The 228,091-nt window shown below is 51.1% G+C and carries 242 protein-coding genes and 9 tRNA genes (2 of these 251 running past the window's edge); 214 read left to right on the forward strand and 37 right to left on the reverse strand.

What is annotated here, in order from left to right:
* From WCV85_01455 to WCV85_01500, 10 genes are all read left to right on the forward strand, one after another.
* Positions 1-1,380 carry the 3' portion of an ATP-dependent Clp protease ATP-binding subunit gene (locus tag WCV85_01455; GenBank protein MFA6473518.1) on the forward strand. 1,353 nt of this gene lie to the left of the window's left edge, so only the last 1,380 of its 2,733 coding nucleotides appear in the window; its start codon lies off the left edge, out of view; the stop codon is at positions 1,378-1,380.
* Between the two features lie 166 nt (positions 1,381-1,546).
* Positions 1,547-1,942 (forward strand): hypothetical protein, encoded by a 396-nt coding sequence (locus WCV85_01460; GenBank protein MFA6473519.1) that lies wholly within the window; start codon positions 1,547-1,549, stop codon positions 1,940-1,942.
* 115 nt (positions 1,943-2,057) lie between these two features.
* A complete protein-coding gene (locus WCV85_01465) occupies positions 2,058-3,230 on the forward strand; it encodes a hypothetical protein (GenBank protein ID MFA6473520.1) in 1,173 nt (390 codons plus the stop codon).
* A 132-nt stretch (positions 3,231-3,362) separates the two neighbouring features.
* Positions 3,363-3,458 (forward strand) — tRNA-Val (locus WCV85_01470).
* A 275-nt stretch (positions 3,459-3,733) separates the two neighbouring features.
* Complete coding sequence (locus tag WCV85_01475) at positions 3,734-4,189, forward strand: hypothetical protein (GenBank protein MFA6473521.1); 456 nt, start codon at positions 3,734-3,736, stop codon at positions 4,187-4,189.
* 79 nt (positions 4,190-4,268) lie between these two features.
* On the forward strand, positions 4,269-5,588 hold the full coding sequence (locus WCV85_01480) for a glycine--tRNA ligase (GenBank protein MFA6473522.1): 1,320 nt from the start codon (positions 4,269-4,271) through the stop codon (positions 5,586-5,588).
* Positions 5,585-5,887 carry a transposase gene (locus WCV85_01485; protein MFA6473523.1) on the forward strand — a complete coding sequence of 101 codons (303 nt, stop codon included), beginning with the start codon at positions 5,585-5,587 and terminating at the stop codon, positions 5,885-5,887. Before WCV85_01480 ends, WCV85_01485 begins: the two co-directional genes overlap by 4 nt.
* 348 nt (positions 5,888-6,235) lie before the next feature.
* Positions 6,236-7,159 carry a DMT family transporter gene (locus tag WCV85_01490; protein ID MFA6473524.1) on the forward strand — a complete coding sequence of 308 codons (924 nt, stop codon included), beginning with the start codon at positions 6,236-6,238 and terminating at the stop codon, positions 7,157-7,159.
* Positions 7,125-7,886: a DUF6390 family protein gene (locus WCV85_01495; GenBank protein ID MFA6473525.1), complete on the forward strand. Its 762-nt coding sequence runs from the start codon at positions 7,125-7,127 to the stop codon at positions 7,884-7,886. Before WCV85_01490 ends, WCV85_01495 begins: the two co-directional genes overlap by 35 nt.
* 2 nt (positions 7,887-7,888) lie before the next feature.
* Positions 7,889-8,269 (forward strand): hypothetical protein, encoded by a 381-nt coding sequence (locus tag WCV85_01500; GenBank protein MFA6473526.1) that lies wholly within the window; start codon positions 7,889-7,891, stop codon positions 8,267-8,269.
* Here WCV85_01500 and WCV85_01505 read toward each other — a convergent pair.
* The 4 genes from WCV85_01505 to WCV85_01520 all read right to left on the reverse strand — a co-directional run bounded on the left by WCV85_01505 (position 8,229) and on the right by WCV85_01520 (position 11,047).
* A complete protein-coding gene (locus tag WCV85_01505) occupies positions 8,229-9,545 on the reverse strand; it encodes a nickel-dependent hydrogenase large subunit (protein MFA6473527.1) in 1,317 nt (438 codons plus the stop codon). The two genes, WCV85_01500 and WCV85_01505, sit on opposite strands and share 41 nt — an antisense overlap.
* Positions 9,546-9,548: 3 nt before the next feature.
* Positions 9,549-10,046: a hypothetical protein gene (locus WCV85_01510; protein ID MFA6473528.1), complete on the reverse strand. Its 498-nt coding sequence runs from the start codon at positions 10,044-10,046 to the stop codon at positions 9,549-9,551.
* A gap of 88 nt (positions 10,047-10,134) precedes the next feature.
* Entirely contained in the window at positions 10,135-10,494 is a 360-nt protein-coding gene (locus tag WCV85_01515) for a hypothetical protein (protein ID MFA6473529.1), read from the reverse strand.
* Positions 10,495-10,606: 112 nt separating this feature from the next.
* Positions 10,607-11,047 carry a hypothetical protein gene (locus tag WCV85_01520; GenBank protein MFA6473530.1) on the reverse strand — a complete coding sequence of 147 codons (441 nt, stop codon included), beginning with the start codon at positions 11,045-11,047 and terminating at the stop codon, positions 10,607-10,609.
* A gap of 52 nt (positions 11,048-11,099) precedes the next feature.
* On the opposite strand from WCV85_01520, the gene WCV85_01525 reads away from it, so the two are divergent.
* From WCV85_01525 to WCV85_01540, 4 genes are all read left to right on the forward strand, one after another.
* Positions 11,100-11,951, forward strand: coding sequence for a TatD family hydrolase (locus tag WCV85_01525; protein MFA6473531.1), 852 nt, complete (start codon positions 11,100-11,102; stop codon positions 11,949-11,951).
* 5 nt (positions 11,952-11,956) lie between these two features.
* Positions 11,957-12,724 carry a hypothetical protein gene (locus tag WCV85_01530; GenBank protein MFA6473532.1) on the forward strand — a complete coding sequence of 256 codons (768 nt, stop codon included), beginning with the start codon at positions 11,957-11,959 and terminating at the stop codon, positions 12,722-12,724.
* A 537-nt stretch (positions 12,725-13,261) separates the two neighbouring features.
* Positions 13,262-13,981: a hypothetical protein gene (locus tag WCV85_01535; GenBank protein MFA6473533.1), complete on the forward strand. Its 720-nt coding sequence runs from the start codon at positions 13,262-13,264 to the stop codon at positions 13,979-13,981.
* Positions 13,982-14,068: 87 nt separating this feature from the next.
* Entirely contained in the window at positions 14,069-15,133 is a 1,065-nt protein-coding gene (locus tag WCV85_01540) for a DNA recombination protein RmuC (protein MFA6473534.1), read from the forward strand.
* A 295-nt stretch (positions 15,134-15,428) separates the two neighbouring features.
* Here the strand turns inward: WCV85_01540 and WCV85_01545 are convergent, their stop codons facing one another.
* On the reverse strand, positions 15,429-15,725 hold the full coding sequence (locus WCV85_01545) for a hypothetical protein (GenBank protein ID MFA6473535.1): 297 nt from the start codon (positions 15,723-15,725) through the stop codon (positions 15,429-15,431).
* A gap of 96 nt (positions 15,726-15,821) precedes the next feature.
* Here WCV85_01545 and WCV85_01550 point away from each other — a divergent pair, with 96 nt between their 5' ends.
* Entirely contained in the window at positions 15,822-16,853 is a 1,032-nt protein-coding gene (locus WCV85_01550; protein MFA6473536.1) for a hypothetical protein, read from the forward strand.
* A gap of 42 nt (positions 16,854-16,895) precedes the next feature.
* Here WCV85_01550 and WCV85_01555 read toward each other — a convergent pair whose 3' ends face one another.
* Positions 16,896-17,201 (reverse strand): hypothetical protein, encoded by a 306-nt coding sequence (locus WCV85_01555; protein MFA6473537.1) that lies wholly within the window; start codon positions 17,199-17,201, stop codon positions 16,896-16,898.
* A 101-nt stretch (positions 17,202-17,302) separates the two neighbouring features.
* Here WCV85_01555 and WCV85_01560 point away from each other — a divergent pair, with 101 nt between their 5' ends.
* Positions 17,303-18,103: an ATP-binding cassette domain-containing protein gene (locus WCV85_01560; protein MFA6473538.1), complete on the forward strand. Its 801-nt coding sequence runs from the start codon at positions 17,303-17,305 to the stop codon at positions 18,101-18,103.
* Entirely contained in the window at positions 18,100-19,284 is a 1,185-nt protein-coding gene (locus WCV85_01565; protein ID MFA6473539.1) for an ABC transporter permease, read from the forward strand. The genes WCV85_01560 and WCV85_01565 overlap by 4 nt, the downstream gene beginning before the upstream one ends.
* A 79-nt stretch (positions 19,285-19,363) precedes the next feature.
* Here WCV85_01565 and WCV85_01570 read toward each other — a convergent pair whose 3' ends face one another.
* Entirely contained in the window at positions 19,364-19,861 is a 498-nt protein-coding gene (locus tag WCV85_01570) for a hypothetical protein (GenBank protein MFA6473540.1), read from the reverse strand.
* A gap of 146 nt (positions 19,862-20,007) precedes the next feature.
* Here WCV85_01570 and WCV85_01575 point away from each other — a divergent pair, with 146 nt between their 5' ends.
* Positions 20,008-20,667 carry a hypothetical protein gene (locus tag WCV85_01575; protein ID MFA6473541.1) on the forward strand — a complete coding sequence of 220 codons (660 nt, stop codon included), beginning with the start codon at positions 20,008-20,010 and terminating at the stop codon, positions 20,665-20,667.
* Positions 20,668-20,887: 220 nt separating this feature from the next.
* Here the strand turns inward: WCV85_01575 and WCV85_01580 are convergent, their stop codons facing one another.
* Entirely contained in the window at positions 20,888-21,442 is a 555-nt protein-coding gene (locus WCV85_01580; protein ID MFA6473542.1) for a hypothetical protein, read from the reverse strand.
* Between the two features lie 80 nt (positions 21,443-21,522).
* Here WCV85_01580 and WCV85_01585 point away from each other — a divergent pair, with 80 nt between their 5' ends.
* From WCV85_01585 to atpH, 11 genes are all read left to right on the forward strand, one after another.
* Positions 21,523-22,785 carry a pitrilysin family protein gene (locus WCV85_01585; protein MFA6473543.1) on the forward strand — a complete coding sequence of 421 codons (1,263 nt, stop codon included), beginning with the start codon at positions 21,523-21,525 and terminating at the stop codon, positions 22,783-22,785.
* Between the two features lie 51 nt (positions 22,786-22,836).
* The gene (locus tag WCV85_01590) at positions 22,837-23,898 is read left to right on the forward strand and encodes an AI-2E family transporter (protein ID MFA6473544.1); all 1,062 of its coding nucleotides are present in this window, start codon (positions 22,837-22,839) and stop codon (positions 23,896-23,898) included.
* 14 nt (positions 23,899-23,912) lie between these two features.
* Entirely contained in the window at positions 23,913-25,376 is a 1,464-nt protein-coding gene (locus WCV85_01595; protein MFA6473545.1) for a class I tRNA ligase family protein, read from the forward strand.
* Positions 25,373-25,885: a CvpA family protein gene (locus WCV85_01600; GenBank protein MFA6473546.1), complete on the forward strand. Its 513-nt coding sequence runs from the start codon at positions 25,373-25,375 to the stop codon at positions 25,883-25,885. The genes WCV85_01595 and WCV85_01600 overlap by 4 nt, the downstream gene beginning before the upstream one ends.
* A complete protein-coding gene (gene rsmI, locus WCV85_01605; protein ID MFA6473547.1) occupies positions 25,885-26,568 on the forward strand; it encodes a 16S rRNA (cytidine(1402)-2'-O)-methyltransferase in 684 nt (227 codons plus the stop codon). The genes WCV85_01600 and rsmI overlap by 1 nt, the downstream gene beginning before the upstream one ends.
* A 351-nt stretch (positions 26,569-26,919) precedes the next feature.
* Positions 26,920-27,576 (forward strand): hypothetical protein, encoded by a 657-nt coding sequence (locus WCV85_01610; GenBank protein ID MFA6473548.1) that lies wholly within the window; start codon positions 26,920-26,922, stop codon positions 27,574-27,576.
* A gap of 204 nt (positions 27,577-27,780) precedes the next feature.
* Complete coding sequence (locus tag WCV85_01615) at positions 27,781-28,038, forward strand: AtpZ/AtpI family protein (GenBank protein ID MFA6473549.1); 258 nt, start codon at positions 27,781-27,783, stop codon at positions 28,036-28,038.
* Positions 28,039-28,042: 4 nt separating this feature from the next.
* Positions 28,043-28,789, forward strand: coding sequence for a F0F1 ATP synthase subunit A (gene atpB / locus WCV85_01620; GenBank protein ID MFA6473550.1), 747 nt, complete (start codon positions 28,043-28,045; stop codon positions 28,787-28,789).
* A 126-nt stretch (positions 28,790-28,915) separates the two neighbouring features.
* Positions 28,916-29,143 carry an ATP synthase F0 subunit C gene (gene atpE, locus WCV85_01625; GenBank protein MFA6473551.1) on the forward strand — a complete coding sequence of 76 codons (228 nt, stop codon included), beginning with the start codon at positions 28,916-28,918 and terminating at the stop codon, positions 29,141-29,143.
* Between the two features lie 66 nt (positions 29,144-29,209).
* Positions 29,210-29,713 (forward strand): F0F1 ATP synthase subunit B, encoded by a 504-nt coding sequence (gene atpF / locus WCV85_01630; protein MFA6473552.1) that lies wholly within the window; start codon positions 29,210-29,212, stop codon positions 29,711-29,713.
* A 2-nt stretch (positions 29,714-29,715) separates the two neighbouring features.
* Positions 29,716-30,117: an ATP synthase F1 subunit delta gene (gene atpH / locus WCV85_01635; GenBank protein ID MFA6473553.1), complete on the forward strand. Its 402-nt coding sequence runs from the start codon at positions 29,716-29,718 to the stop codon at positions 30,115-30,117.
* Positions 30,118-30,365: 248 nt separating this feature from the next.
* Here the strand turns inward: atpH and WCV85_01640 are convergent, their stop codons facing one another.
* Complete coding sequence (locus WCV85_01640; protein ID MFA6473554.1) at positions 30,366-30,545, reverse strand: hypothetical protein; 180 nt, start codon at positions 30,543-30,545, stop codon at positions 30,366-30,368.
* 184 nt (positions 30,546-30,729) lie between these two features.
* On the opposite strand from WCV85_01640, the gene atpA reads away from it, so the two are divergent.
* The 11 genes from atpA to WCV85_01695 all read left to right on the forward strand — a co-directional run bounded on the left by atpA (position 30,730) and on the right by WCV85_01695 (position 39,471).
* Entirely contained in the window at positions 30,730-32,217 is a 1,488-nt protein-coding gene (atpA, locus tag WCV85_01645; protein MFA6473555.1) for a F0F1 ATP synthase subunit alpha, read from the forward strand.
* Positions 32,218-32,219: 2 nt separating this feature from the next.
* Positions 32,220-33,116 (forward strand): ATP synthase F1 subunit gamma, encoded by an 897-nt coding sequence (atpG, locus tag WCV85_01650; GenBank protein MFA6473556.1) that lies wholly within the window; start codon positions 32,220-32,222, stop codon positions 33,114-33,116.
* Between the two features lie 494 nt (positions 33,117-33,610).
* Positions 33,611-34,981 (forward strand): F0F1 ATP synthase subunit beta, encoded by a 1,371-nt coding sequence (gene atpD, locus WCV85_01655; protein ID MFA6473557.1) that lies wholly within the window; start codon positions 33,611-33,613, stop codon positions 34,979-34,981.
* Positions 34,981-35,400 carry a F0F1 ATP synthase subunit epsilon gene (locus tag WCV85_01660; protein MFA6473558.1) on the forward strand — a complete coding sequence of 140 codons (420 nt, stop codon included), beginning with the start codon at positions 34,981-34,983 and terminating at the stop codon, positions 35,398-35,400. Before atpD ends, WCV85_01660 begins: the two co-directional genes overlap by 1 nt.
* Before the next feature lie 171 nt (positions 35,401-35,571).
* Positions 35,572-36,042, forward strand: coding sequence for a hypothetical protein (locus WCV85_01665; protein ID MFA6473559.1), 471 nt, complete (start codon positions 35,572-35,574; stop codon positions 36,040-36,042).
* A 113-nt stretch (positions 36,043-36,155) separates the two neighbouring features.
* The gene (locus tag WCV85_01670; protein ID MFA6473560.1) at positions 36,156-36,701 is read left to right on the forward strand and encodes a hypothetical protein; all 546 of its coding nucleotides are present in this window, start codon (positions 36,156-36,158) and stop codon (positions 36,699-36,701) included.
* A gap of 43 nt (positions 36,702-36,744) precedes the next feature.
* Positions 36,745-36,963 carry a hypothetical protein gene (locus tag WCV85_01675; GenBank protein ID MFA6473561.1) on the forward strand — a complete coding sequence of 73 codons (219 nt, stop codon included), beginning with the start codon at positions 36,745-36,747 and terminating at the stop codon, positions 36,961-36,963.
* Positions 36,964-37,372: 409 nt separating this feature from the next.
* Positions 37,373-37,825, forward strand: coding sequence for a hypothetical protein (locus WCV85_01680; protein MFA6473562.1), 453 nt, complete (start codon positions 37,373-37,375; stop codon positions 37,823-37,825).
* Positions 37,826-37,953: 128 nt separating this feature from the next.
* A complete protein-coding gene (locus tag WCV85_01685; GenBank protein ID MFA6473563.1) occupies positions 37,954-38,808 on the forward strand; it encodes a methyltransferase domain-containing protein in 855 nt (284 codons plus the stop codon).
* Between the two features lie 63 nt (positions 38,809-38,871).
* Positions 38,872-39,048, forward strand: a complete 177-nt coding sequence (locus tag WCV85_01690) for a hypothetical protein (GenBank protein MFA6473564.1) — start codon at positions 38,872-38,874, stop codon at positions 39,046-39,048.
* Between the two features lie 24 nt (positions 39,049-39,072).
* The gene (locus WCV85_01695; GenBank protein ID MFA6473565.1) at positions 39,073-39,471 is read left to right on the forward strand and encodes a cupin domain-containing protein; all 399 of its coding nucleotides are present in this window, start codon (positions 39,073-39,075) and stop codon (positions 39,469-39,471) included.
* A gap of 54 nt (positions 39,472-39,525) precedes the next feature.
* Here the strand turns inward: WCV85_01695 and WCV85_01700 are convergent, their stop codons facing one another.
* On the reverse strand, positions 39,526-39,747 hold the full coding sequence (locus WCV85_01700; GenBank protein ID MFA6473566.1) for a hypothetical protein: 222 nt from the start codon (positions 39,745-39,747) through the stop codon (positions 39,526-39,528).
* 134 nt (positions 39,748-39,881) lie between these two features.
* Here WCV85_01700 and WCV85_01705 point away from each other — a divergent pair, with 134 nt between their 5' ends.
* The 17 genes from WCV85_01705 (at position 39,882) to WCV85_01785 (ending at position 53,265) form a co-directional block, all read left to right on the forward strand.
* A complete protein-coding gene (locus WCV85_01705; GenBank protein MFA6473567.1) occupies positions 39,882-40,724 on the forward strand; it encodes a hypothetical protein in 843 nt (280 codons plus the stop codon).
* A 78-nt stretch (positions 40,725-40,802) separates the two neighbouring features.
* The gene (locus WCV85_01710; protein ID MFA6473568.1) at positions 40,803-41,846 is read left to right on the forward strand and encodes an alpha/beta fold hydrolase; all 1,044 of its coding nucleotides are present in this window, start codon (positions 40,803-40,805) and stop codon (positions 41,844-41,846) included.
* A 27-nt stretch (positions 41,847-41,873) separates the two neighbouring features.
* Positions 41,874-42,173 carry a hypothetical protein gene (locus WCV85_01715; protein ID MFA6473569.1) on the forward strand — a complete coding sequence of 100 codons (300 nt, stop codon included), beginning with the start codon at positions 41,874-41,876 and terminating at the stop codon, positions 42,171-42,173.
* A gap of 5 nt (positions 42,174-42,178) precedes the next feature.
* On the forward strand, positions 42,179-42,988 hold the full coding sequence (locus WCV85_01720; protein MFA6473570.1) for a hypothetical protein: 810 nt from the start codon (positions 42,179-42,181) through the stop codon (positions 42,986-42,988).
* A gap of 102 nt (positions 42,989-43,090) precedes the next feature.
* Positions 43,091-43,621, forward strand: coding sequence for a hypothetical protein (locus WCV85_01725; GenBank protein ID MFA6473571.1), 531 nt, complete (start codon positions 43,091-43,093; stop codon positions 43,619-43,621).
* A 24-nt stretch (positions 43,622-43,645) separates the two neighbouring features.
* A complete protein-coding gene (locus WCV85_01730; protein MFA6473572.1) occupies positions 43,646-44,323 on the forward strand; it encodes a hypothetical protein in 678 nt (225 codons plus the stop codon).
* Between the two features lie 144 nt (positions 44,324-44,467).
* Positions 44,468-45,145 (forward strand): hypothetical protein, encoded by a 678-nt coding sequence (locus WCV85_01735; protein MFA6473573.1) that lies wholly within the window; start codon positions 44,468-44,470, stop codon positions 45,143-45,145.
* A 97-nt stretch (positions 45,146-45,242) separates the two neighbouring features.
* Positions 45,243-46,028, forward strand: a complete 786-nt coding sequence (gene heR / locus WCV85_01740) for a heliorhodopsin HeR (protein MFA6473574.1) — start codon at positions 45,243-45,245, stop codon at positions 46,026-46,028.
* Positions 46,029-46,040: 12 nt separating this feature from the next.
* Complete coding sequence (locus tag WCV85_01745; GenBank protein ID MFA6473575.1) at positions 46,041-46,409, forward strand: hypothetical protein; 369 nt, start codon at positions 46,041-46,043, stop codon at positions 46,407-46,409.
* A gap of 142 nt (positions 46,410-46,551) precedes the next feature.
* Positions 46,552-47,190: a hypothetical protein gene (locus tag WCV85_01750; protein ID MFA6473576.1), complete on the forward strand. Its 639-nt coding sequence runs from the start codon at positions 46,552-46,554 to the stop codon at positions 47,188-47,190.
* 67 nt (positions 47,191-47,257) lie between these two features.
* Positions 47,258-47,743, forward strand: coding sequence for a hypothetical protein (locus WCV85_01755; GenBank protein ID MFA6473577.1), 486 nt, complete (start codon positions 47,258-47,260; stop codon positions 47,741-47,743).
* A gap of 148 nt (positions 47,744-47,891) precedes the next feature.
* Positions 47,892-48,146: a hypothetical protein gene (locus WCV85_01760; protein MFA6473578.1), complete on the forward strand. Its 255-nt coding sequence runs from the start codon at positions 47,892-47,894 to the stop codon at positions 48,144-48,146.
* A 211-nt stretch (positions 48,147-48,357) separates the two neighbouring features.
* Positions 48,358-48,831, forward strand: a complete 474-nt coding sequence (locus WCV85_01765; GenBank protein ID MFA6473579.1) for a hypothetical protein — start codon at positions 48,358-48,360, stop codon at positions 48,829-48,831.
* 121 nt (positions 48,832-48,952) lie between these two features.
* Positions 48,953-49,627, forward strand: a complete 675-nt coding sequence (locus WCV85_01770) for an ABC transporter ATP-binding protein (protein ID MFA6473580.1) — start codon at positions 48,953-48,955, stop codon at positions 49,625-49,627.
* A gap of 4 nt (positions 49,628-49,631) precedes the next feature.
* Positions 49,632-51,470 carry an FtsX-like permease family protein gene (locus WCV85_01775; protein MFA6473581.1) on the forward strand — a complete coding sequence of 613 codons (1,839 nt, stop codon included), beginning with the start codon at positions 49,632-49,634 and terminating at the stop codon, positions 51,468-51,470.
* A gap of 5 nt (positions 51,471-51,475) precedes the next feature.
* Positions 51,476-52,147 (forward strand): response regulator transcription factor, encoded by a 672-nt coding sequence (locus WCV85_01780; GenBank protein ID MFA6473582.1) that lies wholly within the window; start codon positions 51,476-51,478, stop codon positions 52,145-52,147.
* The gene (locus WCV85_01785) at positions 52,144-53,265 is read left to right on the forward strand and encodes a HAMP domain-containing sensor histidine kinase (protein ID MFA6473583.1); all 1,122 of its coding nucleotides are present in this window, start codon (positions 52,144-52,146) and stop codon (positions 53,263-53,265) included. The genes WCV85_01780 and WCV85_01785 overlap by 4 nt, the downstream gene beginning before the upstream one ends.
* A 38-nt stretch (positions 53,266-53,303) precedes the next feature.
* Here the strand turns inward: WCV85_01785 and WCV85_01790 are convergent, their stop codons facing one another.
* Positions 53,304-53,954 (reverse strand): hypothetical protein, encoded by a 651-nt coding sequence (locus tag WCV85_01790; GenBank protein MFA6473584.1) that lies wholly within the window; start codon positions 53,952-53,954, stop codon positions 53,304-53,306.
* A 486-nt stretch (positions 53,955-54,440) separates the two neighbouring features.
* Between WCV85_01790 and WCV85_01795 the strand changes: the two genes are divergently transcribed.
* The 15 genes from WCV85_01795 to WCV85_01865 all read left to right on the forward strand — a co-directional run bounded on the left by WCV85_01795 (position 54,441) and on the right by WCV85_01865 (position 68,820).
* Positions 54,441-55,043: a hypothetical protein gene (locus WCV85_01795; GenBank protein MFA6473585.1), complete on the forward strand. Its 603-nt coding sequence runs from the start codon at positions 54,441-54,443 to the stop codon at positions 55,041-55,043.
* Positions 55,044-55,231: 188 nt separating this feature from the next.
* Positions 55,232-55,771, forward strand: a complete 540-nt coding sequence (locus tag WCV85_01800; protein MFA6473586.1) for an NADH-quinone oxidoreductase subunit B family protein — start codon at positions 55,232-55,234, stop codon at positions 55,769-55,771.
* A 5-nt stretch (positions 55,772-55,776) separates the two neighbouring features.
* Positions 55,777-57,825, forward strand: a complete 2,049-nt coding sequence (gene hyfB, locus WCV85_01805) for a hydrogenase 4 subunit B (protein ID MFA6473587.1) — start codon at positions 55,777-55,779, stop codon at positions 57,823-57,825.
* 2 nt (positions 57,826-57,827) lie between these two features.
* On the forward strand, positions 57,828-58,754 hold the full coding sequence (locus tag WCV85_01810; GenBank protein MFA6473588.1) for an NADH-quinone oxidoreductase subunit H: 927 nt from the start codon (positions 57,828-57,830) through the stop codon (positions 58,752-58,754).
* A 1-nt stretch (position 58,755) separates the two neighbouring features.
* Positions 58,756-59,403 carry a hypothetical protein gene (locus WCV85_01815; protein MFA6473589.1) on the forward strand — a complete coding sequence of 216 codons (648 nt, stop codon included), beginning with the start codon at positions 58,756-58,758 and terminating at the stop codon, positions 59,401-59,403.
* Between the two features lie 4 nt (positions 59,404-59,407).
* The gene (locus tag WCV85_01820) at positions 59,408-60,850 is read left to right on the forward strand and encodes a proton-conducting transporter membrane subunit (protein ID MFA6473590.1); all 1,443 of its coding nucleotides are present in this window, start codon (positions 59,408-59,410) and stop codon (positions 60,848-60,850) included.
* Position 60,851: 1 nt separating this feature from the next.
* A complete protein-coding gene (locus WCV85_01825) occupies positions 60,852-62,429 on the forward strand; it encodes an NADH-quinone oxidoreductase subunit C (GenBank protein ID MFA6473591.1) in 1,578 nt (525 codons plus the stop codon).
* 462 nt (positions 62,430-62,891) lie between these two features.
* Positions 62,892-63,209: a hypothetical protein gene (locus tag WCV85_01830; protein ID MFA6473592.1), complete on the forward strand. Its 318-nt coding sequence runs from the start codon at positions 62,892-62,894 to the stop codon at positions 63,207-63,209.
* 97 nt (positions 63,210-63,306) lie between these two features.
* Positions 63,307-63,765, forward strand: coding sequence for a hypothetical protein (locus WCV85_01835; GenBank protein ID MFA6473593.1), 459 nt, complete (start codon positions 63,307-63,309; stop codon positions 63,763-63,765).
* Positions 63,766-64,060: 295 nt separating this feature from the next.
* Positions 64,061-64,378 (forward strand): hypothetical protein, encoded by a 318-nt coding sequence (locus WCV85_01840; GenBank protein ID MFA6473594.1) that lies wholly within the window; start codon positions 64,061-64,063, stop codon positions 64,376-64,378.
* Between the two features lie 109 nt (positions 64,379-64,487).
* Positions 64,488-64,757 carry a hypothetical protein gene (locus WCV85_01845; GenBank protein ID MFA6473595.1) on the forward strand — a complete coding sequence of 90 codons (270 nt, stop codon included), beginning with the start codon at positions 64,488-64,490 and terminating at the stop codon, positions 64,755-64,757.
* A 105-nt stretch (positions 64,758-64,862) separates the two neighbouring features.
* Complete coding sequence (locus tag WCV85_01850; protein MFA6473596.1) at positions 64,863-65,189, forward strand: hypothetical protein; 327 nt, start codon at positions 64,863-64,865, stop codon at positions 65,187-65,189.
* A 119-nt stretch (positions 65,190-65,308) separates the two neighbouring features.
* Entirely contained in the window at positions 65,309-66,046 is a 738-nt protein-coding gene (locus WCV85_01855; protein MFA6473597.1) for a hypothetical protein, read from the forward strand.
* 122 nt (positions 66,047-66,168) lie between these two features.
* Complete coding sequence (locus tag WCV85_01860) at positions 66,169-66,903, forward strand: PIG-L family deacetylase (GenBank protein ID MFA6473598.1); 735 nt, start codon at positions 66,169-66,171, stop codon at positions 66,901-66,903.
* Positions 66,904-67,026: 123 nt separating this feature from the next.
* The gene (locus tag WCV85_01865; GenBank protein ID MFA6473599.1) at positions 67,027-68,820 is read left to right on the forward strand and encodes an ABC transporter ATP-binding protein; all 1,794 of its coding nucleotides are present in this window, start codon (positions 67,027-67,029) and stop codon (positions 68,818-68,820) included.
* Between the two features lie 138 nt (positions 68,821-68,958).
* On the opposite strand, the gene WCV85_01870 is transcribed toward WCV85_01865, so the two are convergent.
* Complete coding sequence (locus WCV85_01870) at positions 68,959-69,162, reverse strand: hypothetical protein (GenBank protein MFA6473600.1); 204 nt, start codon at positions 69,160-69,162, stop codon at positions 68,959-68,961.
* Positions 69,163-69,457: 295 nt separating this feature from the next.
* On the opposite strand from WCV85_01870, the gene WCV85_01875 reads away from it, so the two are divergent.
* The 6 genes from WCV85_01875 to WCV85_01900 all read left to right on the forward strand — a co-directional run bounded on the left by WCV85_01875 (position 69,458) and on the right by WCV85_01900 (position 72,335).
* Complete coding sequence (locus WCV85_01875) at positions 69,458-69,943, forward strand: hydrolase (protein ID MFA6473601.1); 486 nt, start codon at positions 69,458-69,460, stop codon at positions 69,941-69,943.
* A 6-nt stretch (positions 69,944-69,949) separates the two neighbouring features.
* On the forward strand, positions 69,950-70,135 hold the full coding sequence (locus WCV85_01880; protein ID MFA6473602.1) for a hypothetical protein: 186 nt from the start codon (positions 69,950-69,952) through the stop codon (positions 70,133-70,135).
* Positions 70,136-70,150: 15 nt separating this feature from the next.
* A complete protein-coding gene (locus WCV85_01885; protein MFA6473603.1) occupies positions 70,151-70,564 on the forward strand; it encodes a hypothetical protein in 414 nt (137 codons plus the stop codon).
* A gap of 63 nt (positions 70,565-70,627) precedes the next feature.
* Positions 70,628-71,248 (forward strand): hypothetical protein, encoded by a 621-nt coding sequence (locus tag WCV85_01890; GenBank protein MFA6473604.1) that lies wholly within the window; start codon positions 70,628-70,630, stop codon positions 71,246-71,248.
* 134 nt (positions 71,249-71,382) lie between these two features.
* On the forward strand, positions 71,383-71,595 hold the full coding sequence (locus tag WCV85_01895) for a hypothetical protein (protein ID MFA6473605.1): 213 nt from the start codon (positions 71,383-71,385) through the stop codon (positions 71,593-71,595).
* 74 nt (positions 71,596-71,669) lie between these two features.
* Complete coding sequence (locus WCV85_01900) at positions 71,670-72,335, forward strand: hypothetical protein (GenBank protein MFA6473606.1); 666 nt, start codon at positions 71,670-71,672, stop codon at positions 72,333-72,335.
* Between the two features lie 154 nt (positions 72,336-72,489).
* On the opposite strand, the gene WCV85_01905 is transcribed toward WCV85_01900, so the two are convergent.
* Positions 72,490-72,906 carry a hypothetical protein gene (locus tag WCV85_01905; protein ID MFA6473607.1) on the reverse strand — a complete coding sequence of 139 codons (417 nt, stop codon included), beginning with the start codon at positions 72,904-72,906 and terminating at the stop codon, positions 72,490-72,492.
* Between the two features lie 211 nt (positions 72,907-73,117).
* The gene (locus tag WCV85_01910; GenBank protein MFA6473608.1) at positions 73,118-73,450 is read right to left on the reverse strand and encodes a hypothetical protein; all 333 of its coding nucleotides are present in this window, start codon (positions 73,448-73,450) and stop codon (positions 73,118-73,120) included.
* Positions 73,451-73,609: 159 nt separating this feature from the next.
* Here WCV85_01910 and WCV85_01915 point away from each other — a divergent pair, with 159 nt between their 5' ends.
* Entirely contained in the window at positions 73,610-73,897 is a 288-nt protein-coding gene (locus WCV85_01915; GenBank protein ID MFA6473609.1) for a GYD domain-containing protein, read from the forward strand.
* 164 nt (positions 73,898-74,061) lie between these two features.
* Here WCV85_01915 and WCV85_01920 read toward each other — a convergent pair whose 3' ends face one another.
* Both WCV85_01920 and WCV85_01925 read right to left on the reverse strand, forming a co-directional pair.
* The gene (locus WCV85_01920) at positions 74,062-74,283 is read right to left on the reverse strand and encodes a hypothetical protein (GenBank protein MFA6473610.1); all 222 of its coding nucleotides are present in this window, start codon (positions 74,281-74,283) and stop codon (positions 74,062-74,064) included.
* A gap of 210 nt (positions 74,284-74,493) precedes the next feature.
* Entirely contained in the window at positions 74,494-74,784 is a 291-nt protein-coding gene (locus tag WCV85_01925) for a hypothetical protein (protein ID MFA6473611.1), read from the reverse strand.
* Between the two features lie 297 nt (positions 74,785-75,081).
* On the opposite strand from WCV85_01925, the gene WCV85_01930 reads away from it, so the two are divergent.
* The 26 genes from WCV85_01930 to WCV85_02055 all read left to right on the forward strand — a co-directional run bounded on the left by WCV85_01930 (position 75,082) and on the right by WCV85_02055 (position 97,062).
* Complete coding sequence (locus tag WCV85_01930; GenBank protein ID MFA6473612.1) at positions 75,082-75,288, forward strand: hypothetical protein; 207 nt, start codon at positions 75,082-75,084, stop codon at positions 75,286-75,288.
* A complete protein-coding gene (locus WCV85_01935) occupies positions 75,285-75,965 on the forward strand; it encodes a Fic family protein (GenBank protein MFA6473613.1) in 681 nt (226 codons plus the stop codon). The genes WCV85_01930 and WCV85_01935 overlap by 4 nt, the downstream gene beginning before the upstream one ends.
* Positions 75,966-76,027: 62 nt before the next feature.
* Entirely contained in the window at positions 76,028-79,045 is a 3,018-nt protein-coding gene (locus tag WCV85_01940; protein MFA6473614.1) for a UvrD-helicase domain-containing protein, read from the forward strand.
* 378 nt (positions 79,046-79,423) lie between these two features.
* Entirely contained in the window at positions 79,424-80,260 is an 837-nt protein-coding gene (locus WCV85_01945; GenBank protein ID MFA6473615.1) for a hypothetical protein, read from the forward strand.
* A 79-nt stretch (positions 80,261-80,339) separates the two neighbouring features.
* Complete coding sequence (locus tag WCV85_01950; GenBank protein MFA6473616.1) at positions 80,340-80,687, forward strand: hypothetical protein; 348 nt, start codon at positions 80,340-80,342, stop codon at positions 80,685-80,687.
* A gap of 102 nt (positions 80,688-80,789) precedes the next feature.
* Positions 80,790-81,089: a DciA family protein gene (locus tag WCV85_01955; protein ID MFA6473617.1), complete on the forward strand. Its 300-nt coding sequence runs from the start codon at positions 80,790-80,792 to the stop codon at positions 81,087-81,089.
* Between the two features lie 57 nt (positions 81,090-81,146).
* On the forward strand, positions 81,147-81,542 hold the full coding sequence (locus WCV85_01960; GenBank protein ID MFA6473618.1) for a hypothetical protein: 396 nt from the start codon (positions 81,147-81,149) through the stop codon (positions 81,540-81,542).
* Positions 81,539-82,561: a phenylalanine--tRNA ligase subunit alpha gene (pheS, locus tag WCV85_01965; protein ID MFA6473619.1), complete on the forward strand. Its 1,023-nt coding sequence runs from the start codon at positions 81,539-81,541 to the stop codon at positions 82,559-82,561. Before WCV85_01960 ends, pheS begins: the two co-directional genes overlap by 4 nt.
* A gap of 11 nt (positions 82,562-82,572) precedes the next feature.
* Positions 82,573-82,995, forward strand: a complete 423-nt coding sequence (locus WCV85_01970) for a hypothetical protein (GenBank protein MFA6473620.1) — start codon at positions 82,573-82,575, stop codon at positions 82,993-82,995.
* Positions 82,996-83,001: 6 nt separating this feature from the next.
* Positions 83,002-85,320, forward strand: coding sequence for a phenylalanine--tRNA ligase subunit beta (gene pheT / locus WCV85_01975; GenBank protein ID MFA6473621.1), 2,319 nt, complete (start codon positions 83,002-83,004; stop codon positions 85,318-85,320).
* Positions 85,321-85,416: 96 nt separating this feature from the next.
* Entirely contained in the window at positions 85,417-85,773 is a 357-nt protein-coding gene (locus tag WCV85_01980) for a DUF5362 family protein (GenBank protein ID MFA6473622.1), read from the forward strand.
* Positions 85,774-85,815: 42 nt separating this feature from the next.
* Complete coding sequence (gene gyrB / locus WCV85_01985) at positions 85,816-87,843, forward strand: DNA topoisomerase (ATP-hydrolyzing) subunit B (protein ID MFA6473623.1); 2,028 nt, start codon at positions 85,816-85,818, stop codon at positions 87,841-87,843.
* A 148-nt stretch (positions 87,844-87,991) separates the two neighbouring features.
* Positions 87,992-88,351: a hypothetical protein gene (locus tag WCV85_01990; protein ID MFA6473624.1), complete on the forward strand. Its 360-nt coding sequence runs from the start codon at positions 87,992-87,994 to the stop codon at positions 88,349-88,351.
* A 6-nt stretch (positions 88,352-88,357) separates the two neighbouring features.
* Entirely contained in the window at positions 88,358-88,609 is a 252-nt protein-coding gene (locus tag WCV85_01995; protein ID MFA6473625.1) for a hypothetical protein, read from the forward strand.
* A gap of 86 nt (positions 88,610-88,695) precedes the next feature.
* Complete coding sequence (locus WCV85_02000; GenBank protein ID MFA6473626.1) at positions 88,696-89,490, forward strand: NAD(P)H-hydrate dehydratase; 795 nt, start codon at positions 88,696-88,698, stop codon at positions 89,488-89,490.
* A gap of 124 nt (positions 89,491-89,614) precedes the next feature.
* On the forward strand, positions 89,615-89,800 hold the full coding sequence (gene secE, locus WCV85_02005) for a preprotein translocase subunit SecE (GenBank protein MFA6473627.1): 186 nt from the start codon (positions 89,615-89,617) through the stop codon (positions 89,798-89,800).
* A 4-nt stretch (positions 89,801-89,804) separates the two neighbouring features.
* Entirely contained in the window at positions 89,805-90,350 is a 546-nt protein-coding gene (nusG, locus tag WCV85_02010) for a transcription termination/antitermination protein NusG (GenBank protein ID MFA6473628.1), read from the forward strand.
* 6 nt (positions 90,351-90,356) lie between these two features.
* Positions 90,357-90,782 (forward strand): 50S ribosomal protein L11, encoded by a 426-nt coding sequence (gene rplK / locus WCV85_02015; GenBank protein MFA6473629.1) that lies wholly within the window; start codon positions 90,357-90,359, stop codon positions 90,780-90,782.
* A 4-nt stretch (positions 90,783-90,786) separates the two neighbouring features.
* Positions 90,787-91,644 (forward strand): DUF5671 domain-containing protein, encoded by an 858-nt coding sequence (locus WCV85_02020; GenBank protein ID MFA6473630.1) that lies wholly within the window; start codon positions 90,787-90,789, stop codon positions 91,642-91,644.
* A gap of 62 nt (positions 91,645-91,706) precedes the next feature.
* Positions 91,707-92,390, forward strand: a complete 684-nt coding sequence (rplA, locus tag WCV85_02025; protein ID MFA6473631.1) for a 50S ribosomal protein L1 — start codon at positions 91,707-91,709, stop codon at positions 92,388-92,390.
* 115 nt (positions 92,391-92,505) lie between these two features.
* On the forward strand, positions 92,506-92,979 hold the full coding sequence (locus WCV85_02030) for a dCMP deaminase family protein (protein ID MFA6473632.1): 474 nt from the start codon (positions 92,506-92,508) through the stop codon (positions 92,977-92,979).
* Position 92,980: 1 nt separating this feature from the next.
* On the forward strand, positions 92,981-93,538 hold the full coding sequence (locus WCV85_02035; protein MFA6473633.1) for an AAA family ATPase: 558 nt from the start codon (positions 92,981-92,983) through the stop codon (positions 93,536-93,538).
* Positions 93,522-93,944, forward strand: a complete 423-nt coding sequence (dut, locus tag WCV85_02040; protein ID MFA6473634.1) for a dUTP diphosphatase — start codon at positions 93,522-93,524, stop codon at positions 93,942-93,944. The genes WCV85_02035 and dut overlap by 17 nt, the downstream gene beginning before the upstream one ends.
* Positions 93,945-94,104: 160 nt before the next feature.
* Entirely contained in the window at positions 94,105-94,392 is a 288-nt protein-coding gene (locus tag WCV85_02045) for a hypothetical protein (GenBank protein ID MFA6473635.1), read from the forward strand.
* Positions 94,393-94,478: 86 nt separating this feature from the next.
* Positions 94,479-95,378, forward strand: coding sequence for a hypothetical protein (locus WCV85_02050; protein MFA6473636.1), 900 nt, complete (start codon positions 94,479-94,481; stop codon positions 95,376-95,378).
* 100 nt (positions 95,379-95,478) lie between these two features.
* Positions 95,479-97,062 (forward strand): FAD-dependent thymidylate synthase, encoded by a 1,584-nt coding sequence (locus WCV85_02055; GenBank protein ID MFA6473637.1) that lies wholly within the window; start codon positions 95,479-95,481, stop codon positions 97,060-97,062.
* A 35-nt stretch (positions 97,063-97,097) separates the two neighbouring features.
* Here the strand turns inward: WCV85_02055 and WCV85_02060 are convergent, their stop codons facing one another.
* The 3 genes from WCV85_02060 to WCV85_02070 form a co-directional block, all read right to left on the reverse strand.
* Complete coding sequence (locus WCV85_02060; protein MFA6473638.1) at positions 97,098-97,853, reverse strand: VTT domain-containing protein; 756 nt, start codon at positions 97,851-97,853, stop codon at positions 97,098-97,100.
* Positions 97,854-97,942: 89 nt separating this feature from the next.
* Entirely contained in the window at positions 97,943-98,497 is a 555-nt protein-coding gene (locus WCV85_02065) for a hypothetical protein (GenBank protein MFA6473639.1), read from the reverse strand.
* A gap of 15 nt (positions 98,498-98,512) precedes the next feature.
* Entirely contained in the window at positions 98,513-99,061 is a 549-nt protein-coding gene (locus tag WCV85_02070; GenBank protein MFA6473640.1) for an AAA family ATPase, read from the reverse strand.
* A 109-nt stretch (positions 99,062-99,170) separates the two neighbouring features.
* Between WCV85_02070 and WCV85_02075 the strand changes: the two genes are divergently transcribed.
* The 3 genes from WCV85_02075 to WCV85_02085 all read left to right on the forward strand — a co-directional run bounded on the left by WCV85_02075 (position 99,171) and on the right by WCV85_02085 (position 102,530).
* Positions 99,171-99,902, forward strand: a complete 732-nt coding sequence (locus tag WCV85_02075; protein MFA6473641.1) for a hypothetical protein — start codon at positions 99,171-99,173, stop codon at positions 99,900-99,902.
* Positions 99,899-101,440: an Asp-tRNA(Asn)/Glu-tRNA(Gln) amidotransferase subunit GatB gene (gatB, locus tag WCV85_02080; GenBank protein MFA6473642.1), complete on the forward strand. Its 1,542-nt coding sequence runs from the start codon at positions 99,899-99,901 to the stop codon at positions 101,438-101,440. The genes WCV85_02075 and gatB overlap by 4 nt, the downstream gene beginning before the upstream one ends.
* Before the next feature lie 214 nt (positions 101,441-101,654).
* The gene (locus WCV85_02085; GenBank protein MFA6473643.1) at positions 101,655-102,530 is read left to right on the forward strand and encodes a hypothetical protein; all 876 of its coding nucleotides are present in this window, start codon (positions 101,655-101,657) and stop codon (positions 102,528-102,530) included.
* 36 nt (positions 102,531-102,566) lie between these two features.
* Here WCV85_02085 and miaA read toward each other — a convergent pair whose 3' ends face one another.
* Positions 102,567-103,469 carry a tRNA (adenosine(37)-N6)-dimethylallyltransferase MiaA gene (gene miaA / locus WCV85_02090; GenBank protein ID MFA6473644.1) on the reverse strand — a complete coding sequence of 301 codons (903 nt, stop codon included), beginning with the start codon at positions 103,467-103,469 and terminating at the stop codon, positions 102,567-102,569.
* 203 nt (positions 103,470-103,672) lie between these two features.
* On the opposite strand from miaA, the gene WCV85_02095 reads away from it, so the two are divergent.
* On the forward strand, positions 103,673-106,939 hold the full coding sequence (locus tag WCV85_02095; GenBank protein MFA6473645.1) for a dockerin type I domain-containing protein: 3,267 nt from the start codon (positions 103,673-103,675) through the stop codon (positions 106,937-106,939).
* A 174-nt stretch (positions 106,940-107,113) separates the two neighbouring features.
* The gene (locus WCV85_02100) at positions 107,114-107,572 is read left to right on the forward strand and encodes a papain-like cysteine protease family protein (GenBank protein ID MFA6473646.1); all 459 of its coding nucleotides are present in this window, start codon (positions 107,114-107,116) and stop codon (positions 107,570-107,572) included.
* Here the strand turns inward: WCV85_02100 and thrS are convergent.
* Entirely contained in the window at positions 107,557-109,347 is a 1,791-nt protein-coding gene (gene thrS, locus WCV85_02105) for a threonine--tRNA ligase (GenBank protein ID MFA6473647.1), read from the reverse strand. The two genes, WCV85_02100 and thrS, sit on opposite strands and share 16 nt — an antisense overlap.
* A 352-nt stretch (positions 109,348-109,699) precedes the next feature.
* The gene (locus WCV85_02110) at positions 109,700-110,068 is read right to left on the reverse strand and encodes a hypothetical protein (GenBank protein MFA6473648.1); all 369 of its coding nucleotides are present in this window, start codon (positions 110,066-110,068) and stop codon (positions 109,700-109,702) included.
* A gap of 353 nt (positions 110,069-110,421) precedes the next feature.
* Here WCV85_02110 and WCV85_02115 point away from each other — a divergent pair, with 353 nt between their 5' ends.
* Complete coding sequence (locus WCV85_02115; protein ID MFA6473649.1) at positions 110,422-111,063, forward strand: hypothetical protein; 642 nt, start codon at positions 110,422-110,424, stop codon at positions 111,061-111,063.
* Positions 111,064-111,171: 108 nt separating this feature from the next.
* Here WCV85_02115 and WCV85_02120 read toward each other — a convergent pair whose 3' ends face one another.
* From WCV85_02120 to WCV85_02130, 3 genes are read right to left on the reverse strand one after another with little or no spacing between them, the layout of a single operon-like run.
* The gene (locus tag WCV85_02120) at positions 111,172-112,320 is read right to left on the reverse strand and encodes a baseplate J/gp47 family protein (GenBank protein ID MFA6473650.1); all 1,149 of its coding nucleotides are present in this window, start codon (positions 112,318-112,320) and stop codon (positions 111,172-111,174) included.
* Positions 112,317-115,760: a DNA polymerase III subunit alpha gene (locus WCV85_02125; GenBank protein MFA6473651.1), complete on the reverse strand. Its 3,444-nt coding sequence runs from the start codon at positions 115,758-115,760 to the stop codon at positions 112,317-112,319. The genes WCV85_02120 and WCV85_02125 overlap by 4 nt, the downstream gene beginning before the upstream one ends.
* A gap of 53 nt (positions 115,761-115,813) precedes the next feature.
* A complete protein-coding gene (locus tag WCV85_02130; GenBank protein MFA6473652.1) occupies positions 115,814-116,140 on the reverse strand; it encodes a hypothetical protein in 327 nt (108 codons plus the stop codon).
* Between the two features lie 91 nt (positions 116,141-116,231).
* Between WCV85_02130 and WCV85_02135 the strand changes: the two genes are divergently transcribed.
* From WCV85_02135 to WCV85_02165, 7 genes are all read left to right on the forward strand, one after another.
* Positions 116,232-117,065: a hypothetical protein gene (locus tag WCV85_02135; protein MFA6473653.1), complete on the forward strand. Its 834-nt coding sequence runs from the start codon at positions 116,232-116,234 to the stop codon at positions 117,063-117,065.
* A gap of 1 nt (position 117,066) precedes the next feature.
* Positions 117,067-118,182 carry an FtsW/RodA/SpoVE family cell cycle protein gene (locus WCV85_02140; GenBank protein MFA6473654.1) on the forward strand — a complete coding sequence of 372 codons (1,116 nt, stop codon included), beginning with the start codon at positions 117,067-117,069 and terminating at the stop codon, positions 118,180-118,182.
* A 48-nt stretch (positions 118,183-118,230) separates the two neighbouring features.
* Complete coding sequence (locus WCV85_02145) at positions 118,231-118,557, forward strand: hypothetical protein (protein ID MFA6473655.1); 327 nt, start codon at positions 118,231-118,233, stop codon at positions 118,555-118,557.
* A gap of 80 nt (positions 118,558-118,637) precedes the next feature.
* Positions 118,638-119,333, forward strand: a complete 696-nt coding sequence (locus tag WCV85_02150) for a 50S ribosomal protein L25 (GenBank protein MFA6473656.1) — start codon at positions 118,638-118,640, stop codon at positions 119,331-119,333.
* A 7-nt stretch (positions 119,334-119,340) separates the two neighbouring features.
* A complete protein-coding gene (locus tag WCV85_02155) occupies positions 119,341-120,414 on the forward strand; it encodes a DUF3048 domain-containing protein (protein ID MFA6473657.1) in 1,074 nt (357 codons plus the stop codon).
* A 25-nt stretch (positions 120,415-120,439) separates the two neighbouring features.
* Positions 120,440-121,696, forward strand: a complete 1,257-nt coding sequence (locus tag WCV85_02160) for a DUF3048 domain-containing protein (GenBank protein ID MFA6473658.1) — start codon at positions 120,440-120,442, stop codon at positions 121,694-121,696.
* Entirely contained in the window at positions 121,697-122,530 is an 834-nt protein-coding gene (locus tag WCV85_02165) for a Cof-type HAD-IIB family hydrolase (GenBank protein ID MFA6473659.1), read from the forward strand.
* 423 nt (positions 122,531-122,953) lie between these two features.
* Here WCV85_02165 and prmC read toward each other — a convergent pair whose 3' ends face one another.
* From prmC to WCV85_02185, 4 genes are all read right to left on the reverse strand, one after another.
* Entirely contained in the window at positions 122,954-123,763 is an 810-nt protein-coding gene (gene prmC / locus WCV85_02170; GenBank protein MFA6473660.1) for a peptide chain release factor N(5)-glutamine methyltransferase, read from the reverse strand.
* Positions 123,763-124,809, reverse strand: a complete 1,047-nt coding sequence (gene prfA, locus WCV85_02175; GenBank protein ID MFA6473661.1) for a peptide chain release factor 1 — start codon at positions 124,807-124,809, stop codon at positions 123,763-123,765. Before prfA ends, prmC begins: the two co-directional genes overlap by 1 nt.
* Positions 124,810-124,861: 52 nt before the next feature.
* A complete protein-coding gene (rpmE, locus tag WCV85_02180) occupies positions 124,862-125,125 on the reverse strand; it encodes a 50S ribosomal protein L31 (protein ID MFA6473662.1) in 264 nt (87 codons plus the stop codon).
* 111 nt (positions 125,126-125,236) lie between these two features.
* Positions 125,237-127,063, reverse strand: coding sequence for a hypothetical protein (locus tag WCV85_02185; GenBank protein ID MFA6473663.1), 1,827 nt, complete (start codon positions 127,061-127,063; stop codon positions 125,237-125,239).
* 271 nt (positions 127,064-127,334) lie between these two features.
* On the opposite strand from WCV85_02185, the gene rpsB reads away from it, so the two are divergent.
* From rpsB to WCV85_02320, 27 genes are all read left to right on the forward strand, one after another.
* Positions 127,335-128,072, forward strand: a complete 738-nt coding sequence (gene rpsB, locus WCV85_02190) for a 30S ribosomal protein S2 (protein MFA6473664.1) — start codon at positions 127,335-127,337, stop codon at positions 128,070-128,072.
* A gap of 22 nt (positions 128,073-128,094) precedes the next feature.
* The gene (tsf, locus tag WCV85_02195; GenBank protein ID MFA6473665.1) at positions 128,095-128,676 is read left to right on the forward strand and encodes an elongation factor Ts; all 582 of its coding nucleotides are present in this window, start codon (positions 128,095-128,097) and stop codon (positions 128,674-128,676) included.
* A 3-nt stretch (positions 128,677-128,679) separates the two neighbouring features.
* Complete coding sequence (locus tag WCV85_02200) at positions 128,680-129,603, forward strand: tetratricopeptide repeat protein (protein ID MFA6473666.1); 924 nt, start codon at positions 128,680-128,682, stop codon at positions 129,601-129,603.
* Between the two features lie 160 nt (positions 129,604-129,763).
* Positions 129,764-129,838: transfer RNA gene (locus WCV85_02205), tRNA-Thr, on the forward strand.
* A gap of 205 nt (positions 129,839-130,043) precedes the next feature.
* Positions 130,044-130,118 (forward strand) — tRNA-Thr (locus WCV85_02210).
* Between the two features lie 249 nt (positions 130,119-130,367).
* Complete coding sequence (rpmG, locus tag WCV85_02215) at positions 130,368-130,523, forward strand: 50S ribosomal protein L33 (GenBank protein ID MFA6473667.1); 156 nt, start codon at positions 130,368-130,370, stop codon at positions 130,521-130,523.
* Between the two features lie 5 nt (positions 130,524-130,528).
* Positions 130,529-131,080 carry an HDIG domain-containing metalloprotein gene (locus tag WCV85_02220; GenBank protein MFA6473668.1) on the forward strand — a complete coding sequence of 184 codons (552 nt, stop codon included), beginning with the start codon at positions 130,529-130,531 and terminating at the stop codon, positions 131,078-131,080.
* A gap of 17 nt (positions 131,081-131,097) precedes the next feature.
* Positions 131,098-131,172, forward strand: a tRNA-Trp gene (locus tag WCV85_02225).
* A 240-nt stretch (positions 131,173-131,412) separates the two neighbouring features.
* Complete coding sequence (locus WCV85_02230; protein MFA6473669.1) at positions 131,413-131,994, forward strand: hypothetical protein; 582 nt, start codon at positions 131,413-131,415, stop codon at positions 131,992-131,994.
* Between the two features lie 155 nt (positions 131,995-132,149).
* The gene (locus WCV85_02235) at positions 132,150-132,758 is read left to right on the forward strand and encodes an HAD family hydrolase (GenBank protein MFA6473670.1); all 609 of its coding nucleotides are present in this window, start codon (positions 132,150-132,152) and stop codon (positions 132,756-132,758) included.
* Between the two features lie 10 nt (positions 132,759-132,768).
* Positions 132,769-133,365 carry a hypothetical protein gene (locus WCV85_02240; GenBank protein MFA6473671.1) on the forward strand — a complete coding sequence of 199 codons (597 nt, stop codon included), beginning with the start codon at positions 132,769-132,771 and terminating at the stop codon, positions 133,363-133,365.
* Between the two features lie 61 nt (positions 133,366-133,426).
* On the forward strand, positions 133,427-134,221 hold the full coding sequence (locus WCV85_02245; GenBank protein ID MFA6473672.1) for a hypothetical protein: 795 nt from the start codon (positions 133,427-133,429) through the stop codon (positions 134,219-134,221).
* Positions 134,222-134,248: 27 nt separating this feature from the next.
* Positions 134,249-134,578, forward strand: coding sequence for a hypothetical protein (locus tag WCV85_02250; protein MFA6473673.1), 330 nt, complete (start codon positions 134,249-134,251; stop codon positions 134,576-134,578).
* Position 134,579: 1 nt separating this feature from the next.
* Positions 134,580-135,137, forward strand: coding sequence for a hypothetical protein (locus tag WCV85_02255; protein ID MFA6473674.1), 558 nt, complete (start codon positions 134,580-134,582; stop codon positions 135,135-135,137).
* A gap of 17 nt (positions 135,138-135,154) precedes the next feature.
* Entirely contained in the window at positions 135,155-135,784 is a 630-nt protein-coding gene (locus WCV85_02260) for an HAD family phosphatase (GenBank protein MFA6473675.1), read from the forward strand.
* A gap of 17 nt (positions 135,785-135,801) precedes the next feature.
* A complete protein-coding gene (locus tag WCV85_02265; GenBank protein ID MFA6473676.1) occupies positions 135,802-136,488 on the forward strand; it encodes a pseudouridine synthase in 687 nt (228 codons plus the stop codon).
* Positions 136,489-136,586: 98 nt separating this feature from the next.
* The gene (locus tag WCV85_02270) at positions 136,587-136,997 is read left to right on the forward strand and encodes a septum formation initiator family protein (protein MFA6473677.1); all 411 of its coding nucleotides are present in this window, start codon (positions 136,587-136,589) and stop codon (positions 136,995-136,997) included.
* A 10-nt stretch (positions 136,998-137,007) separates the two neighbouring features.
* Positions 137,008-138,147, forward strand: a complete 1,140-nt coding sequence (locus WCV85_02275; protein ID MFA6473678.1) for a peptidylprolyl isomerase — start codon at positions 137,008-137,010, stop codon at positions 138,145-138,147.
* A 9-nt stretch (positions 138,148-138,156) separates the two neighbouring features.
* Positions 138,157-138,230 (forward strand) — tRNA-Gly (locus WCV85_02280).
* A gap of 154 nt (positions 138,231-138,384) precedes the next feature.
* Positions 138,385-138,459 (forward strand) — tRNA-Thr (locus tag WCV85_02285).
* 167 nt (positions 138,460-138,626) lie between these two features.
* On the forward strand, positions 138,627-140,588 hold the full coding sequence (locus WCV85_02290) for an RlpA-like double-psi beta-barrel domain-containing protein (GenBank protein ID MFA6473679.1): 1,962 nt from the start codon (positions 138,627-138,629) through the stop codon (positions 140,586-140,588).
* Positions 140,585-141,265 carry a cell division ATP-binding protein FtsE gene (gene ftsE, locus WCV85_02295; GenBank protein MFA6473680.1) on the forward strand — a complete coding sequence of 227 codons (681 nt, stop codon included), beginning with the start codon at positions 140,585-140,587 and terminating at the stop codon, positions 141,263-141,265. The genes WCV85_02290 and ftsE overlap by 4 nt, the downstream gene beginning before the upstream one ends.
* Entirely contained in the window at positions 141,262-142,188 is a 927-nt protein-coding gene (locus WCV85_02300) for a permease-like cell division protein FtsX (protein ID MFA6473681.1), read from the forward strand. The genes ftsE and WCV85_02300 overlap by 4 nt, the downstream gene beginning before the upstream one ends.
* Before the next feature lie 28 nt (positions 142,189-142,216).
* Positions 142,217-142,290 (forward strand) — tRNA-Gln (locus tag WCV85_02305).
* Between the two features lie 117 nt (positions 142,291-142,407).
* Positions 142,408-144,408, forward strand: a complete 2,001-nt coding sequence (locus WCV85_02310; protein ID MFA6473682.1) for a UvrD-helicase domain-containing protein — start codon at positions 142,408-142,410, stop codon at positions 144,406-144,408.
* A gap of 422 nt (positions 144,409-144,830) precedes the next feature.
* Positions 144,831-145,568 carry a hypothetical protein gene (locus tag WCV85_02315; protein MFA6473683.1) on the forward strand — a complete coding sequence of 246 codons (738 nt, stop codon included), beginning with the start codon at positions 144,831-144,833 and terminating at the stop codon, positions 145,566-145,568.
* Between the two features lie 74 nt (positions 145,569-145,642).
* Entirely contained in the window at positions 145,643-148,339 is a 2,697-nt protein-coding gene (locus tag WCV85_02320; GenBank protein MFA6473684.1) for a peptidoglycan DD-metalloendopeptidase family protein, read from the forward strand.
* Between the two features lie 77 nt (positions 148,340-148,416).
* Here WCV85_02320 and WCV85_02325 read toward each other — a convergent pair whose 3' ends face one another.
* Positions 148,417-149,820 carry a hypothetical protein gene (locus WCV85_02325; protein MFA6473685.1) on the reverse strand — a complete coding sequence of 468 codons (1,404 nt, stop codon included), beginning with the start codon at positions 149,818-149,820 and terminating at the stop codon, positions 148,417-148,419.
* 628 nt (positions 149,821-150,448) lie between these two features.
* On the opposite strand from WCV85_02325, the gene WCV85_02330 reads away from it, so the two are divergent.
* From WCV85_02330 to WCV85_02395, 14 genes are all read left to right on the forward strand, one after another.
* A tRNA-Asn gene (locus WCV85_02330) sits at positions 150,449-150,524 on the forward strand.
* A gap of 498 nt (positions 150,525-151,022) precedes the next feature.
* Complete coding sequence (gene metK / locus WCV85_02335; protein MFA6473686.1) at positions 151,023-152,186, forward strand: methionine adenosyltransferase; 1,164 nt, start codon at positions 151,023-151,025, stop codon at positions 152,184-152,186.
* A 102-nt stretch (positions 152,187-152,288) separates the two neighbouring features.
* Entirely contained in the window at positions 152,289-152,564 is a 276-nt protein-coding gene (locus WCV85_02340; GenBank protein MFA6473687.1) for a hypothetical protein, read from the forward strand.
* An 81-nt stretch (positions 152,565-152,645) separates the two neighbouring features.
* The gene (locus tag WCV85_02345; protein ID MFA6473688.1) at positions 152,646-153,284 is read left to right on the forward strand and encodes a protein-L-isoaspartate(D-aspartate) O-methyltransferase; all 639 of its coding nucleotides are present in this window, start codon (positions 152,646-152,648) and stop codon (positions 153,282-153,284) included.
* 7 nt (positions 153,285-153,291) lie between these two features.
* Positions 153,292-154,365, forward strand: a complete 1,074-nt coding sequence (locus WCV85_02350; GenBank protein ID MFA6473689.1) for a sugar phosphate nucleotidyltransferase — start codon at positions 153,292-153,294, stop codon at positions 154,363-154,365.
* A complete protein-coding gene (mltG, locus tag WCV85_02355; GenBank protein ID MFA6473690.1) occupies positions 154,362-155,381 on the forward strand; it encodes an endolytic transglycosylase MltG in 1,020 nt (339 codons plus the stop codon). Before WCV85_02350 ends, mltG begins: the two co-directional genes overlap by 4 nt.
* A gap of 1 nt (position 155,382) precedes the next feature.
* Positions 155,383-156,078: a UMP kinase gene (pyrH, locus tag WCV85_02360; GenBank protein MFA6473691.1), complete on the forward strand. Its 696-nt coding sequence runs from the start codon at positions 155,383-155,385 to the stop codon at positions 156,076-156,078.
* A gap of 431 nt (positions 156,079-156,509) precedes the next feature.
* Positions 156,510-157,034 carry a 50S ribosomal protein L10 gene (gene rplJ / locus WCV85_02365; GenBank protein MFA6473692.1) on the forward strand — a complete coding sequence of 175 codons (525 nt, stop codon included), beginning with the start codon at positions 156,510-156,512 and terminating at the stop codon, positions 157,032-157,034.
* A gap of 37 nt (positions 157,035-157,071) precedes the next feature.
* On the forward strand, positions 157,072-157,482 hold the full coding sequence (gene rplL, locus WCV85_02370) for a 50S ribosomal protein L7/L12 (protein MFA6473693.1): 411 nt from the start codon (positions 157,072-157,074) through the stop codon (positions 157,480-157,482).
* Between the two features lie 149 nt (positions 157,483-157,631).
* The gene (locus WCV85_02375; GenBank protein MFA6473694.1) at positions 157,632-158,564 is read left to right on the forward strand and encodes a hypothetical protein; all 933 of its coding nucleotides are present in this window, start codon (positions 157,632-157,634) and stop codon (positions 158,562-158,564) included.
* Between the two features lie 114 nt (positions 158,565-158,678).
* Positions 158,679-158,867: a hypothetical protein gene (locus tag WCV85_02380; GenBank protein MFA6473695.1), complete on the forward strand. Its 189-nt coding sequence runs from the start codon at positions 158,679-158,681 to the stop codon at positions 158,865-158,867.
* A gap of 119 nt (positions 158,868-158,986) precedes the next feature.
* Positions 158,987-159,517: a hypothetical protein gene (locus tag WCV85_02385; protein MFA6473696.1), complete on the forward strand. Its 531-nt coding sequence runs from the start codon at positions 158,987-158,989 to the stop codon at positions 159,515-159,517.
* A 58-nt stretch (positions 159,518-159,575) separates the two neighbouring features.
* On the forward strand, positions 159,576-160,292 hold the full coding sequence (locus WCV85_02390; protein ID MFA6473697.1) for a VTT domain-containing protein: 717 nt from the start codon (positions 159,576-159,578) through the stop codon (positions 160,290-160,292).
* Between the two features lie 83 nt (positions 160,293-160,375).
* Positions 160,376-160,633 (forward strand): hypothetical protein, encoded by a 258-nt coding sequence (locus tag WCV85_02395; GenBank protein ID MFA6473698.1) that lies wholly within the window; start codon positions 160,376-160,378, stop codon positions 160,631-160,633.
* Between the two features lie 327 nt (positions 160,634-160,960).
* On the opposite strand, the gene WCV85_02400 is transcribed toward WCV85_02395, so the two are convergent.
* Positions 160,961-161,632 carry a GNAT family protein gene (locus tag WCV85_02400; GenBank protein MFA6473699.1) on the reverse strand — a complete coding sequence of 224 codons (672 nt, stop codon included), beginning with the start codon at positions 161,630-161,632 and terminating at the stop codon, positions 160,961-160,963.
* Positions 161,633-162,001: 369 nt separating this feature from the next.
* Between WCV85_02400 and WCV85_02405 the strand changes: the two genes are divergently transcribed.
* The gene (locus WCV85_02405; protein MFA6473700.1) at positions 162,002-163,183 is read left to right on the forward strand and encodes a hypothetical protein; all 1,182 of its coding nucleotides are present in this window, start codon (positions 162,002-162,004) and stop codon (positions 163,181-163,183) included.
* Between the two features lie 436 nt (positions 163,184-163,619).
* Here WCV85_02405 and WCV85_02410 read toward each other — a convergent pair whose 3' ends face one another.
* The gene (locus WCV85_02410) at positions 163,620-165,902 is read right to left on the reverse strand and encodes a hypothetical protein (GenBank protein ID MFA6473701.1); all 2,283 of its coding nucleotides are present in this window, start codon (positions 165,900-165,902) and stop codon (positions 163,620-163,622) included.
* 113 nt (positions 165,903-166,015) lie between these two features.
* On the opposite strand from WCV85_02410, the gene WCV85_02415 reads away from it, so the two are divergent.
* Positions 166,016-166,576, forward strand: coding sequence for a hypothetical protein (locus tag WCV85_02415; protein MFA6473702.1), 561 nt, complete (start codon positions 166,016-166,018; stop codon positions 166,574-166,576).
* On the forward strand, positions 166,573-167,436 hold the full coding sequence (locus WCV85_02420; GenBank protein ID MFA6473703.1) for an NUDIX domain-containing protein: 864 nt from the start codon (positions 166,573-166,575) through the stop codon (positions 167,434-167,436). Before WCV85_02415 ends, WCV85_02420 begins: the two co-directional genes overlap by 4 nt.
* 35 nt (positions 167,437-167,471) lie before the next feature.
* Here WCV85_02420 and WCV85_02425 read toward each other — a convergent pair whose 3' ends face one another.
* Together WCV85_02425 and lexA are read right to left on the reverse strand one after the other, a co-directional pair.
* On the reverse strand, positions 167,472-168,248 hold the full coding sequence (locus WCV85_02425; protein MFA6473704.1) for a hypothetical protein: 777 nt from the start codon (positions 168,246-168,248) through the stop codon (positions 167,472-167,474).
* A gap of 36 nt (positions 168,249-168,284) precedes the next feature.
* Entirely contained in the window at positions 168,285-168,902 is a 618-nt protein-coding gene (gene lexA / locus WCV85_02430; protein MFA6473705.1) for a transcriptional repressor LexA, read from the reverse strand.
* 456 nt (positions 168,903-169,358) lie between these two features.
* Here lexA and WCV85_02435 point away from each other — a divergent pair, with 456 nt between their 5' ends.
* The 10 genes from WCV85_02435 to WCV85_02480 all read left to right on the forward strand — a co-directional run bounded on the left by WCV85_02435 (position 169,359) and on the right by WCV85_02480 (position 178,634).
* The gene (locus WCV85_02435) at positions 169,359-169,583 is read left to right on the forward strand and encodes a hypothetical protein (protein MFA6473706.1); all 225 of its coding nucleotides are present in this window, start codon (positions 169,359-169,361) and stop codon (positions 169,581-169,583) included.
* 160 nt (positions 169,584-169,743) lie between these two features.
* Positions 169,744-171,351 carry a hypothetical protein gene (locus WCV85_02440; GenBank protein MFA6473707.1) on the forward strand — a complete coding sequence of 536 codons (1,608 nt, stop codon included), beginning with the start codon at positions 169,744-169,746 and terminating at the stop codon, positions 171,349-171,351.
* An 820-nt stretch (positions 171,352-172,171) separates the two neighbouring features.
* Entirely contained in the window at positions 172,172-173,107 is a 936-nt protein-coding gene (locus tag WCV85_02445; GenBank protein MFA6473708.1) for a BadF/BadG/BcrA/BcrD ATPase family protein, read from the forward strand.
* Between the two features lie 281 nt (positions 173,108-173,388).
* Positions 173,389-174,543, forward strand: coding sequence for an exodeoxyribonuclease VII large subunit (gene xseA / locus WCV85_02450; GenBank protein MFA6473709.1), 1,155 nt, complete (start codon positions 173,389-173,391; stop codon positions 174,541-174,543).
* Between the two features lie 4 nt (positions 174,544-174,547).
* The gene (locus tag WCV85_02455) at positions 174,548-175,177 is read left to right on the forward strand and encodes a hypothetical protein (GenBank protein MFA6473710.1); all 630 of its coding nucleotides are present in this window, start codon (positions 174,548-174,550) and stop codon (positions 175,175-175,177) included.
* Between the two features lie 69 nt (positions 175,178-175,246).
* Entirely contained in the window at positions 175,247-175,867 is a 621-nt protein-coding gene (locus tag WCV85_02460) for a hypothetical protein (protein ID MFA6473711.1), read from the forward strand.
* 98 nt (positions 175,868-175,965) lie between these two features.
* Positions 175,966-176,190: an exodeoxyribonuclease VII small subunit gene (xseB, locus tag WCV85_02465; GenBank protein ID MFA6473712.1), complete on the forward strand. Its 225-nt coding sequence runs from the start codon at positions 175,966-175,968 to the stop codon at positions 176,188-176,190.
* A gap of 8 nt (positions 176,191-176,198) precedes the next feature.
* The gene (locus WCV85_02470; protein ID MFA6473713.1) at positions 176,199-176,525 is read left to right on the forward strand and encodes a hypothetical protein; all 327 of its coding nucleotides are present in this window, start codon (positions 176,199-176,201) and stop codon (positions 176,523-176,525) included.
* A 7-nt stretch (positions 176,526-176,532) separates the two neighbouring features.
* Positions 176,533-178,032: a glycosyltransferase family 2 protein gene (locus WCV85_02475; protein MFA6473714.1), complete on the forward strand. Its 1,500-nt coding sequence runs from the start codon at positions 176,533-176,535 to the stop codon at positions 178,030-178,032.
* Positions 178,033-178,157: 125 nt separating this feature from the next.
* Complete coding sequence (locus WCV85_02480) at positions 178,158-178,634, forward strand: hypothetical protein (protein MFA6473715.1); 477 nt, start codon at positions 178,158-178,160, stop codon at positions 178,632-178,634.
* A 50-nt stretch (positions 178,635-178,684) separates the two neighbouring features.
* On the opposite strand, the gene WCV85_02485 is transcribed toward WCV85_02480, so the two are convergent.
* Positions 178,685-179,413, reverse strand: a complete 729-nt coding sequence (locus WCV85_02485) for a hypothetical protein (GenBank protein MFA6473716.1) — start codon at positions 179,411-179,413, stop codon at positions 178,685-178,687.
* A gap of 101 nt (positions 179,414-179,514) precedes the next feature.
* On the opposite strand from WCV85_02485, the gene WCV85_02490 reads away from it, so the two are divergent.
* The 18 genes from WCV85_02490 to amrB all read left to right on the forward strand — a co-directional run bounded on the left by WCV85_02490 (position 179,515) and on the right by amrB (position 200,695).
* The gene (locus tag WCV85_02490; GenBank protein ID MFA6473717.1) at positions 179,515-180,612 is read left to right on the forward strand and encodes a hypothetical protein; all 1,098 of its coding nucleotides are present in this window, start codon (positions 179,515-179,517) and stop codon (positions 180,610-180,612) included.
* Positions 180,613-180,642: 30 nt separating this feature from the next.
* Positions 180,643-181,074 (forward strand): hypothetical protein, encoded by a 432-nt coding sequence (locus WCV85_02495; GenBank protein ID MFA6473718.1) that lies wholly within the window; start codon positions 180,643-180,645, stop codon positions 181,072-181,074.
* Positions 181,075-181,303: 229 nt separating this feature from the next.
* Positions 181,304-181,747 (forward strand): division/cell wall cluster transcriptional repressor MraZ, encoded by a 444-nt coding sequence (mraZ, locus tag WCV85_02500; GenBank protein ID MFA6473719.1) that lies wholly within the window; start codon positions 181,304-181,306, stop codon positions 181,745-181,747.
* 15 nt (positions 181,748-181,762) lie between these two features.
* Entirely contained in the window at positions 181,763-182,740 is a 978-nt protein-coding gene (rsmH, locus tag WCV85_02505) for a 16S rRNA (cytosine(1402)-N(4))-methyltransferase RsmH (GenBank protein ID MFA6473720.1), read from the forward strand.
* A gap of 9 nt (positions 182,741-182,749) precedes the next feature.
* Complete coding sequence (locus WCV85_02510; GenBank protein ID MFA6473721.1) at positions 182,750-183,100, forward strand: hypothetical protein; 351 nt, start codon at positions 182,750-182,752, stop codon at positions 183,098-183,100.
* Between the two features lie 15 nt (positions 183,101-183,115).
* Positions 183,116-184,870, forward strand: coding sequence for a penicillin-binding protein 2 (locus tag WCV85_02515; protein ID MFA6473722.1), 1,755 nt, complete (start codon positions 183,116-183,118; stop codon positions 184,868-184,870).
* A 23-nt stretch (positions 184,871-184,893) separates the two neighbouring features.
* Entirely contained in the window at positions 184,894-186,183 is a 1,290-nt protein-coding gene (murF, locus tag WCV85_02520; GenBank protein ID MFA6473723.1) for a UDP-N-acetylmuramoyl-tripeptide--D-alanyl-D-alanine ligase, read from the forward strand.
* Positions 186,184-186,862: 679 nt separating this feature from the next.
* Positions 186,863-187,024 carry a hypothetical protein gene (locus tag WCV85_02525; protein MFA6473724.1) on the forward strand — a complete coding sequence of 54 codons (162 nt, stop codon included), beginning with the start codon at positions 186,863-186,865 and terminating at the stop codon, positions 187,022-187,024.
* 127 nt (positions 187,025-187,151) lie between these two features.
* Positions 187,152-188,309, forward strand: a complete 1,158-nt coding sequence (gene tyrS / locus WCV85_02530; GenBank protein MFA6473725.1) for a tyrosine--tRNA ligase — start codon at positions 187,152-187,154, stop codon at positions 188,307-188,309.
* A gap of 36 nt (positions 188,310-188,345) precedes the next feature.
* Positions 188,346-188,432, forward strand: a tRNA-Tyr gene (locus WCV85_02535).
* Positions 188,433-188,526: 94 nt separating this feature from the next.
* Positions 188,527-189,594 (forward strand): hypothetical protein, encoded by a 1,068-nt coding sequence (locus tag WCV85_02540; GenBank protein ID MFA6473726.1) that lies wholly within the window; start codon positions 188,527-188,529, stop codon positions 189,592-189,594.
* 308 nt (positions 189,595-189,902) lie between these two features.
* Positions 189,903-190,160 carry a hypothetical protein gene (locus tag WCV85_02545; protein ID MFA6473727.1) on the forward strand — a complete coding sequence of 86 codons (258 nt, stop codon included), beginning with the start codon at positions 189,903-189,905 and terminating at the stop codon, positions 190,158-190,160.
* A 122-nt stretch (positions 190,161-190,282) separates the two neighbouring features.
* On the forward strand, positions 190,283-190,525 hold the full coding sequence (locus WCV85_02550; GenBank protein MFA6473728.1) for a hypothetical protein: 243 nt from the start codon (positions 190,283-190,285) through the stop codon (positions 190,523-190,525).
* 79 nt (positions 190,526-190,604) lie between these two features.
* Complete coding sequence (locus WCV85_02555; protein MFA6473729.1) at positions 190,605-192,317, forward strand: DUF2207 domain-containing protein; 1,713 nt, start codon at positions 190,605-190,607, stop codon at positions 192,315-192,317.
* Between the two features lie 11 nt (positions 192,318-192,328).
* Entirely contained in the window at positions 192,329-193,144 is an 816-nt protein-coding gene (locus WCV85_02560; protein ID MFA6473730.1) for an inositol monophosphatase, read from the forward strand.
* Between the two features lie 116 nt (positions 193,145-193,260).
* A complete protein-coding gene (locus tag WCV85_02565; protein ID MFA6473731.1) occupies positions 193,261-194,757 on the forward strand; it encodes a lyase family protein in 1,497 nt (498 codons plus the stop codon).
* A 108-nt stretch (positions 194,758-194,865) separates the two neighbouring features.
* Positions 194,866-199,830, forward strand: a complete 4,965-nt coding sequence (locus WCV85_02570; protein MFA6473732.1) for an Ig-like domain-containing protein — start codon at positions 194,866-194,868, stop codon at positions 199,828-199,830.
* Positions 199,805-200,695, forward strand: coding sequence for an AmmeMemoRadiSam system protein B (gene amrB, locus WCV85_02575; GenBank protein ID MFA6473733.1), 891 nt, complete (start codon positions 199,805-199,807; stop codon positions 200,693-200,695). Before WCV85_02570 ends, amrB begins: the two co-directional genes overlap by 26 nt.
* Positions 200,696-201,507: 812 nt before the next feature.
* Here amrB and WCV85_02580 read toward each other — a convergent pair.
* On the reverse strand, positions 201,508-201,720 hold the full coding sequence (locus WCV85_02580) for a hypothetical protein (protein ID MFA6473734.1): 213 nt from the start codon (positions 201,718-201,720) through the stop codon (positions 201,508-201,510).
* A gap of 174 nt (positions 201,721-201,894) precedes the next feature.
* Here WCV85_02580 and WCV85_02585 point away from each other — a divergent pair, with 174 nt between their 5' ends.
* From WCV85_02585 to WCV85_02700, 24 genes are all read left to right on the forward strand, one after another.
* Complete coding sequence (locus tag WCV85_02585) at positions 201,895-202,251, forward strand: hypothetical protein (protein ID MFA6473735.1); 357 nt, start codon at positions 201,895-201,897, stop codon at positions 202,249-202,251.
* Between the two features lie 893 nt (positions 202,252-203,144).
* Positions 203,145-203,696: a hypothetical protein gene (locus tag WCV85_02590; GenBank protein MFA6473736.1), complete on the forward strand. Its 552-nt coding sequence runs from the start codon at positions 203,145-203,147 to the stop codon at positions 203,694-203,696.
* Positions 203,697-203,790: 94 nt separating this feature from the next.
* Positions 203,791-204,408 carry a hypothetical protein gene (locus WCV85_02595; GenBank protein ID MFA6473737.1) on the forward strand — a complete coding sequence of 206 codons (618 nt, stop codon included), beginning with the start codon at positions 203,791-203,793 and terminating at the stop codon, positions 204,406-204,408.
* A gap of 393 nt (positions 204,409-204,801) precedes the next feature.
* A complete protein-coding gene (locus WCV85_02600) occupies positions 204,802-205,374 on the forward strand; it encodes a hypothetical protein (GenBank protein MFA6473738.1) in 573 nt (190 codons plus the stop codon).
* Positions 205,375-205,499: 125 nt separating this feature from the next.
* The gene (locus WCV85_02605) at positions 205,500-205,958 is read left to right on the forward strand and encodes a hypothetical protein (GenBank protein MFA6473739.1); all 459 of its coding nucleotides are present in this window, start codon (positions 205,500-205,502) and stop codon (positions 205,956-205,958) included.
* 1,188 nt (positions 205,959-207,146) lie between these two features.
* Entirely contained in the window at positions 207,147-207,494 is a 348-nt protein-coding gene (locus WCV85_02610) for a hypothetical protein (protein ID MFA6473740.1), read from the forward strand.
* A gap of 95 nt (positions 207,495-207,589) precedes the next feature.
* The gene (locus tag WCV85_02615; GenBank protein MFA6473741.1) at positions 207,590-207,940 is read left to right on the forward strand and encodes a hypothetical protein; all 351 of its coding nucleotides are present in this window, start codon (positions 207,590-207,592) and stop codon (positions 207,938-207,940) included.
* Positions 207,941-208,056: 116 nt separating this feature from the next.
* Positions 208,057-208,233: a hypothetical protein gene (locus WCV85_02620; GenBank protein MFA6473742.1), complete on the forward strand. Its 177-nt coding sequence runs from the start codon at positions 208,057-208,059 to the stop codon at positions 208,231-208,233.
* A 113-nt stretch (positions 208,234-208,346) separates the two neighbouring features.
* The gene (locus WCV85_02625) at positions 208,347-208,715 is read left to right on the forward strand and encodes a hypothetical protein (GenBank protein MFA6473743.1); all 369 of its coding nucleotides are present in this window, start codon (positions 208,347-208,349) and stop codon (positions 208,713-208,715) included.
* Positions 208,716-209,096: 381 nt separating this feature from the next.
* Positions 209,097-209,480, forward strand: coding sequence for a hypothetical protein (locus WCV85_02630; protein MFA6473744.1), 384 nt, complete (start codon positions 209,097-209,099; stop codon positions 209,478-209,480).
* A 354-nt stretch (positions 209,481-209,834) separates the two neighbouring features.
* Complete coding sequence (locus tag WCV85_02635) at positions 209,835-210,215, forward strand: hypothetical protein (GenBank protein ID MFA6473745.1); 381 nt, start codon at positions 209,835-209,837, stop codon at positions 210,213-210,215.
* 472 nt (positions 210,216-210,687) lie between these two features.
* On the forward strand, positions 210,688-212,310 hold the full coding sequence (murJ, locus tag WCV85_02640; GenBank protein MFA6473746.1) for a murein biosynthesis integral membrane protein MurJ: 1,623 nt from the start codon (positions 210,688-210,690) through the stop codon (positions 212,308-212,310).
* A 133-nt stretch (positions 212,311-212,443) separates the two neighbouring features.
* Entirely contained in the window at positions 212,444-214,288 is a 1,845-nt protein-coding gene (lepA, locus tag WCV85_02645; GenBank protein ID MFA6473747.1) for a translation elongation factor 4, read from the forward strand.
* 124 nt (positions 214,289-214,412) lie between these two features.
* A complete protein-coding gene (locus tag WCV85_02650) occupies positions 214,413-215,033 on the forward strand; it encodes a PH domain-containing protein (protein ID MFA6473748.1) in 621 nt (206 codons plus the stop codon).
* A 5-nt stretch (positions 215,034-215,038) separates the two neighbouring features.
* Positions 215,039-215,692 carry a hypothetical protein gene (locus tag WCV85_02655; GenBank protein MFA6473749.1) on the forward strand — a complete coding sequence of 218 codons (654 nt, stop codon included), beginning with the start codon at positions 215,039-215,041 and terminating at the stop codon, positions 215,690-215,692.
* On the forward strand, positions 215,689-216,453 hold the full coding sequence (locus WCV85_02660) for a hypothetical protein (GenBank protein ID MFA6473750.1): 765 nt from the start codon (positions 215,689-215,691) through the stop codon (positions 216,451-216,453). The genes WCV85_02655 and WCV85_02660 overlap by 4 nt, the downstream gene beginning before the upstream one ends.
* Positions 216,454-216,473: 20 nt before the next feature.
* Positions 216,474-217,748, forward strand: a complete 1,275-nt coding sequence (locus tag WCV85_02665) for a S1C family serine protease (protein ID MFA6473751.1) — start codon at positions 216,474-216,476, stop codon at positions 217,746-217,748.
* Positions 217,748-219,883, forward strand: coding sequence for a S8 family serine peptidase (locus WCV85_02670; GenBank protein ID MFA6473752.1), 2,136 nt, complete (start codon positions 217,748-217,750; stop codon positions 219,881-219,883). The genes WCV85_02665 and WCV85_02670 overlap by 1 nt, the downstream gene beginning before the upstream one ends.
* Positions 219,880-220,314, forward strand: coding sequence for a GtrA family protein (locus WCV85_02675; protein MFA6473753.1), 435 nt, complete (start codon positions 219,880-219,882; stop codon positions 220,312-220,314). The genes WCV85_02670 and WCV85_02675 overlap by 4 nt, the downstream gene beginning before the upstream one ends.
* Before the next feature lie 342 nt (positions 220,315-220,656).
* On the forward strand, positions 220,657-221,418 hold the full coding sequence (locus WCV85_02680; protein ID MFA6473754.1) for a hypothetical protein: 762 nt from the start codon (positions 220,657-220,659) through the stop codon (positions 221,416-221,418).
* Between the two features lie 564 nt (positions 221,419-221,982).
* Positions 221,983-223,353: a hypothetical protein gene (locus WCV85_02685; protein MFA6473755.1), complete on the forward strand. Its 1,371-nt coding sequence runs from the start codon at positions 221,983-221,985 to the stop codon at positions 223,351-223,353.
* A 15-nt stretch (positions 223,354-223,368) separates the two neighbouring features.
* Positions 223,369-224,217 carry a hypothetical protein gene (locus WCV85_02690; protein ID MFA6473756.1) on the forward strand — a complete coding sequence of 283 codons (849 nt, stop codon included), beginning with the start codon at positions 223,369-223,371 and terminating at the stop codon, positions 224,215-224,217.
* Positions 224,214-224,879 (forward strand): phosphatidylserine decarboxylase, encoded by a 666-nt coding sequence (locus WCV85_02695; protein MFA6473757.1) that lies wholly within the window; start codon positions 224,214-224,216, stop codon positions 224,877-224,879. The genes WCV85_02690 and WCV85_02695 overlap by 4 nt, the downstream gene beginning before the upstream one ends.
* 457 nt (positions 224,880-225,336) lie before the next feature.
* On the forward strand, positions 225,337-227,706 hold the full coding sequence (locus tag WCV85_02700) for a GAF domain-containing sensor histidine kinase (protein ID MFA6473758.1): 2,370 nt from the start codon (positions 225,337-225,339) through the stop codon (positions 227,704-227,706).
* A gap of 54 nt (positions 227,707-227,760) precedes the next feature.
* On the opposite strand, the gene WCV85_02705 is transcribed toward WCV85_02700, so the two are convergent.
* Positions 227,761-228,091, reverse strand: partial view of a hypothetical protein gene (locus WCV85_02705; protein MFA6473759.1) — the final stretch only. 569 nt of this gene lie beyond the right edge of the window; 331 of the gene's 900 nt are visible here — the last part of the coding sequence; its start codon lies off the right edge, out of view — the gene reads right to left on this strand; the stop codon is at positions 227,761-227,763.

Genomic DNA, 228,091 nt, shown 5'->3' on the forward strand with positions numbered 1-228,091 from the left:
CTGCAGAATATGATGGGACTCACTACTGCCGGTGGTTCCAAAATGGATTTGGCAGAAATGCTGGCGCAGGCTTTGGGGCAGCGTGCGTTCCTTGCCATTGCCACCACGAATCCAGTGGATGAGCATCGGTACATTGAGAAGTCGGGGGTGACTTCAGTCTTCCAGCGTTTGCCCATCAACGAAGTGGATACGAATGGCGCCATCCAGATTCTAGAAGGCAAGGTTGGGCACATTGAAGCCAAGCACCAAGTAGTCTTCAGCTACGATGCCATTGAACGCGCAGTGGTGCTGTCCCAGCGCTACGTGCATGACCGGTACCTGCCAGAGAAAGCCGTGACCATTGCAGAGGAAGCGGCGGTCTTCGTCCATAAGACCCGCGGGAAGAACCAAACCGTAAGTGGGGAGGATGTAGCGGCCATTGTGTCCGAGCGGACAAATGTGCCAGTCACCCAGGTGACAGAAGCTGAAACGGAAAAGCTGCTGCACTTGGAAGAGAAAATTTATGAACGAGTCATTGGCCAGGAAGAAGCCGTGCATGCCGTGTCGGCCGCCCTCCGCCGTGCCCGGGCTGAGTTGCGCGACGCCAAGCGGCCCATTGCCACCTTCCTCTTTCTGGGACCAACCGGGGTTGGAAAAACTGAACTCTCCAAAGCCGTGGCTGAAGTGTACTTTGGGAATGAGCAGAGCATGATTCGTTTGGATATGTCGGAGTACCAAGTACAGTCCAGCCTCACCCGGCTCATTGGTAATCCAGACACAGGGGAGAGTGGTTTTCTCACTGAGGCGGTACGGAAGAATCCTTTCACTTTGCTCTTGCTGGACGAATTGGAAAAAGCCCACCCAGACATTCTCAACGTCTTCTTGCAGGTCATGGATGATGGTCGGCTCACGGACAGCGGTGGCCGCACCGTGGATTTCACCAATGTCATCCTCATTGCTACGTCGAACGCTGGTACTTCCACTATCCAAGCCGGGATTAAAGCCGGCGAATCCTTGGAGCACATCCGTCAACATTTGGTGGACGAAGAGCTTGCGCGGTACTACCGTCCAGAATTCCTCAACCGTTTTGACGGCATTATCGTCTTCAAGCCCTTGGACTTTGAGCAGGTCGTTGCCATTGCCCGCCTCATGCTGAAGCAAGTTCAGTCACAGCTGAAGGAGAAGGGGATTACCCTTCGCGTCACAGATCCAGCGTTGGTAGAACTGGCGGAAAAAGGCTTTGATCCACAGTTTGGCGCCCGGCCCCTGCGTCGTGCCATGCAAGAGCATTTGGACAACGTCCTGGCCAACGCCTTGCTGAAGGGAACGCTTGCCCGGCGTGATGTAGCTATTCTGGAACCCGGTGGCAATATTCGGGTGGAGAAGGCGAGGGAGCTGTAGGGGGAAGCTGTAGAGCCTTAGTGCTGTAAAGCTGTAGAGGCTTTTTTAACACAACCCAGAGCGGCTTTTCTAAGCCGCGTGGTCTGTATATTGATAAAAGGCAGAGATACATACCTTGACGTTGTCTCATGTCCAGCGTAAGGTATGAGCAAACCAAGGAGGAAACGTGCCCTTTATTATTACCGCATTAAAACAATGTAGCGCAGAAACGTGGAGAAAATTCCATCAGTTGTACCATGGCGATGCCAGCCTCATAGAGCTTCAAGAGAAGTACGGGTTGGTCGGGAAGGTTGACTGGCGTACAGATACCAATTGTAAAGCCGCCAAGCGTGGTGGAATAGCAATTACATTTGTACGGATCCTCAAACCGGATGAATCGCCTGAACCTTTACCGCCAGGTTTCCTTGAAGAAGCAACGCTCCGTCTGCGCGCTTTGTATCGAAAAACTCCTTTCCCAGTCTCCTTTCATGTTCATCCTACTGGTATGACCCTGGAAGAGATACAAGCAGAGCAGAAGAGCTGGAATGTGTACTGTGAAATGGCCTGGGCTGCGTCTGGGTAGAGTATGGGGCCGCTTGCTTTTGCAGGCGGCTTTTCCTCATTGACAAAGTTGGTCGTTCTCGTTAGGGTATTCGGAAACATACCCACGTTGAAAATTGAAAGAAAGTGAGGAATAGATGGAAAAGTTTGGTGGAAAGCAGGAGCGCCGTATTCCCGTCATTATTGAAGATGGGAAACGCGTGCCAATGCTGGCACGGCGACTGTTCGACAGCTCGCTGCATGTCATTACTGAGTCTGGAAAGTACCAGGGCTGGATGACGCACCCAAAGTGGGATGTGACTGCAGCGCAGAAGAGGAGCAAGAAGTTTATCCCAAGTAATGTAGCGCACATCCCTGTCCCAGACGTGTACTGGCAGTATCGGCTGTTCACGCATGGCACGGAAAGGTACCAGCAGGATAAGCATGGAGAAATTCCACGCTTAGTGCAATCGTTGCAGCACCTGCATGAGTTGCACGGTTTACTGTTGGGAAATCTGGATTCACGCCGTATTGATTTGCTACGCCAGGAAATCAAGCGTGAGGTGATTGCGGTTGTTGCGTTTTTGGGTCCCAATGCCAATGAAACCCAAAAGAAACGCGCAATTAAACAGGCGATTGCCGTGGCTATCGGTAAAGATAGTTTAGATCGGTTCAACCCGGGTGCTTTTGCCGCCAGAATCGTGACGGCCATCAATGCAGTACTCATTCGGGAAAGCGATGCAATTTCCATCAACGCAATTTTCGCACAGTGGCGACGGTTGGATCAATCCATGCTCTGTGTTATGGAATTTGAAGTTGACGCGCAGTACAGCTTTTTGCAGCGTGTCCTTTCCGAATGGGACAATCTTGTTCGGGATCGTCAGTCCGCTTTGCGCCGCAGACTTGTGAACAATGCAAGTTTGGTGCAAGCGTATGACTTGAATCCATTTCGTGAGACCTTCACGTACGTGGCACAGGAGTATGCGGAAGCGGAAAGCTTCTTGGCATCAAATCGGCCCTCGCTGGCCAAACCCTTGCTGGAAACAGCCTACGCAAGTTTGGGTCTGCGAAAAATTCGGGTGCAACTGGAAGCAGCAATGCTGATGGTGAGCCGGAAAGTGCGTTTTCCCATTGTGCCGTTTCCTTGGCCAAATGTTCGAAGTGGCATTAGCTCGAGCATCACCGAAATTGAACATCTGCAAACGAAGCACATGCGGGCATTTGATAAGCCCCTGGTTATTGCTGGGTTGCGAGATACAATTGGTCGCCTTGAGACATCAGCGTACGAGGATGCCCATGACCGTTTCCGGCAAACCATTCGCCTCATCTAGCCACGAGTTGACAGCTTTTCAGCTCGTCTGCTAAGGTGTGACTCACAGCACATTATGGTTAGTGGGGATGGCGGGCAGACTTTTTCTGTGAATGACATCAGTCCCGATCCCTGCTACCTATTGATAAAAAAACGGGAATTAGTTCAGTCGGTAGAACGCTCTTTGCTCGCATCGATTGAGAGCTTTACGAGCACGGAGAGGTCACAGGTTCAAGTCCTGTATTCCCGAAAAAAATTGGGACGAATGTAGCGGTAACGCCATGGAAGTATGGTGAGGTAGACGGGTAAGTGCAATCTGCCTTTCCAATCAACGATACGGCCTTGGTTCTGGTTCAAATCCAGGTCGTCCCAAAAATTGTTCATCAAAGCGCTTCATCACGAGGCGCTTTTTTCTTGTTTATCATTCTAGGAATGTAAGTCCGGTTGCCTGTTGACGCAAAACAGCAAGCATGGCATGGTAGGGGAGAGCAAAAAATACACCACAAACAGAGAGGAGTGTGTCCTTTGGCAAATTGGTCGTTTAGTGAGGTCGTTGAAGTGCCGGTAGATTATGGTGATACGCGGAATACGGATCTCAATGACTTTTTTAATGTGAACCCACGTTTGGATACCGTTCGGTTGTTTCCTGCGAAGACAGGTCTTGGCGTGGTCACCAAAAGATTCCGGTTTATGAGGTCTGATAGCGGCTTTACGACAGGTGAGGCCTTGCAAGCCATCACCGACAATGGTTACCGAAATCCAGATTTTGTGGAAACCCGAGCGTTTGACCGTGTGCAACCTGATTCCAAACAAGGTGCACCAATCGAGAGCTTCTGTGGTTTACTGCACGACCAAGACGGTTTTCAGTTCATTGCGTACATTCATATGGACGCTTCTGGATTGAGTGCCTTCTTCAACTGGCTTGGGTTCAAGCGGAAACCAACTGTGTTCATTCTCGTCGTTGACGAAACCTCGGACTAGTGCGCCATACGCCAGGAGACTGCATCTCCTGGCTTTTTATTTGCTCAACTGTGGACTTGTTAGTACACTGAGTATACCTATGTCCGAACCCACGAAAATGGAAGTGCTCATGTCCTTTGCCAAGCGGCGGGGTTTTGTGTTCCCCACGGCGGAAATCTACGGCGGCCTGCAGGGCTTCTGGGATTGGGGTCCGTTGGGTGTGGAATTTAAGAACAATATCAAGAAGGAGTGGTGGAAACACTTTGTTCAAGGCCGGGCAGATGTGGTGGGCCAGGATGCCGCCATCGTGACCAACCCCACGGTATGGCAGAAGAGCGGCCACGTGCAGGGATTTGCGGACAAGTTGGTGGAGTGCAAGGCGTGCCACCATCGCTTCAAAGGGGATGATCTGATGGATCATACCAAGTGCCCAGACTGCGGTGGGCAGCTTACCGGGGAGCGGGATTTTAACACCATGTTCACCACGCATGTGGGGCCGGTGGAAGATACTGCTGCCACGGTGTTCATGCGGCCAGAAACTGCCCAGAATATTTTTGTGAACTTTGATACCGTGCGGCAAACCATGCGCCTAAAGCTGCCGTTTGGCATTGGGCAAATTGGCAAAGCTTTTCGGAACGAAATTACGCCGGGGAATTTCATTTTTCGTTCCCGAGAGTTTGAGCAAATGGAATTGGAATTTTTCTGCCACCCAGGTGAGGATGACCGGTGGTTTAAATATTGGTGTGAGGAAAGTTTGCAGTGGTTCCTGGATTTGGGCATCAAAGCAGACCACCTGCGTTTCCATGAACAGTCAAAGGCCGAGTTGGCACACTACTCCAAGGCCACAACGGATATTGAGTACAATTTCCCTTTCGAAAAGGGTTGGTCAGAACTCATGGGTATTGCGAACCGCACGGACTTTGATTTGAAAGCACACGGCCAGTCCTACCGCGATGACAAAACCCCAGAGGCAATTGTGCCGTACTGCATTGAACCATCAGCGGGTGTAGACCGGGCAGCGCTCGCATTTTTGTTGGATGCGTACGAAGAGGTTGAAGGTGGCCGGTCAACCACAACTGAGGCAAACAAGGAAAAAGAAGTCGTCTTGCGTTTGCACAAAAATTTAGCACCCATCAAAGTCGCCATTTTGCCTTTGTCTAAGAAAGAGCCACTGGCTGGGAAGGCGCAGGAAATTGCCGCAGAACTCCGCAAGCACTGGACCGTGATGTACGACGACAGTCAGTCCATTGGCCGCCGCTACCGGCGACAGGATGAAATTGGCACGCCATACTGCGTGACCGTGGATTTTGACACGCTTGAGAAAGACCAGAAAGTCACCGTCCGCGACCGGGACACCATGGCGCAGGAGCGGGTGGGGATTGGGGAGCTAGAAGCAGACTTGAAAAAGCGATTTGCGTGAGTCGTCAGCAGCATATTCATCAGGAAGAGTTCCCATACCTACTAACTACTATTGTTCGAAACCGGGCAAAGTTTTTTCGGGAAGAAAAATGGGCTCGTGAACTCTCGGTTATTATTCGTCGAGCGTGCGTGCTACATAAATTTTCATTGCTGGCATATGCAATTATGCCTGATCATTTACATTTAATTGTTTACCCCAACCAAGCGCAGGCCTCTGTGCCTGCGTCTCTTGAAATTGAACGCGCGGGCAGAGACGCCCGCGCTGGTAGGGCGTATTTTGATAAACAAAAAGCCGAGTGAGTCTCGGCTGAGTTGCAATTTTATTATGACCTTTGGAGTATCGTTGGATCGGTGAAGATTATTCCACAGGTCAGACAAACATGCACAGCAATTTCGTATCTGGCCGCGGAAACTCCGGGTTGATGAGCGAATTTCCCCTCGCTATCTTGGCCTCGATCAGCAAGAACGAGAATTCTGTTCTCTGGTTGAACCTCATGTTGTAAAGGGCAGGTTAAATTTACTGACATTTTTGCCTCACATTCTTGAAAGGTTTGCTAAAACTCTTAGAGATCGACTATTTTTACTATTTCGATAAATCCTATACTATAAGTAAGTAGACGTCAATTATATCGTAATGAAGATAAAATCATGACCAAAATCCTCCGTACCGGTATTCTCCTCGCCCTGGGCACGGCACTCATTTCCGGGGTGTCCAACTTCGTGGCCAAGCTCAGCGTTACGGTCATCAAGGACGCCACGCTCTTCACTTTCCTGAAGAATGCCACGGTTGGCGTGTTGATCATTGGTCTCGTTGTGCTCTTTGTTCAGTGGAAAGAGCTACGAACGTTGCAGCGAAAGGACTGGGTTCGTTTGCTCACCATCGCCGTGGTTGGTGGCAGCGTGCCATTTCTCCTGTTTTTTAACGGCTTGCAGCAAACTTCAGCCGTAACTGGAAGTTTGATTCACAAGACGCTGTTCCTCTGGGTGGCAATCCTTGCTGTGTGGAAGCTGAAGGAGAAAGTTACCTGGCTGCAAGGCGTGGCCTTGGCCGCGCTGCTGGGCGGGACATTTGCCCTGGGTGGGTTTCAAAATTTTCACCTGGGGAAAAGTGAGCTCATGATTCTCGGCGCCACCCTGTTCTGGGCTGTGGAAAATGTGGTGGCAAAGCGAACACTTGCAAATCTGTCTACGCTTACGGTTGTCGCTAGCCGCATGGTCCTTGGCTCCGTCATTTTACTAGGAGTTGTGGCAGCGCAGGGGAAGCTTGGCGCAGTTGGCAATCTTTCGTTTAGCCAGTGGGGTTGGGTCGCGCTGCCAAGCCTTCTACTCTTCGGCTACGTCCTGACCTGGTACAGCGCCCTCAAGCGCGCGCCAGCCATTCTGGTCGCCAGCTTGCTCGTCCCAGCAACCTTCATCACCGCCCTGCTCAGCGGCACATTCCAGCACGCGCCCATTTCCTGGCAGAGCTGGGTGAATGGGGGTTTGGTCACGTTTGGCGCCGTGCTCCTGGTATGGTCAGCTCGCAAAACAGCACAGCATGATACTCACGAAGCCACAGACCGCCCTGCATGACGGGGTGGCGCGGTGCACGCGCTACGCCTTTGGTCCAAATAAGTTGCACCTCTGCGGGCCAGATGCCAATGCCGAGGTTTTGGCGTACATCCAAGCTGGGGCAACGGATCCAGGCTTGGCGCATATTCTCCAAGGCTTCGCTACCCTGTACCCGTACCTGAAAGAAATTGCGCACGCCAACCACATTGTGGATGTCTTTGATGACCGCGTAGTTCAAGCCTACTGGTTGGGTAACGAACTGCTGGAAGCCATTCCGGCGCAGCAGTTTTTCCGGCACCTGCGGGACAACCTGGACTTGAAGCGGAAGTACGGTGCCAAAGAGTTTGATGAACTGGTTGGCAAGTTGCCGAAAGGGGCGCGCATGCACCATTCCTTCCACGTGCTGAATGCGTACAAGCGTACCGGGCATGATGCGAAGTTGCACACCCTGGAGAGCATGGACTCGTGCCGGGTGAGCTGGGGGAGTGTGGTGGCCATGGAAGGCCCAAAGATTACGGTTCGGCGTAAACCCTTGTTGCAGCAAAACCGGAAGCTCGTTCTCGGCGCGGCAGAGGATACGACGATTATGCGCCGCTTGGAAGAAGATGCGACTTTGGATGACCTAGCCATCGGTGACCTGGTGAGCATGCACTGGGGGGTGATTTGTGAGATCATCAACCCCAAGCACGTGCAGTGGCTGGAGCACTACACAATGCAGTCAATCAACCTCTCCAACGAAACGCTCTGAGTATGGAGTTTTGGATATTTGGCAACCCAGATCTACCCCAGGACAGTACGCCCATTCACCTCATGCCCAGGCTGCGAGCAGCATTTCCGGAGCACACCTTTGTGCTCAAAGACCCGTTGGATGAGTGGGAACCCATGCCCGAGCATTTGCGCGTCATAGACACTATTGTAGGGCTGTACGACGTGAACGAGTACACGGACTTGGAAGGGTTTGCCCAGGCGCCATCCGTCACCATGCACGACTTTGATGCATTGTCCCAGCTCCGTTTTTTGCAGAAGCTTGGCAAGCTAAAAAAAATCACGCTCTACGGCGTGCCCGATACGTTGACCGAAGATCAAGCCTTTAGTCAGCTGGAAATGCGGCTCCGACAACTTTCAGTTTAAGGAAGTGCGAGGCGCAGCTCATGCACGGGTCATACGCCCGAATGATTTTTTCTAGTTCCAGCTGCACCTTTTCCGCATTAGGGTTTTCCGGCAGAAGCTCTTCCAAGCGGCGCGCCATGTCTTGCTCAATGTTGACTTGGTTTTGGCCCGTGGGCACCACAATTTCGCCGTCGGTCACCACATCTTTTTCATCAATGGTCACTTTGTGGTAAAGCGTGCCGCGCGGTGCTTCAATGACGCCCACGCCCGTCCCGCTCTTCTTGGTTGGTTGGACGAGTGGCTCTTTGGTGAATTTTGTGGTCTCCAGCATTTCAATGGACTGATCCACGCAGTGCAGCAGCTCAATGGCCTGCGCCAGGTTGTTGTGGAAAATGTTGGTGGAAGGAAATTTTGCCAAGGTGTGCGGTATGCTGTCCTTCACTTTCTGGTGCAGGTTGTCTTTGGCCAAGTTGATGCGCGCCAAGGCGCCCACCATGTACGCTTTGCCTTTGTACTCGTAGCCAGAGGCTTGGGAGTAGGGGATGACCACATGCTCCAGGTGCTCGCGGAACTGCGCTTCAGAAATGCGCTCCGGTGACTGATCGCTGACAATTTCTCCGTCCAGGAAACTGAAAGGATTTGCCACCAAAGCCATGAAATGGGTTTTGCGGTCAAAAGTGAAGTCGCACTTTTCAAACCGTTCAATAGTACGCAGCACGGCTGGGCGAATGCCTTTGAGTTTTTTTACCGCCTCAGCCACTTCTTCCGATGTGGGGACTTTCAGGAACCCGCCAATCATGGGGTTAATGGCGTGCACGCTTCGGCCGGCAATGATAATCGCCAGGTAATTCCCCGCGGCTTTGATATCAAACGCGTCGTGGAGAATTTGGTGCTGCTCCGGGTCATTCTCGTCAAAGGACAGGAAGGAATCTTTGCCAAACATGTCCGGCATGGCAAAGAGGTAGAGATGGAGCGCGTGGTCACGAATGTTCAGCCCATTCATGGTCAAATGCTTCATTGTTATGCTCTGCTTACTGGGGGTAATTCCCAAGGCATGTTCACAGGCCTCGATACTGCAGAGCAGGTGGGCGTTGGAGCAGGTGCCGCAAATGCGCGCCAGCAAGGCGGGTAGGCCGCGGTAGGGCTTGCCGCGCATGGCCTGGGTGTAGAAGCGTTTGTACTCGGTAATGCCAAAGCGACACTTCTCCACTTTGCCGTTCTTCACTTCCACGTCCAAAGTGGCAGCACCTTCCACCTTGGTGATCTCCTTCGTCATGGACAGGTCAACGGTGTGCATACCTTAGACGATCTTAAATTCTTTGAGCATGGCATCCAGGGCAGCTAAAAACTTCTTCTCATCCATGGGGCAGCCGCCAACTTCAGCATCCACCTTCACCACCTCGGTCAGCTTCTGGCCTTTGGGCAGGAAGGCAAACTTGTCGAGCAGGGGTTGAATGGCCTCCGTCTGCTCTTTGGTGAAGGTATTGCGCTGGGTCGAAGGAAGACCTGTGCAGGCACAAGCGCCAATGGCCACCAGCTTGGTTGCCTTGGATCGGATTTCCTTCACCATGTCCACGTGGCGTTGGCAATTCAGCGCGCCTTCCACAAAAGCCACGTCCAGTTGGTCTAGGACGTTGTTGGTCTGCAGCACCCGGGCGTGCCGCACATCCAGGAGTTTTTTCCACTCCTGCCAGTGATCATTGAGGAGTTCGGTAAAAACAATCGTGCTGTCCTCGCAGCAGGAGAAGGTAAACCAGCCAATGCGGAGTTTCTTTTGGGGTGTTTGTTTGGCTGGCATAGGTGCAACTAGTATAGCACCGTAAGAGTTTTCATAAAAAACCGAGCTCAGGAGAACTCGGTTATCTAACAAGTGCTGTTGCAACTCACTACCTACGAAATCCGACAGTATGTGCGCAAATGATGCACGTGAGGTTATCACCGGATGGGTCATCTTCCGGTACGCCTTTCACCCACCCGCAGCCATTGTCGCAGTAGTAGGCTGTTTCGCCGTTGGGAGCCTCCGCAATTTGCGGTTTCGGTGAGGTATGTGGCCGGGGAACAAATAAACCGCCATTACTTGCGCATAGTCTGCCCAGGTCGTCACTTCCAACCCGTAATCCTTGCTTCAAATAATGTTGGCGTAAAGTTTGTAGCCGTGATTCCTCGAGATCCCGCAAATATTTTTGCGCCAGTTCAATAGCCCTATCAAAGGCTCGTACTGCCTCCGGGGACTCAATTTGATTCATAAATAACTCCTATTTTTGGATTGTTGGTTTACCTGATGAAAGCCTTACGCTTTTCTTTAAAAAAGTCAATAGTGAAAAACCGAGCCCAGGATGAGCTCGGTCTAATTTTTCATTAGGAACGTACAAGCACGACTTTTTGAATGAGCGCGTCGCAAATGACACAGTACTTGTGTATACCCGACGTACCACGTCCCGGACTAAGATTGTCATACGGTTCTTCACGGGGCTTTCCTTTCACCCAACCACAGCCCTCATTTCCGCCCTGATTCTGACAGTAGTAAGCGATTTCGCCGTTTTCCGCTTTTGCGTACCTCGGTTCTTCGTTATTCCGCAGTATTCTCTTCGTGAAACTGTCGCCATCTGAGGCCTTTAATTGATCCACATCTGTGGCGATTACACCCTGCTGCATAAGCTGAAGTCTGACTTCCTTCATACGTTCCTGACGTAAGGCCTCTAGCTGAGCTTCAAGAAGTTCAATGTGCAGATCAAGCTCCAATATTTTTTGGCCTGTAAGTTTTTTAAGCGCAGAGATTGCGTCATGAAATAAGTACATTTTTCCTCCTGGTTTGTTTTCTTTGCCCCTATCTTGTACCGTGAAAGGAGATATGTCAAATCTCATCGACACCCACTGCCACCTGAATTTCAATGCGTACAAAGATGACCTAGATCAGGTCATTGAACGCACGTTGGCTGCAGGAATGCGAGTCATAAATATTGGCTCCCAAAGCACCACCAGCCAGCGAGCAGTGGAGTTGGCAAAACAACATCCTGGAAAGTTTTTTGCAGCTATTGGTCTGCACCCATTGCACCTGTTCGAGACGTTTGTGGATAAGGATGAAGTGGACATTCCCTTCAAAACCCGGCAGGAAGTTTTTGATGTGGCGTTCTACAGCAACCTTGCAAAAGAGAAGGGCGTGGTAGCAGTAGGCGAGTGTGGCGTGGACTACTACCGCGTGCCAGATGGAATCGATCCACAAGTTTTTGTTGCGCGGCAAAAAGAAGTGTTCCTTCAGCAAGCAGCTTTTGCACAAGGTCATGACCTTCCCTTAGTGCTCCATACCCGCGCGCATCCAAAAGAGCCAACCAAAGCGTATAATGATCTCCTGGAATTACTGCAGCACGCAGGATACAACCGCGGGGTCGTACATTGCTACACCGGAGATGTAGATACCGCTCGGAAGTTCGTTGATGCTGGCTGTCTCATTTCTTTCACCGGGATCATCACCTTCCCAAATGCAACCAAACTCCTGGATGTCGTTCGTTTTGTGCCGCTGGATCGGATGATGGTGGAAACCGATGCGCCGTACCTGGCGCCGCAGCAATTTCGCGGAAAGCGCAACGAGCCGCTATACGTGCAGCACGTGGCGGATAAAATTGCTGAGGTGAAGGGGATTGGGGTGGAGGAAGTCGTGCGCCAGACCACGAAGAACGCAGAGGTATTTTTTCATCTCCCGTAACACATATGATATTTCTCTTTGTACTCATGATGTTCGTCCTTCCTGTTCTTGTTATTGTCGTGATTGTGAAAGTCATCCTCCATGCGATTCAACACTATCAAGATTTGCACTTTGGGAAATTGTTGGAGACCGTGCAAAATTTTAGCACACACCAGAGTTATTCTTTTCAAAAATTACCCCTGTACACATCCGCAGGTTTGCGTGGGCTTCGCGCTGCACTTCCGCGAGGATTGCCCTATAGCTACGGCCAGCCCCGCATTCCCATGTATACACTCTCCCAAGAGCATAGGGCAATGTACCGTCCAGTTTTTATACTAGATGCATCGGCGGTCGGTAAATTTAGTAAGATGTTCATTCTACCGTTGTACGCTGACTACCAAAAAAATGTGAAAGGTGTTTGCTATGCAGTTGTGGAAATACCACAAACAAATCATTGGTTAAAAGTAGAAACGGACCCTGGATTGATGGGTATTGCAAAAGATCATGATCTAGAATCTCGGGTATTCAATAAGAAGTATCATCTCTCTGGAAGTGACCGAAAACTTCTAACCGAAGTATTTGATCCCCAGCTCATTGATCAATTTTCGAAATACAAAGGTGGCTCTCTCTACGTGCGTATACGGCCTGGTTTTTCAGAAGTTGCTATGCAAGGCATATTGAATCAGGAATTTTTTTCCGAAACGCAAAGCATTCTTGAGCTAGTAACGAAACGTTTTTCACGCGTTTACCCGTCACATCCCGAGCCAAAAGAAGCACCCACGCAAATTGCGTAGGTGCTGTGAATGATCTTTGATGATTTTACACTTGGTCTCGGCCCCGTTTACTGCCGAGTTTTCGGCCTCGCTCGGTCGATTCAGTGGGCGAACGACGCCGGCCGGCAATTTGCTCTGTATGACGCAGTATCGTGGCTTCGGCGAGTTCGCTCACCCCTGTGAGTCCTGTTGGACCACCGTTGGCCCTGTAGTGCACCGGGCCGGAAGGTTCGTTAGGTGTCTCCACTTTTTCTTTCTTTTTTCTCCCCATTGCTTCCTCCTTGGATGGTTTGGGGTAAAGGTTTTTGGTTTGTGTATCGAAGTAACGAAGGTAACATGGAACGTAGACAATTGCAAGCCTCTTGCGAATATGGGTGAGCTTCGGTATAGTCCAAGTGAAAGTATATACTCACGTTCATTGACAACCCGCGAAGTCAGGCGCGCGGCGCGTTATTTTTGACCAATTATAAAGAGAAAGGAGAAACAACACTCGCTCGGGCGGTGAGGAAGGTCAGTGTTTTCCGTGGGGATAACACACTCATTGCAAGGAGAGCGAAAATGAAATTTCTGTATGCTATTCTACTCATTGGGCTTGCATGCTTTGCGCAACTGCAGGCTGATTCTCGTATCCGTTTTACGGCACCCACCACAGGTTTTTTCTGTGAACAAGAGTACTTTTGCGTTGAGATTGACAGTCGAGCTACGCCAGCCCCACTCATAGTGACTTTAGAATGTCGCGATGCATTGGATGACACCGCACGTTGGGAGGTAGTGGGATCAGATCTTAATACACAAGGACCATGGTGCTTCAACCTTCCAACGAATGATTGTATGAATGTGAGGGAAGGATTCTACTACTTTCGTGCGTTTGTGATCGATGCTCATGCGAATATGACGTACTCTGATGCCATTGCCCTTTTCTACGACAACAGCTCACCTGCGACAAAACTGCTGAGTATATCTGATGGCATCACTGAGAAACCTTTTACATCTGGGGAAGAGATCGTCTTTCCAGTTGGAACTGAGGTTTTATCATTCACTTTTCAAGCGATTGATAACCTTTCCAGCTGGGGTCCATCTCCCGTGTACAACTCTGGTGTCAGTGCGATTGTCTGTGGTTTATATGCGGAAGATGCAATCCAGAACGGTGACGGGACATTCACGTATACGTATGATGTGCCCATCCAAGGGGCGCCAACTGAACCGTTGACTTTTACAGTCTATGATGCGGTTGGCTGTAACGAAACTATCATGCAGGCATGGGTGACGTTGCGTTAAGTCATCTTGGCACGTACTTTTTTACGGCCGGAAGCTCAACTTCCTGCCGTTTTTTATTACCCCAAAAGTGTAGTATGCTGCAGCCATATGGAAATCCCCCTCATTATCATCAGCGTGCTGGTTTTGGTTGGTATTTTGGTGCTCATTCTCCGCCAGGGGAAGGGGAGTACGCAAACGTCTGACCCGGCCATGCATGAGAAAATGGTGCGGCTGGAAGAGCGACTTTCGCAGCTCTCGGAGAAGAATGCAGATTTGAACCGGACCGTGGATTCCAAAATGACGGAGTCCACCCGCGCCATGCAGCAGCAATTTGGCCAGTCCGCCAAGATTATTCAAGACGTCACCGAGCGTTTGACGAAGTTGGATGAAACCAACCGGCAGGTCGTAGGTTTTGCTGACCAGCTCCGGAGTTTGCAAGACATTCTCAAAAACCCCAAGCAACGTGGGGTGCTGGGAGAGTACTACTTAGAAACGCTCCTCAAGAACGTGCTGCCCCCAAATGCGTATGAAATGCAGTACAAGTTTAAAGACGGCGAGATTGTAGACGCCGTGGTGTTCGTCAAGGACAAGATCGTGCCCATTGATTCCAAGTTTAGCCTGGAGAACTACAACCGCATGGCTGCTACCACGGACAAGTCTGAGCATGACCGCTTGGAAAAAGTCTTTGTGAACGATTTAAAAATGCGCATCCAGGAAACCGCCAAGTACGTCCGGCCCAATGAAGGCACCATGGACTTTGCCTTCATGTTCATTCCGCACGAAGCAATTTACTACGACCTACTGGTGAACAAGGTGGGCGCCATTACCGATGATACGGAAAATCTTATCCAACGTGCGGCTGGAAAGTACCACGTCATTATCGTCTCGCCCACGTCTTTCCTGGCGTACCTGCAAACCGTGCTCCAAGGTTTACGAGCCATGCAGATTGAAGAGTCGGCCAAGGAGATTAGGCAGAATGTGGAATTACTGGCCAAGCATTTGTCCAGCTACGATGTCTACATGCAAAAGCTGGGCGGCCACCTGGGCACCACGGTGAACACCTACAACACGGCGTACAAAGAATTTAAGAAGGTGGACAAAGATGTCCTGAAGATTGCTGATGTTGGTGGAACAATCGAACCATTGGAATTGGAAAAGCCGAAAGGGGAGTAGAGGGGGGGGGCTGCGCCGTAAAGCTATAAAGCCATAGGGCTGTAGAGGTCTTTTTCTTGTCATCCTGAGTCATACGAAGGATCTTGCTCTTTGCTTGGAACCACCACTAAGATCCTTCGTCGCAGAATTCTCAGAATGACAGAGGAGGGTTATTGCGGTGTCCGTTGTAATACGGGGCCAGGTTGCTTAATAATAATTTTTAAGCTTACTTAGATGCTCTTAGTAAACCAAGTAATTTAACAATCGTACTTTTTGAAAGAAAAGAAGACCCCCAGAGTGGAGGTCTTATTTTTTACTACCCGTTGATGCACAGGAGAAATCCGCTAGCCATACCCAGGAGCCCAAGGACGAAAGCAATGATTGCGTAGACACGACGTCGACGCGATTTCAGGTACTCCACCTCAGCGGCGGCTTCTTCGTATCGGTCAACATACTGGGGTCCGTACCGAATTTCTTCTGCATTTCTTGGAACTTGCTTGCGAATCCATTGGCTAATCATTCCTGATTTCATTGCAAGTAGCACTGCGAGTATGCCAGAAGCAAGTCCCAGGCAAAAGAGCACAACGCCGAGTGTATTTACTTGTACGTACATTTTTCCTCCTCTATTTTTTCATAACCACCTTACGACGAGTCTCCCGTAGTGTCAATGTTGCTCAAGCGGGTAACACCGCGTATCATAAGTTTAGCTATGTCCGAACAATTTGAATCACATTACCAGCAGTCAGAAGTCCAAACCTCCACGGACGCGGCATCGGCGCGTGTTGTTGAGCAAGTGGAGCAGGTCGCTGAGGAACACGTGGAGCAAACTCGCCAAGCGCTGTTTGAACGGCTACCGGAACTCGCGGCACAACTTAGTGAGCAGGAGGTACGAACCTTGGCTGCAGTAGGGGAAAAAGACGCGGGAACCTTCACCCACCTGATGGACGTGGCAGAAACCGTGCAGCAGCACATGCCCATGCTGCAGAAAATTTTGGCAACGGAAAAACTCCCATCCGAAGCGCTTGCCAAAGCAGCGCTGTTCCATGATGTGGGGAAGCTTGGTTTACCCACGCGCTTGGTGCAAGGCACAGTGGGGGAGCAAGCGCTGCAAACCCGGCTGGCCGTGCTGCTGGAAGATCCAGATGGAGATACTACATTCCTAGACGAACGCTTGCGTGCGCTGGGGCAGTTGCCCAGCTGGAAAAATGCAAATGCCTTAACCCCGGAGCAAAAGGGGAAATTAAGTTCTCGAGCGCGTGAACTGCTCACCTTGGCACAGTACTTTGGCGGCGACCCAGAGGCTCTGGCGGAGTGCCGAGCATATGGTTTGGATCCAGAGCAGACTTCGTTCATGGATGCGCTGCACACGCACGAAGCGCAGACCAAGGAGATTTTGGAAAACTTGGGGTATGCGCCAGATGACCCCGTGGCGGCAGTGGCTGGGACGCATCATAACTACTCTGATGAGCTGAGGCACTACCCACTTTCAACTGCTTTTTTGGAAATTGTAGATATGTACGAAGCCCTTACCCAAGAGCGCACCTACCAGGCTGGTCGTTCCTCGTTGGAAGCTCTGCATACCATCATGCAAGCCCCAAAAGGTGATCCATTCCACCGCCGGATGCGGGCGAAGTTTGTTCGGGAGAAGTTGAAGGAGTTGGATTTTTCCACAGTCACTGCTCGGGAGCATGAACTCCTGGATGCTATTGAGCGCGGTATTACACGGGAACCAGATCTCTAAACAAAAAAAGAAAACAGGCCATCAAATGGTGATAGCCTGTGATTACCGAAAGTCCAGCAGGACAATGATGAGCAAGATGAAAGCAGCGAAAAGGAAGCCGAGTCCCAACAGCATGCACCAGAATACCCGCAGTTTGTTTAGGAAGAACCCAGGGTACCGCTGTACCAGTATTTCCCTTTCCTCTTTTGTCACATTTCTCCATTCCGCCATGAGTGATTCAGCTTGCTGGTGTTTGGTGAGTCCTGGTTTTCGGTTTGGACAGTGTGCTTCAGACCGTTGATCATACAGCGCAAAAGCGTACACGGTTGCCGCAAAGCACAGGGCCAGGACGCCAATGATGTACCACATGTTTTTCCTTTCTCAAAGAACCTTGGCCAAAGCCTAGCCCTGGCGGCGGAGGTTCGTCAAGCTCTTGAATAACCTGGCCGACGCGCGTAGCATAAAGGTATATGTTGCAGGTGCAGGGATTAACGAAAAAGTTTGGGGAAGTAACCGCGGTTGAGGCGGTCACCTTTGACGCCCACGCGGGTGAGATTTTTGGTTTACTGGGGCCAAATGGTGCGGGGAAAACCACCACCATTCGGGTTATTGCCACAATTCTGCAGCCAACCGAAGGTACGGCCGTGGTCGATGGCCATGATATTCGCAAAGAACCAGAGGCAGTGAGAAAGACCTTGGGTTTACTCACTGCGGACATTGGAGTGTACGACCGCTTCACCGCCCGGGAAAATTTGCGGTACATGGGCCGGCTCTACGGTTTGGGTGGTACGGCTTTGGAAAATCGTATACACACACTACTCGTCGCTTTAGAAATGGAACACTTTGCGGATCGGCGGGCGGGTACGTTTTCCACCGGCATGAAGCAGAAAGTGGCCATTGCTCGCTCTATTATCCACGATCCAAAGGTTGTGATTTTTGACGAACCAACGGCTGGGTTGGATGTGCTGGCTAGCCAGACGGTGATTCGGTACATGCAGCATGCCAAGCAGGATGGGAAATTAGTTATTCTTTCCACGCACGACATGGCGCACGCGCAAGCATTGTGTGATCGGGTGGGGATCATCCACCGGAGCAAGCTCATCACGCTAGCCACGCCACAAGAGTTGCTACAGCAGACGCAGTCCCAAAATTTGGAGGAGGCTTTCTTGGCGATCGTTGGCCAGAACGCAGCGCAAACAACAGAGCGTGAGCGGGAGGAAGCGCATTTACGTGACGTTGCCAAGAAGCGCAAAAAGCTTTTCAAACTATGAATCCCATTCGCACCATTTGCAGCAAAGAGCTGCTGGACAGTTTGCGTGACCGGCGTACGCTGCTCACTGCCGTGCTGCTACCCGTCCTGCTCATGCCGGCCATCCTGGTGGGGAGCATCAAATTCCAGGAGTACCAAATTCAGCAGGCTGAGGAGAAGCCGGTCACGCTGGCACTGGAGCATGAAGCTGCGGTACCAACTTTGGTTGCATTCTTCAAACAACAACCGAAGGTTGAACTGAAAATCACAACCGACTACCCAGCGGACTTGGACAGCGGTGCCATTGCCGCGTACCTGAGTTTCACGCCGACCTTGGAACAGGACGTGCAGAAAGGGATTCCGGCTGATGTGCGGGTAATCCAGAAGAGTTCCAACATTACCTCAACTACTGCCGCAGCCAAAGCGCTGAGTTTGCTCCAGCTTTTCAACCGAGAGCAGGCCGCCAAACGCCTTGCCGCGCAACAGGTGGATGCCAAGCTCCTGGATGCGCTTGTTCCAGTGCCCGTGGATATCGCCACCAGTCAGGAGAAGAGTGGCTTCTTCCTGGGTTTGCTCCTGCCAATGTTCATTGTCCTCTTCGCACTCATTGGTGGGATGTACATTGCCATTGATGTTTCCGCAGGGGAGAAGGAGCGCAAGACCTTGGAAGCCCTGCTGCTCACGCCGGCCACGCGTCTGCAAATTGTCGCTGGGAAGTTTGCGGCTGTTGCCATCACTGCCAGCACCACCATTGTTCTGTCCCTCGCATCCATGTACGCTGCGTTCAAACTTTTCCCACCGTCTTTTGGCGAAGAGACTGTGGCTATTCAGCTGTCTTTGGGTGCGGTTGGCATCATGCTGGGTATTGGGGTCATTCTTGCGGTTATGTTCTCCGGGCTCCTACTCTCTGTAGCTATTTTCGCCAAGAACTACAAGGAAGCGCAGAATTACATTACCCCATTCTACCTCCTCGCTGTGCTGCCAGTGGCTATCTTCGCGCAAATTCCAGGGTTCAAGCCCACGGTCGCCTTCTTCCTCATTCCCGGGGTGAACGCGGTCTTCGTCATCAAGGAAGTGCTCATTGGCACATTCAACTGGCCGCACATTGGGCTAACCGTTGGGTCATTACTGGTGTACGCGCTGGTTGCCATCTTCGTCTCCAGCCGCATCTACGCCAAGGAGAGTGTGCTGTTCCGGAGCTAGAGCTGGAGTTGGCGGCAAGTTGGCACACTAATAGGTTTGTAAGTTGGGAAAAAGAAAACCCATCGATATCCTCGATGGGTTATTTGGCGTCTGGCCAAGGAAGGATGAGCTCCTTGCCATTTTGGAAGGCAATGACCATCCCTTCGCTGGAAGGCAGGCATGAGGTAGGCTCGGAAGCAGACCAGTCATCAGGCGGGGGTTGCCGCTTTTCAATGCTCACCGCGTACCGGGTGCCAAATTTTGTGTCCCGGTGAGCGATGTACAGTTGGTAGGTGTGTGCCCCACGTTGGACAACCGTGAAGGGTTCTAGGCTCTTGTACCATTGTGCGGTTGGCGAAGTAACCCGCATACTCCGAGCGGCTTCCACAAAGTCCTCGTGTGAGGCTTTCCGTTCTTCATGGTGGAAATGGACCATCAAGAAGAGGACGAGCCCGCCAATCACACCCACACCCAGACAAATGGTGCCAACGATGTAGGCCTGAATGACGATGAGGAAAATGCCAACCACAAAGACGGCAAGAATGACCAGAACCGCAAATGAGATCGCGGGAATTTTCAGATTGTCATGCCGAGGCATGGGTTCCTCCTGGGAAAGATCGTTTGCTGTCAGGCTAGGGTACGGGCGGGAATTGGTCAATGTACCGGACTGTTGACTTGCCTCAACGAGAGGCGTAGGGTAGGGACAAAGAAAAAGAAGAAACAATTCTTTGAAAAGGAGTTCCAATGTTCCGTTGGTTACCATTTTTTCTCTGCCTGTTCGCTGCACCAGGAATCCAGGCGCAGCAAGATGTGCTGTGCACCATTACCGCCTACGATTCAGCGCAGGTACAAGTTGTGCTTTACAATGCAGTCTACGGACGCGCCACATTTAACACCATTTGCGTCCCCGGTGCGACAAAAGTATCCACGACTGATTTTCATCCCCAAGTGCCAGATTCCATTCCTGATTGGTGGGCTGAAGTCGTCGACATTCAGATTCTGCTTGTTCCATTGCACCTACCAGCACCCTTATTCATTCTACATTCGGCTCCAGGATCAGATTGTGGCGGCGGGGATAACAGGGCAAATCCCTTTGAGCATGGCTTTGAGTTGAGAATGAACTACCAGTTGCAGCCATGGAAGAAAATTTTTGCGGAGGGCTGGGAACCAAAAAATAGAGTAAATTTTGGAGGCCCCAATGGATTTTTTTCTAGCGTGGAAGTGCATGTTGATGGCACTAAGAAATCTCGGCAAATTGTTTCTCTGTCTTCCTACGGCACTTCAATGCAATGCAACATTGAAGATTTTTTACCAACTGACACCATGGAGTGCTGGCTCCTGCTCCTTCGAGGAGCTGACCCAGATTTTGAAGCAACCATTCGTGTGCCAATGCGCTCTTTGTAGATTACCCCTCGCCGACCTCACCTAGGTCGGCTTTTTTGTGCAAGAGAAAACCGCCAGGAGAAGCCGGGCGGTTTACAGAGAGCGAGACTGAGATTACTTTTTGTTATTCAGCTCAGTAATGATTTTTGCCATCTCCAGCGGTGGCATTTTCCCAGTTGCGGGCTTCGTTGGCTGAACTACTTTGTCTGCCATGTGCACCTCCTGTGCGTGGCTATAGGGTTTAGTTTTCGGTTTGCTCTGAGTTAGAGTCGGCTGGTGCCGGTTCCTCTTCAGTTCTGGCGGAGAGCAGGGCAGCAAGTTCGGGCGGGTAGAATTCGTACTTCCGGTCACCGACGGGCTTGCCATTTGCCAGTTGCACGGCAACGCTCACATTCGGTAAATGACCCGGATCCTTGGGATTCACAAAGCAAATTTTTAACCACTTTTCTTGTTGCGGAGCGGATTGTTCTTCGGGTAGCACATCGGATTTCGTACCGTTGTGCGTACACGTCCCAACGGTGACCCGCCAGGTACTGCGAATGGCTAGACCCACCGGGAGGTGCGTCTTCAAATCTTGTTCAAACTGGATGACGGTTACCCCACCACTTGCTTTCGTGTCGTAGGTCCGAAACCTACCCGCTGTCTTCAGCCTTTGCATTTGTGCATCCATCGCTGCGTCCAGCATGACGCGAAGTGAATCCACGGATGCTTGGGTGTACCCGTCGGTGAGCCCAACGGTTGCCGTGGGGGTGGGCGCACTCGCCAGGGTAGCGAGCAGGGCAAATGTGATGAGCAATGTTCCTCCTTGTTTGTTCCTATCCTACAGCGTTTTTTTGATCGGTCAAGCTACAAAAATATGCTACACTGGAAATCACTATGCTGCAACGAACCACTTTGCCCAACGGGCTCCGCGTGCTCATCCACCCCCTGAAAGAAACCCAAGCCGTTACGGTCATGGCCTTTGTGAAAGTTGGTTCCCGGTACGAAACCCGGCCCCTCAGCGGCGCGGCGCACTTCTTGGAGCACCTCTTCTTCAAAGGCACCAAGCGGCGGCCAACCACCCTGACCATTTCCAAAGAGCTGGACGGCATTGGCGCGGCGTTCAACGCCTTCACCTCCAAAGACCACACGGCATACTACATTAAGGCCAACCGTCAGCATGTGGGTTTGGCGCTGGATATGCTCTCCGACATGCTGGTGCATTCCACGTTTGATGCCACGGAGCTGAACCGCGAGCGAGGTGTGATTATCGAAGAAATAAAAATGTATGAGGATAACCCCATGGCTCTGCTGGAAGACGTGCTGGAGCAGGGGTTGTACGGCAACACGCCGTTAGGTTGGAATATCGCTGGCACGGCCAAAGGTATCACGGCTATGGATCGGGCGGCCATGCTGGCGTTCAAAGACCAGTACTACGTGGGGAAGAACATGTGGCTGGTGCTGGCCGGCAATGTCCCCAAGAATATCCAACAGCTGGTGCAGAAAACCTTTGGTCAGGTACCGGCACGTCGGTCTGGTACGGCCGCACCCAAGCAGCAACGCTTTGGCACGGAGCGCATTACCCTCCGCACCAAAGATACCGCCCAAGTCCAGCTGGGTTTCAGCATGCCGGGTGTGCACTACCAGCACCCAGATGCAGATGCACTGAGCCTCTTAGCAGTCATGCTGGGTGGCACCATGAGCTCTCGGCTCTTCATTGAAATTCGGGAGCGGCGGGGTCTGTGCTACAGCATTCGGGCCAGCGTGAATCCCTACGAAGACATTGGGCACTTGGCCGTCCAGGTGGGTTTGGACAAAGCGCGCTTGGAGGAAGCCGTTCCGGCAATTCTGGGTGTGCTGGCAGACTTTCAGAAAGGGGATTTTACCGCTGAAGAGTTCACCCGTGCCAAGGAGTACGTCAAAGGCAAATTCATTTTGGACTTGGAAGATTCGGAGAATATTGCCGGTTGGCTGGGGAAGCAGGTACTGTTTGCAAAGAAAGTGAAAACCGCCACAGAGCGCATAGCCGACATTGAAAAAGTAACCGCGGCTCGTGTTCGGGCTTTGGCCAAGCGGGTGCTGCAGCGGAAGGGCTTCCGTCTGGCCGTGGTGGGTCCGTACACCAGCACGCAATCTTTCCGTAAGCTTATGGCCGGGTAAGCCGTAAGGATTTGGTTGCCCCGCATCGCCTTGCAGGGTATACTGGGGTGCATGGATACTCCAACCCCACGCCAGTCCGTGAACGTCAATATCAGCACGTCAACCATCCTGCGCTTGGTCTTGGTTTTTTTGCTCATCGCTTTTGCGTACGCTATTAAGGACGTTTTCGTCCTGCTTCTGGTGGCGGTAGTGCTGGCAACGGCATTGGATCCGTGGGTGGATAAATTGCAGTGGAAGCGGATTCCCCGGGCAGCGACAGTAGTCATTTTACTGGTGCTGCTCTTCGGTGGGGTGAGCCTCATCCTCGCGCTTATCATCCCCCCCTTGGTGAATCAGGTGAATGAACTGTCATCCAATTTTCCTGCACTCTACCAGCGGTTCTTAGATGAGTTTAGCTCCATCCGCGACCTGGCTGCCAATGCGGGTCTGCAGCAGAACGTCAGCAACGCCCTGCAGTCCTTGCAGCTCAATATTGGGAAAGCTGGTTCTGGGGTCTTTGGGGCAGTAGCCAGTTTTTTTGGTGGCCTCATCTCCTTTGTGGCCATTATCATCATGACCTACTACATGCTCAGCGAAGAGAGCGGCATGAAGCGGTTTTTCCGTTCGGTGGCGCCCCTGAAGTACCAGCCCTTCTTCCACCAGGTCATGGCGAAGGTGCAGGTGAAAATGGGTGGGTGGCTGCGCGGGCAGCTCATGCTCATGCTCATTGTTGCTGTCCTGGATTTCGTTGGTTTGTCCATCATCGGGGTGAAGTACGCGCTCGCCTTAGCCCTCTTTGCTGGGTTGCTAGAAATTATTCCGCTCATTGGTTCCACCGTGGCCGCCATCCCTGCGGCATTCATCGCCTTCACCCTTAGCCCCACCAAGGGCGTGCTCACCATTATCCTCTTCTTCGTGGTGCAGCAGGTGCAGAATAACTTCATTACCCCCAAGGTCATGAAGTCCACGACCGGCCTGCACTCGATTGTCATCATCATTGTGCTGCTCATTGGGGCAAAGCTCGCCGGTTTGCTGGGTGTGCTCCTGGCCATTCCCGTCACCCTCATTGTCATGACCATCTACGAGGAGATTTACGGGAAGAAGCGTGAGGAAGAACTGCAGCTTGAACGTTAAGGATACACTCTAGTATGGCTACCCGCGTGCCACTCCTGGTTACCACGCCGATTTACTACGCCAACGCAGCGCCGCACGTCGGCTCAGCGTACACAACCATTGCCGCGGACGTCCTGGCCCGGTACTGGCGCGGCAAAGGCCGCAAGGTTTTTTCGTTGATCGGCACGGACGAGCATGGCGCAAAAGTTGCGGCATCCGCTGCAAAGGCGGGAGTTGAACCCCAAGCGTTCGTTGACCAGCAAGCCAAAGTCTTCCAGCAGGTTTTTGGTACGCTAGATATTGCGTACGATCGTTTTATTCGAACCACGGATGCTGATCACATTGCCGGCGTCCATGCATTTCTCACGAAACTCTATGCCGCAAAAACACCGAAGGGCCGTCCGGCTGTGGAAAAGGGCAAGTACGAAGGGCTCTACTGCCAGGGTTGTGAAAAATTCATCACTGAAAAAGAGTTGGTGAACGGTAAGTGTCCGTTACATTTAACCGTGCCAGAGAAAGTCGTGGAAGAAAATTACTTTTTCCACCTCACAGATTACTTGTCCAAGCTGCTTGCCGCCATCAAAAAGGGCGATATTACCATTGAGCCCAAGAACGCGAAGCAAGAAGTGTTGGGGTACTTTAAGCAGGGTCTGCAAGATTTTTCCATCTCCCGGGAAAAAGTCCAATGGGGGATTCCGCTGCCGTTCGACTCTACGCAGACCACCTACGTGTGGGTAGATGCCTTGCCCAATTACCTGACGGCAGTTGGCTATGGCAAAAACCCCAAGCAGTTCCGGCAGTGGTGGCACGGGGAAGTGGTGCACCTCATGGCGCGGGATATTCTGAAGTTTCATAGCATCTACTGGCCAGCCCTGCTCATGGCCGTGGGCGAGCCTTTACCAGCACACATTTTTGCCCACGGGTACTTTACGGTGAACGGGCAGAAGATGAGTAAGAGTTTGGGCAATGTCATCAATCCTTTGGATCTGGTGGGGAAGTACGGTGTAGATGGAACGCGCTACTTACTCCTCACACCATTTCCTTTTGGTCAGGACGGGGATTTGCCGGTTGACCAGTTCACCACCAAGTACAACGCAGACTTAGCAAATGGTCTTGGGAACCTGGTGAGCCGAACCACCAACATGGTGGCCAGTTACTTGGGTGGAGTGGTGATAAAAGTTGATGCACCAAAGCCACTAACCAAAGCTGACAAGCTTACGGAGAAATTGGCTTTTAGCCAGGCTCTGCAGGAAATCTGGCAGGCTGTCGCCTGGGCGAATCAGGCTATTGATCGCGCGCAACCCTGGACCTTAGCGAAGAGTGAAAAAGCAGCGGATAAAAAAACACTGGCCACGCTGCTTGCTAACGTGGTGGCTGAGCTCCGAGAAATTACCCGGGCGGTTGCGCCATATCTCCCGGTTACCGCCGGGCAGCTGAAGGGTATACTGGGTGCGAAGCAGATTGCAAAAGCCCCACCCCTCTTCCAACGCGTGGTATGAGCACAACCGACATTGTCCTCCTCGTTCTCCTCTTCGGCTTCACCTGGGCCGGGTTCTGGTATGGGATTATTCAAACTTTGGGTGGCATTGTGGGGGTCATTGCCGGCGCGGTCATTGCCGGCCGGTTTGCACCCACGGCTGGCAGCTGGATTAGCGGTCTTGGGAATACGCAGTTCACCCAGTGGGCAGCCTTCGCCATGATTTTCGTGGTGGTGAACCGCGCGGTGGCCATTGCCACCGGCGTCATTGGCAAAGCCTTGAATGTAACGAAGTTGGTTCCGGGTGTTGCCGCAGCAAACCGCTTGGGCGGCGCGCTGGTGGGGCTGGTGGAAGGCGCACTCACCCTTGGTTTGCTTATTGCTTTGGCTGAGCGCTTGCAGGTGAGTCAGCCACTGCTTAGACTTTTTGATAATTCAGTCATTGCAAACATTCTGAGTTCCATTGGGAGTAGCCTTATGCCCTTGCTCCCCGAAGCAATTAAGGGCGCGCAGAGTGTATTGCAACTTTAATGGCCGGCACGCTCACCATTGTCGCCACGCCCATTGGCAACCTGAGTGACTTTAGCCCACGAGCCAAAGAAGCATTGGTACATGCCAACCTCATTCTGGCGGAAGATACCCGGGAAGTAGCAAAGTTGCTGCAGCACATTGGCGCGGAGAAAACTGTGGTGCGGTATGACGAACACACACGTGGCGCAAGAGAAGATGCGCTCCTTGATCGTTTGCGAAAAGGGGAGACACTTGCGTTAGTCGCAGATCGGGGTACGCCAAACATCGCTGATCCTGGTGGTCGACTCGTTGAGCGTGTGTACCGAGAGTGTCCACGTGTCAAAGTCGTGCCCATTCCTGGTCCATCCGCTATGGCCACAGCACTCTCCGTCTGTGGCTTCCCGTTACAGCAATTCACGGGATATGGTTTTTTACCCCTGAAGAACGGCCGGCAAGGGATCCTCAAGCGTATAGCAGAAGATGCCCGCCCCGCGGTATTTTTTGAATCCCCGCACCGGGTTGAGAAAGTGCTGCAGTTTTTCGTGGACAACTGTCCGGAGCGAGAAGTATTTGTGGCGCGAGAGCTGACCAAGACTTTCGAGCATCTCTACCGTGGTCTACCAGCAAAAGTTCTTGCTGACCTCCGGGCAGATGCCGTGAAGGGGGAGTTCACCGTGGTGTTGGGACCGTGGGGCAAAGTATAGGCGGCAGAGATTTTTTGTCATTGCGAGGAACGAGTCTGCGAGTGACGTGGCAATCTTGCGGTACTACGGAACCAAGGGGGGCTCCCTGGCTCTTTTTTCTGTCATCCTGAGGAGTCTACGACGAAGGATCTCCAGATAATGTACAAACTTCGGAGATTCTTCGTCAGACTCAGAATGACAAAGGGGAAAAGGTGAAGGTATGGATACTGAAGAGAAGAGTAGAATGCGACTGGCTATCCCTGTATCAATTCCGTACTCTTCACCCTCCGTCCACACCTTCACCAAAAACGAAACCCTTTATCCCCGCGCCCTCCAATGCGTGTTATACTGTTCCCAATGTATGGAGGGGATATGCCACCACGAAAAAAATCCAAAACTCAGGTAAAGCAGAGGACAAGGAAAATAAAAAATCCCCCGGATCGGCGGGTACATTTTGGCATTGTCCTGGGGGCAATTGCAGCTTTGGTTGTGGCCTGCGCCTTATCGTTTTGCTTGTTTGGAGAGCGAGTACAGGCTGTGCCTGTGCCAGATTCACGCACAGCCCTGCTACTTTTCCAAAACCAAAAGCGCGTGCAAGCAAGTGCGCCCAGTACGCAGGCGTTCTGGGAATCAGAAATGCTCCATTTGGCCAGGACGCGCACAGAGGAATTCTTTGCCCGGTTACAGCAGCATGACACCACGCTTTTTGTCGATGTGCTCACTGTCCCGCAGTACGTAGAGTTACCAGCCAGCGTACAAAGTTTTGTGGAAAGGCCACAGCAAGTAACCGGGACTGTGACGCTGGATACGAAAGGTAATGACCTGCACGACCAGTCTGAAAAAAAAATGATCGTGCGGGAGCAATATGGAAATGTGGAGATGTCACTGGTTTTTGTTGACGGCGCAGCGGTTACTTCCCCCATGTCCATCACCGGCCGAGGTTTTCTCTTAGGTTCGACCTTCTACACCTCAACCGTACTCTCACGGTTGACGCCTCAACCCGCAGCAATCACCCCATCAGCGGAGTGACCAAGTAGGCATCACTGGTATTTCGCTGCAACCAGGATGTTGGCAGAAAACGCCGGAGCCGGATCAACGGCTTGGGTTGCGCCTGCATTTGCAAAAACCGCCCACCTTGACATTTTGGGTTTAGTTCGTACAATAGATTTGCACGATTTTTCGTGAAAAAACAACGGTATTTCGCCGTCGTTGCGTGCATTTTCGGTTCCGAGCATGGAGAAAAATCCACAATCACAAGGTTTCTGGCATGCTCTGGGCATTGCCTGGGAACTGGGGTACGTCATCGCCATTCCCATTGTTATTTTCGCCCTGGGTGGGCGTTTGCTGGATAAGCATTTTGGCACGTCACCATGGCTCTTCCTTGCAGGCGTTTTGGTCTCCATCGCCCTAACCTCCATTGGTCTAGTCTGGAAGTTTAAGAAGCTCATCAAATCTCTGGAACCGCCAGTCGAACCTCCAAAGAAACTGTAAACACATGGCCGCAGAAGTATCACTAGCCGCAGAAACCGTGTTCCACCTTGGGCCCCTACCCGTGAGCAACAGTTTGCTGACGACCTGGGTGGTTGTCGCCCTGGTGATCATTGGCGCCTTGCTGCTTCGCCGCAAAGTGAAAACCATACCTCATGGTTTGCAAAATTTGGTGGAAGCCATGTTTGATGGAGCGTTGGGGATTATGGACTCAGTAACGCAGGATCGAAAGCAGTCGGAGAAGTTCTTCCCGTTTGTCTTCACGCTTTTCCTGTTCATTCTCATTGGCAACTGGTTGGGGCTCATGCCCGGGGTGGGTACTATTGGCTTTAACGAAATCCACGACGGCCACGAGCTCTTCGTGCCGCTCTTCCGTGGGCCAGCTGCGGACCTGAACTTCACCTTGGCACTTGCGCTCATTTCCGTGGTTGCCACGCAGGTCATTGCCGTGTTCACTATTGGGTTCATGAAGCACCTGAAGAAGTACGTGAACTTCAAAGACCCCATCATGGGTTTCGTGGGTGCGTTGGAAGGTATGTCCGAGTTCGCGAAGATTCTCTCCTTCAGCTTCCGGTTGTTCGGCAACGTTTTTGCCGGAGAAGTGTTACTCATTGTCATTGGGCTCATCATCCCATTCCTGGTGCCCGTGCCTTTCCTCTTCCTGGAAATTTTTGTTGGGTTTATTCAGGCATTCATTTTTGCAATGTTGACCCTGGTGTTCTTGAAAGTTGCAACTGCTGTCCATGAACACTAAGTTGTAGTGGTGAAATGTGAGTGAATGAGCATTCTCGTTCCGTCACATTTCGTCACTAAGTGTCTCTGCCGCACCGACGTTAAACTCCAAACCTCGTCGTGTGCCAGGAGATGAAAGGATAGTTGTATGGAAGAAGCCTCAGCCAAGTTGTTTGCCGCCGCCCTGGCCATTGCTGTGGGTGGATTCGGCCCAGCGTTCGCCATTGGAAAGTTAGCCGCCAAAGCCATGGAAGCCATTGGCCGCAACCCCGAAGCCGCTGGCAAAATCCAAGTGCCCATGCTCATTGCCATGGCCTTTGCCGAAGCCATTGCGGTGTACGCACTGGTGGTTGCCTTGATCATCAAGTTCGTCTAAGTATCCCTGACGTTTGGGAGCTGACCCACGTCTGCTCCCAGGGCTAGTGATTCATAACTTATCCGTATGGAAGAACTCGTCAAAAAATTCGGCATCGAACCCACACTCCTCTTAGCGCAGGTCATCAACTTTGGCCTGGTGCTATTCGTGCTGTGGAAATTTGCCTACAAGCCCGTGCTGAAAATTATGCGCGAGCGTCGGGAGAAAATTGCCAAGAGCTTGGATGATGCCAAAGCCGTGGAGCAGAAGTTAGCTGAAGCTGAGGAGCTGAAGAAAGTGAAGCTGAAGGAAGCCCGAACTGAGGCGCAGGCGTTAATGGAAGCCACGTCTGTTGAAAGCGAGCGCTACCGCCAGGAACGGTTGAAGGAAATTGAAGCAGAGATGCAGCAGCATCGCGTGCAGGCTCAGGCGCAAATGCAGGCGGAGAAAGCGCAGGCCATGCAAGAAGCAAAAGCAGAATTGGTGAACCTGGTGATGAGCGCTACGCAGAAGGTGGTTCCCAGCGGGGTGGCCAAGGACTTGGATAAGAAACTCGTTGCTGAGGCAGTAGAGGAAAGTCAGAAATCTTAAGTATGCGCAAAGCCTCCATTCGCCAGTACGCCGAAGCCTACCTGGGTGCTGCCAAAGCTGCCCCAGCGGCTGAGCGTGAGGAGATTGCAGGTCGCCTGATTCACGTCCTTGCCCGGCAGCGGCAGCTACGCTTGGTACCCAGGATTGCCGCGGAACTGGAACGGCTAATTGCCGAGCAGGGCGGGCCAGTAGTGGTGAAGGTTCGCAGCGCCAAAGCGTTAACCGCAACCGAAGATGCAGCCTTGGCAAAAAATCTGGAAACCAGCTTGAAGCGAAAAGTAAAACTCCGCCATATACATGAACCGAAGCTCATCGCTGGAGTGAAAATCCAAGTGGGGGATCAGTTGATTGATAGCTCTGTTTCCAGCCGGTTCGCCAGCCTCAAAGCGCACCTTTTACAATAATTTCTCAGCCACTTCAGTGGCGTTGCAAATTAACAAGCAACCCGACTAAAGTCGGTGAGAAGAATGGAGTAGAGACTTTAGTCTCTTGGGTGGGTAGGCGAGGTCCCTTGACCTCGCCTCGCGGAGGACGCCCGGGTCAAGGGACCCGGGCTACCCACTAGAGTGTAAGAGGCTAAAGCCTCTACTCCGAGAGAAAAAACAAAAAGCGCCTTGATACAATCGCAGCGCATTAGAAAGAGAATGGTATTTTAAGATTCCTGAAGAGGTCGCCTAAAGAGAACCCGTTTTACACAATTCTGTGTTTCCCAGGCGGCAAACGCTTCCCACCCCTCCTTGCCAAGTACGTTCATATTCATTTCCAGTTTTTGTCCTTCTAATAATGGTTCTCTGTCGACAAAGACCTTATACTCCCATTTCTTTGTAGGCATTTTTCCCTCATTTGTTAAAGATTCGGTTTAAGCATTCACTTTATTCTGCTGTTATCATACTGTCAACCCCCTGAAGCGAACCGCTAGGCGCGAAAAACCCTTTCGCCCCTGACCCATCTCTTCATCAATAAATTTATTACAATTCGCGCAGGCAGAGACACCTGCGCTCGGACAATGAAAATATATGCCGCATACAATCGTCGACGTTCTCAAAACCCAGCTCCAGTCCTACACCGCTAAAGCCACCACGGCCACGGTTGGCCACGTCATTGACGTAGGCGACGGCATTGCCCGAGTAGAAGGCCTGAGCAATGTGCAGTCCAGTGAAAAAGTCACCTTTGCGTCTGGCGCAACCGGCGTGGCATTGAACTTGGAAGAGGATACCGTGGGTGTGATGATTCTCAATGGCGCCACGCTTGTTTCCGAAGGTGAAGAAGTCCGGGGCACGGGGCAGGTCATGTCCGTCCCAGTAGGTGATGCTTTGGTTGGCCGGGTGGTGAATCCCTTGGGTGATCCGATTGACGGCAAAGGCGCGATCAAGGGTGCAGAGCTGTACCCCGTGGAGCGCGTGGCACCTGGCGTCATTACGCGTGAAGGCGTGAAGCAGCCCCTGCAAACTGGCATCAAAGCCATTGACGCACTCATCCCCATTGGCCGTGGGCAGCGTGAGCTCATCATTGGTGACCGGCAGACCGGCAAAACCGCCATTGCCATTGATACGATCATCAACCAGAAGGGGACAGGCGTCACCTGCATCTACGTGGCCATTGGGCAAAAAGCCTCCAAGATCGCGCGCATTGTGGCGGAATTGGAAAAGCACGGTGCCATGGCGCACACAATCATCGTCCTGGCCAGCGCGTCAGACCCCGCTGCCCTCTCTTTCCTTTCACCATACGCCGGCTGCGCCATGGGTGAGTACTTCATGGCCAAAGGCAAAGATGCATTGGTCATTTACGACGACCTGTCCAAGCACGCATGGGCGTACCGCCAAATTTCTCTGCTCCTCCGCCGACCCCCAGGCCGCGAAGCCTACCCTGGAGATATTTTTTACCTGCACTCTCGCTTGCTGGAGCGCGCGGCAAAAATGAGCAAAGAGAACGGTGGTGGCTCACTCACAGCCTTGCCGATTATTGAAACGCAGGCCGGGGACATGAGCGCCTACATTCCCACCAACGTCATTTCCATTACCGACGGACAGATCATTCTGGAATCCGATTTGTTCTACCAAGGCCAACGTCCAGCCTTAAACGTTGGATTGTCTGTCTCCCGCGTGGGTTCCAGTGCTCAGGTGAAAGCCATGAAGAAGGTGGCCGGGAAGCTCCGTTTGGACATGGCGCAGTACCGCGAACTCGCAGCCTTTGCCCAGTTCGGTTCGGATTTGGATGATGCCACCAAGCAGCAGTTGGAGCGCGGCAAGCGCACGGCTGAATTGCTAAAGCAGGGGATTGGCCAGCCCATGCCCGTGTCGGAGCAAGTAGCCGTGCTCTACGCCGTTACCCAAGGGCACGTGGACAAAGTTGAAGTGGAAAACGTCCAAGCCTGGGAAAAAGCTTTTGTGAAAATGCTCCGCAGCACAGGCAGCAAATGGCTGAAAGAGATTGAGACCAAAGGTGAATTGACCCCAGCACTTGAAGCACAGTTGAAAACCCTTCTGCAGAACTTTTCAATGTAAACATGGCCAGTACCCGCGACATTCGGCGGCGGATCAAGTCCGTCGGCAATACCAAGAAGATCACCAAAGCCATGGAACTGGTGGCGGCGTCCAAGATGCGTCGCGCCGTGCAGCAGGCGTTGATGACCCGCGCCTACGCCAAGGCCGCCTGGGACGTCCTCACGAATGTCAGCGCCGTGACCAATCGTGACCTGCACCCGCTGCTGGTGGAACGCCCCGTCCAAAAAGCCGCGGTGATTGTCATAAGCTCAGACCGGGGTTTGGCGGGTGGTTTGAACGCAAACATTGTGCGGCAGACCATGGAGGTTGTGCAGAAGCAAGCGGTGCAGGTGGATTTGATTACCGTTGGGACTAAAGCCGCGGACGCTCTGCGTCGGTTGAATGCGAACATCGTTGCCGCCTTTCCCAACGCGCACGCCCACCCAACCGTGGCCGACCTACAACCAATTGTAAAAATTGCCATTGATGATTACGTCGCCGGCGTGTACGACAAGATTTTCGTGGTGTACACAGACTTCATTTCCACCCTCAACCAGAAAGCGCGGGCACGGCAAATACTTCCCATCCGGAAGCAGGATTTGAAAGAAGTCTTGGACGATACGCAGCACGTGGTATTGGATAAAGAGCTGGAAGGTTTTCAAAACCCTTACCTGTTTGAACCCAACGCGGATGCCGTACTGGAGAAAATGCTGCGGAACTTGGTGACCAGCCAGCTGTACCAAGTGGTGCTGGAATCGTTAGCCTCAGAACATGCGGCGCGGATGGTCGCCATGCGTAACGCCACGGACGCAGCTGAAGAGCTTATCGACGATCTCAACCTTACCTACAACCAAGCTCGCCAAGCCGGAATCACCCGCGAAATCGCGGAAATCTCTGCGGGCAGAGCAGCGTTGGAGTAACCCCTCTTTTGTCATCCTGAGTCTTCGAAGGATCCTTCTGGAAGCACGTACTTGAGTAGCAAGATCCTTCGTCGAAGACTCCTCAGGATGACAAGAGAGAAAAATAAAAAGCGCCTTGATACAATCGCAGCGCAACGGAATTACACACTGTATTTTTCTAGGGATTTAGCTGCAAATTTAGTGATGATGCTACCTATTATCATCATGAGCATCATTTTCCCTAGAGTAAGATCGCTGTTCCCGAAGATGTAGACAAATGGGGGAACAATGAGTAACCCCAACCCTGTTAAAAGCAAGTACATTCTAAACATTTTCAACCTCGATTTTTCTTTGTCTGGTAGTATATACCTAGCATTGAAAGTCCACCATGTCAACTAATATATCTCTGAAGCGAACCGCTAGGTGCGAAAGACCCTTTCGCCCCTGACCCATCTCTTCACTAACAATCTCTATCTTGCCTACGGCTTACAGCGTATGGCTTACAGCTTCCCCCTATGACTAAAGGAAAAATCACGCAGATTATCGGCCCCGTGGTAGACGTGCATTTTGACAAGGACCTACCACCCATTCACACCGGCCTTCACGTGGAGCGCAAAGGCAGTCCCACGCTGGTGCTGGAAGTGCAGCAACACGTTGGCGCGAACGTGGTGCGCACCGTGGCAATGGACAGCACGGATGGCTTGCAGCGCGGCATTCCCGTGGAAAATACGGGTGCACCGATTAGCGTACCCGTTGGATCAGAAACCCTGGGCCGCATCTTCAACGTGGTGGGCGAACCTGTGGATGGTGGCGCACCTGCCAAGACCAAGAAACGGTACCCCATTCACCGTGCCGCGCCAGACTTCAAAGACCAATCCACCAAGGCAGAAGTGTTTGAAACCGGCATCAAAGTTATTGACCTCATTTGCCCCATTGTGAAAGGTGGGAAAGTTGGTTTGTTCGGCGGTGCAGGCGTGGGCAAGACTGTGGTTATCCAAGAGCTCATCCGCAACATCGCCGCTGAGCACGGTGGCTACTCCGTCTTTGCGGGGGTAGGGGAACGCACGCGGGAAGGGAATGACCTGTACCACGAAATGAAAGCCAGTGGGGTTATCGACAAGACTGCGATGGTCTTTGGCCAGATGAACGAACCCCCAGGGGCTCGGGCGCGTGTGGCTTTGTCCGGCTTGGCCATGGCCGAGTACTTCCGTGATGAAGAGCAGAAGGACGTGCTGCTGTTCGTGGACAACATTTTCCGCTTTACCCAAGCGGGTTCCGAAGTGTCAGCCCTGCTCGGCCGCATTCCTTCAGCCGTAGGCTACCAGCCAACTTTGGCGGAAGAAATGGGTGAGCTCCAGGAACGCATCACCTCCACCAACCGGGGTTCCATCACCTCAGTCCAAGCCGTGTACGTGCCGGCTGACGACTTGACTGACCCAGCGCCAGCCACCACCTTTGCGCACTTGGATTCCACCGTGGTGCTGGCGCGTGGCTTAGCTGAGCTGGGTATTTACCCCGCGGTTGACCCACTCGATTCTACTTCGACGATTCTTGATCCAGCCATCGTGGGAGAAGAACACTATAATGTTGCCCGAGCTGTGCAGAAAGTGCTGCAACGGTACAAGGACCTGCAAGACATCATTGCCATCCTGGGCATGGAAGAGCTTTCTCCCTTGGATAAGCAGACTGTCACTCGCGCTCGGAAAATCCAGCGTTTCTTGTCCCAGCCGTTCTTTGTGGCTGAGCAATTCACTGGTACAGCGGGGAAGTACGTCCCTCGCGCCGAGACCGTGAAGAGCTTCAAGGACATTTTGGATGGGAAGTACGATGATGTACCAGAACAGGCTTTCTATATGAAGGGTTCTATAGAAGAAGTTCGCGCCTAATGACCAACCTTCACCTCACCATTACCACCCCAGAACGCATTGTCCTCGAAACCGAGGTCAGCAGCGTGAACGTGCCAACTGTGGAAGGGGAGATTGGCGTGCTGGCCAACCACATTCCCTTGGTGTCCATTCTGGCTCCAGGCGAGCTGCATGCCATTGCTGCTGACGGTATGGAGCAGGTGATGGCCGTGTCTGGTGGTTTTGTGGAAGTGCGGGATAATAAGGTGGTTATCTTGGCAGACACTGCGGAAAAAGCTGAGGAGATTGATGAAGCACGAGCCGAAGCCGGTCGCGAAAAAGCACGCCAACTGATGCAAGAACGTGCAACCGATGACGTGGGCTTTGCTGACGCGCAAGCCGCGCTGGCCAAAGAACTGGCGCGGTTGAAGGTGGTGCGGAAACGGCGGAAGCAGGTGTAGAAATTTTGCATTATTGAGACAAGGATAAACCTTGACTTTTTTGTCATTTCCTGTATACTAGTTTGTTCAATTCGCAATTCCGTGGATTGAGCGCAAAAACCAAATGTTTACCTACTGGATATGGACTTTGGGTAATACCCAATACCAATTGAAAGAGGTAGAAGGAGTTTTATGTCAACGCGTGTGTACTTTAAAACCAATGAGCTGCCGAAAGGTTTGACCTTTCAAAATGATCCAGCACTCTTCTGTTTCCTACTCAATGGGGAAAAAATTGGCTCCTATCTTTCTCTTGAGGGAGGAGGATATTACTGGGAGTTCACAAATTCGAATTCCCAAAATCCAAATCTCATCCCCGAGCTCTTGCAGAAAATGGTCTCGCACGTCACAATAGTCGACCACATAAGTGATGAAGCGCACCTGGTGATTTTGGATCCAGGTGAGCATTCCTTTGAAGGGAGTACAGCGTCCGTCCGAAGGAGTTTCGTCATTCCGACTCGCGGAGAACGTTACGATCATATTGAGATACGCGTCGAAGCGAAGACGCTTGATCAGGCTATCATGCTGTTTCGGGAAATCCTTGCAGGAAGAAAGGCCGAAAAACCTTTCTACAAGCGTCTGCCGTGGTGGAGACGGCTCGTCTAAAAAAACCAATCGCAACTTCCAAGCCGGGGAAATCCTTCCTCGGCTTTTTGATGATTGACAAAGAAAGGATGTTTGCCTATGGTACAGAAAAACCTACAACGAAAGGATAAACAATGCTTCTTTTACCCAAAGTGCGGTTGAGTCTCATACCGTCGCCACTCATTTTTCTTGTTGGTCCCATTGCTTGCGCTCCACCCTGGCATGCTGAGGCAATACATATCCTCCACGAGCTGGCACCGGACGTACACGTGGCTTGCCCAAATCTTCACCCACACGGCATTGCAGATAAAGTCGAAGTGGTCCGTCGAGGGGATGGTCCAGATTTCGAAAGCCGGCGAGCGTGGGAGTGGTACTACCTTGAGCACGCAGCGAAACATGGAGTGATCATGGCCTGGTTACCAACTCCACAGAAGCATGATTGCAACATTGTCTACGGCGCAACCACGAGATTAGAGCTGGGGCAGTGGATGACACGGGCATTAATGGATCCAAGTATCAACCTGTGCGTGGGTTCAGACGGCGGCTTCCCGGTTATCAGTGTCATTGCACGTGACTTACTGCAGCACTTGCCGAACAGTATTTTGCAGCCAACCTTGCGCGATACATGTGAGCAGGCGGTACGCATGTTAAACATGCAGCGATTCTCGATTGGTACGTAGAAGAACATTTCAATAGTATAGGCATAAAATCTTAGGAGGTAGTGTGGAAAAAGCACAAGACTTTTGTCGGTGCAAGCGCGCGTTGACATCATTTGGTTTCTGCATGGGGTGCGGGAAGAAAGAGCCGCTCTGCTCTTGCGAGATTCTTTCCGATGCAGATCAGCAGATGCGTGCGCAGTGTGAAGCTTTGTTCGCTTCAGAGCATGTACGCGTCCGTGATCAGAAGGGATATTTTGGTGATCGGCGCGTCCGCGCATCATGAAGTCATTTGCACTTTCAAGCCCGTTGGGATTCCAGTGGGCTTTTTGTTGCTTTGTCTGTCCATTTTGCTATACTTTTTTTGAAAATAGAGCATCCCTACTTTTTGGTAAAGGAGAGAGATTGTGGAAAAGAGAAAAATGTTCTTAGTCATTGCCTGCTTGTTCATTGCAGCTGGAACCGCGGGTAAGGCGCTTACCGATAACTCCATCTATATGGTTGGAGTCGGAATCGGTATGGCCATCCTTATTGGCTATTTCAGACCAAGATCCATTTGAGGGTAACGACTGCAGCCCTCTGCAAACAGCATGCGCTCTGCTCAACAGGGCGCTTTTTTATACATTCACACCCCCTTCACCACATTTTGGTAGAGTCAGGAAGTCGCGACATTCGTTCTTAACCATACACAATCTATGCGAAAGAAGTACGTTGCAGCCGTGCTGTTCACTGCCCTGGGGCTCTCCATTGCCGGGGTGAGTGCGGCATCAGCGCATGGTTGGGGGTTTGGCCTGGGTGCCAACGCCACACCAGAAGAGGTTGCAGCTCAGCAAACAGAAATGTTCCAGCACCAAGCTGACATCCTGGGCATAGCCGTGGATAAAGTGAAAGACGGTTGGGCACAGGGGAAGACGCTCTCTGAACTCGCTGATGAAAACAATGTGAGTGAGGAGCAGTTGCAGACGCGTTTGCAGGAGCAACGCGCAGCACAGCAGAAAGAACGCTTGCAAACTTTAGTCGAACAAAAGGTCATTACGCAGGCGCAGGCTGATGCGCGGCTGAAGGTCATGGAGGAGAAGTTCAAAAATGCTCCAGCCAAAGGCATGCGGCACGGTATGCGCGGCATGCACGGAGAACTGGGGATGTAGGAGTTTGCGGGTGAGGCAAGCGAGCGCTCAGGCATGGGCGCTCGTTTTTGCATATATCCTTGACTAAACCTCAAATAGCAAGTAGGCTCTACTGAAAATCAAACAACGTCTTTTTCCAAGGAGGATATGTGGAAAGTACGGCAGCGTACTATGACAGCCTGGGCAATGATGCATTGCCGGGCACTGGCTTTGTGGGCGTTTTTGCAGGCGATCAGCTGCACCCACCCATGGTGGATTCAGAACGTTTGCAAAACCCAATGTTTTGGAAGGAAGGAGTCAAGGCGTCGACTCGCTTACTTGCCAACAAGATGTCCCTAGAGCAATCAAGTCTGGTTCTGGATGTGGGTTGCGGTGTTGGTGGTGTGTCTTTGCAGCTCGCCGAAGAGTACCAGTGTTCCTGCGTGGGAGTGAATACATGCGCAAAGCAGATTGCAACGGCGCAGCAAATTCATGCGGATCGAGGTATTCTTCGTAATTTTTTTGTGCAAGCTGATGCGTTGGCAATGCCATTTGCAGCTGCACAATTTTCCCAGGTCATGTGCATGAACATGGCGTATCTCGTTCCTGATCATTTTGCCCTCTTTCGGGAGATGGCTCGGTGCTTGGCTCGCGGTGGGTTCCTGGGATTTGATGATTGGTGCATTACCGATCAAACGACTGAGGATGAGATTGCAGAGCTCCGTACACATTGGTCATGCCCAAATGGCTTTCACACCATGGAAGAATACCTGCAAGCCGCGCAGGCAGCTGGGCTACAGGTGCAATGGTCACGTGACTGCCAGAGTATCGGTCAAGAGCTCTACACTAGTCCCCAGCGCTTCCAGCAGTTTCGGACACTCTACCGCCCCATGGCCATTACGATGTACGGCCAGGAGCGAGGGACACAGGTGATCGAAGACTTCATTGGCTCATGGACTCGGCTTGGGAAACTCTTTCAAAATAGACATTTTGGTTACTACCAAGTGGTTTTCAAAAAAATGTAAACCCTTCAGGCCCGTTGCAAATACAGCGGGCTTTTTTTTATCCGTAAGGTGTATACTCCAGCCATGGGGCCCAAATTTCTTATCTACCTTTTTCTCAGTGTTAGTTCATTCCTTGGTGGTTGGATACCAACCTTGTGGGGCGCCAGCGCCTTTGGGATGGTATCAACCCTGGGTGGCCTGATTGGTGGAGGCCTGGGTATCTGGGCAGGGTTCAAACTTGGCCAGACAATTGGCGGATAATTTTTTTCCTAACACCACACGCGTATGCATGGGTACCACCAGAATATTGAAGAGCTGACAGTAGCGAATACCAATTTTCGCAAAGTCCTATACACTGCCAAGCACACGCAGCTGGTTTTGATGTGCCTGCAACCAGGTGAAGCAATTGGGATGGAAGTGCATGCAGAGAATGACCAGTTCTTCCGTTTTGAAGCAGGGCAGGGGAGAGTGACCGTTGATGGAAATGTCCATGAGGTCAAAGATGGTTCGGCAGTCATTGTTCCAGCCGGGGCACAGCACAATGTAGAAAATACCTCAGCCATGGAACCGCTGAAACTCTACACACTGTACAGCCCGTCACATCATAAGGATGGGATTGTCCGAGCGACGAAAGCAGATGCTGAGGCCAATGATGCAGAGTTTGACGGGAAGACAACGGAGTAGAGCGTTATAAAAAAGTAAAATCCCCACATAGTTTTTTGCCATGTGGGGGAGGTGTTATGCCCATTGGATGAGTGTGCCTGCGGTGTAGCCGAAAATTACCGGGATGCTGGCGCGCAGGAAAAGCTCTTTTTTGCCATGCAGAATGTCTGCAGCCATGGCAGTACAAGCAAGGAAGAGCGCAGCTTCGCCAGCGGTATGCACCTCCCATTGCCACGGACATCGGTAACTGATAAACCCACCAGCGCAGACCAAGAGGATACTAGTGTGCCATTTCATTCGTTCATTTCCTTAGGTTGTCTTTTGGTATTGCGGCCAGCATACGTTGGAGGCTGCTTGACGTCAAGCAGACGAACTACTCCCAATCCAGAGTGAGTTAGTGTATACTACGATTACCGTAACCAAACAAGCCTATGCGTCGGATTACATTCAGCATATTCGTTCTGGGATTAGCTACCTTCCTGCTCGTCGCATGCGAAAAAACTGTTACCCCAGGCTCGAATTTCAATGCGACTCAGGCAATCAATGCAGTGGTGCAGCAGAACGTGAATCAGATGCTAGCAAATGTAAATACAGGGATAGCGGCTGGTATAGTTTGGCAGAAGACTGGCGCAGGTTGGACGGTGTTGGGAAATCCTCCAAGCTGTCCTGATCCTTTGCAGCTCCAATCTCCGGTGGATGTTGCAAAAGCCACAGCGATTTTGTACCCAGGGCAAACGCGCGGCGGCAATTACAAGCCGCATGGTGGTTTTCGATTTAGTAGTGCCACAAATACCGTACCTGTTCGTGCTCCTCTGGACGCGCAACTGGTAGAAGGGTCTCGGTACATTGAGCAAGGTGAAACGCAGTACCTGCTCGTTTTCCAAAATCCTTGCGGTCTGCGTTACCGGTTCGACCACCTGCTCACCCTGGCACCAGCCTTCGCCACCGTGGTTGCAACATTACCCGCAGCACAAGTTGATCAGTCACAAACCACAGCATTTGCAAACCCAGTGCAGGTAAGCGCAGGCGACGTCATTGCTAGTGCCGTAGGTTTTGCTAAGACCAAGAATGTCTCCGTTGACTTTGGGGTGTACGACCTCCGGCAAAAAAACGCGGCATCAAAAAATGCCACCTGGGCTGCTAGCCACGATGTTGAGCAAGCGCAGTACGCCCTTTGCTGGTTGGACTTGTTACCAGCCGCTGAAGTGACAACCATGAAAGCCTTGCCTGGCGCTGACCAAACCGCAGGCAAGACCAGTGATTACTGCACGTAGGATGAGGAACAAACTCTCCGTCTTCAAGGAGGAGTTTGTCCAGTAGGGAGAGCCGTGGTATAACCTTACTTTCTGGGTATGCCAAGAAAAACCCTCACCATTGGCGGAATCGGCATTACCTGCCTGGCGCTGGCTAGCGTGGGTTTTTTCCTACGCCATCCGCAACCAGAATTGCGACCGACACAAACGAACACATCGGCACCTCCTGATGGCAAAGTGGAGGCAGAGACCGTGGCTATTTCACCCACAGAAGCACCACACCCTGTGTCACTACCCGCACTCATGGCCACCATTTTTGATGGGCGCGGTTTGAAGCTCGGGCAAGTTTTGGAGAGTAACAGTGCCTACACCCGGCACTTCATAACCTACAAGAGCGGGGAGCTGACCATTTCCGGCATATTGAACATCCCTAAGGGCGCTGGTCCTTTTCCGGTACTCATCTTGAATCACGGTCACATTGATACCAATGTGTATACCAATGGTCGCGGTCTTAAGCGTGAGCAAGACTACTTGGCGCGCCAAGGATTTGCCGTGCTGCACCCTGACTACCGGAACCACGCGCAATCATCAAAAGATACCCGAGATGCACTCGCAGTTCGGCTTGGGTATGTGGAAGACGTGATCAACGCAGTCTACGCACTCCGGGCTGCCGGAATCTCGGGGTTGGATCTGGAACACATCGGGATGCTGGGTCATTCTATGGGTGGGGGAGTAACCCTCTCTGCACTGGTCACCGTGCCGGAGTTGATTGACGCCGCAGTGCTCTACGCGCCGGTATCTGGGGATATGCGGAAGAGCTACGAACGGTGGATTGCCCGGGAGTCGAATAATGCAGTGCTGCTTGGGGAGTTGTACGGCACGCCGGAAGCGAATCCAATTTTTTGGGATAATCTCTCGGCCGAAAGTTTCTACGAAAAGGTACAAGCACCGGTACGGATATTCCATGGCACAGGGGATGAGAGTGTGCCCATTGCTTGGTCTCAAGAAACCCAGCGCTTGCTCAAAGCTGCCGGCAAAGAAGTGTCACTCATAACCTACCCAGGTGCGCCCCATGAATTCACCAGCACCTGGTCAGATTTCATGCGGCAAACGGCAGCGTTTTTCAAAGCATCGTTTCAGTAACCTTTGGTACGGGTGTAGAATGGAAGTATGTTCCTCTCCGCCCCAGCCAACCCCACAAAAACGAAGCACGTTATCTATCTCCTGGCCGCTCTTAGTTTAGGGGTAGTGCTGAGTTTTCTTGTCCACGCGGGAATTGAAACAGCGTATTTGTCCTGGGCAGGATCGGCTGGCAAAACAGTTACTTGGTATGGTGGCTGTGCCTTGCATCCAGTCATTCAAGTTGGATTAGTCATAGTTGGAGCAGTTAGCGGTTTTTTCCTGGGCCGGTTTTGGTGGCGGCTGGTGTACATTGAACGCCGATGGGCGAAAGGAAAAATAACTCATTAAGGTCTATGCCTGAACACATTTCTCAAGAACCGATAGATCAAAATGAAGAGCAACGTGAATTGCAACGCCAGTACGAAGAACGAATGATCCGAGTTCGAATAAATATTGAGCAATTGTACGATAAAGCTTTGGCGGAAGGAAAAAATCCGGTTGATGCATTGTTGGATGAAGACTTCTCCGAAGGTCGGCAGATTTTTGGTGCAGATGTCGTGGATGGTTTTGTTACCACAGCCAGAGAGCTTGAAGTTTTATCACGGGAAGAGTTTATCGAACAAACTACAGAACGCATTGGGAACATTGTGCAATTAGTGTATTTTGATCAAGAAGTGCGGGCGCGTTCTGCGGCGTTGCAGGCCGAGCGGGCTAGCCAGCATAAGGAGCAAATTTCCTTCGGCCATCTGAATGCCAGTATCCGTGATTTTGAATGGAGCGACCTGTCACTTGGGGGAAACACCACCTTACGCAGCGGCGAGAAAATCATAGAAATCAGTTGGCCGGGCACCGAAGGCCCGACGCCACCTGCAGGCATTCGCGAGGTTGAAGATGCGTTTCGCCAGATGGCAGGCTATGTTGTTGAACATCCGGAGATAAAAGCCGTGATCGCCGTGTCCTGGATGATGTCTCGTGGTATTGCGAAGCGGTTGGGTTTTCAAGTGCATCCTGAGGTGTCCATTCAGCCAGACCAGCAGAAAAGTGTCGTTGATTGGGCGACGAAAGCACGCCAAGATAAACCATACGTGAAAGGGGTTGAACCAAAAGACGTGCAGCTTGGGGTCATTGCGCGGGAGGAATTTTTGCAACGGTACAACGTGTAACGAGACGCACTCTCAATGCATATGAGGGCAACCTAGCAGCACGGTTCCCACTTCTCAGAGAACGAGCTATACTTCTCCTAACTCGTACTAAGAATGAGAAGTATGCACAGAATCCTAAAAAACACAGCCATTTGTGTGCTTGGCCTGGTTTTTGTCGTTGGTTTGGCTGGGTGCAAATCAGCGGCGGATAACGCGGTTGAGAAGGCAATTGAGCAAACCACGGGCACGGACGCTGAGGTAGATGCTAGTCAAAACAAGGTGGCAATTAACGTCAATGGAACCAGTTGGGTAACGGGTGATGCAGTGAGTTTACCCACGAATTTTCCGGAGGATATTTACGTTGCGGAAGGAACCATCAAAGTTGCAATTGCTAGTAATGAAACCCAGGGATTTACCGTCTCACTGGAGAGCACGCAGAGTGTGGCTGATTTGAAGGCTGCGTACCTTAAAGAATTGGTGGCAGATGGTTGGACAATCACCGGTTCCTACGATATCCAAGGGGCGTCTTCTGTCATGGCCACGAAAGCCAAGCGGTCTACGACTATCACGCTGGGTGCAAACGAAGATAAGTCCAAAACCGTGGTGGGCATTAATACGTACACAGACACGAGCCCCGCAGCGCCGAGTAATTAGCATTCTCCAAAATACAGTACATATATGCAGAAACGCATTACTATCCCAGTCGTCATCATATGTGCAATGTTCCTCACTACCGGCATTGCCCTAGCGGCTCCGCGAGACATTACCAGCAAAATTGGTGGTAAGGCGAATGAAGTCTTCAAGATTGTTGGTGGGCTCATTACCAAATCGTTGCAAGTTGATGGAAATATTCAGGTCAACGGAAATATTTACCGTGGCAAGCGAGCTGGAGCAGGGGACAAAAATCCACTAACAGTTGCTGATGATTTGAAAGTAACCGGGACTATCACCAGCGCTGGTTTAAACGTCCCCGCCACGAAGCGGTACGCTGGGACCATTGACATTGCTGCAGCTGGGGAGGTTGTGACGGAGTCATACACCACTGGTGACTGTGCGTTATTGCCCGTCACTTACCCAAAGGTGCAGCGTTTTCACTGGAAGAAAATTGCTGTCCCTGAAGCAAAAGTTGCAGCGTATCCTGACATTCGCATGTACGTAAAAGCAAGCATTACGGCACCAGTTGCTCCGTCGGTCAATCCATTCACCGGAGTTGCGGATCTCTGGATGCCCGCAGGCAGTATCTACATGAGCCCAGGGTATGTGTACTACTTCTTCAAAGCTGTACAAGAAGCCTGCAACGGCACGCTGACGCCAAGTTATTTCACTTCGGGCGAGTATCAGATCGTGGTGCAGTAAATAGGGGATGTAAAAAAAGACGCTTGGGTAGCAGCCCTGGCGCCTTTTTTGGAATGACGTATTTCCGTACCTTGACGCCACGGGTAAGTTACGTAGACTAAGAGTAAGCAAAAGAAAAATGAGTACTTCAACAAGGAGTTTCCTTTGAAAAAATGGATAGGTTTTATCGCCGTTGTCTGGTTCGTATGGCCCGTGATGCTTTTTGCAGATTTACGCATCGTCACGGTGGCAGACGATGAAACACAGGTCGACAGTACCATGGGCGTATTTGTTGCTCGAAAAATTCACCTTGAGAAGACGCTTTGGCTAAACTTGGAGAAGCGCTGCGCACAAGTTGATACTAAACTTGGGAGTAAGGATGAGGGGTCAAGTCTCATTTTTGCAGATTCTCTGCTGGTGCAATACAGAAAATTTCAACAGTTTGAAGTCTACACTCGGACCGTCGAGCCACCATCTCAGCCCGCTCCCGAAGAGTTTTCAGGTGGTTTAGGTATACTTTCTGAGGTTACCTTTACTGTAGATACAACTGACTCGCAACAAATCATTTGCTCCTTTCTGTGTCAGCAAATCATTTCCACAAGAATTGAGGCTGAGGATACGCTGACGCACACCGTATGGGTCACCGATGAGATTTGCCTACCTGCTTGGGTGAGCAATTTGCTTGATGTCGGACTGAAGCACCGTACGAAAGGCTTACCCCTGCGTACGATATACATTTCAAAACATCAGTACATTTTGCAAGAGGTAATCTCAGTGACGGAAGATGTGCCCCCACCCGATACATACGTCATCCCCGTACACTACTCCGATTTTACGCAGTAATTTTATACCCCGCACATTCTTGTGTGGGGTTTTTTAAACTTTACCTTTGGGTGTATAATTCTGTTATTCAAAAATTCTAACACCAACGTCCATGAAAATGCCAAGCCTCACCACCCAAGCAACCAAACTCCATCGCCTTCGCCGGTTTAACGGCGTCATGGCCATTTTGCACTTGGCGCAGGGTTTCCTCATGCTCTTCCTCAGCAGCGACTTTAGCTTGCCCCTGACCACGGCGTACGTGGAGATGGACAGGACGACAAACCTGCTGACCCCAGTACTGAAGACTATTGGAGAGTGGCGCATTGGGCCGCTTGTCGCAGGCTTCTTGTTTTTGTCAGCGATCGCGCACGCGCTCATTGCCTTTGTGCCAGGAATCAACAAGTGGTACAACGAGAATCTCGCAAAGGGCATTAATCCTGCCCGATGGATTGAGTATGCCTTTTCTAGTTCACTGATGATGGTTGTGGTGGTCATGCTCACAGGCATGTACGACGTGAGTAGTCTGTTGCTCATCTTCTTCCTGAACATGATGATGATCCTCTTCGGCTGGGTTATGGAACTACACAACCAGACCACGAAGAAAACAGATTGGACCAGTTACATCTTTGGATGTCTCGCCGGTGCAATCCCGTGGATTGTCGTGGCGCTCTATTTATTCAACGCCGGCGGAGAAGCTGGACGTGCCCCAACCTTCGTGTACTGGATTTTCTTCTCCATCTTCCTGTTCTTCAATGTCTTTGCGGTGAACATGATTTTGCAGTACAAAAAAGTTGGGAAGTGGAAAGACTACCTCTACGGCGAGCGAGCCTACATCATCTTGAGTTTGGTCGCCAAGTCCCTGCTGGCCTGGCAGGTCTTTGCTGGTACCCTGCGACCAGTGTGATAATAGTTTTCTATGGATGATCTTCAACCTGTCCAATCTTTACCAAAAAAGAGACATCTGCTCCGCTTACTATTCCTCAGTATTCTTGGAGTTGTTTGTATTGCCGCATTGCTGGGGGTAATGTATTGGAAGGATGTTTTTCCTTTCAACCTGCGCAATAGCATAGATGTAACAATTTTTGGTTTTGGGAATAATCAAGAAATATCGACAACTTTGGGCTTAGGTGAAACAACGTGTAGTTTTTTACAAGGCGTTAGTCCCACATCACCAGTAACAACTTTTGATATTCAGGCACAGTACGGCACAATTGGACCCAATGAATGCAGTGATAAGAACAAATTTTGCGTGCCAGGATGCGTGGCTTCGTTGGTTCAGCAGTAGTAACACAAAATGAATTTGTCCATCCTTTCAAGTACACGGCACCTATGGAAATGCCGGCATCTGGTAGCGATACAGTACAAGTAGTGCTCCAAGATGAACGCGGCCATGAAGTACGTCGGGAGTTAACTGTGCAGTTGCAGCAGTGAATTTTCCTACAAAACTCAGCCGGTACCCTGCGGCCGGGGTAACCACACTCCCGATACTCATCGGGGGTGCACCCTGCGCTGGGAAATCGACGCTGGCAAAAGCCCTTGCCACTGAACGTGGTTGTGAAGTTGGGCACGTCGATGATTTGAGCGACGCCTTCAAGACGGCCAAGGAAAATGAACGCCATAAGTACCCGTGGATGTTTTCGACGTACAAAACTACGGCGGAAGAATTTTGGGAAAATCGAACACCACGTGATCTCATTGCGGTTGAAGTTGCTCAGGCGAAGGAGTACTGGCCAGAACTCAAAAGAGTTATGCAAACCGGGACGTTTGGAATTCTGGAAGGTGTCTCTATCTTGCCAGAACTTGTGTGGAAGGAGTTTGGAGCTGCTATCCGTATGGTTGTCCTTATTGATACGGATTTATTGAGAGTGCGGCAGACAATCTTTACCCGGGGGATTTGGGACGATGCCAACACCTACAGTGACTGGGTGAAAGAGAAAGAGTTAGAGTGGGTGGAATTGCACAACGCTTGGTTTCGGGAGCAAGCAAAAAAGTATCCTTACCCACTTTTTGAAGTAGGGGATCGGGGACAACTACTTGAGCAAGCAAAGACATACTTTGCTGGATGAATAATTGACACTGGGTAAAGCGTGAGCTAGGATGGACGGAAAGACAAAAAAAGCGTAGGAGGAAAACGTGAATAAATTACTGCTGACGTTTGATTTTTCGGAACGCTCGTACCAGCGCCTTGAAAAATTAGTTGAAATGAGCCAGAGTTCCAGTCTGTCATCAAGTTCGGAGAAGAAAGTTGCCGTTTTAGAAAAAGCGCTTTTCTGCTTGGATGAATTCCTGGATCGAACATTCGACGGGTGGGAGCTAATTGAAACGCAGAATGGCCAAGAGACGCAGATTGTGCTTAGCGATGAGAGCTTAGGGGAAACCTTCACTCTGGAAGAAGTTTTCCAGAACGGAGAGGGCCGACCCTGGCGCTGTACGCTGGGGCTTGCTCCAGAAGGCGCTCGTTTCCTTGCCGACCTCACCGTCGAGTCTAGTAGTGCGAACCGAGCAGAGATGCTCATGAAAGCTTTGAACCTGCTTGACCATCTGCTGAATGGTCAGCTCGATGGCAAACGCTATGACTTCCGGCTGAATGATGAGCGTGCCAATTTCGAAAATCTGTAAGTACTTTACTCAGTCACCATGAACCGTCCACCTAGGGCGGTTCTTTTATACACCAACGTGCGGACTTGACATACTACATTGGCAGTGGTAGGTTTCTTCATTACAACAAGAAGTAGTCAAAAAGAAACTTAAAAACCTAGGAGGATGTATGGCATTAACCCAAATCTTGATTGCCCACGAAACAGAACAGGGAGAAAAGGTTGAAGTGCCAGGGCGCATTTCAATTGAAAATGGAGCGATCTTTATCAGAATCGATGTGCCTAAGGAGGATGCAACGTTCCCAGATCGTTCTAAGGCGATCGAGAAACTGGCCAAAGACTGTGAGGCAAATGGTATCGAGCATGAGCTCCTTTTCGTCGGCCGTCTTAAGCTCCCAGATTGCATCAAGATTTTTTGCAAGTAGTTCGGGCCAACATACCGAGGAACGTACGTTCCTCGGCTTTTTTTGTTTGCACGGGTCTGAAGTAGAGATGACTACCCTTGACAAAAAGCCGGTTTTGCTGTAGTATCTGGGGTTAGAGAAAAATAGGCGTCTGGGATTATCTGTCTTGCCCGGACCGCCGCCATGCGTCAAAAGACAGCCAACACCAACAGCGCATGGCACGGAGTCTTTCATGTTCCTTTCAAACCTATTTAATCGCCAACGCTTCGCAGCGTTGCCTGGTAGAGTCATATTAACAATCAGGAATTGGGCAAAGCTCGTGTTGCTCAAGTCGTTAGGCGCTGAGCGTCTAAGTAAGCTCGGTTTCTGGTTTACAAAGCTGAGCGGCATATCTGAAGACCGGCCATTTGGCTGGGATTCGAATTTACGCATCACTGAGAGATTCTGGGCTTCCCCAACAGTAACTGACGGTCGGTTCTTTGAGGTGAGCGAGCCGGTGACAACATTGGCAATTCTTTCATTTTCAGCGCCCTCCACGCAGCTGGACAAGCAAACACCATTGGTGAAGGAACTCTTCAAAATCCAGGGAGTGAAGTCCATTACTATCACTCCTTATCAGATTTTAGTTCAGTGGTCAGCGGTTTTTGGGCTTAAGGAGATGTGTCCGAAAATCCATGCCGTACTTCATAAGCACCTTTCCGTCTAAGTAGACAAGCAAACCCGTGTAGCCTCCTGCTGCACGGGTTTTTTCGTACTGCAAATTTTTTTCACACCCCCTTCACAGTGAAGGCGTACGCTTAGGGTATTCGCAATTCATTTTGACACGCATGGCTGACATCATACAGGTGCACCAGGTTTCCAAAGTGTACCAGGACGGGGATCGACAGATTAAGGCGTTAGATAACATAAGCTTGAAGGTAGCAGAAGGGGAGAGTGTAGCGATTGTGGGTTCATCCGGCAGTGGGAAGTCCACCCTGCTGCAGCTGGTAGGTGGGTTGGATACGCCAACCAGCGGGGAGATTACCGTGGGTGGGCAGCAGTTAGCTGAACTCTCGGACGACAGTCTATCCACCTTCCGGAACAAGACCATTGGGTTTGTCTTCCAGTTTTTTCATTTACATGATTACCTGACTGCGCAGGAGAACGTGGCACTGCCGTTGCAACTGGGCGGGGTGCACAGCGGAGAAGCCATGCGGCAGGCCAAAGTGATGCTGCAGAAAGTGCACCTGGAAGACCGGGCCAACCACAAACCCAAGATGATGAGCGGGGGTGAAATGCAGCGGGTGGCGATTGCTCGCGCATTGGTGAACAATCCGCAGGTAATTTTGGCAGACGAGCCAACCGGGAATTTGGACAAGCAGAATGCACTCTCGGTTTTGGATGCCTTTGACGAAATTGCGCGCTCCGGGGTGAGCGTGGTTATTATTACGCACGATGAATCTATCAAGCAGCGATTCAGCCGGGTGATCCGCTTGGACAAGGGAGCGCTGGTAAAATTCTAAATCTATGATCTGGTCAACCATTGTTTCCCTAAACTTCAAGAAACTTCGGACGTACAAAGGCAAAGCCTTGTTTCTCATCTTGCCTGTGGCAATGCTCATGGTCGTGGGCGTAACTGTCACCAGCCAAGCCACGAATTTGTTGCACGCGGCTGAACAGCGTATCCTGGGGACTGCAAAAGAAGCAGCGCGTCTCATTCAGCTGAGCCCCGCAGTGCAGCAGAGAACCACGTCAGGCGCGGGGGGCGGGCAGGCACAGTTCATTGGTGGTTTTGGAGAAGAGTACACGGCGAGTGACGTGGACAAAGTTTCGGCTATCCCAAATGTATCCGCAGCCGAACTTGCGGTGGATGTGCCTGCTGGCCAAGCAACGACCAGTGATTTGCAGAACGGAAAAACCCTTACCCTGGGTCAGCTAAAAAGCGTGGGGACAGAGGTGGCGAAGCTCTACACCAATCAAGACTTTTCCTATACAGCGGGGCAACCCATTCCTATTGTCCTCACCACCAGCAGTCTCATCCACCAGTACACAGATTGGGGCGGGAAGACGGAGGTGACGTTGGAGCTGGGTCGGCCTGGGCAGGGTCGGGGGCCGGAGCAAGCCTTGGCTTCATCGCCAATCAAGTTTGAAGCCGTGGAGCTGACCAAGGACGAGCTCATGGGCAAGGAATTTACCGTCCAGTTTGGCACCTTGGAAACCATTCAAGACTACACGCAAGAGTTCACTGATTCGGGTTTGAAGTTTACAAAGCTCACGGACGCTGAGTTGAAAACCAAAGAAGCAGACCGAAAATCCGCGCTGAGCACGTACTGGAACTACGATGCACTAGCAAAGCCCCTGACGTATACCTTCAAAGTTGTAGGGGTGGTAGAAGTGGAAGGCAGGGGCGCGTCGTACGTGCCCACGAACTTCGTGAATGCGTTGATGCACGATCTTATCCAAAAGCAGCTGAGCGCTCGGACGAAAACCGCTCTCCCAACAGACAAGCTGAACTCTACCTTCACGGGCATGACCTACGACGGAGTGGAACTCGGGGGTGGCCAAGGCGGGCTCATGGGCGGTGGCATCCGCGTGGCTTTTGGCCAGCTTCGGAATGGTGCGCAGGAAACCACAGCGAGTTACGCGGTGCCTGGTTTGGTCATAAGCACCGAACGTGAGACCGGAGACGCTGATGCTTTTGCTCGCAGGTTCAGCGGAAGCGGTGGGACGGTCAAAGGTGTGGTGACGGATGCGGACGTTTTCACCAAGGCCACAGTTGCTTCGGACACCATGCTGGTGCAAATTGCCAGTGCAGAAAAACGGGCTGAGGTGGTGAAGGCCTTGAACAACGCTGGGTATGCGTACACTGATGTGAACGACTTGGAAGTGTACACGTCACTCCAAAATACCCTGTCCCGAACCGTGACCTGCGTGCTCCTTGGTTTCATTCTCATTACCGCGCTAGTGATCATTTTCACCATGGGAAAGTTCGTGGCCGAGAGCCGGAAGGAGATTGGGGTGTTCCGCGCCCTGGGCGCAACCAAGGCTAGCATCAAACAGCTGTTCCTTTCCCAAGCCGTGCTCTACACTGGGTTGGCGTATGTCGCCGGGGCGTTGCTGGGTATTGGGGTGACGCTTGGGCTTGCCAAAGCCGTGCAACTCTGGTTTGATAGGTTCGTTGGTGAGACCGTGCAGCAGACGTTCACCGTGGTGCAGCAATCCAGTGCCAACTCCTTTGCCGCGGTTGATTGGGCACGGTTTGGCTTACTCACCGGGTTGCTGTTCGTCACCACGATTATCGTGGCAATCATCCCAGCTGTCCGTGCGTCCAATGTCTCGCCAGTGCAAGCCATGAAGAGCGAATAACCCACATGAAAATTCTCCTGGTGGAAGATGAAGAGAGTATCCGCGAAGTGGTGAAACGCTACTTGGAGCGCGCGGGTTTTCAGGTGGACGAAGCCGGGAGCGGACCCGTGGCTCTACTGAAAGCCAAGCAGGGATTTGATCTCATTATTTTAGATTTGAACCTGCCGAATTTGGACGGCGTGGAAGTGTGCAAGAAGATCCGTGAGACATCCAACGTCCCAATCCTCATGGCCACGGCACGGGTGGAAGAAGGCCAGGAACTTACTGGCTTGTCCGTAGGTGCGGATGACTACATCAAGAAGCCGTACTCACCCAAAGTGTTGGTGGCGCACGTCCAAGCTTTGCTCCGTCGGGCTAGCCAGCCGGGCAGCCGCAGCCGCGGGCAGGGGAGCATTACCTGTGATGACGAGCAAATGGCTTTGCGCCGCGGCGACGAAACCATTGGGCTTACGGCCACGCAGTACCGCATTGCGCGGGCTCTGTTTACAAGCCCGGGCCGGATTTTTTCCCGCACCGAGTTGTTGGAAGCCAGCCGGAATGGGGACAGCGTAGGGGAGACCGATGAGCGGGTGATTGACGCGCATATCAAAAGTTTGCGTCGCCGCATTGAGGCAGACCAAGAGCAGCCCAAGCACATTCTCACTGTCGTGGGCGTCGGTTACAAAGCAGCTGTATGACATTCCAAATCTTCATTCGATCCATAGCATTCCGCGTTGGGGTGAGCGTTGCCCTGCTCTTCATTGTGCTGTTTGGGAGTTTGTACTTCTTCGTGGAGCGGCGCGGTGAACGAGCGTTTACCGATGTGGTGACCACCTGGAATGGCCGCTTTGGCATCATCACCCCGTTTGATGATCCGCAGATGCCGTGGTCAAACCGCATTGCCGAGCCGCGCCAGGAGTTCCGCGCACGTTTCCGCAATTCACTCCTGTTCATTGGCGGGCTTGGTGTTTTGGGATCAGTGGCTATTGGTGCACTGGTCGCTTCCATGATCACCCGGCCGTTGCGGAAAGTGGGGGAGGGCATGCAGAAGTTGCGAGCCAGTGACTACAACCACAAGCTTGCACCAGCTCCTGCTGCGGAAGTGGATGCCTTGGTCACAGAGTTCAACGCATTGACCGATGAATTGCGCCGGACCGATGAATTACGAAAAACCATGATCTCCGACGTGTCGCATGAATTGGCAACGCCCATCACCAGTCTCATGGCGCAGCTGGAAGCCATAAGTGACCAAGTGGTTCCTTTGGACGTTGTGCGCATAGGGAAGTTGCGCACGCAGCTAGACCGGCTGCACAGCATGGTGGATGGCTTGCAAGAGTACACGCGTTTGCGCAGCCGGGCAGTGTCTTTGCAGCGGCAGATGGTTGACCTCCGACAAGTGGTGGACGCCGTGCTCAATACGCACGAGCAGACGATACGCACTGCACGCATGGCAGTCCATGTGGACATTGCGGCCGGTGCCACCCTGCAGGCTGACCCCAAATTGCTGGAGCATGTGCTGAACAATTTGGTTGCGAATGCATTGCGGTATAGCCAGGGGAAAACCCTTGCCATTCGGCATACTCCCAACCAATTGGTGGTTGAAGATGACGGTGTGGGGATTCCCGCTGAGCACCGGCAAAATATTTTTGAACGTTTCTTCCGCATGGAGAAAAGCCGCAGCCGGGAAACTGGTGGGCTTGGTTTGGGGCTGGCAATAGTGAAGGAAATTGTGGAAGCGCACGGTTGGCGCATTCGGGCTGAGCAAAGCCAGTACTCAACTGGCGCGGCTTTTGTTATTACTACACATCTTGGGTAAGAAAAAGCAGCTCGGTATAGACGAGCTGCTGATGGAGGCTAGTACTGTTCGACACAGAACATGGCTCTGCAAAGGTGCAGTACATCCTGGGTAGGTTTCACCAGAATGTCTTGGGTTACATTGAGCAGTAAGGCTTCACTCACCACGGCTTGGGTCAAGTCTTTGGCATGGGCAATATCCGCTTCTCCATGCATTTGAGTGTAGGTGAAGTCTGTCAGTTGCAGTTTGCGTCCCGCATCCGCAAGCCAGGGCATGAATGCTGCTGATGTGTGTTCCAAAAGTGCGAGCACAGAAACGCCGTAGAGCGCACTTTTTTCCGCATAGCTGAGGAGCACGCCAGCTCGCTGCTTTGCCTGCATTCGCCGGGAGTGGTCTATCCGCTCTTCCCATAGCGGAGTAACGAAGCGGTCAAGCATTGCCGGGTGGTCTTCACCCACTTCACACTCCAAGTTGCTGCGACACGCATGTATAGCTTCAGGGCTTTGCACGCGGAGCCAGGTGAGACTCAGCAGGGGAATGAACGTTGGTCGAATGGTGTCGGCGTAGGTGAGGACAATGTCCGCCAATTGCTCAGGAGTAAGCGATGCAACGGATGGCAGCATTCTTCCCACAGTGTTGGCAACCATCCGAAGTTCATGCTGTGTTTTGCCAAGCAGCTGTCGTTCGTCCAAGACTTGTAGTTCTGACATTTGGAAAGGTCTCCTTTCTGGTTTTTGCGTTTCAGCTGAGCTTACTCTTGTACGTAGTACCCGTCAAGAAAAAAAAATGACGGCAGGGTTGGGAGACCATGCCGCCGTTGTGTCGGGCTTTTTTGGGACCGCAGAACCCATTGTTTGTCCTGCAGCTTTCAAAGAGCTAGCCGATGACACTACCCGACGTAATGCAGGCAGAAGAAGGGTACAGGGAGCAGGGGAAAAGCGTCAAGAAAAAGACGGTAGTTTCTGGGAACTACCGTCCGTAGATGATTGAGTGTTAGCCGAAACGTGGTCTATTACTGCATCGGCTTTCAAAGAGCGAGCTCAGCGCCTACTCAATCAAGACGCAAGCAAGGGGAGTGTAGAATGGGATGCGAAGTGGGTCAATAAACAGTGGGGGTTGACTTCTTGGGAAAAACGTGTACGCTGACTTCTTCGGAAATGGAATTGTACATTATACATGGTCAATATGGAGGTTCGATGCTCAAGAAGGAGTTTCTCTCACAGCAGGAAATGGAATTCATTTATGAGAATATCCGCATTGCGTGGGAGCTGAAGGAAAAAGGACTTTTCGTCCCGATCAACCAAAAGCGAATGCATGAGCTGGTAGGGCGGGGTATTGCAGTGCCCGTATGCCCAGATGGTGACCACAGTCATGACATGTTTAACCATCTCACTTCGTTCACTCGTCGGGTGCATGCTCCCGCATTGAACGGGGGAGCGGTTATGATGTCACCTCACCATCCGAAGTATCAGATTGAGGGGCAAGCGCTTTTCAACAGCCTTGACGGTGCACGTCAGGCCGGCAAACGCTATGGGAATGAGTATGGACTGTTTGGTTTTGAAACGCATCTTGTGTGCAAAGCAATGCTTGAGGAAATGCGAGGTATTGCTTCTTGTACGCAGTGCATTCTTGAAGGGAAAGATGACTTTATTACGCGGACGGGAATTTCTCCCAAAGCAACAATGGTTTTCATTCGAATCGACTGGACTCCCTTTGAGCAAAGGGAGGAGAAGAAGAAACGCCGTACCTATATAGTCAAGGGTAGTCGACGTGAGCTTCTGCGGCCGTATTTGCAGTAGTTGATCTTTTGTTTGGACTGGTCATTGTGCCAGTCCTTTTCTACATTTCAATATTGACAGGTAGCTGTGTGTTCCCTACACTTGATGCGTCCCGGGCATCATTTCGGCCATCGTAACTACGTTTATCAGTTTTGCTATCCGCTTGCATTTTTTTGCAGGCATCATTCAATCTGGGTTGATGTACGTCTATGTTCACACTTTTTTTGAAGATATTTAGCACGCCGAAGACTGTCATCCCCGTCCAGGATTTTGACCGTGAGCAGGCGGCCATTCTGGCGGTCGGTGAGCGGTTACAGGAGCAGGTGAAACGCCTCTTCCGTGGTTCTTTGGCTATTCGGCAGGTGGACGCTGGTTCAGACAATGCGTGCGAGCAAGAACTCGTCGCCCTTGGGAATGCTTTCTACGATGTAGAGCGTTTCGGTATCCACTTTGTGGCGTCGCCGAAGCATGCGGATATGCTTTTGGTGACTGGCCCCGTAACCCGGAACATGGCTGAAGCATTGCGGCGAGCGTACGCAGCCACGCCAGAGCCAAAAATTGTGGTGGCCGTTGGCGATGATGCAATCAACGGTGGGATTTTCAAAGGGTCATATGCGACGCATGATGGCGTTGGGAATGTCATCCCCGTGCACTACCAGATTCCGGGTGATCCACCTACGCCAAAGGTTATTATTTACCACCTTCTCAAAATTTTGGAAGGACTCGAAAGAAAACCCACACGCACCTGAGCACTATGCTAGCTAACATTGCTACACCACTGGGTTTCGTCGCGCTCCTCCTCCTCTTCACCGTTGGGGCTATCGGTGCTTTGCTCCTTCATCGGCATGACCACCGAGCGAATGTGTGGGGTAGTCTTTTCGCAATCGCTGGTTCGGTGTGGGGCGTGCTTTTCGCCATTGCGGTACTCGTGGGCGGAAATGACATTGCTGCGGCAGTGCAGCTTTCTCCTTTCCCTTTGTTCACCTTCTCCGTGCACATCGACAAGCTTTCCGCTTTCTTCCTTGCGGTCATTTCGCTCATCGCGCTGTTCTCCTCTACCTATGGCATAGGCTACGTGAAGCACTACTACAAGCAGTACAGCATTGGCGCCCTAGGTTTTTTCTACAACCTGTTCATCGCAGGCATGCTCCTGGTCGTTTCCGCGTCAAACGGGATTTTTTTTCTCGTCGCCTGGGAACTCATGTCCCTTGCTTCGTACTTCTTGGTGGTGTACGACCGTAAGGATGCACAGAACGTGAAAGCCGGGTTCCTCTACCTGGTCATGACGCATGTGGGGACGGCCTTCATTATCATCGCATTCCTCTTGCTCTATACCCACACTGGGTCGTTTGACTTTGCGGCTATAAAGGCTGGCGCCGTGCTCATCCCGGCATCTATGAAGAATGCTATTTTCATTCTGGCAATGGTAGGCTTTGGCACGAAGGCTGGCATCATTCCATTCCACATTTGGCTGCCGAGCGCTCACCCCGCGGCACCTTCACACGTCTCCGCCTTGATGTCTGGCGTGATGATAAAGACCGGCATCTTCATGATGATCAGGCTTTTCCTGGACATTCTCCAGCCTGTCCCGGCATGGTGGGGGCTGACCGTCGTGGTGATCGGACTTGTTTCGACATTGCTGGGCGTGCTCTACGCATTGACCGAGCACGATATTAAACGTTTGTTGGCGTACTCTAGTATCGAGAATATTGGCATCATCCTCCTGGGCGTGGGGAGCGCCCTCACATTCACCGCTCTGGGCATGCAGCCCCTGGCGCTCATCGGCCTGGTTGCGGCGCTCTTCCATACGCTCAATCATGCAACATTCAAGTCCTTACTCTTCCTCAGCGCTGGATCAGTCATCAACCAGACACATACGCGCAATATGGAAGAGTATGGTGGGCTGATGAAATATATGCCACAGACAGCGTTGTTCTTTTTGGTTGGCGCAATGGCTATTTCCGCTTTGCCGCCCTTCAATGGTTTCTTCAGCGAATGGCTGACCTTCCAAGCACTTTTTCAGGGGATTGCGGCGTTAGATTTTTACGCAAAGTGGATTTTCATTCTTGCCGCTGGTTCTCTGGCATTCACCGGTGGGTTAGCATTAGCATGTTTTGTAAAAGCCTTTGGTGCAACCTTCCTGGCCCGGCCGAGGAGTATTGCAGTGACGCACACGAAAGAATCTTCCCTCTCCCTGCGTGTCGGTATGGCTGCCCTCGCAGTATTCGCCCTGGTGTTCGGCGTATTCTCCGGACGTCTAACTTCATTCCTCAATGGTGTTGGTCGTGACCTGCAGGTGTTTCATTCCTCGACCTCCTTCATTTCCATAAATACTCACCAAAATTTGTCGGCTGGGCATTTTGCCTTCGTGTCTCCACTTGCGCTCTTCGTCTACCTCCTCATTGCACTGGTCATCGTCGTGCTCGGGGTAAAGTACCTGGTGAACCGCAAGCAGAAAGTGCACCTTGGCGCCACGTGGGATTGCGGGACAGATTTGAGCCCGCGCATGGAGGTTACTGCTACCGGTTTTTCGCATTCTATTGTTACCATCTTTCAGCGAGTGCTCCGGCCCAGCATCCAGCACGACATTGAGTACCGTGATGACCAGAGTCGCTACTTGCCGAAATCCAGAACGGTGACGCTTGGGGTGAGCGATCTCTACCATACGTACATCTACAACCCAATTCACACATTAGTGACTACTCTTTCCGAACGGACGAAGCATGTCCAAGGTGGGAATATCAACGTCTACCTCCTGTACATCTTCATTGCGCTGCTCGCCGCTCTCGTCGTGATTCGATAACCGTGACCATTTTTTTCTCCATACTCCAGGCCATCCTCATTCCTGCACTCTCGCCGTTGGGTGTTGGCTTGGTGAGGAAGCTGAAAGCAAGGTTGCAGAACCGTCAAGGGGCAAGTGTCCTGCAGCCGTATCGGGATTTGTGGAAGCTTTTTCACAAAGATGAAATTATCAGCACTGACGCGTCGTGGATTTTTCGTTACGCGCCGTTCATCCTCTTCGCGGTTACCCTGGTGGTGAGCGCGAGCATCCCATTCCTCACGGCCATTCCCGGCAGCACATTGACGAGCGACGTACTGGTTGTCATCTACACCCTAGCCATTGGGACATTTTTCTTGGCCTTGGCGGGGATGGATACCGGTGGGCCGTTCGGCGGTTTTGGCGCCAGCCGCGAAATGACCGTATCCGCGTTGGCCGAAGGTGGGCTTATTTTTTCGCTCCTCACCATAGCTTTGCGGAGCGGTACCACCGACCTTTTTGCCATGTCGAGCGCCTCACTCATCTCCACTACCAGCTCGTACGTGCCTGTGGCCATGGCATTTGTCGGCTTCTTCATTGTGCTGCTGGCGGAAACTGCCCGGTTTCCATTTGACAATCCAGCCACACACCTGGAACTCACCATGATTCACGAAGCCATGATTCTGGAACACTCTGGAAAGCGGCTGGCGCTCATGGAGTGGGCCTCAGCAAACAAGCTTCTCATCTTCCTCTCGCTGGGCGCAAACATATTCTTTCCTTGGGGCATCGCACATAGCTTTGGGTTCGCCGAAATGCTTGTGAGTATTTTGGTTTTTGCGGTCAAGATGCTCATACTCTACACAGCAATTGCAGTACTGGAGTCGAGCATTGCGAAATTTCGTTTCTTCCGCCTCCCTGATCTACTCATGGTTTCTTTCATTTTGAACAGTGTGGCTATCGCTTTTCTAAAATAGTATGGACACTACCCCTGAGCAAATCCTCCTGACGATATTCTTCCTCACGATTGTGATGCTGCACATCGTGAAGAAAAACTCTGGCACAGCCATCCTCTACGGCCTACAATCTCTCACTGTCGTTCTGCTGCTCGTGCATACGTTTGCGGCTACCAGGGATATTTCCATTCTCATTATTGCCGCCCTTCTACTTATTGTGAAAGTCATTCTTGCACCAAGTTTCTTCCTGCGTCTCATTCGGAAGCACGAGCTAAAATTTTCAGTCAGCACGTACGTGAACCTACCGTTGACACTTGTCATGGTAACCGTTCTGACAGCCATTGCGCATTCCCAGGTTTTTGGCCCACTCATCAACCACATCCCTGCCAATCAGCAGTACTTGTCCTTGTCCCTGGCTGCGCTGTTCATCTCTCTCTTCCTCATTGTGAATCGGAAGGGTGCGCTTTCACAAATTGTTGGCATCCTCTCGCTGGAGAACTGCATCGTTGCCTTTGCACTTTTTGCCGGTTTGGAGCAGTCACCCGCATTGCAAATTGGCGTCCTCTTCGACATTTCAGTGTGGATTATTATTGCCAGCGTGTTCATCACCATGATTCACAGGCATTTTGGCACGTTGGACGTGACGGAAATGCGGCACTTAAAAGAGTAACCGTATGGAATTGGCACTCATATTTATCCCACTTCTGCTTGCAACCGCAATTGGCCTGCTCATAAAACGCCAGCGGGTCATTGAGTGGGTTTCGGTTGTCGCAACCGTGGTCGCGTTCACCGCAAGTCTCTTGGTCGCCCGCCAGGTGGCTGTGCGTGGTGTGTACGCGGTTGGACAATTTTTTTCGGTGGATGCCCTTGGCGCAATTGTCATGCTCATCATTGCGTTCGTTGGTCTGGCGGTAACTGCATACGCGGTATTCTACCTTCGCACGGAAATGACACATGGGATCATCGGTTTTCGTCGGGTGCGCCAGTTGTACGTGTTGCTCAGTCTTTTCTTAGTGGCAATGTTTTTGGCAGCCACCTCCAGCAGCCCCATTTTTACCTGGCTATCTATTGAGGCCACCACGCTGGCTACTGCGTTCCTCATTAGTTTCTACAACAAGCCCACCGCAATGGAGGCGGCCTGGAAGTACCTGATCATTAATTCCGTTGGTCTGCTACTGGCATTTTTTGGCACGCTGCTGTACCTCACGGTGCTGGAAGGTTCAGGTGGGGCAGATTTTCCAACCTGGAGCAGCCTCCTTGCGAATGCTGCACACCTTGACCCGTTGATTGCGAAAATCGCTTTCGTCTTCGCGCTCATTGGCTACGGGACGAAGATGGGTTTAGCCCCAATGCACACCTGGTTGCCAGATGCGCATAGCAAAGCCCCGGTGCCGATTAGCGCGCTCCTCTCGGGTGTGTTGCTCAACGTTGCGTTCTTCGCAGTCATCAAGTGCAAAGGGGTTACTGACCTCGCCGTGGGTCCAGATTTTTCTCAGAAGCTCCTCATCGCGTTTGGGGTGCTGACGATTGGGATTGCCGCGCTCATAGTCGTCATCCAAAAAAATTACAAGCGTTTGCTGGCATACTCAAGCATGGAGAATATGGGGATTCTGGCGCTTGGGTTTGGCTTCGGTGGGCTTGGCATTTTTGCGGCACTGCTCCACACCTTGTACCATGCTCTCCTGAAATCCGCCTTCTTCCTGACCGTGGGGAACGTTTTCCTGAAGTACGGCACCACGAAAATTCACCAAGTGCAAGGTGCCCTTCGGATCCTTCCGGTAACGAGTGTGCTCTTGCTCATTGGTTTCTTGGCCATTACCGGCGCGCCACCGTTTGGGATATTCTTTACGAAAATATACATTCTGTCCGCTGGTATGCAGCAGCACCCTTTCGTCAGCATCATCGTGTTGCTTTTCATGGCCGTGCTCTTCTACGGCTTCTTCAAGCACATTACCAGTATGGTGTTTGGTACGGCCCCAGCAGACATGCAACCAGGTCAGCAAAGCGCATGGCTCACAATTCCACCCCTTGTCCTCGTCGTCATTGCGCTCTACCTGAGCCTCCACCTGCCAGCATTCCTCAACACCCTCGTCCATGCAGCGGCGGCAAAATACTAGTATGCACGAACTCTTACCAGCCATGGAAAAGTATATCCCAAACGGTACTCGAGCAACGCAATATGGGAACGCATCGGCATTTGCGGTTCCCGTCGGGGACATTGTTCGCGTTGCTACAGACTTGCAGAAACGGCATGGGTTGACCTTCAAGTGCATTACCGCGACTGACGACCGAAACGAAGGTGGGGGATTTACCTTGTGGTACATTTTTAGTGCACGGAACGAGCAAGCATTCGTCATCCCATACATTACCCTGAAGGATACCGATGTATTTCCTTCATTGGCGAAGGTCATGCAAAGTGCATGGAACTTTGAAAAGCGAATTCGAAGCTTCTTTGGCCTGCAACTGAGTGGTCATCCAGATGGTCGCCAAACTGTACTCCATGAGAATTGGCCCACGAATCTTTTCCCGTTACGAAAAGATTTTCAGTGGCAGACCCGTCCTGCAACTGCGCAGGGTGCGTACCCCTTCCAAGTAGTGGAAGGTGAAGGGATCTACGAAATTCCCGTTGGTCCTATTCATGCTGGGATTATTGAGCCGGGACACTTCCGCTTTAGCGTGGCCGGGGAAGAGATCGTGCTCCTGGAGCCACGGCTTGGGTTTGTCCATAAGGGCAGTGAAAAGCTTTTTGAGCAAGTCTCACTGGCGGACAAAGTCCGGCTTGCAGAAAAAATTTCTGGCGATAGTTCATTCAGTCACTCGCTAGCCTTCTGCCTAGCAGTGGAACAACTAGGGAATATCATCGTACCAGAACGAGCAAGTTACCTACGCGTGATCTTTGCTGAACTGGAGCGGCTGGCCAACCACTTTGGGGATATTGGCGCGATGATGCTGGATACGGGTTTTAACTTTGGTGGGAGTAACGGTGCTCGCCTGCGAGAAATGGTCATGCAGCTCAACGAGCGCTTAACCGGCAGTCGATTCTTACGTGGTACCAACGTGGTCGGCGGGGTCACCAAGGATATTGCTCACGATGCGCAGCAGCAACTCGCGAGTGACTTGCAGGCCATGAAGGAGGATTTTGAGGAAGTTATTGCCATTGCGGAGGGCAGCGTTTCGCTCACCAACCGTTTGAAAGGTACGGGTGTTTTGACGAACGCCGTTGCTGCAGAGCACGGGATTGTGGGCGTGTCAGCTCGCGCAGCGGGGATTGCCATAGATACGCGCATTGACTTCCCATACGCGGCGTACGCGAAACTTACTCTTGGTGACATCCCAGTGGAGCAGGCTGGTGATGCTCACGCCCGATTCCAAGTTCGGATAGCGGAAGCGCGGTCCGCAATGGAGATCATCCAGCAAGCACTTCGGGCTCTGCCCGTCGGCCCCATCGTTACTTCAGTTAACCATGTGGTATTGCAAAAAAGTACCATAGCCGTTAGCGCCGTTGAGGGCTGGCGCGGCGAAATTGTATACTTCCTCCAGACTGATACCCAGGGGAATATCAGCCGCGTTGCACCACGGGATCCGTCAATCCTCAATTGGGTCGCATTGAGCCATGCTGGGGTAGGCAATGTGGTGCCAGACTTCCCGCTCATCAACAAGAGTTTTAACCTCTCGTACGCCGGGTATGACTTGTAAGTATTTTCCAGTTCGCCTTTTCAGGTTGTCCACAGGTCCTTGGTACGCCAGGCTGGCAGGGGTGCAATTGTCTGTCAAAACTTTGGCAAAATGCTGATCAGATAGGCATGGAGTCCACTTCTGCTTTTCTGCGTCCGGTGGTAGAATACGGGCATGGAGCGCCAATTGTTCCAGCCAAAAAAGCTGAATTTCAGGAGGCCCTGTTAGTCGCGCCCGCGTTCACCCGCGGGTTTTTTGTAAACACTAAGTTCGTTGACAATTCGTTCAGCCAGAAAGGAGGTTGCCTTCCAAGACCTACAACACACCATATGTCCTCACTTCGACATATTCTTTTTTGAGCCGGTTGGCATTGAGATTAATGGGCAGCTTTTCTGTCAGTTACCGCACAGGGTGCAGAAGACGTACCGGCACAAACACTTTGAGCTTGCCGGCATGCTTTTTGAGACCGTAGAAGAGGTCCTCATGGCTCGTTTGCTCATTGCCATGCGGATTCGCTTCATGCATCACATTCGTTTTCCCATAGCTGACAGCGCCGTCTGTCCGGATTTCACCTTAGACAAGATGTTCAAGTGGGAAACGAACGTTGGTGACCCACACCACGGCAAGATTTTTTTGAATATTGAAGTGAAGCGAACAAATGCTGCCATCCAGCGACATAGTGGAAAGTACACAACGCTTGAAGAAGCGTACGGTGTGCCAACACTCCTTTTGTCTGCTGTCGAAATCACAAAGTACCTTCATACTGGTGCATTACCAATTGTTGCCCTGCAGGCTGCATAACCAAACAACCGAGAACTGGAGGTCCGTCTTCCTTACCAAAAAAGCAAAAAGAGAATTTGAAAATCAGAAAAACGTTGCACTTTGCCCAACGTTACCTATGTCGCGGAGTGGCTTTGAATTCCGCGGTGTGGTGTACACCCCACGCTGTAACCCAGAAAACCATCTTGGGAAACCATGTACCTGTGGTTTTCTAGAAACAGAAGAGGAGTTCCTCATTCAGGAGCTGCTCATTAGTATGGGTATTGAATCCATTCATCACATCCATTTCCCCATGGGAGATGACTGGGGAGTTAGCCCCGATTTCGTCTTCGACACGCTCTTTGTGTGGGATGGAGGACGGGGCGATCCGTACAATGGTCAAATCCTTCTGGGTATTGAAGCAAAGTGCTCAGAAGGTGGCCGATCCACGAGTTACAAACGCTACCGCTTGCTAGCCATGAAACTCCGAGTTCCCATTCTCATTCTCACCCGAAGTGAAATTGAGAAATGGTTCAGCTATGGTCGTTTGCCATTAAAGCGTGCAACCAGAGAGCAGTACGAAAAGTTGGTTGCGTAATTCTTTTGGCCTGTCACATCTCGTGACAGGCCTTCTTTTTTTGCTATACTCTCCATGCAGGCATTTACGGAACTGAAGTGCCAAGGATGGGTTAGCCTGTTGGGCGTATGGGGATGTGAACAAACTCCTTGGAAAAGGAGAGCTAAGAACCTTGAGCAGGGCAACCCATCGCCCTGCTTTTTTTCAGCTTGACGAAGCTTTGGATTCTGCATAGGGTGGAGAGAGAAAAACTGAAAACCAAGGAGGCAATGTGCCAGGTGTGTACTACGAATATGTACGACGATTGAAGATTGAAATGTTAAAAGCTGGAAAACTGAATATCTTTTACGTGAAGGTGTACTACTGCGTTGGGTTCAATGGTGACGAAGAAACGTGCGATGCGTGGTACCAACCTTGCGCGCACTGTGGTCTGCAGAAGAAAAAGCAGCGGACGTACCGGCCGTACGTGGAGATGGTGAAAGTTGAAGTAGAAGCTACTCCAGAAAAAATCATCAAAGACCATTCAGCCATTTGGCAATTAGCAACGGTCGCGTTCTTCCAGGAGCCGGACATTAAAGATCGTCCAGCATACTGCAAGGATTGTCCAAAGACACCCGCAAAATCCAAGACCTGAAAATGTGTAGTTGGCGACCCCCCCAAAGGTCGCCATTTTTTTTGACAGCCGCAGGGTTATCGCCTAGGCTGGAGGCAAAGCATGTACTCATTCCCGTGAAGGAGGGAATATGAAAAGATCCTTTGCTTGCTCAGACCAACATGATGTTATCGCCATTGATCGTGATGACCCGGATCTGCTGCAAATCGGCCACCTCGTTGGGGTGCATGAAGTGTGCGGTGGTACCGTCTTCTGCCGAGCGAGCTCACAGACGCATCATGCAATGTGCTGCAACACCTGTGGTTTACGGGTAGTGGTACCAAACACCATTGACACCTTTGGAGAGCTGCTCGAGCACTTTCAAATTCTGGGTTTCCCAAAGCTCCGTCCATTTGAGTAGCACCATCACAGGACTCCATCTGGGGTCCTGTTTCTTTTGTCTTGACAACGCGTCAGGCTGGTTGTAGGGTGATGAGAAATAAAAACCATCAAACATGGAGGGTTCATGGCACATTTGCACTATGATAACGAGTTAGTGGTTGACGTGGAGGGGGTTGACTACCGGGTGCTCTACACAACCTCAATGGAGCCGGTGGATGATTACTGCGCTGACTGTCGGCAGTATACGGATCCAAAAAATACGGTTTTCCAAGGAAGGGTAATAATCGTACACATTGAGGACACCAGTGCGGGAAATGAGCCGGTAGAACTCACGAGCGATCAGGGGAAAGCGGTACGCGAGGCCTTTTTGGAGGAGGATGAAATTATCCAAAAACGGCAGATCCGGTGTCAGGAATGCTTAGAGGAAATGGGAAGGTCGGCCAGCAGTTGATCATTTTTTCCCCCACCTGGTGTCAGGTGGGGTTTTGTTTTGTCTTGACCTTTTTGCTGATTGTGTTAGGCTCCAGGGAAACCGAAAATTGCACTTCACAATTATACCAAGGAGGGAAAATGCAGAAGTGTTTCATTTCTCTGCTCGTGGTGATGTTTGCCATGATCCAACCCGCGGCCGCACAACGGAAAGCCCCAGTAACCGATGCTAAGATGTTTGAAGTCTCGTTTGCCTGGGGTCGTTCGCAGACATTTGCGTTTCAAACATTCCCCGGCAGTGCGCGAACCGCAAATGGCGCCTTGCTTACGGACACGACGCTTATCCTGCGTCGGCAACCCAGCTTTACGGCCATGGCCTCGTACCAGCCATTCAAGGTCATGCACGTTGGTGTCCAACTCACCAGTACGCCGGATGCACGGGCAATAGAAAGCCAGTACCCCGGCCACGCCGCCGCGGACGATTCCTGGTACAGCATTACGGCCACCGAAGTCCAGTGGGGGATTGTTGGGTTCATTACCACCCCCTGGAGCAACCCGTCCAGCCGCGCCAGCTGGCTCATGTACCGCGCAAAGATTGGTGGAACGTTTGACTTGAGTGGTTATAGCATTGATGCCCTGGTGAGCCAGAGCAACGGTTCGGTTGTGGAACAGCAGCTTGGCCGGATGCACGAGCATCGGTTCTTCGTCTCCCTGGAGACGGGTTTCAAAAATCCTTTTGGTCGGGCTGGCGCCGTCTTTGGTCACATTGGCTACGCCTACTCGTTGTACCAATTTGCGCACGAGGACGCTCCGGGTTTACGTTTTGCACCAAACACCCGCCACCGCCTCACTCTCGGCGTGGGTATCTCCATCTCCTGATCCTTCGTTTTTTAACCCCAGCAGACGTGCTGGGGTTTTTGACATTCGCATTGGCTTTGGGTAGGCTTGGGGCTCGATGGAAAAAAGAAAAATAACAATAGACATAGACAACAGGAGGTTGCATGCAGAAATACGAGGTTTTGGTGTTTTGCGCCCACCCGGATGATGCCGAACGGCACATGGGTGGTACCCTTGCCCACTTGGCGCGTAGCGGCAGGCAAGTGCTGATGATCTCCCTGACCTCGGGTGAAATGGGGACGCATGGTGATTCGGTAACGCGGAAGCAAGAATTTCAGGCTTCTGCCAAGGTATTGGGCGTTGACGGATTGTTGATGCACTTCATGGATACCGGTGTTGAGAATACTCGTACCGGCCAGCTAGAGATTGCCAGGTTGATGAGAGCGCATCAGCCAAGCGTGGTATTTGCCCCGTTCCCGGTGTGCGGTTCAATATTGCACGGCGTCTCCGCGCACACGGACCACTACACGACCGGCGAACTTGTTACGCAGTCCATTCTCCTGGCGAAACTTGCAAAGGTGGATGCTACTCCTCCTCACCGTGTGGAGCACTTGCTCTACTACATGCTGCCGCCGGATGTTGCGCCAAATGTGCTCATTGGCATTTCGGATGAGGATCTGCGTGTCGGTATGCAAGCCATTGCGTGCCACGAATCGCAGCTGGCAAGTTACACCGGTGATGTACCACTGGCGGAGTACCTCACCTCAGTGCGGCGGGTGCAGTGCCGGCAGTACGGTGTTCGTTTGCCAAATGGGTGCCACGTGGCTGAAGGTTTTCTCCACCTTGGTCCGCTGGTGCTCCGCGGCAATTCTCTAAACGTCCTTTTTGGAAAGGTATAAATGTAAAAACCCCAGGGCGAATGTTCTGGGGTTTGACTTTGCGTACAAACTGCAGTACACTGCATTTCGACGATTGACAAACGTCCTCATCTGAGGGGGAGTTTGTGCCATTTCCTTTTCTCTATGTCGCAACATACATCCGCAACATTACGTATATACTGGCAGCACGTGAAACGGTATCCCTGGGTTACCGGCATTGCGTTGGCTGCAATCATTCTCGCTACAAGTGAGGGTGTGGTTTTACCGTTGCTGTTCAAGAAGTTTTTCGACACATTGGCGAATGCTGGTTTTGATCGGAACAGCGTTGCACAGCAGTTACTTCACGCGCTGCTCGCCATTGGTGCCTTGGAATTGTTTGGCTGGGCTATGTACCGGGTTGCCACCTTTGCATCGATCATTGTGCAAGGCAAAGTAATGTTCGACGTGAGTACCATGTCCTTTGCCACACTGCACCGGCACGCCGTGAGTTTTTTCGCCAATAACTTTGTGGGCTCACTGGTGAAAAAGGTGAAGTGGTTTTCTCGTGCGTTTGAAAAAGTGTCTGACGACATTTTCTGGCGCATTATTCCCATGATTGTCAGCTTGGTGGCAATTACCGCCGTGCTCTTTCAGCGTAACGCTACGTTGGGACTCGTCATTTTCATTTGGCTCGTCATCTTCCTTGGCGCGCAGGTGTTCTTCATTCGGTACAAACTCAAGTACGATCTGGCGCGTTCCGCAGCGGAGACCAAGTCCACCGCAATTCTGGCGGATTCCATAACCAACTACAGTACGATTACGCTCTTTGGTGGCTTCCTGCGAGAAGTGCGGCGGTTCAGCCGAGCGATGGATAACCAACGACGGCTGTACATGCTGAGCTGGAATATCAGCGGCATTTTTGACTCGGTCCAAGGCTTCCTGATGATTTGCCTGGAGATAGGTGGTTTCATTTTGGTCATCCACCTGTGGAAGCAGGGGACACTCACGCTGGGAGACTTCGTACTCTTCCAGTCGTACGTGTTGGTGCTCTTCAACCGGCTATGGGATTTTGGCCGTGTGGCTCGGGACGTGTATGAAAGTTTGGCAGACGCCGATGAAATGACCGTGGTGCTGCAAACACCCCTAGAAGTAACGGACGTCGCCACAGCCAAACCCTTGGTTGTTTCGAGCGGTGCCGTACGCTTTTCTACTGTCGACTTCAATTACCGGCGAACCCGGCGCGTGCTCCATGGCTTCAGTCTGGACATTGCACCAGGAGAGCACGTGGCACTGGTTGGCCCATCCGGGGCGGGGAAATCAACGGTCGTCAAAATTTTGCTTCGGTTGCATGACGTTTCGGGTGGCACCATTACCATTGATGGTCAGGATGTTTCCAAAGTCACGCAGGAGAGTTTGCGTCAGAACATTAGTTTGGTGCCGCAAGATCCGGTACTGTTCCACCGTTCGCTCATGGAGAACATTCGGTACGGCAAGCCGGAGGCTACGGATCAGGAAGTTATTGCGGCAGCCACCGCGGCTCACTGTCATGAGTTCATTCAGACTTTCCCTGAGCAGTACAACACTTTTGTGGGTGAGCGCGGGGTGAAACTCTCCGGGGGCGAGCGCCAGCGCGTGGCCATTGCCCGGGCAATGCTCGCGAATACACCCATTCTCGTCTTGGATGAAGCGACATCCAGTTTGGATTCCGAATCTGAACAGCTGGTGCAGGCCGCCTTGGCGAAGCTTATGGCCGGGAAGACAGTCTTAGCAATTGCCCACCGTCTTTCAACGATCCGCGCGATGGACCGCATTGTGGTCATGGACAATGGTCGCATTACGGAAACCGGTACGCACGATCAGCTGCTGGCTATGGAGCTGAGCCTGTACGGCAAACTTTGGAACCTCCAAGTTGCGGGTACGGGGGTGTTACCGCAGGTTGCAGAAGAAGACGAAGCATAGTGCAAGCAAGGTGCACTTGTAGTTCAGAAACCCCAGCACGCACATGCTGGGGTTTTTCCTGAGAATCTAACTTTTTGTAGACAAAAGGGCGCTTGGAAAAGCGCCCTAAAAAAATGTGATAAAAACGAAATGGGAATGTTACTGTTTTTTGATAGTTTCTTCCGCTCGTTGCACTCCATACACAAAAATGGCAATGAGCGAAACGAACTCGATCAATACAAGTCCCGGAAACAAAACTTTATGAACGAGTGGCGTGTCTATTTGTGTTCTTATGCACAAACTAACAATCCCAACAATAGCCCATGCGGCTACAAAAAGCATAATCTTCATTTTCTTTTTCACTAGAACCTCCGAGTATCATTTGTAATGTACTTTTCCAATTTGTATACCTAGTATAACAAAAAGAGCGTCAACGTAAACATTTGCGGTTTTGATTGCATCTTGGAAAAGCTAGGTACACTGGGTGACTACTCTGTAGTTACCTTTTTGACCCCCCCTTACTCCCTGGAGTGTCTTGTAGGTCCCGTTTCCCTAACGGCGCTTTATCCCCCCACATAGCCAAAGCGCTATACTTATTCTATAAACACGTACTATAATAGAGGAGTTCAGTCCGTCTTTCCCCCTTTTGACCAACCGTATGGAAACCTACGACCCCAAGAAAGAGTGCTGCCCCAAGTTTGACCCCACACCCTGGGACGGCAAGAAATTTGCGTGGCAGAACAAGAAATTTATCAAGGGCAAAGTGTTCACTATTTTCCATATGCCCCTAAATTTTGGCAGCACCATGAAGCAGTTAACGACGAGGGTGGAAAAGGCCGGGGCGCAGATGCCAGACATGCTGACACTTTCCGATCACACGTCCAAGTGGAACATGGATTTGTACTTAGCCGTGGACAAGGAAATTGTGGGTGCGAACAATGTGACCCTTAGTGGGACGTTCCTGAGTAAGGTCTACGAAGGAAAATTTCAGGATACTCGGAAGTGGTGCCAAGACTTCACCACCTATGCAAAACAGCAGGGGTATGCTGAAATAGAGAAGCAGTATATGTGGTACACCACCTGTCCCAAGTGCGCCAAGAAGTACGGGAAAAACTACGTGGTCATTATCGCTCAAGTAACCTAAAAGCCTATGTTTGACCTCCACGTCAGCAAACGCACCAGTGAAGCCTTCTACGGTTTGGGTTTCGTGGGCGCGGTCATCTACTTCATCTCCACGGCCACGGGCTTCTGGGACGGCGTGCTGGGTGTGCTCCAAGCGATTGTCTGGCCTGTGTTCTTTGTCTACGAAGCGTTGCAATTTTTTTACAGTCGATAGTTTTTGTCTTCCTACATGCAGGATATCAATTCAAACGTTGTTAAGAAAAGCAGTATTGTAAAGCGGGTTGGTATTGTATTTGCAATATTCATAATTCTTGTTGGCGTCGTAGCTTTTGTTATTATCCCATTTGTACAGACTGATAGTAAAGAAGGTGTAGGTATTTGGGGCGATGCGCCAGTCATTGGATGGGCAGTGCAAATTGCTTATAAAATAAAATGCGAACGCGATGGTGGAGAAGTTTTTGAAATAGCTGAAAAGAATTATTGCGGAATTGGCAAAACGCAGGATGCTTATAAAAAGTGTTCTTCATCAACTGAATGTGAAATATTTTGCGGGTTTGAAGGCGGTTTTATAACCCATGATGCAGCGTTCTGTGTGCCGTACCAAAAAGGTTGGGTTGGTGTGAAATATGAAGATTATTTGTAGCGTCATTAACAGTATCCGTTCGATTTAAGTATCTTTCTTCAGTTTTTTTAACCCCGTATACCTATGGAAACGAAAATGATAACCACCGGCGCGGCCTTCCGCTACGGCTGGGAAACGCTCAAGAAGGATTTCTGGTACTTCATTGGGATCTCCGTGTTGTACGGAGTCATCACCAATATTCCAAATTCTAAAGGGACCAGAAGTGGTTTTAGCATCCTCGGCATTTTCATCAGCGCTTGGCTTATGGGCGGCCTGTACCGCCTGTTGCTTGACTACAAAGACGGCAAGAAGCAAGAGTTTAGCGTTCTGTTCACTCAGTTGAAGCACTACTGGCGGATTTTGGGCGGTTCAATTTTGGTGGGGCTCATTGTCATTGGTGGGCTCATCCTCCTGATTGTGCCCGGCATCATCTGGGGTTTGCGCTACATGTTCACCATCATGCTCATCGTGGACAAAAACATGGATGTTGGAACGGCCATGCACGCCAGTGCGGAAATGACCCGGGGGATTAAAGGCAAACTCTTCGTCTTCGCTTTGGCCTGCCTTGGCACCATGGTCCTGGGTGTCATCTGCTTGGGTGTGGGTGTGTTTGTGGCCATGCCCGTGGTGTGGTTGGCTTTCGTCTACCTGTACCGCAGTCTGCCAAACACCAACGCGGTGCAAGTCCAAGAGCCAACAGTTTAAATTTTTAACGATTCGCAAAACCCGCAGCAGTGCGGGTTTTTGCTTTGTAGCGAGTAGAAGCCGTGGTGCCACTATTGACACATTCTCGATTGTGTGTAGAATTGGTATCAACAAAACATTTGGAGGAAAAAAGAATGTTAAATCGGATCATTTTCATCATCATTGTTACAGCTCTTGCGCTCATTCCCACCTGGTTCTTTCTCCTCTTGCGGAGCATCGCCAATCCTACAGGATTCTGGCAGAACATCGTCACGTTTGGAGTAGGCATCTGGTTACTTGGAGGATTGCAGCTCATCTTCCTTGTTGTAGGGGTATTTGTCCTCTTCGCTGGGCTGTCCAAAAACTAATCTCAACGTAGACCGGCAGAAATGTCGGTCTTTTCTTATTTTTGCATTTTCACCAGGGAGCGTACACTGGCTGCATGACCCAGCGCAGAATACATCAAGACGAGTGCCCGTACTTCGTCACCTTCAACACGCGGGGAGGGGAGCCGGTGTTTGAAGATGTGCGATTTGCAAAGTTACTCCAGGAGGAAATGTTTACCTCGGCCAGGTTGAAGGGTTTTGATATCTTGGCATACCAAATAATACCAAACCACGTTCACCTTTTAACCGGCACGCGCACGTTGGAGGAGGATGGTAAAAATATTGTTGGTGGTGATGCACCCACCTCCGAGGTTGATCCCGTCCCCGTCGAGCGCACGCTTGAGAGCATGCGCTCGGGGGAATTTAAAAGGATTGATAATAATAATTTCCCCGAACCCACTCCGATTCACGAACGCGCCTCCCTTGAACGCGCCTCCCCCGAGCGTACCTTCTCTAAGGTGCGCTCGTCCCCGGCGCGTACACCCAAGCCATTCACCATCTCCGACCTTATACAATCCATCAAAGGGAATTTCTCATACAAGCACAAACTTGGAGCAATTTGGCAACGCCGGTTCTACACTAAAATCGTTAATACCCCGGAGTATTTGGAAACCGTGGTGGAGTACATCCGCTACAATCCCACCAAAGACGGTTTACCCAAACGTTTCACCCAACCGCCGTACCAATATTTTGATTGGGGGAAGATTCGGAAGTTGTTTTAAGTCCATTTAATGCATAACAAGCGCAAGTTTGGTCATAACAGTGTAAACGGTGAAAATAATTCCTCGAGCGTACCTTCTCTAAGGTGCGCTCACCCAAGTTTATATTATTCATTGTTAATGAAAAATGCTCTCCCCGAAGAGAGAGCATTACTTTTTAGAGCATTTTCATTACCGCTTGAATTGCGTACTCAATGAATTCTGGTTTTGGGTTACCACTGGTATAGATTGCTGCAGAACGGTCACACTGGCTGCCGTCGATATTATCCCAATCTTGTGACCACGGCATGAGGACAAGAACCGTGCGTTTCCAGAACAAGATGCCGGTTTCAAACCAAAAGGTTGCAAACCAGTAGTAACCGTCACTTGTGGTTAGTCCAAGGGGAATATCCATGATCGTACTCGCAGTTCCCCTGTAATGTGGGAGCCGCTTGCAGCGGATACGGAGGTCATCCTGGTTTAGTAGTGCGCGATTTGGGTCAGCCAGTTTCTCGTTAAACTTTTCAATGATCGGCGGGAAAAATGGACCATCGAATTTTTGCAGTTTTGCTTTAGCGTGCCTTCTTTTACTCATATTTACTCCTTTGTGTGTATTTTTAATAGCCAATCGTAAATCAGAACTTGCTTTTTGTCAAGCCGCGCGCCAGATCAATAGTTTGGCCACCATGCAGTAGCCCTTTGCAACAAAGTAAACCCCGAGCATCTTGCCCGGGGTTTTTGTATGCATCGGAAGCAATTTAGAAATAAAAAAGCGCTGGTAACAGCGCTTTAGGTTTTGTCGTACTTCATTTGCTTGTAGATCGAAGCATGGTAACGAACATGAGTCGTTCATCTGCCACCCCGCCGTAGTGTTCCGCGACGAGCGCCCTGAGCTTTTCTCGTTGGTAAGTTGTGGGCAGATGCTGCACGGCAATGGACCGCAGGTGACAGCTCAAGCAAACGTGGATGTACACATTACCGCACGTCTGTAGCTCTTCGGGCAGCTCCTCTTTGAGGAATGCGCGGGTGGAGTCGCTGCTCCCTTTGTGGTTGCAAAACGGGCAACCGGATGTGTTGAGGGTCTTCCCAGTGACGATTTTTGTACTTCCGGGGGCGAAACGTATGTTATGAATATCCATCGTACCTCCAAACTGGTATGTTTTGTGTTTACGCCATCTTAGTCTGCCGGCACTCTACTGTCAAACCTAAGCTCAAGCCAGCAAGTGAAAGGGGATTGACAGTTTTTCTTTTTTTTCGTAAGGTAGACACACAAAAAAATACAAAGAGAAGGAGGAAAAATGGCAACGTACATTTTGCTTACAAATTTAGGCATTGAGGCGTGTGGATCAAACGAGCAAATGAAAAGCACTTTGCATTTGGTAGAGAAACGTCTGAAGGAAGAATGCCGAGGTGTCACTTTTGTTGAAGGCTATGGTTGCATGGGGACATATGACCTCGTCTATATTCTTGAGAGTGAGGAACCTCAAACGATTGAAAAAGTAGTTCCGATTTTACGGGAATTAGGCCACTCCACAATTCAGACCATGTTAGCTACGCCATTCGAGCAATTTATCAAGGCGTTATAGGTCCTTTATAAAAATCCACCTCCATATCGGACGGTGGATTTTCTTATACCCCATACACTTTTTTTACCTACCAGACTGGGTAAAAGTCTTTTTTAGCTGCGCTAAAGAATTTTGATTTACAAAAAGAGCCACCAATGTTGGTAGCTCGAGAAATTTTTGGTTGTTTAGAGTACCTGTAGTGCATGTAAGCCGGCGAGGATGAGGAGGATAAGTGATATGGCGACTATAGCGCCTGATACCGCCATACACACTTCAATGAACCGCATCTCCTTACGTGTGCCTCCTAGCATGACCAAGAAACCAGGAAACATAATTGCAAAGAAACTCAGAACACCAATGATTAGTGTGAGTATCCACACCCACCAATGCGCAACAATAAATTCCATTTTCCCTCCAAATTTCTTAGGATCAATTTTGGCTTCACCTTAGGCAGGGCAGGAGAGATTGTCAATGGCTGGTGCCCTACATTTTTCCAGGTTGCTAGAATACCCCCATGCCCCTCCTGGAAACCCTGAACCAACCAAGGTTTAGGATTTAGATGAAAAGTTAACCCCACACAAGTACTGTGCGGGGTTAAGGTACTGACAGGAATGCATTTACTTTGTTCCGAAGTACACACTGTTGTAGTTCGGGGACAAGTCGGCGTTCAGGCCTGGAACGAATTTTTCCCCTCCATTCAGGCCGGTATGGAAGAAGCGGAAGCCGTTTGCTTCATCGGTAACGGTGAGTTCGCCTGCCACCGGGGAGATAATGGCGGTTTTGCCCGTGGAAAATCTTCCTCTACTGTCACGCTTCTGCGTGAAGTGGTGTTTTCCAAGTTCCACGAGTTCACAATGAAGTGGGCACTGTTGCGCGATTTTGGACCAGGACATGAAATTACAATCCATTTTAAACCTCCAGTTTGTTTTACCTTTTTGCAATGGCTTAATGTAGCACATTTCTGTTTCTTGTCAAGTCTTGGCTCTTGTATGCGGAACCTCCTACAATACCCCCATGCCCCTTCTGCCAACTCTCAACCCTGCCCAAAAGCAAGCGATAACCCACACGGCTGGGCCGCATTTGATTGTGGCTGGCGCGGGGTGCTCAGTTGGTAATGAGGAGGTTTACCTGGTTTGCATTTGACATTATTTTGTAGGTGTGGCAAAGTCTTAGGTCTTCATGTATACTCAAGTACATATTAAGAAATGAGCAAAAATATGGAAAAGGGAACGGAGAAACAATTATTTACGGCTATTAAAATAGCCCGTAAGCAACTTTCTGAACTTAGTGTACATCAACGATCAACTCTAGAAAAAACTTGGGATATTGAGCATGCATATTATTCAAGCACGCTTGAAGGAAGTAAGCTGGATCGATCAGAGTTCAATCGGCTTGGTGAAGAGGTTCAATGATGGTAAGTTCTGATTTTCGTCGTCCACTAGACGAGGAAGAACTTCAAAAACGATCAGCGCTTGGAGTAATCCGAGCGTCACGTTTTATTAGAAAATTTGCTCACCAGCATCAACCGATAAACGTTGATGTATTTTGTGAAATACACAAGAAAATTTTTTTTGATGTGTGGCCTGAAATAGCGGGAACATACAGGCGTGAAAATTTAGAAATCACAGATTCTAAGCTTGTGCTACCCCATTATTCAGAAGTTCCTCAATTAATGCACAAAATGAACGAAGACCTAAAGGACAAATTATCCTCCTTAGGCCAGGTTGAAGGAATTATAAATACCTCTAAAACACATACTGAAGATGAGGAAAAAATAATTGAAGCAACCGAACATGTTATTGGAGTTGCAGCTTGGGCGCATCATCGTATTACCTATATTCACCCTTTCCGAGAGGGGAATGGTAGAACAGGAAGGTTAGCCGCAAATTTGATTCTAGAAAGGTATGGGCTGGTTGGTATTTCGGTAAAGGTTGAAAAGGAAAACAAAAATCGATATCGGAAAGCTTTAGCACAGATTGATGCGGAAAGTGATTATGAACCTTTGATAAGTATTATTTATGAAGGCTTGATTGACCGATATCAAGGGGTGAGTATTAAGTACTATGAGTATAAGGGAAAGACTCGGTAAACGGATTTTTTAAGACAGAAATAGAATTAGTACATCTGTGAGCAGATTGGTAGACTAGCATTATGCCCCTGTTGCCAACCCTGAACCCTGCCCAAAAGCAAGCGATAACCCACACGGCTGGGCCGCTTTTGATTGTGGCAGGCGCGGGCACGGGCAAGACGACGGTGGTGACCCAGCGCATTGCCTGGCTCATTACCGAGCAGAAGGTCAAGCCGGACCACATTCTGGCCCTCACCTTCACGGACAAGGCGGCTGGGGAAATGGAGGAGCGGGTGGACAAGCTGCTGCCCATGGGCTACGTGGATTTGTGGGTGAGCACGTTCCACAGCTATTGCGAGCGGGTGCTGCGGGACCACGCCTTGGATATTGGTCTGAGCCCGGACTTCACTTTGCTGGATGAAACTGACCAAGCGATTCTGATGCGGGAGAATTTGGAGAAGTTTGAACTCAACTACTACCGACCGCTGGGCAATCCCACCAAATTTGTGACGAGTTTGATTTCCCATTTTTCACGGTGCAAGGATGAAGCTATTCGACCTGAGGAATACTTGAAGTTTGCGGAGAAGGTGAAACTTGATTTGGATCAGGTGCATGGCCGCAAAAAGAAATCAGAGGATGATGCCGCGCAGATAGTAGAAGCGGAGAGGATAAACGAAGTAGCAAATGCGTATCATACATATCAACAGTTATTGTTTGAAAAAAGCTGCTTGGATTTTGGTGACCTTATCACACAGACGCTGTATCTGTTCCAGCAGCGGCCAAAGATTTTGCAGCGGTACCAGGAGCAGTTCCAGTACGTGCTGGTGGATGAATTCCAAGACACCAACTGGGCGCAGTACGAGCTGGTGAAGATGCTGGCCGCGCCCAAGAACAATTTGACCGTGGTGGGGGATGATGACCAGAGCATTTACAAATTCCGTGGCGCCAGCGTGGCCAACATTCTGGCGTTCAAGAAAGACTACCCCAAGGCAAAGGAAGTGGTGCTGACTGAAAATTACCGCAGCACGCAGAACATTCTGGATTTGGCGTATAAATTTATCCAGCACAATAATCCGAATCGATTGGAAGTACAGATGCAGAGCCGTAAAGCCGTAAGCCGTAGAGCTGTAAGTTCTGAGGGGAAGAAGGGACAGGGGATAAGTAAAAAACTCGTCGCACAGTCAGAAGACACTGGCGAAATTGGGGTGTGGCAAATGCCGACGTTGGAGCAGGAGGCGAGTGCGGTGGTGGAAAAAATAATCGAACTTAAGAAAAAAAATGCTGAGAGCTCGTACAATGATTTTGCCGTGCTGGTGCGCGCCAATGACCATGCCACGCCGTTTCTGCAGCGGCTAAAGGCGGCAAATGTGCCGTTCCAGTTTTTGGCCTCGGCTGGGCTGTACCGCCAACCAATTATTTTGGACATTCTGAATTACCTGAAGCTCTTGGACAACTACCACGAGACTGCGAGCTTGTACCGGATTCTCACCTTGCCCTTGCTAGCCATTCCTTTGCCAGATGTGATGCACATGCTGGCAGTGGCCAAGCGGGAAACCAAGTCCTTGTTCGACATTACTAAGCAAGCGCGGGCGCTCACCAGTTTGCAGCCGGCCACCATTGCATCGGTGGAAATTTTGCACGGGTGGTTGGAAGCGCACAGCCAGCTGGCGCGCACGCAGCCAGTGGGGGAAGTCACCCTGAAGTTCTTGGAAGACTCCGGCATGCTGCAGCAAATTACCGGCACCACGGATGCGGAGCATTTGGAGCAGGTGGGTTTTGTGAACCAGCTCTTCCAAGTGTTCCACAGTTTCCAGAGCCGGCACGCAGACCCTACGGTGGCTAATTTTTTGCGGGAGCTGGCTTTTGCCCAGGATGCTGGCGATGCTGGAACACTCAAGCCCCCGGAATGGGAGCAGGGGCCAGAGGCCGTGAAAGTCATGACTGTGCACGGGGCTAAGGGCTTGGAATTTCCGTACGTGTTCATTGTGAATTTAGTGGACAAGCGTTTCCCAACCGTGGAGCGGCGCGAACCCATTGCCATACCAGATCCGCTGGTGCGAGAAAAAGTACCGGAGGGGGACTGGCATGTGCAGGAAGAGCGCCGGTTGTTTTACGTGGGTATCACCCGGGCCAAGCGCGGCGTCTTCTTCCTGATGGCGGAGGACTACGGCGGCAGTCGAAAGAAAAAGCCTTCGCGTTTCATTCCAGAACTCGGAGTGCAGATTGTGTCGAAGCAGGTCCAAGGCAAACTCACCGAAGCACCCACGCAAGCACCGGGCCGCGTGGATGATGATCACGCCTTGCTGCGCCAGGCCATTCCGGCGGCATTCAGCTTCACACAAATTAAAGCGTTTGAAAATTGCCCTAAGCAGTACAAGTACGCGCACCTGCTGAAAATCCCGGTGCCGGGCCACGCGTCTTTAAGCTTTGGCCAAACCATCCACAACACTTTGCTCAACTTCTTCAAACTGGCGCGGGAGCGGAGCATCACTGGCCAAGCAGATTTGTTTGGGACCAAGCCAACGGTCGCGTCAGACAAGCCAGCTGTGAGTTGGGCTGAGCTGCAAGAGTTGTACAAAGCCGCGTGGATTGACCAGTGGTATGCGAATGTGAAGCAGAAGCAGGAGTACAAGCAGCGCGGCGTGCAGTTTCTCAAAAACTTCTACGACAGTTTGCCCACGCCCTGGCCGCAGCCTGTGGAACTGGAAAAAGGTTTTACCATTGCCATTGGCGGGCACAAACTACGCGGAAAAATTGACCGCATTGACCCAGCCAGTGGGGGCATTGCCATTCTGGATTACAAGACCAGCGAGAAACCGCCAACGGATCCAAGCAAAGCAGACCTGGAGCAGCTTCACCTGTACGCCATTGCCGCGCGGGAAGCCCTGGGCAAAAATCCGGTGAGCTTATCGTACATCTACCTAGCCACGGACAAACCCTACACCTACCCAATTGATGAGGCAGCCATTGCGAAAACTAAGGCCAAGGTGGAGGGGACCATTGCCGCAATCCTGGCTAGTAACTTCAAAGCCACCCCAGCCAAGCACATTTGCGACCACTGTGATTTCCGGAATATTTGCGAGGATCGGTGGCGGGGATGAAGCGGCAATCGGAATAGGTGGTCGCAGCCCGTATCGGTTCACGTTTTCGTAGGACGATATACGATACCTGCCTGCGCGAAGCCGCTTCGGCGAAGGCGGGCGGGTGGCGAAACCGTTCACCGTATGCCGAATTAGTATCAGTAGGGGAGGTGCAGGGTTTGGGTGTGGCGGCGTGTGGGGTTTGAGAGTGTAGATTGAAGTATGGATGGAGGGTTTGGAGGGAGGGTAGTCAAAGAATAATTATGACAAAGTGGGTAGCCCGGGTCCCTTGACCCGGGCAGATATCAGACGAAGGAGCTCTTGTTTGAACCCTACAATAGAGCTACCGTTATATTGGTAATTGACAGCACTGTGCGTTCTTACGCTTAACTGAAAAGTATGGAAAACGAGCGATTTATTCCAGGAGAAGCAAAACCCAGAGATAAAGAGCTACGTGTGCCACTGGAAGACGAGGCTGCACAGTTGCAGGCGGTTGCCGAACGCGTGGGCATGTTACGGAAGTTCCGAGAGAGTAAGTGGGTGAAGCGGCTTATCCTCATTGCCGGCTTGCTTGCAGGTGGCGAAGGTGCACTGGCCAGTAGCACAACTGAGCGTGGGGCTGCCCCGGATACGGCAAAGGTAGAGCAACTGCAGAGTCAGGTGAAGGAATCCATTGCTGAAGCAAAGGAGTCAGTTGCAGTTATTGACCAGTACGTTCGTGCGCATCCAGATCAGAAATTTCAAGCAGAGTATTTAGGTAAAGCATCAGCGGAATTTCGTAAGCAAATTGGAAATGTGGAAGTGACTGTTAACGACTTCTTCACCATGGCGGTAATGGTGGATACCAGTGCTACGGGTGAGATCAAGACGAAGTACGCCTTTGACAAAGGGAGTGATGGCTCACTGGAAAGTGTGGTCATGGTACCCGGGGAGTTATCCAAGGATGATCGTGCGATGGCGGTGTTAGATATCGATGCAGATCCGAATTCCCTAGAGACCAAGGTTGGTATGGCTGATTTGATGTTCGAAGATGAACGGGGTACGCCTTTCAACAATCGTGGCATCTTTGTGGTCAACCCAAATGCTTCTGAAGGGCGACGAGTCTTCGTTGGTTCATACAGGGATGGCAACTCTGGGTACATGGATGATGCCACAGAACTGAAACTGCAGCATTTGTGGGAGGGCATGACACATGCTATTCGTGCGGATATTGAAACAGCTCAGCCTGGAAAATAACCAGAATATATAGCCTGTCATTAAGGAGCAAGTTTATATTTACAACAGTTGTTAGTTTCAATCTTTAACCAACAAGCATATGGGTGGAGAAGGCGAAACAGGGTACGTGCCAGAAAACGAAGACGTAAAAGCAGGTGGGTACATGACGGCGAAACGAGCGGTAGAGCAAATCGTCAACGCGGATCAGAGTATAAATATGAAGCCGTTTCAGTACGACGCAGAGAACGTGCAAGCGCGGTTGATTGAAATGGTGAACCATGACCTTGCAGATAAAGGCCGGGGTGAGCTTGATCAAGACTCGCAGGATGCCATGGGGAATGCAGTCTCTGCTGCACTGGAGGACGGCAAGCTGAATGTGGAAACCTTGCAGGCAAAAGTCGCAGAAGTGGTGAGCGCACACCTGGAAAAAGCTGGGGGAGCGGAGTAAGGACAATTTTGTATATATCAACAAAACCCACCTTTCCAAAGGCGGGTTTTTGGAACTCCTACCGTATCTGTGCTACTGTAGGGATGAAAGGAGGCGGGGCATATGTCTGGTTTTACCCCAATAAAATACACGTTGAATCGCAATATCCAGTCTTCCGGGATGCAAGATCAAGTGGACGCCGCCAGGAGCCTGGAGGTCTTTTCTGAGGTGTTAAAAGACATCATGGGTGAGGATTTTGTGGATAAGGGGAAGGCGCTGTATTTGAAGAACCGGACCCTGACCATCTCCGTTACGTCGGCCGTGTACGGCCAGGAAATTAAACTCCAGGAGAAGAAAATTGTGGACGCCATGAATGCAAAATTGCAGGGTACCTTGGTGGAACGGCTGCGCTTTTTGGCCTAGGAAAAACTGCCAGAATGTGGTATATTTTTAGGGACGAACGTCCCATTTTTTGTATCTATGAGTCTTCAGAAATACTTGCTTTTTTTCTGCTTGGCCACCCTGTTTTCCTGGCTGGCCTGGCTCATCGTCCTCACGCAGCTTAACCCGGATGTAAACCGGAGCATCACGGTCATGGCATTTAGCCTGTCCTTGGGTTTTGCCGTGGCTGGAACCGTGACGCTCTTTGGCTTTGGGGTGCGCGCGTGGTTTGGGAAAAACGTGGTGCTCTTCCGCGCTTTGCAAACCTCGGTGCGGCAGGGTGTCATTGTTGCGGTTTTCGTGGAAGCCCTGCTGGTACTGCAAGCCATGCGCTGGTTTGCCTGGTGGAATGCGGTTCCACTCACCCTGTTTTTCATTCTGCTAGAAGCGTTCTTCCTGGCGCAGGAAAATGCTGGTGAACGGCAAACCCGATGAAAGACCAACTAGAAAAACTGCAAGCAGACATGCTGCAAGCCTTGAGCAAGGCTGCGGACGCAAAAACCGTGGATGCCTTGGAAGTGCAGGCTTTGGGCCGGAAAGGCGCCTTGGCGCAGCTGCTGGCCAAGATTCCTGACCTGCAACCAGAGGAGCGTGCGGGGGTTGGAACCCTCGCTAGTAAGGTGCGCGCTGCACTCACCCAGGCCATCATTGCTGCACGGTCTCGGCTTGCAGCAGTGCAACCCGCGCAAACGCAGTTTGACCCAACCTGGCCCGGGGTCATGCCCAGCATTGGCCATGCGCACCCGGTTGCCGCCTTTGTGGACACCGCGGTGGAGTTTTTCACGCGTCTGGGCTACGACGTGGCCGACGGCCCGGAAGTGGAAACTGCTGCGTACAATTTTGACAAGCTCAACATTCCCGCAGACCACCCCAGCCGGGATTTGTGGGACACGTACTACGTGCAGTCCAAAGGCGCAAACCCGCTTCTGCTCCGCACGCACACGTCGCCGGTGCAGCTGCGGTACCTGGAAAGCCATAAACCTCCTGTGTACGTCATGTGCCCAGGCCGGGTCTACCGCCACGAAGCCACTGACGCCGGGCACGAGACCACCTTCACCCAAATTGAAGGTTTGGCCATTGACCGCAACCTGCACGTGACAGACTTGATTGGTACGCTCACGGCTTTTCTGCGGCACACCTTTGGCAAAGTCAAAACTCGCGTGCGGCCACACTACTACCCCTTCGTGGAACCAGGGATGGACGTGGACATGTCCTGCCTGCTCTGCGGCGGCAAAGGCTGCGCCGTGTGCAAGCAATCTGGCTGGTTGGAAATGCTGGGTGCGGGTATGGTGCATCCTACAGTCCTGCGTATCATGCATGTGGATCCCAAGAAATTCTCCGGCTTCGCCTTTGGCATGGGCGTGGAACGCTTGGTCATGCTCAAGCATGGCATTTCCGATGTCCGCCAGTTCCTCAGCGGTGACCTACGCTTTCTCCAGCAGTTTCACTCTTAAGCACGCACTGTATGCACGATCCAAAAGAATTCACCGCAGAGGAATCCTTGAGCCACGTTGAAGCTATTGAAGAAGCAGAAGAAGAATTACCCCCAGATGAGAAAGATTTGGAGCTTGAAAAGGAAATGGAGCTCACGGGCAAAGAGCAGGAGTGGGAGGAGCATCTCTTGCATGATTTAAAAGACTGGAAAGCTGCACGGTCTTCTCAACCTGTTGAGGCACAAGATGCAATTTTGCACATGAAAGCAAAGTTTGACCGGGATGATATTGTGCTCTACCACGCCTGGCAACAAGTGAAGAAGTCGCCCAGCCCGTACTTCCGGCAGAAATTTGGCAAACTCTTGCGGCATCGTTTGGAAAAATTTGACGATAAGCGAGATTCGAATGAGTACCGCTTGGCAAAGACGCTCCGGGCTATGCAGCCTGAAGAATAATTTTTCATGAAGCTCCCACTTTCCTGGCTCAAAGATTTCGTCTCGGTCCGGCTCTCGGTTGAGAAGCTGGCCGAAGCTTTGACGTTGTCTGGCTCGGAGGTGGAGAAAATTGAGCGCGGGCCAAAGTTGGACGGTGTGGTGGTTGGCCATGTGCTGAAAGTGGAGAAGCACCCAAATGCGGACCGGCTCCGCGTGTGTCAGGTGCAGGTGGACAGCAACGCACCCAAAACTATTGTCTGCGGTGCGCCCAACATTGCTGTGGGGCAGAAGGTACCCGTGGCGCAGCCAGGCACAACCTTGCCCAATGGACTGACTTTGGAAAAAGCCACCATCCGTGGGGTTGCTTCGGAGGGGATGGTATGCGCGGCGGACGAACTAGGTCTGGGTGAAGACCACACTGGTATACTCGTCCTCAACCCAGCGGCGAAGGTTGGTGCCCCAGCTGGCCAGTGGCTGGGGAGTGGGGATACGGTGCTGGATTTGGACATTACTCCCAACCGGGGTGACTGCTTGTCCATTCGCGGTCTGGCACGGGAAGTGGCTGCGCTCACTGGGCAGAAGGTGCACACTCCCGCGGTCACGTTCAAGGAAGGGAAAGGAAAAGCTGACGTGAAAGTGAAAATTGCTGACACCCGTGCCTGCCCAGAGTACATTGTTCGGGTTATTGATGGTGTACAAGTAGGGGAGTCACCAATGAAAATCCAAGACCGTTTACGCGCAGCTGGGCTCCGGCCAGTGAACGCAGTGGTGGATGCTACCAACTACGTGATGTTAGAACTTGGCCAGCCCTTGCACGCTTTTGATGGAAAGCATATCCAATCCATTGCTGTCCGCCGCGCCCAATCCAATGAATCCCTCACCACGCTGGATGGTATTCGGCGTTCGCTGGTGCAAAATGACATAGTCATCACTGATGGGAAAAAGCCCATTGCGCTGGCTGGGGTCATGGGCGCCGCGGAAACCAGCGTGAGTGATACTACTACAAGAATTATTTTGGAATCCGCGCGGTTTGACGCAATCAGCGTCCGGAAAACTGCACAGCGTTTAAGTTTGCGGTCTGATGCGTCCACCCGGTTTGAAAAAGGGATTGACCCCGCTCTGGCCGCGGAAGCCGTGGACCGCGCCGCTGCGTACATTGCAGAATGGTGCGGGGGTACTGTGCTGCGTGGCCGGGTACGCGCTGGGAAAACCAGCCTGGCTCCAAAACGCATTAGCGTTTCACTGGATGCCATAAAAAAACTTTTGGGCGTAACAGTCTCTGCCAGTCAAGCCAAGAAATTGCTGGTCAGCCTCGGCTGCAAAGTTGCGGGCACCACCAAGCTGCTGCAAGTCACGCCGCCAACGTGGCGTTTGGATCTAGTCATCCCTGAGGATGTGATTGAAGAAATTGGTCGGTTGCTTGATTACAATACGTTTACCCCATCTTTACCCGTGATGCAGCAGCGCACGCCCACCTTCCCGCCTGAGTACCAGCTGGTGCGCGCAACCCGGCGGCGATTGGTTGCGGCCGGTTGCACCGAAGTTTCCACCTACAGTTTCTACGGCCAGCACTTGGCCCAAGCCTTTGCCTTGGCTGATGAGCCGCACATGGCCGTGGCCAACCCACTGAATCCAGACCAAGCCTTACTCCGCCGTTCGCTCATGCCTTTGCTGCTCAGCGTTGCTGGGAAGCAGAGTGCAGACCGCGGCCAGCTCAGCATCTTTGACGTTGGCCGGGTGTTCTGGCCAACCTCCAGCAACCGGCCGCCAGAAGAGCGGCGCATGCTGGGCATGGTCGTTGTCGATCAAAAAGCCGACGCGTTCTTGCGGGTCAAAGGTTTAGTTGCGGATTTGTGCCACGCCATTGGTTTGCCAGATGTTCGCATCCACGCTTCCACCAATCGCTCCGCACGTATCCTGGCCGGGGCAGAACCCATTGGCATCATTGGCTGGGTGGGGGAGAAGTACGCCGCGGCAGCCAAACTGAAGCGACCCGCAGCGTTCTGCGAAATTGACCTGAGTTTGGTTGCAACCTTGCCCACGAATGGCCTGAAGGTGAAACCTGTCCCGCTGTACCCATCGGTCGAGCGGGACATTGCCTTGGTCTTGCCGGCAGGCAAGCTGGTCTCGCACGTTGACCTGGCCAGAACCATCCGCGCCGTGGACCCGCTCATCCTCTCGGTCAAGGGTTTTGACCGCTTCACCTTGCCGGATCAGCGCCTGAGCGTCGCCCTCCATATCACCTTCCAATCACCCGGAAAAAGCTTGACCGGACATGAAGTGCAGGCTATTCTGGACACAGTAACCCGCGCCGTTCGGGACGCATTTGGTGCTGAACTTCGGTAGTTACGAATTACGAAAATGGATACGAATGTACGAATTACGAATACCGTTGCGCCCCTCTCCCGCAAGGGGGAGAGGAGGCAATAAGCTTATAAATATATGAAGAAATGCCCATACTGTAAGGAAGACATTCAAGATGATGCCATCAAGTGTAAGCATTGCGGTAGCATGTTTAAAATTGATGCAGAGAAAGCTTCTATTTCTACCAAAGAAGTTCCAAATTGTGGTCTATGTGGTAGTGTGATGAAGAAGTCCAAAGAGGCAAAATCTGGTGGTATGGGCTGTCTTCTGCTTATTATTGGTGTGCTACTTTGTCTGACGTTATACGGTGCCATTATTGGTATCCCACTAATTATCTATGCCCTCCATCTTGGAAGTAAGCGACGTGGTTTGTGGGTCTGCACAAAATGCGGGCACCAGGTTGAACGTAAGATTAAATGGAACGAGTGGGGGTAGAGTAGTGTCATTTTATAACTTTCTTTCCGCTTTATAAATAGTATGCCCAAGAAGTCCGCAAGTAGCGAATACTCCGCCAAGCAAATCACCGTCCTGGAAGGTTTGGATCCGGTGCGCAAGCGCCCGGGCATGTACATTGGCAACACTGCTTTTGAGGGTCTGCACCACCTGATTTGGGAAGTGGTGGACAACTGTTTGGACGAAGCCATGGCCGGCCACGCCAAGCACGTCAACATCATCCTCCTGCCCGATCACACCATGAGTGTGGAAGATGATGGTCGTGGCATTCCCGTGGACATTCACAAGCAAACCAAGAAGTCTGCGTTGGAAACCGTGCTCACCGTGCTGCACGCCGGTGGGAAATTTGGTGAAGGCGGGTACAAAATTTCCGGTGGTTTGCACGGCGTGGGCGTGTCCGTGGTCAACGCACTGTCTACGTACCTGAAAGCGGAAGTGAAGCGCGACGGCAAACTTTGGATGCAGGAATATGCTCGGGGGAAGCCAAAGGCCAAAGCGAAACCAGTTGGCAAAGCCCGCGGCACTGGAACGATTATTACTTTCCAGCCGGATGCGGAAATTTTTAGCACCCTGGATTTCAACTTGCAGTACATGAAAGACCACCTGCGCCAGCAAGCCTACCTTACCAAGGGCGTAAACATCACCATCCGGGATGAACGAGAGAAGCCAGCGAAAGGTACGGCTGTACCGTCCTACACCTTCTACTTTGAAGGTGGTGTGGCCAGCTACGTGAAGCACCTGAACCGGAATAAGGAAGTGAAGCACCCAACCGTTTTCTACGTTGATAAAGAATCAGGCGGGATTCAGGTTGAAGTGGGTATGCAGTACTCCGACGACTACAAGGAAACCGTGAATACCTTTGCGAACAACATTCACACCACGGAAGGCGGCATGCACCTGGTGGGTTTCCGCGGCGCGCTCACGCGTCAGTTGAATGCCTACGCTCGCAAGCAGACGTACCTGAAAGAAAAGGACGATAACCTATCGGGTGACGACGTGCGCGAAGGCTGCACCGCCGTCATCTCCGTCAAAATACGGGAGCCGCAGTTTGAAGGCCAGACCAAGGCCAAGCTGGGGAATGCGGAGGTCAAACCAGCTGTGGAAAGCGTAATGGCCGATGCCTTGGAAATTTTCCTGGAAGAACACCCCCGGGATGCAGAGGCGATTATTGGTAAGTGCGTGCTGGCGCAGCGTGCGCGGGTGGCTGCCCGGGCAGCGCGGGACACGGTGCTCCGCAAAGGTGCGTTGGACGGCTTTGCCTTGCCCGGCAAACTGGCTGACTGCTCCAGCAAGGACCCCAAAGATTCTGAGCTCTACCTGGTGGAGGGTGATTCCGCCGGTGGCAGCGCCAAGCAAGGTCGGGACCGAGCGTTCCAGGCCATTCTGCCCTTGCGTGGGAAAATTCTCAACGTGGAGCGCGCGCGCTTGGACAAAATGCTGGCGAACAATGAAATTAAGTCGCTCATCATTGCCATGGGCACGAACATTGGCGAGCAGTTCCGCATTGAAGAGCTGCGCTACGATCGCATCATCATCATGACTGACGCCGACGTGGACGGTGCGCACATTCGCACCTTGCTCCTCACCCTGTTCTACCGGTACTTTCCGCTGCTCATTGCGGGTGGCCACCTGTACATTGCCCAGCCGCCGCTCTTCCGCGTGCAAAAAGGGAAAGACTTCCGCTACGTGTACAACGAGGAAGAGCTAGACAAAGTGAAAGCAGAATTTGAGAAAAAGGCTGAGGAGAAATCAGCAAAGAAAGGCAAGAAGGTGGAAGCTGCGCCAGTTGCCGTGGGAGAAGATGGAACTGAACCCGTAGAGGTTACTTCCAGCGGGCTCAACATCCAGCGCTACAAAGGTTTGGGGGAAATGAACCCAGGCCAGCTATGGGAAACCACCATGGATCCGGCCCGTCGCGTCATGCTCCAAGTGACAATGGACGATGCAGAAGCTGCGGATCAAACCTTCGACATGCTCATGGGCAATGAAGTTGCCCCACGCAAGCGCTTCATCCAGACGCACGCGAAGAGTGTGCAGAATTTGGACATATAGTTACGTTCTGAGCTTGTGTGAGAGATGAGATATTAAGTTCTGTACAAGTTAGTATTTTTGTTAGTTAGATATTGACATCTTGAAATGGAATCTATACTATGAGATACTCTCCATAAGGAATGAGAATAGTCGAAAGAAGGATAATTTTATGAATATTTTTAGCTTATTCAAGCCTAAAAAACTCGATCAAGAAGCTTTTGAGGCCTATTGGCATAGGCTTCCAAATAATCTTGCGATTCAGTGGTTTCGAGATGGTAAATATATTGTTGGCAACATTCAAGCCGAAGGAGAGGTATTTATGACCCAGGGACGTACTGCTGATGAATTCATTGATATGGTCAATGAAACTGTTTACGCTGTTTACAATATTCCCAAAGAATATTTTAGTCTTTTGAAACTTTCTAAAGAGTTTAAACCAGTACCGGAGGAGTATGCAAAATTACATAATGCTAGCATTCATGAATCTTCACTTTCTTTGAAGAAATCGATCAAACCCCAACTAGCATGATAAGGTATGGGGACGTATGCAAATGTGAAATATAGGAAGCTTGCAGGTGGACTACTTCGGTGGCTTGCAAGTAAAGAAAATGTAGAAGTGCTCACTGGCGGGAAACATGTTATTGTAGTTCGGCATGCATTTGCGGAACGGCCTTTCCCTATACCGAAGCTAGGTAATGAAGTAAATAAGCACATTATTGCAAGTTTCCAAAAGTGGTTAGAAAAACTTGGAGTCTGTTCGAAAGAAGAGTTTGACGAAAGATTGTGAATAAAAAAACACCACTTGAAGACAGTACATCAAGAGGTATTTTTCGTCGTGATTCACTAAGAGTATACACCATAAAACAGTTATAGATGACTTATTCCACTGTACTGGATATACGCGCTCTCCGGACGCCCGCCCCTCGTTCCCACAAGTGGCAGAACGGGGCGGTCTTGGTGATTGGTGGGTCTCACCGGTACCACGGTGCGCTCATGCTGGCGGCGCAGACGGCTAGTGCGTTTGTGGACATGGTGCACGTTGCTTCACCAGAGGACTATGGTTACTTGCTGCCCAAACTCCGCAAGCAGAGTATGACCTTCATTCCGGTGTTCCGGAAAGAGCTGGGGACGTACATTGGGCATGTGGACGTAGTACTCATGGGTCCGGGCTTGGAAGTGAACCCAGTAAATCGTACATTGGTTAACCAACTCCTGCGGAAGTATCCTGAGAAACGCTTTGTGCTGGATGCTGGAGCATTCCGCATGGCAAATCTCAAGTACATTGGACCGCACTGCATATGCACACCCAACGCGCGGGAGTTCATAGATGTGTTTGACCTACAGCCAACCGCTACCAATGTGCGCCGGGTTGCAAAAACCTACCAGACCAATATCCTGGCCAAGAGTGCAGTGAGCTTTATTTCTACACCCACAAAGTTTGCCGAGAATCACGCAGGTCATCCAGGTCTGACCAAAGGCGGGACAGGGGATATTCTGGCTGCCCTGGTCACCTCGTTCTACACCAAGAATGATGCCTTCCTAAGCATGAAAGCCGCTTCTTTCCTTCTGGGCACAACAGCTGAGCAGCTAGCCAAAAAGCGTTCGTATGCGTACTCGGCTGAGGATTTACTGAAAGCCGTACCCGAAGTGTTTGGACAGCTCCGGTAGAATCCTGGATTTGACAGGGTAGTTTGAAGGTTGTATAGTCACCCCATCACGTCCCGCCCGGGCCGATTTTAGAAATCGAGAATGCTGGGTGTGTGGACGACATCGCATTTTTCCTAAGGATTCTATGGCATTTTTGCCAAAATACTTCCGTGAGAGCTACGAGGAACTGAAGAAGGTTTCTTGGCCTTCACGTAAGCAAACCATCAACGACACCCTCTTGGTCATCGCCGTTTCTGTGGGCGTTGCAGCTTTCCTGGGCGCTCTGGATATTGGTCTTACCTCCGCTCTCAACAAGCTCGTTATCCGATAAGTGTATGCCAAAACAAACCGTCCAACATGGTCGCAAGTGGTACGTGCTGCACACCTACTCTGGGTACGAAGAGAACGTGGCGCGGAACCTACGCCAGCGTATTGAATCCATGGACATGCAGGACAAAATTTTCAGTGTCCTGATTCCCACGGAGAACAAGATTAAAATCCGGAATGGCAAGCGCCGTGTGGTTACGGAGAAGATTTTTCCGGGGTACGTGCTGGTGGAAATGATTGTCACCGACGACTCCTGGTACGTCATCCGCAATACGCCGAACGTTACCGGGTTTGTGGGTTCGGGAACTACGCCAACGCCAATTTCCGAAGAAGAGGTGAAGGAAATTCAGAAGCGCATGGGTGTGGCTGAGCCGAAGTTCAAGATTGATATCATGGTGAACACACCCGTGAAGATTACTGACGGGCCGTTCAAAGACTACGAAGGCAAAGTGTCTGAAGTTGATGAAGCGCGCGGTAAGGTCAAAGTGCTGGTTTCCATGTTCGGCCGGGAAACGCCGGTTGAACTCGACTTCCTCCAGGTTAAGAAGATATAGAATTTTATGGCGAAGAAGATTAAGACAGTTGTCAAACTCCAAATTGTGGGTGGCCAGGCAAACCCGGCCCCTCCAGTGGGTACAGCCCTTGGGCCCCACGGCTTGAACCTTGCAGAATTCTGCAAGCGGTTCAACGATGCCACCAAAGATCGCATGGGTGAAGTTACCCCAGCAGAAATTACCATCTACGAAGACCGAACCTACGAGTTCATTCTGAAGACCGCACCCGCGGCTGACCTGTTGAAGAAGGCGGCGAAGATTGAGAAGGGTTCAGCCAAGCCATTGCAGGATAAGGTTGGCAAAGTGACCAAGGCACAGATCAAGGAAATTGCGGAAAAGAAAATGCCTGACCTGAACGCCAAGGATTTGGAAGGCGCCATGCGGATTATTGAAGGCACGGCCCGCAACATGGGTTTGACTGTTGTAGACTAATTCCATGTCTGACCAGAGTTCCAGCATTCGGCACCTGTACTTCTACCTCGTCGCGTTCATCGCGCTGGGTTTTGTGGTGGGTGCTTCGGTGTACATTCTCAACTTCGTGGGAAAGGTGAGTGTCTTCCCAGAAGCAGAAGTTTCGTTCCGTGGAACACCGCCTGGACTCTTCTTCAACCCAAGTAAAGATGGAGCAGCCCCCATTCTCACGGTTACCTGTACTGATACCTGCTCGCTGACGGAAGCTGACCGCACGAGTATTCGTGACTGGCAAGCAAACTACACGTCGTGGCAAGACCAACCTTCACGTTCTACCAACCGCAATCGAGGGTTGGTGAATGCATTGTCATTCCTCATTGTTGCCTTGCCGATTTTCTGGTTCCACTTCCGCACCGCACAACGTGATTTCAAAGCAGAGGCGCAGCAACCACAGCCGGATCCCAAACGAGCAGGCCGGACTATCCGAACATTTTACTTCTACTTGGTTGCCTTTGCGGCCATTGTCATGTTCATCATTTCCGCAGGGGTGACCATCAACACAAGTCTGCGTACCTGGCTACTTGCTGAGGGGTCAACGACGAATGAAATTGCAAAGCCATTTGCTAGTAGTGGAACGTCGGACACGGAAGGCGTAACCTCGCTGGCTGCATGTGCGGAGAAGTGTAAGCTGGATACAACGCTTGTTACACAGCTTGCAGACTGGCAAGTAGACTACGATCAAGCAAAAGCGGAGATGGAACAGCAGCGCACAAAAGATTGGCAGCGGACCCTCGCCATGTCCATTCCTTTCCTGCTCGCGAGCATCCCGCTTTTCTGGTTGCATTGGCTGGTGATTCAGCGCGAGCGCAAACAACTTACCTAACTATTTCTATGTGGGAGTCCTCCTCGTCGGCGGACGTTAACACCACGTAACACTTCATCCGTATGGCACAGCACAGTAAGCGCTACCGCGAGGTAGCCAAGAAAATCGACTCGACCAAGACGTACCCGCTCGCCGAGGCCGTAGCTTTGGCACAGGAAACCGCAACCACCAAGTTTACGGGCAGCGTGGAACTGCACATTCGTCTGGGGATTGACCCCAAGAAAGCAGATCAGCTTGTCCGCGGATCCGTGGTTTTGCCGCATGGGACAGGCAAGAGCAAGCGCGTGGCTGTCTTTGCCACAGGCCCAGCCGCAGAAGCCGCGAAGAAAGCCGGTGCGGCCGTGGTGGGTGGGGAGGAGCTCATTGCTCAGGTGAAGCAGAAGAATGGCATTGATGCGGACGTCGTGGTCGCTACGCCAGACATGATGAAACTGTTGAGCGGGGTGGCAAAAATTTTGGGCCCCCGCGGTCTCATGCCAAACCCCAAGAACGAGACCGTGACCCCAGACGTGGCCAAGGCTGTGAAAGAACTTGCCGGTGGCAAAGCAACCTTCCGCAATGATGAATCTGGGAATCTGCACCAAGCAGTTGGGAAAACGAATTTTACCGCCGAGCAAATTGCGGCAAATGCTCAAGCCTTCTTGGATGCGGTTCGGCGCGTGAAACCCGCTGCGGTGAAGGGAACCTACCTTCGCACGGTCACCCTGACCACCAGCATGGGGCCAGGGGTGAGAGTGCAGGTGTAGTTTTTCGGTTTTGGTGGGGCAGCGAGTATGGTGAATGGTTGTTGTTGAAGTCAGCCCAAACCCAAACCTCCAACCATACGAGCGTCCACACCCAAACCATGTAACCCACCAAACTATGCCCAAGCGCGAAAACTACCTTTCCTGGGATGAGTGCTTCATGCAAATGGCGCACCTCATTGCCGAACGTTCCAAAGACCCCAGCACCCAAGCTGGAGCAGTGATTGTGAATGACAACAAGATTGTGGTGGGTTTGGGCTACAATGGCTTTCCCCGTGGCATTAAAGACGATGAACTGCCATGGGAACGGGAAGGCGCCATGCTGGACACGAAGTACGCCTACGTGGTGCACGCTGAGGAAAATGCCGTGTACAACGCCAATGCCAGCACCAAAGGCTGCACGCTCTACACCACGCTTTTCCCCTGTAACGAATGTGCAAAAACCATTATCCAGAATGGAATTACCGAAGTGGTGTACACCTCTGACAAGTACAGCGACACGGATATTTGGAAAGCGTCCCGGAAGTTACTCTCCCTAGCAGGGGTAACCTGCCGATTATTCAACCCACAATTCAAACTCAAATTAGTATAGTATGGTCATTGGCATTACTGGTTTACCCGGCGCAGGGAAGGGGACGGCTGCAGCGTACCTGGTGGAAAAGTACGGCGGCGTGTCCAAGCAGTTTTCTGGGCCCTTGCGGGACATTGTGAAGCGCTTGCACCAGTCTGTGACGCGGGAGCACTTGCAGGAGCTTGCCAAAGCTTTGCGCGGGATTTTTGGGAATAATGTGCTGGCCGAGACGCTGCTCGGGGATCTGAAAGCCGATACCACGCCGCTGGTGGTTATGGAGGGTTTTCGGTACCACGATGAGTACAAAATATTGCGGCAACACCCAGACTTCCAATTTGTGGCAATTGAAGCTTCGTTTGAAACCCGGCTGGGGCGTATCCAGCAACGCACGGAAAATGTGGGTGATGGGCAAATCACAGCCGAGTCTTTTGCCAAGCAGCATGAGCACGAAACCGAGAAAGCCATTCCAGAGCTCATTGCTTTGGCTGACCATCACATTGATAACAGTGGCAATGTTACCCAGCTTTACGCACAGCTTGATGCGCTGATGACCAAACTCGGCCATGCACCTAAGAGTTAAACTTCTGCACCCAGACGCAACCCTGCCCAAGTACGCCCACGACGGCGATGCGGGGTTTGATGTGTTTGCGAAAGAGGATGTCACCATCCCAGTTGGTGAGCGTCGGGCGATCTACCTTGGCTTTTCCGCGGAAATCCCCGACGGAACAGTCGCGCTAGTTTGGGACAAAGGGGGGATTGCCGCTAAGCAAGGTATAACCTCACTGGCCGGTGTTATTGATGCCGGGTACCGGGGGGAGTGGTTGGTGGTGTTGCATAACCTTGGTTCTGAGCCGTTCACTTTTGCCAAAGGCATGAAGGTTGCACAAGTACTCATTCAGCAGGTGGAGCGCCCAACCATTGAAGTTGCTCAGGAACTTTCCGAAACCGCCCGCGGGGCAGGGAAGTTCGGCAGTACAGGCCAATAAGATGATCGAAACGTGGGTAGCCAAAGCCCTCGCTTTGGCAGTATTGGCGTACGTTTTTTACCAAGTGGGTAGCCCGGGTCCTTTGACCCGGGCATTTGGCCTCCCGCCTTGACTAGCTTCAGACATAGCGTTAGGGTCAAAGCAAACTGAAGGAGGTTTTGTGGTAAAAGCAGTTCTTTGCAAGCTCGTTTCCTCGAATGATACCGGGGAGCACGAATGTCCTGATGGCTCAATGGTTGGCGATCTCATTCGGCAAGCCAAAATACCTTTTGACCTTGATTCCGAAAAGGTGATTCGGGTGCACCTCCCGGAAGATGGGCGAGCTGCATGGGTTGAAACCGTAGGAATGAGTGATGAAGTTGACTATGGTGACTTTGTGGGCTACATCATTGTGCCAAAGACCTTTATTCTCTACGAACATTTGAGTAAGCCCATAAACGAGACCTAGTTGCTATCCTGGCATGAGCCGACATTCTTCTAGTGTCGGCTTTTGATCTTGCCAAATTCTTCAAACATGCTAAGGTACATCCTTCTTTGAAAACTAAAGAAATCCACGCGCATTTTTGTGTAATTGTTGTAACCCGGCCAGCCCAGCATGGGCCAGCCACAACCACGAAAGGTAGGCCAGTCATGAAAAATGACAAGCCAACTTTGACTTCAGGGATTCCACGCGGAGTGGAAACGCAAACCCTTTTGGCGCTACAAAAGCAAGGAGTCTCAATTGCTGACTATGCTGCCATAGGTACAAATTTTGCCCTGCGTGTCGAAATCGTTGCGACGCTCATGAAACACCGATTGTTCGCCACGCCAGAAGAGCAAATGACTAGTCTGCTTCGTATTAACGAACAGGTCTGGAAAGACCCGACTATCACTATGGCGGCAATGAAAGCCATTGGCGATCCTCCGCCGTGTCCAATGCTAGATGAAATACACCTGTATTGCGTCGTCCTGCTATCGGAAACCGGGGATCCAATCCGGACCTTTGCACGTAATTGGGCAGCCTGCGAGTTCGTCCATAGTGGCAACACGTGGAAGTACGATGGTCTGGTCTTCACCCCTCAGATTGTGCGTGTTCGGGAGAAAGCCATCCCTCGTCCCGTTGGCCTCCGTTGGGCGATTGCCGAACTGGGTCGCACGTATCTATACGACGACAAAATACCAGATGTGTTAGCAGAACTCGATCGAACCCAAACCATGGTTATGGGTCAGGAATTACCACTCATTGCAGCATTGCATCCAAAATGGGTAACGCAAATGAACACGACAGATATTCCTCCCGTATTTGCGCCTGACCTTGAGGTTTCACTCATCGGGGAGAGTCATTACGACCATCGGCCGTTACTCTTTTTCAGGAACCGTGGTGATGGAGTGGGGCTTATTCCGGACCTCATTGGCCGTACAAACGACGGCTATAGCTTTGGCTTCTTCCGCTAGTTTGAAATGTATTCCGCCGATCCTTTTCGAGGCAGCACATACCCGTGTTGCCTCTTTTTCATATTGCCAAATTTCTAAAACGTGCTAAGGTAGTTCCGCCATGCCAAAGGAAATCCTGTCCAACGAGCGCGACATCTTTGCCATTACCGGCCTGCCCCCGGAGGTCTTGGCTGTGGGTATGGCCAAGTACTCCCGGTCTGCCGCCTCCATTAAAGACACCATTGCCGAGCTGACCGAGGAGAAATCTGCCGAATTCCACGAGAAGTGGGTTATTGGCTATGGGGACGCGTCTGTGGCGGATATGGCTGTCATTGCCCTGGCCTGTGAAAACGTCTCTATATTGGCAAGTAAAGCCATTGAGGACCACCGTTTGGCCAGCTACCAGGAGAAGTCCACCCGGTATATCAGCTTTGAGCGGCAGGTCCAGCCAGATGGCTCTGCCTTGCCCCGGCGCTACTACCGGCCCACACCCATTGCAGAGTCTGCGCATGCTGGTTTGTACGAACGAACCTGCGAGCAGATGTTTGACGCGTACAGCGATTTGACGCAAACCATGGTGGAGTACTACCGACGGGAATACCCCATGCCGGCGGATGGCAAGGAAAAACTGTACACGGCGAAGTTGAAAGCGCGAGCCTTGGACATTGCACGGTACGTCCTGCCTGCAGCTACCCTGACGAATTTGGGCTGGATTACGTCGGCCCGTAGTTTGCGGCGGGCGATTTTCAAAATGGGTCAGTCAGATTTGGATGAAGTGCGAAAAATTGCCAGTGAGGTGCAGCACGCAGCCACGAGCCCAGCGCACAACCCACAAGCGCAGAAAGTGGAACCCTTACTCTGGAAAGCGGAAGAGCAAACCGACCCTATTGTCCAAGAGCTTGTCCAGAATTTGCGCGCCAATCTCAACCTCACAGTGAAAGGTGCACCTACCCTTATCAAGCACACAGAGCCCACACCCTTTGCAGCCGCGCGCCGCCGGCGTATTCGGGCTATGGCCGCCACACTCCTGGGTGACCTGCATGTACTGGACAATGAACCCCGTGTTACCTTCCACCCACATGTCCATCCCGAAGTGGAATTGGCTACGTCCCTCCTCTACGAAGAGACGCAGTTTAGCTACGGGCAAATTCAAGAGGTGGTCATGGGTCTCAGTGCTGCGGAACGGGCTGAAGTCATTGCGGCAGGAACCGCAGACCGTGGATCGCATGATTTGATTGGCCGGCCATTTGAAGTGGGAAACTTGGTCTTTGACACGCTCATGGACTATGGTGCCTTCCGGGATTTACAACGGCATCGCATGTGCACGCAAATCAACCAGCCACTGACGGCAGAGCATGGGTTTGAAAAACCGCCCGCACCCATGGGTATGGAAGCCGCAGGTGCCTTGGACATTTTTGAAACCGTTTTCCAAGAAGTCCAAAGTGCGTACCGCATTCTGGCAGCTGACTTCCCGCACGAAGCAGCGTACGTCTTGCCTTTGGCTACCCGCAAGCGCACGCTCTTTAGCATGAATGCGCGGGAGCTGACCCATTTGGTAGAATTACGTTCGCGCTCCGGTGGCCATGTCTCCTACCGGTGGATTGTGCGGGACATGTTGGAGCAAGCCAAAGCGCACTACCCAGAGTTGGTTCGGCATATTCGCATTGCGGACATTGACTTCGTAGCGGATTTTCACAAACGGTAAAGCAGACTGGGAGAAGCAGCTAGCGCCAATTTTTCCTATTCAAATTTACCAATCAACGCGCTCCATACCACTTTCAGGATGTGGCGGTTTTGACGTTTGTAGTATCGGTGGAGGTAGACGTAGCCAATAATGAGCCCAATGGCTACGGGGATACTAAAGGGCCAGTACTGCAGGAAGAACGGTTTTAGTTCCAGGGGGTAGTACCCAATGCCAAACCACAGGAAAGACCAGATGATCTCTCCAAACAGTGCGAGCCAGAAGAAACTCCAGAACGGCATTTTTAGCATGCCTGCGGCGTAGTTCACAAAACCTAAGATGCCGGCGAACAGAAATCGAGTAACAAAAACCAAGCGCTTGCCGCCGTGCTGAATGTAGTGGTAGGCCTTTTGGTAGTCTGGGTCATCTTCGGAAACCCCAAGCCACGCCAAGAAGGTATGGCGGAATCGGCGAGCCAGCGCGTAGGCAATAACATCACCGAGGATGGAAGCAATGGTGATAATCGCAATGGAAATGGCAGGCTGAAATTCCCCGCGTGATGCCGCTAAGCCAATGCCAATAGGAAGGAAGCTTGATGGCAGGCCAGCCAGAATATTCGCCGCCACAATCCACAGGAAAATAATGGGGTAGCCGTAGCGTTGAGTCCAGGCCAGCACGTGGACTTGCACCACGTCACTGAAAATGAAGCTCAGCACCCAGATAACAAAAAAGACCGTGAGGATCTTTATGGTAATTTTCCACCATTTTTTGGAGCGGATTTTTTTCGCCTGCATGTGGTCATTCAGCGAGTGCATACCTCCATATAGTACTGTTTTCCTCAGGCTTTGCCTAGGTAAAAGAAAACTGCCCTTTTGGAAAAGAGCAGTTTGAAAAGTTCGGGGCGCTAGGCTACGCGATGTCGTTTGAGAATGTGTCGGAGAACTGACTGTACTTCTTCGGTAAACTCAGCTACGGTGCCGTTATTCACAATAATGTCGCTTGCGCTGGAGAGCAGAAAGGGAATGTCTCTTTCTGTGGGCTGTTTATCTTGCTGTCGCAAGTCATCCACGCCCAGGTTGCTTTCAGAAGCATCGCGGTTTCTACTCCGTATGCGTTCTAGGCGCATGGCAAGGTGGGTTTGCAAACCAACGAGCACAAAGTCTGGTCGCTGAGCCAGCCAGGTGAGTTCCTCTGCATATCGCACTGCATCAATGACGGTGAGCTGGCTCTCCCGAGCCTTCCGGAGAAGGCTGCAGATTATGGATGTTGGCCCCTCGGTGTCGTGGATTTTTGCTCCCAGGGCTTGGAGGGTTCCGCGGCTGATCGGCTCACCACGTTCCTCTAAGATTTTTCTCAGTAGCGTTGAGGCAGAAAGAATTTGAGCATCGAATTGTTCCGCGGCAATTTTGCAGAACATGCTTTTCCCGCAGGCAGAATGCCCTGTTAGTCCAATAATCACATTTCCTCCTTTGGGTTAGGTTTTTTGCTGAAACGTCTTCAGGTAGTGGCTGACCAAATTTTCCAGGTGTTGCCGTGTGTCATTGTTCAAAATCGTGTACGCACATTTGGACAGGAGTGTTGGCACCTCGCTTTCATTGGGGTGCATATCCTGTTGGTGCAGGGTTTTCGGTGTCAGCCTGCCTTCCATGGGGTCTCGGCGCCGGCGCCGAAGTCGTTCTAGCCGCATGGTGAAAGGTGCTTGCACTCCAACGAGATGGAAATCTGGTCGGCTCCGTATTGGCGCAATATCTGCAAGGCGCCGAATGCCGTCAATGACGAGTAGGGGTTTGGCTGTTGCCACATGGAGGCGTAGTGCCTCAGCCAGAAAGTACTCACCACCATTTTGCTTTATGGACAAGCTGAGCGCCGCAACGTGTTCGCGGGTTGGTTCAAGCTGCAGCGCCTTGAGGATTTTCCAGAGTGGGTCTGACATGAGGTAGACTTCTGCGTCAAATTTTTTTCGCAAAATCTCCGCTATTGTCCCCTTGCCTGTGCCGGGTAGGCCAATGAGACCAAGAATCATGCGCTCTCCTTTGGGTTGTTCAGGTACTTGTTTTCTGGCCGTACCTTAGCATTTTTGTATATCAGGTCAAGGTTGTTTCCAGGCCCAGGAGACTGCTACACTACAGCATATGACCAAAGTCAAACGGGGCGCATTTATTATGGTGGATGGCATTGACGGCTCTGGCAAAGGTACGGTGGTGGATGCCTACGGTGCCTGGGCAAAGCAGAAGCAATTGACGGTATTTGACGTGCGCGCGTACGCCAAGGGGTCTGGGAAATTGCCCCAGCCAGCTGATTGGCAGGATGCGGATTTGCTCCTTTCTGCTGAACCAACCCATGCCGGGGTGGGCCGGGTGATCCGGGAAGAGATTGTGCACGACAATGGTCGAGACTACTCGGGGTACGTTACCGCTGAAGCTTTTAGTCTGGACAGACTCATTCTCTACAAGTCTGTCATTCTCCCTGCACTTGCAGCCGGGAAAACAGTCGTGCAAGAACGGGGCGTTTCCTCATCCATTGCTTACCAGCCAGCCCAAGGCAAGGTGACATTGCAACAATTACTGAAGTTGGAAGGGAATGCGTTTGCCCTTAAGTTTCGGCCTGACTTACTGTTAATCACGGTCTGCCCGCCCGACGTCTGCATGCGCCGCTTGCAAGCACGAACGAAGAAGCAGGACAAGGCAATTTTTGAAAAGCGCGCGTTCCTGGCCAAGCTCGATAAGCGTTACCGCAGCCCGTGGTTCATTAATCTCTTTCAGAAGCGGGGGAGTGTGGTGGGATTTTTGGACACCAATGATACTTTCCAGGAGACGCAGCAGGAGAGCGTGGGATACATTAACGACTTCTTGACCAAAGTATGAAGTTAGAAACCATCATTGGTTTGGAAATGCACATTCAGCTGAAGACGGAGAGTAAAATGTTTTGCCGGTGTGCAAATGTGGATACGAATGTCCCAGCGAACAGTGCAGTCTGCCCCATCTGCCTGGGCCACCCTGGTACCTTACCTGTCCCAAACGCGCAGGCTTTGGCGTTTGCTGTGCGGTTTGCCCAAGCGCTGGATTTCAAAATCCCCATGATCACCAAGTTTGACCGGAAGCACTACGCGTATCCAGACTTGCCCAAGGGGTACCAAATTTCGCAGTTCGACGAACCCATTGGTCAGCAGGGTCACTTACTCCTGGATGTGCAAGGGGAAGAGCGCCGTGTGCAATTTGAGCGGGTACACCTGGAAGAAGATGCAGCAAAAAATCTCCACACCCCAGAAGGTGAGGTGCTGGTAGATTTCAACCGAGCAGGTACGCCATTGCTTGAAATTGTCACCACGCCGTGCCTGACGACGCCGCAAGAAGCAAAACTTCTGCTACAGGAAATGCAACGCATTGCTCGCGCCTTGGGTATTTCTGATGCAGATATGGAGCTGGGGCATTTGCGGTGCGATGCAAACATTTCCCTACGGCCGGTGCCAGAAGAACTGGACAAGGCGCCTTTTCCTCCCAGTGCCCATGGCTACTACCCCAAGACGGAAGTGAAGAACCTGAATTCCTTCCGCCACGTGGAGCGCGCCTTGGCGTACGAGATTACCCGGCAAACGGAGCTGTGGGAAAAAGGCGAACCACCCAAGTTGGATTCCACTCGTGGTTGGGATGAGCGGCGGGGGAGCACGACCTTGCAGCGAGAAAAAGAAGCGAGCCATGACTACCGGTACTTCCCAGAACCAGACATTCCGGCAATTGAACTGACTGATGCATTTTTGACAACAACCCTGAAGGATGTTGTGGAATTACCCCGAGCAAAGCGGCAGCGCTTCCAAGAACAGTACGCCCTGACGCCAATGGACGCCGCCCTGCTGACGGAGAATTTGGACGTTGCCGATTGGTTTGAGAGCGTGGTCTCCGAATTGCAGAAGTGGTTTTCCACGCGGGAAGGAACTGCAGAAATGAGTGAGGAAGACTGGACGATAGCAAATCACAAAGTCATTCGCCAGGCAGCGAATTGGGTGACCACCCGCTTGTTCGCGACGCTGTCGGAGAAGAACCAAGAATTTAGCCAGTTACACATTTCACCTGAAGACTACGCAGAGTTTATTGTCATGCTCGTGGAGCGCCGGATGAACACGACCACCGCGCAGACAGTGCTTGCAACTATGGCGAATACGGGTGAAGACCCGCACCACATTTTGGAAGCTGGTGGCTTGCACCAGGTGAGCGATCCCAAAGACCTGGTTGTCCTGGTTGACCAAGTGCTGCGCGAGCAAACTGAGATTGTAGCTGATATCAAAGCCGGCAAAATTGCCAAAGCCCAGTTCCTCATTGGCCAGGTGATGAAGCTCAGCAAAGGCAAGGCTGACCCAGCTATTCTCCGTGAGCTTATTGCGGGGAAGTTGGGGATTACCCTGTAACTTCTTGGCGACTTTAGTCGCGTTCCGCCATAGTCATGTGAAGATAGGGATGCTTGCTTGAAGCAATCAAACCGGACTAAAGTCCGTGAGAAGAAGGGGGGAGCCTTGGTCTTGACATAGACAAAGGTTTACGTTAAGTTTTGTTGCTAAAAGAAAAGTCAATGTGAAAAAGAAATATTGAAAAACGCAGCAAAATGGCTGCAAAGGAGGAAGTGTGCATAAACAGAAAGCTGAACAGCTTGACCAGCTCTGGGCGGAATTATTGAAGCGGGTTGCGACAGAGCGGCCACATTCGCTGTATCCCATTGTGCAAGTCATGGCTGGAGTACCTGCTTTGCGTCAGAGAGCTTGGAATTATTATGTTCAAGCAATCCAGGCAGCGCTTGGGCAAAATGCAGGTAACGCGAAGTCGCGTTATACTTGGTATCAAGCCATGTCCGTTGTTATGGCAAATGTACCAAGTTTATTCACTGCGGCGTGGAAATTGCTCCAGCCGAAGTGCACAAGAAGAAATCTCGTTCAGTTACTCATCAGGTTTGATAGCAAACTTGCTTTTCGGCAGGAAGTTTGGGATCGACTCACAGGAAATCATCAGCTATCCAATCTTGAATGGTGGTTGATTATCCGCGGGTGTTCGCCAATGCGAGCTGAGGTGTGGAAGCATATCCCACCCAATTTCCCTAAGCGGAGACTCGTTAACCTTGTCAATGACGAACCTAGTCTGCGCAAAGTAGGTATGTCAGTGTTGTGGGAATATCATTTAAACAGCTATGAAGTTGCGCAGCTGCTTATCTACGATGCTAAAGGGAAATTACCGGGTGGTTGGCGACGACTGCGAGAGCTTCAGCCAAGTAAGAGCTTGCTATGGGATGTCATTCAGTGTGCACCGGGGTACAAAAAAAGTGCCGCGGCCCACCTGTTACGGAATTACAAGCTTACCCCAGACGAATTGCGTAATTTGCAATTGTTAGTTCCGGATCTGCGTAAAAAAATTTCATCGCGACTTCCAAAAGCAAAAACTCCAACAAAGCCGAAGCGTACTTCCATGAGTATCGCTACGGAGATAATCAAGATTAGTAACAGTGCGTAGGAAATGATTCAAAAAATTGTTTCCTGCAACAGGGTGTCATTTGATACCCTGTTTTTTCATCCACACTTTTACCAACCGCAAAGCCTGGACGGGGGAGTGGATCCAGTGGATCTCCTGGTTCCGCTTGAACCAGGTTCGCTGGCGTTTGGCATAATGCTGAATTTCATGCTCCAATTTTTTCACCATCTCATGCTTCGTCAGATTGCCTTGGAGGAAGAGGGTAATGTAGCGGTACTCCAAGCCTAAATCGAGTAAACGTTTTTTAGGTACGCCAGCTTTGAGCAGTTTTTTCACTTCCGCCACCATCCCTTGCTTGAAGCGTGCGTGTAAGCGCCGGTGAATATTCTTGTGGAGCTTTCCTTTGCCAGGATCAATTCCCAACCACAGTACATTGTATACTCGAGTTTGCTTTTGCTGAGGCACTGGCTTACCCGTTTGCATGACAATCTCCAGGGCGCGGATCAACCGTACGCGATTTTTTGTATCAATATTTTTTGCACGTTCAGGATCGAGCTTCTGTAACGTGCGCACCAGCGCTTGCGTGGTCCATTTCGCTAACTTTTTTCTAAGAACAGGATTTGGTGGAACCGATGGTAGGGTTTGTCCGTTGAGTAGCGAGTCAATCCAAAAGCCTGTCCCGCCAACAACCACGGGAATGTTACCCCGTTGGTAGATTTCTTTGAGCTTTCGATTTCCATTACGAACAAAATCAGCCACCGTGAATACCTGCTTTGGATTTGCAACATCCAGCAGGTGGTGGGGGACAAGTCGCTGTTCAGCCTTTGTTACCTTCCCAGTGCCAATATCCATTCCACGGTACACCTGCCTTGAATCAGCAGACACAATCTCACCACGGAGTTTTGTGGCTAGGCGAATAGCCAGGCTGGATTTTCCTGAGGCGGTGGGGCCAACAACTGCGATGATGGGTGGGTAGGGCATAGAGTGATTGGAGTATGATTTGCTTTTTTTGTCAAACTATGGTACAATATCCTTAGAATATCAAAAAAAGCGGAGAAATCATGCAGAATCACTTGAAGGGTACCATGCAACCACTTCAGTATCGTTTCCGGATCTAAGAACTCCGACGCTGTGCCGTCGGCTTTTTTCATTTTTTCCTTCACCATTTCCTAACCCCCAGGCATATGCCAGAACCAGTCAATCCAGCGCCGCAGAAGCGCGCAACCGCCGTTCGCACGCAGACCCCAACGAACACGGTTGTTCGGTCGTCGCTCCTCCTCATGACTGTGGCCGCCACGGTGAGTGCTGGCGTTTTGCTGGCCGCTTTGGTCATTCAGTCTTTGCCTAAGCGAGTGTTTGAAGTCAAGAAAGTTGCGGCGGTGACGTCGCCTGCGGGGTATGAAGGGAATATTCTCTTGGTGAAATTTGCAGATGCAAAATTAACAGACAAGCAACGGCTATCGGCTGTGAATGCCGCCCTGAAAAAGCCTGTGCAATGCACGCGAACGGAGACAGTGCGCGTGCGCCAAGGGTGGCGAAGAGTGAATAAGCAGGTGGACGTCAGTTACAACTGCACCGTGAAAGTGCAGCGCATGACGCCCGTAGTTCCAGCCAAGGAAGCAAGCACCGTATTGGCAGCGAACCGAGCAAGCAAAGTTGAGACAGCCGCTGCGAAGACTGCATATGCAACGCTACAACAGTACAGCATTATTACTCTCACCGGGACGCGGGTGAACGTTCCTTCAGCCATTGCGGTGTTGAAAGCAGCAGGTATTACCGCAGACGCAAATGGTGCCATGGGTATTGCAGCCTTGGCCAGCGATCCACGGGTTACCTCAGCCTTGCAGACGTTGGGAGTAAGTGATGCGCAGACAAACGCCTATGGGGTGCAAGGCGATGCAAATGGCGATGGTGGCCTGACCTGGGCTGACCCAGAAGTGATGGTGCAGTACATCTTCAATGGTGGTGCCGCACCAACGAATCGCACTGGGGCAGATATGAATGCAGACGGTTTGCTGAATATCAGCGACGTTGTGCAGATGGTGCAGTCCTTGGTTGCCACTATGTCCGCGCCAAATGATTTGACTAGCGATGCGAAAGTGAACATGGATGACGTGCACTTCCTGCAGCGGTACATCTTCAGCAATGGTGCGGCGCCAGTTCCCTTGGCAAGCGCAGACTACTCTGCTGATGGACAGGTGAACGTTTCCGATCTCGTGGGGTACGGGGTGTACGTGCAAACCCATCCCGCGGCTCCTGTTGCTGCTTGCACCCGGGGTGACGCAAACGCAGATGGAAAAGTTGACCTCGCAGACGTCACAGCAATTTCTGATTACATCTTCCAAGGTGCAACGCTGGCTGGTCTGCCTTGCGCTGACGTCAATAGTGATGGCAAGGTGAATATTAGCGACGCGGTTGCATTGGTTGCCTTACTCCAAAATCCAGTTGCGACAACGCAAACCAATGGACGTTCTGCAGTACTTGGCGACACAATTCCTGCAACCGACACGCCCACAGATGGTGATCCTGGGTACCTCCTGGGTGATGTTGATGCATCGAACCGAGTGAACAGCCAGGATGTCACCGCTCTTCTCAATTACATATTCCAAGGCGCGGCAGCGCCCAGCCCCTTGGCCCGCGCGGATTTGAATAGTGATGGACTGGTGAACATTTCCGACGGTGTAACACTAACCAATCTGATTTCTGCGAGCCAGAAAAACCGCTGCCAGGTTGCAGACCTGAACAATGATGGCCAGGTTGACGCGAAAGATCCATCCGTTATTGTTGACTACATTTTCAGTGGCGGGGCTGCTCCTGACACCACGAAAGCGGATATTGATAACGATGGCCGCATTACCATAAGTGATGCTGTGGCGCTGACGAACTGCATTCAGCTAGCCGCAGCACCCCTTGCTGATTACAATAAAGTAAACACCAATGGTGCAGGGACGGAATTTTTGTTAGGTGATGCAAACAACAATGGTGCACGGAATTTGGATGATGCACAGTACATCATTGATTACATTTTCAACAATGGCTCCGCGCCGGTGCCTATGGAAGCTGGTGACATTGATGGCAACGGGATAGTCAATATTAGCGACGTTGTTGCCTTGGTCAACCTTCTAGATATTCTGGCCAATAATCCAGCTGACCTGCCCGTGCTCTACGGTGATGCCAACAAAGATGGCGCGGTGGACAGCAAGGATATTGAAGCGCTTACTGCAGCGTTGATTGCCAAGCAGACAGACGCACAATTGGATGTGAATCGAGATGGGAAAGCCAATATTGTAGACGCCTACTACTTGCCCCAGCTTCTGAATGTTGACGGCGCATCAAAGCCATTGCCTGACGTGAATGGTGACGGCAAGGTGAATTTTGGTGATGTGGATTACCTTTTGGCATACATTTTTGCTGGTGGTCCTGCGCCTGCCAATATGAGTACGGCTGACGTGAACGGTGATGGTAAGGTGAACATTAGTGATGTTGTCGCAATCACCAATGCGCTGACGCAACAAGGCGTTCTGCAGTACATGACCGGTGATGCAAACCGAGACGGACAAGTGACAATGGCTGACGCGCAGTACCTCATTGCCTACATTTTTGCCGGCGGCCCTGCACCAGACCCACTGCTCCGCGGTGACGTCAGCGGCGATGGCGCGGTGAATATTACGGACGTGGTGATCCTGGTGCAGCGTTTCAACCAAGTTCTCGCACCCGTGGGAACCCCAGAAGCCTCGGTTGCCGTGCTGGATACGGGCGTGAAAACCAGTGGCACGGTGCTGAAAGCAGCTGCTGTGACCACAAAGGATATCCCCGGTAATAAGAAGGACGACGATAAGAACGGGTACGTTGATGATGCGTACGGTTGGAATACCTTGGTGGCTGGTGGCTCCACGATGGATACCAATGGGCACGGTACCACGGTCGCTACGGCGATTCTCCAAGTCGCACCAAAAGCACAAATTCTGCCGGTCGCAGTATTAGATCGGTCGGGTATGGGTACCTGCTTGTCGGTCGCGCGCGGGCTCATCTACGCCACGCAGCAAGGTGCTGACGTCGCCAACATCAGCGCCAGCGGCAAGGGAACCTGCACGCTTCTGAGCGATGTTGCGGTGTACGCGCAAGCGCGAGGCACTGTTTCGGTCTTCGCAGCTGGAAATGACAGCGCGAAGAGCTCCACGACCGTGCAAGGAAAGGTAGCCGCAGGTTTGCTTGTTGGTGCTTTGGATGGCACCGCAGTGGCAAAGTACTCCAACACGGGCGCAACCGTCGTTGCGCCAGGAGTTAGCACCTCCAGCCAGGGGACGTCCATCAGTGCTGCGTACGCCAGTGGCTGCAGCGCCTTGGTGCTCACGAAGCAGGCAAGTCTGACACCGGTAAAAGTTTTGGAACGTCTCACGACGACAGTGAAGGGCACAGCGCTCCGCTGTGATCTCGCCACTAATTTCTAAAGTATATGGGAGAAACAATAATGAAGACGGCGAGACTCGCCACTGGCACTAAAGTTGGGATTGCCCTTGGAACAGTCGCGCTCATCACCCTGGGAGTGGTCATGGGGTACGCCATCTACGCGGGTGGGTTCTCAAACTAAGCAGCTTCGCATCTGGACGCGCTGGGCGCTCCTGGTGCCGTACCGGCATCAGGAGCGGGAAGACTCCTGTGGTCCTGCTTGCGTGCAAATGCTTTTGGCTTGGCAAGGGCAAAAGCAGTCTCAGCGCGCACTGTACCAGCTGTTACAGACAAATTCCCAGATAGGCACAACCCGTACCCATATCCTGCATGCGTTGCGGGCATTGGGTTTTGCGTTTAAGGTAGAGGCAAAGCTATCGGTTCCCCAGCTACGCAAATGGCTGCACCATGGCCCGGTTCTGGTCCGCTTCATGGAACCCAAAGAGCAGGTACACCATTATGCGGTTGCTGTGGGTACGCACGCAGATCAGCTTCTCCTGCACGATCCGTGGAATGGAAAGAATATTCTTATGCACTGGGGAGAATTTGCGCGGCTTTGGCGTCAGGTCAGCCGCAAGCCAAAAACTGGCGGTTGGGCTGTTCTTTTTCCCGCCAAGATTCAGCGTTTCCGCTGAGTGATTTTCTTCAGGAGGTAAGCCAAGAAGGGCTTCTTGGAAATGACTTGCAGTTTTTGCTTTCCACGAACTCGGACGTGCAGTTTGGTTGAGCCAACTTCTTTGTCACCAATCACCAGCATGTACGGGATTTTCTGCTTCTCGGCTTCCCGGATACTCTTGCCCACACTCTGATCAGCCAGGCCCACATCCACCCGCAGTCCTGCGGCCTGGAGTTCCTTTCCCAGCTTGGCGCAGGCTTTCTGGTGCTTCAGACCCACTGGGATAATCGCCACGTGCACAGGCGCCAGCCACAGCGGGAAGGCTCCGGCGAAGTGCTCAATGAGAATGGAAATGTACCGCTCCAAGGAACCCATAATGGCGGCGTGGATCATCACAATCCGTTCATGCTCGCCCTGCTCATTAATGCAGTCCAGGTCAAACCGCTCCGGCAAGTTCATGTCCAGTTGGATTGTGGCTACTTGCCATTCTCGGCCTAGAGAATCTTTGGCCATGAAGTCTACCTTGGGTCCGTAGAAGGCGGCTTCCCCCGGTGCTTCCGTTGCCTGTGCTTTCATACTGCGGACGATTTTTCGTAAAGTCGTTTCTGCCTTGGCCCAGCGCTGCACGTCACCCAAGTATTTCTCTGGGTGCTTGGGGTCATGCAAGGACAAGCGAACATCCAAGCTGAACCCGGCGGCACTGTAGAACTTCTTTACAATGCCCCAGATGGTTTTGCACTCGGCTTCTACCTGTGATTCACGGCAGAAGACGTGTGCGTCATCTTGGGTAATGGACCGCACGCGGGACAGCCCGGCAAGTTCACCGCTCTGCTCGTCTCGGTAGACTTTGGTGGTGGAAGCGTAGCGCTGTGGCAGTTCGCGGTAGGAGAACTGCTTGCGAGCGTAGATTTGCGTGTGGTGCGGGCAGTTCATGGGCTTCATGGCAAAGGTGTGCCCTTCCCGTGAGGTGATGTGGAACAGTTCGTCCTTGAATTTCTGCCAATGCCCGCTCTTTTCAAAGAGGTCTTTTTTGGAAATGTGAGGAATGTCTACGCGCTCGTACCCGGCAGCTTGGCGCAATTCCCAGACGTAGGAGTCCAGCAGGTCGCGCAGCAGCGTGCCCTTGGGCGTCCACAGCGGCAAGCCACTCCCTACTAAATCGGAGAAGGTGAACAAGTCCAGCGCCGGCCCAAGCACCCGGTGGTCTCGCTTCTTGATCTCTTCCTGCAGCTTCAGGTATGCATCCAGCTCAGCTTTGGTGGCAAAGGCTGCACCGTAGATCCGGGTGAGCATGGGGTTCTTTTCATCTCCACGCCAGTAGGCGCCAGCCAAGTGGGTGAGGGTAAATGCATCAGCGGAGATCTCACGGGTAGATTCCACGTGCCCGCCCCGGCAGAGGTCGACGAATGAGCCAGTGGTGTACGAGGTAATGGTTGCTTGGCCTTTGCTCCCGTCATTTTGCAGTTCGTCAAAGACCGTGGTGCCTTTGGTGACCAAATCGTGGATGAGTTCCAATTTGAATGGTTGGTTACTGAATTTTTCCCGTGCTTGCTTTTCCGAAAGTTCTTCCCGTTTGAATCCCAACCCTTGGCCGATTTTCTTCCGCATCATTTTTTCCAGTTTGGGTAAATCTTGCGGAGTGAGGGGGCGGGGGAGGAGGAAGTCGTAGTAGAAACCCTGCGCAATTGTGGGTCCTACACCAAGCTTTGCGTCAGGCATGAGTTCCAGCACGCTGGCAGCCAGCAGGTGGGCCAGGGAGTGGCGAAGGTTTTCCAGATTTTTTTCGTTTGCCATATGGGTGAAGGGTAAGAATTGCAAAGAAACCAAAGCATTGCTGCTTCGGGTTCATCGTAGCCCTTCGACAAGCTCAGGGACTGCGTGAAGGTTCCACCCGATATTTCCTCCTACGCTCGGAAGCTTCGGAGGACACTTCATTCTACGGAGTTAGGCGATGATTCGCACCCCAGGTGGGGCAAACGCTTGGTAGGCGCTTCAATCCTCAGGCCACGAGTATAGCGGAAAAGACGCTGGGTCGTAAAGTAACCGTTCTCTTTCAGGTCAAATGCGACATAGCAAAACGTCCCGTATACGCAGGACGTTTTTTCGGAGTAGAGGCTTCAGCTTCTGGCAAGTTAGTGCATCAGCCCTAGCGCGAAGCCGAGTTCACCCGCTGCACGTCAGTATCCGTAATAAGGTGTTTCTTATGTAGGACACCCAACAGGGTATCCACCTTTTGGTCTGGTCGGCGGGTCATAACTACCAGGTCACCACGCAGGCTACCAATTTTCTGGTCCAGGTAGTCTTTGGTGACCATGCGCGTTTCGAATTGTCCCAGGCGGTGATCAATGTAGTCTTTGAGGTATTCCTTGGTTACCATAGTTGTCTGGAGCTTCTGCAGCCGTTCCTCAAGGTAGTCTTTAGTGACCATAAGGTCAGCCATGGTAAGAATTGCTTCGTGGACTTCGGTGAACCGGGTATCCATTGTGACAGTAATATCTCGAAACCGGCTATCCATAGTTTTTGATAGCTTTTGGACAGCCTGTAATACAGAGTTCTTTTTTGTTATAGCTTTTTTAGGCATAAAATGATGACGGATTAATGAGAGGAATCCGCCCGCTTGTCCAAATCACTATACCCAATCTTGCAAAGCCAGGCAAATGTCGAAAATGTGGCTAACCTAAGGCTTTTTGGCTAACTTTAGCCAAATTAGGTATTGACTTTTCCGATATTTCCTGTGTACTCTTTTGTTAACAAATACCTTGATAAATAAGGTCGAAGACCCCGTCGAATGGCAGGGCAGACCTTCAACCGCGGTTCCGACGGCATCGGACAACGAAAAAAAGAAAGGATGACGACATGGGTTCTTCCATGACCACATCCAAAATGACCGACGGTCAGATTAACCGTGTGGTTGAAATTTTTCGGGCAAAGCTTGTCAAGCATGCATCCAACTTGCCCTCGGATGCAGTGCAAGCAGCTTTAGGCGACGCCTCGTTAGGACAGGACTTGTTCGATGTTTTCCAGCGGCACGTAGAAGTCCACCTGATCGACACCCAACCCCACCTCCTCCAGCGTAAACCCTTCAACCCCAAAAAGTTCATTGGCGCAGGCTGGAAGGTCATTGAGGTGCTGCAACCCAGAAATGATGGCATCCTGGATGCCAGTCAGATCGTGACCAAGGACTACCTTAAAAAAGGTGAGTCCTCCATCAATGGCGAAGAGCGCCTCCGCCGCATCAAGGCGAGTCCAGCCGACGTGAAACTCCAGCTGGACGCGGCCGATTGCCAGGCATTGTACGAGGAGAAAGGCCAAGTCACCCTCCGCTGGCTCGACGAGACGAAGGGTATCAAATTCCTTTCGGGCTGGAACACCATTCTGCAGAGCCCGCGCGGTAACCGTTGCGTCCTCTATCTGGTTCGGCGCGTTGACGGTTCCTGGCGCTGGAGCGACGGTTGGGTCGGCGGCGGCAACTGGGATGCCGATCGTCCTGCTGGTCTGCTCGCAAGTTAGCACTTGCATCTCAGTCCCTTAGAGTCCTGCTCTTTGATTCGTTTATTATGAACTTTGTAGCCCTCTGGAAATTCTTCCAGAGGGCTTTTCTTATTCAATCATTTTCTCTTACTCCACCTTCAGTTCTAGCTTGCTAGCATCATTCGGAATGTTCTTTGTCCAGAAAGGTGTAACGTCAATAGTGATATTTCCCACGGCGCTTTCTTTTTGCAGTAAGGTCTGCACATCCACGATGCTCTTGCCCAGGTAGGTTGCTGGGGTCAGGAGGGGATGGGTGGCTGAGGGTTTGCTGGTGCCCTTCACTTTGACGGTGACCGTCGCTTTTTCAGCTTTGCTGTCCAGGGTATCCACTTTGTAGGTGAAGGTTGTTGGGTTCACATTCTGCAGTTCCAAGTCACTGGACACAGCTGCGCCAAGCGTGAGCTTGGCAGCCGCGGTGAGCGCTTGGGTATCCACGGCAATGCCCGTGGCTTTCACCGTGAGTTTGAGGGTGTAGGCCTTCGCTGGGTCACCCGCGGCTGGGCCAACGCGCTTGGTCACAGTGGTGGCAATCATCTCGGGGTAGAGGGTAAAATCTTCGGGTGCCAGTTTCTGGAGCGCAGGCAGCGCGTCGGCCGCAGCTGTGGCCAGGAGTTCGGTTTGGGCATTTGCCAGTTCCGTCTGCGTTAGGCCAGGCAGTGCGGGTTCACTGTTCTCACCCGTAAAGTCGCTGGCCGCAACCGCGGTAATTTTGTCCTGTAAACCAGCCCACAACCCTGGGAGGATGAATGTTGTTCCCTTGGTTTTTGCCCCGGCTTCACCTGCTTCATCGGCAATGACCAAGGTGGTTACGCTGCCGCCAACCGGCACGTCCACGCGTGCTTGGGTGCGAAAAATCTTTCCATCAGCTGATCGGACGCGGGTACCTGCTTGCAGGGGTTGGGTTTGGGACCAGTTGTTGGTAATGGTCACTTGGCCGCGGGCTTTGCCGGTGAACACGGGCGTGGCGGTTGGGGTCGGATCCGTTTCCGGGGTGAAGTCTTTGGTTACCTCCACCGAGGTTTGTACAAAGCGCGCAGGGAGTTCTTCGGCATTTGGCTTGGCGGCAAAGGTTGCGGTTGTTGTCGCCTCCACTGCCTGGGGCGTCCAGGTAAACCTGATGCTGCTACGGCCCATGGCCAGCACCAGGACGCCAGCGAAGAGTAGTACGGCGGCGGCGAAGAAGCAGAGAACCATGATCTTCTGTTCCGAGGTGGTTCGGGGTGTTTTTTTGGTCATAGGCGTTGGAGGCTACCCCGGCCCAACAGCGCGGTGAGTTCTGTCCACGCGGCTTGCGGGTCAGTGGTGAGGTTAGCGGAAATTCTTTTGGGTCCAGTGCCATTAGGGACAGTGTACTCCACTGGAACTTGGCCCGGGTAGGCAGTGAGGATGCGCTGGAGTTCGTCAAACTGTGGGCGGGGAAAATCTTTGGGCAGCGCAATGACTAACGGGCGATCCTGGTGGCCACTGCGTTCAGCGTACGCCTGCAGCGCGGCGGTGTCGAGTTCCCGGGCAGCATCAGCCAGCAATTTTGGCTCACCATCTTTGTCCGACACTTTCCCTTCCACAATCACCAAGCGTTCTTCCACCCACAGATCCGCAGTCTGCTGGAGCAGCTTTGGGAAGACTAAAACTTCCACGCCACTGCTAGCGTCTTCCACTTTCACGAAGAGCATCGCCTCATTTTTCTTCGTCATCACCTTCTGGACTTTGGAGACGATCCCGCCAATGCGAACCTTTGCATCCCGCGCGTGCTCGGCCAGGGTTCGGATGGGTGCGGCAATCAGGCTGAGGTTATGCTGGTAGTCACGGAGCGGGTGGTCTGAGAGGTACAAGCCCAGGAGTTCTTTCTCCCACTGCAAGCGCTGCTGCTTGCTCACTGGTTCTGCCATACCCAGCCGGATGGTGGGGGCGGCAATCATGCTGGTGCCGCCAAAGAGGGAGCTCTGGTTTGACACGGCAGCCGCCGAGGCGTTGCGGTTGAACTGCAGCAGCCCATCCATGTTGCTCAGCAGCGCACCGCGTTCACCAAAGCGATCCAAGGCGCCACTCTTCACCAAGCTCTCCAGAGATTTCTTGTTCAAGTCCTTCACCCGGACGCGTTGCAGGAAGTCTTCCAGTGAGGAAAAAGCCCCGTGCTCTTTGCGTTCGTGCACAATGGCAGCCACCACATTTTCCCCCACATTCTTAATGGCGGAAAGGCCAAAGCGAATGGTCCGAGTTGGTGCTTTGGTCTCGGGTTCATACACCGCCGTAAACGTCGTGTAGCTTTCGTTAATGTCTGGGGGGAGCACGGTGATGCCCATGGCGCGGCACTCTTCAATCTCAATGGCAATGCGCTCAATGAAGGCGTGGTCACCGGTCAGCAGGGCGGCCATGAAGGCTTCGGGTTCATTCGCTTTGAAGTACGCGGTTTGGTAGGCGATGAGCGCGTAGCAGGCGGCGTGGGAGCGGTTGAACCCGTAGCGCGCAAACGGTTCAATGAAGTCAAACACCTTGGCGCCCGTGGCCTTGGGAATGCCGTTTGCCACGCAGCCGTCAATGAACTTCTGCCGTTGCTCGTTCAATAATTTGGCAATTTTTTTACCCACTGCTTTCCGGAGGACGTCAGCTTCGCCCAAGGTAAAGCCCGCCAACTCTCGCGCAATTTCCATAATTTGCTCCTGGTACACGGCCACGCCGTAGGTTTTGGCCAGTACTTTCTCCAGTTTGGGGTGAATGTAGGTAACAGTCTTCTCCCCGTGCTTGCGGGCAATGAAGTCAGGGATGAATTCCATTGGCCCAGGGCGGTACAGCGAGACCATGGCGATGATGTCTTCCAGCGTGGTTGGCTCCAATTCCCGCAGGTACCGGCGCATGCCTGAGGATTCCAACTGGAACACCCCGGTGGTGTGCCCTTCGCGCAGCAAGGCAAAGGCTTTGGGGTCGTCCAGGGGAAGCCGATCTAGGTCGTACTCTTTGCCGTGGCCTTTGCGGGCAATCTCAATGGTCTGTTCCAGCACAGTCAAGTTCCGTAAACCCAGGAAGTCCATTTTCAGTAACCCCAGGTCTTCAATGGGGTGGAGTGAGTACTGGCTGATGATGCTCTCGTCGTCCGGGCTTGCGTGCTGCAGGGGCACGTGGTCAATCAGGGGGTCTTTGGTAATCACCACGCCGCACGCGTGCACGGAAGCATGCCGCGCCACGCCTTCCAGTTTCTGCGCCACGGTCAGCAGGCGGCGGCCGTCTGGGTCTTTTTGAATAATCTCCGCCAGTTCCGGAATGTCTTTGATTGCTTCACCCAAGGTGGTGAACATGGGAATGAGTTTGGCCACGCGGTCGCAGTAGGTATAGGGGAAGCCCAAGGCACGGCCAACGTCCCGGATGGCAGCGCGGGCAGCCATGGTCCCAAAGGTAATGATTTGCGCCACGTGGTCTGCGCCGTACTTGTGCGCGACGTAGCCGAGCACTTCATCACGCCGGGTATCGGCAAAGTCCAAGTCAATATCCGGCATGGAGATGCGCTCGGGGTTGAGAAATCGTTCGAAGAGCAGGTCGTACGCCAGCGGATCCACGTTGGTGATATTCGATAGGTACGAGACAATGGAACCTGCGGCTGAGCCGCGACCAGGGCCAACGACAATCCCTTGGCTCTTGGCCCAGTTCACAAAGTCTTGGACAATGAGAAAGTAGCCCGCAAAACCCGTGGTGGTGATGACCTCAAGTTCGTAGTCGAGTCTTTTGAGAATGATGGGATCAGTTTCCCGGCCAGGGTAGCGTTTGGGGATACCTTCCAGGCAGAGCTCCCGCAGGTACACGTCAGCGGTTTTGCCACCCGGCACAGCAAAGTGGGGGAGCTGGGTCACCCCCAACGGTATTTCAACGTTGCACTGCTCTGCTATCTGTAGGGTGTTCGACACCACCTCAGGATGGTCAGGGAACGCTGTAAGCATCTCGGCCTCTGGTCGCATGCTGACATCAATGCCTGTCATGGTAAGACGGTTTGGATCGTCCACTGTGGTTTTCGTTTGAATGGCCAGCAGGACATCCTGCATCTCCGCATCTTCGGGCTGCAGGTAGTGCACGTCGTTCGTAGCTACTACCATGAGGTCATACTTCTTGGCCAAGGCAAAAATTGCCGAGTTCACTTTTTGCTGGTCGGGCAGGTCATGCGGCTGCACTTCCAGCACGTAGTTTTCTTTGCCAAAAATGGCCAGGTGCTTTTCAATGACTGCCTCGGGGCTAGCGTTAATTTTTCCCAGAATCGCTTGGGCCAGCTCACCTTGCAGGCAGGCGGAGAGAGCAATGACGCCTTCGTGGTGCTGCTGGAGGAGGTCATGGTCAACCCGTGCCCGGTAGTAGTAGCCTTCCAAGTGCGCCGTGCTCACCAAGGCAATGAGATTTTTATACCCCATGGCATTCTTCGCCAGCAGCACCAGATGGAAGGGCCGCTCGTCAATGCGCGGCTCCTTGTCAAAGCGGGTGCGTTTGGCCACGTAGGTTTCCACGCCGATGATGGGTTTGATCCCAGCCTTGGTCGCTTTCTGGTAGAACTCCACCGCCCCGTACAGTACGCCGTGGTCAGTCAGCGCAACGGCCGGGGCGCCCTGCGCCTGAGCAAACGCAACCAGCTCGTCGAGTTTTGGTAACCCATCGAGGAGGGAGTAGTGAGAGTGAACGTGAAGGTGGACGAATGCCATGGGTGCAGATACAAAAACGCGCTCGTCCAGATGTTCGCCTGGATCGTGGGGCGCTAGAAGTCCTCGGATTCTTCAACAGATCGCTTTGCGGCGCGCTTCGCTTTTTTCTCTCGGGCAAAGGAAACAATTTCGGTTACCGCGCGAACTACGCTGCTCACCGCCGATGCCGAGGAGCTGACTTTGGATTGGATGACGTCGAGCATTTCCCCAAAGTGCGTGAGACGCTGGTGGACACCTTGGATCATCTGTCGGAATTCCGTAATTGCCCCGTGAATGTCTTTGACAATCTGCACGAGGTAGTACAGGAGCCAGACAATGCCGGTCCCGACCCCAAGCAGCACAACCGCCAAAACGATGTTGAGGATGTCTCCAGTGCTCATAGGCAGAGTATAGCACAGTGCCAAAAAGGGGGTACGGCGTAAAAACCCGCACGACTAGCGGAGATATGGGGGGAAGAGATATACTGCAGCCATGCAAACGGACAATGTTTCGGACCTCAGTTTACGCTTGAATGCCTGGGTGCTGACCAACCGGCAAGAGCTCCGGAAGTGGTGGGTTATTTGCATCCTGGGCGTCAATGTTTTTCTGCTGTCCGCCGTGCTCACCCAAGGTTTGCTCTTCCTCTTCAAATTCCAGGATAGCGGGAGTATCACGCAAATCATTGTCGCAAGCGTTGCATCGGTTGGGGAGCAATCGGCTGTCGTGGCGCCAAAACCCCTTGTGACCGCGGCACCAGTTTCTGTACTCCACGGTGCTGGTCGGTTTGATTTTTTGCAGCGGCTGGAAAATCCAAATGCAAACTGGCAGGCAGTCGCTGAGGTGACCTTCCAAGGTGGGGCAAAAACCTTACCTCCTGTACGAGTTGTCCTATCACCCAAGTCTACCCTCTACGCCGTTGCCTTAGACATTGAGCCAAAGTCCACCACCGGGGTGCCGCAACCAACGGCAACGCTCACCAGAGTTTCGTGGACCCGGCAGGTTATTGATCCGTTTGCAGACATTCGGGTGAAGATTGAAAATGTGCAGCAAGCACAAGTTGAGCTGACCACAGGTGACCAGGCGAAGCGCATGGTAACGCAGGTGACAGGTACGGTCGTCAATCCGTCGCTCTACGCCATTCGTGGGTTACGAATTGGCATTCTGCTCCTCCGTGACCAGAGCGTGGTGGGCGTCCGCACGGCAATTGTCTCAGTGCCACGGGAAGCGCGTGCACCTTTTTCGGTGGAGTGGGAAGACGTGGTGAGTGGTGTCACTTCCATTCAAACGTACCCTGAACTTCACGCTGAGATAATTGTTGCATCGTAGCATGGCGCGTTCGTCATTGCGGATTCTCGCGCACCTTGATTGGCCACTGGCTGTCGCCAGTGGTGTGCTCATTCTTTTTGGGCTGGTGGCTTTGGCGAGTGTCACTGTGGCAAAGAGTCCTCCAGATTGGTCAACGTTTACCCAGCAGGGTATTTTTGTTGGCGTCGGTTTGGTCATTTTCATTGGCGCGGTTTTGGTTGACTATCGAACTATCCGTGGGCTGAGTACGGTAGCGTACGTTGTTGCCGTGCTCCTTCTGCTGGGCGTGCTTTTTTTTGGGAAAGAAATTCGGAGTACGACTGGGTGGTTCGTGATTGCGGGCGCCAGTTTTCAGCCGGTCGAGCTGGCAAAACTGCTATGGATCATTGCGTTCAGTGCGTACCTCGCCAGGTTTGCCCGAGCCTTTGACCAGTGGCGGCACCTTTTCATTTCCGGTGGCTTCGTGGCTATCCTCATTGGCTTGGTGCTCCTCCAGCCTGACCTGGGGTCAGCGGTTGTCCTTGGGGGCATCTTTTTGGGTTTACTGCTCATGGCGAATATTCGTGGGCGGCAAATCGCTATTCTCCTCACCCTGCTTGTTGTGCTCGGTAGTCTGAGTTATGCATTCTTGCTACGTGACTACCAGAAGAATCGGATTCAGCAAGTCTTCCATCCAGAAGCCGACCCTTTAGGCCAAGGCTACAACGTCACCCAAGCGCTCATCGCGGTCGGCTCGGGTCAGCTCTTCGGCCGGGGATTTGGCCAGGGCACGCAGAGTCAGTTGAACTTCCTTCCCGAACAGCAAACAGACTTCATTTTTGCGGTGCTGGCAGAAGAGTTTGGATTTGTTGGCGTCCTCCTGCTCCTGGGCAGCTTTGGGGTAGTGCTCGTACGGACGCTTTCCATTGGCCGCCACGCCCGGGAAGATTTTGGAGCATTCCTCTGTGCCGGAGTTGCGATAGGCTACGCGGTGCAGGTAGGGATTAATGTGGGCATGAACGTTGGTTTGTTTCCGGTGGCTGGTATTCCTTTGCCCTTCGTCAGTGCAGGGGGAAGTTCCATGGTCGCCAGTCTCCTGGCCTTGGGTATGGTGCAGAGCGTGGCTGTCCGTCGGCGAACCAGCGGTTTAGAGAGTTGACGAACAGGGAGCCACGTGGTATGGTCACCCCGTACATTTCTTGTACCTATGCCCATGCTCCCTTCATTCCCATCTCGTCTGCATGCCCGGTTTACCGGGAGTTGCCCTCGGTGTCGAAGCCTCTTCCAGCCGGCGAATGTGACGGTTGTGGCTGAGGATGAGGAGCAGCAGCTCTTACACCTGGTGTGCCAGCAATGTCGCACCGGCCTTCTGGCCTTGGTGGGGATTACTGTCAATGGCTTACGGTCTGTGGAAATCGTCACCGACTTGACTGGAGCAGACGCGGAGCGATTCATTGCCGCGCAGCCAGTCAATGCCGAAGACGTTCTGGCGCTGCATACAGCGCTGGGCCGATCCACCTTCCGGCTTCGCTAGGCAAGTCGCCAACTGGAGCAGATGAAGCGCTCAGTCTTTTTCTTTGATTGTCTTCTTTCTCATCTCTTTGATTGATTTGTATGACGCTCTCGCTTACTGCTATTCCTCGCACCGCTTCCAAAGGTGAACGCACTCGCGTTCGCAAAGAAGATCACATTCCAGCTGTGGTGTACGGCCATGGTATTGCCAGCCAAACAATTGCGGTTCCTCGTAGTGACTTTGAGAAGGTTTTCCGTGAAGCTGGCGAATCAACATTGGTAACGCTTTCACTCCAGGGTGGCGCGCCAGTGCAGACCCTCATCCAAGATGTCCACCGTCATCCAACGCTGGGTACTATTCAGCATGTGGATTTCTACCAAGTCCGCATGAATGAGAAGATTAGTAATGATGTGCCGTTAGTCTTCACCGGTGAGTCCCCAGCAGTCAAAGCCTTGGGCGGCATTCTGGTGAAGAACATTGACACGCTGAAAATTACCTGTTTGCCTGCAGATTTGCCATCAGAATTGACGGTTGATATTCGCCGGTTAGAAAATTTTGAATCTCGTATTACCGTTGCTGATATTCCGTTACCCAAAGGTGTTACGCTGGAAACGAAGGCGGAAGAGATTATTGCGGTGGTTGAGGCACCTCGAACAGAAGATGAACTGAAAGCTCTGGATGAAAAAGTGGAAGAGAATGTGGAGGCTGTCCAGAAAGTGGAGAAGCCAGTCGGAGCTGAAGAAGAGGCAGTTGTCGCTGCACCAGGTGCAGAAGCTGCACCCGCGAAGAAAGCCTAGGGCGCCTATGGGAGGGAGGCTCACGGATAGACCTAGTGACTACACCTTTGGCAAGCGCAAACGGCGTTGGCCGTGGGTGGTGGCTGGTGTCGTGGTAGCGCTGGGGAGTATTTCCACAGGTGGTTACTACCTCTACCGGAGCAAGAGTGTAAAAAAAAGTAGTGCCGCAAATGTCGAGACGGTCACCAGTGCAGAACAAGCACGGCGTCTTGATGGCGTGCTTGTTCCGGCTGTAAAGGCAAATTTTTTGCCATTAGCCGTAGTAATTGAAAATCACTCCAGCGTGCGGCCGCAGAGCGGGTTGAGCCAGGCTGGCGTGGTCTACGAAGCTTTGGCTGAGGGTGGCATCACCCGCTTCTTGGCCGTGTTTGCAATCAATGGTGATCTACAGATTGGTCCAGTGCGTTCGGCACGGCCGTACTTTGTGCAACTCGCGCGGGCGTATAACGGGATGTTCGTCCATGCTGGATACTCACCCCAGGCGAAAGAGCAAATCCAGAAAACCGGCATCGTTGACTTTGACCAGTTTGCAAAACCCTATAATTTTGACCGCATCAGCGGCCGTCCGTCTGAGCACGCGCTTTTCACCTCGCTTCGGTTGCTAGAGCTTGGTCGGAAGGGTTTGAAACTTGACGACAAGGGCACATTCACGCCCTGGTCCTTTAAGGATGATCGCCCAGTGCAACCTCCGGTGGCCACAAAAGTGACGGTGGATTTTTCTACGGCATCGTATCGGGTTGGGTATGCCTATGACGCAGCCACGAATAGCTACCTTCGTTCGCAAGGGGGAATAGCAGCGAAAGACAAGGAAAACGGACAGGGGATTACCCCCAAGAATGTCGTGGTCCTCTTTACGACGTCAACGCTCTTCGATGCGCTTCGACGGAACATTTTGGTCGTGGGTGAAGGCAAGGCGTTGGTTTTTCAGGATGGAAATGTTATTGTAGGGAAGTGGCGAAAGCCGGAGGCGGCTACGCAGCTCACGTTCACTGATGCGAATGGGGAACCGCTTTCCCTGAATCGTGGGCAAACCTGGGTTGAGGTGGTTGATCTGCCCGAGCGAAATGTCACTTATTCATAAATTTTTTCCTTTTCAAACAACGCACATGGCAAAAGCTCCCAAAAAATCTGTTGAAGAAGTCAAAGTCACCCCCAAAGCATCGGCAAAAAAAGCACCAGCAGCAAAACCAGCGCCCGTGGTTGATCCTGCAACGGATCTGAGTAATACTTCTAAGAAGTCCATTCCTCCCGCAGAAACCCAGAGTGCCTGGCAACGACTGTCAGCCAAATTTGGTACAGGTGGTTCACGCTGGCTTGCGCTCGGTGGTGCCGCGGTTGCTCTGGCAATTATCATCATTGGGGTTGGCATTGCGCTTAGCTCTGGCTCATCGGATGATGAGACTGAGTTGGTGACCAATACTGCAGGGTATGAGAATGTAAATGTAGCGAATATACCCTTTTCACCAGATTTGGCTGGTGGGAACCGGTACGTGCACGGGCACTACTACCCGTTGGCAGTCATGATTGATAATGCATCGCCCGCACGGCCGCAGTCCGGTCTGCAGGCTGCTTCTGTAGTCTACGAAGCATTGGTGGAAGGTGGCATTACTCGGTTCATGGCAATTTTTGACCAAGGAAAGGTTGATCAAATTGGACCCGTTCGTTCCGCCCGGCCATACTACCTGTCATGGCTAACTGAGTATGATGCTGCATACGCGCATGCCGGTGGTTCACCGGAAGCGCTGGGTGATATTCAGAAAAATCGCATCCATGATATTAACGGTATTGGCAGCGCGGCCGGTGCTTTTGTCCGTGATCGGTCTCGCCCAGCACCGCATAATCTCTACACGACATCGTTCAAGATGTATACCATTACCCAGAAGCAGAAATTAGCCTACAGCGATGCGGTCATTGAGCCCTGGACATTCGCCCAGACCGGGGCAGTTGCTCCAGCTGACGTGACGGCCGCGAAGAAAGTTACCTTCTACTTCACCGGAACAACCAAGTCCACCAAGATTGTCTACACCTACGATGCTGCGAAGGGTGGGTGGCTCCGCAGTCAGGCAGATGCGGCGCACCAAGACCGGCTTACGAAGCAGCAGATTGTGGTGAAAAATCTCGTCATTCAAACTATTTCGAACAACATTTCCGTGGGTGAAAAAGGCCGGCTGACCATGACCGTGACCGGAACAGGAACAGCGAAGGTGTTTGGGGCTGGGACGGTCCAAAACGCAACCTGGAAAAAAGCAGAGAAGAACAGCCGCACGACCTTCACTGATGCTAACGGCACCGCGGTGGTTTTCCAACCGGGGAATACGTGGATTGAAGTACTGCCCGCAGGCCGGACCGTGGTTGTTGAGTAAATGCGCCAACGCGTTAAACTGCTGACCATCGACTTGGACGATACACTCATCGGCCAAGACTTGGTGGTATCCCCGCGGAATCGGGCAGCCATCCGCCGTGCTGTGCGAGCGGGGATTATTGTGACGTTGGCCACTGGGCGCACGTTCAGCACCACCCAGCCCTTTGCGCAGCGTTTGGGTTTGCACCATACTTTGGCCTGCTTTCAGGGAGCGTTGCTACGTGGGAAGCATAAAATTCTCACCTCACGCACCATGCCGCCGCAATTCTACTTAGATATTATTAAATTTGGTTTGCGACACAAGGTCCAGCAGTGCGTGTACGCCTTGGACCATGACACGGTGTACTTCCAGCGGCCACTGAATACGTTTGGCAAAGAGTACCTGGATCGGATTGAGCAGGTTCGGCAAATTAGCTTGGTTAATCTGGTCAGCTATCCCTTCCCACATCCGCCTATCAAAGTCATGTTTATAACCAGTCCAGAGAAGGTGGTCAAACTAGAGGCCATGGCCAAACGCAAGTGGGGCGATGCACTGTACATTACCCAGACCCGCGCCAACCTGTTGGAGTTTTTGCACCCACAGGTGAATAAAGGTTTTGCCTTGCGGTACTTGGCGAATCACTACCACCTCCCACTCTCGCAAACTGCCGCAATAGGTGACGGGCATAACGACATTCCCATGCTGGAAACAGCCGGGGTTTCTTTTGCGGTCCGGAATGCGCCCCGGGTTGTGGAAGCGGCGGCAGATCACGTGGTTGCCGCCTGGGATCAAGACGGGGTGGCTGAAGCCATTGATTGGATTCTGGCCCACCAACCCAAGCGGACGAAGAAATAAAAAATACCGTCCTGCCAGGGTCTGACAGGACGGAGTACTTAGGCGACCATACGCGGTGGCCGTGTTTTGTGTGTACGCGAGCGAATGTTCATCATGTTCTCCATCTGCTCGGCAACTAGACCCCTGGTGTAGGACGAATCCTCCGTTTCGAGGAAGTACGTCAGTGGTTGGAAATGCGCTACATGCCCACTGGTTCTGACAATCCGCAGATGATTTGCACAGAGGATTGTTCGTGCGTGAATGGGGGAATCAATTGCGTAGAGGTGGGCGCCGAAGAGCACAGGCTTGCCTCTTTCGCGGTGATTCTTGAGTGCGCTGATGCCACAGCTTGGGAAGTAGCAACGATAGCCCCGGTTTGTTGAGCACATGTGTGCCTCCTAGTGTGTGAAGTACAATGTTGGGGGAACCGCGAACTCTAGCACCCTACCCCCGCCATGTCAAGTGCAGGAAGCGCGGGCGGTTTGCTGCATCGTTGATTGTGGTTTGTGCATATCCCAAGCGCTTGATGAATGTCTGAAGCAGTTTTGGGTGCTGTGGCCCAACTTCCAGGTATAGGCTTGGATATTTGCGGTTTGCACACTGGGTCAAAAACGTCCGCAGCAGCTTGTCGCCATTTTTTCCGCCTAGTAATGCCAGTTTTGGTTCGCGGGTGAGTTTCTGTGTTTCCGCTGGGGTAAGGTAGGGGAGATTCGCGACAATGACATCAAATTGCTCGTTTGGCTGGAGGGGGGCTGTGAGCGAGCCATGGCGGAATTGGACGCGTGGATGAACCTTGCTCAGTCTGGCGTTCGTACGTGCCACGCGGAGGGCTGCAGCTGAAATGTCTGTCGCAACAACTTTTGCATTGGGGAAAGCTTTGGCTAAGCCAATGACCAAGCAGCCAGAGCCCGTGCCAATCTCCGCGATCGTCTTGGGTGGATGGCCAGCGAAGTCTGAAATGATACGCTCCAGCAATTCCTCCGTCTCCGGGCGGGGGATGAGCACGGCGGGCGTAACCCGAACCGTAAAACCAGCAAAGGGTTGCGTTCCAATAATGTACGCAAAAGGCATGCCAGCCATTCTCTGGCGGATGGCTTTTTTAAGTCGCGACATCTGTGTTAGGGTCAGCAGCTTTTCTGGATGCGCCAGAATGTGCGCTGGGTTTTTTCGCAGAACAAAAGCCAGCAGATCTCGGACTTCTCGAGGGTCTATGCTTGGTGCTTGGAAAAACGAACCAACAGTCTGCCGGGGCATTACTGTGCGCTGGGTTGGTGGGCAGCAGTTTGCACGGCCGCAATAATGTCGTCCAGTTCACCTTCCATCACGCCAGTGAGATTGTGGAAGTTCTGCTTGATGCGGTGGTCAGTCAGCCGGTTTTGCGGGAAGTTGTAGGTGCGGATTTTCTCACTCCGGTCACCCGTGCCAATTTGCTGCTTGCGCTGCTCAGTTGCTGCCTTGCGTTTCTTCTCTTCTTCAAAGGCAAACACCCGGGCACGCATGATGTTCATACCCTTTTCTCGGTTCTGCTTTTGCGATCGCTCATCCTGGCACTGCACCGTAATCCCGGTGGGAATATGCAGCAGGCGCACAGCAGAGTAGGTGGTGTTCACAGACTGGCCACCGTGCCCAGAGGAGGTCGTCACTTCCATTTTGATGTCCTCGGGTTTGATGCTCACGTCCACCTCTTCCACAATGGGCAGCACGGCAACCGTCGCCGTGGAGGTGTGCACGCGGCCAGCCTTTTCCGTTTCCGGCACGCGCTGAACGCGGTGCACGCCAGACTCCCAGCGCAGCAGGCCAAAGGCACCTGGGGTGGGGATTTCAATAATTGCTTCTTTGTACCCGCCAATGCCCGTGCGGTTCGTGCTCACCAAGTGTGGGTGCCAGCCGTGATTCTCAGCAAAGCGGGTGTACATGCGGCAGAGTTCCGCAGCGAACAAACCCGACTCGTCGCCCCCAGCGCCAGCACGAATTTCCACCAGGGCACCGCGCTCATCCATGGGGTCAATGGGTTGCTCCAGCACGCGCAGCTTCTCCGCCACTTCGGCCAGCTCTTTGGTAATCCGGGTGTGATCTTCAGTAGCAAGTGCCGCCAGGTCTGGGTCTTCCAAGGCGCTGGCGGTGTCCACCAGTTGTTCCTGCAACGATTGCTGGTCGCCCAGCAAACCCAAGTGCTCCACGACGCGTTTGTGCTCGCGGGAGAGCTGTTCCAGTTTTTTCCCATCACCCGCCCCAGCAGCAACTTGGAGTTCCTGTTCCAGAGCATCACGTTTGGCAGTGAGTTCGGGGAGCGTTGGCATATGGGCAAATAGCAAAACCGCCCACAGGGAGTATAAGGGGCGGCAGGTTGCGTTACTTCTTGGCTTTGGTGGTCTTCGCGGCCTTCCGTGTAAGTTTGTCTGTCTTCTTCACAGAGGTCTTCTCTTGCATCTTCTTAAAGCGTTCCACCCGACCTTGGGCGTCCATGACCTTTTGGGTGCCGGTGTACAGCGGGTGGCAGTTTGAACAGACCTCAATCTGCAGGTCTTTTTGGGTGGAACCAGTGGCAAACGTATGCCCACAGGCGCAGCTGACCTTTGCGTCGTGGTGGTAGGTGGGGTGAATAGCGTCTTTCATAGTTCGCCTACTATACCATGGTTTGAAGATTCGTCAAGGGAAACTGGATTCTGGGAAATAAAAAAGGGATCCAGTTGTTGGATCCCTAAAGAACAATTAAATGCCCAAGAGTTACTTTTTGTCTCCTTTTTGAGCTTCGAGAAGCTTTTTTAGCTCCTCATCGCTCATGTTTTGAACGGTGCCGCGGGCTGTTTCGTTTTCCCGCTGCGTGGTTATGTGTGCTCGCTTCTCCAAGTTGGTTTCGTTCACCGCCTGTTGCGATTTTGAAACAACAATTTGTACCGAGGTATTATCGAATCCCATCATTGGCACTATTGATTCGGGGGTATCGATATACTGGATGACGACTGTATCACCAACCTTGGTAATTGGAAGTTTCGGCGATAGTCCACTGGCTCCCGCAAATAGTTGTTCACCGTCTTGCAGAAGCAAAATGTAATGCGTTTCTGAGTTTTTATTCTCAGAAGCGAAACGCTGAACAATTCCGGTAATAGTTTCATTCTCGTGAGCTAATTCGGCAGCAATTTGGTGACCACTGCTAGCCAAAAGTTCTTGGTATTTCCGGAGTGCATCGTATTGGTCCTCGCCCTCAGCTACCATCATCTTGTCTACCTCGACAATCGCCACTCCCAGAAAAGAATGGTTTTCACCGAGTAGTGGGACGATGGATGCCATTGTGCCGTAAATGTTATACAACACTGGCCCAGAGCCATGCTGGTTTTTATAGGCAACTTTGTTATTCACTGCCTGTATTACACCAGCTTCGGTTCCACCTTTCGCTTTGTAGCGAATCGAATTGCCGGTTCTCGAGTCAGTATAGATAAGACCCACCATTGACTCGTCCGCCGCTGCCGTTGAAGTGAGTGTGGTGACCCAATATGGTCTCCCATCGGAACCATAGTTTATGCTCGGTGTCTCTCCCTCAATGATGTCTTTTTTTCCTAAGAAAGAATTCCACCAACTGATTGAGTACTGACCCATATCGTCAACATAGGTCTGTACAAAATCTTTTGGGATCACTCGATCAATCCACTCTGGTATGTTGCCGATTGCATACTCAGTTTTCTCGCCGGTTGTTGGATTGACAACAAGTACACCGCGAACTTTTGGTCCCCAAAATGATATTGTAGGCTCAAAAATGGTAATGACCCAGTAAGGTTGTAGACTGTCATCAACTTCAAAAGAAAAGTCGCATAATCCAATTCCTCTGTACCCATTGTTCCATAGGTACCGGGGCAAATTATTACCGAAGCACGCTTCATTCATGTAGACGAATTTGTGATTCAATTTAATTTGTACTGGGAAACGTGGATCCTCAGCGTCAACCATGACATAGCCCGGACTTACCTTAGCAGATGACCATTCCCAAAAACCATTAAATTCAAATGGCGCCACGTACCACAGTTGACCGTTGACGATCTGTAACGTCATGTGATCTTTCGATACATGAAATTGTGATCCTAGGGCACCAGGGGCATCGCCTAATTGCTTGTCGGCAAGCCATTCGGCGAGTTCCTTCGTTACCATTCTAATATCTTCAGGATTTTTTGGCTGGACGTCTTGTGTCCAGATCCTTTCTTCGACATCACCAATCATGCGTGCATATTCGTCGGAATGGAACAAGCTACCGCCGTACATTGCAGTTATGATAATGATGGCAAATCCAATGACCGGAAATGCAAGGGAGAAATTGGGATGAAACTCGTCTCTACTTGAATCAAAGCATGCTACTATCGCGCTGATGAGCCACAGAATGCAAACCATCATTCCATAGTAGCCAAAAAGCGGCCAGACCATGGAGGGAAGAAATGACCAAATGATGAACCAATTGGCGAGTATGCTGATGATCACCGTAATGACCGCAGCAGCAGTTTTCCGAAAAATCAGCATGGGAATCACGCCAATAATGGAAATAATAAATGCTAATAAGAACGACATGCGTTCCTCCTTCTTGAGTTACAGTTATTCAGTTTTCAATATTCAGTAGTTACTTCAAAAACATTCCACAATAGCATAGAGACGACAATTTGTCAACCCCAAGCCGGTGAACCCTTGCCATAGAATCGCGGACATGGTAGATTCATTGCGCTTTCTATCTCACATACGTCCGGCCGCATTTCGGTGCGGCAGGCCTGCAATTCCTGGTTCCTGCACATGGGAACCCTGCGGGTACAAACGACGTAGCGGCTAATTTCGAAAGGATAACACTATGCGCGAGGTCACACTCCTCGAAATGCTCCAAAAGGGCGTCCACTTCGGGCACCAGGAATCACGCTGGAACCCCAAGATGGATCAGTACATCTTCACGTCCCGCAACGGGATTCACATCATTAACCTGGAATCCACCTTGGCCAAGCTTCAGGCCGCGGCCGTGTTTGCGCAGACCGTGGGTAAAGGTGGTGGCAACGTGCTCTTCGTGGGCACCAAGCGCCAGGCCAAGGACATTGTGCGCCGGGCAGCAGAAGACTGCGGCATGCCCTTTGCCGTGGAACGTTGGATTGGCGGCACACTGACCAACTTCAGCACCATTCACGAGCTCATCAAGAAGCTCCGCCGGCTGAAGAGCGAGAAGTCGGTTGGCTTGTTTGAAAAGTACACCAAGAAAGAACGCCTGAGCTTCCAAGATGAAATTGAAAAATTGCAACGGGATATTGGCGGCATGGAGTATATGGACACTCTGCCTGCAGCCTTGTTCGTGGTTGACGCGGCGAAAGAGCGGACGGCAGTGCGTGAAGCGCGGAAGATGAACATTCCGATTATTGCCATGTGCGACACGAACGCCAATCCTGACGCCGTGCAGTACGCCATTCCCGCGAATGACGATGCCACCAAGTCCATTGACCTGGTTGCCACTGTGCTGGCTGAAGCGATTGCCGAAGGGAAGAAGCTGATGCCTGCTACCGCACCTGCTGCGGCACCAGCGGTTCCCGCAACCCCAACCGTCTAACCATTTTCCAAGGAACACTCCTATGCCCGTATCCATTTCCGATATCCAAACCCTACGTGAACGTACTGGTGTTGGCATGATGGATGCCAAGAAGGCATTGGAAGCGCACAACGGCGATATTGACGCGGCCATCACCGAGCTCCGGAAGTCTGGCCAGAAAGTGGCTGACGCGAAGCAGAGCCGCCAAACCCGAGAAGGGGTGATTGGTACCTACGTGCACTCGAACAACAAGGTTGTGGGCGTCATTGCCCTGGCGTGTGAAACTGACTTCGTTGCCCGCACCGAAGCTTTCCAAGAGTTGGCGCATGAGCTGGCTATGCACGTGGCGGCCATGTCACCAATCTACGTGAGCAGTGAGGACATTCCCGCAGACGTGCTGGCGAAGGAAGAGGAAATTGCCAAGAGCCAAGCCGCGGGGAAACCGGAAGCTGTGGTCGCAAATATTGTTGCTGGGAAAATTCGAAAGTACGCGGAAGACCATTGCTTGCTGGACCAGGCGTACTTCAAGGATGACAGCCTGCGCGTGCGTGATGTCATTGGTGCGGCAGTGCAACGCTTGGGTGAGAATATCCAAGTTCGCAGCATTGCCCGGCACGCTCTGTAAGGTATGCTCACGGACTGGATTCTCCTGGGGATTTTCGCAGCAGCAGTCATTACCTGCGCGGTTATCATCTGGCGAAAATTGCCAACCCTGGCTGGCATCCGCATTGAAGCAACAGCAAAATTTCAAAACGAAGCAAAGAAGCAAGCTATTCTTGACCAACGGTTACAGCAGAAGCTGGGTACGGTGGAAGCGGCGATTGCCCGCAATGCCAAACGCGTGTTTGCGAAGGGTATGACAGGGATGCAGCGTCTGCGTCAGCACTTGGTCAAGATGGAACGCGAGTACCGGCGGAAAGTCATGGCGCAGAAGTCGTTGGAAGATCCACTGGCACTTCGGTCCCGCGTCGCAACTGGACTGGCTGATGCGCAAGCCGCTTTTGAACGGGAAGAGTACGCCCGGGCAGAGCAGCTGTACGTGGATGTGGTGAGCCTGGATCCAAAGAATGCAGATGCGTACCTGGGTTTGGCTGACGTGGCCATGGCGCAGAAGAATTACCCCAACGCCCGGGAAGCTCTGCAATTCGTGCTCAAACTCCGGTCGTCCAGTGACGGCGCCTACTCTCGCCTGGGGCACATTGCCAGCGAAGAGGGGAAGCTGGCTGAAGCGGAAGCTGATCTCTTACAATCCGTGGCCCTGAATGCAAAAGTGGCCAGTACGCAGTTTGACCTGGGGTTAGTAGAAGAGCAACTCGGTAACCAAGACCGAGCCACTGCAGCCCTGCGTGAGGCCGTGATGCTGGAACCGGCAAACCCAAAGTACTTGGATGGTGTGCTAGAGTACGCGCTCCGACGGCAGGATCGCGCCCTGGCTGAGGAAAACTTGGCCCGCTTGCGCGAAGCAAACCCAGAAAACCAGAAGATTGTGGAATTTGCTGAACGTATTGCCGCACTGCCAGAAAAAAAAGCCGAAACCAAAACAGCAAAGTAGGGGAGAGAGATTTCCAATTTGGCAGAGTTAGTCTATTACGCCCACGTAGTCCCGCCCTCGACACAGAAGTGTCGGGGCGAGGATCCACGACCCCGCTGCGGGGTCGGGACTCAGTGGTAGAGTAAAAGCAGATCATTACAATCGAGGTTTTAATATTTATGCCCACGTAGCTCAGTGGTAGAGCAGCTCCATGGTAAGGAGCAGGTCAGCAGTTCAAATCTGCTCGTGGGCTCCAGCCTTCGCCCTATGAGGACTACGGCTGGCAAGCCATCCGAAGTCACGCTCAGGCGGGACGAAGGATTGGCAAGCCAGCAATGTTTATTGGTAAAGTGTATCTTTTTGCATGAGAATGTTGGCGAAGGCTGTCCTCCATAGCTTCTGAGCGACGGAGGACAAAAAAAGTTTGTCATCAGCCCACAGAGACAGGAGAACGTGCGTACGCCCGAGTAGCTCAGTGGTAGAGCAATCGCTTCGTAAGCGATGGGTCGGAGGTTCGACTCCTCTCTCGGGCTCCAGCCTTCGCCCTCGGAGGGCTTCGGCTGGCAAGCCATCCGAAGTCACGCTCAGGCGGGACGAAGGATTGGCAGGCCAGCTATGTACCTCATGGAGTAGTCCTTCGTAGAGAATAAGGCAAGTCGGCGAAGGCTGTCCTCCATAGCTTCCGAGCGACGGAGGACACAAAGTGTGTACTAAGGTATCGGCTGGTTAACCAGCACAATTGGTTCTGTAAAATTCATTCATCACCTCATTCCTGAAATATTCCTATGTCTCAAGATAATCTGATTAAGTTAGAGTGCACCGTGTGCAAGCATGTGAATTACCACACGCACAAAAATGTGAAAACCATTAAGGTGCGTTTGCAATTGAAAAAGCACTGCACCTGGTGCGGCAAGCACACGCTACACAAAGAGTCCAAGTAAAGCACATGCTCCGAGCAGAAGCTGAGGCGTTGCTGCACGAGTTCACGAAGAATGTAAACCTCCGCAAGCACGCGCTGTGCGTTGAGGCGGTCATGCGTTTCTACGCCAAAAAGTTTGGCGAAAATGAGGAGCAGTGGGGGATTGTCGGACTCCTTCATGACTTTGATTACGAAATTCATCCGACTATAGCCGAACATCCCCAGAATGGTTCGGCAATTTTACGGGAACGCGGCGTAGCAGAAGAGGTCATCCATGCCATTCTGGCACACGCTCCACATACTGGTGAGCCGTGGGATACGCAACTGAAGAAAACTATTTTTGCAGCTGATGAACTGGCTGGTTTCGTGGTCGCGGTGGCGTTAGTTCGGCCCAACAAGAAGCTATCTGAAGTTACAGTGGAAAGCGTGTTGAAGAAGTTGAAATCTTCCGCATTTGCTGCCAATGTGAGTAGGGAGGAGATTACCCAAGGCGTGAAAGAGTTGGGCATCCCCCTAGAAAGTCACGTCCAAAACACCATTCAGGCTTTACAAGGCATTAGTGATACACTGGGGTTGTAGTTTACCAAGTTAACTGTGGGGGCATGGTGAAACGGCTATCACAGCGGTCTCCAAAACCGCTATTCAAGGTTCGAATCCTTGTGCCCCCGCCAGCCTTCGCTCTCAAGCTTTGTTGAGAGCGAAGGCTGTCCTCCGTAGCTCATAGCGTAGGAGGACACCTCCTGGATCTTTTTGAAAATGTGGTTTCCCATGCGACGGCGGGCAAAACCGCTATTCAAGGTTCCCTGTCCACCGAACTTCGTAAGCGAAGGTAGGTGGGGAATCCTTGTTCCCCTGCAAAGAGAGCCAAGTATCGGTAGACTCTAGTGGTTCAATAACAATAAAGCTTTGCCATGAATCTTAAGCTGATATTTGGAATAATTTCTACGGTTTTCGCAATCGTCTGTTTTCTGCCGTACTTTAAGGATATATTCGCAAAGAAAACAAAACCTCACATCTATTCGTGGCTGGTATGGAGTATTCTTCAATCAGTTGGCGTTGTGGCAATTGTCCGTGGGGGAGGACATTTTGGCGCTCTTGGCTTAGCCGTTGGGGCATTATTTTGTATTTCAATATTTTTTCTTTCGTTTAAGTACGGAACAAAGAATATTACACGGTTTGATACACTCTGTCTTATTGGGTCAATCGCCACTATTATTGTTTGGTTGCTGCAACATAATCCCACGCTTTCAGTAATTCTAGTGACCCTAATCGACTTTGTTGCATTTCTTCCTACCTACCGAAAAGGGTATGTTGACCCAAATAGTGAAACCGTTCCCACATACCTATTAAGTGCAATTTCAAATGTTTTCGCACTACTAGCTATCGCAAGTTATTCGCTGGTCACGTCACTCTATGTATCGAGCTTGGTAGTATCGAACGGAATTATTGTGCTGATACTCATCCTCCGGAAAAAATATTTACGTCCGATTTAATTTTCCGGGGGCGACCCACGTTCCTCATTTTTCCATAGAAAAATCGTAAGAAAAGCCGTATAATACAGCTCTGGCAGTGCTGCTTAACGAGTACTCCTTCGCACCGCTTAGTCTATGCTACGTTCGCGAGGACCCCAGAAGAACTGAGTCACCATATGACCGAACCGAAACCACGTGCTGTACTCTTCGATGCTGATGGAGTGACGATTATTCCCCAGGCGCCGTTTTCCGTGCAGTATGCTGCAGCGCATGGACTTGATGCCAAAGTGCTTGGGTCTTTTTTTGATGAGCGTTTTGGTGAGGCGCTCATTGGGAAGCGTGATCTCAAAGAGCTCCTGGAAGAGCGTCGTGCACTCTGGCAATGGGATGGCTCCATGGAAGACCTTTTGAAGCAGTGGTTTGCAGCGGAGAATGTGAGAAACGAAGCATTGGTAACGCTCATCCAACAAGCCAGGAAAAATGGGATTCGGTGCTACCTTGCTACAAACCAAGAGAAGTATCGCACGCAGTTTATCAAGGAAAGTATGTTCCCTGGGGTATTTGATAAAGTATTTTCTTCGGCGGATATTGGGGTCAAAAAACCAGATCCAAAGTATTACAGGTTTATCATTGATGAATTACGTCGTTCTCAGGTCATTACCGAGCCGGGCGACCTGGCGTATTTTGATGACCAGTCTTCAAATGTGGAGTCAGCTGGAAAGCTGGGGATACGTGCATACCTCTATTCCGACGTTTCTCAGGTAGAGAAGTTGTTGCAGTTGTAATTCCATTACTATGACAAAATATTTTGTTAATTCCGGTGGACTATCCAACAAGCCTGAACTCGCAAAAAAATTCTACAATGAATTGCTGAAGGAATTTGGCACAAAACCCAAAGTATTGCTCTGCTATTTTGCAGTACCGCGAGAAGATTGGGATGAAAAGTATAAACAGGGGATAGAGAGAATTCGTGCGGCGGTTACAAACGGTGTTGAACCGATTTTTGATATTGCATTTCCCGATACTTTTGAGAAGCAGGTTGTTGACGCTGACGCAGTGTACATTAGCGGTGGAGATGATCTCTTATTGCAATATTGGTTACGGCAGTTTGATTTGCAGAAAATATTTCAAGGAAAAACTATTGGTACAAGTTCAGCAAGTTCCCATGCAATGGCAAAACATTTTTGGACCTGTGACTGGCGAAAATGTATGGATGGACTTGGGATACTTCCAATAAAATTTCTAGCTCACTATAAGTCTGCATACGGCCAAGATGATTTACGTGGTCCCATTGATTGGGACAAGGCATATGCAGAGCTTTCGAACTATGGCGATGCATCCCTACCCATTCATGCACTTAAAGAAGGATATTTTGTGGTGATTGAGGTCTAGCGAGTATTAGGAAGACTGGTTCCCAAACACATTATCAAATGACGTATTGTAAAAGCACCGCATGATCCAGACGCTATTTCAGAAATTTGTCCAAGCTATTTTCCGACCCAAAGTTCGGAAGTTTGAGCATACAATTGGGTATGCGCTCGCTTTTCGGAAGATTCCTGGCCGTTTTATTCAGGGCATGGTTGAGTGGGACATAACGAATACATTTAAGAAATTTGGAATCAATGTGGAAGAAGGGGTTGATTACTGGACCATGGGGCATATTGTGCATGGCAGTTCTACTCGATTTGACCGACATGCCCCGGAGTATCAAGCCTGGCTTGGAGGATATATCGTGAAGCTCCCATCGCAAAAAACCTGGACAGTACAGGATCATTTTCAGTTGGCGATCGCTGACCAAAACAGTTGGCTGCATACCTTTGGCGATCCGCAACCAATGACCTCCATTGAAGGATGGGAATTTACGACTAGCGGTTCACTTACCGCCGGTCAGTATGTCGGCCAGCTCTACGAAGGTGGCTGTACAACCCACAGTGATGTTGGCAATGGCACACCCTCTTTGAAGCTCCGTCTTGAGTCTGATGTCATGGCTGACTTATTTAACCTTTCCAATCCTGACTTGCATATCACAGGGAAAATGTTGCTTCCAGGCATAGCCCCAAATCCTTACGAAACCTTGAGACTTCGAGGCTATGTAGCAATTTTTCATGTAGACGACAATGTGAAAGTTGTACTGTATGGAAACGGTGCAATTGTCCAAACTCCGGAGCGTACTGTTGATACGTTTGAAGTTTTGAAGCATGATTTGCTTGCAGCTATGCAATCCTGCGAGATTACAAAGATAGCTTGAACTCATAAATATTTATCAAAGAGATACATGTCTCTAGTCCTCATCGCACAGTTCTTCATAGCCGCAACAGTCAGTTTTTTGCTATGCAAAATTTTCCTTGGCAAGTACGAGGGTGATAAAATTGGGCGGTCTATTCGGCCCAAGCTTGGAAAGTATAGAGTGCATATCCACCATTGGATTTGGCTCTCGGTTGCACTGATCATTCTCCTCGTCGTTAATGTGCATCATCCAGTACTTCTTGGCCTTATTGTTGGCTCCATTATCCAAGGCCTACTGTACAGAGACAGGTTCATCATCGTCTATCAAGACAAAGATTTCGAAAAGATATACTCGAAGTATAGAAAAATCCCCAGCTAATATGAGAGTAGGGAATGCGCAATTCAAAATTGGCTTCTGGCACCCATTTGGTCCTCACGCCGGAGAGAACGCTGATGAAATTATTGTAAGAAAGCAACGTGAGATTAGGAGAATAGGTTGGACCCTTTGGTCTTTCCAACATCGGAAAACCCTTGAGCTTTGGTATCATGAGATTCAAAAGAAGAAACCTGGTAGGGTTTTGGTTTTTTGTTCTGAAGGTAAAGGATCACGCGATCCAATAGGGGAACGAAAGAATTGTAATTACTTCTTACCAGTAGGTAAGAAAAAGGCACAAAGAATTCCCTTCCCAATAAGCGTTCCTCACCCGATGGGGAGGAAGACGCAAGGATCAGCTTTCATTGTCAAAAGAGTCATGTATCCTGTACATTTCAAGACAGCAACAATTCAATGGTTGAAGGATGGAAAATGGCAAAGTAAGCAATTACCAACACGACCAGAGTATTTAATTAAACCTGGACATGGGAAGCCAATGAGAAAATTTCGTGCAGTACTTGAATTGAGACCTCCCTACCTCGCTGAAGTTAGAATAAGGCCCTAGTATTCGCTGAAAAATGTATGGCGAACCAAGAATCTCAAAAAACCATTAAGGCTATTATTTTTGATTTTGGAGACGTTATTTGTTTTTGGGATGATGAGACAATGAGCCCCAAACGGGCACAGTCCCTCAATTTACCCAAAGACAGTATCCATGATCTTTTTTTCGAGTATTTACGAGAGGGTGGAGATGGAAAGTACCATAGCGCGCTTGATTTTTACGACCGAGCAAAACCGCAAACCCCAATTTCCCGTGAAGTTTTTGAGCAATTATTTACAGAATGGGATAGCACCAGCCATATAGATGAAGAAATGGTTAGGCTCATTAAAAAATTGAAGCGCACCTACAAAATTGGCTTGCTTTCCAATTTTACCAAAGGGTTAGAAGAGTATTTGATTGACCGCTTTCATATGCACCGTCTCTTTGATTCAATTGTTAGTTCTTACAACTTAAAAATGCGAAAGCCAATTTTGGATGTGTATCATTATTCGGCCAAGGATCTTGGCGTCCAGCCTGAGGAATGCCTCTTCATTGATGACATTGAAAAGAATGTCCAAGCTGCAAGGCAAATTGGGATGCAAGGGATTGCTTTTACAAACCTGGAAAAATTGAAAGAGCAGTTGCTTGGTATTCTTGGCTTGAAGGTTTAGACTTGGGTCCTACTACCATGGCTCCCACCCGCCTCCAAAAATTTATTGCCAGTACGGGCATTGTGTCCCGCCGGAAAGCGGAGACGCTCATTACTGATGGTCGGGTTTTTGTAAATGGCGAAAAAGTGACCAAGCTTGGGACAACCATCAACCCTGCCGTGGACATGGTGGAGGTGAATGGGCAGATGCTCACCTCCGTTACAGACTTCCGGTACATTGCCTGCAACAAACCTGTTGGCGTCACCTGCACCCGGGCGCAGTACCAAAGTGAGCGGACGGTGTATCAACTTATTCCCGATGCTCGTGATTTAGTCATCGCTGGTCGCTTGGACAAAGACTCGGAAGGCCTGGTGCTTCTTACCAATGATGGCGAATTGACCAACCTGCTGACCCATCCACGGTACGAACATGAAAAAGAGTATGAAGTCACCTTGTCCCGGCCGCTGAGCACGGAGGCAGACCGCGCGCTTACTGAAGGAATCAAGCTCAAAGAGGGGATGGCCAAGTTTGATAGGATCGAACGGGTGTCGCCCCAAATCTACCACGTGACCCTGCACCAGGGCTGGAACCGGCAGGTGCGGCGGATGTTTGGGCAATTGCAGGGTGATGTGCTCCGGCTCCGTCGGATTCGAATGAATAAGCTGACTTTGGGTCGGCTGCAGCCGGGGGCGTGGAAAGCAGTCCAACGGGCGGATATTCTGTAAAATTGGGGTGAACAACCTGTGAAGGCGAAAATGTGCTATAGTTGACGAACCGGTAGTTTTTTGTCAGAATAGTAACCGGTGCATTCACACATTTCGTCATGTCTGCAGCAAAAGGAAAAGGAAAATTTGCGCGTCTCCTGACCTCCCGAGGCGTCATCGTGCTCGAGGTCTTGATCATTGCCTTTCTCCTGGTAGGGATTACCAAAGAGATTGTCCGGCGGGTGGCGTTGCGGCGTGAAGTGGCCGTGCTGGAAAAGCAGATTGCGGAGCTGGAAGCGCAGAACCGCAGCCTGGGCGAGTACGTGGCTGCCATTAATACGGACAGTTTCCGGGAGCGGGAAGCGCGCAAACGCCTGAATCTGCAGAAACCTGGGGAATCCGTGCTCATTGTGCCGGATACCACAACAACCGAAGACGCCACGGACACAGTTGCCACAACGCAGCAAACCACTTCCAAATCTTCAAATTCTCATCGCTGGTGGACGTACTTCTTTGGCTCCGCCTCCTAACCCCGTGCATATGCCTGACCAAAACCCAGTAAGCAACGTGCCAGATACTTCACTTCACCCAGAGCACGCGGCCGTGCACGCGGAAATTGCCAAAGCCCCTGGCAGCTTGCCAGATCCAGAGCACCATGGCTTGAAGCAGTTGCCACCGCCACCTATCCACTGGGCAAAGCGGATTGGGTTGTGGCTTGGCGCGGCCATTGTAGTTATTGTTGCCGTTTTTGCCGTTGGGTACATGCGCTTTAGCTGGCAGCAGTCCACTCTGCTTTTACCGGCACAGGTGTTGCCCTACCCCGTGGCTATCGTCGCCGGGCAGTGGGTATCCTACGCTGACTATCAGAAAGATGTGCCAAATATTTCTCGGTATTTGGAACGCAATTCGCCACCAGACGCAAAGGCGAATGAGCCCTTGCCGTGGGACGTACGGGTGCGCCAACTTGCGCTGAACAAGATGGTGGGGGAGGCGCTTTTGGCAAAATTGGCCAAAGAGCGAAAAGTGACGGTGACCGATGCAGATGTGAACCAAACTTTTGACGCTTTTGTGCAGCAGTACAGCGGCACGAACAACGTGGAAGAGGATATTCAAAATCTCTACGGTTGGACCGTGGAGCAATTCAAGGTGAAAGTGATTCGACCGCAGGTGTACCAGCAGAAGTTGGCAGATTCCTACATTGCGGAAATTCGGAAGGAAGCTGATGGTGTGCGTACAGAAGTGATGGCAGATACCAAGCGGTTTGCTGACATTGCCAAAGAGAAAAGCGATGACGTGAGTGCGACCAAAGGTGGCCAGCTGGAAGCAATCAAGAGCGACAAGATCGCTGACGAATATGGCACTGCGGCAGAAGCGGTGGGTGCGTTGAAGGAAGGTGCAATTTCTGAGGTGCTGGAAACCCCGCGCGGGTTTGAAATACTGTGGTTGGAAAAGCGGACGGCAGGCGCAAAGAGCACGGATCCAGCCACGCTCATGCTTCGTCGGATTCTGGTCACGGCTGATGTGAGTACCTGGCTGCAGGACAAAGTGAACACCTTGGCGGAAGAAGCAAAGGTGATGCTCTTTGAACCCCGGTTCCGCTGGGAAGCGAAGTGTGGCATTTTGGAAAAGAGCGAACCAAGCTGTACGGAAGCTGCCACGGACACCAATACCAACCAATAAAATTTGTTGGCGGGTATAGTACAGTGGTAGTATGCATCCTTCCCAAGGATGAGATACGGGTTCGATTCCCGTTACCCGCTCCAGCCTTCGCCTCGAGCTCTGGCGAGGGCGAAGGCTGTCCTCCGAAGCTTCCGAGCGAAGGAGGGTACGACGTCTGTACTCAGGCTACGGCCGGCAAGCCAGCTCGCATAACTCCGCCAACGCGGCGAACCTTTCCATCGTTTTCCAAAAGTGTATGCCGATGTAGCTCAGTGGTAGAGCAACGCTTTTGTAAAGCGAAGGTCGGCGGTTCGAATCCGCCCATCGGCTCCAGCCTTCGCCTCGAGCTCTGGCGAGGGCGAAGGCTGTCCTCCGAAGCTTCCGAGCGAAGGAGGACAAAAAGTTGTTCTCAGAGCTACGGCCGGCAAGCCAGCTCGCTTTGCCCACAAAGTCCAAGAAAAACCTTTTCATCACACACATCGCCGCATAACCCACATACCATGACTCAGCGACAGTACATCAAAAAGAGTCTAATCATCCTCGCCTTGGTTGTTGGCATTGGCTTGGTTGCGCCAGCGCGCGCAGCTGAACCAACTGTGGTGCACCTTTCAGCAGACTATGCAACCAAAGGCCAGGAAATCCGAGTAGAGAATGCGTTCATCCTTGGTTTACGGCCAAACCTTTTTGCTGCACCTGCGCAGGTCACGGTAACGCCTGATGCAGCCCTCCCAACCGCGCTACCTAGCCGTTACACCGCTGCTGGCCGAGCTTTCAGTGTGAGCATCACCCCAGCGGATGGCGCAACCATTGCTTCGTCTGACCTCTGGTTGAAACAGCTCGCCACGCCCGTCGTCAATACCAAGACTGTGCTCCTGAGTTACGCAAACGGAACCTGGAGTATTGTGGGTACCAAACTTGGAACTGATAATTTCCTCACCGGCGCAACCCGCGCTTTGTCTTTCACCGTTGTTCCGGTAACCGATGTTGCAACCACGGCTGGAGTTTTTGGTCCCGATGCGGTGGTTTCGCCGTCCAGCACGGTTCTCCCAGTTGATCCAACAAGCGCAGCACAGCAGATTGGGTACAAATCCTACACGCTGACCCTACCCAAAGGGGTAGTTCCAGCGGCTGGGTCGTTCCTTGCAACACCAGATGTTCCATTACCTTCACCACTCCCAACCTACGTGAAGCAGCGCGCGGCTGCAGTGTACGTATCGCTCAATGCCCCGGATGCGTCACTCCTTCGTTTCAATGCGCCCGGCTTAACCATTGCACCAAAAGTTGCGGTGCAGAATTACCGTCCGCTGTACATCTACTTCTACAACCCCGTGCGGAAAGTGTGGGAGGTGACGAAGAACAAACTTTTTACCAACGGCTACCTGGTGGTGGTGGAAGATCTGCGTGAAGAAGTGGGGATTGCCAGCTGGTATCGCAGTACCAAGTACCCAGATGGCGTGGCGCACAATGTCTACCCCATGGGCACCAAGCTGAGGGTAACGAATGTAGAAAATGGAAAATCCACCATCGTCAGAGTGGTGTCCCGAGGACCTTACGTCCGCGGGCGGATAGTGGACCTGGTGTATACAGCCTTCAAGAAAATTAAAGGAACAAATGGTGGTGTGGCAAAAGTGAAAGTTGCAGCAGTCACCCCACTCGTTGCAGGTGAGCAGGTTGTTGCCCCAACGCCAACCCCAACCGCAACGTCAACTACCGCGGTTGCGCTGCCAATTACCAGTACGGCGGGCGCTGTCTACGATGTGGATAAGGGGGTACTGGTTGCGGTGAAAAACGCTGATGAGCGGCACCCAATTGCCAGTTTGTCCAAACTCATGACTGCCCTGGTCTACCTGGATCGGAAGCCAACATTCCAAAATGTGGTGACCTACCAGAAGAGTGATGCTACCATTTGCTCCTGCCTGCAGGTGTCGGTAGGGGAAACGATGACCACGAATGATTTGTGGCATGCCATGCTCATTGGGTCGGCGAATAATGCCACCCGCGCCTTGGTTCGATCCACCAAACTCACGGATGCGCAATTTGTGAAACTCATGAACGAGAAAGCCCAAGCATTGGGTTTGACCTCACTGACGTTTGGCGATCCCACAGGTCTGGACCCTGCAAACCAGGGCTCAGCTGCAGACATGGCCAAGCTCGCCGCTATTGCCTTCAGCAAGCCAGAAATCCAGCGTGTCTCGGTGAAGAAGTTCTACACCTTTAGCACCTTGAATACAAAGAAAGCGCACACCATAACGAATCGGAATAAGTTGTTGCAGACGCAGTGGCAAATTACCGGCATCAAAACCGGATACATTGAGGAATCCGGTTACTGTCTCATTGGCCAGGTGAAAGGGAAGACCACGAGCCGGACACTGGTTGCCGTCACCCTTGGGAATATTTCCAGCACCAAGCACTATGCGGAAATGGAAAATGCCTTCAGCGTCGGTTTTGCAAATCTCAAATGATTACGCTGGAGAACGTTACAAAGTTTTACCCACACGGCGTGACAGCGCTGAAGGATATTTCGGTGCGGATAGAGTCGGGTGAGTTTGTCTCCATTGTGGGGCAGTCGGGTACTGGGAAGACGACCTTGGCAAAACTCATTATTGCAGAGGAGCAACCCAGCTCTGGCCGGGTGATTATTGGCGATTGGGATATTACAAAAATTAACTCCAAGGACGTGCCGCTGCTTCGCCGGCAAATTGGAGTGGTGTTCCAAGATTTTAAACTCCTGCCCCAGAAGACGCTGTTTGAGAATGTCGCCTTTGCCTTGGAGGTGTCTGGAGCGTCAACGGAGAAAATTAAGCAGATTGTCCCGCAGGTGCTAAAAATTGTGGGCCTGGAGCACAAGCAGAAACGTTTCCCCCGGGAAGTGTCGGGTGGGGAGCAGCAGCGGGTAGTCATTGCGCGGTCATTGGTACACCGGCCCAAGATTTTGGTGGCGGATGAACCAACCGGGAATTTGGATACTATTAACGCTCATGAAATTGTGGAGCTGCTTTTGAAGATTAATAGCTTCGGCACCACCATCGTCTTGGTGACCCACAACCGGGAAATTGTGAATGGTCTGCGGAAACGCGTGCTCACCATGGATCGGGGGCACCTGGTGGCTGACCAGAGTACTGGAAAATACCGCTTATGATCCTTCTGCAAACTTCACGCGCGCTCAAGTTTGCCGCCCAGAATTTTAAGCGAAATTTGTGGTTGTCGATCGTGACCGTCATCATCCTCACAGTGGCAACCTTTTCCGTAAGCTTAGTGGCTGCCCTCCAAGCCTTAGGCCAACGTGCGTTGCAAACCGTGGAGCAGCGCGTGGATGTTTCTTTGGAATTGAAACGGGAGGTGACTGATGCGCAGGCGCAAGAACTCCGGGAGCGTTTGGCGCAATTGCCACATGTGCAGAAGATTGTTTTCCAGAGCCAAACTGAAGCGTTGGAAGCGTTTCGAACGTTGCACGCCGATGACCCAAATATTCAGCAACTGCTACAAGAGCTAACGGAAAATCCTCTACCAGGTCGGTTGGTTATTACCGCTGAACGATTGGAGGATTACGAAACTGTGCTGCAAGCTATTGATTCCCCTGAGAACAGCGGTCTGGTAGAGAATAAAGATCGAGACTTCAAGGACGCCAAAGCTGTGATGGAGAAGTTGCAATCCATTACCCAACGAGTACGGCAAGTGGGTTTTGCGGTGAGTGCCGTGTTCGTCTTGCTCTCGCTCATTGTGGTGTTCAATACCATCCGGATCGCCATCTACACTCATCGGGAAGAGATTGGGATCATGCGCTTGGTAGGTGCATCCAATGCGTTCATCCGCGCGCCTTTCATACTCGAAAGTGCATTGTATAGTATCATTGGCGCGGGTGCTGCAGTGCTGCTGATGCTCTTCCTGTGGCAGAGCGCTGCGCCAGCGATGCATAGGTTTTTCTTCAGTGGCACAGATGTGAGTGTCCAAGGGATTTTGCAAACCAATTTTTGGCCAATTCTGGGCTTCGAATTTTTGGGCGCTGTGGTGCTCTGTGTGGTCAGCGCAGTCATTGCCACCCGGCGGTACTTGAAAGTCTAGGCAGGGGAGTGTAACCTCCAGGCAATACTCCGGGATCGTCTAACGGCAGGACATGGGCCTTTGAAGCCCAGTATCTTGGTTCGAATCCAAGTCCCGGAACCATAGAGGAAAACCAGTATCTTCGGAACAACTTTTGCCCTTGCTTGTGGATAACATGCGTCTGCCAGGCCTCTTGTGGGGCTAGAGCATCGGCTTTATCATTGCGTTGGTGGAATAGTATTGATTATCTATGGAATGAAAAGGAGCAAATCAATGGCAATAAGATATCTCATTAATGCAGATGGCAGACCCTTCGATACTGAGGAACTCAAGGTGCTTCGTCAGTCCCTTGAAAGGCTTGATGACACAAAACGTGCTGAATATAGGAATGCGAATGCAGCGGCGATAGCCCAATTGATCGGATCAAATGACTTGATTGTGTCGGGTCCAGGAACTGGAAAAAGCCATCTGTTTCTAGAGAGAATCGATGCTTGGTACACGAACGACAACGACGCTGAAGTTATTGTAACAACTTTCGTACGCAAGCTCGTTGCGGATTTACAAGGCGACATACAACAGGACACGAAGCTTTCAACTGAACAAAAGAAGAAAATAACAGTTTCGACACTTCACAGACTAGCTCGAAGCGTTCTAGAAGAAAATGGTGGTACCCAGGAGTGGCCGTTTGAAAGGTATATTCGAATCATTGGTCAATCTTGGAAGACTGTTGTTTGGGCCGATGCCCTTGCTCTTTCATCGGTTCAAGAGGACGCTGAGTACACGTGGAGTGCGTTTGAAGAGCAACTACATACCGCAATTCCAAAGACGACTGGTGAATGGAAGACGATACATTACTCATACAATACTTTGTGCAAATTTTATAACGCTGCTGGCTTCGCTGATCTCATTACTAGAGCACGTGATGCCTTGCAAGAGAACGCAACTCTGATTGAGCCATCTTACTATATCGTGGATGAATATCAGGATTTCAACGAGGCAGAGAATCAGTTCATTAGTCGACTTACGCAGAACGCTAAGGAATTGCTGATTGTCGGAGATGACGAGCAAGTGCTCTATGAGAAACTTAAGTCGGGGAACGCTGCGCTTATTCGAGGACGCTATAAGGACGAGAAGATTGTTAACGCAATGTTACCGTTTTGTGGACGCTGTAGTTATCACATCACTAAAGCTGCAGACGCTTTCATCTCACAGTCTGCGGATGCGAACAGAATTGAGAAGCTCTACCTTCCAATTAAAAGTCGGGACGATAAACCGAAAGTGCAAGTCGTTGCATGTGCTACACCATCAGCAGCGATCGACTACCTTTCGAAATTCGTCAAGGATCATAAACTGGAAATCGAAGCGCGAATGAAAGAGTTAGCCGAAGGAACGAAGAAAGACGCTTTCCTGTTAATTCTTTCGCCGTCGCGTGGCGCAACGTTCTTGGGAAAGGATAACGTTGGAGAACTCGAGAAATTGATTGCACCGTTTCGTGGTGAGGGGCATGGTTTTGACAGTGACTACTATAGACTACTAGCCTACTATTCGGTTGCAAAGAATCCCAACGGGAACTTCGCTTTCAGGAAAGTCATGTTCTATGAGAACCTCTCTCCAGAGAGATCTGTAGAGTTGATTGAAAAGGCATTAGCAAACGGTGTCCATCTTTGCGATCTTGATGACGAAGAAATCGTTGACATTAATAAGAAATGTTTGCAGGTAAAAGCAATCCTGGATGAATTGTCGGATATATCTAAGTCGCTCAATCTACTTAGCAAAATTTTAGGTGAGTTGAACAAAGAGGCACTTCTTCTCGACCTGGAAAATAGACCGATAAAAGAGCATGAAATTGCCACTTTGGAGGAAGAGGCTGATGACGCGGCAGAAGTATCGGAGCTTCAGGCGGGTTCAATGAGTGCTGTTGAATTCCTCACTATAGTTGGGTCCAAAGGGTTGTCGGCAGACAATGTTATCATCTTAGGGTTTGACAATGTGAACATGAGCTACACAACTCAAAATGCTTTCTATGTTGCAGTAACTCGTGCGAGAGAAGGTCTACATTTGTTAACGGCGCTGCAGGCGCGTGGAGCGAGTGCAGCTCACGGCTTCTTGGAGCGACTCCCAGACGATAATACAGATTTCAAGTCTTACAAGAAGACCGGCGGAGTCTTGTCGGATCTTGGGTCAAAGCAGGGGTTTAAGGATTACTTAGGAAAGCTGGTTTATGCGAGGAATAGGCGTTAGTTATCGTCAGAATTGCAATATTAGATTGTCCAACAAAGCGTTCAGGATATTCAATGCTGTGGAGAGTTATCCCCAACTTTGCGTAAAAGGAGTTCTTTTCGACAATTGATCTCCAAAGTGGACGAGACTATGATGCTTTCATCGCTGAATCCGTGGCACGCGAAATTTCTAAGCTCTCCAGCGTCTGTTTGAACGTGGGTCGACCGGGGTTTAACAGGTAAAAGGTTCGAACATCCTTCACCAGGGTGAACCAGAAAAATATGTGGACTCCAATGTAACATGGGGTTGCTTTAGTTATTATTCGAAATTGTGGTTCGAACCGAAGTGTATTTCTGATTTTTAAAAAACACGCATGATGGATGTTGTTGACAACCCTCGAAAACTGCGCGAGGCTGAAAGTATCTCATTAACCAAGCAAACGTATGGATTCCACACCATCGAGTCAGCCAACCCCCAAGAAGCCAAGTAGTACCCTAAACTGGGCTATTTTGGTGGTTATTCTCGTGGTAGCTGTTGCTGGGGCCATCTACGCGGTAACGCGAAATACTTCTACATCGAACAGCAATGACAATACTAACGTTGTTCTCAACCAGAACACGAATGTCGTAGCTAATTCAAATACTGTCTTGAACACGAATACTGTCGCAAATGCCAATTCGACTATAAACTCCAATGCTAACGCTGCGAACAATTCGAATACAAATACCTCTGTAAGCACAGCTGGGTGGAAGACGTATGAGAATAGTGCCTGGAAGTTTTCTTTTAAGTACCCCAAAGAATGGACATTTATCCGCGATTTGTTACCCAAGACAACTAAGGATGGAACATCACCAACAGAGAATTTACTCATTGGTTTACCGATAGCAGATAATCAGGATGCCCGTCCTTCCATCAATATCATAATAAATCCAAGTGGATTCGGACCAATTTTCCCCGACTTGGTGTATACAATTAAAAAAGCAGCAACAGGCTTCGCCATTGTTGAAGAGAAAACAGTTACTACCGATGCGGCCACCGAGCCTGGCTTCTACCAAATTCAAGCAATAACTTCGTCAGATTCACAAGTCTTTGATATATTTTTTAGCACAAACGAAAAGGATAAAGACACATGGGCTCCGCTAGTAAAAACAATCTTATCCACATTTCGATTCACAAACTAAGCATCAGCAAAGAGGTAAAAAGTAATTTGAAAATTGAGACATAAAAAACAAAAAACCTGAAAGGAGAAACAGTAATGAAGAAATTGTTGTTCTTGGTGTTGGCGATAATGATTGCTTTCACAAGCAATGTTTATAGCCACGATGGAGTTCCTGAAGCTAGTACAGGCTTCAGGCAACCGCTAGATAACTACAATTATAGTGGTTATCACTACAATGAGTGGTCAGACGTATCAGGGTGTTACCATCCCGGTTCTGACTACAACGGTGCAAATACTTCTGGGGATGGAGACCTCGGCAAGGACGTACTTGCAGTAGCAAATGGTAAAGTTGTTGACATAGTAACCAATGCCTCTTTTGGGCTCTGCATGACTATTGAGCATAGATACTACGATACAACTGTTTACAGTCAGTATGCCCATCTCCAAAGTACGTTGGTCTCGGAAGGTGGTAACGTTACAAAGGGGCAGCATATTGCCGAACTAGGCAATTCTGGTACATCTTGTGGCACCAACAACGCACACTTACATTGGGAGATTAGAAAAAAGGAGAATGATGACGCGCACACCGCTGATTGGTGGAACACGTCATCATTTCAGTCGAGAACCAATGTAAAGAATGGGTACGAAGATGCTACTCTCTGGTGTTCTCATCACGCGTCATACGAAGATATTCAAGCCAAATTCGATGACGTGAAGCAGAGGAACGGTGGCACCTCAACGGTTGGGTCTAACACCAACGCTATACACTGGTATGGTGCCTACTTGCGGCAGGACTTCTCTGGTGGTTCATATGGTACCTGCTGCATCATGTTCGACCCGTACAACCAGGTGTATAACCCAGCTGCGACGAACGAAGCATACCTGCTCCGTACCGGCTTCTACAGCTACTACATCAACAATGGCGGATGGGGAGCAAGAGGTTGCCCCTCCCGTGACGAGTACACCACCGGGGACGGAACGAATTCCATCCAGTTCTTTGTTCGACGCGTCTGGAATGCAACGAAGGGTGGGTATCATGATGTGGGTATATGGGAAACCCAGTTCCACTATATGTACTACGACCCGACGCCACCGCAAGGGAACGACGTCATCGAGTGGTACTCGACCTACGCCACAGACTGGGTCTCCCAAACTCCGGGCGGCGTGACGACCATGGTCCAAGGTTCCAGCCAGACGTTTACCGTGCACTTCAAGAACACGGGCACGACGACCTGGTACAACAATCTCAGTGCGTACCCGTACGACTACATTTCCCTGAAGTCCGCAGACCCGAGTGGGAACACGGCCGTGAGCCTCCTGAACAACCCGTATAATGGGAACCTCGGCTGGCTCAATGATCAGACCCCCTGCACCATGCAGGAAGCTTCGGTCGCACCCAACGGCACAGCGACTTTTACCTTCACCGGTATGGTGGCCCCTGACCGGCAGTTGGGGCTCATGGACGTGTACTTCCGCCCCTCACATAGTCTTGCAGGTTTGCTTGACGGCTGGGACGGCATGCACTTCCAGGTGAACGTCGTTGCGGCGCCAACCACGCCACTCACGTACATGACTGGCCCCGCACCAGATGCGACGATTGCAGGGATGATTGCGAGTAGGAAAACCACCCCGCTGAACAACAAAAACCCGTACGGCTTCTGGCAGAGCCCGCAGCAAGTGAGCGGCGGGTTCAATGCCACGTACTGGTGGTACGACTACAGTACAACCGAGGCGTACATGCCAGACTACACCTCGAGAATCTGCTACGTCTCCGTTGCCACGGGTCAACCCGGTGCAATCGTCCACGACGTGTACGGGGCTGCCCGGCAGTCCTTCTACGTGGGCTGGTGGCCGTGGGATCACTGGGCGCACATGGGCTGGAACTGCGGTGCCTGTCCGAATCCGGCCGGTACCCAAGTAACTAACCAGGGCGGGCCCTACTCCTGCCTGGGCATGCCCATTACCAATTTGTACCGACCCACGCCGAACGAGGGCTACGGACGTCAGGACTTTCAGCGTGGGTACATCATCAACGGCGTGATTTACTGCTACGACCACATCACGGCGTTCACCCCCGGCTGGACCGCGAGCGGTTGGAACCAGTTCTGGTCGTACGCCATCACGGACTGCTACGACCGCTACGGTGCTGCGGCTGGTCTGGGTCACGCGACGCAACTGGTGAACGAGAACTGGGACGGCACGGGCTACAAAATCCAGCCGTTCGACGGCGGGATTTACGGGTCTATCATGCTCGTGTACAACCCCAACGGGCCGAGTGAGGCGTACGGTGTTTCCGGCAGCTTCCTGTATGCGTACACCATGGCCCTCGACGGCAGCGGGGTCCGCATCTCCACGCGGATTGGTTCGCCCACCGAAGCTTTCTCCGGCAACCGGCAGCAGTTCCAGTCTGGGTACATGACCATTAACTACGGGACGAACGAGACCTTTGTGTACCTGAACGACAACACCGAAATCTGGAACAGCCAGACCGGCGCGCACCTGGGTAAAGTCGCGCAGACAGCGCTCCCGAGTGTGTTCGCTGTTGGGCAGAACTACCCGAACCCATTCAACCCGGCAACAACAATTGCCTATACTCTCCCGAGCGCCACGCACGTAACCCTGGATGTGTATAACATCCTCGGCCAACGTGTAGTAACGCTTGTGGATGAACAGCAAACAGCGGGTGAGCATACCGCTACTTGGGATGCTAACCCCTACTCTTCCGGTGTGTACTTCTACCGCCTCCAGGCTGGAGAAGCCACGGAGACGAAAAAGATGCTCTTACTGAAGTAACTCAACCTAAAACCTTAACACGCCCTGCGGACACAATCCGTGGGGCGTTTTTCTATTGTAGCGTTTGCGCTCAGAAATTACTCGACCCAGGCCGCATTCATACACGGTTCTATGGTTTGTGTGTTTTTCGTTTGTAGTGAATAAATGTCGCACTTCCTCTGCCCAGAGTCTGGGTTGAACCCCTGGAGCAGGATGTTTGTACTATTCGCTGACCATACGGCATCAATGTTGCCACCCAAGGGCTCGAGGGGGTAGTTAGCGAACAGTTGCTCTCGCGTATTGTTCCTGAGGTCGAGGAGGTAGATGTCAGCTTTCGGGCTATTGCCCGCCGTTGCGAAGATGTTGTGTGCTTGGAAATCCGTAAAGTTAATCGACGACGCGGCGTAGACAATCTTTGTCTTGTCAGGTGCGATGCGCCAGAAGATATCCCAGTAGTAATCTTCAGGAACAATAGGTCTTTCTTGGCCTGATGCAGTCGTCACCCTGATGATCCGATAATCTCCGATTTTATTCTCGACACGGGCGAGTATTGTCTGGTTATCGAGCCAGCCAAGGAGGTAGGCTCGTTCATTCTTGTAAAGCTGATTGACGGTGTATGTTTGTAAATTCAAGACGACAATTCCCTTGCCACAATTATCAATAGCGAGCTGATTGTTGTCTGGTGAAAAGTATTTACTGCCGTTCCACCAGTACTGCTGACTATATCGGGACTCATCAAACTGGCATATGGGTGTGTCGGTATCGTAGGTGGAGTACGGGCTAAACTGGATGCTTATTGGTTCATTCTTTTGATTCAGGAATTTTTTCTCTGTACCATCCCCGATATCAAAGGCGTAAATATTGGTATTCTTCCCAGTAGGTTTTTCGTTTTTAGTGTAAAGAATACTTTGCACGTCTGGGGTCCAATAGGATGAGCTAATCGGACTGGGCAATGTTATGGTCTTCTGGGTAAAGGTTGTTGGGTCGATACTGTAGATGGTGCCTTTGTCGCGATCGGTCAAGAAGTACGTCCGTTTATCGAGTTCGCCGATTCTCCCAGCGTTCTCGGGATTGAATACACCTATTTTTTGTAAGGCTGAATTATCAAGGGGATTCACCCGCACAAGGCTTCGCTGCACCGGTTTTGAATACGGTGCGATATCCTCAATGTACGTTAAAGTTGCGTCACCGTTAATTTCCATGCTACTCGGGACAACCCATGGATTCTTTAGATCGAAGCTACCAACCCCTGGGGAGTTCAAAAAATAGATTTTGCTATACAGCGTCTGCATTTGATCCTTGTCGTAGTATTTGTACACAATTTTCTTAACTTGGTCATTCAATAATAACCCTTGAATACTCTCACTGGACGACGCGTTCGTGTTGTCTACGCTATGAACTTTTTGCTGCAGCAAAAAATACCCGCCCAGAACTAGAGCCAGGATAACCATTCCAAAGACTACAGTGAGGGCTCGCTTCAATGGTTTCGATAGATTTTTCATCTCTCAGTATGAGTTACGAACACACCTACAGACTAACCCCGTCTCGGCTGTGAGTCAATTTGGTTGCCGTTATTAGCACTGGCGGAAGGTGTAGGATTCGAACCTACGAGGGGTTTGAGCTCTAATGGGGCGTTTTTCTGTTCAGCAATGCAGGCCTGAAACAATGTTGAGTAGGGTGTGGGGTATCTTACAGAGCTACTGTTTGTAATCAAAAATTAGACTTTCCGCTCAATGCATCGGTTCTAACGTCGTCCAGCAATCGGAACCAGCTCGTTTCGTGCTCACAGTTCCGCGTGACGCGTTTTCGCGCATCCCGCTCCACCGTTCACACGAAGCCTCGCTTTGCCCCACAGACGCGTGCTCACCACGAAGACGTGGTTGCGCGCCACATCTGTGGGGACCCCAGAAGAAGTAGAGAATGGCTTTATTGCCTGATTCTCCCACACAATTGACAGTTTTTGATACTCACGTTATCCTCTTTGTGTATGCAACACACTCGTAATAATAATTGCACAGAAATTTCCCGACAAACGCCGGTGTAGTCTTGCATACGTAGAAACATCTTACCCGGCGAATGTCGCCGGTTTTTTGTTATTTCCTCCTGCGCGAAAGCTTCGGAGGACAATGGTCCGGGGTAGTTGAGTTGGCACAACGCCGCGCTGTTAACGCGGATATCGCAGGTTCGAGTCCTGCCCCCGGAGCCAGCTCGTTTCGCGCTCAGAGCTGCGCGTATCCGGTTGCTACCGAATCCGCTCCGCCCGTCGCGCGAAGCCTCGCATTACCCCACGAACGCGTGCTCACCCCGCAGACGGGGTTCCGCGCCACATTCGTGGGGGCCCCAAAGATTTGGACGATCCTGCATCCCGTCGAATTTATTCTGTCGAATGACAGGATGACGGGGCTCGCTTGACCCCAAGAGGGGTACAACCTTGGCGCTGAGGAGTTTTTGTGTTACACTTTTTGTACAATTTCATACGTATCAAGAGTGCTGGGGAGGGATCTCGCCCGCGTGCATCACAAGGTGCACATGACCCAGCCGACAACCTGTCACTTGTTTCGCCCCACGGCATGCCGTGCACCCGAGCGAAGCGAGTGGTGCACGGTGCCACTTCGAGCCCCTCGTGGGGGAGATACCAAACACGTCTGCTGACGTCCTCCCTGTACGAGTGACGTCATCTTTTTTCGCTCCAACGCATCTTCCTATGCCTACAGGTACGCATATCTTCACCTCCGAGTCAGTCACCGAAGGTCACCCAGACAAAGTGTGTGACCAGATTTCCGACGCGATTTACGATGCGATGGTCAAGCAAGATCCAGACACGCATGCGGGCATTGAGTGCTTTGCCACAACCGGTTTGGTCATGGTTGGCGGAGAAGCGCGCACCACAGCCTACGTGGACATTCAAGACGTGGTGCGGAAGACGTTGCACCGCATTGGGTATGATAGTCCGGATTTTGGATTTTGCTATAAAGACATTGGCGTGATCAGTACTTTGCACGAACAGTCTCCAGATATTGCCCAAGGTGTGGACGAGGGTGCAGGTGAATTCAAAGAGCAGGGAGCAGGGGATCAAGGGCTGATGTTTGGGTATGCGAGTGATGAGACACCAGAATTCATGCCCTTGCCTATTTCGTTGGCGCACAAGCTGGCGCGGAAACTTGCGGAAGTTCGAAAAGATGGGACACTGCCATACCTCCGACCAGATGGGAAAACTCAGGTGAGCATTGAGTACGTGGATGGGAAACCCACCCGCGTGGTCACCGTCGTCGTGGCTGCGCATCATGCCGAAGATGTGGACATGGCCAAGTTGCGGAAAGATATTACTGAGTTGGTTATCAAACCTATTCTGGGTACCTGGTATAAGCCGGAAACGAAGACGTTCATTAATTCCACAGGGAAGTTTGTCCTGGGTGGTCCACCAGCTGATGCGGGACTCACAGGCCGAAAAATTATTGTGGATACCTATGGCGGGTCTGCGCCGCACGGGGGTGGGTGCTTCTCCGGTAAGTGCATTACCAAAGTTGATCGAAGTGCAGCCTACGCTGCCCGGTACATTGCCAAGAATGTTGTGGCCGCTGGTCTGGCCAAGCGCTGCTTAGTGCAGCTGGCGTACTCCATTGGCGTGGCTGAACCGGTTTCTATCATGCTGGAAACCTACGGCACAGGGACACAGACCGACGAAGTCTTGGCAAAACTGGTTGCGCAGCACTTTCCCATCAAACCTGCAGACATCATTGCTCAGCTGAACCTGAAGCAGGCGATATATGAGCCGACTGCAGCGTATGGTCACTTTGGTCGCACGGACGTCCAATTCCCTTGGGAAAAGCTGGATAAGGTGGAAGTGCTGAAAAAGCACGTCGTATAGTAGTCTCGCATTTTTGGATTTCCGAGCCTATACTACGGGTAGGTGGATTTCCTATAGTCTAATGAAACCCCTATGCCCCAAACAGAGGCTCGGAATTACGACATGTTTGTAGAAGCAGAGCGTGCAAAGGAAATGCAGAAACTGGAACTGCAAGCTGCGCTGCTAGAACTGGCAGAGCAAATTGAAGGTGCCATAACCGAGGCACATTTTCAGGGGTTGATTACAAGAACCGTAGAGCATTATTTAAAGAAACACCAAATGCAGCTTTCCACAGAAGGACGTGTTTGTATTGCTGAACTAAAGAATCATGGGGAACTGACAGAAACGACAGTTCCAGGTATTGTTGCACGTATCGTTGAAAGTGCGGAGCCAATCTAATCAAGCCTGGGGGAAAACACACCAGGAGAACCCGCAAGTATGTTGGGGTGCTTGTGGTATACTTTGCATATAGTATGCCCTATGGCCCACTTAGTTGAAGATCTCATACACAAAGGCGCACTTTCTTCCGAACCGGTGATTGCCGCGTTTCGGAAAGTTCGACGACAAGATTTTGTGCACCAAGATATGCTTCTACATGCCACGGAAGATACGCCCTTACCCATTGCGCATGGACAAACTATTTCCCAACCAAGTACTGTAGCGACGATGCTTGAATTGCTACACGTACAACCTGGCGACCGGGTTCTCGAAGTTGGTTGTGGGTCTGGATGGCTGACTGCTCTACTCGCTGAGCTGGTAGGCTCTTCAGGTTTTGTCTACGCCATTGATATTATCCCGCAGCTGGTTGACTTGACGATGGAACATTTAGAGAAGTACAAGTTTACCAACGTGGAAGTGAAGTGGGGGAATGGGTGGGAAGGGAATGTGACCCATGCACCCTACAATCGGATTATTGTTTCCGCCGGCGCGGTTGAAACCCCCAGTGTATTGGTTGACCAGCTAGCACGCGGTGGTCGACTGGTCGTTCCTGTGGGTGGGGATGTACAAGATTTAGTTGTCGTTGAGAAACGGAGTGACGGGAAAGTGGATACGGAGAAGTTTCCTGGTTACCAATTCGTTCCTCTGGTTGGCGAAGTGACGCCAATCAGCATCAAGTGATAATTCTATGTACGCTGTCCTCTTAGCGGGTGGTGGTGGCACACGGCTCTGGCCTGTGTCTCGTACCAATAATCCAAAGCAGTTTCAACCCTTCTTGGGTTCTAAGACATTGATCCGGGCAACCTACCAGCGCCTGCGCAAGGGTTTTCCGGTGGAGCGAATCTACGTATCAACGAATGAGCTGCAACGAAAGCTCATTGCTCGGCAACTCCCCAGCGTTCCACTGCGGAACTACATTGTCGAACCTGCGAAGCGGGACACCGCGCCAGCCATTGGTTTGGTGGCAACCGTCCTTGCGAAGCAAGACCCAAAGGCAGTTTTTGTTACTGCGAATGTGGATCACTACATTGAGAAAGAAGCAGCCTACCACCAAGCACTGCGTGCTGCTGGAAAGGTTGTACAGAAACATCCAGATACCATTGCACTTCTCGGTGTGAATCCAACATACCCGGAGACTGGGTATGGATACATAAAAATGGGCCGTCCCGCATTCCGAATCGGCAAACAGGAAGTTTTTCACGTCGATCGCTTTGTGGAAAAACCAGATTTCGCCACGGCCCAAAAGTACCTGAAGCGCTGGGAGTACTTGTGGAATCCAGCCATGTTTGTGTGGCGTGCCAGCACCTTGCTTCACCTTTTCCAAAAGCACTTACCTCAGCACGCAAAGATTTTGCATCGTATTGGCGCTGCGGTGGGCACACCTCAAGAGCGATCAGTCATTCGTAAAGACTTCCCAAGCCTCAAGCCAATTTCCATTGACTACGGGATTATTGAAAAAACCAAAGACATGCTGGTGTTGCCGGTGGATTTGGGTTGGGCGGATGTTGGGCACTGGCGCACGGTGCGAGATGTGCTTCGGGGTTCACCCAAAGCGAACGTTCTTCGCGGCACGCACATTGGCACCGCAGAAAATTGTTTGATCTACGGATACACCAAGCGGATTATTGCCACCGCCGGTTTGAAAGATATGATCATTGTTGATACCGAGGATGCGCTGCTGGTTTGCCCGGCTGACAAGGCGCAGGATGTGAAGCAGATTGTGGATGAACTCAAAGCGAAGAAATTGAAGCGCCTGCTATGAAGAAACTCTGGTGGCTTCTCCTTGCTCTGCCCTTTCTCTTTCTTGTTATTTTCATTGTGTGGTTTGGGCAGGCGACGTCTGGAGAGGGTCCGCTGCAGAGCCCACAGCAAGTAACCATCACCGCTGGTCAAGGGGTGAATGCCATTGCCGCAGACCTCTCCGCAAAAACCGTGATTGGTTCTGATCTAGCATTCAAGATCAGTGTTGTGCTGGAAGGCGCACGCAACTCTTTTATTCCGGGAGAGTACACCATCCCTGCCAAGGCGAATATCCGAAAAGTCATTGAAATTCTCATCAGCACGCCGGAAGCAGAAGAAGTGAGTGTACGGATTCAAGAAGGCTGGACTGCCAGGGAAATTGGGGATGCTCTGGAAAAAGCGGGTGTGCTTTCGGCTGACGCATTTGTTACTGCTGTCAGCACCCCGGATTCCCGTACCATTGCGCCAGACCGAACCTACGATTTTTTACGCGATAAGCCAGCAACTGCAAACTTGGAAGGGTACTTGTTTCCTGACACGTACAAATTTTTCAAAGATGCAACGGCGAAGCACGTTGTGCAGAAGTTCTTGGATACCTTTGCATCGAAAGTCTCGGCAACGATTCTTTCTGATATTCGTAGCCAAGGGCGAACCGTCTTCGATGTCGTAACCCTAGCAAGTATTGTGGATAAAGAAGTTCGGACTGACGCAGACCGTCGCATTGCCGCTGGGGTTTTCTGGACACGCCTGGCGCATGGCATTGCTTTGCAGTCTGACGCAACGGTGAACTACGTGACTGGGAAGCAAGCCCTCCAGCCAACGAATATCGATCTGAGTACAGCTTCACCGTACAACACGTACCAGAATCGCGGCCTGCCCCCAGGGCCAATTGGCAACCCAAGTTTTTCCGCTATCCGCGCAACCGCGAACCCCCAAGATTCAGACTACCTCTACTTCCTCACCAAGCCAGACGGCACCACGGTCTTCAGCAAAACCTACGAAGAGCACCTGGCCAATAAGCGGAAGTACTTACAGTAGTATGTCCAAAACCCCAATTGTCATTTCGCTTGGTGGCTCGCTGGTTGTACCAGATGAGCTGAACGTCCGCTTTTTGAAAAAGTTTCGTGCGCTCATTTTGCAATTAGTGAAGCGAGGACAACGGTTCATCCTCATCGTTGGCGGAGGGAAAGTCGCCCGGCGGTACCAAGCAGCTGCCAGGCAGGTGACCAAGCTCACCCCAGATGACTTGGACTGGCTGGGTATCCACGCCACACGATTGAACGCTCACCTCTTGCGGACGTTGTTCCGGGATTACGCACATGCGCAAATTATTACCAGCAAAGAGAAGATCAATTCGCGTATCCGATCGAAGATTATAGTGGCTGCAGGATTTCGACCCGGTTCATCTACAGACTACGACGCCGTGTTGCTTGCCAAAGCTTTTGGCGCACAGACAATCCTCAACCTTTCGAACATTGACTACGTCTACGACGCTGATCCGCGCAAGCACCCAAACGCCAAGCCACTGAAGCAGCTGGATTGGCGAACCTTTACGAAACTCGTTGGCACCACCTGGGATCCAGGCGCAAACGTACCGTTTGATCCGGTTGCCAGCAAGTGGGCAGCCAAGTGGGGGATGCAGGTGGTCATTACCAGGGGTACGGATTTCGCAAACCTCCGTGCTTGGTTGGGGCAGGGGAAAGGGAAGGGGACGGTTATTCAAGGAAAGCGGTAGGGTAGAGAACTGTAAGCTGTAGAGGTCTTGGAGGTCCGCAACAATCTGTCATTGCGAGTGACGTGGCAATCTTGCTGTACCACAGAACCAAGATTACTGCCCGTGCTCTTTTTGCATACCTGGTTTCAATAGCACGGTCTGTCCATTAGGATTACCACCCCCTACCCCCTCCTTATGCAAGGAGGGGAGGAGTTTCTCTGTTAGCCATACCTTTTGCCCATCCGACACCCCGACCCTTCAACCCCACTCGCCGCCACACCCAAACCCTACCCTTGACAAGCCTATAATTATTGCATAAGCTCCATACACAGCATCCGTAGACCGCAGGTCCCTTTAGGGATAATGGCTCAGCCACCTGCGCAGGAAGCACCGCTCAGCTTTTTTGAGCGTTTCCCTGTCTACGCCTGCGTAGGCTATTTTTTTACCCACCTATGGCAAAATCTAAACAGCAGAAGCAAGCGACCGTCGCCGGCCTGGAAGCCCAGATTGACGGCATGAAGTCCGTGATTTTTATCGCCACGGATAAGCTTACGGTCAAGGAAGAAACCAAGCTCCGGCAGCAACTCCGTGCGGGTGGTGTGCCGTTCTCCGTGGTGAAGAAAACCCTGCTCAGCCGTGCATTGGAAGCGAAAGGTATCAAGGCTGATGGTACCGCGCCTTTCCGGGGCACTATTGCTGCAGCCTTCGGTGTCGCTGATGAAGTGCAACCAGCAGCTTTGCTCAACAGTTTCATGAAGGGCATCAAGACCGTGAAATTCATGGGCGGGGTGCTCAATGGTCAGTGGATGACCGCGGCCCAAGTCTCCAGCCTGGCAAAACTCCCCAGCAAAGCTGAACTCTTGGCCAAGTTGGTGGGTACACTGCAAGGTCCAACCCGTGGCTTCGTGGGCGTGCTGGCCGGCCCCATGCGTGGATTTATCCAAGTGCTGAAAGCCAAGGCCGAAAAAACTTCCTAAGCTATTTCCTTTCAATAATTTCTTAACCCAGAAACCTATGTCAGACGAAAAACAGCCAGTCGAAGTGCCAGAGAAGTTCAAAGCCCTGGTGGAGCAAATTGAGAAGCTCTCCGTGCTAGATCTCTCTGAGCTTGTGAAAGTGCTCGAAGAGAAGTTCGGGGTTTCCGCCGCCGCGCCCATGATGATGGGTGCCATGCCCGCCGCCGGTGCAGCTGCCGGTGGAGAAGCGGAAGAGAAGTCCACCTTCAACGTGGAACTCACCAGCGCTGGTGGCAGCAAGATTGCGGTCATCAAAGTCCTGCGCGAAGCAACAGGCAAAGGCCTGAAGGATGCCAAGGACATGGCCGACGCCGCACCAAAAGTGGTGAAGGAAAACGCCAGCAAGGAAGAAGCAGAAGACCTGAAGAAGAAGCTGGAAGAAGCCGGCGCCACCGTTACTTTGAAGTAAGCATATCCAGTAAGAAAAAAGACCTCTCCAATTGGGGAGGTCTTTTTGGTAGGAAGAAATAGACCAATAGAACATCGGATATTGACAATCCCCCTTACTTTTTCTAGGGTAAAATGAAACGAAAAGAACCTTAAAAAACTGGAGGAAACATGAGTATAAGAACACTCACGCATCGAAACTTCATTGGCGCTTTGTTTGGTGGTATTGCAGGAATTTTGACCTTCGCCATGGTTGCAGAATGGCTACTCCCCGTTGGTCTGCTGCTCGGGGTGGTCACTGGCTTCTGGTACGATGTCATTTTTGAACGCTGCACGAAGCAGTTCTTCGCAGATCTCGCCGCGGTCTACCTCGCTGTTATCCCACTCCTGGGAATTATGCACCCACTTTGGTTGTGGCAGGGGAGTATGCATGGTGCAACCGGCAACATTGTCATCTCTTGTGTGCATGCTGCAATTTGCGTGTACACCGCTGTACTAACAATTTGGTTTTGCAGCAATATTGTAAGTCCAAACATGAACAGCCAATTTGAAAATATGTCGGTTTGGAAGTACATTCGTATGCGAGCAACTTTCTTTACACTGGCACCAATTGTCGGACTACAATTCTTACTGATTTGTGTACTCTGGGTCACTTTTGGCCTTGCGTACCTAATTGTTGCTGGCATCGCTCTTCCGCCAGTGATATTTCTCCGTAACATGGTTCGGGTGATGGGTCGGTCTGAACATTGGACATGTCTTACAGTAACGTTGATTATTACTGGATTGTGTGCCATGTTTCTACGCCCAACGGTTGAAAACCAAATTGTCCTTTGGGTGACTGCGCTTGTTTCTGGTGTACTATCTGGCTTGTTCACTATAGCTGTGCAGCACTATGTGGCGCCGTACTTTGGAACGAAGAGAATCATTCAATCTTGGATGCAGTCGGGAACACTCAAGTCTGAGTGGAAAAATCGATGGACGCAATTGGCTCTCATAGATCGACTTTCAGTTCTTACGCTTACAAAGCGAGTTTGCGAAGTACTCGATGGGTATAAAGAAATTCTTTGGCCGAAAGAGTCAGAACCGAAACCTGAAAATGCATAAATAACTCATTTAGCGGACTCACTTGAGTCCGCTTTTTTATGCTTGACCAAACCCGTGCTTCCTTTATACTGTAATGCTAACCGAAAGGAAAAAATACAAAATTGCGGAGGAAATATGGCTCAGCAAAAAAAGTGCAAAGGTTGTGGTAAAGTCCTGAGTATGGGTCAAAGTCACAATTGTCCCCGGCTGGATGGACGTACCATAAGCTACAATGATGACAGCTTTCTGGAAATCCTTGCTGACCTGGGTACTGCCGTTATCGATGCAGCAGCAGATATTGATTTCGACTTCGATATTGACTGAGCGAACCTTCGCGAACCCCACCAGGGTTCGCCTTTCTTTTTTTGAGAGGTTTAGCGCTTGACAAAGGCATGTCCTTATGAGAGGCTTTTGGGAACATAAATACCCACATGAGGATAGGTATGCGAAGTACATTACTACAGTGCTTTTTTACATGGCGAGTGAAAACAGCAAATGAAGCAGAGTTAGCTAAGGCAGATGTGATTTTGGTGCAATCATTTGGCCTTCGGTCAGATTCCTCAGGAAAGAGCAACCATATGCTCGCTGCTATAGTTTATCGGTTGCATCATGAGTTGCACATTCCGATCATCGCACAGCATGAAGTGGCAGACTACCTGCCTGAACCGCCGCTCTACGTTATCCAAAAGCACAGGGTAGCAGGGGAGTACCTTGATACGTTTGAGGTCATGGCACAGAGTTATGATGTCTGCGTGCAGCATGCATTCACAAATCCAATTATCGTCGCGCACCCAGACCATCAGTGGCGGGTGATGAAAGTCAGCGAGCGGTTTGGTCTGCATCCACTAGCCGCCGATGTTACGCTTGTGCCGTATGATTGGCTATCGATCCAGTGGTGGACACGGAGGAAAGCGTTTTTCATTTTTCGGGAGCTTCTCGCCCGGTTAAAGTACTGGAAAGAGGGGAAGATCTAAGGTATGCGAGGTCTCAACAGGCCTCGCTTTTTTATACCGATGATGTTACTTTTTACTCATGCAGGCGCACACGAAAGTTCTATTCAAAAATGCGACATCTAAGAAGGCGTTGCTGTACATCTTCCTGTACATAGTCTTCATTGTCGTCGTTGCCTTCTTGGCGAAAGCCTACATTGACCGAGAGCAACTTCGGGTCTTCATCGACGATACAGGCACGTTGGGCATGCTCGTCTTTGGCGTACTTGAATACCTGTATGTGGTTTTTGTGCCCATCAACACCACAATTCATCTCATTGCCGGGTACCTTTTTGGCGGGAATGTCGGGTGGGTATTCAATTTTGTAACCACCACTGCTGGACTATTCACCATTGTGCTGCTGGTGAAAAAGTATGGCCGGCCGCTCCTCATGAAGATTGTTTCGCCACATTTCTTAGAGCAGTACGATGCGCTTGCGGCTAAGATTGGACCCTTCACCCTGTTTGCTTTTTACGTCCTCCCCCTTTTCCCTGATGATGAATTAACCTACGTTGTTGCCGCTGCCAATATTCGATTTTCTCGGTTTGTCCTGCCAATTCTTTTTGGGAATATCACCAAGGCGGCAATAAGTTACGTCGGTGCTGAAGGTGGGGGTGGTTTTCGTCTTGCACTTGGTTCCAGAGTAGTTGTCTTTGTGATTGGGGGAATTTGCATTGGTCTGCAAGAGTACTGGGTGCAACGCAGACAAAGGAAGTTGGAGCAGAGGGATAGTCGCGCTTTGCATAAAGGGGGAGCTTAGGTCAGGTAGGAAGATAGCTTTGGGAGCAATTTTTCTTCTTCTTGACCTTCGGCTATTCTTCGGTTATACTGGGAGGTAGCAATATGCTGCTTTTCCACGAACAACCTAAGGCTAAGGTTCGAGTCTTCGTTGACTGCAACAAGCAGGTAGTAAAGCCTGTAGCCTTCTTTTGGGGTGGGAAACGGTATGACGTCTGCAACGTGAACCTGGTGTACCAGCGGCGGCGAGGGGATCGGTATGATCTCTGTTTTGCTGTGTCGGACGAGGCGAATGCGTACGTGCTCAGCTGCAACCCGGAGAATCTCGAATGGACGTTGGAGGAGGTGCGGGGGGAAGGGTGAGGAAGCGGCTAACGGAATACGGTATCGCAGCCCGTATCGGATAGCGTTTAGTCGAAGTGGTTATACGGTACGTTAGCCGAAATCCGATACCGTAAACCGATACCTGCCTGCGCGAAGCCGCTCCGGCCACCAGCCCAGTGGGCGAAGGCAGGCGGTTGGCGACACCTTCCACCGTATGCCGAGTATAAAAATACGGCCCACATCACTTTACGTAATGCAGGCCGTTCAATGCCGAACCTCGGTGAAACTGAAACGGTTTGTAATCAACGAGATCGACCGATAGTAGCAATCTACACTTTACGTAGAAGTTGTCAATAACGTCTATTTTCAAATTAAGTACGGGTACTCGGAAATGAAGTTTTTCCAAATCCGCGGGGCAATAGGCGCAACGGTCGTCGTCAGCTGGTTTGCTGCCTGCAACCGCACAGGATGTTGCTCACGCCACTCTGCTGCCGTAATGCCGAACATGACGCCGTCTACCCGTTGACCATTGATAAAGGCGATAGACCGACGCACGCCTTCTTGTTGGTAGCCGCAGGCGAGGAGACACTTCTGGCTGGCCAGGTTATGACTGAACGCTTCGCTATCAATCTTCTGCAAGTCCAGCGTATTGAAAGCGTACTCCAAGAGTGCCAGCTTGGCTTCCCGGCCATAGCCTTTGCCACGGTGCTGTGCGTTACCAATGTAGGAGCCAGTGGCTGCTCGGCGGTTGAACCAGTCAATGTGGTGCAAGCCCATGGTGCCAATGAGTGTGCGGACCTCGTTCTCTACTAGATCAATGGCAAAGACAATGTCTGATGGTGGAATACCTGGGCGCATGATGCGCTCCAGCCAGTCCCGCTCTGCCAGTTCGCTGTACGGTGTGCGGACGGCAAGCACCAAGCGGAATTCTGGCTGATTGATCCACCGAGTGAAGAACGGCAGGTCAGCCATTTCTGGGGGGCGGAGCACAAGGTTTGGGGTGGTAAGGAACGTAACGGATTGGTGTTGGTTTTGCATGTGAACCTCCAAAAAATGTTTGAGCAAAAACAAAAATCTGCACCAGTCATATTTGGCGCAGTGCGGGTGAAAAAAAGTAGTTTCTCCAGTCTTACTTCACTCCCACAACGCCGAACATGCGGCAATCGCTGGCCTGTTTCCAGGTCAGAAATCCCATGCTGCGGTAGTGGTGAGCGAAGTTGTACATAACGATTCGAAGTGTACACCCCAATTCCACTTAATGTCAATAATGTTTCTATGCAACGTGTCATTCTCCACCTAGACATGAATTCGTATTTTGCATCTGTAGAACAACCTTTCGACTTCGCTCAGGGTTGCTCTTGAGAATTTCCATTTATGAGTCTACCTCGAGTGATACTGCACTTAGACATGAACTCATACTTCGCCTCGGTAGAGCAGCAGGCGAACCCGTTTTTGCGTGGGAAGCCCGTGGGCGTGTGCGCCACGCTCACCAACCGCGGCTGCATTATTGCGTCGTCCAAAGAGGCAAAAGCATTTGGGGTAAAGACGGGCTGCCGGGTGGACGAAGCTCGGCAGCGCTGTCCGAACATCCGGTTGGTGGAAGTGGATCCGTCTAAGTATCGTTCTACCACCGAACGGATTTTTAAGCTTTGTGCAGAGTACACCGAAGATCTGGAGGCGTACTCTATTGATGAAGCTTTTTTGGATTTCACTAGCACAGTCCCAGATTTACTAGCTGCGGCAAAGCTGGGTGAAGAAATAAAAGTGCGGATTCAGCAGGAGGTAGGCGAGTGGCTGAAGTGTTCCATGGGCGTGGCGCATACACGCTGGTTAGCAAAATTCGCCGGGGACACTGCACCCAAGGGTGGGTTGGTTATCCTGGATGACCGCAACCTTGGTGCCTACCTCAAAGGCCGTGACGTGCAGGAAGCCTGGGGGATTGCCGGGGCGACGGCTGCGCACCTGGCGCGGATGGGGATTACTACCCTGGATCAGCTGCATCAGGCTTCGCCAGTGAACCTCATGGAGGTTTTTGGCATTCGCGGGTATGAGTTCTGGGCAAACCTGCATGGCGTTGAGCTGGGTGGCGTGCAGGAAGAACGTCCGCCAAAGTCCATTGGGCATAGCCACGTCTTGCGCGTTCGTACCCGTGATTTGCGGTTCCACCAAACGCTGCTCATGCGCCTGTGCGAGCGCACGGGCCGGCGGCTACGGGCGCTGGGTTTAGAAGCGCACGGTGTGTACGCGCAGGTACGCCTGGAGCGGGCCGGTGGGCTGGGCTCCTCACACAAACTTGGCCACGGCATCACTGATACGCTGCCGCTCTACCAGGAGGTCTGGAATATACTCAGTCCAGGTGTGACTACTGACCTACCTACGTTCTACGCCCTGGGTTTGTTCCGGCTCCGGCCTGTCACGCGGCAGCTCTCACTTTTCACTCCACCCAAAAATCACGCCCTTAGTGCGGCACTAGACGCAATCAACAGTCGGTATGGCGAAGAGACTGTTACCTTTGGTCGGCTCCGGATGCTTCAAGGTCACCATGCGCCAGACCGCATTGGCTTCCGGAAGAGCGTGAGTTGGAAGTAGGTACAGTATTACGAATTACGAAAAAATCCTACGAATATACGAATTACGAATGGGGGAGGGGGGATGAAGAATGCGCAATGCTCCGAGCGTGGATCCCTGTACCCGCCCACGCACCATCTGGTGCGGAGCCCGCGCTCGACCCGGATTGCTGAAGGGTGAAGAGTGTATGACTGACTGAAAAAACCATTCCCTCTCTGTCATCCTGAGGAGTCTTCGACGAAGGATCTTGTTGGTAGTTACATACAAAGAGCAAGATCCTTCATATGATTCAGGATGACAGAAAGAAGGAGCGCAGCTAGTCTTTTTGATTCCGTGTTACAGCAAGATTGCCTGCCTCGTCGGGAGACAGGCCACGCTCCTGCTGGAGTTCGCAATGACAAGGAAAAGATCTCTACAACTTTATAGCTTTACGGCTCTACTGCTTCCCTGGTATCTATCAAACCTGTCGCTTTACAATAGTCAAAGTTTGGATTTCATTGCCAACCAGGAGGTAGATTTTTTGGTTTGCCTCGTTGACGGTAAAGGCAGTCACTTCACCAAAACGTTCATGCGTGTACTGGTTGACAAACTTTCCGGTTTTCGTGAAGACTACCAGGCGTTTTCCAGCTGTGTCCAGAATGTAGATGTTCTGCAGGGTTTGATCCGCGGCAATTTTGGTAGCGGTGGTCAGCGGCGGGTCAATGGTTGAAAGCGCCAGCTGCACCCGATTCCCCTGGGTAAATTTTTGCACTTCACCATTTCCGGCAAGGGTATAGATGGAACCATCCACGGCCAGGTCAACAGTATTGCTCACGGTTGCGGTTTGGCGGAGCCAGGCTGCTGCGCGGAAGTTTGCTCCACTGCGGGTGGCGCGCAGGATGCTATTACCCGCAATGTCTACGGTGTACAGTGCAGTGTTGTAGGTTGCCAGACCAACGACATTCGCGTTGGTGTTTGGGCTGGTCAGGCTCACCCGGGTATTGCTGCTTACCCCCAGGCGTTGCTCCACAATTTCCAGGGAACCCGTAAGACCCAGGACGCTACTACTCCCGTAGCCAGCCAGGGCTTGCACGTCGGTGGCGCCGGTGAACGTTCCAGTAGTTTGCGCTGTGCCACCTGCTGCAGGGAGGCGGTACAGGATGTTGCTGCCGCTATCCAGGGTGAAGAGTGCGGAGCCCAGCATGGTTACGCTAGTGTAGGTCTTTCCCTCTGGTAAGCTAGCTATTTTTTCCGGTGTCGTGGAAATGGCGTGGCGGGTCTGGGTGAGTACGTCGTTGATAGAAGTGGCAATGCTGCTACGTCGCGCGGCATCAGCTTCGGCTTTTCGACCCTTCACCTGGGGCAGACCAGTCAGGGTTTTTTGCGCGTCCTGAAGCAGCTCTTTGGCTCGATCCTCATCGCCGTACAGCAGGGTGGTTCGCGCTTCAGCAATTTTTTCTTCAATCGTAGCGTAGGCGGTTTCGGCAGCTTGGGCTTTTGTGCTGCGCTGTTTTTGAATTCCAATGCCAATGAGGGTAAGGGCGAAGATGATTGCAATGCCACCCGTGGAAAGGAGGAGTAGTCGTGAACGCTGTGGAAGCAAACGTACTTCTCTGACGCGTTCCTGCATTAGCGTTGGCAGGGTTTGGGGAGCTTTTTGCACATGCCGACCAGCACGAGTGAGTGCAGAGAGTACCTTTGGTGTTGCCGCAACTGCAGAGCGTCCACGTTCCCACAAGAACTTTGGAATTTTTTTAAACAGGACATGGCGGACGTGCGTTAATCGTGGTCCACCAAAAGTTGGACGATTCCGTATGTATCGTTCTTGCGGCGCCGAGTAATTCGCAGGTCGCACAGGTTCATCTTCGGGTCGTTCCAGCACAGGAGAAATACGTGTGGGCTTGTGTAAGATCCAGGCACGGAAGAACACCCGGCCGCGCTGCAGAATGGTTTGGGAGCCTCTTTTTAGTGCTGGCCACAGGGAGGGCGTAAGAAGTTCTTGGGTTTTTGCATCACGAGTAATGAGTTCATCCATGGATCGTTGGGGCGCTCCAGGAATATTTGTTCTTGGTAAGATGCTCTGCTGGGGCTGCACGTAGACGGCGGTCTGGCTTTGAATCACCACCGCAGCAAAGGCATTATGGTTTGGGTCTGACCGCAGAATATTTTCCAAGTGCTTCGCTGCACCACCCATGGGCGCTTCGGCAATGGTGCGGCGGATTTTCTCAATGGAAAAGTAGTCCAGGAGGTTTTGCGTCCCAAAGAGAATTGCGGCGTCACCTTTCAATGTCCCCGAAGAAATTGCGGAAAGCAATTTCAAGGGGTTGGGTTTGCTGGGGCGGACGCCGTTGAATAGGTCAACAATTTGGCGACCTTGTACCAGCATGCCAACCAACCGACCAATGTCGCTGAACAGCACCAGATCTTCACGGAGAACAAACACCACAAGAGCCAGGCGGTCAATCCAGTCGTTCCCAAAGTCACCAACCAGTTCACTACAGAAACGATTTGTTGCTTGGATGGTGTGCTCAAAAGCCACTTCTGGATTTGCTTCCGTGGAAGTGTAGTACGCTGCTTTGAGGAAATCTTGCAACCTGCTCAGGAGTTCGTGGTTCACCCGGTCGTTACTTTGCATTTCCGCGACAAAACCCAGCTTCCCAAGCACGCGTTCTTCCGCGGGGCTGGGGTGAGCTATGAAGACATGCGCAGTCGTCCGGCTGAGGGCTGCATCCGCAATTAAAAGTTTCTCTATACTTCCCATGCTTGTTCCAGTCAAGTGTCCTCAGTATACTACAGCTATCCCACCTGGGCGAGCAGCCGAACTTGCCCGCGAAACCGCATTTTTACAGGCGTTTTGGACGTTCGCTCAACTCTATGCTCGACACCCTTTTTGGTTCTGCAACTCGGTATGCCCTTTTGCGAGTCCTGGTCTTCAACCCAGGGCGTTTGTATACCCCGGTGGAGTTGGCCAAGAAAAGCGGACTTACCCCAGGCGCAGTCCGCGCTGAACTCAAACGGCTCCAGTTGAGTTTGTTGGTCCGTATGACGGAAAAGGACAAACAGGTGGTGGTGCAGGTGAATGCCGAAACCGCAATTTTTCCAGAGTTACGAGCTCTCCTGTTAAAGGCACAGTTACTTACGGAGCAAGATTTTGGAACAAAACTTGCCCGCATCGGACGCGTACAGTACGCCGTGCTCACGGGGTACTTTACCAATGTTCCAGAAGCGCAAACTGATGTGTTCATTGTGGGCACGGTGAACCGGCAAAAGTTGCGCCGGCTGGTGCGAGCATTCCAACGCGCAATTGATCATGACTTACGCTTCACCGTACTCTCCAAACGCGAGTACAAGTACCGGAGTGATATTACTGATCGTTTTCTGTACGACATTGTGGAGAACCGAAAAATTGTTCTCATTGACCGGCTACAGCGATGACCGGGCGAATCTTAGTGCTGATTGGTACCGCTGCACAGGCGTACGTTGCTTGGAGTGATGGTCGGGTAACGCAGAACCGAAGTGCGGCGCAGTTGGGGCGGGGGAATGTGTACCTGAAGCTCCTTACCCAACTCAAGCGCCCCCGCTCCACCGCGGCAACAATTGCCGTGGCAAGTTCGGGTACCCGCTTTTCTCAAGAGCGGGCGCTGGTGGCTACAGCCAATAGTTTGGCTTTTGCCTGGGGCGCAACCTTAGTTCGGGTTCCTGTACCAATCCTCCCCTTGTCCAAGGAGCAGCTCGCAATGTTCTTGCAGCAGCTGCCGCGGGGGCATCGGCAGCCATTGGCACCCACGTATGCTGCGCCGCCGAATATTACGCTAGCCCGGCCGTTCACGGGTACCCACATCAATGCTGGAGGTCTGGTCTACGATCCCGCCAAAAAAGCCTTGCTCTTTGTGCAGCGCCTAGATAATCATCGAGTTGGCGCCCCCAAGGGGCATAAAGAACCACAGGAAACCATCCTCCAAGCTGCGGAGCGAGAGATTGGAGAGGAGACTGGCATTGTGGGTTTGGAATGTTTGGGTCGACTCCCAAGCGTTACGTATCTCTCCGATGATCATGGAAAACTCCCAAAAAAAATTCCCCACCATTTGCATCACTTTCTCTTTTTGCGCAAAAGTAAGCGGACAATTTCAGTGGTGAAAACTGGTGAGGTGGCTAATCTTCGCTTGCTTTGGTACCCAGCGTCCAGCCCCCAACCACCCGCAAAACTCCATGCTGACCTGAAGCCTGTTTTCACGCAGGCGGTAGCAATTTTACGTGCCAAAAAACTCCTCTCTCGTCCCAGCGGTAAGAAGTAATTCGACAATCACATTCTCTACTTTTCCAGGCACAGCTACCCAGCCGTGGCCAGGTTTGGGAATAACCAAGAGGTTGGAAAGGGGAGCTGGGAAGGCGCGCGTTCTGCAGTTGGCTCGGGTACTACTTCTTCACCTCGAGCCCGAGCGTAGAGTTGCAGGCCAGACCGACCCAGAGCTCGGAGCACGGCAGTTGGGGACTGCTGGGCAAAGTCAGCAATTGTACGGATCCCTGAGGCCTGCAAAGCAGCTGCTGTTCGGTCACCCACGCGGGGGAGCAAACGAACTGGGAGGTGGTGGAGTATTTCCGCATTCTGCGGCGCCAGGTACTGCCAGCCGGGTTGGCGCAAGCCCCGTCGGGCAAGTTCGGCGTACGTTGGGGTGGAACCCATGCCCACCGTCACCTGGCATTCCAGTTCTCGCCAGCACGCTGCTTGGATTTTTAGGAACAAGCTTGTCCGTTCCAGCAGGGTGAGGCTTGTGGTGACAAGCATTAGGTCTGCGCCGGCATGGCGAACCACGCTGCCCCAACGTTTGCCTAAGCGCTTGTAGACCTTCAGAAAGGCGTCCAACCGCTGGGTATTTTGCGGGCGAAGCACCAGCCGTGGAGCACGCTCCATAGCTTGCGCCACAGTCATTCGCGTCCGCACGCCCAAGCTCCGGGCTGCGTCGTTTGCATCCACGATGCGGGGCTGCACTCCGCCTAAGTCCGCGATGGCAAATGGTGTGCCGCGCAGTTTTGGGTGCATGGCCTCTTCAATGCTCACGGCGGCGTGCCAGAGTTGAATAGAAATGGTGGTTGGTGCGTGGGTCATAGCCGAAGGAAAACCGAAGAGCGAAAGAAAAAAAATTTAGTACTTTCGAATCAAGCCAATCACTTTCCCCTGGATGGTTACGGACTTCACATCAATGGGTGCGTACAGGGCATTCGCTGGTTGCAAGCGAATGAAGTTTTTCTTCTTGAAGAATTTTTTTAGCGTGGCCGTGCCGTCATCCAGCATGGCAACCACCATATCCCCATCCCGCGCCATGTCCGTTTTTTCTACCACCACCATATCGCCATCACCCACCAGGCTTTCAATCATGGAGTCTCCCCGCACTTTGAGTAGGTACGCGTTCTTCTTCCCCACAATTTCTTGCGGTACAGGGAACATTTCATCTTTGCCAGCATAGGTCTCAATGGGGGAGCCGGCGGCAATGGCACCCACCAAAGGTAGCATGATAGCGCTGCCAAAATCTTCCTGAGCACTTTCTTGCGTCACCAAGGTAATGCCGCGGGTGTTGTTCCGATCACGGCGAATAAAACCAGTTTCTTCTAAGAAGCTTAGGTGCTCGTGTACCGTGGCTAAGGATGACAGCCCAAAGGCCTTAGCGATTTCCGTCAGCGTAGGCGCATATCCATGCTCTTTGACGTACTTGGTCAAGAAGTCGAGGATCGCACGTTTCTGCTTGTGGAGGATTGGAGCCATGGGGAGAGTCGTAAAGCTGCTCCGACGCTTCGGTCGGAGCCCCGACATCCCGTTGCGGGATCGTCGGGGTAGAGCCCTAAAGCCGTAGGCCGTAAGCGCTGACTGAGGTGAAAAGAGTATAGCCGAAGGAAAACCGAATAGCAAGCATACTCATAACGAATTGTTGGGGCTTTATTGGTATTGAATCAGTGCGCTGTACAATAGGGTGTGGATAACTTTCTGGCTAAGGTTAGATTAGTAATGCATAGGGAATTTGTTTATTATTGACTGTTTCCTGAGGTTTTTGGGTACTTATCCTTAGGAAAAGGTTAGTTTTGTCTTTTCCTTAACGTCTTTGTTTATCGTGGTTATTTCCTTGACATACTCTGGGATAGGTTTAGGCTTTAGGTAATACAGCACAAAGAAGGTTGGTGAACTCGCACCTTTCAACCATCTCTTCGTTAATCTTTGATCATTATGACAAAGAAAAGTATTGGTATTGCCGTGGTGGCGTTAATTGCCGCCGGTGCAGGGTTTCTGTTTATGCAGAAGACGCCTGCCGCTCAAGCAGTAGGTGGGTCAAGTGTTACCTGCATTCAGGTATGCTTGGCACAGAACTTTGAAACTGGCCAGTGCGAGCAGTGGGCACCACGTCCACATGCGTGCTTTGACAGCCACGCTGCAAACCTTGTTACAAAGTAATTTTTCAGTAGACAAAAGCATCCTTCATTTGGGTGCTTTTGTGTAGGTGGAAAGTTGTTTTTTTCCCTTGACAAAATTGAGGGAAAGGCGTATAGCAAAGGGAAGCATCGGATGATCTTTGAAAATTTTACTTTCAATATATTGAGAAAGGAGGGTGCGTATGTGGCGCATCTTCATTCGTTGTAATAGCATGCTCTTGGGGATGCTGGTGGTTTCCTGTGCGGGTTGTGCGGGTACGGTGCAGTTTGGTTTGCAAGACAAGCCAAAGGTACCAACTCCGTATGTGGATGCCCTGAAGCAATTGCCTGTGGGCACTGTGTTGGACTCGATGAATCTACGTGATTCATTGCAAACCCTACTGATCATGTTTCAGTATTCGGATACTGCAATGTACTGTGCACTTTCTGCCGTTGATCCAGTCGCAAATCCGGGTCTGCTAGAAACCATGCTACGTGATTTCAAGGCACGGAAAGACCTGGAAACTGGTCGAGGTGATACGCCAGACCGTTGTGAATGGTGGAACGATTTTTGGGAAAAGCGGGCGAAATATTGTTTCTCACACTTCCGAACCAGTTTTTTTGGAAGGTTTCTTGAGCCTATGAGAACCGAAGCAGTTTTCAAGAATGGTATTCCTGATGAGGATTACTGGATTGAGGTTCCATGCTTTACGATGCAGGACAAACCAGGAACTGGTCAATGTCAAGTGAACGAGCTGGAATGGAAAGGGGGTAAGCAATTGGCGTATCAAGCAGATGCCGACGGAGAAATCGCTATGATGGTTCCATCGCAGAATGCTCTTGGGAGAAAGCGTAAACCAGCTGAACGATTATTTGCAATGAAGGAGGACGAGCGGAGATTTGTTTCGCTCCAAACTCCCCAGTTCGATCCCTTTCCAGTTGGGACGAAGGATTTTTCGGCCTCCGTGTACCTGAGCACCTTCCCAAATGGGGATGTGTATGACGTCTACCTTGTGTCTGGTGTTCCCATGAAGCAGCTCATGAACGGGGATTCCACGCTGGAATTCACGGCCACGACAAACATTTACTCCCAAGCAAATGTTGTGGTGAAGAATGATTCAGTGCCGATCAGGAATATCCCTGCGTCAACCCCTGGGCTTGCGGATGGCGTCATCCCCGTCGTGCAGCATTTTCAGCTGCCCGCTGGAACGTACTCCGTGTGGCAGACATTCCGGGGCAAAACTGAGGCGCTGCAAAAGCCATACCCAATGACGTTGCAGCTTCCTTCGGTGTACACCTCCCAGCCAGTTGTCAGTGAGGTGCTGTTTCTAGAAACCCCTCAGCCCTCGGAGAAATTTGGGAACCGAGTGGTACGAAACACTACGGCGTACAAGCCACGGGTGAGCCGGGTCTTTGCCCCAGGTGAGTCCCTGTATGTGTACCTGGAGCATGACGTGTCAAAGTTTCCCAAGGATTACTTAGGGAACTACGCCTATGGGGTTGATATCTCGATAATGGGGCCAGTGAAGGAGAGTGGAAAAGTTGGTGAAGCCTTCGCGATGCCTACTACCAACGACCACACTGGACCAGCTAGTTCTCATAAATTGCGCAAAGGATTTTTTGGGGAGCCACTTTCCACCCCAAAGTTTCCCAATGCGCACAGTGCGAAGGGTTGGTTTCTCAACACCGACCCAATAAAGCTTCCGAAAAAGCTGAAAGAGGGGACGTACTTCTTTGTAGTTGTGTACTATTCTTTGATCAACAATGAAGAATTTAGATCGTGGCGGGAGATCGACATCAAAAACCCCTAAAACTGGTTCATTGCACTTTGCACGGCATTCCAAAAGGATGCCGTGCTTTTTATCTTGAGGGAATATAGGTGTGGATAACTTTTGCGCTATGGATAGCGGAAAAAATGACTTCGCCTTTCAAAAATCAGTTGGAAAAGCCAAAAAGTGTGGATAAAGGGGCTTGTCAGGATTTTATGGCTGGGATACAATCCTCATTACCACAAAAGATATCGCTGATCTTTGATTTCAAGTCGGTAGTCATTGAATGGCAAGGAACGAAGCGCGCGCGAGACTTGTTCTTGCGCACATGAAGTGTACGCTAGAAATAGCTGATGGGTGGTAGATTCACCAAGGGACGTATTCGTCAAATGCAGAGCTGCATCTTCGGATGCTATGTATCGAATGCGAAAGCATTCAACACTCGGCCACGCGACGAACAACGCGAATCTTTCCACTTTCCGGTTATTCCTTTTCTGGAGTCACATCCACCTCGACACAGCGTACTCGCTCACTTCAACCTTCCAACTCTTTTCTCCCTTTTCAAGGGTTTCATGACTATCACTTCTTGAGGGGTCTTGCGCAAGCAGACCCCTTTTCTTTTTGCATTTTTTTCAGGAGGGGTATACTATCGGTAACAGAAATAGAAGGAGGGAATATGCAAGTACCTTCAAAGAGGGTATTTATACTAAAGCTCATTTTTGTGATAGCAGCTTCAGCTGTTGGTTCGTATGGGCTTTCCACGCTGCTTTTTCATCTCGCAGGAAGTTTTTAGAAAAGATAACGAGCCTACCGCACTCTACTAGAGGGGTGCGGTTTTTTTCTGTCGTGCTACCATATGCATATGAACAAAGGACGTTGGTTCCTAGGCATTGATGGTGGTGGCACGAAAACCGAAGCTGCGCTTGGCAGCAGCCTTGGGGATGTCGTTTGGGGTAAGGCAGGCCCATCCAACCCACGTGCTGTGTCGCGAGAGGTTGCAGCGCTCAATGTCCGTCAGGCAGTGAAGCAAGCGGAGAAACTGGCTGGCAAGCACCGTCCGTACCGCACAGTCATTGGGATTGCGGGTATGGATACACCGAAAGATGTGGCGGCAATGCGCCGGGTATTGCGGCAGACGTTGAAAAATATTGTCGAGCCAGATTTTCAATTGGTGAATGACATTATCATTGCTTTGGCCTCGGGAACCACTGACCGGCACGCGGCAGTGATCATTTCTGGCACGGGATCCAATGCATATGCGCGTGGCCCCAAAGGCACTGTGCGCGCTGGTGGACGCGGGCATCGATTGGCTGACGAAGGTTCTGGGTATGCGCAAGGTTTAGCCACCTTGCACGCGGTGACCAAAGCTGCAGATGGCAGGGGAGTTGCAACGCAATTAACCAAGTACGTGCTGCAGCACTTCCAGATCCGGAAGCCGGAGGAGTTGGTGCACATTGTGTACCAGCCCAGTTTCGGCAAACCGCAGATTGCAGCCCTGGCGCCGTACGTGCAAGCTGCGGCGGAGAAAGGGGATGTAATAGCAAAAAAAATTCTCGCTGACGCCGCTGATGAACTCGCTTTGCTGGCAACGACAGTTATCCGAAAGAGTGGCCTGCACCGAAAAATTTTTTCCCTGGTCACCGTGGGTGGGATTTTCAAATGCCCAGTGGTTCTCCCTTCACGCTTCAAGGGTGCTGTGCGCATGGTTGCCCCCAAAGTGCAATTCATCCGGCCCAAGCTCCGCCCGGCCATTGGCGCATGGGGGATGGCTGGGGGAGGGGAAGCCGTAAAGCTGTAAGCCATAGAGATTTATTATCTCCAGAGCGGCCTTTCTAGGCTGCGGTGGTTTGTTTGTGACGCATGGGCTTGTCTGTGTATTTCTCCTTTTCTGTCATTGCGAGGAACGAGTCTTCGAGTGACGCGGCAATCCCGATGAACTTCGGATCCAGGACAGGGTAACTACCTTGGTTCTAAGCTACGACGGGATTGCCGCGCTCCTGCTGGAGCTCGCAATGACAAGAGGGGGAGAAATCCCCACTCATTACTGACAGTTGAACTGCGGTGCGCTATAGTCTGTGCATGCCCGATCACCCAATCTTCTCCGTCTCAGAGTTCATCCAAGTCACCAAGCAACATTTGACGTTGCTGGGTTCGGTTGTGGTGGAAGGGGAGATCACTGGCTACCGGGTGAGTAAAGAACGCCTGGTCTACTTTGAATTGAAAGACGCCAAAAGCCGCGTGCTGTGCTTTATGCTGGTGGGGGATGCAGAAGCGGAACTGTCAGACGGCATGTCCGTGCGCGTTACGGCAATACCCTCGCTGTTCCAAGGTAGCGGTGGTTTTCACCTGCGCGTGCAGCAAGTGGAATTGGTTGGCCAAGGCGCGCTGCAGCAAGCCCTGCGTTTGCTCCAAGCTAAATTAGATGCTGAAGGGTTGTTTGCTGAAGGACGAAAGCGGTCACTCCCACAATATCCCAAACGCATTGGTATTATCACTTCTGTTGACGCTGCAGCGTATACGGACGTGCTCCGGATTTTACGCACGCGCTGGCCGCTGGCTACGGTTGTCCATTTTCCCGTGGGTGTGCAGGGCGCTGGTGCAGTGTCCAGCATCGTGGGCGCCTTGCAGCACTGCCATGCAAGCAATGTGGATGTGGTCATTCTCACCCGGGGTGGAGGAAGCCTGGAAGATCTCCAAGCTTTTAATAGTGAAAAAGTTGCGCGGGCAATTTTCTCCTGCCGCGTGCCGGTGGTGTGTGGCGTGGGACATGAACGTGACTGGACCATTGCTGACCTCGTTGCCGATGTGCGCGCGTCCACGCCAACCAATGCTGCAGAACGAGCAACGCCATTAGCAACCCAAGTCTTTGCCGATGTGCAAACCATGGAGCGACAAATGGAAGATGGGTGGCGGATGGTGCTGGGTGATTTGCACGACCGGCTGCACCACCTGACCCGCGACCTGAGTGATGTGGTGCAGGGGACAGTGCAGCGGATTCGGCTGTTGCAGCAAACTTGCGTGCAGGCTTTTTCCTCTGGCGTGGAACGCATGCACACCCGTCTGGCCTATGCCACCAAGCTGGTGCAGACGCTTTCACCCGCCGCGACCCTGGATCGGGGGTACTCACTCACGACCATTGACGGAAAGGTCGTGACCAACGCTGATTCGGTCAAACCCGGCCAACGCTTGCATACGCGGGTAAAGCGGGGATCCATTCATTCAACAGTAACGTAATCCTATGAGAAAAATTTTTGTACTCGGTTTGATGAGCATTTTTTGTGGTATGTTTTTCAATCCCCTTGTTGCAGGTGCAACACCTGGACCAATGGAAACACAATTTCCAAGTGCAAAAAAGGCAGCCTCTGAAGCAACGATGATTCTCGAAGTAAGAATAACTGATTATTCAATAAGTCAAGAAAAGTTTCTACCAGGTGAGTACAAATCAGTTAAGCGGGTAAATTGGGAGGTTTTAAAGGTACTAAAAAAACAAGATGGGGTTGTGACAATCCCGCAAGCAGTCGAATATTCCGCCTACGAAGTCTGCGGCTTATTAGTCGGTTACAAAAAGGAATTCTTAGGATGCGGTGAGTATTTAAGCACCATTGGTGAAAAGCGGTTAATATATTTTGGTTACGGTGACCATGTGAATCTCGTTTTGCCATCTAAAGGTTTTTTCTGGTATTGGTATTACGCTGGTTCTGCTCGATACGTCGAATACCTTATTATTCTTGGGGTGATTTCACTTGTTGGAGCAGGTAGCTTTGTTCTGTTTAGGCGACATTTTCAAAATAAAAATAAAGTCTCTCATCAAATTGCAAATAATCAGAATATACATGTCCAGGGGAAAAAAGATGATATAAATAATTGATTTTTTCGCCAATGCTTGCATACGCGGGTAAAGCGTGGCACAATTCGTTCCACCGTTACATAAACAATTATGAAGTTAGTCTACCGTTTTGGTTTCGTGGCTGTTGTGGGGTTTTCTCTTCTCTTGCCGAGTTTTGCATATGCGATTGTTGGAGCAACGCCTTTACCATTTCCTAATGCGTCCAGGGCGTATAGTGAAGCGGATAAAGTTATTGAGGTTAAAATTGTTAGTTCGACAAGTGAAGAAAAGCGCTCGATTCTTGGTGACTACGTAGTAATGCAGGTTCAATGGGAAATATTACATGTGTATAAAGGTCAAAGTGTCGATAGTTCAAAAATTGAAACTTTAAGTATTAGCACCCATGGTTTATGTGAAGTATTCTCCGGGACCGGAGGTCTTGCTGCAGCCGGCGGTGGTATTTTTGATTGTGCTCAATACTTGAATGATGTTGGTGAAAATCGATTAGTGTACCTTGATTCTAGAGATGGTATTCATCTCGTTTTGCCAACTGAAAATTTTTACTGGTATAAATGGTACGCTTTATTCATGCAGTATTATATTTATCCATTATTTTTCATTATCATTGCTGGGGTTGCAATTGGAGTAATTGCCGTGAAACGTAATATGACTAAGAAAAAACTTTCACAAAACAAGAATGCGAACGAAAGCAAAGAGTCGCCTCGCCTTTAGATTGGAAAAGAAACATGTATAAGTGTTCTTCTGCCAACGCTTGCATACCCGCGTAAAGCGTGGCACAATTCGTTCCACCGTAACCTCATAGTCACTGTATGCCTAAACGCCCTGCTGCCAACACCTTTGCCAAGGATTTTGCTGAACTGGAACGCATTGCCCAGAAGTTTGAGGCTGGGGCTTTTGACGTGCAGGAAGGTCTGAAAGACTTTGAGAAGGGGATGGCTTTGGCGCAGAGCCTGCGTGAACGGCTGCAGGATGTGGAGCAGAAGGTGGAAACCATTAAAGCCAAGTACAAGGCAGCCGGGGAGTCTGCTGCGTAATTTTTCCTATGATTCTCTACGACCTCACCCAAAAAGTAGTGACCGATGTGTACGGCATTTTTGCGCAGGCCGCCGGCATTGACCAGCCTACACCACCGGATATTGAAACGATTCGCACAGGGCTGGCTGGTGAAACCAAGCGCGCAACCATTCCTGCGCCCGTGGGCAATCCACTGCGTGCAGAATTGCTGTACATTGAGGAACCAAACAAGAATTTGATTTTCACCTTTGCGTTTCCCACGGACTTAGGGAAGGAGCTAATGGAAAAGGCGGAAGCGGCCCAAGCACAGTTTGATGCTGGGGTGCAGCAGTACTTGGTGGATTACTACCTCTAATACGTCTATGGACCGCCAAGCGGCGTACCGTTGGTACCGAACCCTGGAGATGATTCCAGGAATTTTCATCTGGTCAGCTTTCATTCTGGCAGTTGGGCTCTCGTTCATCAAACCGCTGTGGGTCATTGTCTTCATCATCGCCTTTGATGCGCTGTGGCTCATTCGCATTTCCTACTTACTGGTGTACTTGCTCACATCCTACCGGCGGTTCCGGCATGATTCGCACGTGGACTGGCTGGCGAAGACCCAGCCGTTGCCAAAGTACCAGGAAATCTATCACCTCATTTTTCTGCCAACCTACAAGGAGCCAGTGGAAGTGGTTGATCAATCCTTGGCGTCACTCAAAAACATTCGCTACCCACTAGACCGGCTGCTGGTGGTGCTGTGCGGGGAGCAGAAAGACCATGAGCATTTTCAAAAAGTCTCTGCAGCAATGCAGGAAAAGTACGAAAAGATTTTTGGAAAATTCTTGGTAACGGAACACCCAGCAGATGTCCCTGGGGAAGTACCGGGTAAAGGGTCCAACACTGCGTACGCTGGTAAGCGCGCGCAAAAGGAAATTGTTGATGCGCTGGGTTTGCCGTACGAAAACGTGGTCGTTTCATCTTTCGACGTGGACACCGTTGTGCACCCACAGTACTTTGCGTGTTTGACCTACCACTACCTGACCGTACCCAATCCCACCCACGCCAGCTACCAGCCCGTGGCGCTGTACAGCAACAACGTGTGGGAGTCACCGTTCCTCATGCGCGTTGTGGCCATGTCCACTACCTTCTGGCTAATGACTGAGCAAATGCGGCCGGAGCGCTTGTTCACTTTTTCTTCACACTCTATGTCTTTCAAAACCCTGGTGGAGGTTGGGTTTTGGCAGAGTGATATTGTCACCGAAGACTCCCGTATCTTCATCCAGGGGTTCATTGAGTATGACGGGGATTACCGCGTGGTGCCGTTGTTCATTCCGCTGTCCATGGATACAGTCATGAGCCACACCCTCCGGCAGAGTTTGAAAAACCAGTACGTGCAGCAGCGTCGCTGGGCATATGGCATTGAGAATTTTCCCTTCATGGTGTGGAACTTCTGGGGCAACAAAGCTATTCCGTTCATGAAGAAGTTTCGGTACCTGTTCAACCAGCTGGAAGGGTCTTTCTCATGGGCCACGGCTCCCATTCTCATTTTCATCTTGGGTCGTTTACCCATCGCCGTCGCAAATCACCAAGGCCTTACTTCTGCGCTTACCGTGAACACACCGCACGTGCTGAGCATCATGATGACCGTGTCGCTGGTTGGGTTGATTGCTTCAGCCATGCTGAGTATGACCCTGCTCCCACCCCGACCGCGGCATGCCCCGCGCTGGCAGTGGCCCATCATGTTCCTCCAGTGGATTATTTTCCCGGTGACCATGGTAGCTTTTGGTTCTATTCCCGCCACCGAAGCCATTACCCGGCTGATGCTGGGCAAGTACCTGGGTTTCAACGTCACGGAGAAGATGCGGAAGAAGGACGTGTAGTTTGTTGCCAAGTGTGTGATCAAATACGAGGTTAGTGATCATATGAACCTAGCTTGACACGCGAGGAGTATTGTGATAGTTTCATATGAAATTAACAAAGTACGTAGAAATGCTTGGAGGGAAGTATGTACACAGTTGTATGCCTAATGCTTTTGGGCTTAGTCATTGGAATCATTGGGGCGATCCGGAAAAGTTGCGGAGCCTTTCTAGGACCATTTGCGGGCTCGTTTGTTGGTGGCCTCGTTGCCTTGTTCGTTCTTGCGGGATTGGGGGATATTCCACAGACACATTGGGTTTTGAGTGAAGAATTTTCCATACTCAACATACACACCCACCAGGGTGAGCATCGTCTGTTTCAGAAATACGAATATATCATTTTATTTTCAGAAACGGCCACAGGTTTGCGTCATTGGACGATGAATCAAAAAGATGTTGAGTTGAACAATGCTATGTTACCATTTGAACTGGGCGCACCTGGCACTTGCCGCGTCTACCGGTTAGTCAACACAAATTCTGCATGGGACAACTGGAATATCCGCGATGAGACAAAGTACGTTCTGCACCTGCCTGGCCAGAATGCCTACAGCACCTTAGACGAATAGGAAGTCATCAAAACGCCCTCACAATTTCCTGTGAGGGCGTCTTCAATGTGCTACATTTTGTATTTCTCCAACTGCAACTTTGCATTCGCGGCAGCCAGCGTGTTGGGGAAGCGGGTAATAACCTCTTCCCATCTTTTTCGCGCGTCGACGACTGCGTACTTCTCCTCGTCAGCCAGTTTAAATTTGAGTTTGGCCTGATTCAGCATCACCATCCCGCAAATTTCGGGGTTGACCAGCGGGGAGCGATACTCTGGATCAACCAGGTGTTCGGCCTGGATGAAGAGTTGCAACGCTTCGAAAAGTTGTGACGCTCGGTTCCAGTACCACTTGGCATTGGTCTGATCCTTATGGGCTTCACCAAACAGGTTAGCAATGAGGAACACCACTTCGGGCTCCTGGGGGTGGCGTCGGACTAATGAATCAGCCGTTTGGAAAACTAGCGTCACTCGCTTGTTGGTATTGCCCAGCAGCTTATCAATGATGCCGTCTTCGCGGATGCGGAGGGCATCTGCAATCAGTCGATACGCCTGGATCGTAGCCGAAGAGTCGGGGGAGAGCCGGAAGTAGTACCGGGCTGAATCTGCGTCTTTCCGCGGCGCCGTGCTTTGCTTCAGGAAGACCTTGTTGACAAAGAGCTTTCCAACCGCAGCAGCGTTGTCTCCACTTCGCGGGGTGACCCGCAGCAGCGAATCCGCTTGTGCGCCAGATAGGAGACAAACACCACTATCCAAAGGGACGGTGGACAACTGGACGAGGATAAAAAAAATGGAAATGAACACGTGAACTCCTTTTCGTTATGTCGTCTTTGTATTTCTCCGCAAAGTACCACTTTCTGCGTTTCTGGTCAAGGGTATGAAAAAACAGTACACTTTCCTTACCTATGCGACGATTTTGGGGGGTCACAATCATTGCTGTGCTTGCGGTTGTGGGGACGCTTGCACTCATTGGGTGGAGCATTCGCACAACTGCTTTGCAAAGCACGCCGTGGAAAGCGGCGCTGCGCGATGGGCGAGTGTATGACCGTTTAATTACCGAAACATTTTCTTCTCTGGTTCGGGACCCCGGCGCATTCGGCGAGGTCTTTCAAGACACGCCGCTCTCTGCTGATGATCTCACCGTGCTGGCCCGGGAAGTGCTCACCGCAGACTACCTGCAAACCCAAACCGAGAATGGTCTGGATGTCCTTTTTGCTCTGCCCTACAGCCGGACAGGCTTGGCAGATGTCACGTGGATTATTCCGCTGCAGGATATCAAACGCCGATTGCCAACGGCAGTGGCCGATGTCATTGAGAAAAAACTTGCCAAACTTCCTGTATGCACAGAAAAGCAGTTAGACGCTTTTGAGCAGGAGAAAACGCTGACCGATGGATTTCCATCATGCTTACCAAAAGGTGTTTCTGCAAAGTCCATTGTGACGCAAGCGGGGATTGTGGAGGACATTGCCAGTAGTATTCCAGAAACCTTCGATGTTGCCGCAGACCTGCGCAGCCGCGCCTTCAAAAAGGTGCAGTGCTCGTCAACTGCACCGGAAGATCCAAACCAGGGCTGCGTCCCAGAAGAAGTGACATTCAATGTGCAAACCCAAGTGCAAGGCATCCAAGATGCTCTCCGCTACTTGCAGACGTTGCACTGGACGCTCACCATCCTTGCACTTGCTTTGCTCACTGGTATCTTCACCATTTTCTTGCCGCACCTTCGCCGGAGCACATGGTGGTTGGGACTGGCAATGGTCATCCCTTCGCTTGTCGTTCTGGGTATTGCATCATTGGGCAGCGCGCTACTAGTGAGCGTCCGGCCAGCGGGAGATGATCCAGCAGAAAAATTTGTACAATCATTGGTCGTACCGGTTGTACAGAGTATTGGCACCTTGGCCGCAGAGCGTGCTCTGGTCTTTGGTGGCATTGGTGTGGCAGTTGGTATTGCTTGTTGCATTCTGGCTTTTGCCTTTCCCAAACCCCCACCCCGAAAAAATCCCTAAGCACCACTCCGTGTGCTAAAATACCTGCATATGAAAAACCCCTCCCAAAAGAAATCTGCAAATCGGTTCGCCGTCGCAATGTTTCTGTTGGTGCTGACGGTTGTCCTCCTCCTTGCCCTCGTCTGCTTCCGGGGTTTCTGGGCGAAGCTGCAGCGCAGCCAGCACTACCAAGCCGTATTCCTCACCAATGGGCAAGTGTACTTTGGGAAGTTGCAGAGCTGGAGCCGGCACGAAGTCTTGCTGACTGATGTCCATTACATTCAGGTGGATGACACCAAGACTGAAGCGGAGAAGAAAACTGCAGCCACTGACCCGTCCACCCTTTCGCTCATCAAACTGGGGAGTGAGGTGTATGGGCCAACGAACCGGGTGTACATCAACAAAGAGCACATCCTCTTCACCGAAGATCTGAAGGACGCCTCCCAAGTAGTGAAGATTATCCAGGAGAATATTGGGAAGTAAGAATCGAATTTTGTAGTTATCCCCACCCTTCTTCAGTGAAAGGGTGGGTTTTTTGTTGGAGGTGAAAAAACCTTAGGAAACCTTGCCCTTGCCGGAATGGCCGGGGTGTGGCGTGGTTGACGAAGGTAGGAAAGTGGTGTAAAATGGGGATAGAGGGTTGAAAGTGGATAAAAGTGGGGATAAGTACTTCCCCCTGTGCACAACCCCAAAAGTCCCATTCTGCTTCCTAATGACGAACCGCATGTTTATTGGCGAATACAACCATGCAATAGATGACAAAGGCCGATTGGCCATCCCGGTGAAGTTCCGGGAGCGCTTAACCCACGGGGCGGTCGTCACCCGCGGCTTGGATAAGTGCCTTTTTGTGTACCCGCAGCGGGAGTGGGCGCAGCTGGCGGATAAGCTTTCCCGTTTGCCCATTTCTCAGGCCAACACCCGAGCCTTTGCGCGTCTGATGCTGGCTGGAGCAATGGAGTTGGATATCGACAAGCAGGGCCGTGTGGTCTTGCCTGACTACCTGCGGAAGTACGCATCAGTGAAGAAGAAGGTGGTGGTGGCAGGTTTGTACAACCGGTTGGAACTCTGGGATGACACCACCTGGCAGAAGTACAAAGCTGGAACCGAGAAGAGTTCAACAGATATCGCTGAAGCCCTGGGTAGCCTGGGCGTGTAACCTGGAGCGGCGCCCATGCTTGGCCGCACTCCAGCGCACATCCCTGTTCTTTCCAAAGAAGTTCTCCTGGCTCTAGCTCCGCAAGCAGGGGAGCACACTATTGATTGCACTCTGGGTCTGGGCGGCCATGCAGAAATGCTCCTGACCGCTACGGCGCCAACCGGACGTTTGCTGGGCATTGATCGAGATGCCGAAGCGCTGGCGCAGGCAAAAGTACATCTTGAGTCATTCGGTGAGCGAGTGCGCACTGTCCAAGGCACATTCGCTGACATTGCTAGTTTGGCAGCATCTTTTCCAAAACCAAATCTCATTCTTGCGGATTTAGGCCTTTCCAGTTTTGCGCTGGACACCCCCAGCCGAGGTTTTTCTTTCCAAGCAGATGGGCCGCTGGATATGCGGATGGACAAGGGTCAGGGCGCAACTGCGGCTGAGCTCCTCCAAAGCATTTCTGCCGCAGAGCTAGAACGCATCTTGCAAGAGTACGGCGAAGAGCCCAAGAGCCGGGCCATTGCTAAAGCAATCATTGCCAGTCGTGAGACCCACCCGATAGCGACCACGGGGGAGCTCGCGAGTGTCATTGATGCGACGTACCGGCAGATCCTCCACGCACCCGCAGACCGGCCACTGTGGCTGGGACGGAAAGTGCATCCTGCCACCCGAACTTTTCAAGCTTTACGCATTGCCGTCAACGACGAACTTGGCCAGCTCACCCCATTTCTGGGTGAAGCCTTCGCTCTCCTGGCCCCTGGAGGTCGGCTGGCCATCATCAGCTTCCACTCGTTGGAAGACCGGCTGGTGAAGCAGTTCTTCCGCGAGCAAGCCAAAACCTGCGTCTGCCCACCGGAGCAACTGCAGTGCACCTGCGACCGCCAAGCCAACGCGCAGCTCCTCATTCGCAAGCCCATTGTTGCAAGCGAAGCTGAATTGCAGGCAAATCCTCGGAGCCGGAGTGCCAAACTTCGGGTCATCAAAAAACTTTCTCCCGCCTCGTAATCCACGTCCATGTCAAAATTTTCCACCCTCATTGCAAAACTCCGCAACCGCCAGCATACTGGCCGGTCTGTGCAGGCGTTGGGTGGATCCAACCTGGTCGTCATGCTGGGCGCAGTTGTCCTGCTCCTGGGAGTGGTCTACCTCATCCAAGTAAATCGCAGCGCCACCAAGAGCTTTGCTGTGCATGACCTGGTGCAGCAGCACGATCAACTCCAGGCCCAGCGCCGGGAACTGGAACTCGCGCAGGCACAGCTGTCAGCCCTTTCTACACTCCAAGATACGCCGGCCGTGGCCAGCCTGGTTCCCAGCAGCACGCCGGAATTTCTCACCGCTGGTGTGGGCCCAGTGGCCCGGCGGTAATTTCCACACTTTGCCATGGTGCATCGGACGCAACGACGTTCGACCTCGCCCGCTCGCCGCGACCGCCTGAAGATCCTTCACGTGGTCGTGCTTGCGTTTGCGGGAATTATTGCCGTGCGGCTGTTCACGTTGCAGGTTCTGCGGCACGGTGCGTATGCTGCGATTGCCGAGAACCAGCATAACCTCAGTTCCAAGCTCACGCCGAATCGGGGAGAAATCCGGGTGAAAGACCGGGCTAACCCCGGGGTGCTGTTTCCCTTAGCCACGAATATTGACGCGCCGCTCCTCGTAGCTGTGCCCAAGAGTATTGCGGAGCCAAGTGACGTGGCGCAGAAGCTTGCCCCCATTGTGGGGCTGCCGGTAGCTGAACTGTTCCCCAAGCTCAGTAAACCAGATGACCAGTACGAAGTGTTGAAGCGCCAACTCTCGCCCACGGAAGTTTCTGCCGTTGAAGCGCTACACATTACGGGATTACGTTTTGAGAAAGAACGTTTGCGTTACTACACGGAGGGGAATCTCGCCAGCCATGTGGTGGGCTTTGTGGGGTACCATGAAGACACGCGGGTGGGGCTCTACGGCGTGGAAGCTGCAATGGAGAAGGCACTCGCTGGGATCAAAGGGAAGCTAGACTTTGGGAAATCCGCGGCTCAAGAATTTTTACCCGTTAGCGGGGGATTGCTGACCGAAGCAATCAACGGTTCCCAAGTGACACTTACTTTGGACCACACTGTGCAGTACCAGGCATGTAATAAGTTGAAAACTGCGGTGGCGAAGCACGGCGCTGATGGCGGTGCCTTGGTTATTATGGAAGTGCAAACCGGCCGACTCTTGGCGGTGTGCGGGCAGCCCGACTTTGATCCCAACCAGTATGCCAAGACGGAGGATATTGCCGCGTTCAATAATCCGGTGGTCTTTGGGGCGTACGAACCTGGTTCCATTTTCAAAGCCATTACCATGGCCTCGGGTTTGGATCTGGGTAAAGTGACGCCGCAGAGTACGTACGTGGACACCGGGGCGGAAAAAATTGGTAGCTTCACTATTCGCAACTCGGATGGGAAAGCGAACGGCACGCAGACCATGACCCAAGTTTTGGAAAAGTCATTGAACACTGGAGCAATGCACGTTGCCCAACTGGTTGGCCAGGGTGGTTTTGGGAAGTACGTGCGGAATTTTGGCTTTGGGGAAAAAACCGGGGTGGAAATGAGCGGGGAAGTTGCAGGGAACCTGGCGTCCCTCACCAAGCCCGGGGATATTTTCTTGGCAACCAATTCTTTTGGCCAAGGTTTGACAGCCACGCCCATCCAGCTCGTTGCCGCTTTTGGCGCAATTGCAAATGGGGGGAAGTTAATGCAGCCGTACGTGGTGGATGATATTACCTACCCAGATGGGAAATTAGAGAAACGGGAACCCAAGGTCGTGCGCCAAGTCCTACGGTCAGACACGGCTGCAACATTGGGAGCCATGCTGGTGAATGTCGTGGAAAAAGGGCATGGGCAGCGCGCCGGGGTGAAGGGGTACTACGTGGCTGGAAAAACTGGCACCGCCCAAATGCGTGCCGCTACAGGCTCTGGCTATGACGCGAATAAAACCATTGGCTCCTTTGCTGGCTTCGCTCCGGTAGAGAATCCAAAGTTCGTCATGCTTACGCGCATAGACGTGCCAAAGGACGTGCAATTTGCTGAGAGCTCTGCGGCGCCACTGTTTGGAGAGGTGATGGATTTTCTGCTGAAGTACTACGACGTCGCCCCAACGCGGAATCTTGCCGGGTAACCAAAGTGTGCTAGGGTAAGCCCATGAAAAAACTTTTCCTCACCATCCTGCAGTGGAAGCTCACCTTTTTAGCCAAACGGGTGCTGCTTCGGTACGCACCAAAAATTGTGGCGGTGGGTGGCTCGGTTGGTAAGACTTCAGGGGTGCAAGCAATAGCTATTGCTTTGCAAACGGAGTACAACATTGGGCAAACTTTGCGGAGCTACAATCAGGAGCTCGGTGTTCCACTTTCCATACTTCGTCAAGAAACCGGTTACCGGTCACTGTGGCGCTGGCTATCTATTCTGTATACCGGCGCAAAGCTGGTTTGGGGGAAGGTAGATCCAACCTACCCAAATTTACTGGTGCTGGAATTGGGCGCGGACAAGGTGGGGGACATGGATCGGCTGCTAGCCTGGATTCACCCAGATATTGCCGTGGTCACTGCGGCAACCATTGAGCATGTTGAATTCTTTGGCAGTATCCAAGCTGCAGTAGTGGAAGAGCAGAAATTAGCCATGCTCGCTCCACGCACCAGCACCGTCATTCTAAATAGTGATGACCTGGAGCTCTCCCGTATCGCTACAAAAATCCAAGGGCAGGTTATTCGGTACGCAGTCAGCGGCAACGCGGAAGTTGTGGTTGGCCACGCACGGATAATGGGTACCAACGCCAGTGACGTGCAGGGGATTGCTGCCAAAGTGCTGGTAGACGGCAGTGCAATTCCAGTAGTTATTACTGATACGCTTGGAACACATTCCTTCTACGCCATTGGTGCGGCATTTGCCGTAGCCAAGTCGTTGCAACTCAATCTCGCCAAGGTTTCCGAAAACCTGCGAGCGTACCAACCCCCAGCTGGTCGCATGCGGTTGATCAGAGGGATAAAGCAAACGCTCATTATTGACGATACCTACAACTCTTCACCCGCTGCAGCCAGAGCCGCAGTAGATACCCTCCACCAGCTCAGCACGCCTGGCCAGAAGTTTGCCGTACTAGGGGATATGCGTGAACTTGGTTCGGTGAGCGAAGCAGAGCATGCATCACTTGGGCAGTACGTGGTTGGGAAGGCAGACATCCTCATCACAGTCGGTGAATCTGCGCGTGATATAGCTCGTGGGGCTCAGGCAGCAGGCATGGATACAGACAAAGTTTTCAGCTTTGGCAAGGCGGAAGAAGCGGGGAGGTTTATCCAAGACCGGATGCACACCGGGGATCTCCTACTCATCAAAGCGTCACAAGGCACGCGGTGCGAGAAGATCGTGAAGGAAATTATGGCTGAGCCACTGCGAGCAAAGGAATTGCTGACGCGGCAGTACAAACCGTGGGTGGAGTAGGGGAGGGGCGTAATACGGTTTACGGTTTCGCAGCCTGTATCGTTTAACGTATTCGTCTTACGTTGTCCGTAATGACATTTTACCTCCAGAGCGGCTTTTCCAAGCCGCGGGGTTGGGATTATCCCGAAGGTAAGCTAGGTTATTTTTTGCAAAAAAACCTGATTTGAGAATTGACTGTGGAAAGGGACGTGCTAGGATCAAACTACGTTTTTTGCGGCTGAAATCTTGAGGAGGAATTGTGCGATCTCTCAAAGTATCTACGTGGCTAGCCAGGGTTAGCTTAGCTGGCCTCATCATTATCGCTTGTTTTTTACCACTATCGCTTTGGATTGTATTCGCAGGTGGAGTAGTCTTGTTCATTGTACTAGAACTTGTTGTAAGAGCATGTTGGCAGGCTCACTACAAAGTAAACTATCGACGGATAGTTCAGAAATATGGTACGACTGCGAACCGTGAGCCTGGGATGTATGACTAGATCATCAGAGTAATAGCCGCTTGGTAATCAAGCGGCTTTTCTTTTGTCCGCCTATGGAGGAAAGCCGTGGATGCTTGTGGTGCTGTTCCAATCTGTCATTGCGGGCGTAATAGTCCAAACGTGTGGCTACTGTGGATGGAGGTGTAGGTACCAGCGGAAGTAGGTTGCACGCTTGGGCGGCCGCAACAGAATAAGGGAACACTTTTGCAAAAAAATCCAGGTATCACTTGGGATACCTGGGAAGTTGCATCTGGCGGCTTATTTAGCCGGTTGATAACCGCACTCACCGCGAAGGTAACGATTACCACTCCGACGATGATGGAAAGAATCAGCCACCAAATCGACTGCTTCTTTGGCAATTGGTGAATTCTGGTCTGTTCACCTGGACTCATATTTCCTCCGTTTGTTTTTGGTTAACTCAGGAGTATAGGCTAATTCTCCATAAATGTCAAGGGCTTTGACCCCAACGAAGAAGCGCCGTACACTGGAGGATATGGAACGAAAAAGCCCCAACGATTTGCTCACCCGCGGCGTGGCTGATGTCATTGTCCGGAAGGACTTGGACAAGCTCCTGGCGTCCGGTCATCCACTGCGCATCAAGCACGGGGTTGACCCCACCCGGCCTGACCTGCACCTGGGACACGCGGTGATTTACCGTAAGCTCCGGCAACTGCAGGATCTCGGGCATACCATCATCTTTCTCATCGGTGATTACACTGCCCGGTTTGGGGATCCCACAGACAAGGTGAAGTCGCGCATTTTGCAGAAGAAAGAAGATGTTGCAGCTGCGGCCAAATCCTACGTGGACCAGATTGGGATGATTTTGAATAAGCAGAAACTGGAAATCCGGTACAACAGTGAGTGGTATGAGAAAATGACTGCGGAAGAACTGCTGCGAATCATGAGCAGGTTTACCGTCTCGCGCATGTTGGAACGCGATATGTTCGTGGCGCGGAAAAAAGCCGGGGAGGAAATTGGCTTGCACGAACCCGTGTACCCGGTGCTGCAAGCCTACGATTCAGTGATGCTCAAGTCTGACTGTACGGTCATTGGCACAGACCAAACCTTCAACGAGCTTCAAGCTCGGCCGTTGCAGGAATTCTTTGGCCAAAAGCCGCAGCAGGTGGTCACGCTAAAAATTCTGCCTGGCACAGATGGCAAAGACAAGATGAGTAAGTCCTTGGGAAATGACATTAAGCTCACCCTCAGTCCAGAGGATATGTTTGGCAAGCTCATGTCCATTCCTGATAGCGCCATGCCTATCTTCGCCGAATTGCTTACCGACTTACCGCTGGCGGAGTTTACTAAACCCAAAGATCCCAAAGCTGCGAAGGTAAAACTCGCCACCACCATCGTCGCGGAATTTCATTCGCCAAAGCATGCAGCAAAAGCTGAAGAGCATTTCAACCGGGTCATCGTTGGGAAGCAGGCGCCAGAAAAGGTTCCAACGAAGACTATCCAAGGGAAGGAATTGAAGTCTGAAGCAGACATGGTTGCCTTCCTCTTTGGGGTGAGCAAGTCCGAAGCCCGGCGGCTCATACTGCAAAAGGCCGTGGAGTGCGACGGTCAGAAAGTGATTGACCCAAATGCGCGGCCAGTCCACGGGGTGTACAAAAAAGGCCGGCACTACATGCGGCCGGTGTTGAAATAATTTTCATTGTTTGGTAGGGTATTGAGGACGCAATTTGGGCGGATACCGAAGTGGTCAAACGGGGCAGACTGTAAATCTGCTGGCCTTGCGCCTTCGTAGGTTCGATCCCTACTCCGCCCACCAATTCTTCATCGAAGATTCTTGACACGTGATGTTGAACGTGGTAAAACGTTTTTTTGTACCTTACAAATCAAATAACTGTGAAAGGACGGAAAAGGTGACTCCAAACGTCATAATCATTGGTGATTTTTTGAAAGATTTAGATGACGAGCATGCGTTGGTGCTGGCGGCGGCAATGCATCGGTCAGATTTAATCAACCTCCGGTGCGTTATTGGTAACCTTGCCCCGGCGGTTGTCCGAGCGCAGGGAGCGAAAGCTACTTTGGTCCAGCTGGGTTTGCCGAATATCCCAGTTGGCGTAGGCCTTCCAGTGTACATAGGGAAGTTCCATCCCTATGAGCACGACTTGCCCTACATCGCATCTGGAGTCGATGTTCATGAGGATGGTCAGGCTCTCCTCGTGCGGACATTACAGGCTTGTCCAGATAACAGCGTGATTCTCGTGCTCCAGTCTGGCCTTACAGATGCCGCACAGCTTTTGCGAGACCATGAAGATTTATGCCGTGAGAAACTTATGCATGTGGCAATCATGGGTGGCGTGGAATTTGTTGATGATTTCATGGTCCCGAATAATGCCAGCAATAATTCTTTTGATTGGGAAGCTGCCGTCTGGCTGCATAGAAGATTGCAGGAGTTGGACATCCGAATGGTTATCACCACCCGTGAAGCGGCGTACGCTGTCCAGTTTCCACTTTCAGCATATAGTACACTTTTGCGTACTGGTCACCCTGTAGCTGAATGTTTGTACGCACGTCAGTTGCAATCCTACCAGCGTACGTGGATTGAGTCTTGTGGAGCGCCTGGATCAGAAGAGCGCGGGTCTCTACCACTTGATCGTGATCGGCAGTGGTTTATAAGAGTCTACTGCAACGGTGCGGATCCAGGCATAGCTGATGGCGCAGACATTACCCCATTCGTGACCGGATTCAACCTATACGATTCTCTTAATCTTTGGGCCGCACTCCCAGAGAATCTCCAACTTAGTGATTACTTTTTGCCGATTATAGTGCGTGGGATGAAGGCGCAACATTGCATTGTTGGTTATAACTCTAAATTGCATGGCGTGACTAACCCAGAGGCACTGCGCGCTATGTTATTGGAGATGGAAGTCCTTGCATTTTCACATTCTGTGAGTAACCAAGAAAAACGAGCGATCATAACTTAGGTTTTTAATGAGCACTTTCAAGACGCAGGACAACCTGCGTCTTTTTTAGCAAAAAAAGAAATAACCGGAGTAGGTACTTTTCTGTAGATCTGTTTCCCTTCAAGGGTCTGAGGACTCTTCAGGGTCTCAGAAGTCGCTTTGGGTTATGTACAGTCCAGAGGCTAAAGCCTCTACTCCAAATGAAAATCCGCTAATACATTTCATCGTTGTTGGTTGTATGTAATGTAGATGGAGTTGACTTTAGGGCTCCTTTTGCTAATCTAAGAAATCAGTAGAAAAATAACAAAAATAGAGTAAGGAGCATATGCATGCAAACAAAAAACGATCGAGATTTTGGTCCAGATTTCGACCCATTCTCACGCGGTGCGCTTGAGGAACAACGGGCGAAGCTGCGAGCAGAGGCGGACGTGCATTTTGAAAAAGTGTCGGAGATTCTGCGTCAGAATGTTCGCCGAAGTCGGGCATTAGCCAGAGCTGCCCAAGCTAAGCAAATTGCAGCCAGTCAAACCCAGGCACAGCCACTGCCCAAGAAACACAAGAGGACAAAAAGGAAGGCCTCAAAATAGTACCCAGATTACTCAGTGTATGAGCGTAGGAAATTCTACGCTCATTTTCATTTGGTTCTATAGCCTTGACCCCAAAGCGTCCTTCACCTACACTTTCCCAAAACACATGCACAGGAGGTTTGATGCCAAAATGTACCATTTGTGATGCGGTCTACGATATTCCCGCAACCGCAGAACAGTGCGCGAAGAAGGGACTGCGAGGCGCGCGCGGGCTCAGCATTGGGGATCTGATAACGGTGGAAGCTGGTGACGGGCACCGGCAAGTGGAAATTACCGGCTTCCAAGTAGAAGCTGAAACGCACCAGGTAATCCGCATCATTGCCGGACAAGAAGTGTACCCAATCGCGAAAGTATTGCCTCGCTAGCCGCACATGCCATCCAGCCGCTCTAACCCAGCGGCTGTTTTTTCTATGGAGAAAAGCGTAGACGTTGTATACTGTTTATATGCGAAAAGTGATTCTTATTGTAGCGGTATTGTTTGGGGGTCTTGTGTTTTTTCCTCAGCTTTCACACGCCCAAACCTCCACCTTTGAGCAAATCAAGGCTTTTGACGTGCAGATTGAAGCGGCCAAGGAAGGGACATTCATCGTGACGGAGAAAATTGTGTACGACTTTGGAGCAACCGCGCACCATGGGATTTTTCGGGATATTCCGTACCGTTACCGTCGAGATGTTCAAACGTATAGCATTCGGTTGGATCTGCAATCTGTCACAAATGACCAAGGAAAAGCTTGGCCGTACACTGAACGCCGCTCGGGCGGGGAGCTCCATGTGAAAATTGGTGACAAAGATTCTACAGTCACCGGCATGCAAACCTACGTGCTGACCTACACCCTCCGTCGCGCGGTCAATACCTTTAACGATAGCCAGGAAATTTACTGGAACGCCACTGGGAATCACTGGCAAGTGCCCATGCAAGCGGCATCGGCCACGGTTTCCTTACCTGACGGGACAAAGCCAGACGAACTGGTGTGCTACACCGGTGTTGAAGGCGCAACTCTGCAAAATTGTTCGAAGCAAGTGCAAGCTGATGGAAAGGTAGTCTTTGTGGCCCAGTCGTTGGCACCAGCGGAAGGTCTTACTTTTGCTATCAAGGTGCCAAGCGGCACTTTTGACAAAGCAACCACTGCGCAACGTTGGCAAGATTTTGTGGTTGATAATTGGACCGTGCTCCTCATTCCCATTGGTTGGTTCCTCATGCACCAGCACTGGCGAAAGCGGGGGAAGGACCCCAAAGGTCGTGGCACCATCATCCCAGAGTACGAAGCCCCAGAAAAGCTCCGGCCGGCCATGCTGGGGACGGTTTGGGATGGGAGTGGTGATATGCGAGACATTTCTGCCACCATCATTGACCTAGCTGTACGGGGGCACCTAAAGATCAAAGATTTAGGAAAGAAGAATTACGAGTTCACCCGTTTGGTGAACCCCAAGGACACGCTGAATGCCTTTGAGCAAAAGTTGTTTGATGAACTTTTCCTGAAGACAGCTAGTAAAAAGACCGTGGAGCTTAAGGATTTGAAGCAGAAATTTTACACAGCCATTCCTGAATTGAAGAAGCAACTGCATGAGGCGCTGGTTACAGACGGGTACTACACCAAGAACCCAGCGAATGCGAAAGCAACGTACCTCACCCTGGCCGGCTTTCTCATCATTGGACCATGGGTACTTTTCGCCTCCACGGGTGTTTTCCCACTCATAACGGTTATCAGCTTAAGCGCGGTGGGGTTCATTGTCCTTGCGTATGGATTCTTCATGCCGCAGCGAACGGTGAAAGGCGCAGAAGTGCGGGAGCGAATTGAAGGTTTCAAATGGTTTTTATCCGTTACAGAAAAGGAGCGGTTGAAATTCCATAATGCACCCGAGCGCAAGCCCGAACAGTTCCAGGCCTTGCTGCCCTACGCCATGGTACTGGAAGTGGAAAAGCAGTGGGCGCAGCAATTTGCCAGCCTGGAAATGCAGCCCCCAAGCTGGTACACTGCCTCACCCGGGAACGTGTTCAATGCGCTGTTCCTGGCCAGTGTCATGTCGGATTTCCGCAGCAGTGCGAATAGTGCTATGGTATCCCGTCCAGCCAGCGCGGGTGGCGGTGGTTCTGGCTTTGGCGGCGGCGGTTTTTCCGGTGGCGGCTTTGGCGGCGGTGGGGGAGGAAGTTGGTAATCAGTATCACTATGAGGCTGAACACCGTAGAAACGAAGCACCTACGTTTTGCCACCCACCTGGCGCTGCAAGCTGGGAAAATCATGCGGAAGAATTTCATGCTGGGCATGAAGAAGGAGTGGAAGAAAGATGCAACGCCATTGACGTTAACTGATTTGGCGATTAATCGATTTGTCATCCGCGATATCATAAAAGCGTTTCCAGCCCACGGCATCATTACTGAGGAATCAAAATCTATACATGGACAAGGAGAACTTACCTGGGTTTGTGATCCAGTCGACGGCACAACGCCTTTCTCACACGGTATTCCAACCAGCGTCTTTTCGCTTGCATTGGTGCAAAATGGGAAACCAATACTTGGTGTCGTTTACGATCCCTTCATGCAAAGAATGTACACAGCGGTGAAAGGTAAGGGCGCAACGTTGAATGGCAAAAGGATGAAAGTTTCTAACAAGAAGTCATTAGAGAATACTGTTATAGGTTTTGGTACCATGCGGTTGTGGAAGGTAAAGCATAATCGTGATATTGCTACAATTTTTCAGACACTGATGCAGGCAAAAGCCAAAGTGCTGAATTTGGGATCGGTCATCTACCAAGGTATGATGGTTGCCGCTGGGGAATCTGGTGGCATTATGGGCGGGCACGATAGTTGCTGGGATGCTGCCTCGCTGAAGATCATCGTGGAAGAAGCAGGTGGAAAGGTGACGGATATTGACGGCAAAGAACAGCGGTACGATCAATCGCTGAAAGGTGTGATTGTTTCGAACAAACATCTGCACCCGACGTTGGTGAAAATTCTTCAGAATGCGAGGATAAGGCTCCGGTAGGTTGTGTTGCGGATATCTGGTGGTTGAGAAACCCCTGCTTTGACGTTGCCAAAATATGTGTTAAGGTGGGGCCACGAAAAAGTACATGAACAATTGAGATATTTTAGAGGAGGAACATGAACAAGAAAGTCACTACAAAAGCATTGCCGCGACATTTTGCGCTTTATGATGCTCGATTATTAGTTATCTTGCGGGAAGCACAAAAGATCCGGCGCCATCGAGATTTTTCCCAGGTAAGTCCTTTTGCGTATCGGTACGTCAATCAAGAGCTTGCTCCCTATACTTCGGAGCAGGCGCGCATCTTGTACCAAGGACTTTTTGAATCATCCATCGCATTAGCTCTGTACGACAGTAACCTCTGTCCCGAACAGTACATGCAGGAAATTATTTCCGCTTGTGCGAAGGTAAAGGCATCTGACGTTTACCGGTTTGAGTACGGGGTAAAAGGCAAAGTGAAGGGTTTGAAGCATGATGTGCGGGCGTTGCTGAAGCGGATCAAGCAATTGATAAGCAAACCCGCGCGGCGTTATGTGCACTTACTTGCCACGAGTAATGATACTCTGAATTCTGCCGATAGTGCTCGACTTCGGGATGTTTTGGAAAGCGTTGTTCTACCATCACTGTGGGGGCTCTTGATTCCTATACTGCGACTGTGTAAAGAGTACGCGGATACTGTCCAAGTTGGCCGAACGCACCTGCAGCATGCTTCGCCGCAAACTTTTGGAAATACCATGGCGGAGTACTTGGTTAGGCTTGGTGGTGAGTTGTTGAAGTTGGAAAAAGAGAAAGACAGACTTGTCGGGAAGTTTTCAGGGCCGGTTGGCACGTACGGTCCTGGATCCTTAGTGCTTCAAAACCCAATGCGTTTTGAGCAATGTGTTCTTGGCTACCTTGGCTTGCGAGCTGGTCGGTATTCGACACAGATTGTTATGCCTGAGGCGGTTACAGATGTTATGCACCGTTTGACCGTGATCATGGGGATTTTTGGTGACCTCGGAGATAGTCTGCGCCGGCTACAATCAACTGAGGTGAGTGAAGTTGCCCAAGCGAAGGCGACGCAGGGTAGCTCTTCGATCATGGCCGGCAAGATCAATCCTATTTCTTTTGAGAATGTAAAGAGCTTGGAAAAAGCTGAAGTGGGTCGGATGATTACCGTCTACCTCGACTTAATTTCCGATCATCAGCGCGATCTGACAAACTCCGCTTCTGGGCGGTATTGGATGGAAATCGTAGAGTTCATTTTCACAGCAACGAAAACGCTGAAGCGAATTCTGCCCTCGCTGGTAGTTGATGAATCGCAGATGATGAAAAACTTTACGCTCACTGGCGATCTTATCATTTCCGACCCATTGAATACGCTTCTGACCTACTATGGTCACCCTCGGCCACACGAATATGTTTCATCACTTTGTGACAGGTCTCGTGCGACGGGAGAGAAAGTGTTCGATCTACTCATGAAGGATAAGAATGTGCGTCCGTACGTGAACCAAATGACAACAAAGCAGCAGCGTGTCCTCAAATCACCCAGACTGTACATTGGTTATGCGGCAAAACGAACCAAAAGAGAAGTTGCATTTTGGCAGAAAAAATTGCAACAGCGAATTGGTGCGTAGTCACTGCAATTGCGTTCTTTCAAACCTGTTCCACCCTGGAGCAGGTTTTTGTTTTACCAAAACCCTTATCCTAAGGTAGAATGACTACATCTTTCTAACAGCATCCGTATGCCAAACCTCCACCCGGACCAAGCGCCAGTTGTCATCTCAAAAGCATTTTGGAAAACCAAGTGGTTCTACTCCCTTTGTGGAGTAGTTCTCCTGGCCGGGGTTAGCGCCGGGGTCTGGTTTGGCATTGTCCAACCACGGCGGGGAACAACTGGTGGGGATGCGTTTGATAAGATCGTGTTGCCTGCAGATACGGCGAGCGCCACCTTTGTAGTGGAAGCCACCAAGAAAGACCGGCTGGGGGTGGATCCGAAGACCAGTTTTGTCCTGACCACCACAGCGCCCATTGCCGCGAAAGACTTGGAAGCCTCCATTAGCTTTTCGCCAAAGGTGGAATTTGCCATTGCCAGTACAGATGAGAAAACTTTTGAAATTACCCCCAAGAAACCCTTGGGTGACGAAGCGGTGTACACCTTGGCCGTGAACGCCACGGTGCAGGGGACTGCGGGGAATGAGAAGCAAACCTACCAGTGGGCCTTCCAACCCAAGACCAGCCTGGCAATTGAAGGAACGCTGCCGCGAGATGAAGCCACTGGCGTTCCGGTGAATACCGGCATTGAAGTCACCTTTAGCACAGATGCGGTGAAAGATTTTGGCCAGCACTTCACTATCACCCCCAGTGCAAAAGGCGCTTTTGAGCAGCACGGTCGGACCTGGGTGTTTGTCCCTGCGGAAAAGCTGAAGGCTGCAACCCTGTACACTGTCACCCTTGCAGCAGCGTTACCAGTGCAAGGCTCAGATGTGACGTTGGGTCAGGCGTTCAGCTTCCAGTTTGAAACCGCGGTTGCCCAGCAGTCCAACGATGCCTTTACCTACGCGCGCTTCTCGCGCTCTTTCCAATCCGTGTTGCCCAAGGAAGCCCCGGTGCTGGATTTTGGGTACTACGGGAACTTGGGGACACCCAAAGCCACGGTGCACCGCTTTGCGAGTAGCCAGGAAATGATTGAAAAACTGCATGTCTTAGACGACATTCCCACCTGGGCAACAGCAGCGTTGGACACTGCGCTCATTAGCACCGAAGGCTTGACCGAGATTGGCACCTACGATGCCAAGGTTGAGTCTTTTGATAATCAGTACGTGCTCCGGCTACCTTCGGGTTTTGATGCGGGGTACTACCTGATGACCTTGGATGTGAAGGGCCGGAAATTGCAAACCGTGATTGTGGTGAGCGAACTTGGTGCCGCGCAGTTTGTGAGCCGCACAGATACCGTCCTGTGGTTGCAGGATTTGAAGGCAGGGACGCCGCTGCAGAAAGTATCAGCCGTCTTTGCACTTGACGGCAAGACGTACAGTAGTGACAGCGAAGGGGTCGTTCGCCTCACCACCCCAGACCAAGCAGTGGATACGGAGACCGATTTTACGCGTTCGTACTTCACCGTCAAAACTTCGGATAATCGGGAAACCGTCATTCCCTTCACCCCTGAAGGCGAGTCCTTCTTCGCCTGGCGCGGGATGCGGGACCGGCCCACGCACGATACATACTGGAAATACTTGTACTTGGATCGGACGCTCTACCGCCCGTCAGACACAGTGAATATCTGGGGCATTATCCAGCCACGGAAAAACCCCAAGGCCGAAGAGTACGTGGTAAAAGTGTGGACCTGGAATGTGACGGATTGGAATGGTGCGTACTTGCCGTTGGTTGAGGATCGCGTGCAGACCAATGCCTCAGGCACTTTCACCAAAGCACTGGCGCTGACGCAGCTCAATCCCGGCACGTATACGCTGAGCATTGAAACCCTGACGGGCAAGGAAATTGCCTCCAAGCAGTTTGAAGTGCAGACGTTCACGAAGCCCGCCTTTGGTGTGAGTCTTTCACCGCAGCGCCAAGCCGGCATTGTGGGGGAGCAATTGCCCATTCAGGCATTCGCTACCTTCTTTGATGGCACACCTACCCCCAATGCCAAGCTCCGTTACTCCAGCTGGGGACAGCCTGGTGGGGAAGGGACGGACATTACGGCGAATAGCCAGGGCACTGCGTCGTTCAACTTGCCATTGGCGAACACGAATAATTCGGTGGGGACGCAACGGGTGACCGTGTTCCCGGCGGAAGCGTCTGACGGTGATGTCCAGGGCAGTGCGGACATTGTGGTTTTTCCCAGTCGGGTCATTTCCAATTTGGAAACCGACCGGAATGGGAGCCAGGCGACCCTGAAGTTGCACGTCCGGAATGTGGACGTCACCAAGCCAGTGACCGACTGGTGGAATGCCTACGACACCATGACCAGTGGTCCGGCCGCGAATGCCAAGGTAGAAGTCAAAGTCATTGAGCAGGTTTTGACCAAAACCAAGCGGGGCACGCGGTATGACTTTATTGAGAAGCAGACTGTGGATGTGTATGATTACCGCTACAATGACGTGGTGCGGACGACCCTCACGGGCGTGACCGATGCGCAGGGAGCGTACACCAAGGACATCACTCTACCCGGCACGAGTTCGCGGGTAGAAGTGCGGGCGTTTGATACGAAAAATCTGGCCTATCTCCAAACCGCGTACTTTGGGAGTACGCAGTATGCGGATGCGGAAAGTGCCAGCTACCGCGTAGTGGACGTGGCACAGGATGGCCGGACAGATGCGCAGCTGGTCTACCCACTTGGCGGCACAACGACTCTGGAATTCCGCAAGGGGAATACAGCCGTGGAAGCCAAGGGCACGTTCATGTTTGTGACGCTCCAGAATGGGATTCAAGACGTTACAATAACCGACAAACCGCAGTTACCATTTACGTATACCGAAGCCAATATTCCCAATGTGTTCGTGACCGGGGTGTGGTTTACGGGTAGTGCGTTCCGTGCGCCAGCACAGTATGAACAAGCCATGCTGCAGTTTGATGCGGAGACCCGTGCTTTGCAACTAGAACTCAAAGCAGAAAAGGCAAGTTACGGTCCAGGTGATACAGTTCGGGTGACGGTGACCGCCAAAGACGCTGCAGGGAAACCGGTTGACGCGCGGGTGAACCTGAGTGCTATTGACGAAGCACTGAACGTCATCCAAATGGACAATACGCCCGCACCACTTGCAGGGTTATACGAACCAACGATGTCTGGCTTGCTCCAGCAGTACGTCAGCCATGACACCGCGCGTTTGGATGCAATGGCCGAAGGCGGTGGTGGGACTGGGGGTGACCGCAAAGACTTCAAAGATGCGGTGCTTTTCCAAGAGGTGCAGACGGGCGGTGATGGACAGGCTGAGGTCACCTTCAAAGTGCCAGACAACCTCACTTCGTGGCGGGTGACTGCACAGGGTATCACTGATGAAAAACTGGCTGGCTTTACCAGCCTGGGTGTTCCGGTGAGCAAACCCGTTTTTGCACTCCTCACGATGCCTGATGAGTTTGTCAGCCAGGACAAACCCACCATCATTGGCCGGGCGTACGGAACGGGATTAACCGCAACTGATGATGTGCAGTTCACTTTGGAAACCCCGGGCCTTGGTGCAAACCAAACCCGTACGGGCAAAGCCTTTGCCGCGCAGAAGTTTGTGCTGCCAACCTTGGTTGCCGGGGAGCAAGAAGTAAAACTTACTGTCCAGAAAGGCAACCAGAAAGATACGCTCATCCGGAAAATCACCGTGGTGGACTCTCGGCTTTCCCGCCAAGCAACTGCGTGGCTCACTGTGGCGCCTGACCTCACCATCACAGGTTCACCCAGCGGGCGGACTATGGTTGGCGTAACGGATCTGGGCCGTGGTCGGATTATTGCCAACCTACGCATGTTGCAGTGGGGCTGGGGGAACCGGTTGGAACGCAACCTAGCCGGCGCCATTGCCAGTGATGCGCTGGAAAAGTTGCAACCCGACTTGGTGTACGAAAATAGTGGTTTCAATCCAACTGCCTACCAGCAAGAGGACGGCGGTATAAGCGAAGTGATTTGGGGTTCGTCCGATGTCCGCCTTTCCGCCCTGGCCGCTGCCCAGGCAAAAATGTTTGACGCCGTGCGTTTGCGGCAGTACTTGCTGGGCAAGCTGAACCAGAAAGATATCACTGGGGAGCAAGCAAGCTTTGCCCTGTATGGGTTGGCAAACCTGGGTGAGCCGGTGCTCGCTGAACTAGACGCCTTTGTGGCTACCTCAGGTATTACGGATGAAGAGAAGCTCACTGCAGCCTTGGCGTACCAAGCTTTGGGTGCAAGCCAGCAAGCCCGGACCATTGCCATGGGATTGTTGGAAACCTACGGCGAAACCCAGGCGCCGTACATCCGGCTGAAGTTGGGCAACGATGATGATGCTCGGATTGTGAACACAGCGCGCTTTAGCATTTTGGCTGAAGGGTTGAAGCTTTCGCAGCGGGTGGGTATTGATACCTACTTGGCGGAGAAATTCCCCAAGGATTACCCCACAAACCTGGAGCGAGCTTTGGGCATGGTTGCAGCCATTCCATTACTGGACAACACCAACGTGTCTGTTACGTACACAGCCGGCGGTGAACCAAAGACGTTGGCCACGAAAGACGACCAGGTAACCTACGTCTCGCTCACCACCCAAGAAGCAACCCAATTCAAGGTGACGAAAGTTGACGGCCCAGCTGGGTTGATTGTGCAGACCGTGCAGCCATTCGATCCCAACACGGCACCGCATGACACGCGCTTGGGTGTCACCCGCAAGTTCACCCGAGTGGGGGACAGCGGACCGTTGAAGCAAGGCGACATTGTCCGCGTGGATATTGGCCTGCAGGTCGGCAAGGGGATTGTGGATACCGATTTTACAGTGACGGACTACCTCCCATCTGGCCTGGCCGCCTTGCCCAATCCATGGACCCGGAATGTCCAAACCAGTGTTGGATTCAACTACCCCACGGAAATTGCTGGCCAGCGCCTGACTTTCAATACCTGGGGGCAGAAGAGCTTCTACTACTACGCCCGGGTGGTGAACCCCGGAAGTTATGCAGCTGAACCCGCAGTAGCGCAAGGTCAGAAGAGCCGGGATGTGATCAACTACTCTGGTGGCCAAACCCTGGGGATTGAGTAAACGCTATTTCATTCTTGGAGCACTCGCGGTCGCCATCCTGGTTGCTGCGGGTGTTTTGGTGTGGTGGCAAAAATCGGAACCGACGCAGTCTCAATCATCAGCTGTGCTTAACGAGGTAACTCCTGCAGATGTGCAAACTGCTTTTGCACAAGGTGGAGACCAGCAGACCAAGCAGAATCCCGTCGCGGTTATCATGCCGCACCACTTGGTGGCAAAGCAGCTGATGGCGGAAATAGCCACAGTGGTTGGTCAGCAGTGTCCTGCGAACATTGTGGTGCTGGGGCCTGATCACGAAAATCGTGGCCAGACCATGGTTACAACCAGCGCTACGTCGTGGCAATCACCCTGGGCAACGTACGACGTCGCCGCGGACATTGTGCAAGCCTTGCACGCTGTCCCATTTGTCCAAACTAGCGAGTCGGTAATTGCACAGGAACACAGCGCGCTGTACCCGCTACCCTTCCTACAGCATGTTTGTCCCAAAGCAACCTTTGTCCAACTCATCGTCCGAAGCGGCTTTGATTTGAAAAAGAACGAACAACTTGCCCAGGCTTTGTACACGACGCTCAAACCTGAAGATGTGGTTGTTGCCAGTGTTGATTTTTCGCACTACAAAACCGCAGCAGAAGCGCGGGTGGAGGATCAGGAGTCCCTTCGATTGTTAGAAGCAGGGGAGTCAGCTGCTCTGGCACACATACCAGCCGATGCGCCGGCGGTGCTTGCGGTTGCCATGCGTTTTGCGCAGCTACGTGAGGCAAGTAATTTTCAATTATACAAAAACACCAACGCCGCTGAAGTGGCAAACGACCCTTCGCAACCCAGCACCACGAGCTACATAACGGGGTGGTGGGGGAGGGGGAGGTAAAGATTAAAGGTTGAGTTTTGGATGGCGGAATGGATTAAGGGTGGAGATAGGGGAAGGGGAGGTAGAAATGTATTGCACGTCTTTCCAAAAAAACTTGGTTCTATTGCATTCTTAACTCGGTAAGTATTACCTCCCCCAACCCCTCCTTCGAAAGGAGGGGAGGGTTTTTTGGTTATTTAAAGGCAAGGTTTTTTGTACGTTTCCTCCCCTTTCGAAGGGGAGGTTAGGAGGGGTAACCCTTACCGGTCAAAGCCCGCGTTACAGAATCAAGCATCATCCAAATCAAACCAATATTCAAAATCTTCCCCCTCCCCGCAACCCCTCTGGTTCCTTGTCATCAGTCCCTAATTCTTCCCCTCCCAATTCGTACATTCGTATTTTCGTAGTATCTTTTCGTAATTCGTAACCATTTTTCCGCTAACCTTAGCCCTTTTGGCTAACCTTAGCCATTTTAGGTATTGACAGGATTGGCTATCAGGTATATACTCGTTTGTTGACTTGAAAATCCATTTACTTCTCGGTTCGCTGAAAGAGAGAGCAGCGCTCCGAACTGTATTGCTTATAGCTTACGGCTTATGGCCTAAGGCTTACCCAAAGGTGCTCTCTCGCAGAGGACCTGTTCTTTTATATATATTCTATTTCGCGACATGGAGGGGGAGCATCCGAGTGGAGCGGCATCGCGGCGGGTTTACTCGCCAAAGACGCTTAACCATTCATCGTGATGTGCGCTTCGGCGCAAAACATCACTCAGCTAATACTCCTCCAGATCAAGGAATAGAAAACAGAAAAACATCGGAGATCAAATGAAAACTTTACACATTGTAAGACGGGCCGGACACTGCATGCTTGAAACAGTGAAATGCACTGTTGGTTTGGCTGCCTTCATCGTACTTGTTGCGATGATTACCGTCATAAGCATCGTGGCCGTTTACGGGTGTTATCTGGCCTTCAGTGAAGGTGGTACCAACGTCGGCCTGGGCGTAGTCTGCACATTCGGCGTAGTGCTCTGGACTCTTGCGAGGCAAGGCTGCTTCCAGAGACGAGACCGGGATCTGACCCGGCAGTACTAAGTAATTTCTGCGGAGTTGTAGTGGATCCGTCCCTACCGCTCCGCAACTCATCCCGGAAGACGACATAAGCAGAAGATCGTCGTCCGAGATGAGAAGAAGAATTGAAAATGGAAAAAGAAAGAGGGAAAAATGTCGGAAGAGAAAAAGCTTGAATTTACGGTGGTTGGGTTCGCAAGTGCTATAAGTGCGCAGGAAGCACTTAGGCGCCTCAAGGACTTAGGCTACAAGATCCTGAGCGTGAAAGAGTTTCAGGAATTTGCCAAGCAGATGGTAACGGATGGCCAAGAATGGCCGACGGTGGATCTGCAAGCGCGACTTGAGGGGACGTTGGTAGTTTCCGGCGAAACTATCGAAGGTGATGAGGAGCCATACTTTCTCACCCTGAATAGCCTTGGAGAATGGGAGAAGGAAAAAAGGGGAAAACAAGAAAACTTGTATAGACCTTACTTCGCTTGCATTCTGCCTCAGTCTTCAAAATCTGAATAGGTACCGTGGGTTCGCAGGATCACCCAAATAAAAATCCTGCACTCATCTTGGTTGGCTATACGAAAATAGCCACTCGGGACGAGACAGCACATTCCAACCATGGTTCTGGCAAGTATGGAGGGGGCTAAGTGTGGGCATGAAAGCTATCGCGCGGGGATTTCTCCGCAAAGATAGACGACACGTCTTTGCGCTCCGAGGCTTCGGTCTCAAAGGAGAGCACGAGTATCCCAGGCCTACAGCTTTATAGCTTACGGCCTACGGCTACTCACCACTTTCACCTCCAGACTTGCCCAAATACATGGAACGAACGTTGACAACTTTTTCTTTCCGACTTGGAGGGGTCACGAGCACTGCATGGACTAGCGTTACCTGGGGAGCAATCTCCGCGTAACGTCACAGTACATGCATCATGGTCAGGACTTCGGTCCACAGGCCATCTCTCATTCAGTCTTGGCTTTACCCACCTTCGCTATGAAGCTTCGGTGGGCAAGCGGCTGGGTTCGCTCGCCTCCAGATCGGAAAGAAAGAAACACACTCAAAAGGAGAATAGAAATGTTGCATCCAGCAGTTTTTCAAATTAGCTGCTTAGCAGCAATATGCGCCATTGTATATGGCATATTGCATATCAAATCACCCTGGAGCCTTGTAGTTGGGTTATTTTTAGGGGTTATATCGGTGACTTCTTTGTTAATACCAACTGTCAACAATTCCCCGGCACATGTGACACTTCTAGCTTTCGTCACGGCATATGTGACGGCAGTTTGCAAAAAGTGATAAAAGGGAACCTTGGCTACGGGTGAGTCGCATGATTCACCCCCCATCCCTGCCGTCGAGTAATGAACGACGGTGGAGATGGGAAGAGAAAAAATTGCAAAACCAAAGGAGAAAATAAAATGACCAAATATGTAGTGATTTGTTGTGCCATCTTAGTGTTGCTGCTGTTAGCGGCGCAGCGTCAGAATGTTGATCTCACTCCCTTTAACCGGACAGTGAATGCTCCGGTAGTTTCATACACTTTTGAGATTGACAGTTCGAAGGCGGATAAGCAGGTGATCATTACCAGCTTTAAGGCCTTGCGGTGGCCAAACGTCAAGACCTTGAGTGATACTCTCACTCAAGAAGATTTCTTTAACGTTCTCGTCATACCGAGTGGATCTAGACCGCAAATAAAATTTACTGTCTACGAAGACAGTACGTACGACATGCGGGAAGTTACGTTCTTTATCCCGTGGCCGGTGTATGATTCACTTCTGGCTGGAAGAGATATTCACATTCACACTTTTCCTCATGACTACACCTTCAACGGTGTAGCAAACTGCGAGAGATGTGGGGAGGCCATGTGCGGTGAATTGACCAAAGATAAGGGCACTGGATGTACCTTGTCTAAGAATCATCCTGGATCTCACAAAAATGAATGGGATCCGGAAAAAGTTTCTTGGGAGTAATTTGCTCCCATTTGTAAGCCCCTTGAAGAAGGCGAGAGACTCTCCATGTCCTCGCCTTCCTATCCCTGCCGTCGAGTAATGAACGACGGTGGAGATGGGAATAGAAATTAAAACCATTGTTGGAGGAAAGATGTCAAACAAAAGCATAATTTCAAACTTTCTGAGAGCTTATCGTGAAGACGCCGTTACCCTGCGCCGGGTTGGAACAAATGAAAGCTTTCGTGTCGTCTTCATTTTCAATCACGCGTTGGGCGATTACACAGACGAAAAGCTAAGCGACCCGATATCGCTCACGGAAGGCGCAAAACTTGCTGCCGACGTGCTCTGCCACAATGCCAACCATATCTGCATGATATTGGGGGGCTTTGTTCAGCACGGAATCAAGGAACCTGGTTTTTCAGAAGCGGTCAGCGCTTTGAAAAATTCCCTGAATAACCGTGGGAAAATTCATCCCATGCGCGCCGTTTGCCTCATCAAGGAGTTAATGGCGCATGAAAGGACAATTTTATGTACGCGGGATTTTGAAAAAAGCGAGACGTACAATATCTCCTTTCTCAGAAATTCCGATCTCAAGCTGACAACCGGTTGGATCTCTGACCCTCTTGACCCAGTGACGGCACGCAAGCTCGCAGATAATCCAAACTGCGAAAATCGCTGGTCAGCGATTGCCATCCTCGATTGCGGACTCTTTAAGTCCCCCAAGACCCAATAGTACCTTGGTTGGGTGAACCTTTGCGCTCACCCTCCCATCCCTGCCGTCGAGCTATGAACGACGGTGGAGATGGGAACTAAATATAGACGAAAGGTAAGAAAAAAAGTTTATTTTGTTCGCAATCTCACTAATATTGCTATCTCGAGGGATAGGCGAAAATTGCAATAAACTCGCGAAGGTTTACGGCGGGTAAAAAATATCCCACCAAGCAGTGAGGTTGATGCAGGCAGAACACCTCACATGCTATCCCACCAAAAAAGTTCATTTGAACTAAGACAGGCGCATCACGGATATCTTCTATCCTCACCCCTGTCTTCCTCTCCAAGCCCACGTCAACACGCGGGTTTAGAGAGGAAAATGAAATAATAAACACATCACATTTGGAGGTAATGGATGCAGGCATTGAATACCTTTAGTAATGCGCTGAATGTTGCCGGTATAATTCGGAGACGTCGAGCCTTTAAAGCGTTAGCCCAAATGAACCGTGATTTTATGGTTCTTCGAAACAATCTTCGGTATGCAAGTGGTTACGCCGGCTGCCCTTTGGATCGGCTGGTACTGCTGTTCAAGGCCGTGTCGCCATTTTACGATCGGCTGCCGGAATTTCGTGCCCTTTTGGTTAGATTCCAGGCCGGCAATTATGATGGAAGTCTGGGCCGTCAAGTGGAAGCTATTTCCACACTCATAGCCCACTTTGGCAATTGTGGGCGCGATCCTTACGGCATGAACCGCACGAAGCCTGGGGACGGGGTTACTGAGTACAAGGTGTATCTTGGGAATATTTACGGTTTGTTCCCCCAACCCGTCCCGACCTGGAAGGAATGCAAGAATTGGTTAAAAGGTGGTTGGGGTAGCCCAAAAATGGCGCACCTCAATGCCTATGACGTTGTGTGTGGCCAGGCGAATAGTTTCGCCAACCCGCACTTCAAGCCGATGATTGAGGCACTTGAAGTTCTGGGCGCATAAAGTCAAAATTCGCTCATTGGTTGGTGGGTTTACAATTCTTGTTGACCCGCCTTCCTCTCCAAGCCCACGTCTGTACGCGGGTTTAGAGAGGAAAAATGAAACAATAAATTTTTTGGAGGTATATCATGTCGATTACAAAAATTCGTAGTCGTTGCGAAATTTTTGTCTGTCAGGCAACTGTTTCGGGAATTTACCTATCCCTCTGGGTTTTGCTGTGGGGGTTTGATGAATATCTTTCGACCTTCCAGATCTCAGCGGGTATTTACTTCTGGGTGGGAGGGGTCTTGGCGAGCGGGTTTCTCGCCCTTTCTGTTATGGGCTGGATTTCACAAAATTGGCCCGGATCCCATATTGAGCAGGTAAAAGATGGGGTCTGCTGGGGCACAAGAAGTGCATTCGGATTCATCTTTATTGGAATAGGGGCTGTATTAACTCTCATCGCCATTGGGGTGATGATCCATGCCTTCACAGCGAATATTTTGTCTGAGGACGTAGCAGCTATGGCCGCAGGGGCTCTACTCGTATTCGCAATCGCATGCATCGTTGCTTGCTTTGGCGATATGATCTTAGTGGAGCCAGTTTAAAAACATTAAAAGAGCTCATTGGTTGGTGGGTCTACAATTCTTGTTGACCCGCCTTCCTCTCCAAGTGCATGTATGGTATACGTGTGCTTAGAGAAGAAAAAACAAATTATGTTTTGAAGGAGTTTCTATGTTTGAGCCAGTCGTTGTGCAAATGAGCATGCTCGTCGCATGGTACCTGACAGTTTCTAGATATTGCAGGGTAAAGGGTCTGCGATCTCTGGTGGGGTCAGCGATACTAATATTTGGCTTCATTTTCTTCAATAAGATGAATGAGGCAGAATGGTTTCTACCCTATCTCTTTATAGTCGCTGTTTACTACAACGATAAAAGAGAAAGTTGGATTAGGAATGAGATAAGCTGATCTCGCGGCGAGGTGCAGATGCATGCAGAACCGCACATTAGCGAACGAAAAGACAGGCACCCTGTACCATCTAGTACGGGGCAGCTGCATTACGGATATCCTCTATCCGCACGCCTGTCTTCCTCTCCAAGCCCACGTTTGTACGCGGGTTTAGAGAGGAACATAGTTTCCGAAAAATGTGGCTGGTCCAGCAGGTGGGAGCTGGCGGATGATAGCCCGGAGCGAAGGAACGCTCGGCTTCGTGAAAACGGGGTAACAGGGATCGAAACCCTTCCAGCCTACAAATATTGCACGTCGTGACCCCAAGCAAGCATGTAAGGCACGACACTTTCCCAGTCTTGCTTGCTAGCAGACTGAAGCGCAGATGGTTCTGCGACGTTTGGGCGAGATGTACCATTCCTCGCCCCTTTCCTTAAATTATCGTGAACTCCACGATGTCTTAAGGAAGGGAAAATATACCTGAAGGAGTTTAGCATGATTTTCTTAAAGTTTGTTCTCGTATTGTACTTTTTATTTATTGGCCTCATACTCATTTTCCGCATTGGGAAAGTGGTCTCGCAACTTTTGCATCTCGTGAATACACTTGGATGGAGGCTGCGAAACAAATGCTGGCTGATGAGGTCAAAGTACAGAATGTATCGCATCAAACGGTACCTTGAAAAGCATATTCGAGAGTGTGAAATTCAGATTGCTCAGCTAGAGCAACGTTAACCGCACATTTTGGTATGTACAGTATTTAGGGCGAATTACAAGATTCGCCCCTTTCCTCAACTTGTTCTGTGCGAACAGAACGGGTGGAGGAAAGAAACACAGAAAGGAGAACAAAGATGTATTTTGAAAGAACATTCGTACTTATGGGCGCCGTCTTGATGGCCGGGTTAGCCGTTGTTATCCTTGCGACAGCGCCTGTACAGGTAATTTTCTTGAGTACCGGCACCCCGCAGGTCATTAACGGCTACAACGCCGATTCAACCCGCGGGTTGTTCTTGGAGGTGCCCGCAACCTTTTCTCTTACAGATTCAGCAAAAGTCTGGGTGAAGGTCGAAGCGGTGGTTCGGGAATGGGAAGAATCACACCCTGAATACCGAACTGATGGAACGGCCCCGCAGATGCGGTTTCAGACCGGACAGCGTGACACGGTGGATAGGTTGTTCTACCACCTAATTCGAAAGTAAGTAATTTCATGGGCGAGTCTAGTGATTCGCCCTCCCATCTCTGCAGTCAATACAGAATGACCGTAGAGATGGGAGAAGGAAAACAAGGAGAAAAAATGTTAAGTAAAACAAATGATCGATTAACGACCATTCTTGTGTACCTACTGGTCGGGATTTGTGCGATCACTGTTCCGGAGTATTTCAAATCGGACGTGCGAATTGTTGCGTTTGGTGGTCCCACAACGTATGGGCATGATCATACGTCGAATGAGATGGTCCTTGAGGTTCCGGTTGATCTTCGCCAGTGCAGTGAAAAATCAGCGATTCCTACGATTTGCAATCTCATTCGTGAACGGGAATCACAAGAGGTTCGAGGTAATCTCATCCTCGGCGATTTTGTTGGATTACAACCGTACGGTTCGTTTGAGGGGTTAGCAAAAGCAGTCTTCAAGCTCGTACAACGATAACTGCACTCTGACTCAGAGTACATTTTCGGGCAAACCTATGTGTTTGCCCTCCCATCCTTGCGGTCAATACAGAATGACCGCGGAGATGGGAAAGAAGTTAAAAAATGGAGTAAGAAATGAAAAAATTTGTCTCAATTTTTACCATCGCGGGGACAGGCGTCCTCTCCTTCCTTTTCATGAGTTGGGTTTTGAAAGAAGTGAAACCCGATGTGTCAATTGGTTGGGTTGTCATGATCAGTGTGCTGACCATACTCGGCGGGTGGTTAGTAGAAAAAAAATGCCGCAGAATATAGCACATATGAACGGCGAGAGACTCTCCTAGTCCTCGCCCTCCCATCCCCGCGGTCAATGCAGAATGACCGTGGAGATGGGAAAACGAAAAAACTAATAAGGAGTTAGGAGTATCATGACGAATCAGAATGAATTCAAAACGCCCATCCAATTAGTTCTCGGGGTTGGCGACAAGAAGCACCAAGGACTTCTCTTGGTGTTTGAAGATTTTCTCAAAGGTCCTGAGATAAGCATGGAGCAAATCACAGCTCCCGCCATCACGGGATCGATACCAGAACTGTCGGTCCAGCACATCACCGTATGGTTTGATGGAAAGGATGTCGACAAGTTGCACTTCACGAATCAGGAAAGCTGCATCGTGTGGAACCATTCCTACCTGGACGGAAAGCCGCAAAGCTTCTTTTTGGAAGCTACGCCGGGTAAAATTCTCCGTGCGGTAAAGGCCATCTTCATCAAGCGGATGGTATCCTGGATGCAGGAATAATAGCTTTGTCCTTTGGCTGGGCGAACTCTGTTCGCCCTCCCATCCCTGTGGTCAATGCAGAATGACCGTGGAGATGGGAAAACGAAAAACTAAGGAGCTTGAATAATGAAAAAGTATTTTTTAAGCAAGTGCACAATTGTCTTGATGGTCATGCTCATGTTCATTTGTAACCTGTCGGGTTACTCCGAATGGGCAATGAGCTTACCGTCTTGGAAAAAAGAATTAATGGGGCACTTTGTCCCAAGTTGCTGCCTGTTGTTAATCATTATCATTATTGACCAGGCAACAATTCGGTGGCGCACCTCAGAAAAGGTGATAGCCAACAAATAGAAGCTGTTGCAAAAAGCGATGTCATAAACATAAGTACATGGAGGTAAAAAAATGAAAAGTAGCACAATTTTCTGGATCTTCATCGCTTGCATTCTTGCTTTTGCCGCAATCCCACGCTTTGTGGCAGTTGCAGAGCTTAAACAAGCTACTAAGAGGGTGCAAGTTTTTGCCGAGGCGATCACAACGTACGCCGGTGTTGACGCTGACGGTGATAGCGTTGAGCTGCTAAAGCTCCCGGTTCATTATGAGCTGAGGGATTCGGTAGCGGCAGCCACGAAGGTCCAAACTGCGCTTGCAGTTTGGGCTACCGGTAATCCTTGGCTATCCTTCGCAAATGAGGTCTACGAGTATCGGGACAAGTACTTTGACAATGATTCAACAATCATCTCGGCTGAGTACTACGTCATCGAACCGACGCCCGTCGGTTACAAGTAAACTTTCTTTGGAATCGAGGTCTGCGTCAAAACCAGACCTCCCCCTCCTTAAGCTGGGACAAAAGTGTCGGCATGAGGAGGGAAAAAATATCAAGAAAAGGATAAATACATGAAACGAGTTTGCAACTTCTTATTCAGTCTGGTCTTATGGATTATATCCATTGACCATTGTGACAATTATGCGGGTTGTACTGTATGCCATGCGTATAAAGCGTATGCCAAGCAGCTTCGAACAAAGTAGATTGAACATTAAGAATACTGAGGTCTGCCTAACAACCAGACCTCCCTCTCCTTGAGCCCTGATGAAAATCAAGGTTGAAGGAGAAGAGTAAAACATTAGTACGGAGGTATAAAGATGAAAAAGAAAACATTCGCAATTATTTTTTGGGTGGTCGCTGCTTGCGTCCTCACCTGCGCTGCATATTTGGATTTTACGGATTATGCAGAACGCGAGGATGCCGAAAAGCGAGTACAGGTTTTCCCCGACTCGATTATCTTCGTCGGGAGTAGCAGCACTACTGGGGAAGATTCATTGTTTCTAAAACTACCTGTACGCTACAATCTTGCAGATTCGTCCGGAGCATTTTTGAAGTGCTCTCACGTGCTTGCATGCTGGCTTGCTGATCATCGTTTCAAAGCACGGGTCGCAATGCGGTACAGCGAATGCGATACATACCGTGCCGACGACTCCAATACCATCGTGGTCGCGGAGTACTACTTGGTGGAAAAGAAGTAAAGCTCTTTGGGAATCGAGGTCTGCATCTGTGGACCTCCCTCTCCTCAAGCTGGTAAAAATTATAGGTTTGAGGAGGGGAAAAACTTCGGAGACTCTTCGCTGCACTCAGAGTGACAGGGAAGAGCCAGGGGACTATAGTAGGGCTGGGTCTTTCCTTGGCACGCTGCGTACCTTCGTACGATCTCAGGTTACACGAGCATAAGCTGGAACTCTCTCCCAGCAGATGAACGGATGACCCGGGTATCACTCGCACGGTACCGGCGTGTCAAGCAAGGATCCAAAGGAAAGAAAGAGTTGTTGAATAGGGTGGCGAGTTTGCGTGCTGGCGAGCTGGCGCGTTGGTTTTTTTACACCCAGAGCGGCTTTTCTAAGCCGCGGTGTTAGTTTCCCGGCGTAACCCTTACCGGTTGAAAGCCAGTACGAACGGGGAGCTTGAAAAAAGTTGAGAAAATCAGTACAGTACAGGCACTCTATGTGGCAGAAACTCTGGACCAAGCTCTCCACGACCATTCTGGGTGGGGCAATCGTCATTGGCTTTACCGGCATTATCAGCCGGGTTTTGGGTTTGGTGCGGGATCGGCTCCTGGCTTCTGAGTTTGGTGGTGGTGGCGCGTTGGATACGTACTTTGCCGCTTTCAAACTGCCTGACTTCATCTTCAACATCCTGGTGCTTGGCGCACTTTCCTCCTCTTTCATCCCGGTTTTCGTTGGGTACCTAAAACGAGCCGAGTCAGACCCGCAAGGCAAGGACGATGCCTGGCAAGTGGCGAATTCTATTCTCAACCTCCTGTTGATCGTTTTGGTGGGTTTGGGCATTCTCTTTGCCATTTTTGCGAATCATCTGGTACCGCTCATCGCTCCTGGGTTTACTGGTGAGAAGTTGGAAGAAACTGTCCACCTCACGCGCATCATGCTCCTGGCCATTGTCTTCTTTGGCGCTAGCAATATCGTTTCGGCGATTCTCAATTCTTTCAAACGGTTTTTTGCCTTTGCCTTGGCACCCGTGCTGTACAACCTGGGCATTATCGCAGGTATTCTGTTCTTTGTGCCAAAGTGGGGGATTGCTGGTCTGGCGTATGGCGTGGTGTTGGGTGCAGTTGCGCATTTGGCCATCCAAATTCCTGGCGTTATGAAGCTTGGCTTTCGGTACCGCCGCATTTTATCGTGGAAGCATCCGGGGGTGCAGCGCGTCGGGAAGCTCATGCTGCCTCGGACGTTTGGTCTAGCCGTGAACCAGATTGACCAGCTGGTCAGCACAATTATTGCCACCAGCTTGGCAGCCGGGAGTTTGACGCAATTCAACTTTGCGAACAATTTGCAAAATTTTCCCATCAACGTGTTCGGCGTGTCTTTAGCCATTGCCGTCTTTCCTGCTTTCTCCGAAGCGTTTGCCGCCAAAGACATGGGTGCATTTGTTCGGCATTTTTCGCTCACCGTTCGGCGTTTGCTGGTGGTGATGATTCCGGCGTCAGTGCTGCTGCTTATCCTGCGCGCGCAGATTGTCCGGGTCGTCGTTGGTGCCGAAGCGTTTGACTGGGACGCAACCTACCTCACTGCGCAAGTCCTGGGAGCATTTACCCTGTCGCTATTTGCGCAGGCACTCATTCCCATTCTGGCGCGTTCATTCTACGCTTTGCACGACACAGCCACCCCAGTGAAAGTTGGGATCCTGGCAGTTGCAGTGGATATTGCTGCCGCGCTGATTCTCTCCAAGCACTACGGGATTGTGGGCGTGGCCATCGCCTTCTCCCTATCAAGTTTAGTGAACATGCTACTGCTGTACATTATCCTTCGGGTACGGTTGGGGAGTTTGGACGGCGCACGGATATTCCGTTCTACCAGCCGCATTGTCATTGCCTCGCTCCTGGCGGGTATAGCCTGCTGGTCTAGCTTGCGCTTCGCAGCACTCGGTGTTGATATGAGCCGCTTGGTGGGGATTTTCCTCCAAGGTTTGGTTGCAGGAAGTATTGGGATGGTGGTCTACCTCATTGCAGCTTCAGTACTCCGCGTTGAAGAAGTAGAAGTCTTCCGCGCGTGGTGGTATCGGGTGAAAAAATTCATTACGAATGGAAATGGAACCAAGGCGCAGGTATGAGTACCCTGTACCACTCACTTCGTTCGGGTACAGGGCGGGTCATTGCCCACATTGACCACCCGCGCACCAATCGTTCCGCTCGAGCGGAACTCAGGTGCGGGGCGAGATGTGCAGTCCTGATGAGGGTAATTGTATGAGTAATAACATTCGTAACTTCTGTATTATTGCCCATATCGACCACGGGAAGTCCACACTTGCGGATCGGCTTTTGGAAATTACCGGCACGGTGAACAAGCGGGAGATGCGCAGCCAGCTTTTGGATCAAATGGATATTGAGCGGGAGCGTGGGATTACTATTAAGCTTGCGCCGGTCCGCATGAAGTACACGGTGGACGGGGTGGAGTATGAAATGAACTTGATTGATACCCCGGGGCATGTGGACTTTACCTACGAAGTGTCTCGCTCACTGGCTGCTGTAGAGGGTGCGGTGCTGCTGGTGGATGCCACCCAGGGTGTGGAAGCGCAGACCCTGGCCAACCTGTACTTGGCAATGGAGCAAGACCTGACCATCATCCCAGTCATCAACAAAATTGATTTACCCAACGCTCGAGTCGAAGATTCTGAGCGCGAGTTGGTCAAGTTGCTGGGCTGCAAGCCTGAAGAAATTTTTCGGGTTTCTGGGAAAACCGGTGTGGGCGTGCCAGAACTACTGCAGGCAATTGTTGCACAAGTACCGCCACCCCGTGGCAACCCCGACGCGCCAGTACGCGCACTGGTCTTTGATTCGACGTTTGACGACTACCGCGGCGTCATTACTTACCTCCGGGTTGTCGATGGAAAATTTGCAAAAGGTGACAAAGTCCAGTTCATTGCCACCCGCGCGACCGGGGAAATTCAAGAGCTGGGTTCGTTCCGGCCAAAGTTGCATCCTGCCACTGCGCTGGTTGCCGGTGAAATTGGGTACGTGGTCACGGGTGTGAAGAGTGTGGCTGACGCGCGGGTGGGTGATACGCTCACCTTCACGAACCACGGAGCAGACTTGGCCCTGCCTGGGTACCGTGAAGTACGGCCCATGGTCTACGCCAGCGTGTACACCAAAGCAGGGGATGACTATCCGCTACTGCGAGAAGCCCTGGGCAAACTCCAGCTCAATGATTCTGCCTTGTTCTACGAACCCGAGCACTCCCAAGCCTTGGGTCATGGTTTCCGCTGTGGGTTCTTGGGTTTGCTGCACTTAGACATTGTCCAAGAGCGCCTGAAGCGGGAGTACGCAATGGAGTTAATTGTCACTGTCCCCTCCGTAGCGTACAAAGTATTTTTGAATGACGCAGGCGTCCGCAACCGGCAGCGGTTGATCAAAGACCAGGACAGCAGTAAACCCACCAGCGTTCTTACCATCACCAGCCCACTTGATTTACCAGACGTGGCGCACATTGACCATATTGAAGAGCCGTGGGTGCGGCTGGACGTGGTTTGTCCGGCCACGGTCATTGGTCAGGTGCTAAAATTGATTGTGGAAAAACGAGGCCGGCATGACCGCACAGAGTACTTGGACGAGCAGCGCGTGGTTATGCATGGACACCTGCCATTAGCTGGTATTTTGGTGGATTTCTATGATACCTTGAAGAGTGTCTCCAGTGGGTACGCCTCGTTGAACTACGATATTTCCGGGAGTGAACTGGCAGAGGTGGAGCGACTAGACATACTGGTGGCAACGGAGCGCGTGGATGCACTTTCCACGATGGTCTACACCGACGAAGCCTTCAGTGCGGGCCGCAAAATTGTGGATCGCTTGAAAAGCATCCTTCCCAAGCAAATGTTTGAAGTGAAAATCCAAGCCGCTTTGGGTGCCAAGATTATTGCGTCTGCATCTCTCTCCGCCATGCGCAAAGATGTGACCGCGAAGTTGTACGGTGGGGATGTGACGCGTAAACGGAAGCTCTTGGAAAAGCAAAAGAAAGGCAAACGCCGAATGCGTGCCATGGGGAAAGTGGATATACCGCAAGATGCCTTCTTCGCTATCCTCCGGCGGGAGTAGGAACCTACTGCACGCCGAAGAGTGGGAGGAGCGTGAAGAAGACCATGCTGAGTGTTCCCAGAATGGCAATGACGGTCCAGAGAATTCGAATGCTTCGCTTTCGTTTCATACCTACTGTCGTACCATGTTTGAAGGAAAAATCCAAGAAAATGTGAAAGAGGGTGAGGAGGTGCTGGCCATTGTGCGCCGCGCACCCATTGTTGCCATTCCCAGCTTCGGCATTGCTGTCCTGCTGATTATAGCACCCTTCTTCTTCCTGTATCCGTTGCTCTCCCGGGGTCCGCTGGGTACCGCGGTATTTTTCATCAGTCTCGCGCTTGGGTTGTACCTGGGTTTCCGGGCACTGTGGGTGCACCAGCTCAATGCGTTCATTCTCACCGCCGAACGGATTATTGACATTGACCAGCGTGGGCTGTTCCACCGGGTGGTGTCAGAAGCGCCGTTTGAGAACGTGCAGGACGTGAGCTACGTGGTGCACGGGTTGTTCGCCACGCTGTTGCAATATGGCTCCGTGGTAGTACAAACTGCGGGGTCAACGCCAAATTTGGAGCTCACAGGTATTCGCCGGCCCCGGCGCATCCAAGAACTCATTCTCAAATTGCAGCAAGAGCGGACGCGAGCAGATGGGACAGGCGCGCTTTCGGCTGATGAGCTTTTGGCGATGGTACACAAAATAAAGAAAGGCATTGGGGAAGAAGCTTTTCGGCGCTTGGTAGCTAAGAAGGATAACCCTGAGCAGCGCTAATTCCCATGGCTCGCGTCTTTCCAGAGCTACCACACGCAGGGGAGCCACGGCGGCGATTGTCTTTACCAATCCCACGTTTTAGCGTTGGTCGGCTGATTAAGCTGGCAATCCTGGTAGCCATTGTCTGGGTCTTCGTCATCATCGCGCGCACAGGGCTGTGGCAGGTGCCAATCATTTCCTCCTTTGTGCAGCCCACGGCACAGCCGCTGCGTGCGGTTGAGGTGCCGCTGGAAAATCCCGCTGATTTGGTGCAACGCATGCAAGGTCTTGCCACGGGGAGAACCTTGGTTATCCGTGAAGCAGAGCTGACCGTACTGGTGCAGCAAGGTGCGAGCAAGCTCAGCGCGCCCATCACTGATGTTGCTGTGGTTACCGTCAGCGAAACGGCAGGGGAGTTAGAATTCTCCTTCCGCATACCCAAACGGCACAATGCCTTGGTGCGCCTGTGGATGCTGCCAAGTGTGAATGACGCTGGTGATCTGTTCTTCACGGCGCGGGAAGCAAAGGTTGGTGATGTTCGGGTGCCAACCTGGAGCATTGGCGGACCAACCAAGTTACTTCTTACTTCGCAACTAGAACCAATCTTGCGCGTCGCGCCACCGCTGGAGCAAGTCTCAGCTGCTGATGGGGCACTTCGTTTCACCTTTGCGCAACCATGATCCTCTTCCTTCGCAGCATTCCCACCTTTCTTTTCTTTTGGGTAGGCGCCAGTGCCGCCGTTGCGGTTCGCTACCCAAGCAGTTTTTGGTACGTTGGCGCAGTGGCCGTGCTGGGTATTGCTTTGGGTATGTGGGTCCTTACCCGAGGGCGGAAGCTACCAGTGCGGACTGGGCAACTCCTCATCTTCCCACTGTTCTTCCTTGCAACTACTTTTGGGGTGCTCCTCTTTGTGGAGCATGCCTGGGTTCAAACTGTACTTGCTGGATGTGCGGCTGGGTTACTGGGTTTTGCTACTGAGCAGATATTTCGCTTTGCCTACCAGCCTGCGCGGTACCAAGCAAATGCTCTTCATAATGTCTCCGTGCTCTTTGCTGCCATTGGGTTGGTGTTCGGCATTCTCACCCTAGCGAATCTCACCCTCTTTGCCGGGCTGTCACTTTGGCTGAGCATTGGCATTGCTGCTGTGATCCAAGCGCTGTGGGTGTGGGCGTACCTCTGGGTGAATCCACTTCCGCAAACCGTCCGGCTCCCCTGGGCTTTTAGCGTTACATTGGTGGGAGCGGCTTTGGTGTGCGTGCTCATGTGGCTCCCTCCGCTTCCCGTGGTGAAAGCCGCGCTGTACGCAGCTTTCGTGGGCCTGGCAGTGCAGGTCGCCCGGGCTGAGAGCCAAGCCGCCTCGGAGCAGCGCATTGGCTGGGCTTTCGCCCTGTATGGGCTCGTGGTACTCTTCGTAGTAGTCACTGCGCGGTGGTACGCGTAACGCCACGCCAGCGAAACGCTATGAAGGCAAAACCCATTCCAACTTCACCTCGCGAACGTCTGCGTGACGAAGCGTCTGTCCAGCCAACTCCGCGTGAGCCAGGAGATGTGGAGGCATTTCTGCGTCAACCACCCACCATTGCCAAGCCCACCGTCATCCGCTTTGCTCCGGGTTTTGCGCTTTTCACTGTACTCATTGCCCTCATTGCAGGGGTGCTTGGCGCATTCTTGGTGCTCACCGGGCAACAGCAGTGGCCGTGGGTGCAGCGGTTGATCGGCCAGCCAGACACCGCTTCCACCGTCATCCGAACAACGACCACCCGGCGCGATACCCAAACGGTTTTGGCTGATGTGGCGCAGAAGCTTAGCCCAAATGTGGTGAGCATCTACGTTCGGACCCAAGCTGCGCCGCGTGAGGCGTCGCTTCTGGATCAGCTGTACGTGCCCGAAGACCGGCGGGGATTTGGAGTGATTCTCACCGAAGATGGCTTGGGTGCCACCACGCGCCAAGCAATTCCTGATCTCACCAAAGAGGTTGCCATTGTGACTGACACCAAGCAAGTTTTTCTCACCAAACTCTTCAGCGTTGATCCTGCCTCAGACCTGGTGTTCTTCCGAATGAGCGGGAAGGGATTTCCAACGGTGAATTTCGTGCAGGAAGACGCCCTAGCCATTGGCCAAGAGCTCTTCCTCCTGGGTCGCCAAGCAACTACTACAGCCATTGAACCGCACCAAGCGCTGCTCACGGCATTACGCACGTACCGGCTCATTGACCGTTCGTACTTCTTACGATCCAGTGACCGGCTAACCGAGATTCACCAGACTGACTACCCCAGCATCGCTGGCTCACCGTACTTTACCGTTGGCGGGGAATTGGTTGGCGTGGCCACGGGCACACAGGCCGATATGATTCCCGCGGCAGTGCTGGCCAGCGCATTGGAACGATTTGCCAGCACCGGAGCAATATCCAGAAACGTGCTGGGTGTCCGCGCAATCGATTTGTCCATGGCAAAAGGGTTGCTCATTGCGCCCGCAACCGCCGGGACAGAAGGTGCGTACATTGCCGGAGACGCTAGCCGGAATGTTGCGGCCATTACCCCCAAGAGCCCAGCTGAGCGCGCAGGGCTGCAAGCTGGGGACGTCATCCTTAAAGTTGGCGATCAAACGGTGAGTGCCCGACAGCCGCTCTCGGCGCTCATCCAAGCTGCCGGCATTCGGAGTAGTATGAACATTACCTACCGGCGAGATGGCAAGGAGCAGACCGTGCCCATTACTCTTGAGGTAGCAAAGAGCTGATGCGCCGAACGTCAATTGGGGTAAGCTTGGCCTCGCTCCTCCTGGGGTGTTTTTTTCCATTGCTCGCACATGCCGCGCAGCCAGCTTTTTCCATCCTCACCGTCCGGCAGGACAGCACGTTGCAGGTTGTGACTCTGCATGCAGAGAGTAGCCCAGCAGCGTTAGCAGTAGCCCGGACACTCCCTGGGGTTGTGCATGCAGAGCTGGAGCAGACCTATCGTATTGCCGCAGTACCCGATGATCCAGGCTACGGGCAGCAGTGGGCTTTACCGGCCATTGGCGCGCCCGCTGCCTGGGATACCCGCACCGATGCTCGGTCAGTCACCGTGGCGGTCATTGACTCTGGCGTGGATACCACCAATCCCGACCTCAGTGCAGCAATGTGGACAAACCCTGATGAGGTTGCGGGAAATGGTGTGGATGACGATGCAAACGGGTACGTGGATGATGTTCATGGCTGGAATTTTGTGGAGGGGACAAGTGACCCGCGTCCGCAGGTCACAGCAGATGCAACGCCCAGAGGTTTGCACCACGGCACGGCCATTGCCGGGATTATTGGAGCCAGTGGGAATAACAATCTGGCCGTGACGGGTTTGGCCTGGCAAGCATCCATCATGGCAATTCGAGCCCTCGATAGTACAGGCTCAGGGACAACGGGCGCAGTTGCCCTGGCTATTCGCTACGCCGTTGCCGAAGGTGCGGAAATCATTAACCTGAGTTTTGTAGGCAGTGGCACCAGTACGCTGCTGCAGCAGGCAATCGTGGATGCGCGGGCAGCCGGGGCGATCATTGTTGCTGCAGCTGGGAATGATAACCTCAACCTTGATACAACGCCGCAGTACCCGGCGTGCTACGACGGCGTGGTTGGCGTTGCCTCCGTTGGGCCAACAGACGTGAAATCCAGTTTCTCAAACTACGGTTCGTGCGTGGACATTGCCGCGCCTGGGGAGAACATCATTAGTACGCTGTACGTGAATGCTGCTGCTGGGTACGCCGATGTGTACGGCACGCTGTGGTCAGGCACGTCGGTTGCTTCACCGTTCGTGGTTGGTGTGCTTGCCATACTGAAGGCAGAAGAACCTGATCTCACTGCCAGCCAAGCCGTTGTCGCGCTGGAGTCGCAGTCTGTCAGTCTCGCCACCGTGAACCCAGACTACGCCACCAGCTTGGGTGCTGGTCGACTGGCAATCGGTTCGCTGCTGCAAGCTGCTGCAGCATTTGCCTTTACTACGGAAAATATTCTCGTGGCGCCACGCAGGGGTGATACGCCCCGGGTGCGGGAAGTCAATTCCAGTGGCAAAGTCCAGCAGCAATTTTTGGCCGCCCCTGCGCAGCAGCAAGCAGGGTCGTACGTCACTGCCGCAGATCTGGATGGTGATGGGAACGCAGAAATTCTTTCTACCAATCAAGCCGGAACCCAGCCCTTGGTGCGCGTTGCCAACCGGCAGGGGAAGCAACTACGGAGTTTTCTGGCTTACGCAGCAAATTTCCGGGGTGGGGTCAGTATCACTGTGGGGGATGTGACTGGTGACGGAACGCCCGATATTGTCACTGGTACAGACTCTGGTCGTTCGCACATTCGGATTTTTTCTTCCACGGGCACTGTCCTGGGGCAATTCTTTGCCTTTGACGCAAAGTATAAGGGGGGAGTGAGTTTGGCCACGGCAGATGTGGATGGGGATGGGGTTGCAGAAATTTTGGTGAGCAAATTGCTGGGTGAAGCGCGTGTCACCATCTACCGCCAAAACGGTGATGTGGTCAGAAGTTTCCTGGTTTTCCCGGTGAAAGACCGCATTGGTGTGTACCTGAGCGTCGGCGATGTGGATGCTGATGGTGCACAGGAGTTGGTGGTGGGTGCTTCGAGCGGCAGCCCACGCGTGCGCATTCTCAATATACTTGGCACGCTGGAGCGAGAGTTCTTTGCCTATGATAAGAAGCAAACCGGTGGCGTGCACATCGCGGTGGGGGATACGAATGGTGATGGGGTAGACGATATTGTCACCGGTACTGGCCGAGGCGCAAAACCTGAGGTACGGATATTCCGCAATGCTGGGAAAACCCGTAGTGCCATGTTCACGGTCTTCGCCCTCGGTTCACGGACGGGCGTGCACGTGGGGGTAATCCCGGCTGTATGACCATTGCGCAGATTCGTCAGCTTCCGGTTGCACGGCAGTTTGTAAAATTTGCCCTGGTTGGCTTTGTGAATACCGCCATTGACTGGACGGTTTTTTTTAGTTTAACCCAGTGGATACCCTGGTTCCACGAGCATATTTTAGTGGCAAATGGTATTGCTTTTCTGTTTGGTTTTGCCAGTAGCTATACTTTTAACCGGCGGTGGACGTTCCGCTCCAAAGATGGCAACATCAAGCGGCAGTTGACGGTCTTCCTCCTAGTCAACCTGGTTGGTCTGGGAATTAGCGAAACAGTGGTTGGCGTCGTTCATGCGCTCACGCAGTCCAGGTTGCTAAGCAAGTTTTTGGCGGTTGCTCTGGCCTTGTTCTGGAACTTCTTCGCTAGCCGGAAATGGGCCTTTCGGGAGGGTGGGGGAAAGCCGACAGTGATTTAGGCTTAATATTTTTAAAAGTGGGTCCCCACGGATGTAGCGCGCCGTCGCGACGGCGCTGTTTTGTCGTGGATAACTCGGTCAAATATCACTCAAATGGCATGGTAGCCTAGAAGTGAAATACATAACCGAGGTTGTACTCATGGAACCACTGGAAAGGCCAGGAGTACACCTCACGAAATGAAAATCCAGTACCGGCATGTTCTTTGCCAAGGAAGTGAGGTGAAACACCAACGTTAACTCCAAAGGGAGGCACAACGTACTGCTTTCAGGCGTATGTCTGAGGGTATGAGATTGTAACCAAACCAACCCGTAGGCCAGAAGGCTTACAGAATGGAGAATTTTATGAGGAGCAATAGTTTGCTCTTTGTTGCAGTGCTAGCCTTCATGGCTAGTGTTGCGTTTGTCCTTGGTGGTTGTTCCGATAAAGGAATTAGCACACAAGAACACAGCGTTCATCAAATTGAGGCAGATTTGATTGTCGATGCCAACAATTCCCAAATCGTTCAACTCGAAGCGTATCGAAATCGGTTATCCGAGATTGCTATTCCATCACTTGATGTTTTCGCGCAGATTGCAGATAGTATTATTGATGGCAAGGTTATCAGCGATACGATCTTGATTCGGGACAAAATTTGGGAAGCATTACGTGCGTGTGGTAAGGGAAATGCTAGTACCCCAACAGCAACTTCCTACAGTATTAGTAACCTAACTTCGCAGGAATTTTGGCTTTTGATGGCAAACCCTTGGAACGCGAATGCAACTAATACTGCAAGAAACCTTGCACTTAGTGCTGCGCAGAATGTATGGCCTGGATCACAGTATCAAACGAAGGCTGACGCATTCCGCCATGCGTACTGGAACATACTTATGTCAAAGTACGTTAGCATTTCATGGGCGCAGCAAGTGGCTACGGCACATGAGTCTGAATCACCGAATACTGTGGATAAGGCAATGGATCTAGACAACAACGCGGTAGGTCGTCGGCTCTATTCTCAGTATTCTTGGTACTCTGAGTCAGATTTTGTGTACATGTTACGATACTATACTTACGTAAAGGTTTCTTCGATCCCGGCGTACACATGGTATCTTGTGTATCTTGCGTAGACACCTCACCCTTGAACCTTCATGAAGCCATCGGATACTTCAGTAAATTCGGTGGCTTTTCCTTTTCATACTATGATATTCTAATACCATATGATTTCTAAGGTGTATAAAAGTTTAATTGTAATAATCCTCGTCATTCTAGTGTTTACTGGAGTCACGGTATTTCTCACACTCAATAGTCTTCACGTCACAAACGCTACGGGTGTGGTTGTGAAATTAACCAGTAATGGACAGCAAGCATGGGGTCTTCGGACTGAATTTCGTATTCTTCGACCATTTGCTCCAAGAGCTTTACAATTCACGAATTTTGAAAATATATCGCAATACGATGGTCAGCGAATCCACTTGCAGTATGAGACTGTAGATGTTCTTGGAACAGGCGATTTTGACGTGTACGTAAGGCCAATTCAAATCGAGCGCCTAAAGTAAGGCTTTACGTCCAAATCAGCGTTTATTTGTACCCTTCCCAAAACGGGCGGATTTTTGTATAATATAATCACTTTTAGCACTTGTTAATTCCTTAAAAAGTTAGAATGTAAAATTCAGACTCATAGAGTGAATTTTATGGCAACTGCGTTTCTAAATATTTTTACTGTTATAAACCTTACTTTTTTCGTGTTTTTTTTGTTCTCTTCTGGAAGAAAATGGAGACAAAGTAAGACACATCGGAGATTTTTTCTAACTTTATTGGGTGGTTTTTTTTGGACATTATTAGTAAACACTCTTTTTTTTGATCAGGTTAGGGAAAATTCCGGACTATATTTTTTTATAACGAAACTAGATTTTTTTATAGCAGCATTACTTTCTGGTGCATTTGTTGCGTTTGCAATCCATTTTCCTAAAGAAAATTCAAAAATTGGAAAAATCTATGAATTAGCAATTATTTCTCCAACCATCCTCTTTGCCTTCCTTTCATTTTCAGAAAAAGTAGTAATGTTCCCCATCATTGGAAAGACAAATAGTGCTAGTTGGTTCGGAATATACATAAGTATTATCTCGATCTATTACATATTAATTACTGGTAGCGTTCTTCTTTTTAAGTTTAGAAAATCTTCTGGAATTCAAAAAAATCAATTAGGTTATTTCCTTTCTGGCTATTTGATCGCGATAGGAATACTGCTGTTTAATAGCTTTTATGTAAATTCAATAGGTGATATTAACCGTTATTTTGATCGATTTACAACAAATGCCGGGATTTTATTTATTACCTTTTCGGCTTACGCAGTTTTAAAATATCGTTTTTTAGATTTAGGGCTTGTAATTCAAAGGGGTGCAACTCGTATCCTTTCTTTCTTAGTCATATTTTGTTTATACCTCATTGGATTATTATTAGCCCGTGATGAACTTGTTGCGAGAAGCAATGATCTAACGGCAATTATAATTGTTGCTCTAGTGGTTGCCGTAACAATTGAACCACTGAGAAAGTTTGTATTTCGATTTGTTGATAGAGCATTTGCTTCGCATGATGAAAAAGCAGCCAGAGCCCAGAAGCGCGTTATGATACTACTTAAATCTCAGCAGAGCTATGACGGGCTTTTGACTGAGATTCAGAGTGTGTTTAAGGAGTTTGCTGAGGTTGATGAGGTGGAATTTGTTGAATCAACAGATTCATTTTTTGCCAAACGACGTGGAACGTATGAATTCCTCCGCGCTACAGGCAGGTTAATCATCCCCGAAGAACTTCCGTATAGGTTTTCTGAGGATGATCGTTTCGCCATAATCGCTGAAGAATTACAAGACACTAAGAAGAGTTGCATTATGGCAATTGGTCAGAGTAGTTCATTTATTGGAGTATTAACGTTAGGACAAAGAAAAAATATGAAAGCGTATTCCGCGCAAGATATTGGAGAGCTAAAACGCTTGCAAATGCAGTTTGGCCTTGCGCTGTTCAATGCAAGGTTATACAAACAGGCCGTAGAGAGGATTACGAAGTAGCCGTTTATTTCCTAGATGAAGTTAATAGTTAACAATAGTAACATGAGCAATGGAAGTAATTATTCAAAATACATCTCACTAAATAGTGTTGAAGATGGAAAAAAGAGTACTTTTCTAATTCGATTTTTTTCACCTTCTGTTGAGTTAGAAAAAATAAAGTATACAATTATACAAGACATTGATCGTTTAGTTGAGAATGGGTGGGGAAAATTTAGTAAAGACTTTTTACTTAAGCATATTATCCAATCTTCAAGACTAGTTGTAGTATGGCATGAGGGAGAAATTGCTGCTGTATGTTCGGCATCAAATAAGAAATTTAAGGCGAAAGCAGTGCTTTATCTAGAGTTCACGGTTGTAAAAAGAAAATTTCGTAGTTTTTCCTTATCCACGTATCTAAATGGTGAAATAATTGCAGAATTTTATTTACGATCTTTTTATCATCGTTTTGGTAAATCAATTTATCTTGTAACTTTGACAAGAAGTCCTCGTGTAATTGGTTCATTATCAAATTTTTGCAGGAAAGTTTACCCATCACTAAAATACTATAAAAATGGTAGACTTATACCTGCTGAGAATGAAACATGGTTTATAATTAAGGCAATAGTTGAAAGTAGCTGGAAACCCGACAGGGTGGTAGACCGTGAGGGGGCAGTTCTTCATGGTTCTTACAGTGCGATGCCATGGTTATTAGAACCTAAACAAGAAAAACATTATCGAAATGATATATCAAAATTTTGTGAACAATACTTAAAAATCTCAGAAAAAGCTGACAGAGAATTTATTGTTGTTGCTGAATACAACTTATTATCATTTCTTAAGTATAAACTTTGGAATCGAAGAAAAATTATTAGTTTAGAGAAATGAAATATCTAATTTTTATTACTTCACTAGTTGTTGTTACTTGGATTTACTGGAGATATTTCTATTTTTTTCGCGACCCTAAAAGAATTCCACCATCAGGAAATAATATTTTATCGCCAGCTGATGGGACAATTGTTTACGTAGAATCTATTGAAGGTGGGGTCATTCCATTTTCGATAAAGGGTAAAAAAAGGATTGAGTTGTTTGAAATTACTCATAAGGATCTTGGTGATGAAGATTTCTGGCATGTTGGGATTTTCATGCATCCTACAAGCGTCCATGTCAATCGATCACCAATTGACGGTATTGTAAAGTCGATTAAGTATACGCCAGGAAAAAATTTACCAATGACCATTATGTGGTGGCGGGTGCTCTTAGGAATTCGAAGGTTTGAAAAAAATAGCCCACACATACTTAGCAATGAACGAAATACAATTATTATCGAAGGTAAATTTCCGGTTTGCATAGTTCAGATCGCCGATATCTATGTGAATAAAATAGTATGTAATGTTCAATTAGGAGAAAATATAAAAAAAGGAATGAGAATTGGTGCAATAAAAATGGGTTCGCAGGTTGATTTATTTTTTCCAAAAAGATCAGGATTTAGTGTACTTGTAAAACCTGGAGATAAAGTTTTTGCTGGTGAGTCAATAATTGCAAAATAGTATGAATATTAGTTTAATTCTTTTTTTGTTAGCTCTAATTACTAATTCAGTAATTCTCGCACTAATGTTGTTTCGTGGGCTTAAGACAAAAGTAAGAAAAACTTTTGTAATTCTGACATTATTAATCAGTATTTGGGTTGTCTCAAATTATGCGGCTGATCACGTTAGCGATTACTATTTTGCATTATTGTTAACTCGTACTACATATTTTGCAACATCATTAATTCCTTTAATCTTGGTTTATTTCGCAACAATTTTCCCAAGAACAACATTTGAAATTAAATTTTGGAAAAAAATAGTTATTTCTTTTTTTCCTATAATGGTCGCTTTACTTTCGTTTTCAGATCTAATTGTAAATGAAATTAAGCAGGAATCATGGGGAGTTAATGTTGTTATAGGCAATCTGTATGGTGTATTTATTTTGGAATTTGTACTTTTGATGCTCACTGCATTCTTAATGCTTTGGAAAAAGCTAAAAAGTAATTTTGGACTCCAGAAACTTCAAATTCAGTACGTGTTTACAGGTTTGTTGTTAGGCGCAATCGGGGGCGCACTCTTTAATCTTGTTATCCCGACAATCACTGGAAGTTTTAGTAATACTAAATATGGTCCGTATTTTAGCATTTTTTATGTAGGTTTTATTGCGTATGCAATTGCAAAACATAGGTTGTTAGATATTCGACTTGCGATAGTTAGAACGATAAGTTTTACATTATCAACTGTAATTATCGCGAGTGTATTCGTTGCATTCTTATTGTATGTCCCCCAGCAATTTGAAAATATTTTTATTCGTGGCTTATTTGCGATAATAATTTCAATTGTTTTAGTAATAATAATTGGTCCAATTAAAAATATAACTGCAAGATATACTGATAAGTACTTTTTTTCCGCATCAATTAATTACGATCTGTTGCTTAAGAGTATTGGCGAAATAATTAGCCGTGAGTATGAATTGGAGAAGTTAGTGAATAATATTGTAAATACATTAAAGGTAGGTCTAAAAGTTCAGTATGTGAAGATTCTTTTCTCCAGAAATGATGGAGAAGTATTTCTTTCTGACAATATCGAAATATCAAGTGTTCAGCATGGAAACCTCTTCTCATATATACAGGGCTCTCGGAGCATAATTAATAAGGAGGCCTTAATTCAAAAACTTGATGAGAATTTTGAACAAAAACAAACACTATCATTAGAGCATTCACGTGATGAGCTGGATAGTTTGAATGCTTCAGTCATCATCCCAGTAGTTTCTAATGGTCATGTAACAACTCTATTGATGATTGGGAATAGGCTTTCTGGCGAAGCATTTAGTAAACAAGACTTTTCTTTTTTTGAAATTATATCCCCCCAACTCGCCAGTGCCTTGGAAAAAGCTCGGCTGTACGAAGAAATCCGGCTGTTCAACGTCAAACTGCAAAAAGAGGTAGAAATTGCCACGGAGAGAGTGAAAATGAAGAATGTGCAGTTGGAAGACCGCAACCGATTCCTGGCTGCAGTATCTAAGGTGACCAATCTCATCACCCAGACGTTGGAGTTTAAAAAAGTAACCCAGTCTATAGTGGACGCCATTGCCACGGAGCTTGGGTTTGTGGGCGGACTTTTGCTGTTCCTGGGTGAGTCACGGCGAAAAGTCTTTCCAGAAGCTGTTACCAACAAACCAGTAACCCAGAAGGTCTTGAAGCTTTTGCCCAAACCGTTGAATGAGTACTGGGGGGATTTCACCACTGATAAGACGCTGAACATTGAAGCCATGAAGGCTCAGCAGGTGCGCACAGGAACTGACCTTGCTGCGTTCCTGAGTCCGCCTGTACCCAAAATGGTGCTGGGCGCAATTCAGAAAGTCGCTGGGATAAAAACCATAGTATCCGTTCCGGTTATTGCTGAGCAAGAAGTTGTGGGCTGCATTGATTTCATGATTGCAAAAACCCCAGACTTGGTAACGAAGAATGACTACGACATGATGCAAGCCATGGCTAACCAAACCGGGGTGGTGTACCGGAACATTGAGTTGGTTCGACGTTTGGAAGGCAGCAACCGGGAGTTGGGTGAGGCGAATGAGCACCTGAAAGAGCTGGACCAGGCCAAGAGCGAATTCGTGTCCATTGCCAGCCACCAGCTCCGCACGCCAATGACCGGCATCATGGGCTACCTGTCCATGATTGTGGGCGGGGATTTTGGGAAACTGGATGCAAGTTTGCAGAAAGTGCTGGAGCAGCTACTGGATGCCAGCCAACGCATGATCCGGCTCATTAACCTGTTCTTGGACGTGACCAAGATTGAAAGCGGCAAACTCAGTTTGGACAAGCAGCCAGTGCACCTGGAAGAGCTCATTGATAAAGAGCTGCAAGTGTTGCAGAAATTAGCGAGCGATAAGAAATTAAAACTGGTGTACACCAAACCCAAGGTTGCGCTGCCAGTCCTGATGATTGATGACAAAATTACTGACGTCGTCCTCAACTTAGTGGATAATGCAATTAAGTACACAGTGACTGGCGGCATTACCATTACCAGCGAGCGAGAAGGGGATTGGGTGCATGTGAAAGTCCAAGATACTGGCCGGGGTCTTGATCCCAAAGAAGCCCGCAGCTTGTTCAACAAATTCGTGCGTGGGTACGGTATTGCCCAGGTGAACCCAGACGGGTCTGGCTTGGGGCTGTACGTTGCTCGGCGTTTGGTGGAAGTCCACGGCGGCCGGATTTGGGTGGAGAGCGATGGTCCAGGCAAGGGTAGCTGCTTCCAGTTTACCCTGCCAATCAAAGCAGTGGACGCGAAGTTTGAACCTGCCGGGGCAGCGCTGGTGACCAGCCCCAAGCCGGTGGTTGAGTAGGATAAAACTTGAGTATAAGAAAACCCTCACGAATTTTCGTGAGGGTAAGGTTATCTAATGGAACCATTCATTATTCGTGAGTGTAGTTCTTTTTCTACTAATCACGTCTTGTATAATTTTATTCACTTTCTGCCACATCTCTGGAATTTTTGCATCAGTTTGCCGGGGAAAGGTACGAAGTTCAATGCAGAGTGCATTCCCATACCGACGCAGACGGTAGTGCCACCAAATGGATCGAAGGTATAGGTTGATATCAAAATCTGGTACCTCCTGTGGCTTTAATCGAATTGGTTTCCCTTGGTGCATTACCACATCATGTTCCGTGAGTTTTGTCACGTAGTCCTTGAGTGAGGCGAAAGAAGTGGGTCCGCCGTAGCGAAGCGGT

Source organism: Patescibacteria group bacterium (genome assembly GCA_041665345.1).
GTDB lineage: Bacteria > Patescibacteriota > Patescibacteriia > PEXW01 > PEXW01 > JBAYJA01.

Excerpts from the sequence above, each read along its gene's own strand:
- WCV85_01465 (MFA6473520.1), top strand. The coding sequence starts at position 2,058 with ATGGAAAAGTTTGGTGGAAAGCAGGAGCGCCGTATTCCCGTCATTATT.
- WCV85_01480 (MFA6473522.1), top strand. The coding sequence starts at position 4,269 with ATGTCCGAACCCACGAAAATGGAAGTGCTCATGTCCTTTGCCAAGCGG.
- WCV85_01490 (MFA6473524.1), top strand. The coding sequence starts at position 6,236 with ATGACCAAAATCCTCCGTACCGGTATTCTCCTCGCCCTGGGCACGGCA.
- WCV85_01495 (MFA6473525.1), top strand. The coding sequence starts at position 7,125 with ATGATACTCACGAAGCCACAGACCGCCCTGCATGACGGGGTGGCGCGG.
- WCV85_01500 (MFA6473526.1), top strand. The coding sequence starts at position 7,889 with ATGGAGTTTTGGATATTTGGCAACCCAGATCTACCCCAGGACAGTACG.
- WCV85_01505 (MFA6473527.1), bottom strand. The coding sequence starts at position 9,545 with ATGCACACCGTTGACCTGTCCATGACGAAGGAGATCACCAAGGTGGAA.
- WCV85_01510 (MFA6473528.1), bottom strand. The coding sequence starts at position 10,046 with ATGCCAGCCAAACAAACACCCCAAAAGAAACTCCGCATTGGCTGGTTT.
- WCV85_01515 (MFA6473529.1), bottom strand. The coding sequence starts at position 10,494 with ATGAATCAAATTGAGTCCCCGGAGGCAGTACGAGCCTTTGATAGGGCT.
- WCV85_01520 (MFA6473530.1), bottom strand. The coding sequence starts at position 11,047 with ATGTACTTATTTCATGACGCAATCTCTGCGCTTAAAAAACTTACAGGC.
- WCV85_01525 (MFA6473531.1), top strand. The coding sequence starts at position 11,100 with ATGTCAAATCTCATCGACACCCACTGCCACCTGAATTTCAATGCGTAC.
- WCV85_01530 (MFA6473532.1), top strand. The coding sequence starts at position 11,957 with ATGATATTTCTCTTTGTACTCATGATGTTCGTCCTTCCTGTTCTTGTT.
- WCV85_01535 (MFA6473533.1), top strand. The coding sequence starts at position 13,262 with ATGAAATTTCTGTATGCTATTCTACTCATTGGGCTTGCATGCTTTGCG.
- WCV85_01540 (MFA6473534.1), top strand. The coding sequence starts at position 14,069 with ATGGAAATCCCCCTCATTATCATCAGCGTGCTGGTTTTGGTTGGTATT.
- WCV85_01545 (MFA6473535.1), bottom strand. The coding sequence starts at position 15,725 with ATGTACGTACAAGTAAATACACTCGGCGTTGTGCTCTTTTGCCTGGGA.
- WCV85_01550 (MFA6473536.1), top strand. The coding sequence starts at position 15,822 with ATGTCCGAACAATTTGAATCACATTACCAGCAGTCAGAAGTCCAAACC.
- WCV85_01555 (MFA6473537.1), bottom strand. The coding sequence starts at position 17,201 with ATGTGGTACATCATTGGCGTCCTGGCCCTGTGCTTTGCGGCAACCGTG.
- WCV85_01560 (MFA6473538.1), top strand. The coding sequence starts at position 17,303 with ATGTTGCAGGTGCAGGGATTAACGAAAAAGTTTGGGGAAGTAACCGCG.
- WCV85_01565 (MFA6473539.1), top strand. The coding sequence starts at position 18,100 with ATGAATCCCATTCGCACCATTTGCAGCAAAGAGCTGCTGGACAGTTTG.
- WCV85_01570 (MFA6473540.1), bottom strand. The coding sequence starts at position 19,861 with ATGCCTCGGCATGACAATCTGAAAATTCCCGCGATCTCATTTGCGGTT.
- WCV85_01575 (MFA6473541.1), top strand. The coding sequence starts at position 20,008 with ATGTTCCGTTGGTTACCATTTTTTCTCTGCCTGTTCGCTGCACCAGGA.
- WCV85_01585 (MFA6473543.1), top strand. The coding sequence starts at position 21,523 with ATGCTGCAACGAACCACTTTGCCCAACGGGCTCCGCGTGCTCATCCAC.
- WCV85_01590 (MFA6473544.1), top strand. The coding sequence starts at position 22,837 with ATGGATACTCCAACCCCACGCCAGTCCGTGAACGTCAATATCAGCACG.
- WCV85_01595 (MFA6473545.1), top strand. The coding sequence starts at position 23,913 with ATGGCTACCCGCGTGCCACTCCTGGTTACCACGCCGATTTACTACGCC.
- WCV85_01600 (MFA6473546.1), top strand. The coding sequence starts at position 25,373 with ATGAGCACAACCGACATTGTCCTCCTCGTTCTCCTCTTCGGCTTCACC.
- rsmI (MFA6473547.1), top strand. The coding sequence starts at position 25,885 with ATGGCCGGCACGCTCACCATTGTCGCCACGCCCATTGGCAACCTGAGT.
- WCV85_01610 (MFA6473548.1), top strand. The coding sequence starts at position 26,920 with ATGCCACCACGAAAAAAATCCAAAACTCAGGTAAAGCAGAGGACAAGG.
- WCV85_01615 (MFA6473549.1), top strand. The coding sequence starts at position 27,781 with ATGGAGAAAAATCCACAATCACAAGGTTTCTGGCATGCTCTGGGCATT.
- atpB (MFA6473550.1), top strand. The coding sequence starts at position 28,043 with ATGGCCGCAGAAGTATCACTAGCCGCAGAAACCGTGTTCCACCTTGGG.
- atpE (MFA6473551.1), top strand. The coding sequence starts at position 28,916 with ATGGAAGAAGCCTCAGCCAAGTTGTTTGCCGCCGCCCTGGCCATTGCT.
- atpF (MFA6473552.1), top strand. The coding sequence starts at position 29,210 with ATGGAAGAACTCGTCAAAAAATTCGGCATCGAACCCACACTCCTCTTA.
- atpH (MFA6473553.1), top strand. The coding sequence starts at position 29,716 with ATGCGCAAAGCCTCCATTCGCCAGTACGCCGAAGCCTACCTGGGTGCT.
- WCV85_01640 (MFA6473554.1), bottom strand. The coding sequence starts at position 30,545 with ATGCCTACAAAGAAATGGGAGTATAAGGTCTTTGTCGACAGAGAACCA.
- atpA (MFA6473555.1), top strand. The coding sequence starts at position 30,730 with ATGCCGCATACAATCGTCGACGTTCTCAAAACCCAGCTCCAGTCCTAC.
- atpG (MFA6473556.1), top strand. The coding sequence starts at position 32,220 with ATGGCCAGTACCCGCGACATTCGGCGGCGGATCAAGTCCGTCGGCAAT.
- atpD (MFA6473557.1), top strand. The coding sequence starts at position 33,611 with ATGACTAAAGGAAAAATCACGCAGATTATCGGCCCCGTGGTAGACGTG.
- WCV85_01660 (MFA6473558.1), top strand. The coding sequence starts at position 34,981 with ATGACCAACCTTCACCTCACCATTACCACCCCAGAACGCATTGTCCTC.
- WCV85_01665 (MFA6473559.1), top strand. The coding sequence starts at position 35,572 with ATGTCAACGCGTGTGTACTTTAAAACCAATGAGCTGCCGAAAGGTTTG.
- WCV85_01670 (MFA6473560.1), top strand. The coding sequence starts at position 36,156 with ATGCTTCTTTTACCCAAAGTGCGGTTGAGTCTCATACCGTCGCCACTC.
- WCV85_01680 (MFA6473562.1), top strand. The coding sequence starts at position 37,373 with ATGCGAAAGAAGTACGTTGCAGCCGTGCTGTTCACTGCCCTGGGGCTC.
- WCV85_01690 (MFA6473564.1), top strand. The coding sequence starts at position 38,872 with ATGGGGCCCAAATTTCTTATCTACCTTTTTCTCAGTGTTAGTTCATTC.
- WCV85_01695 (MFA6473565.1), top strand. The coding sequence starts at position 39,073 with ATGCATGGGTACCACCAGAATATTGAAGAGCTGACAGTAGCGAATACC.
- WCV85_01700 (MFA6473566.1), bottom strand. The coding sequence starts at position 39,747 with ATGAAATGGCACACTAGTATCCTCTTGGTCTGCGCTGGTGGGTTTATC.
- WCV85_01705 (MFA6473567.1), top strand. The coding sequence starts at position 39,882 with ATGCGTCGGATTACATTCAGCATATTCGTTCTGGGATTAGCTACCTTC.
- WCV85_01710 (MFA6473568.1), top strand. The coding sequence starts at position 40,803 with ATGCCAAGAAAAACCCTCACCATTGGCGGAATCGGCATTACCTGCCTG.
- WCV85_01715 (MFA6473569.1), top strand. The coding sequence starts at position 41,874 with ATGTTCCTCTCCGCCCCAGCCAACCCCACAAAAACGAAGCACGTTATC.
- WCV85_01720 (MFA6473570.1), top strand. The coding sequence starts at position 42,179 with ATGCCTGAACACATTTCTCAAGAACCGATAGATCAAAATGAAGAGCAA.
- WCV85_01725 (MFA6473571.1), top strand. The coding sequence starts at position 43,091 with ATGCACAGAATCCTAAAAAACACAGCCATTTGTGTGCTTGGCCTGGTT.
- WCV85_01730 (MFA6473572.1), top strand. The coding sequence starts at position 43,646 with ATGCAGAAACGCATTACTATCCCAGTCGTCATCATATGTGCAATGTTC.
- heR (MFA6473574.1), top strand. The coding sequence starts at position 45,243 with ATGCCAAGCCTCACCACCCAAGCAACCAAACTCCATCGCCTTCGCCGG.
- WCV85_01745 (MFA6473575.1), top strand. The coding sequence starts at position 46,041 with ATGGATGATCTTCAACCTGTCCAATCTTTACCAAAAAAGAGACATCTG.
- WCV85_01760 (MFA6473578.1), top strand. The coding sequence starts at position 47,892 with ATGGCATTAACCCAAATCTTGATTGCCCACGAAACAGAACAGGGAGAA.
- WCV85_01765 (MFA6473579.1), top strand. The coding sequence starts at position 48,358 with ATGTTCCTTTCAAACCTATTTAATCGCCAACGCTTCGCAGCGTTGCCT.
- WCV85_01770 (MFA6473580.1), top strand. The coding sequence starts at position 48,953 with ATGGCTGACATCATACAGGTGCACCAGGTTTCCAAAGTGTACCAGGAC.
- WCV85_01775 (MFA6473581.1), top strand. The coding sequence starts at position 49,632 with ATGATCTGGTCAACCATTGTTTCCCTAAACTTCAAGAAACTTCGGACG.
- WCV85_01780 (MFA6473582.1), top strand. The coding sequence starts at position 51,476 with ATGAAAATTCTCCTGGTGGAAGATGAAGAGAGTATCCGCGAAGTGGTG.
- WCV85_01785 (MFA6473583.1), top strand. The coding sequence starts at position 52,144 with ATGACATTCCAAATCTTCATTCGATCCATAGCATTCCGCGTTGGGGTG.
- WCV85_01790 (MFA6473584.1), bottom strand. The coding sequence starts at position 53,954 with ATGTCAGAACTACAAGTCTTGGACGAACGACAGCTGCTTGGCAAAACA.
- WCV85_01795 (MFA6473585.1), top strand. The coding sequence starts at position 54,441 with ATGCTCAAGAAGGAGTTTCTCTCACAGCAGGAAATGGAATTCATTTAT.
- WCV85_01800 (MFA6473586.1), top strand. The coding sequence starts at position 55,232 with ATGTTCACACTTTTTTTGAAGATATTTAGCACGCCGAAGACTGTCATC.
- hyfB (MFA6473587.1), top strand. The coding sequence starts at position 55,777 with ATGCTAGCTAACATTGCTACACCACTGGGTTTCGTCGCGCTCCTCCTC.
- WCV85_01815 (MFA6473589.1), top strand. The coding sequence starts at position 58,756 with ATGGACACTACCCCTGAGCAAATCCTCCTGACGATATTCTTCCTCACG.
- WCV85_01820 (MFA6473590.1), top strand. The coding sequence starts at position 59,408 with ATGGAATTGGCACTCATATTTATCCCACTTCTGCTTGCAACCGCAATT.
- WCV85_01825 (MFA6473591.1), top strand. The coding sequence starts at position 60,852 with ATGCACGAACTCTTACCAGCCATGGAAAAGTATATCCCAAACGGTACT.
- WCV85_01830 (MFA6473592.1), top strand. The coding sequence starts at position 62,892 with ATGGCTCGTTTGCTCATTGCCATGCGGATTCGCTTCATGCATCACATT.
- WCV85_01835 (MFA6473593.1), top strand. The coding sequence starts at position 63,307 with ATGTCGCGGAGTGGCTTTGAATTCCGCGGTGTGGTGTACACCCCACGC.
- WCV85_01840 (MFA6473594.1), top strand. The coding sequence starts at position 64,061 with ATGTTAAAAGCTGGAAAACTGAATATCTTTTACGTGAAGGTGTACTAC.
- WCV85_01845 (MFA6473595.1), top strand. The coding sequence starts at position 64,488 with ATGAAAAGATCCTTTGCTTGCTCAGACCAACATGATGTTATCGCCATT.
- WCV85_01850 (MFA6473596.1), top strand. The coding sequence starts at position 64,863 with ATGGCACATTTGCACTATGATAACGAGTTAGTGGTTGACGTGGAGGGG.
- WCV85_01855 (MFA6473597.1), top strand. The coding sequence starts at position 65,309 with ATGCAGAAGTGTTTCATTTCTCTGCTCGTGGTGATGTTTGCCATGATC.
- WCV85_01860 (MFA6473598.1), top strand. The coding sequence starts at position 66,169 with ATGCAGAAATACGAGGTTTTGGTGTTTTGCGCCCACCCGGATGATGCC.
- WCV85_01865 (MFA6473599.1), top strand. The coding sequence starts at position 67,027 with ATGTCGCAACATACATCCGCAACATTACGTATATACTGGCAGCACGTG.
- WCV85_01875 (MFA6473601.1), top strand. The coding sequence starts at position 69,458 with ATGGAAACCTACGACCCCAAGAAAGAGTGCTGCCCCAAGTTTGACCCC.
- WCV85_01880 (MFA6473602.1), top strand. The coding sequence starts at position 69,950 with ATGTTTGACCTCCACGTCAGCAAACGCACCAGTGAAGCCTTCTACGGT.
- WCV85_01885 (MFA6473603.1), top strand. The coding sequence starts at position 70,151 with ATGCAGGATATCAATTCAAACGTTGTTAAGAAAAGCAGTATTGTAAAG.
- WCV85_01890 (MFA6473604.1), top strand. The coding sequence starts at position 70,628 with ATGGAAACGAAAATGATAACCACCGGCGCGGCCTTCCGCTACGGCTGG.
- WCV85_01895 (MFA6473605.1), top strand. The coding sequence starts at position 71,383 with ATGTTAAATCGGATCATTTTCATCATCATTGTTACAGCTCTTGCGCTC.
- WCV85_01900 (MFA6473606.1), top strand. The coding sequence starts at position 71,670 with ATGACCCAGCGCAGAATACATCAAGACGAGTGCCCGTACTTCGTCACC.
- WCV85_01905 (MFA6473607.1), bottom strand. The coding sequence starts at position 72,906 with ATGAGTAAAAGAAGGCACGCTAAAGCAAAACTGCAAAAATTCGATGGT.
- WCV85_01910 (MFA6473608.1), bottom strand. The coding sequence starts at position 73,450 with ATGGATATTCATAACATACGTTTCGCCCCCGGAAGTACAAAAATCGTC.
- WCV85_01915 (MFA6473609.1), top strand. The coding sequence starts at position 73,610 with ATGGCAACGTACATTTTGCTTACAAATTTAGGCATTGAGGCGTGTGGA.
- WCV85_01920 (MFA6473610.1), bottom strand. The coding sequence starts at position 74,283 with ATGGAATTTATTGTTGCGCATTGGTGGGTGTGGATACTCACACTAATC.
- WCV85_01925 (MFA6473611.1), bottom strand. The coding sequence starts at position 74,784 with ATGGATTGTAATTTCATGTCCTGGTCCAAAATCGCGCAACAGTGCCCA.
- WCV85_01930 (MFA6473612.1), top strand. The coding sequence starts at position 75,082 with ATGAGCAAAAATATGGAAAAGGGAACGGAGAAACAATTATTTACGGCT.
- WCV85_01935 (MFA6473613.1), top strand. The coding sequence starts at position 75,285 with ATGATGGTAAGTTCTGATTTTCGTCGTCCACTAGACGAGGAAGAACTT.
- WCV85_01940 (MFA6473614.1), top strand. The coding sequence starts at position 76,028 with ATGCCCCTGTTGCCAACCCTGAACCCTGCCCAAAAGCAAGCGATAACC.
- WCV85_01945 (MFA6473615.1), top strand. The coding sequence starts at position 79,424 with ATGGAAAACGAGCGATTTATTCCAGGAGAAGCAAAACCCAGAGATAAA.
- WCV85_01950 (MFA6473616.1), top strand. The coding sequence starts at position 80,340 with ATGGGTGGAGAAGGCGAAACAGGGTACGTGCCAGAAAACGAAGACGTA.
- WCV85_01955 (MFA6473617.1), top strand. The coding sequence starts at position 80,790 with ATGTCTGGTTTTACCCCAATAAAATACACGTTGAATCGCAATATCCAG.
- WCV85_01960 (MFA6473618.1), top strand. The coding sequence starts at position 81,147 with ATGAGTCTTCAGAAATACTTGCTTTTTTTCTGCTTGGCCACCCTGTTT.
- pheS (MFA6473619.1), top strand. The coding sequence starts at position 81,539 with ATGAAAGACCAACTAGAAAAACTGCAAGCAGACATGCTGCAAGCCTTG.
- WCV85_01970 (MFA6473620.1), top strand. The coding sequence starts at position 82,573 with ATGCACGATCCAAAAGAATTCACCGCAGAGGAATCCTTGAGCCACGTT.
- pheT (MFA6473621.1), top strand. The coding sequence starts at position 83,002 with ATGAAGCTCCCACTTTCCTGGCTCAAAGATTTCGTCTCGGTCCGGCTC.
- WCV85_01980 (MFA6473622.1), top strand. The coding sequence starts at position 85,417 with ATGAAGAAATGCCCATACTGTAAGGAAGACATTCAAGATGATGCCATC.
- gyrB (MFA6473623.1), top strand. The coding sequence starts at position 85,816 with ATGCCCAAGAAGTCCGCAAGTAGCGAATACTCCGCCAAGCAAATCACC.
- WCV85_01990 (MFA6473624.1), top strand. The coding sequence starts at position 87,992 with ATGAATATTTTTAGCTTATTCAAGCCTAAAAAACTCGATCAAGAAGCT.
- WCV85_01995 (MFA6473625.1), top strand. The coding sequence starts at position 88,358 with ATGGGGACGTATGCAAATGTGAAATATAGGAAGCTTGCAGGTGGACTA.
- WCV85_02000 (MFA6473626.1), top strand. The coding sequence starts at position 88,696 with ATGACTTATTCCACTGTACTGGATATACGCGCTCTCCGGACGCCCGCC.
- secE (MFA6473627.1), top strand. The coding sequence starts at position 89,615 with ATGGCATTTTTGCCAAAATACTTCCGTGAGAGCTACGAGGAACTGAAG.
- nusG (MFA6473628.1), top strand. The coding sequence starts at position 89,805 with ATGCCAAAACAAACCGTCCAACATGGTCGCAAGTGGTACGTGCTGCAC.
- rplK (MFA6473629.1), top strand. The coding sequence starts at position 90,357 with ATGGCGAAGAAGATTAAGACAGTTGTCAAACTCCAAATTGTGGGTGGC.
- WCV85_02020 (MFA6473630.1), top strand. The coding sequence starts at position 90,787 with ATGTCTGACCAGAGTTCCAGCATTCGGCACCTGTACTTCTACCTCGTC.
- rplA (MFA6473631.1), top strand. The coding sequence starts at position 91,707 with ATGGCACAGCACAGTAAGCGCTACCGCGAGGTAGCCAAGAAAATCGAC.
- WCV85_02030 (MFA6473632.1), top strand. The coding sequence starts at position 92,506 with ATGCCCAAGCGCGAAAACTACCTTTCCTGGGATGAGTGCTTCATGCAA.
- WCV85_02035 (MFA6473633.1), top strand. The coding sequence starts at position 92,981 with ATGGTCATTGGCATTACTGGTTTACCCGGCGCAGGGAAGGGGACGGCT.
- dut (MFA6473634.1), top strand. The coding sequence starts at position 93,522 with ATGCACCTAAGAGTTAAACTTCTGCACCCAGACGCAACCCTGCCCAAG.
- WCV85_02055 (MFA6473637.1), top strand. The coding sequence starts at position 95,479 with ATGCCAAAGGAAATCCTGTCCAACGAGCGCGACATCTTTGCCATTACC.
- WCV85_02060 (MFA6473638.1), bottom strand. The coding sequence starts at position 97,853 with ATGCACTCGCTGAATGACCACATGCAGGCGAAAAAAATCCGCTCCAAA.
- WCV85_02070 (MFA6473640.1), bottom strand. The coding sequence starts at position 99,061 with ATGATTCTTGGTCTCATTGGCCTACCCGGCACAGGCAAGGGGACAATA.
- WCV85_02075 (MFA6473641.1), top strand. The coding sequence starts at position 99,171 with ATGACCAAAGTCAAACGGGGCGCATTTATTATGGTGGATGGCATTGAC.
- gatB (MFA6473642.1), top strand. The coding sequence starts at position 99,899 with ATGAAGTTAGAAACCATCATTGGTTTGGAAATGCACATTCAGCTGAAG.
- miaA (MFA6473644.1), bottom strand. The coding sequence starts at position 103,469 with ATGCCCTACCCACCCATCATCGCAGTTGTTGGCCCCACCGCCTCAGGA.
- WCV85_02095 (MFA6473645.1), top strand. The coding sequence starts at position 103,673 with ATGCCAGAACCAGTCAATCCAGCGCCGCAGAAGCGCGCAACCGCCGTT.
- thrS (MFA6473647.1), bottom strand. The coding sequence starts at position 109,347 with ATGGCAAACGAAAAAAATCTGGAAAACCTTCGCCACTCCCTGGCCCAC.
- WCV85_02110 (MFA6473648.1), bottom strand. The coding sequence starts at position 110,068 with ATGGATAGCCGGTTTCGAGATATTACTGTCACAATGGATACCCGGTTC.
- WCV85_02115 (MFA6473649.1), top strand. The coding sequence starts at position 110,422 with ATGACCACATCCAAAATGACCGACGGTCAGATTAACCGTGTGGTTGAA.
- WCV85_02120 (MFA6473650.1), bottom strand. The coding sequence starts at position 112,320 with ATGACCAAAAAAACACCCCGAACCACCTCGGAACAGAAGATCATGGTT.
- WCV85_02125 (MFA6473651.1), bottom strand. The coding sequence starts at position 115,760 with ATGGCATTCGTCCACCTTCACGTTCACTCTCACTACTCCCTCCTCGAT.
- WCV85_02130 (MFA6473652.1), bottom strand. The coding sequence starts at position 116,140 with ATGAGCACTGGAGACATCCTCAACATCGTTTTGGCGGTTGTGCTGCTT.
- WCV85_02135 (MFA6473653.1), top strand. The coding sequence starts at position 116,232 with ATGCAAACGGACAATGTTTCGGACCTCAGTTTACGCTTGAATGCCTGG.
- WCV85_02140 (MFA6473654.1), top strand. The coding sequence starts at position 117,067 with ATGGCGCGTTCGTCATTGCGGATTCTCGCGCACCTTGATTGGCCACTG.
- WCV85_02145 (MFA6473655.1), top strand. The coding sequence starts at position 118,231 with ATGCCCATGCTCCCTTCATTCCCATCTCGTCTGCATGCCCGGTTTACC.
- WCV85_02150 (MFA6473656.1), top strand. The coding sequence starts at position 118,638 with ATGACGCTCTCGCTTACTGCTATTCCTCGCACCGCTTCCAAAGGTGAA.
- WCV85_02155 (MFA6473657.1), top strand. The coding sequence starts at position 119,341 with ATGGGAGGGAGGCTCACGGATAGACCTAGTGACTACACCTTTGGCAAG.
- WCV85_02160 (MFA6473658.1), top strand. The coding sequence starts at position 120,440 with ATGGCAAAAGCTCCCAAAAAATCTGTTGAAGAAGTCAAAGTCACCCCC.
- WCV85_02165 (MFA6473659.1), top strand. The coding sequence starts at position 121,697 with ATGCGCCAACGCGTTAAACTGCTGACCATCGACTTGGACGATACACTC.
- prmC (MFA6473660.1), bottom strand. The coding sequence starts at position 123,763 with ATGCCCCGGCAGACTGTTGGTTCGTTTTTCCAAGCACCAAGCATAGAC.
- prfA (MFA6473661.1), bottom strand. The coding sequence starts at position 124,809 with ATGCCAACGCTCCCCGAACTCACTGCCAAACGTGATGCTCTGGAACAG.
- rpmE (MFA6473662.1), bottom strand. The coding sequence starts at position 125,125 with ATGAAAGACGCTATTCACCCCACCTACCACCACGACGCAAAGGTCAGC.
- WCV85_02185 (MFA6473663.1), bottom strand. The coding sequence starts at position 127,063 with ATGTCGTTCTTATTAGCATTTATTATTTCCATTATTGGCGTGATTCCC.
- rpsB (MFA6473664.1), top strand. The coding sequence starts at position 127,335 with ATGCGCGAGGTCACACTCCTCGAAATGCTCCAAAAGGGCGTCCACTTC.
- tsf (MFA6473665.1), top strand. The coding sequence starts at position 128,095 with ATGCCCGTATCCATTTCCGATATCCAAACCCTACGTGAACGTACTGGT.
- WCV85_02200 (MFA6473666.1), top strand. The coding sequence starts at position 128,680 with ATGCTCACGGACTGGATTCTCCTGGGGATTTTCGCAGCAGCAGTCATT.
- rpmG (MFA6473667.1), top strand. The coding sequence starts at position 130,368 with ATGTCTCAAGATAATCTGATTAAGTTAGAGTGCACCGTGTGCAAGCAT.
- WCV85_02220 (MFA6473668.1), top strand. The coding sequence starts at position 130,529 with ATGCTCCGAGCAGAAGCTGAGGCGTTGCTGCACGAGTTCACGAAGAAT.
- WCV85_02230 (MFA6473669.1), top strand. The coding sequence starts at position 131,413 with ATGAATCTTAAGCTGATATTTGGAATAATTTCTACGGTTTTCGCAATC.
- WCV85_02235 (MFA6473670.1), top strand. The coding sequence starts at position 132,150 with ATGACCGAACCGAAACCACGTGCTGTACTCTTCGATGCTGATGGAGTG.
- WCV85_02240 (MFA6473671.1), top strand. The coding sequence starts at position 132,769 with ATGACAAAATATTTTGTTAATTCCGGTGGACTATCCAACAAGCCTGAA.
- WCV85_02245 (MFA6473672.1), top strand. The coding sequence starts at position 133,427 with ATGATCCAGACGCTATTTCAGAAATTTGTCCAAGCTATTTTCCGACCC.
- WCV85_02250 (MFA6473673.1), top strand. The coding sequence starts at position 134,249 with ATGTCTCTAGTCCTCATCGCACAGTTCTTCATAGCCGCAACAGTCAGT.
- WCV85_02255 (MFA6473674.1), top strand. The coding sequence starts at position 134,580 with ATGAGAGTAGGGAATGCGCAATTCAAAATTGGCTTCTGGCACCCATTT.
- WCV85_02260 (MFA6473675.1), top strand. The coding sequence starts at position 135,155 with ATGGCGAACCAAGAATCTCAAAAAACCATTAAGGCTATTATTTTTGAT.
- WCV85_02265 (MFA6473676.1), top strand. The coding sequence starts at position 135,802 with ATGGCTCCCACCCGCCTCCAAAAATTTATTGCCAGTACGGGCATTGTG.
- WCV85_02270 (MFA6473677.1), top strand. The coding sequence starts at position 136,587 with ATGTCTGCAGCAAAAGGAAAAGGAAAATTTGCGCGTCTCCTGACCTCC.
- WCV85_02275 (MFA6473678.1), top strand. The coding sequence starts at position 137,008 with ATGCCTGACCAAAACCCAGTAAGCAACGTGCCAGATACTTCACTTCAC.
- WCV85_02290 (MFA6473679.1), top strand. The coding sequence starts at position 138,627 with ATGACTCAGCGACAGTACATCAAAAAGAGTCTAATCATCCTCGCCTTG.
- ftsE (MFA6473680.1), top strand. The coding sequence starts at position 140,585 with ATGATTACGCTGGAGAACGTTACAAAGTTTTACCCACACGGCGTGACA.
- WCV85_02300 (MFA6473681.1), top strand. The coding sequence starts at position 141,262 with ATGATCCTTCTGCAAACTTCACGCGCGCTCAAGTTTGCCGCCCAGAAT.
- WCV85_02315 (MFA6473683.1), top strand. The coding sequence starts at position 144,831 with ATGGATTCCACACCATCGAGTCAGCCAACCCCCAAGAAGCCAAGTAGT.
- WCV85_02320 (MFA6473684.1), top strand. The coding sequence starts at position 145,643 with ATGAAGAAATTGTTGTTCTTGGTGTTGGCGATAATGATTGCTTTCACA.
- WCV85_02325 (MFA6473685.1), bottom strand. The coding sequence starts at position 149,820 with ATGAAAAATCTATCGAAACCATTGAAGCGAGCCCTCACTGTAGTCTTT.
- metK (MFA6473686.1), top strand. The coding sequence starts at position 151,023 with ATGCCTACAGGTACGCATATCTTCACCTCCGAGTCAGTCACCGAAGGT.
- WCV85_02340 (MFA6473687.1), top strand. The coding sequence starts at position 152,289 with ATGTTTGTAGAAGCAGAGCGTGCAAAGGAAATGCAGAAACTGGAACTG.
- WCV85_02345 (MFA6473688.1), top strand. The coding sequence starts at position 152,646 with ATGGCCCACTTAGTTGAAGATCTCATACACAAAGGCGCACTTTCTTCC.
- WCV85_02350 (MFA6473689.1), top strand. The coding sequence starts at position 153,292 with ATGTACGCTGTCCTCTTAGCGGGTGGTGGTGGCACACGGCTCTGGCCT.
- mltG (MFA6473690.1), top strand. The coding sequence starts at position 154,362 with ATGAAGAAACTCTGGTGGCTTCTCCTTGCTCTGCCCTTTCTCTTTCTT.
- pyrH (MFA6473691.1), top strand. The coding sequence starts at position 155,383 with ATGTCCAAAACCCCAATTGTCATTTCGCTTGGTGGCTCGCTGGTTGTA.
- rplJ (MFA6473692.1), top strand. The coding sequence starts at position 156,510 with ATGGCAAAATCTAAACAGCAGAAGCAAGCGACCGTCGCCGGCCTGGAA.
- rplL (MFA6473693.1), top strand. The coding sequence starts at position 157,072 with ATGTCAGACGAAAAACAGCCAGTCGAAGTGCCAGAGAAGTTCAAAGCC.
- WCV85_02375 (MFA6473694.1), top strand. The coding sequence starts at position 157,632 with ATGAGTATAAGAACACTCACGCATCGAAACTTCATTGGCGCTTTGTTT.
- WCV85_02380 (MFA6473695.1), top strand. The coding sequence starts at position 158,679 with ATGGCTCAGCAAAAAAAGTGCAAAGGTTGTGGTAAAGTCCTGAGTATG.
- WCV85_02385 (MFA6473696.1), top strand. The coding sequence starts at position 158,987 with ATGCGAAGTACATTACTACAGTGCTTTTTTACATGGCGAGTGAAAACA.
- WCV85_02390 (MFA6473697.1), top strand. The coding sequence starts at position 159,576 with ATGCAGGCGCACACGAAAGTTCTATTCAAAAATGCGACATCTAAGAAG.
- WCV85_02395 (MFA6473698.1), top strand. The coding sequence starts at position 160,376 with ATGCTGCTTTTCCACGAACAACCTAAGGCTAAGGTTCGAGTCTTCGTT.
- WCV85_02400 (MFA6473699.1), bottom strand. The coding sequence starts at position 161,632 with ATGCAAAACCAACACCAATCCGTTACGTTCCTTACCACCCCAAACCTT.
- WCV85_02405 (MFA6473700.1), top strand. The coding sequence starts at position 162,002 with ATGAACTCATACTTCGCCTCGGTAGAGCAGCAGGCGAACCCGTTTTTG.
- WCV85_02410 (MFA6473701.1), bottom strand. The coding sequence starts at position 165,902 with ATGGGAAGTATAGAGAAACTTTTAATTGCGGATGCAGCCCTCAGCCGG.
- WCV85_02415 (MFA6473702.1), top strand. The coding sequence starts at position 166,016 with ATGCTCGACACCCTTTTTGGTTCTGCAACTCGGTATGCCCTTTTGCGA.
- WCV85_02420 (MFA6473703.1), top strand. The coding sequence starts at position 166,573 with ATGACCGGGCGAATCTTAGTGCTGATTGGTACCGCTGCACAGGCGTAC.
- WCV85_02425 (MFA6473704.1), bottom strand. The coding sequence starts at position 168,248 with ATGACCCACGCACCAACCACCATTTCTATTCAACTCTGGCACGCCGCC.
- lexA (MFA6473705.1), bottom strand. The coding sequence starts at position 168,902 with ATGGCTCCAATCCTCCACAAGCAGAAACGTGCGATCCTCGACTTCTTG.
- WCV85_02435 (MFA6473706.1), top strand. The coding sequence starts at position 169,359 with ATGACAAAGAAAAGTATTGGTATTGCCGTGGTGGCGTTAATTGCCGCC.
- WCV85_02440 (MFA6473707.1), top strand. The coding sequence starts at position 169,744 with ATGTGGCGCATCTTCATTCGTTGTAATAGCATGCTCTTGGGGATGCTG.
- WCV85_02445 (MFA6473708.1), top strand. The coding sequence starts at position 172,172 with ATGAACAAAGGACGTTGGTTCCTAGGCATTGATGGTGGTGGCACGAAA.
- xseA (MFA6473709.1), top strand. The coding sequence starts at position 173,389 with ATGCCCGATCACCCAATCTTCTCCGTCTCAGAGTTCATCCAAGTCACC.
- WCV85_02455 (MFA6473710.1), top strand. The coding sequence starts at position 174,548 with ATGAGAAAAATTTTTGTACTCGGTTTGATGAGCATTTTTTGTGGTATG.
- WCV85_02460 (MFA6473711.1), top strand. The coding sequence starts at position 175,247 with ATGAAGTTAGTCTACCGTTTTGGTTTCGTGGCTGTTGTGGGGTTTTCT.
- xseB (MFA6473712.1), top strand. The coding sequence starts at position 175,966 with ATGCCTAAACGCCCTGCTGCCAACACCTTTGCCAAGGATTTTGCTGAA.
- WCV85_02470 (MFA6473713.1), top strand. The coding sequence starts at position 176,199 with ATGATTCTCTACGACCTCACCCAAAAAGTAGTGACCGATGTGTACGGC.
- WCV85_02475 (MFA6473714.1), top strand. The coding sequence starts at position 176,533 with ATGGACCGCCAAGCGGCGTACCGTTGGTACCGAACCCTGGAGATGATT.
- WCV85_02480 (MFA6473715.1), top strand. The coding sequence starts at position 178,158 with ATGTACACAGTTGTATGCCTAATGCTTTTGGGCTTAGTCATTGGAATC.
- WCV85_02490 (MFA6473717.1), top strand. The coding sequence starts at position 179,515 with ATGCGACGATTTTGGGGGGTCACAATCATTGCTGTGCTTGCGGTTGTG.
- WCV85_02495 (MFA6473718.1), top strand. The coding sequence starts at position 180,643 with ATGAAAAACCCCTCCCAAAAGAAATCTGCAAATCGGTTCGCCGTCGCA.
- mraZ (MFA6473719.1), top strand. The coding sequence starts at position 181,304 with ATGACGAACCGCATGTTTATTGGCGAATACAACCATGCAATAGATGAC.
- rsmH (MFA6473720.1), top strand. The coding sequence starts at position 181,763 with ATGCTTGGCCGCACTCCAGCGCACATCCCTGTTCTTTCCAAAGAAGTT.
- WCV85_02510 (MFA6473721.1), top strand. The coding sequence starts at position 182,750 with ATGTCAAAATTTTCCACCCTCATTGCAAAACTCCGCAACCGCCAGCAT.
- WCV85_02515 (MFA6473722.1), top strand. The coding sequence starts at position 183,116 with ATGGTGCATCGGACGCAACGACGTTCGACCTCGCCCGCTCGCCGCGAC.
- murF (MFA6473723.1), top strand. The coding sequence starts at position 184,894 with ATGAAAAAACTTTTCCTCACCATCCTGCAGTGGAAGCTCACCTTTTTA.
- tyrS (MFA6473725.1), top strand. The coding sequence starts at position 187,152 with ATGGAACGAAAAAGCCCCAACGATTTGCTCACCCGCGGCGTGGCTGAT.
- WCV85_02545 (MFA6473727.1), top strand. The coding sequence starts at position 189,903 with ATGCAAACAAAAAACGATCGAGATTTTGGTCCAGATTTCGACCCATTC.
- WCV85_02550 (MFA6473728.1), top strand. The coding sequence starts at position 190,283 with ATGCCAAAATGTACCATTTGTGATGCGGTCTACGATATTCCCGCAACC.
- WCV85_02555 (MFA6473729.1), top strand. The coding sequence starts at position 190,605 with ATGCGAAAAGTGATTCTTATTGTAGCGGTATTGTTTGGGGGTCTTGTG.
- WCV85_02560 (MFA6473730.1), top strand. The coding sequence starts at position 192,329 with ATGAGGCTGAACACCGTAGAAACGAAGCACCTACGTTTTGCCACCCAC.
- WCV85_02565 (MFA6473731.1), top strand. The coding sequence starts at position 193,261 with ATGAACAAGAAAGTCACTACAAAAGCATTGCCGCGACATTTTGCGCTT.
- WCV85_02570 (MFA6473732.1), top strand. The coding sequence starts at position 194,866 with ATGCCAAACCTCCACCCGGACCAAGCGCCAGTTGTCATCTCAAAAGCA.
- WCV85_02585 (MFA6473735.1), top strand. The coding sequence starts at position 201,895 with ATGTCGGAAGAGAAAAAGCTTGAATTTACGGTGGTTGGGTTCGCAAGT.
- WCV85_02590 (MFA6473736.1), top strand. The coding sequence starts at position 203,145 with ATGACCAAATATGTAGTGATTTGTTGTGCCATCTTAGTGTTGCTGCTG.
- WCV85_02595 (MFA6473737.1), top strand. The coding sequence starts at position 203,791 with ATGGGAATAGAAATTAAAACCATTGTTGGAGGAAAGATGTCAAACAAA.
- WCV85_02600 (MFA6473738.1), top strand. The coding sequence starts at position 204,802 with ATGCAGGCATTGAATACCTTTAGTAATGCGCTGAATGTTGCCGGTATA.
- WCV85_02605 (MFA6473739.1), top strand. The coding sequence starts at position 205,500 with ATGTCGATTACAAAAATTCGTAGTCGTTGCGAAATTTTTGTCTGTCAG.
- WCV85_02610 (MFA6473740.1), top strand. The coding sequence starts at position 207,147 with ATGTATTTTGAAAGAACATTCGTACTTATGGGCGCCGTCTTGATGGCC.
- WCV85_02615 (MFA6473741.1), top strand. The coding sequence starts at position 207,590 with ATGTTAAGTAAAACAAATGATCGATTAACGACCATTCTTGTGTACCTA.
- WCV85_02620 (MFA6473742.1), top strand. The coding sequence starts at position 208,057 with ATGAAAAAATTTGTCTCAATTTTTACCATCGCGGGGACAGGCGTCCTC.
- WCV85_02625 (MFA6473743.1), top strand. The coding sequence starts at position 208,347 with ATGACGAATCAGAATGAATTCAAAACGCCCATCCAATTAGTTCTCGGG.
- WCV85_02630 (MFA6473744.1), top strand. The coding sequence starts at position 209,097 with ATGAAAAGTAGCACAATTTTCTGGATCTTCATCGCTTGCATTCTTGCT.
- WCV85_02635 (MFA6473745.1), top strand. The coding sequence starts at position 209,835 with ATGAAAAAGAAAACATTCGCAATTATTTTTTGGGTGGTCGCTGCTTGC.
- murJ (MFA6473746.1), top strand. The coding sequence starts at position 210,688 with ATGTGGCAGAAACTCTGGACCAAGCTCTCCACGACCATTCTGGGTGGG.
- lepA (MFA6473747.1), top strand. The coding sequence starts at position 212,444 with ATGAGTAATAACATTCGTAACTTCTGTATTATTGCCCATATCGACCAC.
- WCV85_02650 (MFA6473748.1), top strand. The coding sequence starts at position 214,413 with ATGTTTGAAGGAAAAATCCAAGAAAATGTGAAAGAGGGTGAGGAGGTG.
- WCV85_02655 (MFA6473749.1), top strand. The coding sequence starts at position 215,039 with ATGGCTCGCGTCTTTCCAGAGCTACCACACGCAGGGGAGCCACGGCGG.
- WCV85_02660 (MFA6473750.1), top strand. The coding sequence starts at position 215,689 with ATGATCCTCTTCCTTCGCAGCATTCCCACCTTTCTTTTCTTTTGGGTA.
- WCV85_02665 (MFA6473751.1), top strand. The coding sequence starts at position 216,474 with ATGAAGGCAAAACCCATTCCAACTTCACCTCGCGAACGTCTGCGTGAC.
- WCV85_02670 (MFA6473752.1), top strand. The coding sequence starts at position 217,748 with ATGCGCCGAACGTCAATTGGGGTAAGCTTGGCCTCGCTCCTCCTGGGG.
- WCV85_02675 (MFA6473753.1), top strand. The coding sequence starts at position 219,880 with ATGACCATTGCGCAGATTCGTCAGCTTCCGGTTGCACGGCAGTTTGTA.
- WCV85_02680 (MFA6473754.1), top strand. The coding sequence starts at position 220,657 with ATGAGGAGCAATAGTTTGCTCTTTGTTGCAGTGCTAGCCTTCATGGCT.
- WCV85_02685 (MFA6473755.1), top strand. The coding sequence starts at position 221,983 with ATGGCAACTGCGTTTCTAAATATTTTTACTGTTATAAACCTTACTTTT.
- WCV85_02690 (MFA6473756.1), top strand. The coding sequence starts at position 223,369 with ATGAAGTTAATAGTTAACAATAGTAACATGAGCAATGGAAGTAATTAT.
- WCV85_02695 (MFA6473757.1), top strand. The coding sequence starts at position 224,214 with ATGAAATATCTAATTTTTATTACTTCACTAGTTGTTGTTACTTGGATT.
- WCV85_02700 (MFA6473758.1), top strand. The coding sequence starts at position 225,337 with ATGCTTTGGAAAAAGCTAAAAAGTAATTTTGGACTCCAGAAACTTCAA.